This window comes from Marinobacterium lacunae, from assembly GCF_000705555.1.
GTDB classification, from domain to species: Bacteria; Pseudomonadota; Gammaproteobacteria; order Pseudomonadales; family Balneatricaceae; genus Marinobacterium_D; species Marinobacterium_D lacunae.
Genome location: NZ_JMQN01000057.1, coordinates 115,344 through 319,310 on the forward strand (window position 1 = coordinate 115,344; position 203,967 = coordinate 319,310).

The following is a 203,967-nucleotide window of genomic DNA, read 5'->3' on the forward strand; positions in this document are numbered from 1 at the left end:
CCGGCCTGAACACTATGTGTATTGACCTTAATCGACGCTCAAACAGTATGGGGTCAACTTCCGCCACACGCTCGAAACGCTCAGTCCTGTAAACAGCCTGCAATGCCGAATTATCAAACGCCGCATCGCCGCTACTTTTGTAAATGCTGGCCTGGTCGACTTCACCATTACCTAGAAGTCGAATCGCCACAACGGCCTCCATACCGTTTCGGGCCGTCTTTGGCACCAACCAGTTCCTCTGAATCAGGGCCTGCATGTACCCCTGAATATCCCCTACAACTGATTCAGCGCGCTGCTGGGCAGCCTGACGCGCCTGCTCAGCCGCCTTCGCCTTGGCGGCAGCCTCGGCCTGCGCTTTTGCCGCTGCTTCTGCCTTGGCTTTAGCCTGCGCCTCGGCTTTAGCCTTTGCTGCAGCCTCGGCCTTGGCCTTCTGTTCAGCTTCTTTCTTTGCCTGCGCCTGTTTCTTGGCAGCCTCTTCAGCTTTGCGCTTCGCTAATGCTTCGGCCTTTTTCTTGGCTTCAAGTTCAGCCTGTTTCTTTTTGGCGGCCTCATCGGCTTTCCGCTTTTGTTCAGCTACCTGTTTCTGGCGCTGCGCCTCTTCTGCCGCCTTCTGCTTTTTGAGCTCTTGCTGGCGTGCCGTTTCGGCCTCTCTCCGCGCATTTTCCTGCGCAGCCTTTTCTGCCGCCTGCCTTTGCTCAGCCTTATCGTCTGGCGTTGGCGCAGGCGCAGGAGGCGCCACCTGCTGACTGAACGACTCCAGATCGATCATGCGAGCCTGGATGTGAGGCACCGAACGTCTCTCCGGCTCAACGTCACCTATCCAGTGATTGAGCAGCGCCCCCAGAACAACGACATGCAGACATGTCGCAAGCAGGGTCGGCAACCCATAACTGCGAATATCCACTACATCACTCCGTCACCAGTCCGACACTGGAGGCTCCGGCCCCCTTCAGCAGGACCATAAGCTGAATGACGGCATCATAGTTGACGTCTCGATCACCCCTGACCAGCAACAACTTATCCGGCTTAACGCTAAGCACTTTGCCTACTCGGTCTGCCACTTCCTGCGCCGATATGGGGGTAGTTTCATCTTCGCCACCTACATTGATGTAGTACGCCCCCTTCTTGTCGACAGACACAATAAGAGGCTCGTCATCCTCTGTACTCACCGGTTCTGCTGAGGTTTGCGGCAAGTCTATATCGATACCCTGCGTAAGCATCGGCGCGGTGACCATGAATATGATCAATAGCACCATGGTGACATCGATATAGGGAACAACGTTAATTTCAGCGTTGAGTTTGCGCTTCTTTCGTGTGCGCCCGATCCCGCTCATCCTAGACAACCTCAGGCCGCATGTACTCGCCGATACAGAATGCTGGCAAATTCATCGGCAAATGTTTCGTAACTATTGAGCAACCACTCAGACTTCGCCGAAAAACGGTTATAGGCGATAACGGCCGGAATGGCGGCAAAGAGCCCCATCGCTGTTGCAACGAGCGCTTCAGAAATACCCGGAGCAACCGAAGCCAGGGTGGCTTGATGGACGTTTGCCAGTCCACGGAACGCATTCATAATGCCCCATACAGTCCCGAACAAACCGATATAGGGGCTGGTCGAACCTACAGTCGCCAAAAATGGCAAATGCCGTTCCAGACGCTCCTCTTCGCGTGCCAAAGAGACACGCATACTACGCTGCACGCCGTTCATAACAACGTCAGGATCAACACCGGGCTGCTTGGTCAGTCGGGTAAACTCCTTGAGGCCTGCACGAAAAATATTCTCCGCCCCACATGCCTGATCCGGCGCATTGTTGACCTCTCGGTAAAGATGACTTAAATCGATACCGGACCAGAATCTGTCTTCAAAATCACGCAGTGTATTCTGTGCTCTGCGCAGGACCTGTCGGCGTTGAAAAATCATCACCCAGGAGAGAAACGACGCCAGCAGCAGCATCAGCATAACCAGCTGAACGACAAAACTGGCATTGAGTACCAGGCCCCAGATCGACAACTTGTCTTCCACTTACTTCTCCTAAATACGAACAATCAATCCGGCATATTATTCAGCGCCATCACCAGCTCACGGGGCCAGCGTCTTGGCTTGAAAGTCTGACTGTTAACACACGCAACCCGAACGCGCCCTTCACAGAGCACCTGCCCTGAATGGCTGTCGAGAATCGTTTGGTTAAAGATAAGACTCGCAGCGCCAGCCTCTTCGATGGCGCTATGGACAATAAGTTCATCATCAAGACGGGCGGGTTTTAGATAACGGCTTTCGACACTGTGCACGACAAACAGGCAAAAATCCTCAGCCAATCGCTGCTGAGAGTACCCGTGCTGCCGTAGCATTTCGGTACGCGCTCGCTCCATGAACTTGAGATAGTTCACATAATAAACAATGCCACCAAAATCAGTATCTTCAATATAGACGCGCAACGGCCATTCAAACGCCATCAATCAACCCAGCATGGTGAATGAAGGCACACAATAGCAGGCGCAAAATTTTATACAAGCGGGGCCGAAGCCTTTATTTACAGGAGGCGCGCCGATTAACTCGACTGTTACAGGAGAGGCAAAAACTGGTAGATGGGTCGGCACGAAGCTGGTTCATTTCGATCTCTTCACCGCAGCCAACACAGTACCCGTAAAGGCCGGTATCGATGCGTTCAAGCGCTGCATCTACTCGCTGAAGGTCTCTCTGAATCTGATAAACCAGCTCGTCTGCAGCATCCCTGGCCAGATTACCGCTAATCATAGCCGGGGAGATTGCACTGAGGTCCGCATCCAACTCAGCCCGCAGCTGCTCTAGAGAGTGTCGCAAATTGTTGAGATCGGATCGATTCACGGGACTAGCCTGCCAAAGCCACTTTTAAGCAGATACTAGCAGGCGCCGAAAAGCGTGCTTTGATATTTGTCAGCGTTTCTTACGCATCGCGATACTACTTTGCGATCTATTGATCGCGCGCAGGTTTTTCAATACCGAAGTGCAGATAGGCATGGTCCGTCACTACCCTTCCGCGAGGCGTACGCATGATGAAGCCCTGCTGTATCAGGTAGGGCTCCAGCACATCCTCGATGGTATCCCGCTCCTCGCTTATCGCCGCAGCCAAGTTGTCGACGCCAACAGGTCCGCCGCCGAATTTCTCTATCATCGCCAGCAGAAGACGGCGATCCATATGATCGAATCCACGCTCATCCACATTAAGCATATTCAAAGCGAGATCGGCAATTTGACGGGTAATGTTTCCCTCCCCTCGCACCTCGGCGTAGTCCCTAGCACGTCGCAACAATCGATTGGCAATACGGGGGGTACCGCGGGACCGGCAGGCGACCTCCAGGGCTCCGGCCTCTTCAATAGGCGTCGATGACAACTCAGCAGTGCGCATGACAATACGCGTCAAATCCTCAACGCTGTAGAACTCCAGACGCTGCACAATACCAAAACGGTCGCGAAGCGGAGAGGTCAGCAGGCCTGCACGGGTCGTGGCACCTACCAACGTAAAGGGCGGCAGATCGATCTTTATAGAGCGCGCGGCCGGCCCTTCACCAATCATGATATCAAGCTGATAGTCTTCCATCGCCGGATACAAAACCTCCTCCACATTGGGACTGAGGCGATGTATCTCATCGATAAACAGCACGTCGTTGGGCTCAAGGTTGGTCAGAAGCGCGGCCACATCTCCGGCCTTTTCCAACACCGGCCCCGAAGTCGTTTTAATCTGGGAGCCCATCTCATTGGCGATAATATTGGCCAATGTCGTCTTGCCCAACCCGGGCGGTCCAAAGATCAGCGTATGATCCAGCGCCTCATTACGTTTTCGGGCCGCATGAATAAAGATCTCCATCTGCTCGCGTACGCGTGGCTGGCCATGGTAGTCCTCAAGCAGCTTGGGCCGAACGGCGCGGTCCTGCACCTCTTCCGCCGGCATCGCTACTGGACTGATAAAACGATCAGCTTCAATCTTCATTCAATCGGTACTCCGCTCAGCCGCTCACCATGGACTTAAGTGACAGTCGAATCAACTCTTCGACGACAGCCCCCTCACCAAGCTCTGATGCCGCCTGTTCGACCGCGCGCGTTGCCTGCACAGGCTTGTACCCCAACGCCACCAGCGCACTTTCAGCCTCCGCACGGTTATCGGCGACCGCAACCCGGGAAGCCCCACCTGGGGAGTCCAACTGGAACTCGGTCATAGTCGGCAGTTCAAGCCGATCAAGCTTGTCTTTCATCTCCACGATCAGGCGTTCGGCCGTTTTCTTGCCAACCCCGGGAATCCGCACCAGCGTTGCACTGTCTTCGTTATGCACACAGCGAATAAACTCGTCGCAACTGGTTCCGGATAATATTGCCAACGCAAGTTTGGGCCCAACCCCATTAGTTTTGATCAGAGCGCGAAACAGAACCCGCTCTTTGGCGTCGATAAACGCGTATAGAAGCTGAGCGTCCTCACGCACGACCATGTGGGTATGCAGTGTCACCCGCTCGCCAATTGCCGGAAGCTTGTAAAAAGTATTCATCGATGCCTCAAGCTCATAACCGACGCCATGCACATCCAGCAGCAACCTGGGCGGCTGTTTGTCCGCCACCTCTCCCGTCAAACGCCCTATCACAGTTCTTTGCTCTCCATATTGCGTGCTTCGGCCGGCGATTCCAATCGATGACCGCGCACAATAAATTCAGGCAGTTGCAAGCCGGCCACCAGCGATGCCATGCGCGATATGAAAATGATGGCCATGGTGCTGATATCGAGCCAGGGGCTCGCCTCGCCCAGCCGACTGTATGCGAAGATATAGGCGAGCGCCCCAAGAAGGGCGCAGGTCGCGTAAAGCTCACCGTTCCTTTGGAGCACCAGTGGAATCTGCCCCGTCAACAAATCGCGAATCATACCGCCGGCAACCCCTGTGATCACAGCCATCATCACTGCGACCTCCTCGGGTGCTCCTGCCGCCAGCGCTTTCTGCAAGCCCAAGATACTGAACAACGCCAATCCGAGGGCATCCAGAAAAAGCAGAGAACGCCTTGGCGAACTGATATGCCTGGAGGCAAAAAAAGCTGCAACCGAACTGCCGATTGCTACCCAGAGATAGGTTGTATCCTCAACCCATACCACGGGGTGAAGATCGAGCGAAATATCACGAATAGTGCCGCCACCTAGTGAGGTCACTATACCGAGCACGATCACCCCTAAAATATCCAGCCGCTTGCCTGGCGCTGCGATTGCACCGGTGACTGCAAAAACCGCAACACCCAAGAGGTCTGCAATGTAAATGAACTCGTGATAGATCACTGCCACCGCCCTCTTACAACCTTTCGACTTCCTGCCATTGCAATCTGTTGAGTGCGACTATGGGCATGACAGAGCGCTATAGCCAATGCATCTGCAGCATCCGCCTGGGGCAAGCCTGGCAGTTTGAGCAGATGCGCCACCATGATCTGCACCTGCGTTTTGTCGGCCCCACCGTTACCGACGACAGACTGCTTAACCTTTCGGGCAGCGTACTCGGCCACCGGCAGACCGGCATTGGCACCCGCTACAACCGCAACCCCCCGTGCCTGCCCGAGCTTTAGCGCGGAGTCAGCATTGCGCGCCATGAACACCTGCTCTATCGCCATCTCTTGCGGCGAATAGCGCTCGATGATTTCGGAGACGCCGGCGTATACCTGCTTAAGCCGGTCCGCCAACTCTTCACCACGGATACGAATGCATCCACTGGCTACATATTCATTTCGCGGACCATTCACATTGATCACGCCGTACCCGGTTATCCGCGAACCCGGATCTATTCCCAATATCAGCATATCGCCATCTGCTCTGAGGTTAGCGTGATCATACCACCCACACCGATCTACATCCCTGCCCTTTGGTGATTCTTAAGCCAGCAAGAAAAACCGGGGCACTTGGCCCCGGCTTGCTCAACAGTAACTGAGGCTACTGTATCTGGCTCAGTCTTCCATCGCCTCTTCAGGTATGTCGGCGTTGTGATAGACGTTCTGAGAATCATCAAGATCCTCGAGTGCATCTATCAGCTTCATCACCTTACGCCCGGCGTCGACATCCAGTTCGACGGACGTCTGGGGGATCATGCCGACCTCAGCCAGAGCCGGCTCGAAGCCAGCATCCACCAACGCCTGCTTCACATCCATGAAATCCTGCCAGGCGCAGAACACATCGATGGAACCATCGTCGTTGGTTATCACATCGTCCGCACCCGCCTCAAGGGCGGCCTCCATCAGCGCGTCTTCATCGACGCCCTCTTCGTAGCTGAGCTGCCCCTTCTTGTCGAACAGGTAAGAGACCGAGCCATTGGTGCCCAGGTTGCCGCCATACTTGTTGAAGGCAGCACGCACCTGAGACACGGTTCGATTGACGTTATCGGTCATACATTCAACCAGAATCGCCACACCGTTGCTGCCATAGCCTTCGTAGGTGAGTTCGTCATAGTTCTCACCATCTGCACCACCTGCACCACGTTGAATGGCTTTATCGATGGTGTCACGCTTCATGTTTGCGCCGAGCGCCTTATCGACAGCCGCGCGCAAACGCGGGTTATCTTCAGGGTTGCCACCACCCTCTTTTGCCGAAACGGTCAATTCTCGAATCAGCTTAGTGAAGATTTTTCCACGCTTGGCGTCCTGTGCCGCCTTACGGTGTTTGATGTTGGCCCATTTTGAATGACCTGCCATAACACGTCCTCAATAATCTGAAGAGGCCGCAAGCGGCCTCTGGTATTGCAGTTATCTGGTTACGACCCGAACAATCAGGGGGTTTTACGCAGCTTGATGTTCAGCTCACGCAACTGTGTGGCCCCGACCTCTCCCGGTGCGTCGGTCAGCAGACACGCAGCACTCTGAGTTTTCGGGAAGGCGATGACTTCACGAATTGAGGTGGAGCCTGTCATCAGCATGATCAAGCGATCCAGACCAAAGGCAAGACCACCGTGAGGAGGCGCACCATACTTCAGTGCGTTGAGCAGGAAGCCGAATTTCTCTTCGGCCTCTTCATCGCTGATGCCCAGCACTTTGAATACTGCACGCTGCATGCTCTGGTCGTGAATACGAACAGATCCGCCGCCGAGCTCAGTACCGTTCAGCACCATGTCATACGCACGCGAGAGCTTACCTTCCGGCTGTTCGATCAGCTGTTCGGGCGAGCAGTTAGGTGCTGTAAACGGGTGGTGCAGAGCGGTCAGGCTGCCGTCGTCCAGCTCTTCGAACATCGGGAAGTCGACAACCCACAGCGGCGCCCAGTTCTTTTCGATCAGGTTCATGTCTTCCCCGACCTTGATACGCAGCGCACCGAGCGCCTCATTGACGATCTTCGCCTTGTCAGCACCGAAGAACACGATATCGCCGTTCTTCGCACCAAGACGCTCCATGACCTTCAGCGCAACCTCTTCACCCAGGAACTTGACGATCGGAGACTGAAGCCCCTCCGCGCCATTTTCCAGAGCGTTGACCTTGATCCAAGCCAAGCCTTTCGCGCCGTAGATACCGACGAATTTGGTGTAGTCATCGATGATTTTTCGGGTCAACTCTGCGCCACCGGGCACTTTCAGTGCAGCGACACGGCCTTTCGGGTCCTTGGCGGGGCCTGCAAACACCTTGAAGTCCACGTCCGCCACCAGATCGTTCACATCGACCAGCTCCAGCGGGATGCGCAGATCCGGCTTATCTGAACCGTAACGCAGCATCGCTTCGGAATACGGCATGGTCGGGAAGTCACCCAGATCGATATCCAGCAACTCACGGAACAGCTTACGCACCATTCCTTCGGCCAGACCCATGATCTCCTGCTCACCAAGGAAGGAGGTCTCGATGTCGATCTGAGTAAACTCAGGCTGACGGTCGGCGCGCAGGTCTTCGTCGCGGAAGCACTTGGCGATCTGGTAGTAACGGTCGAAACCGGACACCATCAGCAGCTGTTTGAACAGCTGCGGCGATTGCGGCAACGCGAAAAAACAACCTTCGTGCGTGCGGCTCGGTACCAGATAATCGCGCGCGCCTTCGGGGGTCGCACGGGTCAGAATCGGTGTCTCGATATCCAGAAAACCATTCTCTTCCAGGTAATTACGCACGGCGTGAGTGACCTTCGAGCGGAAACGCAGCTTTTGCTGAATTTCCGGACGACGCAGATCGATATAGCGGTGACGCAGGCGGACGTCTTCACCCACCTGCTGATGCTCATCCAGCTGGAACGGAGGCGTCTCGGCACGGTTCAGAATCCGCAGCTGCTTACCCAGAACTTCCACGGCACCGGTCGACATTTCAGGATTTTCGGTGCCAGCCGGACGTGCACGTACCGTGCCGTGAATCTCGATGACATACTCGTTACGGACACTGTCAGCCAGCTTGAAGCTCTCTTCACGATCCGGGTCAAATACGACCTGAGCGATCCCTTCACGATCGCGAACATCCAGAAAGATCACACCACCATGGTCACGACGGCGGTGCACCCACCCCGTCAGGACAATATCTTCACCGATATGCTCTTTTCTAAGATCGCCGCAATAATGGCTGCGCATAGTCTCTCTATCCTGTTTTTAAACATGCGCGCCCGCAACGCGGGCGCATAAACGTGGGCACAGCGGGGTCCGAAGCGTGCTCAAACTGCCTCCACTGCGCGTGATTGATGAAAAAAACCACCGACGCGGCAACAGACAGGGCTCCCCGTGCATTGAAAGGCGGGAATTATACTCGATTTACAGGGCCCTGACAGGGCCTGTATCGCAAATCAGGGACTTGGACAAAAACTCAGCTCATCACTCAGCAGCCGGCAGAGGCGCTCACGAATATTTGCCATCTCCTCATCGCTATAGGGCTTCGCCGGCACCCTGCCCCATACTGGATGCGGCCATGCCGGATCGCTCTCCTGGCGCACCACGTGATGGAGATGAAGTTGCGGCACCATGTTACCCAATGCTGCGATGTTCATTTTGCGCGCCTGAAACAGATCGGCCAGATTCTCCGCCAGAAAGCTCGACTCACGCATCAACTGCTCCCGCTCCTCTTGCGACAGATGATAGATCTCAGTCACACCCGCCCGGCGCGGCACCAAAATAAACCAGGGGTAATTGGTGTCATTCATCAGCAATAGCTGGCACAAAGGAAAGGCACCCAGATCGAAAGTATCCGCCACCAATCGCGGATCGAGTTCAAATTCCAGTTCCAGTTCGTCCATAATGCTCCAGATAGCCATTCATAAATGTGAATAAATACGGCTGAACACAGGTCAGCCGGAAACCAGACTAACTGCCTAATGAGTATAGGCCAAGACACCGGACACAAAATGCCAGAGATCCACGTCCACAACGCCATCGATGAAATACCTTGCGCCGAATGGAACGCCCTATGCGGTACGGACTACCCTTTCCTGCGCCATGAGTTTCTGAGTGCGCTCGAAAGGTCTGGCAGCGTAACCCCGGAGACAGGCTGGCAACCGATTCATATCAGCATCCGGATGGAAGACAAGCTTGTCTGTGTGATGCCCCTGTACCTTAAAAGCCACTCTTGGGGTGAATATGTCTTCGACTGGGCCTGGGCCGATGCCTGGCAGCGTCATGGTATCGAATACTACCCAAAGCTCCTGACCGCCATCCCCTTCACACCGGCGACGGGGCCCCGATTCGGATCATCGTTAACGTCCGCACAAATAACCCCCATCATTGGCGAAGCAGTACAACTGATTGCTCAGCGATTTAACGCATCGGGATGGCATGGGCTTTTTGTAGAGCCCGACACCCTTTCAGCCTTCAAAGAGGCAGACTTCATGGTCCGCCTTGGAACTCAATACCACTGGTTCAATAAAGGCTATCGATCATTCGAGCACTATCTGGCTCACTTTACCTCGCGCAAGCGCAAGAATGTCCGCAAGGAAAGAGAGAAAGTACAGAATCAGGGCATCTCGCTCGTCACGATTGAAGGCACACATATCGAGAAGACGCAGCTCGACACTTTCTACCGATTCTATCAGCGCACCTATCGCAAACGAGGCATGCAGGGCTATCTGGCACGGTCTTTTTTCGACTTGCTACTTGAATGGATACCCGAACACCTGGTTCTTGTCATGGCCAGCTACGACGATGAAGACGTGGCATGCGCCCTGTCTTTAAAGAGCAGCACATGCCTTTATGGTCGATACTGGGGATGCAGTGAAGATTTCGATAGCCTCCACTTCGAAACCTGTTACTACCAGGGTATCGAGTACTGCATCGAACAGGGGCTTAAGCGGTTCGACCCCGGCGCTCAGGGAGAACACAAAATCCAAAGAGGGTTTGAGCCGATCGAGACTTGGTCCGTTCACTGGTTGCGCGAGAAAGGCTTTCATCCCGCACTAACCAACTTTCTGAACGAAGAGCAATCCCTGTTGAGAGACGAAATGGCGCTACTCTCCTCAGGACTGCCCTTTCGAACAGGCGGCACCGACGGCAGTGATCCAGATCAACAATAGGCATTGCTGCCTGAACTCATACGCGCAATAGGCCACCGCACCTGCAAACCGCCAAACCCATTAGAATTCAACGCCATGTGCGTTTTGCACGAATTTTTCGTGCAGGCGCAGCATGAAGCGCGTTTGTTCGATCCAGAAATCCATGAAAAAAGGTCCACTCCCGTCCATGGCGACAGCTTGCTCTTGCCCTAGACTAAGAATCGCAGAGCAACCTTAAAACCCTCATAAAAAAGCGCCCGTGCGCAAAGGAGGCCCAAAGATGTTGACCTATGAAGAGTGTCTGGCGATGTCTGAGCTGACCGAAGAGGAGATTGCGGCCATCGCTGAGCATGAGCATATGGATACCATGATTGCTATGGCGCTCGGTCACTATCTGGTCACCCATGACGGGGAACAGAAAATCAGACAGATCATACTGGACGATATCAATGATGCCCGCCGTGCAGGCAATCACGAAAGGGAACGAGTACTAAGAGCTGTACTTCAGCACTTTATTGCCACCCATCCGGCACACAGCCACTCCGCTGTCGCTTAACGCCGAGACGTGACATCGATGCATAACGCAAACGCCCCGCTAAAGCGGGGCGCGTTTTTGCCTACATAAATCCCAACAACATGAAGCGTTAGTGTACCGACACCTCATATTTCTTCTGAATGGCTATCAGTGCAGGCTGAATATCCAGAGGCGCGTATTTCATCGCCTGTTCAAATAGCTCTTTATTCGCTTCAGACAGCCGCTCCTCTTCAGTCATAGCTGAGAGCTTTCGCATGGCTTCCATAAACTTTGGATGGGGAGTGGTGTTGCTCATGATGCGGCCTCCTCGCAGAGTTAAGGGCTACGCACCTTCGGTATGATCACCGACGGTTACGTCTCTATTGTGCACATGCAGCGCGGGACGGCAATGCCATCAAATTCATTTTAGTGACGAATTTCAGAACTGAGAAACCTTCAGCCCGGAGCACCTGCACTTGACGCCCGCGTTGCCCGCGCACTGGCATCAGGGCGCTCCACCCGCAACCAGTCCGACATCTGCTCTCTTATCAACGCTTCAAGCGCGTCGATATGCTCTGGACGATCATTCAATGCAGGAATATATCCGAAGGATTCACCGCCAGCATCCAGAAAATACCCCCGATTCTCTTCGCCTATCTCTTCAATGGTTTCAAGACAGTCCGATGCAAAACCCGGGCAATAGACATGCACTGACTTTACACCCGACGCCGGCAATGACTTCAGCGTTTCGTCCGTATAGGGCTTTAGCCACTCCTCGCGACCGAAACGCGACTGAAATGTCGTCTGGCAAAACTGCTCATCAACGCCGAGCCGATTCGCCAGCAAACGCGAAGTCGCGCGACACTCACAGTAGTAGGGATCGCCAGAATGCAGATAGCGCTCAGGAACACCGTGATAAGAGAGCAACAGGCGATCGGGCCGCCCGTGTGTTTCCCAATATTTTTCGATAGAGCGAGCCATCGCCTCTATATAGAGTGGATGATCATGATAGTGAGATACAAATCTCAAATCCGGCAGCCAGCGCCGCCGGGTAAAATCCCCAGCCAAGGCATCAAAAGTCGACGCGGTCGTTGCAGCGCTGTACTGAGGATAAAGCGGCAGTACCAGTAGACGCCTTACCCCCCGGCTCTGCATCTTCTGAATAACTGACTCAATTGACGGATTCCCGTAGCGCATCGCGAAATCGACTACAACAGGCATACCCGATTCATTCGAGAAACGGTCCGACAAAGCCTGCGCTTGCGCCTTTGTGTAGAGCATCAGGGGAGATCCCTGATCGGTCCACACCTTTTTGTAGGCCTGAGCCGATCGGCGAGGCCGGACATTGAGGATAATGCCATTCAGGATCAGCCACCAGACAGGTCTTGGAACCTCGACGACGCGAGGATCCCAGAGAAACTCCTTAAGATACCGACGCAGAGCGGAAGGCGTTGGGGCATCGGGCGTTCCAAGGTTGGTCAACAATACGCCTATTGAATCTTCACGCCGATGGACAAGACCACCGTCAGAGCCTTCAACGCTGCGATACTTCATGATGAGTATGAGTCTCCGGGTAACTGATAATGAAAGCGGGCATAGTGTACTTAAATTGCCCCCACCGCGGCCAGACGCCACAATAACAGGCATTTACGCGCACCTCCGCCGTTTGGATCAGCTCCGTCAGGCATCACGACCATTGTCACAGCCCAGGCAATTTATCTACCCGCGAGAATCGCCTGCCTTGCTTGCATTGCCTATCTCATTCATCGCCTCGGGACGCATACGAATCGGCGCCGTACCCTGCCCACCAAACAGCAGCAGCTCACCCTCAGCGGTAACCACACCGCTCATAACGCCGCGCAGACGATTCAATAGCAAAGACTCCTGAAGCATGATCGGGTCCGCACAGATGCGTCGTGTGAGCTTCATATCGCCAAATGACAACCGACCGTCCGCACCGAGTTCATAGTCACCCAGAAAACGATTGCAACCGGCCATACCCCCAACACGCTGAGGCTTACCAAAGGCGATTCTAGGCGAATATCGCCCCTCGACCTCGCGCTCACCAATAGAGTAAACAACCCATCCACCCTCAAGCTGCTCCGGACTTTCGACCGGTTCGCCTTCAGACGCAGAAGGGTGAAAACTGGATACAGTGGTGGTCGAACAGGCAGACAGAGCCCCGACCAATGGGAAAGACAAACAGGCAAGCATCATCCTGATATTCATCAGCCAACTCCTTCGGCTTGTTAGAACTAACCGTCCAATTATTACACAGCAACATCAAATGCGCGATTTTCACAATAAAAGCGCAAAAGAAAAGGCGCTTAAAGCGCCCTTTCCTCAAAGTTCGACGTTAAATATCGATAACGTCGAACTCAACCAGCGGATCAGCATCCGCTTCGTAATCAACGCCGTCGATGCCAAATCCGAACAGCTTCAGGAACTCATCCTTGTAAAGCTTATAGTCGGTAACATCGAACAGGTTTTCAGTGGTAACCTGAGGCCACAGCTGGCGGCATGCCTGCTGAATATCGTCCCTCAGTTCCCAATCATCCATACGGAATCGATTGCCATCGTCGATAACGGCCGAGTCACCGTAGAGACCGGTCGCAAACAGGCGATATACCTGCTCCATGCAGCCCTCATGCACACCCTTTTCGCGCATTACCTTGAAGACCATGGACAGGTACAACGGCATTACAGGAATAGCCGAACTGGCCTGGGTCACAACTGATTTGAGGACTGCCACGTTGGCCTGACCACCATCGGCGGCCAATGCCGTATTAAGTTCACTTGCAGCGCGATCCAGATCCTGCTTTGCCTTGCCCAGCGCACCGTGCCAGTATATCGGCCACGTGATATCGGTACCGATATAGCTATAGGCAACAGTTTTGCAACCCGGCGCCAAAACATCGGCTTCACGCAGCGCATTCAACCAGAGCTCCCAATCCTCGCCGCCCATCACGGTTACGGTATCGGCAACTTCCTGCTCGGTTGCGGGCTCTACTTCTGCCTCGATGATGCAATCCTTATTGGTGTCGATCGCAGTGGAACGGTATGGCTCCCCTATGGGCTTTAACGCCGAGCGTACCACCTCACCGGTGTCCGGCATCTTGCGCACGGGCGATGCGAGCGAGTAGACAACCAGATCGACCTGACCAAGGTCTGCCTTTATCAGATCAACGACTTTCTGCTTAGCGTCATGAGAAAACGCATCACCATTCAGGCTTTTGGCATAAAGCCCTGCCTCATGCGCCAGACGCTCAAACGCTGCCGCGTTGTACCAACCCGCCGTACCCGTTTTTTTCTCAGTACCGGGCTTTTCGAAAAACACACCGATGGTGGCCGCACCACTGCCAAACGCAGCTGCAATTCGGGAGGAAAGACCGTAGCCGCTGGATGCACCGATAACCAGTACCTTCTTGGGTCCGTTTTCGATGCTGCCCTGAGCACGGGTGTATTCAATCTGCTCACGCACATTCGCTTCACAACCGGTCGGGTGAGTAGTGGTACAGATAAAGCCTCGGATTTTCGGTTTGATAATCATCGTCAGTCGTATCGGTGTCCAGTGAGTTTTAAGGCCGCTAAGATACCCCATTTTAATGCGACGCGACAGCAACTCAGAGCCTGAGCTGATCATAGCGGGTAAAACACCGTCTCAATATTAGGTTCACTACAATCAGGGTTCCAAGCGCGGTAGCACCTACAAGCATCAACATCACCAAAATCTGATACTGTATTGCCTGCGCGGGATCGACACCGGCCAAAATCTGCCCGCTCATCATCCCCGGCAACGACACCAGCCCAACCGTCATCATCGCGTTAACCGATGGAATCATCCCGGCCTTGATCGCGTCACTGCGCAACGTCCTGGCAGCCTCCTGCCAGGTTCCACCCAACGACAGAATCAACTCGACCTCTGAACGCCGCCCCCTCAAACTACTGAGCAACCGTTCGAGCGAAAGCGAGATAGCATTCATGGCATTGCCCGCGATCATTCCACCTAAGGGTATGAAATACTGCGGTCGATACCAGGGGTCCACCTGCACAACGAGACTCGTAACCACCGTTGTTATCAGGGTAAAGGTCACCGCCATGGAAACGAACGTAGGCCCGAATATGGACACTTCAGGCTCAGCAACCCGGCCATGGATCGCATGCGCTGCCCAGAACAGCATCCAGAGATATAACAGCAGAATCAGCGCAGGGTGCTCGATGTCAAACACAAACTGCAGCACATATCCAACCAACGCCAACTGAGCGAAGGTTCGCACAGTACCAACCAGCAGATCGCGCTCCATACCAAGGCGATAGATAATCGACGCAACTGCAGCTAAAAGGATAAACACCAGCGAGAGCGACAACTGCCACCAGCCAATATCGATCACATTCATGCATTAGCCTCCAGCCGCTTAGCGATCAACTGATAACGGCGACCGGGAAAATCGGAGAGCGGTTGATGACTCACGATGATCTGAGCCATACCCTCCGCACCCGCGCGCTGCAGCGCCCGAATCACCCGATCGGCATTAGCACTATCAAGCGATGCGATAGGCTCATCACATAGCATTACATCGGGTTTCAGCAGCAGGCGCTGCAACAGGGCTACACGTGCCTTCTGCCCCGGCGACAGTCGGCTGGCATCGGCGCCCAGATCCAGATCGAGATCAAGGCTGGCCAACCCCTCCCGCAAATTATCATCAGGCAACTCAACGCCGCTGTAGACCCGCAGGGAGAGCGCAAGGCGCAGGTTGTCCCGAACACTGCCCTCGACCATTACGGGTATCTGCGGAAGATAGGCAACTGTGCGCCTCAAATCGGAAATAACCCACTGAGATACAGGCCGTCCATACACCATTACCTGATTTTCAGAGCCAGACTCCAGCGCGCATATTCGCCTTAGCAGTGTCGACTTGCCACACCCAGACGGCCCGGTGATAAACAGTCTCTCACCCGCACACAGCGCCAGGTCTGTCGACTCTAAGAGGGATACATCACCCCGCTTCAACGCAAGCCCCTTAAGCTCGACTATCGGCGCAGCTGTCACGCCCCCCCTTCGTACCCTATGGACCATGGGCTACAATCCTGCTCTTATTACCTGTATTGCAACATATTAGCCGTATCCTTTGTGTCGATATAACCGACTCCACTCAGGATACGGACAGCAAACCGATCATCGACATAACAGGACATCGATCATGCAAGACCTGCACGGCTACTATCTCGAGGACCTCGAAGTTGGCATGAGTGCCTCTTTTGCCAAGACAATCTCCGAATCTGACGTCTACATGTTTGCAGGCATCTCTGGCGACAACAATCCGATGCACGTGAACGAAGAGTATGCAAAGCAGACCCCCTTCGGCGGTCGCATCGTACATGGCATGTTCAGCGCCGCTCTAATCTCAACTGTTGCCGGTACCCGGCTGCCAGGCCCGGGATGCATCTACGTCGATCAGCAGATCAAGTTCAAGGCACCTGTGCATATCGGCGATACAGCCTGCGCCACGCTGACCGTTACAGAGATCAACGAGCGCCGTAAACGTGTCATCTGCCGCACCGATGTTCACGTTGGCGAAAAGCTGGTCGCAACCGGTGAAGCAACATTCATGGTAGATTCTCGGCCCGAATAAGGCATCGCGTGCGCCGGGAGTTTTCCCTCCGCAAAGCCCTATGCAGCCGACTGGACCAAAGTAGATTTGTGCCCGGCTGCAATCAGGGCTTAAACTTCCGCCCCTACAATAAGAATAAAAACTTACCGGAAGAGTAGGACTCATGGATAAGATACTGGTCAGCGCCTGCCTTTTAGGCGCCCAGGTCCGTTACGATGGCGGACATTGCTTGATTGAACACCCCACTATCGCACGCTGGAAAAGTGAGGGCCGCCTTATATCGGTATGCCCTGAAGTGCTCGGCGGTCTCCCCACCCCGCGCCCGCCTGCCGAAATTCAAAGCCGTTTTCCGATTCTGGTCAGCACCGGCGATGGCCGAGACTTTACCCCACAGTATTTGGCCGGTGCTGAGCTTACAGCCGATATAGCGCGAGAGCACAACTGTGTGTGTGCATTGATGAAAGCGCGAAGCCCCTCATGCGGGAACAGAACCACTTACGACGGCAACTTTTCAGGCACCGAAGTCAACGCCCCCGGCGTCAGTGCACACGAACTGATCAGAGGTGGCATCCCTGTTTTCAACGAGAACGAGATCGAGGAACTCATCGAGTTTATGAGCTCCCGTCTTGCGGATACAGCATCACCGCCTTCGGCCCAATCCGATAACTATCGTCACGGTTCGACTTGTGGCTGAGCGGCATGCCCCATAAAATGGACGCCATTTTTCATTTGGGACAAGCGAAACCATGCGAGCAAGTCAATATCTGATCGCCACCCTCAAGGAAACCCCGGCGGACGCTGAGGTCATCAGTCACCAGCTTATGCTGCGCGCGGGCATGATCCGCAAAGTTGCAGCAGGGCTCTATACCTGGCTGCCATTGGGGCTGCGCACTCTGCGCAAAGTCGAGCGTATCGTGCGTGAAGAGATGGACGCTGCTGGCGCTCAGGAAGTATTGATGCCCGCGATCCAGCCAGCCGAGCTGTGGCAGGAATCAGGTCGTTGGGAGCAGTATGGACCTGAATTGCTGCGCGTGAGCGATCGTCACCAGCGCGAGTTCTGCGTGGGCCCCACCCACGAAGAGGTCATCACCGATATGGTTCGCAACGAAATCCAGAGCTATAAGCAGCTACCGGCGAATTTCTATCAAATTCAGACCAAGTTCCGTGATGAGATTCGTCCGCGCTTCGGTGTAATGCGCTCTCGCGAATTCATCATGAAGGACGCGTACTCCTTCCATATCGATCGTGAGTCCCTGCAGGAAACTTACGACCGTATGTATCAGGCATACACCAGAATTTTCAGCCGTCTCGGATTGGATTTCCGCCCTGTACTGGCAGACACAGGCTCTATCGGCGGCAGTTTCTCGCATGAGTTTCATGTTCTGGCCTCTTCCGGCGAAGACGACATCGCGTTTTCCGACAGCAGCGACTATGCGGCAAACATTGAGCTTGCAGAAGCTCTGCCCCTCGGCGAGCGCTCAGCGCCGACACAGGAGATGACACTGGTTGATACTCCGAATACCAAAACCATCGCAAACCTGGTTGAAGGCTTCGGACTACCGATTGAGAAGACCACCAAGACACTGATTGTTGCAGCCAGCGATGAGATAGATGCTGACTTCGTCGCACTGCTCGTACGCGGCGATCACGAACTGAACGAAATCAAGGCAGAGAAGCTGCCCCAAGTGGCCGTACCTCTGCGCATGGCAACCGAAGAAGAGATCCGCTCAGTCATCGGTGCTGGCCCCGGCTCTTTGGGCCCGGTAAATCTGCCGATCCCCTGCATTATCGATCGCAGTGTCGCCACAATGAGCGATTTCGGTGCCGGTGCCAACATCGAAGACAAGCACTACTTCGGCATCAACTGGGAACGTGACCTACCGACTCCTGAAGTTGCAGACCTGCGTAATGTCGTCGAAGGCGATCCCAGCCCCTGCGGTAAAGGCACGCTTGTTATCAAACGCGGCATCGAAGTCGGTCATGTATTCCAGCTGGGTAACAAGTACTCAGCCGCCATGAATGCCACCGTACTGAACGAAAACGGCAAGGCCATCAACATGGAAATGGGGTGCTACGGCATCGGCGTTACCCGTGTCGTCGCCGCAGCGATCGAGCAGAACTTCGACGAAAAAGGGATTGTCTGGCCTCAGCCTCTGGCGCCATTCTCCGTCGCGCTGGTTCCTCTGAACTACGACAAGTCCGAAGAGGTTCGTGCGAAAGCCGATGAACTCTATCAAGCACTGACCGCTGCCGGCGTTGATGTGCTGATGGATGATCGCAAGGAACGCCCAGGGGTCAAGTTCGCTGATATGGAACTGATCGGCATCCCGCACCGTCTTGTCATTTCAGACCGAGGCCTCGGCCAAGGCACTCTGGAATACAAAGCGCGCCGTGACGCCGAGTCACGCGACATCAGCGTCGACGAAGCGCTGGAGTTCCTGCTGAGCCAGTTCAGCTAACGGAAGACTGGGGCTCGATACTGCTTGTGTCGCGCCCCTCTTTCAAAGGCCTTACAACCATCGCCAAAGCCTCTTCCGATAACCAGGACTCCAGTGGAGCCGGACGGGCAAAGAGATACCCCTGATACAGGAATACGCGGTGATTATATAGCCACTGCATCTGCTCCTTCGTTTCAACCCCCTCGGCTATAACACGCATCCCCAAACCATCGCACATACGCCCCACTGAGCGCACTATCGCCTTATCAGGCTCCGAATGCGGCAGCTCACGTATAAACTCGCGATCAATTTTCAGGTGTTCCACTGGCAATCGTTTGACATAGGCCAGCGATGAATACCCGGTACCAAAGTCATCTACGGCAACTCTGATCCCCAGCTCACGAAGCGCCTGCAACACCTGAATGACGCGCTCTGGGTTTTCAAGGAACTGGCGCTCGGTCACCTCAAGCGAAATCCAACCCGGCTCGCACGCTGTTTCCTCAAGTATTCTCAGGATGCGTTCTATAAAGCCATTGTCGAGCAGTTGCTGGCCACAGATATTGACGGCCACACAGCATCCTCCCGGGACACGCCGCGACAGTAGGGATGCGGCCGACGCGGCGGCTCTTAACAACCAGGGTTCAATCAGCATGATCCAACCACTCTCTTCCAAAAGAGGGATAAAACGCTCGGGGCTGATCAAATCCCCCCCTTCATCCCTAAGACGCATCAACGCCTCAAACTCCTCTATACGGCCGTTGGCCGCATTCACGATAGGCTGATACCAAAGCTCAAATCGTTTCTCTTCGATCGCTCTTTTGAGGTACTCCTCCAGATTTAGCTGCTCCCGATTCGTATCGGCAAAGTGGGGTTCAAACACCGACACCTGTCCACGCATTCCCTTAATCTTGTTAAGCGCCACCAGAGCCGCCTGCAACAGGGGCTCAAACTGTCGGGAGTGCTCTGGCCAATAGGCGATCCCGGTCGAAAAACTTATTTTGATCAGCTGCCCGGCAAGCTCCATTGGCTGAACCATATTGGCCTTGATCGCCTCGATCTGCTCGAATACCAGCGCCTCGTTACCGTCGCACACCAGCACAAAGCTATCGGCACTTAAACGCGCGACAAGGGCGCTGGGCGCAGACTCCACCAACCGCCGGCTGAACTGCCGAATCGCCACATCACCCGCTCGGTAGCCCAGACTGTTGTTGATCATGCGCAGGCGGTCTATATCGACAACCATCAACGCCAAGCGCTTGCCGGGTGCCATTAGCGTCTCGAACTGGCGCGCCAACTGCACTCGACTCGCCATCACGCGAAGCAGATCATTCTCACCCAGCCGATTGAGGTACTCCTCTGCCTCCATGTATTGAGTGATATCACGTATCCTCATCTCGAAATGCAGCGAGCCCTGATAATGGCAAAGCCTGTGAATAACAAATCCTATCGAGCGCGCTTTGCCAGCCCGGAGCAGCTCACCGCCGCCTTCGGTTCTAGCGCCGTCATGGGTCAAGCCGGACATCAATACACGCAGGTCATCGTCAAGATGGAAACCCAAATCGGCGAAATTCACCGGCATTTCAACACAGCTTCTGATGCCCAGAAGTTCCTTTGCACGAGCATTGATGTACTCAAGCGTCAAATCCGCTTTGAGCAGCAAGATCAACTCTTCAGATGCATCCAACATCTGTCCCATTTGGAACACCTGACGACCGGTACTGTCCACGCGCCCATGCTCCGAGAGCACCACCAAATGATGGGGCTGTGCATCCATGACCAGATGGGAGACACACGCCTGAATCAATCGGGGCGGATCAGACTCCATCACCAGCTCGGCGGGCCCCGCCTGCAAATGCCCGAACCTGCACAGCTCGGGCAACGCCATGTGCGCGACCAACGAGTCATCGAACGCTTCGACCCGCCCCTCCAGCAACCGTTGCGCTGCGCTATTTCCACGTACTAATCGCTGGTCCTGATCGAACAACAGCACGCCCTCCCCCAGCTGGGCGATCATGGACTCATTCTCGCGGGCTCTCTCCTTGGCCACCTTTTCGAAATAGCGGCTCTGAACCAGCGCCCGTTCGGCCTGAAACGATCGGCGCAGTAACTGGATGCACAGAAAAAACAGGGAAAGCAGCAGCATCAACGACCACACAAGCTGCAGAACAGACTGTTGCAACGGCAGGAACGGTGTATGGCCGTGAACGATTACGTACCAGGGCATGGATGTCGCATGAACAGCTTTCAGCGCCTGATCACCAAGTGGATCAGACTTAACTGAGAGACGAACCCTTGCGGTAACATCACCCCCATCTTTGACAATCAGCGGTTCTGCTCCTGAATCGATATCAAACAAGGTGGTTGATAGCTGTCCATTAGGGATCTCATGGCCCAATTCCCAGTAAGGCTTGCCGCTGCTATCGATCAGCAGACGCCCCGAACTGTCTGCCAACAACAGCTCACCCGGTGCCATACCCATATCAAGCAGAGGCCTGAGCAGATAATTGGCATCGACATTAAGCACCAACATGCCATCGCCTTCGAGACGGTGGCCGCTTGCCAAACGCAGCGCGAAACGCACCATAGGACGAAACGGTCGCTCTATCTCCCCATTCTCAACATTCAGATCCAGCGGCGACAGGTACAACTGCCCAGGCTCCAACTGTAATGCCTGGCGAAAATAGTAACGTGCGGACTTATCCTGCAGGCCCTTCGTAGCGACAGCACGCACTTGGCCGGCCACACGGTGCACCCTGATGCGCTCCCTTCCCTCTTCGGTTAAATAACGCAACTGCTGAAGATAGGGTCGCTCTGATAGATACTGCAACCAGATCTGCTCCAGATCTCCGCGATCCGCTGTGGGATCAATCTGAAGCTCACGGAATGCAGCGCCCTGTCCAAAAAAGATAAGGTCAGAAAAGATAGAGTTGATTTGGCGTGAAATAGCATATCCAGCCGCCGTCGCTCGCTCAGCCGTGCGACTGGCTTCGATATCCTTGCGCTGGCTGTAATCCAACGACCAAAAGCCAATTACACCCAGCAAGAAAAGAGTCAGGACCGATAAGGCAACCCAGGCTGCCGTTCTGGTTTTCAGCTGCATAAATCCCTATGCTCCGTTGCTGTTCCGTATCCCTTAACCCGCGACTGCGTATAGGCAGGCAAGACCCCTTAAGTGTAGACCCTGCTCGGCGCACAATCAGGCCAGCAACATGCGACGAACTCCATGTGGCGTTAGTGCCCTTCATCCTCCCTGATTTCAAACCCTTCGAACGCTCTCAACGACACCTCTTGCGTATCCATTCTGTCAACACGCGCCATATCGGGACCACGACTTAACCATGTTTCAACGTGACGTACCGCACGCTCGTCTCCACACAGCATAGCTTCTACACGCCCATCAGCAAGATTGCGCACCCACCCTGTTACGCCGCCGGCCAACGCGTGCTCCTGCGTAAAACGGCGGAACCACACGCCCTGAACGCGCCCTGACACAACTACCTGCATACAGATTTCGGCCATTCAATCCTCCTGTTCTTGTGTTACCGATCCACTAAACAGTTTACTAAGGGTTAAATCGAGTGTTTCTACACGCCGTTGACTGAGTTCATCCAAACGCTCACAGACCCTCTGTTTCCAATCACTGTCAGGGTTGGTTAACCCCGCCGGTAACGGCCAAGGCAACAATGCCTGTAACTGAGCAAGCGTGAAGTTATTAAGGTCGCGACTTAGCAGGTAATGCCCCTGCTCGGTTCTGCGAACCAAGCCCTCTGCCAGCAGAATTTGAACATAGTCATCCCAGCGCCCCTGGTCCAAAGCCGGCACCTCCTGTAATAGCGCACTATCCTCAACCGGTTCGCCGCGCTGCTGCGCCTGCCAGAGCCGTTCAAGCACTGATAGCAACGTATAGAAATGGGGTTCGCGACGGCTTCGATTGCCGGGTTGATAGATTGTCAACGCACGAGACAGCTCTGCACCGAGCAACGCTATCGTCCAGCAGATGAAAATCCACACAAGAAAAAGCGGTACAGCAGCAAACGCCCCATAGATCAGCTCATACGACGGAAACTGAGTCACAAACAGCGCGAATCCGCGCTTGGCAAGCTCAAACATCAACGCGGCCGCCGCGCCGCCAATCAAGGCATTTCGGATCGGCACTCTGCAATTGGGTACGGCTGCATACAGCAGAGTGAATGCGAGCGTCGACAAAAGCGGAGGGAATAATGCAAGCACGCGGGCGCGTCCCACGACCGCCGTTGCATCATTGAAAAAAGGCAGTGATGCAACGTATGACGTCAGAAGCAACCCGAAACCGATCAACAACGGCCCAAGACTCAAAACCGCCCAGTACAGAAGAAAGCTGGACATCCCCTTGCGCGGCTCGCTAACGCGCCAGATACGATTGAGGGCTGCCTCGATATTCTTCATCATCATGATCGAGGTGATCAGCAGGAACACAATTCCCACCGCCGTCAATTTGCGCGCCTGAGCAGTAAATCCGGCTAGATGTTCCTGTACGACAGCACCAGTTGCGGGCACAAAGTTCTCGAATACCCAACCCTGAACCACCTCCCCCACGCCCTGAAACGAAGGTACGGCTGCCAGCATTGCATAAGAGACCGTCATCAACGGCACCACGGCAAACAGCGTTGTATAGGTCAGTGCTGCGGCGTTGAGAATACCTTGATTGGCCTTGTACTGACGTACCAAATCCCGAATAAAAAGCAGTGCGACTGGCAGCGGGCGCTTGATCATTCCTAATCCTCTTGGCGAGAGCTTTACCGGCGCTCTCGGCTTTGTAACCGTCTGACAACTCTATACAATACCCCCAAAACACAGCAATGAAAGTGCCCAACGGAGTTGCCATGCCGATCACCATCTATCACAACCCCCGCTGCTCGAAGTCACGGGAGACCCTCAGCCTGCTTCAGGAGCGCAACATCGAGCCAGAAGTACGCGAGTATCTGAACGACGTCCCCTCCGCAGCCGAGCTCAAGGCGATCATAGAAAAATTGGGTATTTCCGCACGGGATCTGTTGCGTAAGAAAGAAGCCGAGTACAAAGAAGCCGGTCTGGACGACGCATCGCTGGATGATGACGCCGTTATTGAGGCCATGACCCGCTTCCCGAAACTGATTGAACGCCCTATCGTCATCAATGGCGATCAGGCACGCATCGGCCGCCCACCGGAGTCCGTGCTGGAGATTCTGGAGTGAGCGAACCGTACGTCCTCGTACTCTATTACAGCCGCCACGGCGCGACTCGCGCTTTGGCACGGCATATAGCGCGCGGCGTCGAAGAGAGCGGCATGCGCGCAATGCTGCGAACAGTGCCGGCGGTGTCTGCCAACTGTGAAGCCACGGCACCGTCAGTGCCCGACGCAGGCGCGCCCTACTGTACAGAGCAGGAGCTCGCCAACTGCGCGGGCCTTGCGTTGGGCAGCCCTACACGCTTTGGCAACATGGCCGCCCCGTTGAAATATTTTATCGACTCGACCAGTAGCCTCTGGCTCTCGGGTGCTCTGATCGACAAGCCAGCCTGTGTTTTTTCATCCAGTGCATCCTTGCATGGCGGGCAAGAGAGCACACTGCTGAGCATGATGTTGCCTCTGCTCCACCACGGCTGCGTAATCGCCGGCCTGCCCTACAGCGAAGACGGGCTCAACAGCACCGACGCTGGAGGCACCCCCTACGGCCCGACACATGTCGCCGGCACTGAAGGCCAACAGGATATCAGCCCCACCGAACAGGAACTCTGTCAGGCGCAGGGGCGTCGTCTGGGTCGTTTGGCTCGCTCATTAAGGAATACCTGATCTCATGTCACTTGCCTGTAAAACCCGAGCCAGCCGCTGGCTGACGCTGAGCAGTTATTTTGGTCTGCTGATACTTTTCAGCCTCTGGTATCTTGTGCTGGTACCGGCGAAGTCAGAACACCCCTGGGTCATTTGGCTGATTCACATGCTGCCGCTGATGGCGTTTTTGCCCGTAGTCCTGAAGGGCCAGCCACGCGGTCACGCTTGGCTCTGCTTTGTGTTACTGCTGTATTTCATGGAAGCCGTCTTGGCCGCGCTTGTACCCAACACTCGCTGGCTCGGTCTTATCGAATCACTGTTGCTGGCGACGCTGTTTACCAGCGCCATGCTCTATGCCCGCTGGAAAAGTCAGCTAAACCGTGCCCAAAGTAATGCCCAGCAAGTTTGACCCCATCCGCATCAGACGGGATTTCCCCATCCTCTCGTCTCGCGTACACGGGCAAGCGCTGGTCTATCTCGACAATGCAGCGACCACCCAGAAGCCGCGTCAGGTCATCGACGCGGTCAGCCAATACTACAAGCGCTATAACTCGAATGTGCACCGCGCAGCCCATGCCTTGTCAGCTCAGGCGACCACCGCATTCGAGCAGGTACGCAAAGATCTGGCGCAATGGATCGGTGCAAGCACAGCCGAGGAAATTATCTGGACGCGCGGTACCACCGAGGCGATCAACCTTGTCGCCCAGAGCTATCTGCGCCCGCTTCTTCAGTCTGGCGACCGAATACTGGTCATGGAGTGCGCACACCATGCCAATATCGTGCCCTGGCAGATGGTCGCCGAAGCCTGCAATGCCGTAATCGACGTCTTACCCTGCGCCGATGGTCAGGTTGATCTGACACTCTTTCAGCACTTGCTGGATCGCAAACCGCGCATCGCGGCTCTGACCCATACCTCCAATGCGCTGGGGTCGATTTTCCCCATGCAGCAGATGTGTTCACTGGCCCGTGCTGCCGACGTTCCTACACTGATCGATGGCGCACAAGCCCTGCCCCATTTCGACATTGACGTTTCGGCCATCGGCTGCGATTTCTATGCGTTTTCAGGCCACAAGTTATTCGCACCGACTGGCATCGGCGCTTTGTGGGCGCGCAGAGAGATCCTCGAACAGATGCCGCCCTGGCAAGGTGGCGGAGAGATGATCGAGTCGGTCAGTTTTGAGGGCACACGATTTGCCGGACTGCCATTCCGATTCGAAGCGGGTACGCCTGATATCAGTGGGGTCATCGGTCTTGGCGCGGCGATTGATTATCTGCGCAATCTGGACCGTACGGCTTTAGAGTCACACGAAGCGCAATTGCTACACCACACCCTTGAGGGGTGTTCCAGCTTGCCGGGATTTCGCCGTCTGAATTCAGGGACCGATCAGGTCAGTTTGAGCTCTTTCTTGATTGAGGGCCTGCACCCACAGGATGTCGCAATCTGGCTCGACAGAAAAGGTATAGCCGTGCGCGCTGGTCATCACTGTGCCATGCCGCTGATGAGCGCACTGGGTATTCCCGGCAGCGTTCGCGCCTCGTTCGCGTTTTACAACACCATTGATGAAGCCGACAAACTCGTGCTTGCGCTGGATGAGCTTATCAGCAGTCGCCATGCCAAGATAAGCCTTCCATCCACTGTGCATGCCGATCCCGCACATCTACAAAAGGTCTATCAAGCACAAGGCTGGAACGCACGCTACCAGGCATTAATGGATTTAGGCGCCAGCCTGCCCGCTCTGCCTCAGGAGTGGAAAACCGACGAACACCGACTGCACGGGTGCGAGTCTCGGGTCTGGCTTGTCACCCTGCTTGATGAGAATGGCCGTCTGGCGTGTTGTGCCGATGCCGAAGGGCGTATACTGCGTGCCTTACTGGCACTTTTGCTCGAATCCGTGAATGGCCTTGAACCCTCAGAGGTACTGGCGCTGGATCTGCGTAGCCAAATTGCCGAACTGGACCTTGAGCGCCACTTAAGCCCGACAAGAGGCAATGGGCTCAATGCCATGATCGACGCACTGCTGGAGTTTGCACGGTCTAGCCAACCGGCAGTTTAATCCGGCATCGAGAGTCTCCCCGTACTCCAGGCTGTAAAGTTGCACAAGCCCAACCGTTGTACAGGAAAGTTCGTAACGATGAATCTGAATGACCTCAGCCTGTTTATTCGCGTGGTCGAAACAGGAAGCTTCACCTCAGCAGCGGAAACGCTCAATGTACAGAAATCGACAATCAGCCGTCGCATCGCGCAACTGGAAGACAGCCTCGGCACCCGCTTGATTCAGCGCACGACCCGCAAGCTGAAGCTAACCCCCGAGGGGCTTGAACTGTTCGAGCGCAGTCGCGACCTGATCGATCAATTGCAATTGGTTCGCGACGAAATAGCCGCCGACTCAAGCGAGTTGCGCGGCCGTTTGCGCATGACGATGCCGACCGAAGTCGGCATTTATCTAATGAATGGCGTTATCGCCAGTTTCATGGACAAGTACCCCGAGCTTGAGGTCGATGTTGAGCTCAGCACACGTACAGTCGACCTCGTTGAAGAGGGTATGGATCTGGCACTTCGGGTGGGGCCTTTGCCTGATTCGTCGATGATCGCCCGAAAGGTGGCCACACTCAGCCGCGGCCTTTATGCAAGCCCCGCGTACCTTCAAAAGCATGGCGAGCCCGTCACGCCCGACGATTTATCCCGTCACCAGTGCGTTACGCTGGTCAAACCCTTCGATAGCTGGCGTTTCACCGACTGGAACGAAGGTGAACCCGCCACCTTCGGAAAACAGATGCGTACCAATAGCATGAGTTTCGCGCGAGAGATGGGTGTGCAGGGGGTCGGCATCATTCGCCTGGCGCATGTGTTCGTGGATGAACTGGTTGAACAGGGCAAGCTTGTGCCCGTTATGCGTGATTTCCATGTTACGCCAACCGAAATCAACGCGCTCTATACCAGCCGACGCAACCTGACGCCCAGGGTGCGTGCCTTCCTCGATCACATGATGGACCGCCTGGAAGCCCACCCCTGGGTATCGGACTGCAACCGGGATGCCTGACAGGCTCGCTACGTTTTTGAACTCACGGCTCGGGTGCTGCGCCGTCTACTTGCAGCACCCGCCTTGCTTCCTCGCTTGGCAGCTCCATCCGATTTCGCGCTGGATGCTCCCTTGCGCGCGCCGCCTTTACCTTTTGTGAAACGGCGTTTTCTAGGCGCATCAATCCCCCGCAGACTCTCCGGGGTGCTCGCACCCAACTGATTTATCAGCTCGCTCAGCGAATCGTTCAGTGCCGACATAAACTGATCGTAACGTCCTTCCCGTCGTGCCATCGCATCCAGTGACGACTCCCAATGGGCGGTCAAATCGGGCTTCTGGACTTGTGCGGGCAAGGCGTCGATAAGACCGCGTCCGGCAGCAGAAGAGCGTATGCTCTTGCCTTGGCGGCTCAGGTAACCTCGTGTCACCAGCAGTTCAATAATCCCCGCACGGGTCGCCTCTGTTCCCAGCCCATCGGTCTCCCTGAGCACCTTTCTCAAGGCAGGATCAGCAACGAAGCGGGCAATCCCCGTCATGGCTGCCAGCAAAGTGGCATCGGTAAAAGGTTTGGGAGGCTGCGTCTGTTTTTCGACCACTTCACCTCGCTCACATAGAAGCCGGTCCCCCACCGACAAAAGCGGAAGCTCAGGGGCCTCATCCGCCACTTTGCCCAACAACGCCCGCCACCCCGGATCGGTTGTCTGCCGTGCTCTGGCGATAAACACCCCGCCCTCAATTCGAAAGGTGAGTTCCGTATCGTTGTAGCTCCAGTTCTGATAGAACTGCATCAGATATTGGCGCGCAATCAATTCGTAGACTTTCGCCTCACTTGTCGACAACGTCCCCTCACGCGCACTTTTAGCGGTCGGGATAATGGCATGATGCGCTTCGACCTTGGCATCGTTCCAAGCCCTACCCTTGATGGTACTGTCGCTACCGGCAACCGCACCGGCCAAGGTCGGCGCACTCTGGCGAATGGCGTTGAAAACAGCAGTGGCCTCGGCATGGTGCTCTTTGGGAAGGTAACGACAGTCAGAGCGCGGATAGGTAATCAGCCGATGCTTCTCATAGAGTGACTGACAGGCGTCCAGCACGCCCTGAGCACTCATGCCAAACGCCTTCGATGCGTCGATCTGAAGCGCCGACAGGTTATAAGGCAAAGGCGGTGGCTGTCGACCGGGTTTGCGCGTGGCGCTTTCTACCAACGCTTCCCTGCCGGTGATACGGCTTGCCACATTCTGCGCCAGATCACGACTGAGCACGCGCCCCTCGTCATCCTGCCAGCGTGCACAGGCTTCACTGGGTTGCCACTGTGCGCTGAAGGTCTGTGCATCTTCTGTCTGCAGATGGGCCAGCACTTCAAAAAAAGGTTTACTGACGAAGGCTTCGATGGCGCGGTCACGCTCCACCACAAGCCCCAGCACAGGGGTCTGTACTCTGCCGACGGACAGCAACCCATCGAAGCCTACGCGCCGCCCCTGTAACGTAAGCGCTCGGGTAAGGTTGATTCCATACAGCCAGTCTGCCCGTGAACGCGCCAGAGCAGATACCGACAACGGAACGAATTCACTGTTGGGCTTGAGCCTCTCCAATGCCCGCTTGACTGCCGAAGGGTTCAGATCGGAGATCAGCAGACGCTGCATACTGCGCCTTTTCGACTCCGGAACACCCAGATACTCGATCACCTCATCCACCAGTAGCTGCCCCTCACGATCAGGGTCTCCTGCATGCACGAGTTGGTCCGCATCCTTGGTGAGTTTTTTAAGTGCAGAAAGCTGGCCACGGACCTTGGGCCGGGGCTTTAACTTCCACTTGTCAGGCACAATCGGCAGATGCTCGTAACGCCACTGCTTGTAGGCCGGGTCATAACTTTCAGGCTCGGCCTGCTCAAGCAGATGTCCGATACACCAGCTGACCAGATCGCCATTGCCGCATCGGATATACCCATCCTCCCGCTTCTGCGGCCCCGGCAATACCGCCGCAATCGCACGTGCCAGGCTAGGTTTTTCAGCAATGTAGAGTTTCATCGAGCGCCGCCAGCCCCTCTTCGCACCCCGGCAGATAGCTGCTGCCAAAAAGGTTGTAATGATTCAGATAGTGATAAAGGTTGTAGATACGACGCTTAAACGGATAGATGGACGATAACGGGCGCACTTCCTGATAGGCTGCATAAAACGCGGGGCTAAAGCCGCCGAACATCTCGCTCATTGCCAGATCCACTTCCGGGTCCGCATAGTAAACCGCAGGATCGATCAGCCATACCCTTTGGCTGTCAAAGAGCACATTGCCGGACCACAGATCCCCGTGAACCAGCGCCGGTGCATCAACATGGCGATTAAGCATAGCGATCAACGCCGCTCGATAAGAGGCCAGCGCATGTTCAAACCGCTGCCTTAAACGGCTATCCGATATCCGCTCGATCTGAAAACCAAGGCGGCGCTCAACAAAGAACGTGCCCCAGTCATCACTCCAGCCGTTTTTCTGGGGTGAGAGCCCGATGTAGTTGTTCTCTTCCAACCCGTAAGCGGGGCCGTTTAGCGCATGCAGCCTCGCCAACCCTCGCCCCAAATCTCTCATCAACCGATCAGTAGGTGGGGCTGACGATACGCACTCTAGCTCAAGCTGCTCTCTCTCGACGGCAATGCGCGCGGGCACCGATAACTCCCCTATGCTCGCCTCGCGTAGCGTTCTCTCGAGCAGTTCCAGCCCCTGCGCCTCTTTCAGAATACGATCTGAACCCTTTACCGGGTTCCTTTTAACAAAACTGTGCATTGCTAACTGTGTGTGGCCAGATGAGCCCGCTGTCATTGACCTATGCACTGCTGCAGCAGTGAAGGTTCTATATTTCCGCCGCTGATTATACAGACGCGCCCCCTGATTCAGGCCCTCCGTCGCAATGGACGGTAGCGCAACCGCTGCGACTTTGCCAATTCACCCAGCTCCAAGTAACGCACGGATAAGGAGCCGTAGTACAGGGCGTGATAGAATCGCCGACCTAACCCTGGAGCGTGAGTACTGGCTTTGTCGCAATACGATGTAGTGATTATTGGTGGAGGGGCCTCAGGCCTGATGTGTGCGGCAACGGCCGGTTACCGCAACCGCTCCGTGCTGGTGATCGAGCACACCAATAAACTCGGCCGTAAAATTCTTATGTCCGGCGGAGGCCGCTGCAACTTCACCAATATCCATAACAGCCCGGCCAACTTTCTCTCCGACAACCCGCACTTCTGCAAGTCGGCGCTGAGCCGCTATCCGGCGGCACAGTTTATCGAACTGGTGGAGCGTCACGGCATAGAGTTTCATGAAAAAACGCTGGGGCAGTTGTTCTGCAACGAATCCAGCCGCGAGATTCTGCAACTGCTGTTGACTGAATGCGAGTGGGCGGGAGTGGAGACGCGTACTGAAACCCGCGTTGAGAGCATTGAGCATCAGAATCCTGGTTTTCGACTTGTCACCAGCAGCGGTGAGGTTTTTTGCACCTCCGTCGTCATCGCAACGGGCGGTTTGTCGATACCCAATGGCGGCGCCACCGGCTTCGCCTATGAGATCGCCCATCAATTTGGCCTTGAGGTGAACGAGACGCGTGCGGCGCTCGTCCCATTCACCTTGCAACCAGCCGACCTCGAATATCTGAAACCGCTCTCGGGTGTATCTCACCCGATCAGCGTCAGCTGCAATGGCAAAACGTTTCGCGAGGCCCTACTGTTTACTCATCGTGGCCTGAGCGGCCCTGCGATCCTGCAGATATCCTCCTACTGGCACCCGGGCGATGAGATCGAAATCAACCTGTTTCCGGATATGGAGCTGTTCGAATGGCTGAAACAGCAACGGGAGAGCCGCCCAAAAGCCGAGCTGCAAACAGTACTGTCAACGCTGATGAGCAAACGGGTTGTCCAGGCGCTGTGTGAACACTGGCAGTTTGCAGGCCACATGGCAGACCAAAGCAACAAGGTACTGACCCGTCTTGCCGACCAACTCCAACATTGGCGCATCAAGCCCAGTGGCACTGAAGGCTATAGAACGGCCGAAGTGACACTGGGGGGCATCAAAACTGGCGAGGTGTCATCAAAGACGTTCGAAGCAAACAAGGTGCCCGGTCTGTTTTTCATTGGTGAATGCCTCGATGTGACCGGCCATCTGGGCGGGCATAACTTCCAGTGGGCATGGGCATCCGGGGTTGCCGCGGGGCAAGTAGCATAAGCACCGCAGCACATATCAGCTGACAATTAACGCATATTGGGCACTGCCGTTAAGTGCTCAATAGAATCAACGAATTAAGCAAGAACACTCATCATGGAAATCAAAGTAAACTTTCTGGAAAACCTGCGCCTTGAAGCCAAATTCGATGACTTCACGGTGACCACCGACCAGCCCATACGCTACAAGGGCGATGGTTCAGCGCCGAGCCCGTTCGACTATTTTCTCGCCTCCTCTGCGCTGTGTGCTGCCTACTTTGTGCGCGTGTACTGTCTGGCACGCGATATACCCACTGACGGCATCCGGTTGGCGCAAAACAATATCGTCGACCCTGAAAACCGATACAACCAGACGTTCAAGATTCAAGTTGAGCTACCCGAACACATCTCCGACAAAGACCGCGAAGGGATTCTGAGATCCATCGACCGTTGCACGGTGAAAAAGGTCGTCCAGCAAGGCCCCGAATTCGCGATCGAGACGGTTGAAAACCTGGACGAAGACGCCTCGGCCATGCTCACGGTCAACCCGGACAGCGACGCTCACACCTACATCCTCGGCAAAGACCTCCCGCTGGAGGAGACCATCGCCAACATGACCGGCATTCTTGCCGAACTCGGGATGAAGATCGAAGTGGCGTCCTGGCGCAATATCGTGCCCAACGTATGGTCACTGCATATTCGTGACGCGGCCTCCCCCATGTGCTTCACCAATGGCAAAGGCGCAACCAAGGAGAGTGCCCTGTGCTCGGCACTGGGCGAGTTCATCGAGCGTGCCAGCTGCAACTTTTTCTACAATGATCACTACTTTGGCGAAGAGATCGCCAACAGTGATTTCGTTCACTACCCCAACGAAAAGTGGTTTAAACCGGGCCCTGATGACACCTTGCCCGAAGGGTTGCTGGATGAGTACTGCCTTGAGATTTACGACCCAGAACAGGAGCTTCGTGCCTCACACCTGATCGACACCAACTCAGGAGCAATTGAGCGTGGCATCTGCGCCATCCCGTACGTGCGCCAGTCCGATCAGGAGGTGGTGTACTTCCCCTCCAACCTGATCGAAAACCTGTTTGTCAGCAACGGCATGAGTGCTGGCAACAATCTTTACGAAGCGCAGGTACAAGGGCTGTCCGAGATATTCGAGCGCGCGGTCAAGAAACAGATCATCGAGCAGGAGATCGTACTGCCAGACGTACCAACCCATGTACTTGAGAAATACCCCGGAATCCTCGCTGGCATTAAGGGGCTTGAAGAGCAGGGCTTTCCGGTTGTCGTCAAAGACGCGTCCTTGGGCGGCCAGTACCCGGTGATGTGCGTCACCCTCATGAACCCGCGTACCGGCGGAGTATTCGCCTCCTTCGGGGCGCACCCAAGCTTTGAAGTGGCGCTGGAGCGCAGCCTCACCGAGTTGCTTCAGGGCCGCAGTTTCGAGGGCCTCAACGATGTGCCTCCGCCCACGTTCAACAGCCTTGCAGTGACCGAACCGAACAACTTCGTTGAGCACTTCATCGACTCGACAGGGCTGATCTCCTGGCGCTTCTTCAGCGCCAAGCATGATTACGCGTTCTGCGAATGGGATTTCTCCGGCACCAACGAAGAGGAAAATGCCCGCCTGATGGCGATCCTCGAAGATCTCGGCAAAGAGGTGTATATCGCGGCATTTGACGACTTCGGCGCGTCCGCCTGCAGAATACTGGTGCCCGACTACTCGGAAATCTATCCGGTCGAAGATCTGATCTGGGACAACACCAATAAAGCGCTACTGTTCCGCTCCGATATTCTGAACATCCACTCGCTGGACGAGGATGCATTGGCTGACCTTGTCGAGCGCCTTGAAGAGAGCGAACTCGATAACTACACCGAAGTGGGAACACTCATAGGTATTGAGTTTGACGACAACACTGTGTGGGGGCAGCTTGTCGTCGGCGAGCTTAAAGCCCTGATATATCTGGCGCTTGCTCATTACGAAGAGGCGCGTGATCTGGTGTTGGAACTGTTGAACTACAACGACAATACTGTTGAACGTGTGCTGTTTTTCCAGGCTCTCAACGCCGTACTTGATATCGCACTGGATGAAGAGTTGGAGCTGGAGGATTACCTGCCCAACATGACCCGGATGTTCGGGACTGAGCGAATGGAGGCGGCCGTCGGCTCCCTGACCGGCGATGTTAAATTTTACGGCCTGAGTGAGACCAGCATGAAACTGGAAGGCCTGGACCGGCACCTGAGGCTTATCGAGAGCTACAAAAAGCTGCACGCAGCAAGAGCCGCCAAAGCGTCCAACGGCCTGAATAATGCTGGATAACTGATAATTAGGATACCGCCGGAGTCATCATGCTGATTGTCTATCACGCACAGGATATCGCCGAGGCGCACATTGTCGCCGGAATGCTACGTGCCAATGGTATAGACGCCCATGTCGCCGGCCATTACCTTCAGGGTGCGTTTGGAGAAGTCGGTACCTTCAACCTTGCACAGGTACAAGTGAGCAACGAAGACTTTCTCGACGCACGCATACTGGTCGAAGAATACGAGCGTAACAGCCATAACGAGGAGCAACATGGATCTTAACTTGAAAGGTCAGGTGGTGATGATTGCGGCCGCCAGCAAAGGCATGGGTTATGCGACGGCGCTTGAATGCGCACGCGAAGGCGCAATCGTGTCGATGGCAAGCCGCGACAAACAGGCGATAGAGTCCGCAGCGGAAACGATACGGCAGCAGACCGGCGCGACAGTCAAAGCCTATACGTTCGATGCAGGTGACGCACAGAGTATCAAGCAATGGGCCGAGGATACGCTACGCGATCTCGGCCCCGTCAAGGGGCTTCTGGTTAACGCAGGCGGCCCGCCAACCGGTCAGTTCGACAGCTTTGATGACGATGACTGGCAAAGCGCCTTCGAGCTGACACTCATGAGTAGCGTGCGGATGATCCGTGCAGTCCTGCCGAGCATGCGTGCCTCCGGCGGAGGTTCGATTCTTGCCATCACCTCCTCCTCCGTTAAAGAGCCGATCGATATCCTGATTCTGTCCAACGTGATGCGCTCGGGCGTCACATCACTGATCAAATCGCTGTCGCAACAGCTGGGCCCTGACAACATCCGGCTTAACACGCTGATTCCGGGCAAAATTGACACTGACCGTCTGCGCGGAACCAATCAGGCACAAGCATCAAAACGTGGTGTAAGTGTTGAGGAACACAATGCCCAGATGGCCGCTCAACTACCGATGCGGCGCTTCGGCGATGCCGATGAAGTCGGTAAGGCCTGTGCCTTCCTGCTATCCGATGCAGCAAGCTATATCACGGGCGTTTCACTGGCCGTTGACGGTGGACTGATCAAGACCGTTTGGTAGTCCAGGACAGCTGCATGTGGCCCCTTGCAGAAATAAAAAGTATTTGTTGACTCCAGCAAGGGGCCCTGTACACTGAACCTCGCTAGTAAGTAAGTCTCATATTTATGCAAACCATTTCGACGCCCTGCCTGTAGTAGTTCGTCCTGTCTTCATAAGTACGTCACCACTTCAAAGCACGACCGTCCGATCGGGAACACCCGAGACGACAAAATCATTACTGATATTCAGGAATATATACTATGTCTACCACTACCGGCACTGTTAAATGGTTCAACGAAACTAAAGGCTTCGGCTTCATCGAGCAGGAAAACGGCCCGGACGTTTTCGCTCACTTCAGCGCTATCAGCGGTTCAGGTTTCAAAACCCTGGCTGAAGGCCAGCGCGTACAGTTCACTGTTACTCAGGGCCAGAAAGGTCCTCAGGCAGAGAACATCGTAGCTATCTAAGCTGCGCTGCCAAGGCTGTAAAGCCTGAAGCCAAAGGAAGGGAGTGAATTTAGTTTCACTCCCTTTTTTTATGCCGCTCGATCAGACATCCGCCGAGGCGTCTATTCAAAACAGGCATTATGTCGTAAACTGGCGACAGGTTTTAAGTTAGGTCAACGGGAGCCAAGATGCTATGGATATCTCTTCCACTACCACACTGCTGAGTCAGGTCTCTGCCGATCAGGCACACGCGACTAAGGTCAATGTGATGATCAAGGATCAGATGGAAGCCAATGGCCAGCAAGCACTGAAATTGATCGAGAGCACAACGCCACGTCCGGTCGACCCATCCAATCCCGTCGGTCAGAATATCGACACCTACGCGTAATGGACTCAGCGCTTCATGCCGGTTATAGTGCCGGCACCCGGAAGCGGTAGTCTCGATATTGCATCACCACACCTTTGGGAATGATGGCCTCTAACATGAGGTCCGGTGCCACGCGCTGCCCCTCACGAATCACTCTGTCTCCCAGTTTGACCAATCGGCTGCCCTGCTGCTCAGAGTAGATGTGAACACTGAAGCGCAGATCCGGCAACACCCGCTGTACATCAACCGGTAACTGTCTCAGGTAGGGTAGACCGGCATAGGGATCAGGCACTGCGACAGGTTCTTCGATTACCGGCTTTGGCTCAGATGACACAACAGCAACGGGTTCGACCGTACGTCTAACCGGCTTTATGGGTGAGATAGTCGGTTTATTGATTACCACCTCTTTAATGCCGGTTACCGACGGCTTAGGCTCTTCCGGTGCGTTCAACACCAGTTTGACGCCCACCATGTCGATCTCATGATCGGTTTGGCTCGAAGCGTGAGCATCCCGCTGGGCACCTGTTGGCGCGCCGCCTTGATTATCAACGGGCATCCTATCGACAGGCGCTTTTCCAAAGAGTATGAACCCTGCTCCGGCCAACAATAGCACACCGCTCAGCACGCCCCAGAGGGGCAGCGGACGCCGTATCGATGGAATCGTCGAAGAACCTATTGGCGGCATCGGATCACTCACACCGCCCTCTTCTGAAGTGCGTGCGCTTCGACGTGCCTCCGACTCTTTAAGTGCTTGCAGGATGTATGACATGGTCAACTCCCGGGCTCGTCCAATCGCGGCAGATCATCCTGAGTAACCGAATTCAGCATAATGACGGTTCTAGGCCCTACGACACCGTCGACATTGAGCCCCTTGCTGCGCTGAAAACTTCTGACCTGCTCAACCATTGCAGTGTTGTATCGCGCACGCCCCGTGCCCGTGACAACTTTTCCCTCAGCTCTGGCCAGGTGTTGCTCGAGCCAGTCCACAGAGTCGCCGGATGCACCTGGCCAGATAGGCGCCGAGTAATCAGGTGGAGGACGCCAAAGCAGCGTAAAACGTCCCTCCCATCCACCATCAAGATCAGATCGGGGCAGACTGAACTCCCGGCCATCGAGGAATACCCACGCCCGCATGGCATCCAGTGACAACACCAGCAGCTCATAGTGCTGTCCTTTATGGGTAAACCCGGCCACCGCCGGCCTATCCAGCTGTTTCAACAGGTCCGCCCCACCGTCAAGGCTCAGGCAGGCCAGGCCGTTCACCTCGGCGAAATCACATACCACCGGTTGCTGACGCGGGTCGTAGTCTATTTGCCACGCCTTGAACAATCGCCTGTAGGCCAGCACTAGCAATAGATCCGGGTCAGGATCGGTCGGCCAAAGAGCCATATCTGAAGCGTCCTTAACGGCCTTATTATCCTGACTCACCCCACCTGCAGCCGAGGAATCTTGCAACAAAGGCACGGGGCTGCGCGTTACTGATGCAAGCACTGTGCTCTCGACTACAGGTAAAGCGTTAGCTGACGACGGCATCGACTCCGCCTTGAGATGTTCGCCGCGCTCAGCCGAAACAGAAACGGGTTTTGTGATCTGTTCGATAGCGGTCAATTCCTTTGAGGAGGCCTCGGCGGGCATATCGAGCCAGCCGGAGACCTGTTCAAACCATCGTCCTCCAAGCTCGCCTTTGTACAACATCGATAGCATCAGCCCCGTACCCCAGGCCAAAAGGCCCACCAGAACAGCGGCGGTCAATATCATCCGTTTGCTCATCCGGGAGCTGATCGGATCTGGAATATCTTCCCCAAATACCTCACGTGCGGCTTGCTTCAGCGTTTGTAGGCTGACCTCATTCTGCTTTTGCACGTAGGTGCCCAAGAGGGCTCGATCCCCAATCAGGTTGATCAAGCGAGGCAATCCGCCCGACAAGCGGTACAGCTGCTTAAGCACAGGCTCTGGAAACACCGGTCGACTCATACCCGCAACGGACAAACGATGTCGTATATAAAGCGGTAATTCCTTTAGCGTAAGCGGCCCCAAGTGGTAGCGAGCGGTGATTCTTTGCGATAGCTGCCTCAACTCCGCTCTGGCGAGCAGCTCCAGAAGTTCGGGTTGCCCCAACAGGATAATATTGAGGAGCTTGTGCTCACTGGTTTCGAGATTGGTCAGCAGGCGTATCTGCTCCAGCAGATCCACCGACAGCTGCTGTGCTTCGTCAATTAACAGGACGGTATTGCGGCCTTCCGCGTAGCGTCTTAACAACTCCTGCTGGATTCGGTCAACGAGGGATTTAACGCTCGGGATCTCACACGAAGGCACATTCAGCTCATCGCAAATTGATTGCAACAGCTCAACGACACTCTGCTTTGGATTGAGAATGACGGCCACATCGGTATCGCTGGGCAATTGCTCAAGCAATTGCCGTGCGACCGTCGTTTTACCGGTTCCGACTTCACCCGTCAGCAGAACGAACCCGCCGTCGATGGTGATGCCATAGAGCAGATGGGCCAGTGCCTCCTGATGCTGCTCACTCATGAACAGGTAACGGGGATTAGGGGCTATAGAGAAAGGCGACTCGCGCAACCCAAAATAGTCACAGTACATGATCAGCACACACTCAGTGTTTGATACCGTTCACTATAGACACAACTGGACATATTTGCGGGCTCAAAATCGTGACAGTGCCTACATGAAATCAGTGCATTTCAGAACAATTACGCGTGTAAAGTTCTCCTGTTGAATTAACTGAACGTTAACTATACTTTCCACCAGACAGTAGGAAGTAACTATTTTAGATGTTTACTGTCACTTTATTGGGCATATAGCCGTGGACACATTAAGAGTCAGAGAAAATCCAAGAGTGCCTGGACTAAGGGATGCCATCCTGATTGACCTGTCTCCCGAGACAGGCAATATAAATGAGCTGGAGGATATTTCAGGCTGGTTATTGCATCGGGAAACCAATCTGGAAAATGCTGAAAAAGCGCTCCTCACTAATAGCTTTTATGTTGGCATCGCTCATTTCGACTGGTCAGACCCGCTGCTTAGACCACAACTGATCACCTTCTTCCAGCAGCATAACCAGATCGCCTGGATCGCCATTATCCAACCGGAACAGTTACGCGACATTGAACTGCGGCGCATCCTGTTCGAGAACTTCTACGACTATTTCTCACTGCCACTGAACGAGAACATATCCAATCTGGCCACTGTACTGGGCCATGCCTACGGCATTTTTCACCTGCAACACCTGGAAAGTGACGCGGCGGGCATGGACGACGAGTTTCAGATGGTTGGCACCAGCCCTCAGATGCTGGATATTTTCGATCAGATTCGAAAAGTCGCCAAAACCGATGCTCCGGTTCTGATCACCGGTGAGAGCGGAACCGGGAAGGAGCTTATTGCCCGCGCGATACATCAGCGCTCCAAGCGCAGCGCCTACCCGTTCGTCGCCGTAAATTGCGGCGCACTGCCGGAGACACTGATTCACTCAGAGCTGTTTGGCTATGAAAAAGGGGCCTTTACCGGTGCCGCCCAGCGACGCCTTGGCAGGATCGAAGCGGCCTCACTGGGCTCTCTATTCCTTGATGAAATCGGCGATCTGGACCTGAACCTGCAAGCCCACATGCTCAGATTCCTTCAGGAGGGCACCATTGAGCGGCTGGGCAACAACACACCCATGTATGTGGACGTGCGTGTTATCGCCGCAACCAATATCGATCTGGAAAAAGCGGTAGAACAGGGCCGGTTCCGTGAAGACCTCTTCTATCGTTTGAGCGTACTCAATATCGACTTGCCACCGCTACGCGATCGCGGTGAAGACAAAGAGCTTCTCGCGCGGTTCTTCTTCAAGAAGTTTGCCAGCGATCACAACGGCCAACTAAGGGGGTTTGCTGATGACGCCATAGACGCGATCAACAACTACGCCTGGCCCGGCAATGTGCGTGAGCTGATCAACCGCGTCCGGCGCGGCATGATCATGAGCGACAACCGTTTGATAACAGCGCAGGATCTGAAACTCTCTGAAGATATCGTGACTAACGAGCCTTTGCGCACGCTGAACGAAGCACGCGCCATTGCTGAGAAACAAGCCATCTCGCATACCCTTAACCGTTTCGATAACAATGTTTCACGAGCCGCCAAGGCCCTTGGCGTTTCACGAGTAACCCTCTATCGCATGATGGAAAAGCACCACATGGACGGGCGGGATAACTTCTCCTCATATGGGGCTCACTAAGAGGAGGTGTCCAGCCTGTATAACCATCGTTACATCTTGGACAATTCCGCCAACCTGCCTGCCGCGCCATTGCACAATAACTATTTGAATTATTGATAAAAATAATCAAATGGCCCGTATGCTGCATTATCTATGCAGTAAATGGAGCAGCCGTATGATCCAACCTCGCCGGCGTGTTCTTCTCAGACACCGCCTTACAAACAAGGATTACGGTACAGGACGTACCCTAGCTGACCCAGAGGAGCCCGTGGCAGAAGCGGAAACCTACTCTGAGTCAGAAGGCTCAGTGCAGGCCTTAACCGGCACTCTGCCCCCCTCCTCCTGGACACGCTTCAAACCGAGTTTTCCGACTCTCGAAGCGATCCACTCACGCTCATCGATCGTTCTTTGGGACGAAATCGACGATTCTTATAACAAATCAATCTAAATGTTTTTCTGTTATCTAAATGATACAACGGGTGTAACGTATAGTTTACAGTCATACTGATAGTGTATTTAAGATGCGACCATATAATAACAACCCACCCTATAAAACCAATATTCCTGTTTCATAAAATTAACACTCATACTAATTTATACGGAATCATGTAAATTAAATGTTCCAGTGTAAATATAACGAACAGTTTTAATTAACACCTGACAAAAAACTGCCTCTTAAAATTAAAAATACGGCCTGCTAATATCCGCTTCACACCTCGGTCGTAAACGTATTGATACAGACAGACTGATTCCCCAGTGGGCAGTGTCAAGCTATATCAACACCTACGGCCAGAACGTAGAAAAGGTTAGGAATACGCGTGATACATCTGCTTCTCGAAGCATGTGCTGTAACGCAAACGAAATAGCAGTCGTACAGAAACAGCCCAAAGATCCTCTCCCGAAAAGGCAAAGCTCGCAGAGCTACGCAAAGTCACGGGTTCGACACTGAACGTGCGAATAGCCGGACCGCCGAAGGAGAAGTCACTCTCTCAGGAATCATCGCCGGAGGATCTTGCTGAATTTTAGTTTTCAGGAGGTCCGTCATGAGCACGCCTACAGCTAAACACATCCCCTCTTTGGCCGTTCTCGGTCTTGCAGCCGCTATCGGATGCGCAAGCGCACCTGTTTCAGCCGGGGAACACGCCCTTCCCACCACCGCTTCAGAACAAGCCGCCCTGCACCAAAAAGCGGCTGAACAGACAGAAGGGCTGCTAACCCTGCAGAAACAGTGGGCACAGGCTCAGGGTAGCGCACGTTCATCGGCCCTTGAAAAGCTGATCGCCAAGGCTCAGGAGCGCAAAGCGTTCTTGCAGGTCCTGATGGATTCCAACCCCGCAGCAGCTCTGCGCGTGATGATCCCGGAAGATCGCCAGTTGGGTATGCCAGATGCGGTTATCGCCAAGCTCGAAAGCCGTATCGAAGTCGAAGGCGAGATTGAGCGTTACTACGAAGATTATGCCGATGGCAGTCATGTACTGAAGACGTTTCTGGTATCCGACTTCGGCGAGCGTTTCGAGCTGCATACCGCCAACAGCAAAGCCAAACTGTTTCAGGGTACTAAGGTAAAAGCGGCCGGCTGGCTGTTCGGCAGTGACTCAAACAGCGATAGCAATGGCGACCTTCTTGTTGGCGATCAGCTTGAAACCCTCTCTCAGCTATCCGACGGCACAACCGCCGCGGCTGGCGATGTGGTACCGGCGCTGACCAATACGCTTGGCGAGCAGCGCACGCTGCTGATGCTGCTTAACTTCAGCGACGATAAGTCCCAACCCTGGAGCGTAGCCCAGGCCCAGTCGATGCTGTTTGGCACCGTCGATGGCTTCATTCAGGAGAACTCAAGCGGTCGCACCTGGCTAACCGGTGATGTGGTCGGTTGGAATACCCTGTCTGTAAGCAGCACCGTGTGTGATAGCCTCAGCGTTCGCAATGAAGCACTGAGCATCGCCAACGCTCAGGGCATCGATATCAACAGCTATGATCGTCTGATGTTTGCCTTCCCCAAGAATGCCTGCGGCTATACCGGCTCCGGCTCTATTGGCGGTTCGCCCAGCTACACGTTTATTAACGGCTCAATGATTCTGCGCACACTGGCCCATGAGCTTGGCCACAATCTCGGCCTCTTCCACGCTCACTCTCTAGAGTGCGGCGCCACAACTGAAGGCAGCAGCTGCACTCAGTACGCCTATGGCGATACGCTGGATATCATGGGTTACTACAACCGAGTCGGTCATTACAACGGCTTCGCGAAAGAGCAACTGGGCTGGTTGAGCAAGAACGAACTGGTTACGGCCAATGCTAGCGGCCAGTACCAGCTCGCGCCCTATGTCAGCGGCAGCAACGAACCGAAAGTACTGAAGGTATTAAAAAATGCCGACTCGGTTAACGGTAACAGCTGGTACTACGTGGAGATGCGCCAGCCTGAAGGCGAAGACGCTCAATTGTTCGACGGCACCAAGGTGGACACCGCCAACGTCACTCAGGGCGTTATCGTGCACAGCGCGACAGAAGGTAAAGGCGATACAAGCAACCTGCTCGATATGACCCCGGGAAGTGCCAGCTTTGGTTATGACGACTGGGAAGATCCTGCTCTGGTCAGCGGCTCAAGTTTCACAAGCCTCGACAGCTCCGTTGCATTGTCCGCAGGCTGGGTCGATGCCAACAACGCAACCGTGAACGTGTCTCTGGATGGTTCAAGCACCACGCCGACCTGCTCCCTGTCGGCTCCGACACTGAGTGTAAGCGGCAGCGCCAGCCAGTGGGGCTACGCCGGTGATACGCTGAGCTACACCGTCAGTGTTACCAACCCCAACAGCAGTGCCTGCGGTACGCTTCAGGTCAGCCTCAACGCCGCCGTTCCCTCTGGCTGGGCTGCAAGCTTTAGCAAAAGCTCAATGAGTCTGGCGGCGGGTAGCTCTTCCAGCGTGACCGTCAACCTGACTTCATCGACCAGTGCAGCAGCGACGTTCTATGACGTGACCGTCAGCGCCACCGAGAGCAATAGCCAGAAAGCCGGCAACACAACCCTGACCTATGTGGTTCAGGACAACACCTCGACAACCCCGGTCGATACCAATACAGCGCCGGTTGCCGCCGATGACAGCGTCAGCATGAGCAGCAAAAGCTCGGTAACGGTTTCGGTCCTGTCGAATGACAGCGACGCTGATGGCGACGCGCTGACCATCGCAGCGGTCGGTACGGCAGCCAAAGGCTCGGTCAAACTCAACAGCAACGGCACGCTGACCTACACACCAGCGAAGAACTTCAAGGACAACGATAGCTTTAGCTACACCATCACCGATGGCAAAGCCAGCGCTACCGCAACTGTGAATCTGAGCCTGTCCGGTTCCACTTCCGGTGGATCCACAGGCGGTGGCGGAAACAACGGCAAAGGCAAAAATCGCTGATCTCAGCACACAGAAAAGGTGGCCTCAAAGGGCCACCTTTTTTTTGCGTTTAACCGTGGTGAATACGCTATCGGCTAGCGTGCCTGATTACTCAGGTGTCGGCTCAGGTTCTACGCAAAGATCACAGATAGCTTCCACGCTGGCACTTGCATCGACGGTGGTAAAGATACCATCGCCGCTCACATCCACCATATCGCTGAAGGAGGCTTCATGCGGTACAGGGCTGTTACTGCTGGCCGGGTAGTAACTACCGGTAACGGTGACTTCCTGTCCTGGGTCAAGTGAGCTCGGGTAGCTGCTGAACACAACATCCGGAGTATCCACGATGCTCAGGTTGTTGAGCACTTCGTTACCCTCGTTCTTGACGGTTACTTCGACGTCCGTCTTCACCACAACCACAGTGATACCGTTGCCAATATCGAGCGACTCAAGGCTGTTGCTGCAAGACTTGGTCACCGAGATATCGGTGGTGATATCGATATCGCAATCGGCTGAAGCCTCATTGCTGGTGGTGCTGGCATAGGCACTGCCGCCAAGAGCATCGATTACCGTATCACCGGTCGCCTGAACCGTATCGCTATGGACGTAGGTACGGGTGTTATCCGATGTATTGCTGAGCACCAGATCAGCCAGATCCGGACTGAACGTTTTACTGAAGTTTTTCGTTTCGTTCGGTGCCAGAGTGGTATCAAGCAACAGGTCGCCCAGTTCGGAGTCCACCACATCCACGTTTTCAAGTGCAACGGCCGACGGGTTGTGCACTGTACCCTGGATGGTGAAGGTTACCGCTGAACCATCGAAGATGTCGTTTTCATCGACACACTCCTTGGTCACAACCAGTTCCGGTACCGGGATATATTCACAGAATGCATCGTCGTCCACTGCAATCTGAATAGCCGGGCTGCCAAGAGCCGGTGTTACAGTCACCGTCAACGTATCACTATGCTCGTTGATCGACTGATCGAACTCTTTCGAGAACGGATAGTCGGTGTCCGGAGCCAATACGGCCGGGAAGTCCGAAGCCGTGACATCACCCTCGGTGTCAATGATGCTGTCCACATTGAGGGCCACGTTACCGGTATTGTTGACGCTACCGTAGACCGTTACATGGATGCTGTCGCCTGCCGCATTGAGCTCGGCGGTGCAATCCTTGATCACCTCAAGTCCCGGTGTTACATCGAACTCACAGTAGGTCTGAGCACTACTTGATGCGACTGCCAGGTTGGTATTGCCCACATCAACGGAGTTGGTATAGGCGTACACCTCTACGCTGTTATCCGCCTGTAGATCACCCGGAATAGTGGTGGTTGAATAGCTGGCCAGATAGAGCACCTCTTCAGTCGGTCCAAGATCAAACTCGACGTCGTTGGTGCCAATGCCGGTCAGCCCTGTCGGCACCTGATCGCCTGCGCAGGAACCATCACCACCCACGTCATAGCACACATCCGTGATGACGGCGGAGCCGAAGGTGTCCAGCAGGTTGGCGATAATCGAGATACCACCGTCATTGCTCACTGTGCCCTGGAAGCTTGCCGTCAGCTGATCGCCCGCGGCGTTAAGATCCGCCACGATACAGGTTTTGGTCACGCTGATGCCGCAGACATCAAAGCTTTTAAGCACAAAGTCTTTCAGCTGAGCTGTCTCGGAGCGGGATGAACGGGTTTCTGCCAGGAAAGAACTGATGCAAGGGGTTGAGCCCAACAGCTCAGTGACGTTGATGCCGCCTTCGAAGAAGCTCTCATGCGGCAGCGGGTCGCCAAGCAAACCGCCTTTCGGAGTATACGGCCATGCCGGAACACCGTTATCTTCAACGTTGGTAATGGCGCAGGCTGCGGTTCCGCCCGTACCGTCACAGACAGCATTGGCGAAGGAGGCCACCAACTCGAGGTTAGTGGCTACGTTATTGCCCTCGGCATCTGTCGGATCCCATTGGTACACCTTGATCTCCGGCGTTGCACCGGAACCCTGCGGGTACTCGACCAGCACCAGAATATCACCCGGTGTCCCCGGGCCTTTCTCGTTCTTTCCGACGTGTCCGCCGGCTGGAACGCTGTCGAACCGGTTGGTCGCCAGGTTAGCGGAGATATCGTTCTGGAAGAACCAGAAGCCGGCGAAGGCGTCACCATCGTTTGCGTAACGGTCAAGGCCGAAGTAGATAATCAGGTCGCCGACACTGTGGACCCCGGTTTCCTGCCCCGGCTGCACCACATAGGCGGCGGCGTAGGCGTTGGTGATATCATCCTTGTCCGGCACCGAACCGTCCTTATGCCACCACTCGGTGGTGTTTTCGATATCCTTGGAGCCCCCTTTCCAGTAAATGGTCTCTGGAGCCGGGTCATCCTCGAATGTCGTGGCGATGGCCGCCGTTGATGCCGGGTTTGTGTAGACCGTATCCCAGTCGTCACCATAATAATCGGTGCCGCCGACCCCATCTGGATCGGGGATGGCGTCATAGGTATTACCGTCCAGCTCGAACAGGCCCGGAGGATTACCGTCTACCGCGTATACGGCAGCCGTCGTTACCACACCCATGCCCAATATGATACCAGCCAGAAATCCCGGTACCGTCTTGAGAAGTTTCAGAATTCGCATGATCCACCTCCTGCAGTCGATTCTCGCCGACCTGTTTGCAGAACAGCACCTGCGAAAGTGGCGCTGCCGTGGACTTTGCATCTCCCTCCCGAAGCCTGCCTGTCATCCCTGCACTCCTGATGGAGTTAGACCGGTTTCATAGTGCGGAAGCACACAGGTTCTCTCGCGGTATCGTTTCGTATAAGGCGGGTGGGCCTGCAGAACTTCCCTCTTCAATAGATTGATCGCGTAAATTCGCCATCGACCTTGCCTTTGAGTTACAAGTTCCGCGCCAAGATATTTTTCCTATTAAATTCAAACAGATAGGAATTTACAGCATTCAATATTTACACGTATTTGTTAAGGCAATTAAACACAGCCTTGCTTAAGCGCTGATAACCCGTTGATAAATGGGTCATTATTTTCCGTTACTGGTGTGTTTCAAAGTTGAACTCAGCTTGCCAACTGTTTGAAGCCTGTAACGTTGCGCTAATAAAAAGGCGATGGAGTCAGACTCCATCGCCTTTTCAGTTTCAATGACAGGATAAAGAACCCCAAACTATCGGGGCGTTGCCTCTATTAGTTCAGCGGGCAACCATCCGGTCCATTGTTGTCATCGTCCAGATCATGAGCCAAGTTCAGCATGGTCTGGCGATCCTTGCTGGCCAGTGCGGCATTGGTCATATTGATGACATCATCGACACTCCACGGGAAGTCGACGTCGCCACTGGCTGCATTGAGCAGAGAAGCGACGGCTGCACGCATCAGAATCTGAGCGGCTTCCTGGAGAGTATCACCACCGCCGTAGTTCAGCGCTTCAAGCAACGTCTGATCCGCCAGGTTGCCGAAGAGACCTGCACCGTTCGGGAAGATGAACCCGGCTGTGGTCATCAGCATGTTCGGGTAGTACGGGGATGTCCAGGAATCAAAATGCTGATCCTGTTTCCAGTATCCCGGAGTACAACCTTCAAATCCCGGAGGCGGCGGCACGACACAGGTTGCGTCGTCGAAAGCCGATACCGGCGCGCCTTCAATGGCATCATCACCGCTTGCGACCACAATGTCGGTGGACGGGCCTTCAGCCAGTACCAGATAGTCTCCGGAGTAGTTGGCTGATGCACCGATATCCAGTGATATCGGGCCCAGGACCATGACATCATCACTGGTGTCGCCCGGTGTACCGTTATCGTCGACAACCGTTACGTTGTTCAACGCAACGTTACCGGTGTTGGTCACGGTGCCGAAGAACGCGATCGGATCGCCATAAACGGCCGGGTCTGTACACTCCTTGGTCACATCGATGGCCGGGAGTATATCGGCAGCGCAGAACGCATCATCCTGAGAGGCCACCGGTGCTCCGGTCAGGGCATCATTGGCGCTTGCATAGGCAACATCTGTTGAGGATGCGCCGGAAGCACCGAAGCTGCCGGAGTAGTTGGCGGACTCACCGATATACAGGGTGATCGGTCCGAGCACCTGAACATCGTCTGAGGTATCGCCCGGGGTGCCATTGTCATCCACCACCATCACATCGTTCAGCGCAACGTTGCCGGTGTTGGTCACCGTACCGAAGAAGCTGACATCGATGCCTGTACCACCGCTGTTGATATCGGCGATACACTCCTTGCTGATGGTGATAGCCGGCAGTACATCCGGTGCACAGCTTGCGTCTTCGTCGTCACTGACTGGTGAGCCAGACAATAAACCGTTACCGCTGGCATAGGCGGTGTCGGTTGAGCTTGCAACCCCCGAAAGCATAAAGCTACCGGAGTATGGCGCGCTCTGCCCCACGTTCAGCTGGCCGATAGTGGCAACCAGTTCAAGGCCGTTGCCGTAATCGTCATAGACCTCGACGTTGGTCAACGCTTCATTACCGGTGTTGGTCACCGTGCCCTCGAAGGTCACTTCAAGCCCATCACCCACTGCGTTGATGGTAGCCAGGCACGACTTGGTGACTTCAATTGCCGGTGTAATATCCGGTGCACAGGCAGCGGAAGCATCATCATTCAGCGAAGCGCCGGTCAGTGCGCTGGTGGCAGAGGCGTAGACCATATCGGTCGGTGAGGTATTGGTTGTCTGGTAGCTACCGGAGTACGGAGCACTGGCTCCCGGCGCCAGATCACCAATATTGACCGTTGTGTCGTCACTGGTATCGCCCGGAGTACCACCGTCGTCGACCACTGAAACGTTGGTCAGCTTGGTGTTACCGTTGTTGTACACCGTACCGGAGAACTCAACGTTGACGACCGTACCATCGGTGCTCAAGGACGCGATACAGCTCTTATCGACATCCAGCACTTCGTTCACATAGGCATCACAGTCAGCGAAATCACTGGCCATAACAGACGCACTTCCGCGCGTACCTGTTGCGATGACCACATCGTGAGACGAAATATCCATGGTATTGAACGAGCCGCTGTAGTTCGCCGACGCACCGGCTGCGAGCATCTGCGGACCAAATACCACCTGGTCATCGCTGGTGTCGCCCGGAGTACCCATGTCGTCTTCAACCGTTACCATCAGATCCAGACCACCGGTGTTGGTGACCGTACCACCGAAGGACACCATGACCTGATCGCCTTCGGATACCACCTCAGCCGAACACTCTTTGGTGACTTCGATAGAGCACACATCAAATGCGCCAAGGACGAAGTCCTTCAACTGAGCGGTTTCGGAACGGGATGAACGGGTCTCGGCCAGGAAGCTGCTGAAGCAGGGTGCCTCCCCTCCCAACAGATAGCTGACGTTGATGCCCCCTTCGAAGAAACTCTCGAACGGGAAGGTGCCCTCGGTCCCGAATTTCGGATCATAGGGCCAAGGAGCGGTTTCATCCTGATGGTTGGTAATGGCACAGGCTGGCCCTGTATGAGCGGCGTTACACTCTGCTGTACCTGAAAACAGCTGATGCAGGTTAGGTGCGGCATCCTGAAGTGCCGGATTCCACTCATACACCTTCACCTCAGGCATCGCGTTTGCGCCCTGCGGGTATTCAACCAGTACCAAAATATCGCCAACCTGATGCTCACCCACAAACTGACCGTCAGGGCCCAGACCGACCTCATCCTGGAAGAACCAGAAGCCGGCAAAGGCGTCACCGTTATTGGCAAAGCGGTCAAGACCAAAGGTGATGATCAGATCGCCCGGACTGTGAACACCGGTATCCAGCGTATTGATATAGGCCGCCGCATAGGCGTTGGTGATCTCATCCTTCGGCGGTGATGAGCCTTCGGTGTATTTCCATTCGAATACATCGTTTACATCCTTGGAGCCACCGCCGGTAAAGATAGTCAGTGGTGGAGGGTCGGCAAGGATGCCTGTGAATGCGATAGCACTGCCTGAATCCGGGGGCGTGTTCCAATCATCGCCCGCGGTGGCTTCCGCAACCGCATTGCCATCAAGCTCGAATACACCCAGTTCATCGACCGCCTTGACGGTTAGGGCCGTTACCAACCCTGCCGCCATAATCGCGCCGATCACAAACGAGAGCACTCGAAAGAATGGCAGTTTCAAGAAAGATAAGGACTTCTTCATGTCCCACCTCCGTTGACGAACCACAGGTTCGCCACTTTCATTGCGCACCGGACCCTAACAGGAGTGCCAGCGCGCCATGCTGTCGATGGGAAAACGCCAGCCTTCCGGGCAGCCATTAAGCCCGCCCTTGTTCGGTGTGATATTTGCCTCCGGCAGCAGTAAACGAGCACTGCCATTTGGGGGCCCCTTTGCAAACGGCCTCTCAGCCGAATACAAACCGCAACCTGCCCCTTTATAAGCAAGATAACTGCCAAAACGTAAGGTTTTGAAATATATGGATTTTTTCAGAGTGAAATAGGCCGACGTGTAGAGGCAGGGTTACACCACAAATACACATGGCCGTAACCCTTTGAATCGAATAGGCTTAATCAGTTGACACCATTGTTGCGAGAGTGCAACGCTCAGTTCCCGGAGTCAGCACAGGTAGTTCGTGCTCTCCGCCAGCATGTCTATTTGGGTTATTGCGCACCTCCTGCATCCGCACTGTTTAGCGGCAACTCCAAGCCCTTGAGCTTACGCTGATACTCCTGCGTAACCTTGCGGGCATCTTCCCGATCGCTCACAGCTGTCGGGGTAATCAACACCACCAGTTCAGTGCGGTTAACACTCTTGCCCCGACTTCCCATTGCAAGTCCAAGAATCGGCACATGGCGCAGAAGCGGAACACCTTCACCCGTATTTTGGCGTGTCTCGCGAATAAGACCGCCCAGCACCAGCGTTTCACCGCTCTGAATCGCTACGCTGGTTTCGATCTTGCGCTGCGTGATCGTGGGTGAGTCGATATCCGATGTGGTGGTTTGCGACACATCGTTCACCTCCTGGGCGATATCGAGCACCACCATGCCACCGGCATTGACGCGCGGCGTGACCTCCAGACTGACACCGGTATCGCGGAACTGGATGGTGCTGGTGATGTTGGACTCGCTTGAGGTATTGGTTGTTTCAGATGTACGTACCGGCACCTGATCACCCACCTGTATCGTCGCGGTCCGGTTGTCCAGCACCATCAGTGATGGTGAGGAGATCACGTTTATACGGGAGTCCCGCGCCAAAAGATTGAGCAGCGCGCGTGTGCCGACCGCGTCCAGAATCTCGTAACTGGCAGATGCTCCGAGTTCCCCGAATGAAGACGGCGAGGTAAAACTGCCGCTGCCAATAGTACCAACCCCACGTTTGCCGCCACCGAAATGGTTCTTGAAGAACCACTGCAGACCGTATTGAAGATCATCCTCCAGAGAGACCTCCACAATCGTGGCTTCGACCAGCACCTGAAGCGGGAGCACATCCAGTTTCTGAATCGCCTTGTAGACTTTGTCGTAGTCCTCAGGCGAGGCCATGATCAACAGCGCGTTGTTTTCGGTATCGGCAATGATGCTGACATTTTCGACATTGACGTTAGACACATCCGTAATGGCCGCTGTCGGGGCCGGCTCCGGCTGACTCTCCCCCTCAGCGGGTGTCGATGCCGCGGGTTCCGGCGTCGTTGTGTTACGGCCACCGCCATCACGTGCATCATTTCGCTGTTGGCGATCAAACAGTTGCTGAAGCAGTTCGGCGAGGCTTTCTGCCTTCCCGCTCTGCACGTAGTAGACATACATCCCCAGCCCCTGTGCACCCTCGCTACGATCGAGCCGGCGTATCCAGGTTTGCGCATCGCGCAGATATTTCCGTTGTGGCGTTATCACCATAATGGCGTTCAACCGCTCGATCGGCATGAAATTCACAAGCCCGGCGAGCGGCCCCTCTGCATCGGCGCCAAATACCGCTTCAAGCTCCGAAACCAGCTGTTCGGCTTCGACCGACTGCAACCGGAACAGACCCACCGACATCCCCTGAAGCTGGTCAACGTCAAATACGCTGATTGTTTCACGCAGGTTGGCAAGCTCAGCCTGAGTCCCTGCCAGCAGGAGCAGGTTGCGTCGGTCGTCCGCTTCCATCACCCCCTGACGCGGCTTGATAGGGTCCAGAATCTTGAGCATCTCCTGCGCTGCAATATACCGCAGCGGCACGACCAACATCTGGTAGCCTTTATCGGCTGTCAGCTTGGTACGCACCGCCAGGGCACCGCCCGAGGCATCATCTGCAGGCACAATGTCGTAGAAGCTGCCGTTATCGATCAGCACGGCGCCTGTCACCTGCAACAGTTTTTCCAGTGTGGGGATCAGCGCTTCACGACTGAGCGGCTGGCTGGTCTGCATATTAATCAAACCCTGTACGCGCTCATCGAGGATGTAGTTCTTCTGCAGGATATCGCCGAGGATCGTTTTGACCACTTCACCGATCTCGACCCCCTGAAAGTTAAAGGTGATATCCCCTTCCATATTGTGCGCCACTCCCTGTCCGGGGCCGCCCACATTGAAGAACTCGCCACTGCCACCATACAGCTCGTCCATTGGGGGGCTGTCGCTGGCGCTTTGCCCCTGTGCATCGAAGCGCGCGGCATCGCCTTCGGTGCCCGAAGACGGCGATGGGCCGCTCTTTATACGCTGCGAGTACTCATAAGCCTCACGCGCAGTTCCAAAAGGAGAGTCCAATGCATTGTCATTTCTCTCCGTCAGTGCACACGCGCTGAGCAGCAAAGAGCAACCCAGCCCCAGCACCCAAGTTGACCGGTTATTCATTGCAAACCTCCTTTCAGCGCTTCGACACGCTCTCTGAGCTGTTCCGCCGCGCGTTGTGTACGCGATTCAATCGACGCCGGGGGCTGTGCTTCTTCATTCGATTCAGCCTCAGACTGCTCGGGCTCCGGCGGTGGTAACGCGCGCGGCTCGAACACATCCATCGTGACGCTCTGCTCGCCATTGGTCAGCGTGACACTCAGCGGCTGTATCGACTCGACCAGCCAGCTTTGATCCAACGGCATTCCACTACCCAGTCGCAGTTTTCGCTCCCCTGTGCGCTCGGCAAACAGCGCCTGGGGTTGTTGCTCTACCAGCACCACTCCTGTCAGCTTCCATGTTTCGCGCAGCGCAGATTCCGAACTGTCACCGACCACCGGTTCCATGGGACGGCGGTTAACACTGAACAGAGGCCGCTGGATAATCTCGTCGAATGAGTCTTTCGGTGGCATCTGCGGCAGCCCGTCCTCACCCAGAGGCGGCGCTACAGGCGGTGGGGCTTCGGCTTGATCCGCAGGCATCGGCTCAGGTATCGCCTCCTGCGCACCCACCGCCAGACTTGTGAGCAGTAACAGGTACAGTGGCAAACGCATCACGGCGCTACCTCCTGATGGGCAAATCCCGTCATTTGAAAGCGGATATCAAGCGAGGGCACCTGTTGGGCGCGCATGCGGGCGTTGGTGGCCTGACGCGCCAACCGGGGGTTGGACAGTATCGCCAAATTATCGAGCACCAGTACCGGACGCCCGGCCTCCAGTTTGTACAGCAGATCCACTAATTGCGGCAGTTCCGCCCGCATCCTGACCTGCACTGACACGGTCGGCACCGGTTCATCACCTTCTGGCGCCACGATCTGGGTACTCACTACGTCACCGCCGCTTTGAGCAACCTGCCTATGCAGTAGTTGCTGAAGCGAGGCGGCGGCCAGTGCCGGCGTTGCTTCGTCGAGATACCAGTCGGTCGTTGGCTGGTCGGCCTTCAGTGCCGCCAGCCGTTTCTGATCGCTTGCCATGCCGGACTGAAGCCGCTGATAAACATCCAGACGCTTGGTCAGCGCATCCACCCTGTCATTACTCTCGCTCCAGCTGAGCCAAAGCGGTACGAGCAATACTCTTACCAGCAGCACGACAACCAACAACAGCAGCGCAATCGCCAACAATCGGCTCTGGCCCTTGGTCAGGTTTTTCATGGCGCAGCCTCCTGAGCCACATTCAGCGTAAGGCTGAAACGCTCTTTACGTGTGCGCGAATTGATCGTGACGGGCGCTGAAAATGCCGCTTGAGAGAAGTTCGGTGATTGCTCGATCAATGCGATCAGCTCGGACGCACTGGTGGACTCGCCCTGTATACGCATCTCGTTTCCATCCAGCTCGAGACGGTTGAGCCAGGTGTGATCGGGCAGCAAGCGGGTCATTTCATCGAGCAGAATCAATGTCGACGGGTGAGTACTCTTGGCGTGTCGGATGTATTGTCCGCCCAACTCCAGCGCCTCTATCTCCATGCGAAGTGCTCGGGCCTCTTCGGCCAGCGGCTCAAGCGTCTTAACCTCCTCGTCAAGTGCGCTCAACTGCTGCCCCCTCTGGTAGAAGGCGTATGCAACCAGCGCCACCAGCATCAGGATTAAAAGCGCAGGCATGCGGACCGTCGGCGTTCGAACGCCGCTTCCACGCCCGTCTCCTCCAAGCAGGTTCAATGTTCTTCGGGCCGACGCATCGGTGTGAAGCCCCTCCGGCAGTAGCGCGTCGACTTCGATTCCGGCATCGCCGAGGGCCTTGATAAGTGGTTGACGCTTAGTGTCAGGCAAGACGAATAGCTCTACCTCGATTTTCGATGCGGTTCTGTCTCGGCGCAGTACACGGTAGCCAAAGCCGGCTTGTGAGGCCGTAAACGGCGTATGACGGTCGAGCTCATAACGAAGGACAGTAGACAATCGAGGTTCCGTTGCCGCCGGCAGCGAGATCACCTTGTGCAGCAGCTCACCCGGTGGCAGCGTCACGAGAATCGCGGTTTTACTGCCCAAGGTGCGCCAGGTGGCAAACAGCGGATGATGAGCCGCCTGCTCCAGCGGAATCGTAAGCCTTCGCCCGCCCTCTTCTACTTCGAATTGGGCGCGGTTATAGCGCATCACTTTCTCACGGCCACGCAGGCGTTGCCGCCAGTTGGCAGGCACCATCTCGGCCAGCTCCCGGGTCCACCAGCGCCACAGCTGTGATATAGGCGTGGCGACTGCGGACCATCCGCGATAGGCCTGTAACTTCAGATCACTGTTCATCGTCTGTTCCCCCTGCGCTGTCGGCCTGCGGCAATCCAGCCGTATCGAACAGAACACGCTGCTGTCTGACTGCCGGGAAGCCGCCACGCACGGTGATCAGTGCCTGCTGCCTCACCTCGGTCCAGGGCTTGATGCTGGCCCAGCTTTGTACGCTGTACTCGATACCTGCGCGCCCTGTTTCTATATAGAGCGAGGCGTCAAAAGGCATTGCGGGCATCGGCTGTTCATCTTCCCAGGCCTGACGGCGATCCTCGATGAACTGCTCCACCGTCACCAAGCTCGCCCCCGGCAGCGCCATCAATACATCGGCGGGCGCAAATTGAGGGTTGATCCCCCGCGTGCCGTTGTTGACGGTCAGGCTCCAGCGCACCCGATCGTATATATCCGGTGTCATCCCCAGCACCTGCGAGAGCTCTTCCACATCGTAGAACTCCCGGTTTGCAGGGCCTGTACTGCGTCCTGCCGCCAGATATTCGCTCTCTTCAGCGCCGTTTAGCCGCACCAGATCGTCTGCATCTCGCCAGTCCTCTATGGCCGCGACCAGTGCTTCCCTGCGCGTATCATCTTCGATAACCAGCGCCAGCAATCCATCAAGCAGTTCGGTCGGCGCATAGTTCAGATCCACTTTGCCGCTTTCGTCCTGCAGCGCGACCCAGACGTGCGTGTCTGCAAGTGCAAGACGATGCCCGCTGCCATCGGCCAACCACTGCCGCACGCCGCTCTGTTGCAGGTTCCACAGTGCCCAGACAATACCGCTATCGGCTGCCTCGCTGGCCCTGACCGCCTGTTCGGCGTTCTGTGCCTGACGGGCGAAGCTGCGAGCGGATAACGACAGGTTGGTCACCAACAGGCTGAGCAACAGCAACACCCAGAGCACACTGACCAATACCAGCGCACGCTGACGAGACTCAGAAGCCCACTGTTCGCACCGCATAGGTGTACTCCCTCAGACTAAAACTCAGCTCCTGCCACAGTGGTAACAGCTCGCCCCTTAGCTGCGCTCGATCCGACTGGAGCATAAGGTCGACTCTCAGCGGTAACTCACCGTTCTGTATCCAGCTATCGCTGATCTCGGCCAGCTCTCCGGGCCGTACATGCATATATTGAAAGCGTAGCTGTGGCTCATTCAGGCTCAGCAGACGGTGCGACACTCTCGGTGCAGGCGCTGACTCTTCAGGCCCGACCTGTGGCTCCTCATCAAACAACAGCGTCCAATCCACGATCTCTGCACTGCGAAAAGCACGGGTATCGAGCACTAACGCGGTATCATCCGGTTCGTCACTCTCTTCAACCCGCAATCGATACCAAAGCAGATCGCTACTGCCACTTTCAGCGTGGGCCGGGGCGACAAATACCAGCTGATCCGGCTCGCCCCTGAAGGCAACCTGCAGCACGCTGTCGATATCGCGAATCCGCTCATCCCTGGCCTGACCGATTAAACGCCGGAGCAGCTGCTGTACCTGATACTGGCGGGAGATCCGTTCCTGCTGCTGATCCGCGGCATCCCAGCCGCGCGAGGTCAGTCGCAGGCTGCCAAATATCAGCGTCATGACCAACGCCGTCAGCAGCAGTGCGATCATCATCTCTATCAGTGTGAAACCTCTGCACCTGTTCATTGATCACGTACCAGTCTCAAGGTATTCAAGGTCAACCGATTCCGTGGCTCCCAGACAACGCTTAGCTCTATTTCGTAGGGCACAGGCCCCACCAGGCTATCCAGACTTTCCTCCTCTTCTGGAAAGGTGAAACGCCTGATCTCCAGCTCCCATTCAAAACGATCATCATCAAACCGCCCGCTGCGACGCCCTGGTTCAAGCTCGGCATCGCCCAGCACTTTGGCGAGTTCCGACTGGGCGAGTATCAGTGCCTGTTGGCGCAACACTGCGCGAGAGGTCGAATCCAGAGACACTGAGTTCAGGCTCAGTATCACGCCCAGCATCATCGCCAGCACGACGAACGCCACCAGTACCTCCAGCAACGTAAATCCGCTCTGCGAAGGAGGCCTAACCATCGGTATCAATCCTCACTTCGCCGGTCAGGCTATCGATACTGAGCCTGTATTCGGCTTGTACGTGCTCCGGTGCGCTAAGTGCGAGTTCACCGCCGTTACTACTGCCATCGGGATAAAACTGCAGCCGTGGCTGATCGACAAAGGGATCCTTCCACTGGGACGGCAGGGCGTTCTCGGTCAATCGGACATCCACCCCCTCAGGCCAGCTCGCACGTGCTTTTCCGTCACTGACAAAAACCCGGTTTTCAACATCGACCTGCAGGTCACGAATCCGGCTTTGACTGACCGCCTCGCTCCTTAACTCTCTGAGCAATGCCGCGCTCTGACGGGCAAAAGCCTTTAGCTCACTGCCGGGCATGACATTGCCGATATTGGGCGCCACCAGCGCCAGCATCAGCGACGCGATCACCAGTACCACCAGCAGCTCCAGCAGGGTCATCCCGCGCTCGTGACCATTACTCCCAGTTCGAGACGTCGCTGTTCTCATCCTCGCCCCCCTCCCGGCCATCGGCGCCGAGGGTATAGAGGTCGTATTCGCCGTGTTCTCCCGGATAGCGGTAGAGGTAATCGTTACCCCAGGGGTCCTTGCGAATGACACTTTTGCTGAGATAGGGGCCATTCCAGTTCGTCACGCCGGAGGGCTCCTTGATCAACGCATCAAGCCCCTCCTGCGTACTCGGGTAACGCCCCACCTCCAGCCGGTACAGATCGAGCGCTGCACCAAGTTCCTGAATCTGCAACCCGGCGGTCTTGGTTTTGGATGTACCGACATGTCGCAGTACCTGAGGGCCCACAAGACTTGCGAGCAGCCCGAGAATCACCAACACCACGAGCAATTCAAGCAGCGTGAAGCCCCGTAACGTTCGCCGCTCTCTGTTAGCCTTTGCCATAACCTACCCTCTTGCCCCGTTCATAGCGGGAGCTCGTTGATCGACATGATCGCCACCAGAATCGACATGATGATGCCGGCGATCAGCAGACCGAGCCCCACGATCAAAAGCGGCTCGAGAATCGTCAGCATCCTCTGAATGCTCAGCCCAACCTCTCGGTCATACAGGTCGGCCACTTTCATCAGCATTTCGTCGAGTTGGCCGGTCTCTTCGCCCACCTGGATCATTTGAATCGCCAGCGGCGGAAACTCGCCTGTGGCCTGAAGCGGCTCACCCAGACGCCGTCCTTCACGCACGCCATCGGTTACTTGAGCCACGAGCACGGCAAGATGCTGATTCACCAGCGTCCCCCGTGCGATCTGAAGGGCGTTCACCATCGGAACACCGCCGTGCAGCAAGGTGCCAAGACTGCGACTAAAGCGGGCCGTTTCCAGCCGCTGGATCAAGCCACCGACCAATGGCAGGTGCAGCAGAGTGCGATCCCAGCGCAAGCGGGTCTCATCCTGTTTCAGTCGCTTTCGCAAAACCAGCCAACCCAGAACCCCTGCGATCACCAGCCAGGGCCCAAAGAGGCGCACGAAATCGGCAACCGCCATGACCACGCGCGTTGGCAACGGCAGGGCTGCGCCCATATCGGAGAAGAGCTGTTCGAACTGAGGAATCACGTATGTGAGAATGATCACCAGCGAGAGCACCGCCACCAGCAGCAGGATCATCGGGTAGAGCAAGGCTGACAGCACTTTTTCACGCAGTGCCCGGCTGCGTTCGAGATAGAACGCCATATCCTGAAGCCCCTCGGCCAGACTGCCCGCGGTTTCGGCCGCGTGGATCATGCTGATGTAAAACGCAGAAAACAGCCCATCCTGCTCTTTCAGCGCCCGTGACAGGGATCGTCCGCGCTGGACGCCCTCTTCTATACGCTTGAGCAAGGCACGCTGCTCGGGGTCATCGTTAACCCGCGACATGATCTGCAGCGCACGGTCGAGCGATAATCCCGCACGCATCAGCTCAGCCAGATCCTGAGTGAACTGCTGCACGCGCTGCTGCTTACTTCTGCGACCAGCCTCCAGTTTGAACAGTGCACCCAGATCGGTGCGCGACCCCGCCGGTTCAACCAGTAACGGTATAAGCCCCTTCCCCTGAAGCTGCCGGACCACTCCCTGAGTATCGCGCGCCTCAAGCTCACCTTTGAGCTCTTCACCCTCTTGTGTCACGGCGCGATAGCTGAATTGGGGCATAGACCATCACTCCTGAGTCACCCGGATGACTTCTTCAAGGTTGGTCAGCCCCTGCAGCGCCTTGACACAGCCATCTTCATACATGGTGCGCATACCGCTGGTGCGCGCGGCAGCATGAATGCGCCCGGCATCGGCATGATCAAGTGCAAGACGGCGAATCTCGTCGTTCATCAGCAGGAGTTCGTGAATCACCAGTCGACCGTGGAAGCCGGTCCCCTGGCAGTGAGTACACCCTTTGGCCCTCCAGAGTTGAAGCGGTTTGCCCTCGGCGAAACGCTCCAGTCCCGTTTCACGCACAAGCTCGGGCAAAGGGTCATAGGACTCACGACAGTGCGGACACAATACCCGGACCAGCCGCTGTGCAATCACCGCGTTTAGCGTTGAGGTCAACAGGTAATCCTCCACCCCCATCTCCAGCATGCGGGTGATGCTGGAGGCGGCGTCGTTGGTATGCAGGGTGGACAATACCAGGTGGCCGGTCAGGGCAGACTGGATGCTGATTCGGGCGGTCTCCAGGTCTCGCATCTCGCCGACCATAATCACATCCGGGTCCTGACGCACGATGGAGCGCAGGGCGTTGGCAAAACTTAAGCCGATGGTGGATTTCACCTGAATCTGGTTGATCCCTTCGAGTTGATACTCCACAGGATCTTCCACGGTGATCAGCTTGCGTTGGGGGGTATTAAGTTGATGCAACGCGGTATAAAGCGTTGTTGTCTTACCGCTACCGGTCGGCCCTGTCACCAGAATCATGCCGTTGGGTATTGCCAATAGCTCGTCAAGCTGGGCACGGCAGGCATCTGTAAAGCCGAGAGACTGAAAATCGAACGAGATACTCTCACGGTTAAGCAGACGCAGCACCACGCTTTCACCATGCATGGTGGGCACCGTGGATACACGAATATCCAGATCCTTGCCCTGCACCCTCAACTCGATACGGCCATCCTGAGGCAGTCGCCGCTCGGCTATATTAAGGCGCGCCATAATCTTGATGCGCGAGATGACCGCCGGTGACAGCTGCACTGGGGGCGCCTCTCCCTCCTGCAATACCCCATCGATGCGGTAACGTACCTTGAGCCGGCTCTCGAACGGCTCGATGTGAATATCCGACGCGCGCGCCTCGACAGCACGCTGAATTATCAGGTTCACCAGTCGGATAACCGGCGCGCCGCTGGCCAGATCCAGCAGCTCTTCGACGCTCTCCTCCTGTTCCTCGCCCGGAGCCACGTCGGCCAGAATGTCGCCCATCTGGCTCTGCCCTTCTCCGTACAGCTGGTCGAGGGCCTGCAGTATGTCGGAACCGACCGCCACCCGCGGCTCGACTGCCACATCCAGCGCCACCGACAGCGCCTCGCAGGCGTAGCGATCAAGGGGGTTGGCCATGGCCACCGGCAGCCTGTCACCCTCCTGCGTCAGAGGCAGCAGCTGATATTCGCGCAAAAACCTGAGCGAGAGCCGCTCGTCAGGGGGTCGGTCAGCGGGAAACTCGGACTTCTCGACCAGTGGTAATTGCAAGAGTGTGCTGAGAGTGGACGCGATATCCCGTTCGGATATCAACCCCAACTTGACCAGCAAGGGAGCAAGCGGCGCAGGTTCCGATTGACCGCGCTGCATTTGATTGACCCGACTCAAGTCGGCTTCGCTAAGGAGTCCCCGCTTTATCAGTGTGGATGCAAGTGCCTCCTCCTGCGGATCCGGCTGGGTTGGCAATGTGGTACTCATCATCGCCCTTCTTGTCCGCTATAGCGGACTCCGTATCCTCACGCGCCGGGGAGTGTAAAGTTCACGTTACATTCTTAGGGTTAAAAAACATAAACCACCCCTCGGGTATACAAACACTATAGTCGGGGGTAACGGATTTGCATCGACCACTCAAGATTTAATGTCACATCAGGATACAGGCAACGCATGGCGATCGGGATGATCGGGACGTTGCGCCTCACCCAGGCGCCAACCGTCTGCTGAGCGCAGAAACTGACACAGCTGGACGGGGTGAAACTGCCTCTGCGCCGCATCCATATCCCAACGCTCGATCAGCATCTCCTCGCCCGGGCGGCGAATGTCGATCAGGTTGAAGGAGTTCGGCGCGCCAACTCGGGTGCGTGAAGAGATACAGGTACCGGCTAGCAGAAAAACCTGCGTCGGGCGCAGATTCGGATAGAGGTGCTCCGAGGTGCGCATCAACGGATCGTGAATATGCCCCCCCATGACAAGATCGATACCGTGATCACCCAGCACTTCGCAGATCTGTTCAGCCCCACGAATGATGTTGTGGCGGTCCTGATGCCGCCTGCAATCGACCGGATGATGGAACAGCGCAATGCGGTGTCGGGCCGGGCGCTCGGCATAGGTGCGAAGCTGCTCCCTGAGCGATTCGGTATCCAGTTCGCCATTGCGGTGGCGCCAGCGCGGTGCCGAGTTGAGCGCAATGACCTGTACATCCCCATCACACCACTCAAAAGGCGGCAGTTTGAAGCACGCCTTGTAGCGTCCATAGGGTGACAAAAGGCGTCGCCCGATATCCCACAACGGAATATCGTGGTTGCCGGGCACCGCCAACACAGGCACATCGACGGGCAACCGGGCTACAAACTGCGCCGCTTGCTCGAACTGTTTAGCGGTCGCGCGCTGTGTAATGTCACCCGAGAGGATAACCAGATCCGGCACCAGTTCTGAGGCGCGCTCGAGCAGCGCATCACCCACCGCCTGTTGCTCGGTGCCAAAATGGGGATCCGAGAGGTGAAGCAGTCTCATGGCGCGTCCTCCGGCGAAGGCGCAATCACCTGAAGCCCCCCTATCACGATATCAAAACGCAGAGGCGTCACGATGCGCTGACGCTCGCCATCAAGCACCACGGTAATGTGCTTGCGATTGGGCCTGATCTCGATCTTCTGAGTACAGAAATGCTCGAGACTCTCCTCATCACTCAGTCGGCGAGCCAACCCTCTGATACAGAGCCTGAGCAAGCCCCAGCCGCTGGACGGTTTCATGACCACCACGCCAAGGTTAGGCTCTTTCATGCAGTGACCGATATCCAGATTAACACCGCGCATCTGCAAGGAATTGATGCCGACGAACACCATGGGGCTTTGCACGGTACGTGTATGACCGTCGGTTTCGAGTGTCAAATAGAGCGCGCGGTAACCCTTGAGCAGGGTGAAGAGCGTTGAGAGAATCGCGACCACCCGGTGACGTCCGAAACGGCGGGAGTGTTCCTCTCTTGCCTTGATCATGCGTGCATAGAGCCCGAAGCTCGCGTTGTTGTTGAACACGTGATCGTTTACACGGCCCAGATTAACCGCTCTCGGATTGCCCGACAGGGCCAGTTCCAGCGCGGCATCGACCTCCAGTGGAATGCCCAGATTCCGGGCGAAGAAATTGAATGTACCGGTTGGAATAACCGCCAGCGGGATCTCGGTGCCGCACAGTACCTCGCTCACCGAGCGGATCGTGCCATCGCCGCCGATCACCAGCACCCGACCGCCATCCGCGCGAGCTTCCGTGCACGCCCGCATGATCGAGCCCCTCATCTCACGCCGGTGACGGCTGGCATGGAGCACTGCGCGAACCCCTTCAGCCCGGCATCGTTCAAGCACGCGGCGGGCAACGCGTTCGGCTACCCCCTGCCCCGAACGAATATTGGCCAGAATATGCAGTGTTTCCTTTATGCTCATCACTCCTCGCCAGCCAAGCCCCTGATTTGAATTGAGTTTAACCGCCCTACGCTGTATTACCAGCGCAGGGTTATGAGAGACTGGGTTAAACGTTTACAGCGCTACGCATAGGAAGTGGATATGAAAAAGCGCGAGTCAGTGACCCATAACCTATACCAAAAACTGATTAACGAAGAGGATGCTCGCGCCTGCAAGGCGATCGACGAATCCGCCTGCCGTGAGGTGCCGGGCAACTTTATCCTCACGCTGATCAGCCAGTTTCTGACCCAACTTGGTGATGCGGTATCAAACCCGAAGATTGTGCTGCCCTGGATCATGGAGAGCATCGCTGCACCGCTTTATCTGCTGGGCTTTCTGGTGCCGATTCGGGAGTCCGGGTCGATGCTGCCCCAGTTGGTTATCGCCAGTTATGTACGCCGCATGCCGATCCGCAAAAGTGTCTGGGTGCTCGGCAGCATTCTCCAGGCACTGGCGATCGGTGCAATCGGCGTAGTGGCCTGGCAGTTGGAGGGCGCCGTTGCCGGCTGGTCGATCATCGCCCTCCTGTGCCTGTTCAGCCTTGCCCGTGGGCTCTGTTCTGTTGCCTCCAAGGATGTGATCGGCAAGACCATCCCGAAGGCCCAACGCGGCCGGTTGACAGGCTGGTCGTCATCGGCAGCTGGCCTTATCACCCTATCGCTCGGAGCCCTGTTACTTCTAAATGACGGAGACTCATTCTCGCCCGAACATTTCGGTGTGCTGCTCGCCGGTGCCGGTATGCTCTGGCTGGTCGCCGCGGTGATCTATTCACGTGTCACCGAATTTCCCGGGGAAACCGACGGCGGAGCCAACGGCTTCATGGAAGCGATCAAACGGCTCGACATTCTGCGCACGGACCGCCCTTTTCGCCGCTTTGTCACTACCCGTGCCCTGCTGCTCTGTTCGGCACTGACCGCTCCCTACTACGTGGTATTGGCCCAGAACAAGCTTGGATCAGCCACCTATCTGCTGGGGCTGTTCATTCTGGCCAGTGGTGCGGCGGGCCTGCTCTCGGGCCCGTTTTGGGGACGCTTTGCCGATTCATCCAGCCGACAGGTACTGATTGTTTCCGCAGGGCTTACCTCGATGCTGGGCTTTATTGTCTGCACGCTGGACTGGCTTGCGCCGGTTTGGCTCTCGGTGGGTTGGGTATTGCCGCTGTTCTATTTCGCGTTAAGCGTCGCCCATCAGGGCGTACGGATCGGCCGAAAGACCTATGTCATCGATCTTGCCGAGGGCAACAAACGCACCGACTATGTAGCGGTCAGCAACACTGTAATTGGATTGGTGCTACTGCTGATGGGATTGACCGGCGCACTGAGTGGCATACTCGATATCACCGGGATCATTTTACTGCTCTCATGCCTGTGCCTTGTCGGCACCTTACTGGCCCTGACACTGCCCGAGACCGACTGAACTTCAGCTTCGACCAAGGCCGAACCGGCTCAGCTGCATCTCGTTGAGCCGGCTCAGGGTACGCCTGAAGGCAAACTCGAGATAGCCGTCAGGATAGAGCAACTCCATCGGCACAGCCGCTTCAAGATACAGCGGCACACCGCGGTCATAACACTCGTCCACCAGCGCAATAAACCGACGTACGCCATTGTCACGCAACGATATCGTCGGCATTTTCCGATCACCGGTGTCGACGCGTTCGGCCGCGTCTTCTGTGCCTCTGGCGATATCCCGCATATGCTCGTCACTTGCCAGCATTGGCACGTCGCTGAGCAGAATATGATCGAAGCGATCACACAACTCGATATAGTCATTGGCCCAGAGCGGGCTCTCACACAACTGATCGTAACTCGCCCAGAGCACTTTCGCTTTGTAGCGCATCACATCCACTTCTCGCTCACCAACCGTTAGCGGCCAGTCTACCCCCTCCTCTCCGGCCAACTGGACGAACAGCTCCGACATAACATGAGGCTGGCTTTCATCCCGAACCCAGTAACGTTGGGTGTGCGCACCCGGGTGCAGGCGATGATCTTCTGGCCCCCGCACGTCGACGATCTCCATATGTGTCTCGATCGCGGCAATAGCCGGCAGCAGGCGATCACGGTGGTGTCCGTTGGCATAGAGCGACTGCGGCGGCTGATTCGAGGTCAATACCAATACCAGCCCCTTGTTGAACATGAGCTGGAACAGTCGCCCGAGAATCATTGCATCACCGATATCGTTGATGAACAGCTCATCGAGACACAGAACCGTCAGCTCTGACGCCAGCTCATCGGCAAGGCGGTTCAGCGGGTCACTTTGACCTGTCAGCTCGAACAGACGCTTGTGCACCCAGCGCATGAAATGGTGGTAGTGCTGCCGACGGGCGGGTACCAGCAGCCCATCCTGAAAACGGTCCATCAACCAGGTCTTGCCACGCCCGACAGGACCCCATAAATAGACGCCCCGCGGACGTTTGCGCCAGCGTGCGTGCAACGCTTCATGGCACAGCTGTAAACGCTCCACCGCATGGCGTTGCGCAGGATCATCCACAAACCCCTCTTGCAGGGCATTCAGGTAGGCATCACGGGGCGAAAGGGGCACACACAACTCCAATCAGGCAAAACTCAGGCGCGAAAATGATCCAGCGTTCTATCGGCAGACGCAAGGGGCTTTCCGACACTAGCCTCCCCGACGTTTGATGATGGGTATGGAATTGAAGCAACAACAGTGCTGACAAACCGTCAGCCTGCTTATAAGGTTTGTCTACCGCAATTGAACCTGGCTGGATTAAGGATGATCCCGATGGAACACTTCTTTTTAACAGAGCGTGGATCTTTCGCTGCTCTGATTCACAAGTCACTTCAATGGGTAGGCTGACCACTACGTCTGGAGAAGACATAGCAACCGAAGCTAGTCAGTGTTCGGCGTCTATGACTTTGGAGGGGATTTGAAATGGCACGATATATTTTATGCCTGTTGTTTACGCTTATGTCTGCGCAAGCATATTCTGACTCAGACGTAGAGGTGGTATATGCCGGTAACAGGTTTGATATACCACCTGGGTTTGAAGTGGTAGGTGATCTTGGTGGCACCAATAACATCCTGGTTTTCCGCTACGGACGTGAAAAAGGTAAAAACTATATCGCCTTCACTGATATGACCGGCGACAAATCTATCGAATATGGCTGTAGTGTTGATAGGTTTTTTTTAGACCTTTTTTCATTGGCCACCAACACAGAGTGCAATCGTAACACTATGGAAACTATGGCGAATACTTTTGTGAACGATAGCATGGTCGATGTCTGGCGATCGAATCACTATGTAGTAAATTTTTCAGGGGACGGTAAAAAGACGTTCCTTTTTTTAGTCAGTGATGATGGAAAGGTAATTAAAATAGATTCTGATTTTTTAGATAAAGACGCTTACAAAAAAATACTGAATCAATTGATAAAATAATACCACTTGGGTAGCGGCCATCTGAGATTTCCAATAACAGAAATCTCAGATGGGTCGAACGTCTCGGTAAAGCCGCGGACTCCATCGATAATCGCTAAGGTTTCGCCGGCTCCCACTGCTGACAGCAAGCGTTGCACCTCTTCTTGCCGCTTACTTCCCGCACCAAAGCTGCGGTAGATACTGCGAGGCATCAAAAGCGATCTTACTTTATTCAAATTCAAGCCGAACTACGTCTATTTTGATCAGCGCAAAATCATTAATAGATATTGACACTTCGATATTCGATATAAACAGATCACCTAAAGACCAACCCAACTACACCTGCCTGCTCTGGCCATTGCTTCTGTTTATGGATATCGATACGCCGTTATCGTTTACCGGTACGGACAGAAACAGGTAAACGCAAGCACCATAAAAGTGCATCGATTGTCGCAAAACTAACAAGAACGCGAAGCCATCCACCAAAAAATTGATTTAATTTCACTTAGCACTCGATAGCCCTTTACCTGTCATAAAGTGCGCCTATACTGGCGCCCTCTCCTCATCCGCTACAACAGGTAACAAAACAATGATCACCCGCGCTATTCGCTTTAATGGACATGTTGAATACCGTATTGAGGGCGATTGGGCCCAACTGGCTGCCGACCTGTGTGTCGACGATCCGCAGCAGCTTGAAAACCAGCGTCTCTCGCTTCAGCTTCTGGCAAGCCCGGAGCCGATCGACCCGCAGGCACCTCAGGGTACCCGCGTCGCTGAGCTGCCACTGACCCAATCCGTTTTTACCGGCTTTCTGCAGGATCAGGCGCTGGCTCTGCCACCGGCAGGCGATAGCGATTTCACCATGGCCATGGCGCTGGTTGGCCAGACCGAGGATGGCAAGGTTCAGGTACACGACTGCGCGGTATTCAACAACCGTCAGCTGTTTGCGCAACCGCGCATTCAGGGACGCGTCGACTGCCAGCTGCACGACACAAGCGTATCGCTGTCAATCGATGTTATCGCCAACAACCGCGAAGCCGATAACCGCTCAGGCTCCCTAAGCCTTGAGCTCTGGGCGCTGAATGCTCCGTACACAGGCGGTGATTTCACCGGTTTTCCGCTGGCAAGCACTGAGCTGGGTACACTCGATGGTCAATGCGAATGGCGCGATTGCAGCTTCGCGCTTGATCTGATTCAGCCACCGGTGGGGGAATGGGCGCTCGCCCTGATGCTGCGTGAATGGACACCTGCAGGTTTTGTAACCCGCGATTTCCGCCAGCTGCCCTCGCTTGTGCGTGAAGCACCTATCGCCGCCGAGAAAATTGCTGTCGAAACCCAGCCGATGGCGGAGTTTATCGCCATTGAACCAACGGAAGCCGAGCAGGCTGTAGCCGCTAAAGCCGCTACCGAGGCCGTACAAGCAGACGCTGCACTGGCCGAAAAGAAAGCACCGAAAAAAGCTGCAAAGGCCGTTAAGAAGCCTGCAACCAAAGCCGACAAGAAGAAAGCTGAAAAGGTTGAAGAGGCGGTATCGATCAACTCTGCCAGCGCCAAGGCGCTGAGCAAAGTGAAGGGACTCTCACCGCGCCTGGCCGATGCGATTATCGCAGAACGCCCGTTCTCCAGCGTGGATGACCTGCAGAAGGTGCGCGGTATCGGCGCCCGCATGATCGCGCGTCTGCGCGAGCTGCTGACGCTTTAATCGTGTATGCGGAGCGGTATCTCCACTTACCGCTCCGCACTCTCTAACCAGTGCACAGTTTGTCGCGTGACCAGCATGGTCAGCAGCACCCCGGCGGCAAACAGATACAATCCGTAGTGCACTTCGACACTGACGATCACCCCGAGCTTTACGGTCACAATCAGCATTGCGACCACCATCACATCCAGCATCGCCCAACGCCCATACTCATGCATCAGATGGAGCAGGCGTCGGGTACCGGCACCAACCCGATCATGTACTGACAGCAAACGTGCCAGCAGCGCCAGTTTCGCCAGCGGCAGTACCACGCTAAAACCGAGAATGATCACAAACAAGAGGTACTGCCCCTGCTGCCATAGTTTCAAGATGCCGGTCAGGATCGAGATCTGTTCATCAAACATCCACAACCGTGTCAGCGTCAGCAGTGGCGTAAGCATGCCTGCCAGCAGCAGCAACCCAGCAAGCAGCGCAAGCCATTTTAGGTAATGAGGCTTCTTCAGCATCGCGCGCTCCTCAGATCCAGCGCCGCACACGGCGCAGGTAACGCTCATACGACTCGCCAAAGATGTGCCTCAAAACACGCTCTTCCGGCGCAATTTGAAAGCGGTTCATATACAGCACGAAGGCAACTGGCCAAAATGGCGCCAGCCAGCTGGGCGCATGCAACGCATAGGCACACAACAGCATGAGAATGGCAAGATACATCGGGTTGCGCGAGTATCGGTACAGCCCCGACTCAACCAGCTGGCTGGCTTTTTCAGGGGTGTGAGGATGAAAGGTGGTACGTGCGCGCCGAAACTGCACCAACGCCAACACGCCGATCAGCAACGACGTGAAGGCAAGACCGTATTTAATCCAGACAACGGCATCCAGCGCGTGTAACTCAATGGGTAGCGGCAAATAACGTGCGCTGCTCCATATAAACAGCGCCAGAATAACGGCCAACAGGACCGGTGGGCATTTGAGCTCCAGACTCATGGTGTCGATTCATCCCTTTCCCGAATATCCGGTGCAAGGATACCAGATCCTGTCCGCGCACATGCCCACCTTTAACCAGCCGGACTACTGGCTTTTGAGCTGCCCCAGTTTTTCGCTGATCTCTTCGTGTCGCCCTCTGTCGGCTAACTCACGGCCTACACGCGGCGGCGCACTGAGTGCTTTTTCAAAGGCGGCCTTTGCTTCCGCTTTACGTCCCTGCTTCAGCAGATAGTCGCCGTAGAAGAAGTTCGGATCGATACCATTCGGATTGAGGCTCAATGCCTTTTTCAGCATCTCTTCCGCTTTGTCATCGTTGCCGAACCCAATGGGCCAGCCCGGCACCTGATAGTAAAGTGAGCCAAGGCTAGTGTAGGCGCTCCCCTGCAAGGCACCGGGGTCTAACGCCAAGGCATTTTCCAGTTTGTTACGCGCTTCCTTTACCAACGACAACGCGCCCAAACCGCCCTTTTCACCGGCATAGGTGCTCAGCACGATGGCATCCCAGATCAAAACCTCCGCGCTATCTTTGCTCTCCTCGGCGTAGCCTCGGGCACGCTCGGCCAGCTGCTCGAACGCTTTTTCGCGCTGTTTCTCGGGTACCTCGTACTTGATGTGCGCCCAATCCTTCTGAAGCTCACTCACCTGGTCGAGCGCAGTCGTTGCATTAGCGGCCCATAGCGGGGTGCACACCAACACTGTGCTTACCATCGCTGCCCGAATCACGCGCTGTAGACGCATTTTTTTCATCGTTCGCTCCTCGCTTCAATGGCATAACGGCGGATAATCTCGAGCTGGCCTCGTATAGCCCTTGTGACCGGCGCACTATTGAGTTTGTTGATCAGTACAAACAACCTCTCGGGCCAACCGATATAGGTTTCGGTTCGCTCACGTGCGATGCTGCGCAACACCACCGCTGCCACCGTTTCCGGCGAATCCATCCTGTTGCCAAGAATCTGATTCATCGCGCGCACCGACTCGCTGTTCAACGCAGTATCGGTCGCCCTGGGTGCGATATAGATCACCTTGGTTGATGTATTAGAAAGTTCACGGCGCAGCGCCTCGGAAAACCCGCGCAGACCGAATTTGGCCGCACAGTAAGCGGTATAGCCGGGGTAGCCTATGGCTCCGAACGAGGAGCCGATATTCACGATCAGCGCCTGCTTCGGATTAAGCCGATTCAACAGCTGTCGTGTCAGCAACATCGGCACCAGCAGATTAATGCGAAGCTGTTGTTCGATTTCATACTCGGTCTGGTCGCTCAACCAGCCAAGCTGATTGGAGCCGGCACAGTTGATCAAGATATCGAGCGGCTGCTCGCCCAGTTTCTGCGCAAGCTCTGCCCGTGCCGCCATGTCGTTAAGGTCAAGCGTCAGGACACGATGACCCTCGCCCGAAAGCCCAGTGCATAAGGTCTCCAACGGCTCGGCACGCCGTCCGATCAGCGTAAGCCTTGCGCCCTTGGCGGCCAAAGCCAGCGCCAACGCCTGCCCGATTCCGCCACTGGCACCGGTAAGCAGGACATGCTTTTTATCGATCTCCATACTCACCTCAGGCTGCCTGCGTCTGCGGCAATGGCAGCCCCATAAACATATCGCCATAGAGCCGGTACACTACATTGGCACTGTGAATGATCGCCTGCTGGTCCGCCTCGCTCTCGACCCTGTCCATCAGGCTCTCGAAGAAGCGGATATGGCTCTGATCCAACTCACCGTGCGAGGTCAGATAGCGCATGGCGGTATCCGGAAGATTCAGCCGTTGTTGGATGATCCCGGCCATCGGTGTGGCGATGCTCACACTTGTGCCCTCCAGCACCTGCACCATGCCGAAGAAGCCCAGCGGGTTGCCGCGATTGATGCAGTCATAGAGGTAGGACACCATCAGCTCTATCGGCAGCGAAGGCCGACCGTTGCGCACCTGCTCGGGATCGACGCCGCAGGCTTCCAGGTCACTGAGGATCCACTCCTGATGACCGAGTTCCTCTTCGATATATTCGGCAATCGCCTCACGCAGCCATTCATACTCAGGCCCCAGACGACCGCCACAGGCCATCAACAGAGGCACAGTGTGGCGCACGTGGTGATACGCCTGGGTCAGAAACGCGATGTAGGTTTCCAGCGACACCTCGCCCCTGGCGCAGGCTGCAATCGCCGGTGCCTGAAGCAGACGCTCACGCAGGGGTTGTGTCTCCTGCTGAAGGCGTTGAAAAAAGCTCATATGGGTCTCCTTAAACGTAGAGCGCCTCAATGGCGTCACGGTAACGGGTTTGAATACGATCGCGCTGCAACCGGCCATTGGCGGTCAGGCAACCGTTCTCATAACTGAAGGGGGCTTCCACCAGCATCCAGCGCTTCACGCGCGCATAGTCGGGCAGTCGTGCGTTGAGCTGATCGATGCCCGAATGGATCGAGTCGGGGGCACGGCTGACAATCAACGCCACGTTGTAGGGACGTGCATCACCAATCAGCGCGATCTGGTCAATCCCTTCGATGGAGATCGCTTCCGACTCCACCCACTCGGGCGATAGATTGCGGCCGAAACTGTTGATGAAGATGTTCTTTCGGCGCCCGCTTATATACAGATAGCCGTCGTTATCGAGGTAACCGATATCGCCCGTGGCCAGCCACTCCCCGGCGCGTCGCCGTGGCTCACCGAGATAACCGAGCATAAGAGTGTCACCGCGCAGATAGAGCTCTCCGTCCACATCAAAGCGCAGCTCAAGATGTTCAAACGGACGCCCCACACTGCCAACCCGGCTCTGCGCCGGTACGTTGACCGCGACCACCGAGGCGTTCTCGGTAAGTCCATAGCCCTCATAGACAGGCAGCCCAAGGGCATGCGCCTGCTCTATCTGCTGCGACGCCACCTTACCGCCGCCCACCGCGATGAACTTGATCCGATCAGCCGTCACACCGCCCGAGGCGGTTAATGCCAGCAGCGCCTGCAACAACTGGGGGATAAGAATCAGGCTCTCCGGGTCTGCCTCGGTTATCGCAGCGGCCCAGCGCAACGGATTGAATCCGCTTGAGCCTTCGAAACCAAGACGCGACATGCGGCGCAACACGACCTCTGCACCGCTGAGCAGTGGCACATCGACACCGGCGATATTTTCCAACAGCGTTGCCAATGGCAAGGTTGCCAGATGGCGCTCGATGCCCAGCGGCGAGAGGCGCATCTTGAGTGATTCGGCGATGCGCTCGATATTGGTCATTGACAGACACACGCCCTTGGGTCGCCCGGTGGAGCCCGAAGTAAACGAGATGCGGGCAACATCGCTCACATCAGTGGAGTTAGCCGTGTTCGCCTGCAGATGCACAACACGCAGAGCGCTCAGGAATTCCGGTACATCTATCGCGTACTCGCCGGGCCAAACGATCGCCTCCTCCGTCACCAGCAAGTCGGCACCGGATTGCTCAATCAGATGGCTGATCTGCTCGGGTGAGAAAAATAACGGCACCGGCACCATGCAGATACCAGCATGGCGCGCTGCAAGATCAAGCAGCACCCATTCGACCCGGTTATCCAGCATCACAGCCAGTACGCGGCTGCCAGACTCGGACAACCAGGCAGACAGCGTCGTTACCCGGTGCCATAGGGCCTCTGCGTTAAGAGATTGAGTCTCATCGCTTAACAACCGTATTGCGGGGTGAGTGTTGGATAACGTTTCCAGATGGGCAAGCAGTTCAGCCATTGATCGCCCCCAAATCTGTCGTGTTCTGACGCAGAAGCCTTGAGTGACGTACCCGGCGGGCAAAGGGATCGATTCGGCTCAGACCGGGTAATGCCTGCGCGATAGAACCTGCGAGCACCTGGGGCGCGCACTGGTAATAGCGTCCCCAGCGGGCAGGATCGGGCACTCGCGTCGGATCGGCCGATGCAAGCGGAATCAACTCCACCCCCAATCGGCGGAAGCTGTTTTTGAGCACCGGCGTCGCAGTAAAAACAACCCATTCGTAGCCTAGCCGGTAAAGCAGTTGGGCCAGCATCGGAATGAGTAAACGTGTCTCGCCGATACTGCCAGCGGCGAAGTTACCGAGTTCAATAATGGTTGAGCGCGCAACCGGTCGGTTACAGGCGTGAGTCAACAAAGCCTCTATTGGACTGTCTAGATAGTGCTCCAGAAACATAGTCCCGCTGTTGCCCGGGGAAAGGCCAACGGCGGTGTTTGAGCCCTCAAGCCATAACAGCAGGGGCATGAAGTGATCCAGCTCCGCGCCATAAGCCTGTCGGTATACCCGACGCACAATCGCTTTAACCGGCTCGGCGTTTTCACAATCTGACGCAAGAAGCCTGAACCCGGCATCATGCTGCTGCGGCTGTGTAGACTTGATATTACGCTGCATAAAACTCATCTCATGTGTTGATGCTTGCAGCTGATTCTGTAGCGGGATACTTAAGTGGATCTTAAGAGGTGGGGCGAACGTTGATGTCGGTCAAATCATCCACAACTGTCACAATTGTCACTTATTAGTATTTAGTCATATACTAAGTCGAAAATAATGAGCCACCCGAGGTCAGCAGATGAACCACTCTCGTTTGCTTGCGTTATCTCTTGCCGTGCTTCTAGTGGCCGGATGCGAATCCAAACCAGAGCCCAATGCCACTGATGGCGAGACATTGTTTAACTATTACTGCGCGGGCTGTCACAAGGAGAGTGGGAAAGGATCGTTTCTGGAGGGAATTCCGGCGAACCGCGCAACCACGATGAGCGAGTCAGAGGTTACGCGGCTCATCATGCATGGCAAATCAAACATGCAGGACATGCCAAGCTTCAGCCACTTGAGCGAGCAGCAGGCGCGCAATATCGCGCAACACCTGCTAAGACGCCTGGCCAAGCAGCAATAATGAAGAATCAGGCTGATATCAGTGTCGACAGCTGGCGGACAATCCCCAGCACACTGACCACAATCAGCACAGCACCCAACACCTGAAAGAACAGCGGCGTTTCTTTACTCACCACGTAACGGTGGAAACGCTCGCCTATCAGATGCCCGACAAACGCACAGGGCAATAACCAAAGCTGATGAATCAGCTGCAGGTCGACACCGGCGATCAGGAATGAGGTCATCTTGATCGCCACCAGTATGAACCAGAGCACAAACAGCGTATCGCGCAACTGATGTTTGGCAACGTGATTGGCATAGACCGCAACGATCAGCGGTGCGCCGATTAACGAGGTGCCACTGACATACCCGCCAAGCGCCAGAAACATATTGTCGACCCACGGCTTGTTGCTGCGAAACGGCTTGTTGAGCACATAGCCGATGGCATAGGCGATCACGATGACAAAGATAATGCTACTCATGATCTCGCCCGGCAGGGTCAACAAGCCCAGTACCCCCACAATCTTCGGCACGATCATGATCTTCATCGACTGCCACAGGTAGCGCCAATCGATATTGCTCTCGCCGGGCGTGTCACGATGTGCCCGATGCCCCTTCCAGGCTATCCAGCTGGAAAAGATAAGCAGATGGATCGAGATAACCGGCAGAAAGACCAGCGGCTCATTCAGAACCAGCAGAAGAAACGGCAGCGACAGGACCGCACCACCAAAGCCCAGACCCGAGCGTACGAAACCGCTCCAGACAAAGGCCAGGCCAATGAGCGCATATTGCCACCACAAAAGATCCGCCATTTTTCCCTCCCGCCGGACACAAAGGTACGCAGCTTAGCAGGTCTGGAAGGCGGTCAGAATGCGGCGGACACGAAACAATCCCGCCGCGTGTTGCAACGATATAACACCGCGACCTCAATCAACCCAGAGGCAGCAGCACCTTCTGTCCGGACGCGCGTGCTTTCATCCGCTGCACATAGACGTTCAGGGCGCCCTGCTCAGGCATTAGATCCGACGCCATGGGCAAGCCACTGACATAGTTGAGCATCGGCGTTAGCAGCGCATCGGCCATGGTGTAGCGGTTACCGACGATGAAGTCACGATCGGCCAGCAGTCGCTCAACCCGCGCCAACGCCTTCTGCGCCTGCGGCAATGCCCGTTCAACAGCATCCATGCGTATGCTGCCGTCTTCACCTTTGGGGAAGGCAAACTCCAGCAGCAGATCACGCACCAGCGCCTTGTCGATATAGAGCGAAATCTCGGCGGAGGCCATCTCCACCTGCGTGCGCTCCCACAAGTGTTCCGGCTGCAACGCGGGCCCATCGAAGACAGCATCGATATAACGGCAGATCACCGCTGTTTCAAAGATAACCCGGTCGCCGTGGATCAATACCGGCACCTTGCCGTAGGGGTGGAGTTTGAAATGCTCCTCACTCTTGAACCCTATGCTCTGCCCGTCGAGCTCAAGACCTACACTGTAATCAACCCCCTTCTCCTCACAGCACAGCATCACACTGCGTACGAAGTTACTGAAGGTGGGCCCCAGAATATGTAGCTTTGCCATCGTGCACTCCCTTTCCGGTTCATGTTGTATCCACTATCATCATGAGCACCAAAATATGTTCAAGAACATATTTTAGACTCAACCGATCAGGAGCGTTTCCCATGAGCTGGAACCCCGAACACAAGGCCCGTAGCCGCCAGCGCATATTGACGACAGCCGCCCGTCTGTTTGCACAACAGGGGTTTGATCAGGTGAGCATCGATCAGGTCATGAGAGAGGCGGGCATGACCCGCGGCGCTTTTTACGCCCACTTTTCCTCGAAAAGCGAACTGTATGGCGAAGCAATACTGGCCACTGCACATGCCGCGCGTGACAAACATGTACAAGGCACCTCAGCGACGCAACAACAACTAGAGCGCATCATCGGTGTATACCTCAGCGAAGAACACCTCAGCGGCGAGACCCTGCACTGTCCGCTGGCATTTCTGGTGAGTGACATCGCCCAGCGCGATGATCAGGTCAGGGATATCTGGACACGGGTGTTCCGCGGGCTGGTCGATATTGTTGGCGGAAACGGCGAGGATTACAGCCACGCACTCGAACGCGTGGTGTTAATGGTAGGCGGCGTCGCCATCGCCCGGGCACTCAACGACGACGACCTGTCAAAGCAGTTGCTGGATACCTGCCGCGTGGCGGTGCTGTCCGAGCGGCAGGCCACGTCAGGCGACAATCACACAGACCGCGCCGACCACGATGAAGGCAAGCCCCAGAAAATCGCGTAAGCCGAGTCGCTCCTTGAACCAGCGCGCCGATATGGCCAGTGTAAAGAGCACCTCGACCTGCCCCAGCGTTTTAACCATCGCCACGGTTTCAAGACTCATGGCGGTAAACCACCCCACCGAGCCCAGAAAGCTAAACAGGCTCGTCAGCATTACCAGTCTCGGGCGCGACCAAAGTGCCCTGAGCGTGGCCGGATCACGCACCAGCAACCAAACGAGCATGATCAGCGTCTGAGTCGAGATTACCCAGAGCAACACCCAAGCGGCACTATGAGGAAAGGTCAGATCCAGCATCAATGCCGCCTCGCGCACCCACAACGTGGTGAGCGCGAAACATAGTCCACTACCAAGGCCCGTTACCACGGTTTTCAGGGGCAGCTCTCGAACGGGGCCGGTATTACTCATCAACCAGACGGCTACAGCACCGATGATGACTCCCGCCCAGGCCAGCGCCGTCAGCGGCGCGCTGAAAAACACAGCGCCCAGCGCCGCCGCGATCACCGCCTCGCTTTTAGCAAGACCAACGCCAATGGCGTAGTTCCTGAGCCGGAACAGCATCACCATCAGTGCAGTGGCGAAAATCTGTGACACAGACGCGGCCAGAATAGTCAGCACAAACGGCGCATCGAAATGCGGCATCGCCACCGGTTTGAAGTGGTAAAGCAGCACCAGATAGAGCACCGCCAATGGGCTGGCCCAAAGAAAGCGCGCCAGCGTAACACCCGCCGTGTTGACCTCTTTACTTAACCGGTTTTGAAACGCGTTACGCCATGACTGCATGAATGCAGCCATCAACGTGAAGGGGATCCAAAGGCCCATCAACTCTCATCCGTATGTCAGGGGGGAGCGACATTGTAAGCGCGGGCCTTACACAACCCAAATTATCGAATATGGACGATCGATAAGATCTGATTATGGATCTGTCTACTACGGATTCTGAACCAGCTCCGCCTTCAGCCACTCAATCAGCTTACCGATCACCGGACGGTTCTCCCCAGGCGATATCCAAAGCCCGAGTCTTGCAGGCGTTTCGATAAACCCCCAGGGTGCAACAAGCCTCCCGGCGCGCAGATCCTCTTCAACCAAATACGCTGGCGCTATAGCAACGCCCAGCCCCACCAGCGCCGCCTCCAGCATATAGTTCAGATGCTCAAACACCTGATCATGGCGAATACCGGTTGTAGCCAACCCCTTGGCTCCAAACCACAACGGCCAGGCCTGCAAGCGTGACTCGGTATGCAGCAACGGCAGCGAGTGCACCCTGTCGGGTGAAGGGGCGATCTCCGAACCAAGCAACCCCGGCTTCATTACAGGCCCCATAAGTTCCGGTGCCAGATCGATCACCTGCGCGTCATTCGGCCAGGGCGGTTCGGCAAAGCGCAGCGCGGCGTCGACACCGCTGGCCAACGGCCACTGCACCTCTTCGCTTGCGGTGAGGTGAAGCTTGAGACCCGGACACTGGGTTTGCAGCTTGTCGAGCCGCGGTATAAACCAGCGCGCCAGAAAACTGCCCGAGCAACTGAGCAGAATCGGCGCATCGGATGCACGCCGCTTGAGCTGTACGCAGGCCTGCTCAAGCTGATCGAATGCCTGTGAGGTAGAGGCACGAAGCATCTCGCCCTCTGGCGTCAGCAGAAGACCGCGCCCCTCACGCCTGAACAGACTGACGCTCAGCTGCTCCTCAAGCTGTCTAATCTGGCGACTTACCGCACCGTGCGTGACATGTAGCACTTCAGCGGCACGCGTCATGCTCAGCGTCCGGGCTGTTTCATTAAAGGCTCTGAGGGCATTCAATGAGGGGAGCGAATCACTCAAGACAATCACTTCCTGTTAGGTTTTCTCACAGATTAGCGCAAAATAATCGATTTTCACACGCGCTAATCTCGACTACTCTTCTCGCCATACCAATACCGCTATGGAGCTATTCCCATGAGCACCCAGAATTCAACACCCGAGATCGGCCCCGACGTTAACGGTTTCTTTGGCCGTTTCGGTGGTCGCTTCGTCGCAGAAACACTGATGCCACTGATCCTCGACCTTCAGGCCGAGTACGCAAAAGCCAAAAACGACCCCAGCTTCTACGCTGAGCTCGAAGCCTTGAGCAAGGACTATGTCGGTCGTCAGAGCCCGCTCTACTACGCCGAGCGTCTGACCGAACATCTGGGCGGCGCCAAGATCTACCTCAAGCGCGAAGACCTGATGCACACCGGTGCGCACAAGATCAACAACTGCCTTGGTCAGATCCTGCTTGCCAAGCGCATGGGCAAGAAGCGGATCATCGCTGAAACCGGTGCGGGCATGCACGGTGTTGCCACTGCAACCGTCGCTGCACGTTTCGGTCTTGAGTGTGTGGTTTACATGGGCACCACCGATATCGACCGCCAGCAGCCCAACGTCCAGCGCATGAAGCTGCTTGGCGCCAAGGTTATCCCTGTGGTGAGCGGCACCGGCACACTGAAAGATGCGATGAACGAAGCGCTGCGTGACTGGGTCACCAACGTTGACTCCACCTTCTACATCATCGGTACCGTTGCAGGCCCGCACCCCTACCCTGAGATGGTCCGCGACTTCCAGTCTGTCATCGGTCGTGAAGTGCGTGAACAGATAACCGAGAAAGAGGGTCGCCTGCCCGACTCACTGGTCGCCTGCATCGGCGGCGGCTCAAACGCCATGGGCCTGTTCCATCCGTTCATCAAAGATTCTTCCGTGCGCATCATCGGTGTAGAAGCCGCGGGCTACGGTATCGACACCGGCAAGCATGCTGCCAGCCTCAAGGGCGGCACCCCGGGCGTACTGCACGGTAACCGCACCTACCTGCTGCAGTCAGAAGATGGCCAGATTCAGGATGCCCACTCCATCTCAGCCGGTCTCGATTACCCCGGCATCGGCCCCGAGCACGCCTGGTTGCACGATATAGGCCGTGGCGAGTACGTCTCGATTACCGACGACGAAGCGCTGGATGCATTCAAGCTAACCTGCCGTCTGGAGGGGATCATCCCTGCGTTGGAGTCATCCCACGCCATTGCCTACGCCATCAAGCTGGCGCCGACCCTGCCCAAGGACCACCTGATGGTGATCAACCTGAGCGGTCGCGGCGACAAGGATATGGCCACCGTAACCGCACACCTGGCCGATGAACTGGCAGACTGAGCAAGAATTGAGGAATAGTAACGATGAGTGCTAATCAGACCCGTATCGAGCGCCGCTTTGCCGACCTGAAAGCGGCCAACCGTGCCGGCCTCGTCACCTTTATCAGTGCCGGTGACCCGGATTACGAAAACAGCCTCAACACCCTTCTGGCCCTGCCGGAAGCCGGTGCGGATGTCATCGAACTGGGTATGCCGTTCACCGACCCGATGGCGGACGGCCCCTCAATCCAGAAATCGTCCCTGCGTGCGCTGACCGCCGGTCATAACATGCACAAGACGCTGGCAATGGTCCGCGCCCTGCGCGAGCGCGACAACGACACCCCCGTGGTACTGATGGGTTACTACAACCCGATCTACTGCATGGGCGTTGAAACGTTTCTTAAGCAGGCCTCTGAAGCCGGTGTCGATGGCCTGATCGTGGTTGACCTGCCGCCTGAGCATGATGACGAACTCTGCCTGCCGGCACGTGAGTACAACATCAACTTCATTCGTCTGGCGACACCGACCACCGACGCCAAGCGCCTGCCGCTGGTACTGCAGAACACCTCCGGTTTTCTGTATTACGTCTCCAGCACCGGTGTAACCGGCGCGGCTGCACCAACACCTGAAAAGGTGGAAGCGGAAGTCAACGCGATTCGCGGACACACCGACATCCCCATCGGGGTAGGCTTCGGTATCCGTACGCCTGAACAGGCCGAACGCATTGGCCAGTTCGCCGATGCCGTAGTGGTCGGCTCAGCCCTGACCGATTGCATCGAGAAAGCGGCAACACCGGCTGAAGGCACCCAAGCGGTTGCCGACCTCACCCGCTCGCTGGCCGAGGCAGTGCGAAAAGCCCGCCAGTAACAAGGTTGGAAAGACGCACAAAAAAAGCAGCCATTGGCTGCTTTTTTTGTGCGGGGAACGCGTATCTATTAGCAAAACGTGAACAGGCGCTCTGAATGAGCGCCTGTTTTTCATCTCTGCGGCATTGGCGGCAGCGGGATGGGCTCCTGTGGCCAATCAGCAGTGATTTGATCATCACATTCAGCAGCATTGAAATTCCACATAGCAAACCTCCTAAGTTAAAGTCCGGCGTTCAAGCCATGTAGGAGTAGTGTGCATCGGCACACACATCATGAAAAATCAATATCCGCTATATTATGTATAAGCTATACCTTATAGCTGACTGATATACAGGCCTCTCTGCCCTCTTTCCGGGTGCAATTTACTCCCGATTCAGCGCGTCCAGCAGTTCAATTTCAAATATCAGATTCGAATGTGGCGGAATCTTTTCGCCAAAGCCGCGCTCACCATACCCCATATCCGACGGCACCCGCAGTTTCCGCTTGCCACCCACCTTCATACCGATAAGGCCCTCAACCCAAGCGGCGATCACTTTCTTGCGGCTGAGTACCGTCTGAAACGGCTCACCCCTGTCGTAGGAAGAGTCAAACTCGGTTCCATCTTCCAGATAGCCGCGGTAGTGAGCCGTGATCAGGGCACCGCCCTTTTTAACTTCGGTACCCGTGCCTTCAACCAGATCTTCAACTACCAGTTGTGCGAACTCAGTCATCGGTTTTCCTATGCGTATCAATAGCCTTTAGATCGGGGTATTCAATAACGGCAGGTTCACGATATCAACGATATCGTTATGCCTTACACGATTGATCGCCAACATTAGGGTGTTCTGATATATATAAAGTAATAGCCGAATGCTGAAGACAGGATCGAACGATGAAAAAACAACTGATTGCTCTGATAACCCTCCTGCCCGCCCTGCTCATGAGTCTGGTAGCTCAGGCTGGCCCGCGAGAGGATACAGGCTGGGAAAAGATTGCCAACGGCGCGCTGCTAGTGGATGTACGTACCGAACAGGAGTACGCCAGCGGCCACCTAGATGGTGCGCTACTGATCCCCTACCAGCAGATCGTCGAGCAGTTTGCAGCCCGTGACATCCCCAAAGATCAGCCAGTCGTGCTCTACTGCCGCAGCGGCAACCGCGCCGGTATAGCAGAAGCCGCATTGCGCGAGGCGGGGTATACCCAACTGTTCAACGCTGGGGGGTTCGAAGCGCTTGCGCAAAGCAAACCCACCGATCTGTCCATCAAAAAGGAAACGGCCTGCACACAAAACACCGATAGTACTGACTGCTGAGAGGAGGTTAAACCTATGAGCTCAGGGCTGACCGATGTACTGCATGTACTCATCCAGTGGCAGTGCACACCCAATCAGGCGCTCGCGATCCTGAAGCTGGACCCTGACCAGCCATTTCCAGCAGTCTTCAACGAGGAACAGTGTGAGCGCGTGACCTTTGTACTCAATATTCACTCGGGCCTCAGCACACTCTTCGACGACCCTGAGGATGTATACGGTTACATGTCCAGCCCTCACGACGATCCGTATTACGAAGGTAAATCCCCTCTGGAGCTGATCACTACGGGGGATTTAACCGTGTTCGAACGTGTCTGCTGGCATATAGATGCGATGAGGGTGCTCTGACTACGGCAAAAATATGTCAGTCTATGACACCTATCGATGCCAGCCGATTTATTATATGGGACATTACTAACACATCTCCTGGTCGTGCCATCTGCAAGGCTTTGAGTATGATCAGGTTGTCACCGGGACGAGTACGTACCGTTAGGGCGGTTCCACACATCGGAGTAAAGCCATGATAGGGCTTTACTCCCAGCGCACTGACATTACGTCCAAGGCAGTCACTGATAATTGCGCTTGGCATCGAACTGAACTTGCCCAGCCAGTCGTTAGGTATTTGCTCAGCGAGTGGCAGAATCGAGAAGCCGGTTGGCCAGTCATCAACTGTATTCACGTTTAACACATTATCACCTCTCCGGCAGATTGAGGCCGGTATTGTTATTGGGAACGTTAAGCGTAACTACCGTTGTAACCACGGATTGTCGCGCCAATGCTGTTGCTGAAACTGCCGGATCAGCTCCGCACGTTCCAGGGTACTGTCGATAGCATCCAGCCCTTTCACTAACGACGCTTTGCGCAGTGAGTCGATCTCAAATCTCAGGCTCTCGCCATCCGCCAGACTGATGGTCTGCTGTGGTAGGTCGATCACGATTTTATTGCGTTCCGGGTTAGAGATTGTTTCGCCCAGACGCTCGAGCTGATGGCTCTCCAGTTGGATGAGCAACACCCCGTTGCGCTGGCAGTTATCGTAAAAAATGCCCGCGAAGGAGGTACCCACCAGCGCACGTATCCCCAACTGCTGAAGCCCCCAGACAGCATGTTCCCGACTTGATCCACAGCCAAAGTTGGGACCGACCACCAGAAAACTCACGTCGCCCCAAGCCGGCTGATTGAGGATAAATTGGGGATTTGGCGTACCATCCTCGAGGAAGCGCTGATCAAAAAAGGTGCCTCGCGCCAGTCCATTCCGGTCGATCCCCTTCAGGAACTGCTTGGGCATGATCACATCGGTATCGATGTTGGCAGCCAGCAAAGGCGCTGCCGTGCCAGACACGCGGTTAAACGGTTGCATATCCTCACACTCCTTTACGAATATCGGTCAGATGTCCGGCCAGCGCCGCGGCGGCGACCATGGCGGGGCTCATCAGATGGGTACGTGCTCCGGCCCCCTGACGCCCCTCGAAGTTTCGGTTGGTGCTTGAAGCGCAGCGGTCACCGGGTTTGAGTACGTCGTCATTCATCGCCAGACACATGGAGCATCCCGACTGACGCCATTCAAAACCGGCCTGAATGAAGATCTCCGCCAGCCCTTCCACTTCCGCCTGTGCGCGCACCTCGGTCGACCCCGGTACGATCATCGCCCGCACACCCGGCGCAACACGGCCACCCTTAACCACTGCGGCAACGGCCCTGAGGTCTTCGATACGCGCGTTGGTGCACGAGCCGATAAAAGCGTGGGTGATCGCAACCCCCTTAATGGGCTGCCCGGCGGTAAGACCCATGTAGCTGAGCGCGCGTTGCGCATCACGGCGCATGGTGGGAATCTCCAACAGCTCCGGATCGGGTATCAGGTCGTCGATTGTCACGGATTGATCAGGGCTCGTACCCCAGGTCACCATCGGGCGGATCTCGGACGCCTTCAGTTCAACCGTCCGATCAAACCTGGCCCCATCATCGCTTTTAAGCTCGCCCCACTTGTCAACCGCCTGTTGCCACACATCACCTTTCGGCGCCATTGGCTTATCTGCCAAGTAGTCAAAGACTTTTCTGTCCGGTGCCATATACGCTCCACGTGCACCCGCTTCGACGGCCATATTGCAGATGGTCATACGCGCTTCGACACTGAGCGCATCGATGGTTGAACCGCAGAACTCAATCACGAACCCTGTCGCACCCGACGCACCGATTTCACGTATCAGGGCCATGATGATGTCCTTCGACTCAACTCCTAGACCCAGTGCACCCTCAACACGGACACGCATCGTTTTAAGTCGCTTATAGACGAGTGTCTGAGTGGCCAGCAGGTGTTCAATCTCAGACGTGCCGATACCAAAACCAAACGCGCCCAGGGCACCGTAGGTGGTGGTGTGGCTATCGCCCGCCGCCACCACCATGCCCGGCAGGATGAACCCCTGTTCCGGGGCGACCACATGCTCGATACCCTGACGGCTATCCATAATGTCAAAAAGCTCAAGTCCGAAGTCCTGGCAGTTCTGACGCAGATAGGCTACCTGACGCGCCCCCCCCTCATCAGGCATGACCTCAATCCGGTTTGGAGCCGTTGGGTTTACGTGATCGACAACGGCCAAATGAGCCGCCGGATTCCACACCTTACGCCCGGCATCCCGCAGGCCACTGAATGCCTGGGGGCTGGTATATTCATTCAGCACCTGCCGATCGATGTAGAGCAGTACGTGCCCCTCATCATCAAGCGTGCAGATGGTGTGTGAGTCGATATGTTTGTCGTAGAGCGTTCGTGGGTTTTGCATAGTCATTCATCTCATGTTTTAAACCTTCGCCAGCCACGCCCAGTGCCGGCCGGGCGCAGCGGGCATAGGGTTTAGAAAAGAACGTCGGCCAGCAGATACATGGCGGTTAATGTGATGCAGATGGCGATCAGGTTGAGCCACATACCCGCTTTGATCATGTCTTTCAGTTGAAGCTGGTCGTAGGAGAAAACAATCGCATTGGGCGGGGTCGCAACAGGCATCATGAACGCCATCGACGCCCCCACAGCAACCGGCACCACGAGGAAGCGAGGGTCAATACCAAGCCCTACAGCTACCGCACCCAGAATCGGCAGAAAGGTTGCCGTGGAGGCGGTGTTCGATGTGACTTCAGTCAGGTAAACAATTGAGACGATGACCACCAAAATTAGCACCCACTGATTAACACTGACACTGCTGACGGTGCTTCCGATCCACTCGGCCAGCCCAGTGCTGCCAAACGCCGCCGCCAGCGCCAGACCACCGCCGAACAGTAGCAGCACGCCCCAGGGAACATTGCGGGTATCTTTCCACTCCAGCACGAACTTTCCCGGTTTGCCGGATACCGGCCAGGCAAAGAGTGCCAATGCCGCCACCAGCGCAATGGTGGTGTCGTTGATCGCCAGCCCGGTCAGGCTCGCGATGGGCTGGCGGAAAATCCATCCCAGTGCGGCACATACAAATACGGTCGCCACCGCCTTTTCCGCTTTCTCCATCCGGCCCAGCCCGGCCAACTCATCCCGGACAATCTGGCCCACATCACCGATGCGCAGCTCATCAGAGGGAAACACCACTTTCGTAAGCAGAAGCCAGCACAGCGGCAGCATCACAGCGACAATGGGCATTCCAAACGCCATCCAGGTGACAAAATCAATATTGATGCCGTAGGTCGCCGACAAAAAGCTAGCGAGCAATGCGTTTGGCGGGGTGCCGATCAATGTGCCAATGCCGCCGATGGTCGCGCTGTAGGCGATACACAGCATCAGGGCGACACCGAAGTTGCGTACCATCTTTTGATTGGTTGTCTTGCGGGCAACGAAGTCGATTACCGAGAGACCCACTGCGTACATCATGATGGTGGCCGCGGTGTTGGATATCCACATGGAGAGGAACGCTGTGGCCAGCATAAATCCGCCGATCACGCGACTCGGAGTGGTACCGGCAACAGAGATGATGCGCAAGGCGATTCTGCGGTGCAGGCCCCACCGCTGCATGGCCGCCGCCAACAGGAAACCGCCCAAGAACATGAAGATGAGCGGGTGGCCATAACTGGCCGCTACACCTTTCATGCCACCAACGCCCAGTAGCGGCATCATTGGTATGGGCAGCAGCGAGGTGGCGGCAATCGGTATCGCCTCAGACAGCCACCAGACCACCATCCACGCCAGCAGCGCAACCAGTCTCCAGGCCTCTACTTTCATTCCATCTGGTGCGGGGCAGAACAGCAGCACAAGCGCTAACAGTGGGCCCGCCACCAGCGCAGCAATACGGAAATAGCTCCAGTCGGATACCGAGTTATCAATATGATCTCCGGCCACTTGCCCGGTAAGGGCGTTCTCGTTCAACGATGCTGTTTTCATGTTATCGAAACCGTTTTTTTAATTGTTTGGATGACGAAATCGAGGGTGTTACCTGTTTTTAGGCAAAAGCTTCCCTGTCTGTGCACGGCACGCCGTCACAGTTGCCTAGGGTGTGAAACAAGCAGGGGTTACGTCATGGCCGGCGGGTATCCCTCCTCCGGCCATTGGGTTTTAGGTCAGGAAAGCGAGCGTCTCTTGTATCAGACGCTCTGGCATCTCCTCGGCTATGTAGTGTCCGCAGGGCAGCGGTTTTCCCTGAACATCCGACGCCACAGGATGCCAGAGACTCATCGGGTCGAAACAGCGCCCGACCGCACCCTCTTCTCCCCACATCACCAGCAGAGGCGTGTCGAGTTTTGTCCCGCTTCGCAGATCCTCCCGGTCGTGTTCCAGATCGATGCCAGCGGCGGCTCGATAGTCTTCACAGATCGCCATGGCGGTGCCCGGCAGGCGTAGACAACGCAGGTATTCAGCCAGTGCTTCTGCTGTAAACGGTGCCATCCCGGCACTGCGCGCACCCATCACACTTTGGATGTAGAGTTCGGGATCAGACTGAATCAGTGATTCAGGAAACGGAGCGGGTCTAATCAGGAAAAACCAATGCCAGTAGGCTCTGGCAAAGGCTTCAGTGGTGTTCTCATACATCCCCAGTGTCGGGGCAATATCGAGGAACACCATGCGTTTGACAGACGCGGCGTGATCCACCCCCAGCCGGTGCGCGACCCGGGCACCACGATCATGGGCCAGCAGCGAAAACTGCTCAAAGCCGATCACCTTCATCAGCTCGGCCATGTCCGCCGCCATCTCACGTTTGGAATACTCCAGATGATCCGCTGACGGAAGCGGTTTCTCGCTATCGCCATACCCCCGCAAGTCGGCTGCTACAACGGTGAAATGGCGCGCCAGCTCATCCGCTACCTTATGCCACATCACGTGCGTTTGAGGGTGCCCATGAAGCAACAGCAAACCGGGACCCTGACCACCGATACGGTAGTTGATCATGACGCCATTCACGCGCGACTGTTGCTGACTGAAGTGTTCAAACATGTGCATCTGCTCCCGAGTGAATGTCCAGATGTATTAGGACGACCTTTCGTTCTCTTTATTCTGGTTGTGTCGAGCCGCCTACCCTTAGGTCAGTAAGCATTAAAATTCATGGTATAGTTCACGCATTCACGAATAAACACAGCAATCATGAGCCAAGAAAACACGTATCGTAAACAATCACCCCTTCCCGATGATCTCCGTGTATTTCTAACGGTGGTCCGCAAGCATAGCTTCGTCGCAGCCGCCGAGGAGTTGGGGCAATCACCCGCCTACATTAGCAAGCGCATCCAGATACTTGAGTCCTCCCTACACACCCGTTTACTGCACAGAACAACTAGAAGCCTGGCGTTAACCGAAGACGGTGAGCGCGCTCATCGATGGGCCTTGCAGATACTCAGTGATCTGGATGGATTGATGGATGACCTCTCACAGGCTCATCACACTCCGCGAGGTCTATTACATGTGTGCAGCAGCTTTGGTTTTGGACGCAATCAGGTTGCTCCGGCGCTGTCACTGCTAGCTGAGCAGTACCCCGAGTTGGAGATACGCCTGGATGTTTATGACAGGGCGGTGGATATCATCAGTGAGGGATTTGATCTTGAGATTCGCGTGGGTGACGATCTGCCCGAGCAACATATATGTAAGCAGCTTGCCAGCAATCGCCGCGTACTCTGCGCCTCTCCCGAGTATCTGGAGCGTAGAGGCACACCGACTACACTTCGCGATCTCGAACAGCATAGCTGCCTAGTGCTGAAGGAACGCAACACATCCTTCGGTATCTGGAACCTCTCTCCCTTAGACGGAAAGGCAACTGCGGTGAAAGTACAGGGCGCGCTTTCATCCAACAACGGCGAGATCGTGCTGCAATGGGCCTTGGATGGATGCGGAATTGTATTGCGCTCAATGTGGGATGTTAAAAAGCACCTAGAACAGGGCCGGCTGGTTCAGATACTTCCTAACTATTCGCAAAGCGCCAATGTATGGGCAGTTTACCCCACACGTCTTTCCCATTCGGCAAAGCTGCGCGTATGCGTAGAGTTTTTAACTAAGTATTTTAAGAGATTAGAATAATTTGTTCTTCCGGCCCCGGAACTTCTCTTTGCGTGTTTGGCGGCGCTTGTTACTGAACTCGCTATCGCCACATGTGAGTTGTTGATCCTTCTCTGCGTCCTTGATCATGTGCAGCGCGCATCGTCGCATTTACCGGACTTGATCACATCGCCCCTACCCACTTTGTATATGAACTCCTACAGTGAGATATTAATCCTCCTGACCTTATACCCGTATTACTCAGATAAAGACGTTAAAGCTCTCTTGAGTAGGTACGACATTCGGCAATGCAAGCAAGGATTCGTGGATCACGCTCGCGATTTGCCAGACACACCATTGAGATGTTCTGACGTATATCTCCCATCCCTTTCAATGGCAGCAGGCGAATCTTATTCTCAAATACTGCTTCAACACGGCGCGGCAGCAACGCAAAGCCGACACCGGCGCTGACCATACTGATCAACGAGAAAATATCGCTAACCTCCATGACCACGTTCGGCTCAAACCCCGCACGGTCAAACGCTCGGTAGCTGTCCCTGAAGGTGGCAAAGCCTTTCTTTAGTGTAACGAAGGTCTGCTCACGGAAGTCCGATAGGTCCAAGGGGCTGGCATCGCTGAGATCGGAGTCGGCAGGCACCGCCAACAGCACCTCATCATTGAACAGTGGCAGGCAGGTGAAGTCATCGTCACGGAACCCTGGCTCCAAAGAGACCAATATCGCATCCAGCTCCACCGATTTGAGTTTGCGAAACAGCACCTCATTGGAATCAAGTGTCAGCTCGATATTTAGATCACCTTTGCGCAGTTTCATCCCGGCAATCAATCTCGGTACCGTATTCAGTGTCAGTGAATAGAGCGCCCCAAGCTTGAATTTATTGGAGTAGATACCGGCCGTTTCGCGCGTCACTTTGACCGCATCATCCAGCGAAGCGACGATGCTCAGCACTCTTTCTTCAAGCACCAATGCGCTCGGCAGCGGTACTAATAGCCGCCCCTCCTGGCGAAAAAGAGCACACTTAAGCCCCTCCTCCAACGAGTGGATTGCACGGTGAACACTGACCGTGCTCATGCCCAGATCCTCCGCCGTATCGGCCAGTGTTCCGGCCTTCATAAAAGCCAGAAATATCTCAAGCTTCTTTAACGTAAACGTGTCGTCGAGCACATTTTTATCCTTCTTAGTGTTTGGGCTGATCTGTTCATAACAATCATTACTCTCAGGGTAATGATCCGTCAATGAACTTAATTGAAGGACCTCTCAAGCCCTTTTAAGGTGGATAACAACAATAACAATGCAAGCTGAGGATATCCCATGAACGCTCCCGCGGAACCCTCGATCAACTGGCAGAAACGCCGCCAGGACAAGCAGAGCCGCATGGCCAGCCTCGAAGGAATAGCCGACGGTCCGATCATCCCCACCGACTCCATTCAGGCTGCGCTTGAGCGCCTGTTGAGGTCCGGTGACAAGGTGGTTCTCGAAGGCAACAACCAGAAACAGGCAGACTTTCTCTCCCGTTCTCTGGGTGCCCTGAATCCGGACGTGATCAACAACCTACATATGGTAATGCCAAGCGTGGGCCGCCCCGAACACCTGGATCTGTTCGAGAACGGCATCGCTCGAAAACTGGATTTCTCCTTCTCTGGTCCACAGAGCCTGCGAATCGGCCAGCTTATGGAAGATGGTCTGCTTGAGGTGGGCGCGATTCACACCTATATCGAGCTCTACGCCCGTCTGTTCGTTGACCTCAATCCCAAGGTTGCTCTGCTAGCAGGTTTTAAAGCGGACCGTGAAGGCAACATCTATACCGGGCCGAGCACAGAAGACACCCCGGTGCTGGCCGAAGCCGCCGCCTTCCGCGACGGTATCGTTGTATTCCAGGTCAATGAAATCGTCGATGATGTATCCGACCTGCCCCGCGTCGATATTCCCGCCTCCTGGGTCGATTACATCGTCGAGGCTGACCAGCCGTTCTTTATCGAGCCGCTGTTCACCCGCGACCCGCGCCTGATCACCGATGTGCATGTGTTGATGGGGATGATGGCAATCCGCGGTATCTATGAGCGCCACCAGGTGCAGTCGCTTAACCACGGTATAGGCTTCAACACCGCGGCCATCGAACTGCTGCTGCCGACCTACGGTGAATCGCTCGGCCTCAAGGGCAAGATCTGCCGCCACTGGGCATTGAACCCGCATCCGACACTGATCCCGGCCATCGAAAGCGGCTGGGTGGAAAGCGTGCACTGCTTCGGTACCGAACTGGGTATGGAGAACTACGTGGCTGCACGCCCGGATGTGTTCTTCACTGGCAAGGATGGTTCGCTGCGCTCCAACCGAGCTTTCTGCCAGCTTGCAGGCCAGTACGCAGTAGACATGTTTATCGGCTCCACCTTGCAGGTGGATGGCGATGGCAACTCCTCTACCGTCACCCGCGGTCGACTCGCCGGCTTCGGTGGTGCTCCCAACATGGGTCACGACTGCGGCGGTCGTCGCCACTCGTCGCCAGCCTGGCTCGACATGAAGCCGGACGACTCTTTGCTCAGCAAGGGTCGCAAGCTGGTGGTGCAGATGGTCGAAACCTTCCAGGACAGTGCCAAACCGACACTGGTCGAAGAGCTGGATGCCCTGGCCATGGCTCGTGATTACCAGATGCCGCTGGCCCCGGTGATGATCTACGCCAGCGATGTAACCCATGTCCTGACCGAAGAAGGGATCGCCTACCTCTATAAGGCCCAGTCGCTGGAACAGCGTCGCGCCATGATCGCCGCCGTAGCCGGTGTGACTCCAATCGGCCTGAACCGCGATCCGGCCGTTACCGCCCAGCTGCGCGCCGAAGGGCTGGTGGCCTATCCAGAAGACCTGGGGATCCGCCGCAGCGACGCCAGGCGCGACCTACTGGCCGCTCGCAGTATCGGTGACCTGGAACGCTGGTCCGGTGGACTCTATGAGCCGCCCGCCAAATTCAGGAGCTGGTAAGCCATGAGCACCATAGAGAAGCGCTATAACTACGCTCCTACAGCCTGGTCATCCCATGCGGCCTATCTTGGTGAGCTGGCGACCTGGGCACTGGAGCAGGAAGCCAGACTCAGTCCGAAACCGGCGCTGGTCGACAGCCGCGGTGACGGGGCACACAGCGATATGAACCTGGCACTGATGCTCAGCTCCGCCCGCTGTCTGGAGCCCTGGTTCGCCCGTATGGCGGAAGCCGCGCTGACGATAAGCTCCGATGCAGAACTACGTGAGTGCATCGGACGCCTGGGCCGGGAAGCCGAAGCCGAAATGCTGTCCGTCACCGACGGCATTAACACTCACCGCGGCGCCATCTGGGCACTGGGCCTGATCGTTACCGCCGCCGCCACAGTCGGTGACAGCGAAGCGGATCTCTTCAATCGCACCGCACAGCTGGCCCGTCTGCCCGACCCATCGGCTCCAGCGGCAAAGACGGTAAGCAACGGCGAAAAGGTAGCCCGCGAGTTTCGCCTGCCCGGCGCCCGCGAACAGGCGCAACAGGGCTTTCCACACCTGCACCAGATGAGCCTGCCAACCCTGCGCAAAAGCCGTGCAAACGGCGACGTGGAGTCGGTAGCCCAGCTCAACGCACTACTCTCGATCATGACCGCCCTGACTGATACCTGCGTACTTTCCAGGGCAGGACTTGCCGGGCTGTCTGCGATGCAACAAGGCGCTGCTGCGGTGCTGAAAGCAGGTGGTTGCGGCAGCTTCGCCGGTCGTCGCGCGCTGGCACAGCTGGAATCTCAGCTGTTGAGCCTCAACGCCTCCGCGGGCGGAGCCGCCGATCTGCTGGCCGCCACCTTGCTGGTGGACCGCCTCTTTCCCGACGCCATCCGATAACAAGGAGAACAATGATGGAAACCCTGCACTTTACACGCCCAGCCCGCGCAGCCGAGATCCAGCCAGCGCTAGTCGGCTATGTGGGCTCTGGCGATCTCGAAGTGATGATCGAGCCTCTCCAAGGCTCTCAGACCGAGATCCATATCCAGACCTCATCACCGGGCAGCGAGATCCGCTGGCGCCAGGTGATCGAACAGATTGAGGCACGCATCTCCCTGCCCGCTATGCGCATGGACATTCACGATTTTGCCGCTACGCCCGGCGTCATTCGGCTGCGTATCGAACAGGCGATCGAACTGGCATCAGCGGTGGAGGCTTCGGCATGACTGAACTAACGAATACCGCACTGAATCGGACCGAGCAGCTTGGGTTTATTGACCTGAGCGCCCGCAAACGTATCGAGTCGCTGCTGGATAGCGGCAGCATGCGTGAGCTGCTCACACCCTTCGACCGTCTCACCTCACCCTGGCTCGAAAAGCAGGGCATCGTGCCGCAGTTTGACGACGGCGTGGTTATCGCCCGCGGCAAGCTGGACGATAAACCGGTCGTCGCTGCCGCGATCGAAGGTGGCTTTCAGGGCGGTAGCTTGGGCGAAGTGGGCGGCGCCAAAATCGCCGGGATACTGGAGCTGGCGATTGAAGAAAACCGCAAGGGCAACCCCACTGCCGCGGTGTTGATGCTGGAAACCGGCGGTGTGCGCCTGCAGGAAGCCAATCTGGGCCTGGCCGCCATCGCCGAGATCCAGTCCGCCATCGTCGAACTGCGTCAATACCAGCCAGTCATCGCCGTGGTCACAGGTCCCGTGGGCTGCTTCGGCGGCATGTCGATCACCGCCGGGTTGTGCAGCTATCTGATCATCACCCGCGAAGGCCGCTTGGGCCTGAACGGCCCTCAGGTCATTGAGCAAGAAGCAGGCGTCGAGGAGTATGACTCCCGTGACCGCGGTCTGATCTGGGGCCTGACCGGCGGCATCCAGCGCTTTGCAACCGGCTTGGTCGATGCCTTTGTCGATGACGATGTCAGTGCACTCTCCACCTGCGTTCGTGACTGTCTGGCCGCAGGCGTACCGACCCTGCACCGAAGCGACGATATAGCCGCACCATTGAAGCGCCTGCAGCAGTTTGATACCCGCGAACAGATCGACGCTCAACGCGCCCGCTTCACACTGACACAGGGGAAAACAGCATGACAGCACAGAGCAAACCCATCAGTAAGCGTGGTGGCCATTGGTTCGACGGGCTGACCGCTGGCATGGTTACCCAACAGGCCGCCGTGCCCTCCCTGCGGATTGCCGATGGTGAGGTGGCTGGACACGCCTGTCGCGTGCTGCTGGTTCAGCCGGACCCCGACAGCCACTTCCCCCGCGCATCCCGCGGTGAAGTCGGACTGCTTGAAGGTTACGGGCTGGCTGCTGCTATTGATGACGCCATCAAAACCGATGCGCACAACCCGCAAAAACGTGCCCTTATCGCTATCGTGGATGTCCCCAGCCAGGCCTATGGTCGTCGTGAAGAGGCATTGGGTCTCCATCAAGCACTAGCCGCCGCGGTCAGCGCCTATGCCCGGGCAAGACTTGCTGGCCATCCAGTGATTTCCCTGTTGGTTGGCAAAGCGATGTCCGGAGCTTTCCTCGCGCACGGCTATCAGGCCAACCGTATCTTTGCATTAGCCGACAGCGGCGTGCAGGTTCATGCCATGGGCAAAGCTGCAGCCGCGCGCGTGACTCTGCGTACCGAAGAAGAGCTAGACAAATTGGCCGCCGATATCCCGCCCATGGCCTATGACCTGGAAAGCTATGCGTCGCTCGGGCTGCTGGAACCTCTGGTCGAGGTAGAATCTGCCGAGTCGCCTAGCACCAACGATCTCGACAAGGTCCGTTCAGTGCTGGTAGATGCGCTCAACGATATTCAGCCCGGCGATACCGGTCTCGAGCGTCGTCTCAACGGCGTTAACCGCGGGGCATCCCGCCTGGTGCGCGAACAGCTGCGCACTCAGTGGGAGGCATGATGAATTGCCGTGCGCACGACCTCATCTGGATAGACCGCGGGCAACTGCGCGCGCCTGTTCCCGGTACCGAACTACCAGACTGGGTGGTAAACGGTAGCGGACCAGTGGTCGTGCGCAGGGCTCCCGTCGAATCTGGATGGATACCGGTCGGCGTGCGCGGTGAAAGCAAGGCTCAGCGTCAACCCGCTTTCGCCCCACTGAAGGCTGTCAGCAAGCATCTCGATCCCTACACGCTCACCGCTACCAAGCCCTGGCTGGCACACTGTGAACGCAACAGGCATCCGGTGTTGATTGCGCTCTGCAAGCTGGCTCCGTTGCTGAACACCCTGCCGCTGCGCTGGGGCGTTACCGGCAGCCTTGGCTACGAGTTTGCCACCGGCGAACGTCAGCTTCGGCCCGAAAGCGATCTTGATCTGGTTATCGATGCTACGGCCCCTATCTGCCGAGAGCAGGCCGCAGAACTCATAGACTTGTTCGGAACTGCGAGCTGTCGTGTCGATATCCAGCTGGACACACCTATGGGTGCCATAGCCTTGGCGGAATGGGCCGGTTCTTCAGAGCAGGTTCTGCAAAAGACCGATACTGGACCGCGTCTGACAAAAACGCCCTGGGCCGGTGAAAAGGATGAAGGAGTTAAGCCATGCTGACCGCTTTCACCTTCCCCGGCCAGGGGGCGCAGCGTGCTGGAATGTTAGCGCAGCTTCCACGCACTGAAGTCGCTGAAGCGAGGGTCCACGAAGCAGAAAAGGTGCTAGGACAGGCCGTTCGCACACTCGACACCGCTGAGGCGTTGACAGATACCCGCAACGTGCAACTGTCGCTGCTGATCAGCGGCGTAATCTGGGGCGAACATTTTCAACAGCAGTCCGGTAAACCGGACTTTGTACTCGGCCTGTCGATCGGCGCATATCCCGCAGCGGTCGTCGCTGGAATACTGGAATTCAGTGATGCACTGCAACTGGTGGCGCTTCGTGGACAGTTGATGCAGCAGGCTTACCCCAGTGGCTATGGCATGCTGGCCCTGATCGGTGCTTCCCGCTACGCGATCGAAACCGTTGTAGATGCACAAAGGGCACAGGGCCGGGACGTGTTTCTCGCCAACCTCAATGCGGAACAGCAGTTTGTCCTGGCCGGTGAGCGCAGCGCCCTACGGGAATCGGTAGAGCTACTGAAGGCCAGCGTCCCCTGTGCCGGACAGATGCTGGATGTGCCCGTTCCCTCCCATTGCGAACTGTTGAGTGAACAGGCCGAAATTCTCGCAGGGGCGTTTGCAGAGGTTGAGATACGCAGTTCCAACTGCCGCTATGTCAGCGCTACCCGCGCACGCGTATTGCACAAACAGGAGGATATACGGCGAGACCTGGCGCAAAACATGTCTTTGCAGATGCACTGGCATGACAGCTGCCAGATGCTGGTAGAACGCGGCTTAGAACGGGTTATCGAAATGCCGCCGGGCAACTCCCTGACCGGACTGTTCCGGCGGGTACTACCGAGTGGGATCTGCAAGGCACTGCAGTCAGATATACAAACCTGACCTTATTCATTTAACTCGAATGACAACATACTAGAGCGAAGGAGCAATAATAAACCACTGAAATTAATGCCTTTGTACCCTTTAAAATCAAAAGATCGTACACGCGCTACAACCAGGAACAATACGAATAAATAATCTGGAGAACCCATTATGATCATCTACGGAGTCACACTTCTGGCAGTGTGCACGCTGACCGGCATCACCGCTGGCAAAATCCTCGGCACTCTGATCGGCGTACCCGCCAACGTCGGAGGGGTCGGCATCGCTATGATCCTGCTGATCCTCGCAGGCAGCTACCTCAACAAGCGCGGTCTGATCGACGTAAAGACCGAACAAGGCGTCGAATTCTGGAGCGCAATCTATATTCCCGTTGTAGTCGCCATGGCGGCTAAACAGAACGTAATGGGCGCACTGACCGGCGGACCGATGGCGATCACCGCGGGTATAACTGCTGTCATATGCGGCTTTGCACTGGTTCCGATGTTGGCTCGCATCGGTCAGGACAAAGCGGAAGAAACCGAAAAAACCGCCTCTCAGGCAACCAGCGCTTAAGGTGACAGCATGTACGATTCACTACTCCACGTTACTGACAAATATAATCTGGTCACTGCTTTCGCCTTTATTGGCGTCACCATGTGGTTCTCCTACTGGCTCTCCGGGCGTTTTACCAAGGGCCGCATTCATGGCTCAGCGATAGCGATTCTCCTGGGTCTGATCATGGCCTACTTTAGCGGCGTCTTTACCGGGGGCCAGAAAGGTCTGGTCGATATTCCGCTGCTGTCGGGGATTGGACTGCTGGGCGGCTCAATGCTGCGTGACTTCGCCATCGTCGCCACCGGCTTCGGGGTAAATATCGAAGAGCTGAAACGGGCCGGTATAAGCGGGGTCATAGCTCTGGCGATGGGGATATTCTCCTCCTTTTTTGCCGGCGTCGCCGTCGCCATGGCGTTTGGTTATACCGATGCAGTGAGCCTGACCACCATCGGTGCAGGCGCCGTGACCTACATCGTCGGCCCGGTCACCGGTGCAGCGCTGGGCGCTAGCTCAGAGGTAATGGCTCTTTCCATCGCTGCAGGCTTGGTAAAGTCGATCCTGGTTATGATCGCCACACCGTTTGTCGCACCGATGATTGGCCTGAATTCCCCACGAACCGCTGTTATCTTCGGCGGGCTGATGGGCACCTCAAGCGGTGTCGCTGCAGGCCTGGCCGCCACCGATCCAAAACTGGTCCCCTACGGCTGTCTGACTGCCGCGTTCTATACTGCACTGGGCTGCCTGCTTGGCCCGTCACTCCTATTTATAATAATGCGCGCTATCGCAGGCTAAACACTGAAAACACAGATTTCTTTTGGCACTTTCCTCACCCGTTAGCGGGTGGGGATTTTTTGCGTCGCCCAAAGCCCTGATTGTTCTCCAATTCACCCACACGTCGAGCCACGCGCTAAACATATTCACACAATGGATAACGCTGTTCCTCAAAACGGAACATGGCCTGCTCAGGTGGAAGTTTATCCAGCAAATCAGACAGCAGCACCGTATCGTCCAACGCTACTGCCCTCCCGCCCCCTTAAAGGGAGTCGATGCATGGGCCGCATCTCCGATTAGCAGTACACGTACTCGATGCCCGGCTAACGGCAAACGTATTTCCTCTACGCCTGTAAATAACACCTCTGACTCAGACTCTGGCTATCAGAAAATGGGCCGGGCGGGCCTTGAAATTCTGCGAAGCGCTCTTGTATCACCTCTGGCCACTTTTCGGTCGGACAGTACGCGCCTTCAGGCTCTGCCAATGTGCCAAGGAGATAGAAAACCGCACATTGGTACGGCACACCTAATGTCCGCAGAGGGCCATTTCCTGCGAATCTGCTTGGCGCACAATGCGGAAGTTAGCGAGGCTTGCTGCTGATTACTGCTATCGACCCATAGCTGCCGCTGGCGAGAGCTGCCCCTTTTTATTGGTTCGATTATCTCGAAAGTGGGAACGCTGCCATGAGGGGTATAACTTCATTCAACGTTTCAAACGCATTTGGTATTCAAACAGGCTTGAAGGGAATATGGTTTCGGTCGCTTCGAAAATGATACCTTCGGTGTTGATGAACTTTCGGCGCAACCTAAGCGATGCCTGCCCGGGTTCGACCTGAAGCTTTTCTGCAATGGTATCTGGCAGCAAGATAGCAGCAATCGACTGCTGAACCTCCGCAGTCTGTTTCCCGAAACGCTGTTCCAACAATCCGATCACCGAGCTTGTTACCTGAGACAGTTCAGCCTGTATCGGCATAAACATTTCATGCACCCATACATCCAGTGTACAAAGCGGACGCTCCTCGGTTTCACCGGGTGGTGTGCTGTAACGTACGCCGTTTATCTCAAGCAGGTGCTGGCCAAAGGCAAAGCCGGTTTTCTCGGCGATCTCACTGTCCGCCATGACTTCAGCAGACTGTTCGATCACCACATGAACCTGTTCTGCATGCTCCAGCAGCTCATCAATAGTCGACCAGGCACTGCGAAAAACCGAGGGGCGCGTATTAATCACGACGCTGCCACGTCCCTGTTGCCGCTCTATCAGCCCTTTCTCTTCCAGTAATTTCAACGCGCCCCGGGCCGTAAATCGGCTAATGCCATGCTCCTTACAAAGGGTGGCCTCTGTTGGCAGCAGAGTACCTGGGGCAAAACGTCCCTCTGTGATCTGCGTCTCCAGTTCCTGTGCAATTTCAATGTAACGGCTCTTACGGGTATTCAAGGCACTTCCCATTGATGGTGATTCTCCTGTTGTTCTGATGCTAACCGAATCGAGCCTTAACAGGATAGCAAAATTTGTCTGGACAAATAATTTTTCTGCACCTAAATTTGTCCGTACAAGTTGGCATACACTTGTACGACGATAACAATAATGGGAGACAACCGATGAGACTTCGTATCAAAGCAATCGCTACGCTAGCCACTACCGCGCTACTTGCTGTCGCATGTTCTGCGAATGCCGAAGATAGAACAGGCTGGCCGACCAGCATCAAAATTGGGACGGCGTCCCAAGGTGGCACCTACTTCATCTACGGAAGCGGTGTTGCCAAATTGATCCAGGAAAAACTCTCTATTCCGTCCAGTGCCGAGGTATCGGGTGGACCAATTCAGAATCTGGCCCTGGTCGATGCCGGCCGACTCAATCTTGCCCTGACAAGCACAGGTCCCGCGCAGCAGAGTGTTGAAGGGCGTAATCCCCTCGTACCAGGTTCCAAGATTGAAAACGTGCGGGCGCTCTTCCCGATGTACCAGTCCGCATTCCAGATCGCCGTACTGAAGAGTTCCGGTATTACGAACCTTCATGCACTTAACGGTCAGTCCATGGGCGTGGGCCCGAAAGCTGGTACAACGGCCAGTTACTTGCCGTCGATCCTGTCCGACATTGGCATTGAGATAGAACCTCGTTTCGGTGGTGCGGGGGATCAGGCCGGACAGTTGCAGGACGGCATGATCAGGTCACTTGGCTTGGCAGCCGGTATTCCGGTCACCGCGTTCACCCAGATCGAAGCGCAGAATGAGATCACTCCATTGGGCTTTACCGATGACGAAATCGAAAAACTCACCAAGATCTACCCTTCACTGTCGCCTCTTGTGATTAAGGAGGGCGTCTATAAGAGCCAGAAAGGTGATCTGAAGACTGTCTCCATGTGGAACTTTGTTGTCGCCAGCAAAGATATGCCCGATGACCTGGCTTACGCGATTACCAAAGCGGTGCTCGAAAGCAATGACGAGATGAAACAGGTTCACCGCGCGGCAGCTGAATCGTTAGCAGAAAACGTGACTTATAACGCCGTGCTTCCGCTTCATCCTGGTGCAGTTCGTTACTACAAGGAAATCGGCATCGAACTTCCGTCAAACGTAATACCGAACTGATCAGGTGTTCGTGATGAAAACATCTTCAAATAATCCCCCGGTCCAGCATGGCCATGGTTCTGAGGCATTTGAGTCCAACGTGGATGCTCAAGCTGATACCGCCAATGAGACCATGGGAGGCCCTCTGTTACTGGTCGCCGCAAGCGCCATCTACGTGCTGTTGCAGTTACTGGCTCTGAACCTCTACCCCATGGAGGCGTGGAGCCAGCGTATTCTGCATATGACCGGTGGCCTGGCACTGGGTGCACTGATCTTCGCAGGTGGTAGCTACCGCGTACACCAGGGTTCCAAATTGGGTACGATTGCGGGGGGTGCTGCATTGATTATCGCGGTAGCCGCCGGCGCCGCTTATGTCATGTTTGAACGCACCTTGATGGATCAGCCGGGGATGAATGCCTTTAGCTGGGCATTGACCCTGGCCACACTGATCACCATTCCGGCGACCTGGTTGGCGAGGCACGCTCAGGTTTGGCGGATGGCTGATATCGCCATGGCCGTATTGACGCTGGTCGTGGGCGCTTATCTGATCGAGTATCTGGATATGCTCCAGTTCCGCGGAGGTGCCTTCCCAACGACTAGCGATGCGGTCGTATCGGCGGTGGCCATAGCCCTATTGTTGGAGATCACTCGCCGCACCACCGGTATGGCGATGGTGGTAATTGCAGCCTGCTTTATCGTCTACGCCTTCGTCGGGCCCTGGATGCCGGGCATTCTGCGCCATGAAGGATATGATTTTGCTCGCCTGATCTCCTACCTGCTGACCGACAACGGTGTGTTGGGTCCCACTCTGGGCGTCTCGGCTACTTATCTGATCTTGTTCATCGTTTTCGCGGCCTTCCTCCAAGCCTCTGGGGCCGGTGACTACTTCGTCAAACTTGCCTTTGCGGTTGCTGGACACAAGCGGGGGGGGCCTGCCAAAGTGGCCGTACTGGCATCAGGTCTGATGGGCACGATCAACGGCTCGTCTGCTGGTAATGTGGTCTCTACTGGCGCGTTCACTATCCCGCTGATGAAAAAGGTGGGGTATAAGCCGACTGTTGCCGGTGCTATCGAGGCCGCCGCCTCTTCAGGTGGACAGATTCTGCCGCCAATCATGGGCGCCGGGGCGTTTATCATGGCGGATGTGACTGGGATTCCTTACACCGATATCGTCCTCGCGGCTGTCATACCCGGCATTCTGTACTTCCTGTCAGTTTACTTCATGGTCGACTTCGAGGCGTCGAAGAACGGCATGGAAGGGCTGAGCCGGGATCAGCTGCCGGATCGCGCGAAACTGATGCGTCAGCTCTACCTATTCTCGCCAATTTTGATCCTGATCGCTGGACTGGTGATGGGATACTCGGTGATTCGCGCCGGTACGCTCTCCGGCCTCTCGGTCATCGTTGTCAGCTGGCTCGGCGCTAACGCCATGGGCCCGAAGCGGATCTTTCATGCACTGGCGCTGGCCGGCAAGATGGCGGTACCACTGATTGCCGTCTGCGCCACGGCGGGGATCATCGTGGGTGTCATCAGTATCACCGGCGTTGGTTTGCGCTTCTCGGCTATTCTTCTGTCGGTTGCTGAGAGCAGCCAGCTACTGGCGCTACTGTTCGCCATGGTTATCTCCGTTGTATTGGGTATGGGAATGCCGACCACCGCGGCCTATGCCGTGGCTGCTGCGGTAATCGCTCCGGGCCTGACCCAGTTGGGTATAGAGCCGCTGATCGCACACTTCTTCGTATTCTTCTTCGCTGTGATGTCCGCGATTACACCACCGGTGGCTCTAGCCGCATTTGCCGGTGCGGCTATCTCCGGGGCCAACTCGATGCAAACGGGTGTGCAGGCATTCAAGATCGGCATCTCCGCTTTCCTAGTGCCGTTCATCTTCTGCTTTAACCCGGCTCTGCTGATGCAGGGCTCGCTGATCAAAATACTGTTGGCGGCTGTTACGGCAACCGTCGGAATTTATCTGCTCAGTGCGGCCGTGCAGGGCTGGTTCTTTACTCGCACCAATCTCCTCACGCGAGGACTGCTGTTCATGACGTCGATCCTGATGATTATGGGCGGTTGGGAAACCGACTTGGCCGGTGCCGTTATGACGCTCGGGCTGTTTATCTGGAAAAAAGACGGTGTTAGCCGCCAACGACTCTCTTGCAAGGTATTTTCAAAATGACTGCTTCCATCCTTGACTCCCGTATTTTCACGCCACTGTTTCACTCCGACACAATGCGTGAAGAATTCAATGATCACGCCAGAGTCCGTGCCTATATCGAGGTCGAGGCGGCACTGGCCCGAGCTCAGGCCAGAGTCGGGATGATCCCGACTGAAGCCGCTCAACGTATCAACAACGCGGCCAGCGAGATTCAGATAGATATGGAGCGCTTGGCACATGATACTGGCACCGTTGGATACCCCATTCTCGGCCTGGTGCGTCAATTAGCCAAAGCGGCAGGTAAAGACTCCGGTGGCTATGTCCACTGGGGTGCGACAACACAGGACATCATGGATACCGGCACCGTGCTTCAGGTTCGGGCAGGATTGGATCTGATAGAGCGGGATCTGCAGCGTGTTGCCTGTGCGCTCGAAACCCTGGCCAAAACCCACCGCAATACGGTTATGGCCGGGCGCACGCATATGCAACACGCACTGCCGGTAACCTTTGGCTACAAGGCGGCGGTATGGCTAGACTCGGTTCATAGAGCGCAAGAGCGCTTGCAGGAGCTGCGCCCGCGTGTATTGGTGGCGCAGCTCGGCGGCGCAGCGGGTACGTTGGCGTCGATGGGAGAGGGAGCGGAAAAGGTAACCGAACTTCTGGCTGAAGAGCTTGGCCTTCGTAGTCCATTGATCCCCTGGCATGCAACGCGCGATGCACTGGCCGAAGCGGGCTGTGCCCTGGCGTTGATGACGGGTAGTTTGGCCAAGATCGCCTTTGACGTCATGATTATGTCGATGACCGAGCTCGGCGAACTGGCCGAACCCTTCGTCAAGGATCGAGGGGCGTCGTCGACCATGCCGCAAAAGCGTAATCCCATTTCTTGTGAAGTGATACGCGGTTGTCACAAAGCTGTAAGCGAATCCGCACACATGCTCCTAGGCGCTCAGGAAGCGGATCTTGAGAGGGCGACCGGGCCTTGGCATACCGAGTGGATCGCGTTGCCGCAGTGCTTTGTACTTTCCCATTGCGCAATTTCTCAGGCTATCTTCCTGTTGGAAGGACTTGCGGTGTATCCGGAACGGATGCGAGACAACTTGAACCTCACCCGAGGTCTGATTGTGGCTGAATCGGCGATGATGGCATTGGCTCCTTATTTAGGTCGTCAGGTAGCTCATGATGTAGTGTATGAAGCTTGCCGCGAGGCGGAACACTCCAAGCTGACATTGTCGGATGTGCTAGCCGAGGATGGTCGTGTAACCGCGCACCTGTCCCGGGAGCAGATTACCCAAGTGCTCTCGCCTGAGAACTATTTGGGGTTGTCAACGTTTTATGTCGATCAAGTCTTAGGATAGTTTTCGGACTACAGTGGAAACTTTTGTCTATTCAAGGAACGGGCGCTAATAGAGCCCGTTTTTTACGATTTTGCCACGTCGCGGAGACCACTGTTTCGAAATATAGCCATCAGTAAACGCAGAGATTAACCGTGAGTAAGACCGTGTGTGGACTACGCCCGAAAAAGGGGAGACGCTCAGGCCGAAAACAGAAACCTCTCATAAGGCTTGCAGGATTGCTCCACTGAGAAGTGATTGGCACCCTATGCGATAGTTGCTGAACGCTATGCAATCGAATCCTTCCACATCTGGCGATGTATCGTGTTCTCAATGAAGCTCACTTTATCTGGGCGTATACAAGATTCAGGACGGGGCATTTATCTGAGCCGCGAGTGACCGCTCTGTGCCGCTCACATGGAGACCTACGAGTCGAACGTCTGCTAAGGACCAATAGCAGACTACACGGTAACCCATTCACCCCGTCGGCTTCGGCTCGTAAGTCGCCATAACCGCAGCCACTCCCCTTACGCCACCGACACAAGCGCCCGCATAATCCCCTCTTCCTTCAACTTTGCGGCCTGCTCTTCGTCCCTTACCAGTATTGCCCCGCAAAACGCCAACGCGTTGAACGATATGCTCTGCCAGCGCTCAGCGCGCCTTGGCACCATCATCATCCAGTGGCGGGTCAGTAAGAGGTTGTAAGGTGCATCGTCCGCAAGGTTCAGTGCATCGCGCAGCGACTCGTAAGCCGCTAGCAGCTGCTGGCCTGCCTGTGCAGCATCCTCGAACAGTGCGGACGGCAGTTGCATAACACAGTGGCGAAAGCCGAGTGCTTCACACCCTTGCGGGTGCTCTCCGCTTACATGGTTTAGCTGTTCCGAGAATGGGGTTTCTGCAAACGGGCTCATCGGCAGTGGCACCAGTTGCAGGTGTTTGTGGGGCTGGCTGGCACCGGCCTGTTCGCCGCCGTTGAAAAAGGCCAGCCCCGGAATCTCGGCCATCACCTGTGACAGCGCACGAAAGTCGTTTAGATTAAGCCGGTCAGACTGAGGCTCAAAACGGCTGGTGACGATCAGCAGGTGCTTATCGACCACATTGTATTTGTTCAGCAGGCAGCGATGGTGCTCGCCCAACTCACACACATAGAGCGCTTCTTCATAGGGCAGGAAGGGGTTGCTGGCGTGGCTGGCCGCTTTTTTAAGGCGGGCGCGGGCTTCGTCTTTGCGCTTGAGGTTATCGAGCACGCGGATCAGGTAGCTGATTTCCCCCTCGTTGACCACTTCGGCAACGGTCTGGATCGATTGCAGGGCACCATTGGCCAGTGCCGCCTGTGTGACGGCCTCAACACGATCAGCAAGCTTTACCACTCTTGTTACTCTCCTTGTCTGGGTGCGGGTACGCCGCTAGTGCGGAGTTACCCCTTATCCGATGATGAGGGTGGGGTCATGCACAGCGCGTTCTGCCAGATCGCGTTCCCGGTTCCGGTCGTGTATGGCCTCTACCTTACGGATCTGTTCGATATAGCTATGCGGCAGCGCCGACTCACACGCGCCGATCAGTACGTGGTGAAGATACCAGGAGAACGGTTTCAGGTGCGGGTCGGTCAGCATCGCCCAGTAGGTCAGCGCCTCCACCTCACTATCCTGGGGCCCTTTTACGATAACCGTTTTCTGCCCATAGCCAATGCCTAGGCCCTCGGCGCGGTCCAATGTGGGTTTATCAATGGGGTCGATAAGAAAGAGCGCGCCGATCACACGGTGGGCTGGGTCGCCGGTGAAATAGGCATCGCACTTGCCCGAGCCGTCCTTGCCGCACTTGTGAAACCGAAGGTCGTGCCCTTCAAGCCAGTAGGTGCCCATGCGCTCGGCGCTGGGCACCCGCTCTCGCAAGCGCGCCAGTGACATGTTCGAGCCATACGCAAAGTAGTGCATCGCGCCTCCCGGGCGGCCCGCCGTGCTGGCCGCCCGTCTTAATCAGACCGCTTGGGCACTCTCCACTGTTTCGGCGTGTGTGTGCTGACGCACAGCCAGCTCACTCTCAAGTGCTTTCAGTGCCATGCGGATATTCTCCCGCCCCAGCTCCCGGTAGGCGTCGAGATGACGTTCGTCGAAGAACTGGTTGATCAACCCGTCGTTGGGGAAACTGGGGTCCACTTTTGAAAAGCATATCACTTGAGTAGACGACTGTCGGGTCAGTACCGATTTCACGTAGAGCAGCCGCCCGCGGCGCCCTGATGGATAGCGGATATGCCCCAGCGCGAAACAGTCGGCACTCAGCCCCTGCTCTGCGGATAGCAGATTGACGGTGTTCAGATGCACCTCACAGCCGAAATCGGCATGGGCCCGCTGCAGCAACAAGCCGAGGTCGCTCAACTGTAGATTGGGGTCGGCACCGGCATCGCTGGCGATAATGAGCGGGCACTCGCGGCGCAGCAGTTCATAGACGCCGAGGTTCTCAAAATGCCCACCATCCGAGAGGTGCAGGCTGGATGCGTTCTCCTGCATCCCCTTGGCGAACAGCTCTTTGAAGATCAGCCAGAATGGCATGCGCCCGAAGTGATCGCCGGCGCGGCGCGGGTGCTGCACCCAAAACCCAAGACGGAAGTTGATCAGCGTGAGCAGGATGCTCAGCGCACGGTTAGAGGTTTGTGCAGTACCGGGGTCAACGGCTGCACCGCTGGTGGTGATCGCCTCACCCAGTGTGAGTCGTCCGGATTGGAAATCAGCCGTTCTGGCAAACCCCGTTGCCGGACAGCCACTGTATAACGGCGTCAGCGTGAAACTCTCGCCCATGCGCGAATGCGCCAGAGGCCGCTTGGAGTTGAGCGTCGACAGCGTGGTATTAACCAACGGCAGCGGCGCTCCGGTTTCAGGCGCGATATCGGATAACGGCATATCGTCAATTTCAGGCTTGCCGGTGTAGAAAAACGCCTGTGCAAGCTGGGCCAGATAGTAGCTGTGCATGGAGGTTCGGTTGACGCTGGCGAGGCTTGCCAGCAGCAGCGAAAACGCGAACACCGCCCAGAATGCCGGATGGTCCACCACCCTGATATGAAACACCAGATGGTAGGCAAATGCCGCCAGCCCGTAGAGCATTAACGTCAGGCCAAGAAACGCGATCTTCGGGTTGAAACGCCCCTTCGCGATTGCAAGACTGCCGGTTATGAACGGAATCGCGTAATCAAGATGTTTGCCAAGCCCCGCCAGATTTTCCGATGCGGCAAGGGCCAACAAGGCATCGTCCAGCTGAGCCACCATCGGCAGGCTGCCCACCAACGCAAGGGCAATCGCCAGCTCAAGCAAGCGGCCCATAAACTTGCGCGGTGCAAACAGGTGGGTCAGATCCCCGCGGCGGCCTGCCCGCCACAGGGCCATGGTCGGAATACTCAGCAGGTAAAAGCCGAAACACGCAAGCGAGGCGAACAGCATCAGCAGGTAGCCGCTGTGCCCCTCGATCACCTCGCCTCCGGGCAGATGCCAGTGCGCTGGCCAGAGAAAGCGGCTGTGCGGCAGACCTGCCACCCAGAATCCCGCCAGCAGAATCGGCAGCATCACCAGCAGGCTGAACAGCGACGAGGCAAGTATACCGGCGCCGAGTGTTGCGTTGGTCACCCCCTTGCCGGATACAAGATACGCGGCATGGGCACGCAACCAGTTGAGTACTGGCGCGCTGAACAGCTGATGTGCCCCCTCCCCCCGGTGCTTGAGCCACTGGTAGCATCCGGCCATGTAACCGCCACCGGAGACCGACGAGAGGTAGTCCACCTTGTTCAGCCAGCCACTTTCGGACAACCCCTGAAGGATGCCCAGCTGGAAGCAGGCCGAGCGAATGCCGCCACCGGAAAAAGCAACGCCGGTAATCGGCTGTTCGGGGTCGACACCGGCCGCCAGCCTGCGCGCTTCGATCCAGCGCTGCTCTTCGCTGGCGACAGTATCGAAGTCACGGCAGTAGTTGGCGTTATCCTCGTTTACGCCATTTCCCTCGCTCATTGCAGACCCGCCACACAGGTTGGCGCCCCCTGATACCGGTAGCCGACGGGGTTGTCACGGTGCACTTTCAGGTATTCCAGCAGCGCGAAGCGATCCTCATCCGACAGTACCGGGCCAATCACCCCGCCCGGCAGGGGGTTGGCGTGCGGATCGTTCCGGTAGGCCTGCCACTGCTTGGAGCTGGCCTCGAAACTGTGGCCGGTGTTGTGGTTGCCGGTAAGGCTCGTATCAAACCAGAAGCCGTCATACTCACCATCTGCCGGTTGGCTGCTGGCATAGCCCAGGTGTACCGGATCGTAGTCACGCGGCCCGACAAAGAAGCGTGTTTCGCGCTCACTGGCCGGCAGCAACATCTGGTAGATGCTCGGCACAGAACCATTGTGCAGAAACGGCGGCGTCGCCCAGACACCGGCCAGCGGACGCGGTTTGTATCCGGCGATCTGCTGCGGCAGGTCAAGCGCGCCGAAGCCCTCAAGGCACGACTGCTGCTCGGCGGTCAGGTTATGGTCCTTGTAGTAGCGCTCTTTAAGCAGCAGGTCGATCAGATTCAGCCCCAACCCTTCAGTGATGTTAGCCGGGTCGATGGAGTCAACCAGCCGAACAGACGCCTCCTGGGCGTAATCCATGTCATACCAGAGTGCATTGATCTGGCATTGGGTGTCGCAGGCCAGTTGAGGGTAAGCGGCATAGTCAACCGACAACTCCACATCGGGCTTCAGCTCGAAGTAGTTGAGCAGCTCCTTGATACCGGCATTCGGTGAGGGTTCGAAGCCCTGCTCTGCCAACTGGTCGGGTTCAGGGAAGGCTTGGGCCATCGACGTGAAGGCGACCCGCGCCTCTTCGGTCAAGGTCGGATCGATGGCAAGTTCGCGCAGGCGCATGAGCATGTCCCGCGCCAGCTTCTTCTGCAACAAGGGGTCGATCAGCGCTTTTACCTCGTCCTTGGTGATGCCGGTCGCCGAGAGATCGTAGGTGCGCGAGAGGAAGCTGTTCGCTTCTGTCGGGTCGGTGCCGATATGGTCAACACCGATCACCTCAATCAACCAATGATCGTCCGGCCCTGCCTTGAGCGGCGCTTCAGCCTGCTGACGGGCGCGTGTGGACGGGTGTGGCCCGTGACACTCTACGCAGTGGCTCTGAAACAGCTGCTTGCCTTTGGCCGCTTTGGCAGAGTCAACGGCACCGAAGATATCCTCAGGCCATTGCGGCGGGGGCAACTGCTGAAGGGCGCGTTCGATCTTCTCAAGCCCCTGAATATTCACCGAGGTTCTAAAGCGCTGGTCTGCCGGCAGTGGTGCGCCCTCCTCACTCACCAACTGGATGTCGGCACCGACGCCCAGCGCTTCACCCACATTGCGGGCCAGCGGCTGCGCGACAGAGCCGTTGTACTGCACCCAGTTGAACTTCCACATGTTCCAGAGATAGGGGTAACTCACCGGCGCCGAAGATGTCTGCAGATTGGAATCACTCAGGTGATCACCGAACACCGTATTGGCGATCCGCCCCAGTGCGTCGGTGCGTCCAAACCCTTCCCGCGTGGGATAGAGGTGTGCCAGCGGATTGTTCTGGCGGATGTTGATGAACGCCTCCAGCGTGTTACCCAGCTGCTTATGCAGCGCGGATTTGCTGCCGCCCTCAGCCAGCACCTTGTCGGCAAAGCGGTTGAACTTGAGCGGGTTCGCCCAGGTTTCCGCAAGAGCGCTGATCAGCGTGGGGCCGAAGCTGCCGCGCGCGAGATCGGTAAAGGCGTGCATCGCCTGCCCGCCGTCTACGCGCAGGCCGTAGCGGGTGCCATCCTTGTTGTAGTGCAACTCACCGGTATGGCAGGCAGCACAGCTGATGTCGAGCACATCATCGCCGGTGGCGGTAGAGAAACGGCGGTTGAAACCAACTGGCAGGTTATCGGGATGGCTTGGATCGGCGAGAAACTTGAATCTCAGCAGAAATGCAGGATCAGCAAAGCGCTCTTGCGAGAGCGGCTGCTCAAGATTAAGAAACCACTGGTAACGCAGTGCCGCGCCAGCCGCGCCCTGCGGCACAGAAGCGCCCTGCGGGGTGTGGTAGTACGTTTCGCGGGCCGATGTTTTCCAGCCGCTGTTGAGGTAGCGGTATTCGTCCACCTGCTCAAGCCGCGGCATCCGGGCTTTGGAGGACTGAACGAAGTAGGCGAACACACCTACCGCGACCAGTACCAGCAGAACGATCAATATCATCAGCCGCCCCAGCAGACGCGACGCGATTCCCTTGCTCATAGTGGATCCTCTGATCGGCAAGTGTGTTAAAGGGTTTTCAGGTATTCGATGAGTGCACGCTTATCGCTGTCGGAAAGCGTTGTGCCATATAGGTGTCCGCCATTGCCATTGCCCGGCGCACGCGTGTCGAACAGGCTGACCTGCTCACTGTCGAGCACCTGTTCGCCAAGACCCACTGCTTGCGGGTCGTACTCCACCTTTCCAACGGCGAAACTGACCGGCCGCTCGCTTGAAAGCATGGCGGCAAGTGTCGGAACCGAGCCGTTGTGAAGGTAGGGGGCACTGGCCCAGATACCCGCCAGGGGGCGCGCTTTATAGGTGTATGGGCGCTCATTGAGTGGTGCGCTGTAGACTTTGTGAAAACTGTAAAGACCGGCCTTGATCGACTCCCAGGGGTGTTTGAGCAGCGCGCCGAGTGTCGCATGCAGAACCAGTTCGATGCTGTAGGCTTCTTCGCCCAGCTTGCTACCGGCGATATAGAGCAGTTTCTCACCCTCAAAGGCGCCACTTTTCGCCTTGGCATTGACGAAGTTGCTTGCCATGGTGCTGTCGGTGCCGACTTCATCCACCGACACAAGGGTGGCTTTGAGCTCACGTTTGCTCTGGCTCTGCACAGAGATTGAGTGGCAGGACTCACACTGGGCCTGATAGATCACGCTGCCCTTCTGCGCCTGTGCGGTATCGATTGCGCCTAGCACGGATGTCGGCCATGCGGGGGCTCTCAGGTGATACCACAACTGCTGAATGGTGCTCAGGTTTTCAATTTCGATGCCCGAGTCATAGCCCATGCCATCGCTGTGTATGTTCAGATCCCCGAACACGGCCAGCGCCGTCGTAGCATTCTGAACCAGCGGCCCAGGGCCTGAGTTGGGGGCGGAACCGTTCCACTGCACGAGGTCGAGATGCGCCGCTCCCCACAGAACGGGGTAGCTCACAGGCGCATTCGGCTCGCGTTTGTTCTCCGGTATGTCGAGAAAATCAGCCGCGACGGCGTTGAATATCTGGCCAAATGCATCCAGACGACCTCGCCCATAGGGCGTATGGGTGGCATTCAACTCGGCCATTTCAACCAGGCGGTCTGTGCGCGCTTGCAACGTATCGCGCAAGCCCTTGCCGGCACTCAGCGCCTTGGTAAATCGCGCGAACTTGGCCTCGTCCGCCAGTGTCGCCTGCAGCGCCGCAATCACCTCCTGCTCGAACAACTGGAAGTCCACCAAAGCCTGACCACCGTCGATATGCAGGCGTTTGCCCTGATAGTAAACCTGTCCGGAATGGCAGGCCGAGCAGCCAAGACCAACCCAGCTCTCTCCGTCATGAGGCGGCGTACTCGCTATGCCTATGGGCAGGTTGTACGGGTTTGCAGCGGATTGCCCGGCCACGGCAAAGCCGAAGCGGCTCAGGTTATCGGGGCGGCTGAAACGGGCTTCGCTGTTGGCCTCCTCCAGAACGAGAAACCAGGACAGCGGCATAATGCGGGACCCAAAACTGGTGTACCAGGCGGTCTCCCGCTGACGGTCGTTCCAGTCCTGATTGATTAGGGTCAGACCTGTGGCTGTTTCACCGCTGGTCGGCGCCGGCTCTTCACCGCAACCGGACAAAAACAGAGATGCTGTCAGTAGCGTAACGCCGGATAGCATACGCCAAGCGAATCGAGACTCCCTCCTCAACGGGGACTCCTTATTTTTTATTCTTGCACAGTGGATGTCGCCCGAATCACTTAATCAATACGAACAACTGTTTGAGCCGTATTTTTTTAACATAGTGGCGCAGAAAATTTACACTATTTTTTAATTATTTAGCGTAATTAGCACCTATAGCCGGTAAAGCAGGCATTCCATCCGGGCTAATGGCGCATTCTGTTTTTTGAAACTTGATTAGAGGGTCAACAAATCGACTTTTGAAAGCGATGCCCGAGCGCAGAGGGCTCAAGCATCGCTGGGGGCGGTTTATTTCAGTGGATAGCAGGGTTCTTCGCCGTTTTCGCACACCCAGTTGATCCAGAGTTTACGGTCGGTGCCCTCCTGGAGGGTCGCGAAGTTTCGGGTACGCAGGTACTTGTCGGAGCCGTGGGGGCGCAGCATATCGATGCTGATCGACTCATCTTCGTCGAGGTATTGGGTGTCGTCATTCGTGACGGCACAGATACCGATCCACTCCACACGGCTGGGCGTCGGATGAACGATGGCGGATGACACCAGCTGATGGACCCGATTATCGCTGCGCTTGTCACGGATTACACCGAGGCACCCGATGTGAACATCACCGGAGAGGATCAGCGTGCGCCCACCCTGACGTTTTTGTGCATTGTCGAGCAGCCGCATGATCAAACGCGCCCGTTCACCCTCGTGAGACTTGGCACGCCAATGGTCCTTAAGGTCGTCCGTCAGCTCCTCCATATTGGAGGTCTTGTCGAAGAAGTTTTCGACAACCGAGAAATCACGATAGACCACCGGTACCGCCGACATAACCAGCAGATCGCCGTCGCTGTCACGACGATCAAGCCAGGCGATCAAGTCATTCCATTGCTGCGCGCTCATAACCTGCCGGATGCTGCGCTCGGCGCGGTTGTCCATGGCCAGTAGATGATAGCGCCGGAAACGAAAGCCAAACGCATGATGACCGCTCTCCGGTGCCAGCAGCGAACGGTTCTGAGTGGCCGATCTCAACTGGTAAAGCCGGAAGAAACGCGCAGCCCCATCGTAGATGGCCTGAAATACCGGGCAATTCTGTAGTGTTTCGGGATAGCTTCCCCAGCCATCGAAAATATCGTGGTCGTCCCACATCATGACTGAGGGAATACTGGCCAGCATCTTCGCGACCGGCTCCTGCCCCCAGCGCTCCACGTACAATCGAGCGTAGAATTCGGCGATCTGCCCCCGCATCAGATCGTCAGGCTGCGTCTCGATGCGGGTGTCGAGATCGAGCTCCTGCCAACCACCCAGGGTTTTGACCCTCGTCCAGATAGAATCGGCATAGACCTGATCCCCGCCCATCAGCAGCAGCGCGAAGGGCTCACGCGCATGCGCTTGGGCCATCTCGCGCCACAGACGGTAAGGTGAGCTTGTAGAAGTGCGCAGCGCCTCATCGGAAAAGCCGTTACAGGATGCGTAGGCAAGCTTGGGTTTCTCTTCCCTGCCCGGCTGGTAAAAGGCCCACTCGTCGTTTCCAAACGGGTCTAGCAGTGGCGTCTGTGCGGCACTCAGACAATAGGCAATCGACTCGCCCTGCTTGGGTATATCCAACGCGCGTTCCGCCCGCCAAAAGCGTCCGGCATCGTTGTCCTCCACCGGCATGGCGGTCACACGCTCCTCACGCTCACTGCCCGGGCGTAACCTGAGCTCTACCTGCTCGGTGTCGCAGTCGGTTACGCAGCAAACGGTGTATAGGTTATCGGACTCCAACCCCAGAATGGGCCCCAATATCAGCTGTGATGACATCCCTTTCTCCATCCATTTCACGTGATCGGCAGGCGGCGATTTGAAATCGATCAGCCAAACGCTCGTTTGAGATAGAGCCCAGCCCCTCAAGCTTAGTTCAATTGAATATTCACCCTGCTGTCATCAGCACGAACTAATGTGTTGCTTTTGTTCTTCACTTCGACATGGAGTTGTACGTCACATGAACAGCCGTCCCCTTCGTCGCTCACTGCTGGCCCTTGCGATTGCCGTTGCGGCAAGCAGCAGTCAGGCCGCCAGTTTCGACCGCATCGCGTCATTCTCAACCGCCGACAACCTTCCGGCCGGTGGCGATATCACGCAGGAAACCTCCGCCGAGATCATCACCGCATCAGGTGACGGCAATACGCTGATCTATTCCGACAGCCCCCGTGGTGGTGTTGGCTTCATCGATATCCGCGACAGCTATAACCCGCAGGCTGGCGGTTTTATCGATCTCAACGGCGAACCGACCTCAGTCGCTGCCATTGATGGCACCGCCGTTGCGGCGATCAACACCTCCGAGAGCTACACCCTGCCCTCTGGCTATCTGGCGACGATCGATATCGCAAGCCGCAAGGTTGCCAGCCGGTGCGATCTGGGCGGCCAGCCCGATTCCGTGGCCATCTCCAAGGACGGTCGTTTTGTAGCCGTCGCTATCGAAAACGAGCGCGATGAAGAGCTGAACGACGGCGCCCTGCCGCAGGCACCAGCGGGCTTTCTCAGCATTCTTGAGCTCTCCGGCGGTGAGCTGCAGTGCGACACCCAGCGTCGCATCGACCTGACCGGGCTTGCCGAAATCGCACCGGAAGACCCAGAGCCCGAGTTTGTCGCGTTCAACGACCGCAACGAGATCGCGTTGACGATGCAGGAGAACAATCACCTTGTCATCCTTGATGCGGCAACTGGAGCAATCATCAACCACTTCTCGGCTGGCACCGTGGACCTTACCGATATCGATACTGAAAAGGACGGCGCACTGATCTTTGACGGCCATCTGGAGGGCGTACTGCGTGAACCTGACGCGGTGAAGTGGCTGGATGATGATCGCTTCGTCATCGCCAACGAGGGCGATTACAAGGGCGGCGCACGTGGCTTTACCATTTTCAACAAAGCCGGTGAGGTTCTGTTCGAGTCTGGTGCGTCTTTCGAGCATCAGGTCGTGATGGCCGGCCACTACCCGGACAAGCGTTCCGGCAAGAAAGGCGCTGAACCTGAAGGCCTCGAGGTGGCACGCTTTAACGGTGAAACCTATATATTCCTGCTCTCGGAGCGCGGCTCTGTGATCGGTGTCTACCGTGACACCGGTAAAGCACCACAGTTTGTTCAGATCCTGCCCTCCGGTATCGCTCCGGAATCGGCTATCGCCATCCCCTCGCGCAACCTGCTGGTCAGCGCCAATGAGAAAGACCTGATCGCAGACGGTGGCGTGCGTGCGCACGTTAATCTCTATCGCTTGGGCGACGAAGCGCCGCTCTATCCGCAGATCGTCTCGACTAGCGATAGCAACGGCCTTCCGATTGGCTGGGGCGCCCTGTCCGGTCTCACCGCCGATCCGGCAAAGCCTGCGCTGCTTTATGCAATCAACGACAGCTTCTATAAAGCCCAACCGCGTATCTTTACCATCGACGCCGCCTCCCGCCCGGCACGCATCATCAACGCGATGACGGTGACACGGGACGGTAAGCCCGCATTGGGGCTGGACCTTGAAGGCATAGCAGCCGATGGCAAGGGCGGCTTCTGGCTGGCATCCGAGGGCCGCACCGACAAGGATGTGGCCCATGCTATCTATCATGTGAGGGCCGATGGCGAGATCGATCGCACCCTGGCGTTCCCCTCCGAACTGCTGTCCAACGAGACCCGTTTCGGTGCTGAAGGGATCACCCTTATTGGCAACCGACTCTGGATCGCCATTCAGCGCGAGTGGAATGATGACCCGAAACACAGCGTAAAACTGGTCAGCTACGATCTCGATCGCGATCAGTGGGGTGCTGTGCGCTACCCGCTTGAAACGCCTGAGCAGGGATGGGTCGGCATTTCCGAGATCAGCGCCTTTGGCGATTCCGTCTACATCATCGAGCGCGATAACCAGATCGGCGAAAGCGCACGCATCAAGCGCCTGTACAAGGTCGCAAAAAGTGAGCTGAAGCCGGTACCGCTCGGTGAAAAGCTGCCGATGGTTCACAAACAGCAGGTGCGCGATTTTATCCCTGACCTCAAAGCCGACAACGGCTATGTCGTCGACAAAATCGAGGGCTTTACTATCGATAAACGGGGAATCGGTTACGCAGTAACCGATAACGACGGCGTCGATGACAGCTCAGGCGAAACCTACTTCTTCTCGACTGGCAAGATGTGACACACCAAATTAGTCTGAAGATAAAAAAGGGTCGGCACTGCCGACCCTTTTTACAACTGTACGCTTAGTTCCGCGAAGCGAGCAGACCGCCACCGGCCCCAGCAAGCAGAACCGAGCAGCTGCGATTGAAGATGCGCTGCCCTCTCGGGCGCGAGAACCACTGCTTGAGATAAAGACCCGCCGCGCCGTACAGCGCAATGGCGACCCACTCCAGTATCAGGAACAAGCCACCGACAATCGCGAACTGCACCGCCATATCACCGGCAGGGTCAACGAATTGCGGCAAAAACGCGGTGAAGATAAGGATCGCCTTGGGGTTACCCGACGCTAGCAGAAACTCCTGACGCGCCATGCCAAAGAGGCTTTTGCCATTGGCGTCCAATGCAACCTCGTCGGGCGTAACACCGGCTATCCAGAGTTTGTACGCCATCCAGAACAGGTACAGCGCCCCTGCCACCTTGATCGCGGTAAAGATCAGCTCGGATGTATGCAGTACAACGGCAAGGCCTGATGCGGCCAGCGCAATCATGACCGAGAATGCGACAAGGCGACCGGCTCCGGCCAGCACCGCACGGCGCAGGCCGTATCGCTGGGCGTTGCTCATCGCCAGCAGGTTATTGGGCCCCGGCGACAGGTTCAATGCGAAACAGGCCGGTATAAAGATCAGCAGCAGATGCAGTGACATTCGAGATACTCTTAAGAATACGGCCGGTGGTCCGGCAAAAACGGTTAATTCTTGTCCAACGCCGAACGTAATTCAACCGTATTGCCGTCAGGATCCTGAATATAAACCGACGGACCGAAGCCTTCCGCGCCGTAGCGCTCTTCAAAGCTACTCATTGCAACACCGGCCGACTTCAGATAATCGCCCAGTGCCTGCTCGCTGATCGGCTCGAGTCTCAGGCACAGGTGATCGAGGTTGTTATCCTTTTCGGTGGGCACACCGCCACCGACACGGCCCAGTTCGCTGTCGACGCGGACAATATCGATCAGGGCGTTCCCCGCCCGCAGTTGCACGAGGCCTGTTTCGGGCCCGGTATCCCGCTCCAGCGTGCAGCCAAGCAGATCGATATAGAACGCGAGCATTGCGTCGATCTGTCCGGTACGCAGCACGATATGGTCGATGCCTTCGATTTTTATCATCTCACCCCTCTGCGCGGTCGTCCTTAAGGTGTCTCACAGTATAGCGAGGTGGCTCACTCAGATCATGAGTAGCCCGCCCCGTTTGGGCGGGCCTTCGGCTTAGTACTGCTGCGCCTGCTCTTCGATCTTCTCGTACAGCTCGAAGCTGCCATCCTTGTGAAGCAGCACAACTGGATAGGGTTGGAATCGATCGCCCATCTCCATGCCGGGGCTACCGGCGGGCATGCCCGGCACCGCCAGACCCAGCGCATCCTCCGGCGGGGACTCGAGGAACCGCTGAATCAGCTTGGCCGGCACATGCCCTTCAAACACGTAGCCCTCTGGCGATACAGCTGTGTGGCAGGAACGGAAACGCGGGGCGACGCCCAGCTCATCCTTCACGGCATTGAGATCGTCCGGATGATGAACGTTCGAAACGAAGTTATGTTTCTCGGCATGCTCTGACCAGCTCTCACAGCAGCCGCAGGTCGGGCTTTTGTACAGTTCAAGCTCAACCGGCGACACCTTGCCATCGACTGACGCGGAAGGATCGGTTGCCGAACTTTCAGAACAGGCTGAGAGCAACAAAGAGGTACCGAGCAGGATCGCACCGGCGGATAGAGTACGGATTGTGGACATTGAATAGTCTCCAAAAATTGTCGAACCAACGCGTTAGCTAATGGAAACGACTGCTTTTGGAGGGGGTAATGGCGGCGGTATCACCGTTGTCATGAAGTGCTGAATGGATGCTCCGAGGCCCGCCGCGTTAAGCGGCACCAGCGGCGTAAGCGACACAGGCAGGCAGAGCGCGGCCACCGAACAGAGGCCTGATGCGCAATGCTGCTCAATCTCATCGGCACAGCAATCCAATGCCTGCACCTCAGTGCCGTCACAACCGGATATCCCTTCACAGGCATACTCAAGGTGAGAGTTGCCCGTTGGCATACCCGGCGTCATCGACATGGCAGAACGCGCACTGACCGTCTGCATCAGCAGCACAAGCGCAAGCAGCGCTACCATGCCTATGCGTGCGAACACGTTGCTCAAATCGACTCACCTCACATCAAGTGCATCGCATTACCCAAGACCGGCGAGATTCCACCGGGAACGGGTGATGAAACTAAGTATAATCGAGGCCCGTGCAAAAAACCGGACCCCGATCAAGCCGCGAATTACTCGCGTACCAGTATCACACGCACCGCATCGAGCTTCAGCTCGGCACGGGAGAGCGCATCAGCCATCTGCTGACGTCTCGCGGCCAGTGCTTCGAGCTCCTGCGGGTGGATACCCGAATTAACCTCTGCGAGCTCTTTAAGCCGCTGATACTCCGCTTCCTGTTCGGTATGCATACGCTCAAGCGCCTGCTCAATCAGCGGGGGCAACTCCTTCTGCGCGAGCAGATCGGCCTGCTTCACTTGAGTCACGATCTGCTCGCGTGCCAGACGCACCATATTCTGCGCAGCTATGCGCGATACCGTTTCGGCAAGCTTGTTCAGCGGTTCATGGCCTAGCGCAGCGGCCAGGTTCTGGCCATTCGGGCCCACCAGTATACGTACGACACCCTGGGGCAGATAACGTTGCAACTGAAGTGCACGTGGCGCTGTGGTATGCAGCTGGAACACAGTCTCCAGCAACAGCGTACCGGGCTGCAGTGGCGGCAGTTTAAGCGTGACCAGCGAGTTATTGCCGTACTCGCCGCGCAGAATCAGCTCCATGGTACCGGCCAGCAAAGGATGCTCCCAGCTCATGTACTCGATATCTTCCCGGGACAGAGCGCGCTCGCGGCTGAAGGTCAGGGTCAGGCCCTCGTCCTCCAGACCCGGCAGCTGGCAGAGCATATGCTCGCCCATCTGCAATACGAGCCCATCTTCGCCATGCGGCTGAGTATCAACGCCGAAGCGCTCGAACAGCTTCTCGGCATAAGATTGCAGCTCATCACCTGCTTCGGCTTCGACCACCGCGTCGGTCAGAGCCTCAGCACGATCCTGATCACAGCTGCCAAGTTCAAGCAGACGGTCACGGCCAGCTGACAGTTTTGCCTCCAGCTCGATGCGAGCGCCGCTGGTATCGGCGATCAGCTGCGCAAGCGCCTGCTCGTTCTGCGGATCGTGCAGGCATTCGTTCAGTTCATCGGCAACCTGATGGTAGATCGCCTCACCGGTTGCACAAACGCGGCTGAACGCTTCAAGGCCGCTGTCATACCAGTCTAGCAATACACCTACGGCACTATCCTGGTAGTAGGGAACATGAATCTGAATATCGAAACGCTGACCGATACGGTCAAGACGACCGATTCGCTGCTCCAGAAGATCAGGGCTCAGCGGCAGATCAAACAGCACCAGATGGCTGGCAAACTGGAAGTTACGCCCTTCCGAGCCGATCTCGGAGCAGATCAGTACCTGTGCACCGAGCTCCATATCGGCGAAATACGCCGCGGCTCGGTCACGATTGATCAACGACATGCCTTCGTGGAAGGCCGCCGTACGCAGTCCCTGGCGCAGATTGAGGTACTCTTCCAGCGCGATGGCGGTCTCGGCCCGCGCACAGATGACCAGTGCTTTTTCCTTGCGGTTCTCGCGCAGCCAATCAACCAGCCACTCAACGCGGGGATCGAACTCAACCCAATCAGCCCCCAACAACAGCTCGGGATGCAGCGTCTGCTCCAGCTTGGCCGTCATTGCCGCTTCTTCATATACCTGCGGCATCGGCAGTGGAATCGCGTCAAGCTGACGCGAACGGAACCCTTTCACGCTCTCGCGCGTGTTACGGAACAATACGCGGCCGGTACCATGTCGGTCGATCAGGGAGGCGATCAAAGCGGCAAGTCCCTGCTCGCGCTGCTCCAACGGTAGTGCCAGCCAGTTACCGAGCGCTTCATTGCCCAGCCATCCGGCGATCTCCTGCTGCACCCGGCTGTCCGCCGCCAGTAGCTGCGCCCCGCCCTCCTCCAGCAGCGGCGCAATGGCACTGCTCAAGTGGTGGAAACGATCACTTTCGGCGATAAAGCTGTCCAGATCGTGGTAGCGCTCAGGATCAAGCAGGCGCAGACGTGCGAAGTGGCCTTCAGGCCCCAACTGTTCGGGCGTTGCTGTCAGCAGCAGCACCCCGGGAATTGTTTCAGCCAGTGCCTGAATGCAGCTGTAGCCATGACTGACGGCATTGGGTGCCCAGCCCAGATGGTGCGCTTCATCCACCACCAGCAGGTCCCAGCTGGCCAGTAGCGCTTGTCGAAGGCGCGCATCGCGCTGAGTCAGCAGTGATAGCGGACAGAGTACCAATTGGCTGGATTCAAACGGGTTACCGCTGAAAGACTCCAGCAGCGCTTCGCAACGCTCTTCGTCCAGCAGCGTGAACATCAGATTGAAGCGACGCAGCATCTCGATAAGCCATTGGTGCACAAGATTGTCCGGCACGACAACCAGCACACGCTTGGCACGGCCGCTGATCAGCCGTTGATGCATGACAAGGCCCGCTTCGATGGTCTTGCCCAAACCGACCTCATCGGCGAGCAGCGCTCTTGGGTGCTCACGTGAGGAGAGCTCCACTGCGATATGGAACTGATGCGGCAGCAACTGCACGCGGGCACCCAACAATCCGTACACGGGCGAGCTCATCAGCCGATGGTGGTGCTCAAGCGTACGCACACGCAGTTTGAACAGGCCGTTGCGATCGATCTGGCCGGCTAACAGGCGCTGCTCGGGGCGGGCGAAGTGCACGGCGCTGTCGAGCTCAGGCTCGGTCAGGATCACTTCCTCGCCGTTATTGTCGCTACAGCGGTATATGTAACAGCCCCGGTTTTCGAAACGCTCAAGTATCTCAAGCGCGTCACCAAGGTGGTTGTTGACCCGCTCACCGGGTTCATAGATCACACGGCTCAAAGGCGCGTTATCGACCGCATAGGTGCGCTGTTCCATCACTGCCGGAAAACCGATCTCCACCCGGCGGTTGGCGCACTCTATGACGATGCCTAACCCCAGATCCGCTTCGGTATTACTGATCCAACGCTGACCGGGGATAAACTGCTCGTGGGACAAAACCTGAACTCCATCTATGGCTAGGGGTAAAACGGGGCGCACATGATAGCTCGACTCGACACAGAATGCTGCCCTCGCTGCACTGCTTCAAAAGACTAGCAAAAGAGAGCGACAATATTGGGGTAAACTGAAACCAACGCCTTACCGGAATGTGACTGTGCTGGAAAAATTGCTGGCCTACTTAAGCGGTACCCATCAGCAGATCGCCCCTGTCGACGCCAGACTTTGGCGACAAACCCTCGAAACCACGCCCCTTCTTGCCGCATTAGGCGCCAACGAGCAGACCGATCTGAAAACCCTGACCGAGCAGTTTCTGGCTGAAAAGCGCTTCTTCGGCGGCGACGATCTTGAGCCAAACCTCGAAATGGCGATCAGAATCGCAGCCCTGGCCTGCCTGCCGGTTCTGCACCTGGGTTACCACTGGTTGAGCGAACTGCATGATCTGGTTATCTATCCGGATGCATTCCTTGTACACCGCGAGGAGCGTGACGAGTTCGGCGTGGTACACGAACACTACGAACCTTTAAGCGGTGAAGCCTGGGAGCACGGCACGCTGGTGCTGTCATGGCCTGACGTGCTCGAAGCCGGCGCCAGATGCGATGGCCGCAATGTAGTCATTCACGAGATCGCGCATATTCTTGATGACCGCAACGGCGCGTTTAACGGCTTTCCCCCACTGCATAAAGGGATGGACCCCGTGCAATGGACGGCAGATTTCAGCGACGCTTTTGACAGCCTGAACCAACAGCTCACACAGGGGCACAGGCCCCTGATCGATCCCTACGGCGCTACCTCTCCGGCCGAGTTTTTCGCCGTCACCAGTGAATACCATTTTGAACGGCCCGATCTGTTACAGGAAGCGTTTCCGAGGGTGGCGATGCAGCTGGAGCGTTTCTACGGATCTTGGGAAAGGGTGTAGCGGCAGTCTCGCTAGACCACCGCTACATTCTTTTGAGAGGGTTAAAATCAGCGTTTGTTCGAGGGCAGGTCAATCAGGCCATCTTTACGGAACATCGCCTTTATGCCACGCACCGCCTGACGAATACGATCCTGATTCTCGATCAGTGCAAAACGTACATAATCGTCACCGTAGTCGCCAAAGCCGATTCCCGGCGAGACACAGACCTTGGCATCCGCCAGCAGCTTTTTGGAGAACTCCAGCGAGCCCATCTCACGGTAGGGGTCTGGAATCTTGGCCCAGATATACATCGATGCCTTGGGAATATCGACCATCCACCCCGCTTCATGCAGCCCCTTGGCCAGAGTGTTCCGGCGCTGACGGTACTGTTCGGCGATATCGCGTACGCACTGCTGGTCACCCTCAAGCGCGGCTATGGCCGCTACCTGCAGCGGTGTAAAGGTACCGTAATCGTGGTAACTCTTGATTCGCGCCAAGGCATGCACGAGCTCTTTGTTACCGACCATGAAACCGATACGCCAGCCCGCCATATTGTAGCTTTTGGACAGCGTAAAGAACTCCACCGCAACATCCTTGGCACCCGGCACCTGCATGATCGACGGTGCTTTCCAGCCGTCGTAGACGATATCGGCATAGGCCAGGTCGTGTACGACGATGATGCCGTACTGCTTGGCCAGCGCGACCACACGCTCGAAGAAATCCAGCTCTACGCACTGAGCCGTCGGATTGGACGGAAAGCCCAGAATCATCATCTTCGGTTTGGGGATCGCTTCACGGATTGCGCGCTCAAGCTCCACAAAGAAATCGACACCGGGAATCAGCGGTACAGATCGTACCTGCGCACCCGCAATAACCGCGCCGTAGATATGAATTGGGTAACTGGGGTTGGGCACCAGCACCATATCGCCATGATCGCAGGTCGCCAGCATCAGATGCGCAAGCCCCTCTTTCGACCCGATGGTAACGATCGCTTCCTCTTCCGGATCGATCTCGACATCGTAACGGTCGCGATACCAGTGCGATATCGCCCGACGAAGACGCGGAATACCGCGGGAGGTCGAGTAGCCGTGGGTATCATCACGCTGGGCCACGGTGCACAGCTTTTCAACGATGTGCGGCGGCGTCGGGCCATCGGGGTTGCCCATGCTGAAATCGATAATATCTTCGCCACGACGGCGCGCGGCCATCTTCAGTTCGGCTGTGATATTGAATACATAGGGGGGAAGACGATCGATACGGGAAAATCGACGTACGGGGGGTGTGCCAGATGAATCGGCCATACTAACCTCTTGTCACGTAAGCGCCCGGAACCGTCCGAGCGACGCCGGTCATGCCTTCACGACCGTTCGGTTAGAATAGCGTGTTCGTTATTTCATGAACAGTGGCACATCATGTGTCGGGTTCAAACTTTTTCTCTCGCCTGATTCGATTTTAAACTGGTCAGTTTCAGCCTGTTTTTGTTGTTGCTGCGCTCATATTCACAGCGGTCCATATAGTGCCTGATCAGATCGATTCCCAATCCGCCAATGGGCGCGTCATCCAATGACGAGGGCTTCTTGTGCTCAGGCGCCTCAACCGGGTTGAACGGCACGCCGTCATCTTCGATCAAAAGCGAGATCTCATCCTCCCCCACACCTAACTCCAGCAAAATCTGCCGTTCGCCCTTATCGGGAAAGGCGTAAAAGATGATGTTCGTGACCGCCTCGTTGGCGCAGAGGTCAAACTTGAAGCGTTGCGCCTTGGAAACCTGATGCTGCCGCAAGGCGGCGTCGAGCCACCGGCTCATCCGCGGTATCTCCGATGCCTCATTACTGATGACCAGTAACGGGGTTTCCCCTTTGAATTCTGTCAGCTCCAAACCCAATCCACCTTTTTATTGGGATACCTTTCCGAGTGCCAGACTGTAATCCATACAGACGTCCATTATTTTGTCGATGCCCGATATCTCAAGCACACTTTTCACATCCGGCTGGGGGTTGAACACCACATATTTCCCCCCGCGGCGGCTCACGGCTTTGGCATTGATCAGCAACGCCCGAATGCCGATCGATGACATATAGGGCACATCCCCCATATCGACAATCACGCCAGCATGCTCGCCACCGGCGAGTTCGCCAAAGCGCGTTTCTATCGTTTTGACTCCCTCGATATCCATGCGTCCGGACAAATTGATCTTCAAAATGCCGGACTCAATCTCTTCCCCTTCGATATTCATGCCTCACCTCATCCATTTTTATGAAAAGCGTTAACGACCCGCTTTAACGTTAGAAACTAGTCTGGTTTGCGCCAACGCACCACCATGATTGTCAGATCATCTGCCGGTTCAGCCTCGCCCATAAAGCGGCGAACCGATTGTTCGATAGACGCCATCAGCGCCTTCGAGTCCGATTCGGGCGTCGGCGACTCGATCACCTTCTCCAGGCGTTCCCGGCCGTACAGCATCTGCTCAGGGTCAGCAGCCTCCGTAATGCCATCAGTGAAGATGCACAGGAATTCATCGCTCGATAGCCGGTGACGAAAAGTATCGTATTGGTAGTCATCCATGATGGCGATCGGCGGGCCGCTACTGTGAATGAGCGATCCCACACGACAGCCCGGTGCCGTCAGCGCCGGGGGCTCGTGACCTGCGTTGACATAGACCAGTTCACCATTGCGCAGATCAAGAATCGCGATAAATGCGGTCACAAAGAGCATTTCGGGGTTGTCGCGCGCGATCTCTCTGTTGGCCTGAGTCACCAGCTCGCCCAGATCGATATCCTGATGATTCCTGAGTGCCACACTTTTACAGAGCGTTTTACTGATAACCATAAACAGCGCCGCGTGTACGCCTTTGCCGCACACATCGCCGATGATGAAAAACACCCGATGCTCATCCAGCATGAAGCAGTCGTAGAGATCACCACCGACCATTTTGGCCGGTTCCATCATCGCCGCGAGATCGATCCGGGGCTCCATTGCAAACACCTCGTCAGGATCTGGCACCATACTCATTTGAAACCGCTTGGCGGCCTCCATCTCACCCTGAATGCGTAGCGCCGCCTCACGCTGCTCACGCAGATCCTCCTCAAGCACTTCGATCTTGCCTTCACCCGTCATCATTGCGTCAGCCAGAAGCGCCACATACAGCACCGCGAATAGCAGGTACGGCGAGGCCACATCAATCAGCAACTGGTATCGGGTGTAGAGCACCAGCCCTGTTCCGGCCAACAGACAGACCAGCACAACGACGACGGGCAACTGAAACCAGACCCGCAGCCTCGGCAGCAGGTAGATCACGATAAACCCTAGCAGTAGCATCATTGCGCCCTCGGCCACGGGCGCCCAACCGGGGCGAACCAGCGTGGTGCCATCGAACACGGTTTCCAGCACCTGCGCATGAATCTCCACGCCCGGCACTCGCTCCCCCAGTGCGGTACTGGGGAAGTCCACCAGTCCCAACCCGGTAAACCCGATCAATACCAGCTTGCGCTCAAACAGACTGGTTTCGAAATCGCCATCCAATATCCGGGCCGCGGATACGAAACGGGACGGGTCATGTCGGCTGTAATGGACCCACATCGAACCATCGGCTTGCGTCGGAATGTTCAGTTCTCCTGCACCTACCGCCTGAATAGCGCGGCCATCCGAGGTCACCGAAAAGGCTGGGCTGCCAATCGCAAGGCGCAGCATCTCGAGCGAAAGCGACGGAAAAAGATGCTCTCCAACCGCCGCGACCATCGGTACACGACGCACAACGCCCCGATCCATATCAGCGCTCAGGATGGCATGTCCAGCGACGGCATTTTGTAGCGGATCGATACTGGACAATGCAGACCGATACCGCCGCACGAAGGGTAGTGGGTCACCGCCTATGACCTGTACCGGCGTGGTAAGCAGCACTGTGGCACGCGTATCGTTTATACCGGCCACGCCCAGCACCGTAGGATATCGCCTAAGTACCTGGGCCAGACGCTCGTCATTGCTCGGCAGGCTGCACAACTCCTCCAGCAAGGCGGGCCGAATGCCCGGGATCAGCCTGCCGACGCTGCACGGGGATATACGGTCGGGCTCAGGCATGATGATATCGATGCCGATCGCTGCAGGCTGTGCCTCCCCGACACGTTCGACCAACTCCGCCAAGCGGCTGCGCGGCCAGGGCCATTGCCCAAAGCGTTTCAGACTCTCTTCATCGATATCGACAATAACAGCAGGGCCGGATACGCGTTCACGGGGAAACATTATCTGGTAGAGATCGAAACAGAAGCCCCTCAGGGCAGACTGCATGGGAATGAAACCCAGCAGGTGAAACAGCAGCAGCAACAGCAGGCCAACCGGCAGAATCCAGCCTTTCAGGAAGGGAGACAGCACTGAGTGGGTGTTACCGATTTCCAGCCTGATCAAATCGTCACACCTCATCCATGACCGTTATTTAGGCTTGGTAAACTGCCGTTTTAGCTAAGCATGAAAATTTCCCAACGGCCAGCCGCTTTATGAAATAAATATAGAGATCCGTTGACCGTGTTTATATGCACCATCACCCCGCAGGCTGCACTTATTTAGCGCACCCAGAACCGCGATGAGCGTGATTGTATAAATAGATACGCGACTTCCCTAATTGTTACGCCAATATTAATAAACACTTAGAGACATAAAATAAAATTCTGATCGTCCAGTCAGTTAATGGCATATTTTATGCGTAGCGCCTTGCTCGATTATTGCCCCAAACAATGGCATGTGAGAGGTGTTTGATGCAGGAACCGAACTGGCTACAGGAACTGATCGACCACCTACATACTAAACACGCATCGCACTACGAAGGTGAGATTGCCACCTATATCCCGGAACTCGGAAAGGCCAATCCGGACCATTTCGGAGTGGCTGTCGTTACCGCTGATGGCCGTGTCGTGGAAGCCGGCAACTCCGATGTCTGTTTCACCATTCAATCGATATCCAAGCCTCTGACCTACGGTATGGCGCTGGAAGCCTATGGCGAGGAGCGGGTTTCCAAACATGTGGGGGTGGAACCCAGCGGTGATGCGTTCAACTCGATTGAACTTGAAAAGATCACCAACCGTCCTTTCAATCCAATGGTCAACGCCGGCGCAATCACCGTCACCGCGATGCTGTATCAGCACTATGGTGAGCGCACCTTCCACGAAATCATGAGCCGTTTTAGCGCCGCAGCGGGACGCCAGCTCGAGTTCGATGAGGAGGTGTACCGCTCTGAGTCCCGCACCGGACACCGCAACCGAGCCATCGCCTATCTGCTGCTCAACTTCGGCATGGTGCCCGAGCACGTAGAGGCTGCACTGGATATCTACTTCAAGCAGTGCTCCATCCTGGTCAACTGTCGGGACTTGGCAACCATCGCGGCGACCTTATCAAACCTGGGGACAAACCCGATCACCAAGGCCGAGGTGTTCGACATTGACCGCGTCAAGGACATGATGTCCATCATGTTTACCTGCGGCATGTATGACTATTCGGGACAATGGGCTTACCGCGTCGGGGTTCCGGCCAAAAGCGGCGTGAGTGGCGGCGTAATGTCGGTGGTCAATCGTCAGGTTGGCATCGCGTCCTATTCGCCATTGCTCGACAGCAAGGGCAATAGCTGTCGCGGCATCAATCTCTGCGCAGATTTGGCACAAGAGCTCGGGCTGCATGTTTTTGACTGTATGAACGCCGGCTCAAGTTACCTGAATGCGATGCTGGAAAATCAGTAGATTTCCGCCCCCTATATCAGTTATGTGCACGTAGACTTCATGTTTAATGAAATTATCGCATGATAAATATAGGATGCTTGCACTATCGTTAACTAAGAGTTAAACCTAATCATCGTTGCGAGGCCCGAAAAGGGAGGCAGTCCTCGCCAGCCATATCAGCTGCTATTCATACCAGCGGCTATGTTTATACAGGCGGAATAAAAAGGAATATTTTATGTTTAGCTGCCTCCGAAAAACCGTCATTATTTTAGCCTTAACGCTTCCCACCCTTTTCGCTCATGCTGATGAAGCCAGTATCGGCACGATCAAGACACTCAAAGGCAGCGCCTCCATCGAACGCGACGGACAGACGGTCGAGGCAACTCTGGGGCAAGAGGTCTACAGCCAGGACAGCATTCAAACCGGCACTGACGGCGCGATCGGCCTTCTGTTTCTTGACGATTCCCGCGTTGCCATCGGCCCGAACTCCCGCATAGCATTGGATCGCTTCAGTTTCGACCGGAACACTCACGACGGCGACTTCAACCTGTCGATGAAACAGGGCACGTTGTCGGCAATTGCGGGCAAGCTCACTGAAAAGAAGCCGGGGGCTATGACGGTCAAGACACCGTCGGCCATACTCGCCGTCAGGGGAACCGAGTTCTCCGTGAAGGTTTCACCTAAGGAGTAACCCCGTCATGACGAGACAGGGAAAGTCTGTTGCCCCGCTGGTTCTGATACTGAGTCTCTCTGGCTGCACCGTTTACAGCGGGGCGGTCAACACACTGGGGCCAGATAAACCGATATCCGATCTTCGCCCCCACACACCCGCTGAATCACTGGTGTTGTCGACTAATCCACCGCCATTCTGTCCGGCTGGCGAAGTGTTTATGGTGATGCCCGAAGAGGGTCAAGTGGGCGTAGTGACTGTGACGCTCAACTCCGGAGAGCAGTACCAGCTTGAAGGTGACTACAGCGCCATGACGCTCAGTGGCGATCAGGCCAAAACCTATACTGGCAACGCCGATGAACTTCGAGGCACATTTGGCGATGCGGTGGACGCTATACCGGCAGCCCCCTACTACTCTCAGGTTTATTTCAGGTTCGCCACTGACGAGCTGACACCTGAATCACGTGAACTGGCACAAGAGATCTATAACGCTGTGCTGGAGCGTAGTGCACCGGAAGTACTGGTAACAGGCCACACCGATACCAGCGGCCCGGCTGACCTGAACATGCGGCTATCGAAAGACCGCGCAGAAGCGGTCAAGCAGGATCTCGTCAATCTGGGTATTGATGTACACACCATCAAGACCTTCGCCAAAGGCGAAACCGAACTGCTTGTGGAGACACCGGATAATACCCGCGAACCCAAGAACCGGCGGGTCGAGATCAATGTTCGCTGATCGCTCGACGGTCAGTGACACTCGCACGCTGTCATAAAACCCAAACATTCGCCCTTAAGATCACAGTTCTATTGCTGGGTGATCGCACACAGAAATAAAAAAGGCGGTGTCAATGCACCGCCTTTTTTGACTGGTCAAACCGCCCGTTATCCGGGCTGGACCTGCGTCGCCGGCTGATCGAAACGCCGGCTGTAGATAAACAGCCCCACAAAGACGACAGCGGCGATCAGATCATATGTCAGGTGCCCGTGCGGCCAGAGCAGCCCCAGCGCACAAACGCCACTGAGAATCCTTAGAGCAATGTTCAGCTTGCCCTCCAGAAACCCCTCCATGAAACCGACGAAGGCGTACATGCCGAGGATACCGAACAGGAAGATGGTAAGAACCTCAGACCAGCTACCACCGATGAACGGCGTATAGGCAAACAGCAGCGGCACCACATACAGCCCCTTGGACAACTTCCACGCGGTGAAACCGGTCAACATCGGCGGTGTCTTCGCGATAGCCGCAGCAGCGAATGCCGTCAGACACACAGGTGGTGTCACATTGGAATCCTGCGACAGCCAGAAGATGATCATGTGAGCCGACACCAGCAGCATCGCCAACATCGCCGGATCCAGCGCCTGCTGCATCAGCTGGCTTTTGAAATCCGCCGGTACCTGAGCCACCAACGCGGCCGCATCGGCTGGCGACATCGGCTGCGCCAGGGCTGTCAGTGCATTGGGGTCGATCAACATGAAGATGGTTCGGGCCGCTTCCGGCAGCTGACCGGAGGCGATCAGATCAATCAGTTCACGCTCGGCCATCAGGTTATACAGCGCCGGAGCCGACAGTGTCGCCAGCACGATATAGGCGGCCGTTACCGGCAACCCCATACCCAAAATCAGCGATGCCAGTGCCACCAACACAATGGTGATCAGCAAACTTCCGCCAGCCCAATCAGTCACCATTAACGAGAACGTATTACCGATACCGGTCATCGCCACGACGTTTACTACGATACCCACAGCGATCAGCAGCATCGCGGTGGTCGCCATATTCCGGGAGCCTTGCGCCAGCGCATCGAGAATATCGCGCAAGCCCATCTTGTTGGGCGACAGCCAGGAGGCAAACACCACCGAAATGATGGAGATACCTGCGGCATAGGTCGGCGTGTAGCCGTATATCAGCAACGCGACCAGCACGATGATTGGCAGCAGGCAGTGCCACCCCTCCTTCATCACGGTTTTAAATGGACGGGCATCCAGCTCAACGGCTGAGGCGTGACTGCGCTTGGCTTCAACCCGCACATAGAATCCGACGGAGAGAAAATAGAGCAGCGCCGGCAATGCCGCGATACCGATAATGGTCACGTAAGGTATCTGGGTGTAGGAAGCCATGATGAAGGCCCCTGCTCCCATAACCGGCGGCATCAACTGCCCGCCTGTAGACGCCGCCGCTTCGACACCGGCTGCGAAACGTGCAGGGAACCCCGCTTTTTGCATCATCGGAATGGTAATAACGCCGGTGGAGACCGTATTGGCCACGGACGAGCCTGATACAGACCCCATCAGCCCCGACCCAAAGACAGCAACAAGCCCCGGGCCGCCGACAAAGCGACCGGCCACACAGCGCGAGAGCTCGATAATGAAATCACCCGCTCCGGACTTCACCAGGAAGGCCCCAAACAGGATGAACATGAATACGTACGTCCAGGAGATCTGTGCGATTGCACCGAACATCCCTTCGGACGAGAAGTAACTGCGAAACAGTACCGTCTCAAGGCTCAGTCCCGGAAACTGGAACATGCCCGGTACGTACTGCCCCCACCAGAAAACGTACGTCAGCGCGACTACGATCAACGAGGGTATAAACCAGCCCGTGGTGCGGCGTGTCATCTCAAGCGAGATGAGGATAGCAATAACAGCGACGATCCAGTCCGAGGTGATGAAATGTACGCCACGGGCATACAACGCATCTTCATACAGCATCAGGTAGACGGTTGTCGCGACTGCAGCCAGGCCAATAATCAGGTCGATTACCAGAATCAGTTTGGCGCGCCCCGGTGTCGATGCGCTATGCAGCGGCACCATAAGTGCTGTGATCAGGGCAAAGCCGCTGAAGTGAATCGCCGAAACCCAGAGCTCGGACATTGTGCCCAGCGTGTTGAAATAGATATGCGCAAGGGCGAAGAGCACACCAGCCCAGTAGACGAATCGACCACTGAGCGACGCCTCTTCACGCTGCGTCAGCTCCAGACTCTTGAGCTTTTCGGCCGTTTGCTGGTCATCCATTGGCGTTGCCGTCATTGGATACATCCTCGGTTCTTTTTAGTGAGCCACTGACCGGGCCCCTGTCAGGGCCCGGTCGACTGCTGAGGGACGCTTAAGCGCCTTACTGAGCGATCAGATGATCAGGGATCGTCAGACCCACTTCACGGTAGTAACGCACAGCACCCGGGTGCAGCGGAACCGGAAGACCGGCAATGGCTTTTTCCAGCGCCATTGCTTTTGTCGCAGCGTGGATACCGTTCAGGAACGGCAGGTTCTCATAGATGGTCTTGGTCAGCTGATAGACATCCTCTTCGGAGATGTCATCGCGAACCGCCAGGAAGTTTGGCTGTGCAATGGTATCAACAGCCTGAGTCTGTCCAGGGTATGTGTTTTCAGGAATGGTGAAGCGTGTCCACAGCTTGTAGTTGCCGTTTGCACGGGCCATCTGATCATCAGTGAACGACAGGATCTGAATGTCGGAGCCCATCGCCGCATAAGCACGCGTGATCGCGGAGGTCGGCACGCCGGACGGAATGTTCATGCCGTCGATAGCACCGTTCTGCATGGCATCGGCAGAGGGACCGTAGCCCATGTAGGCGAGGTTGAATGAATCAGGGTCGATGCCCAGGTTACCAAGAATGGTGCGACCAGAACCTTCAGTGCCGGAGTTTTTCTTGCCGATCGAGAACTTTTCGCCTTCCAGCCCTTTGAGATCGTCGATGGTGCCGGTTTTCGCGTAGCTTGAACGCACAACAAACTGCTCGACGTTCTGCCACAGCATGGAGACTGAGCGCAGGTACTGCTGCTGACCCGCTTCCTTGAGTTCGCCCTCACCAGCCCACGCCCATGCACCGTACAAACCCTGAAGGATCGCAAACTGAGCTTCATTTTCACGCATCAGCTTCACGTTCTCGCCAGAGCCCGCTGAGTTGATTGCAGAGAGAGACAGACCGATGGTCGGTTCAAGCTTTACTTTCGCCAGTGTCGCCAGTGCAACACCAACCGGATAGAAAGTACCGCCAGTCGACGCGGTCGCCAGAATATAGGAGCGGTTATCCTCAGCCGCCTGAGCGAGACTCATGCTCGACGCTGCGATGCCCATCGCGAGTGCCGCACCCATACCCTTGATGAAGTTGCGTTTGTTCATTGTCATTCCTGCGTCCTTTATTGTGCTTCTTAATGTCGTGATCCTTGTTTGCAAACGACGGGGTGGTCGTTGCGGATCAGATCCCCCACAAGGAGTACATCAAGTAAAGCAAAGGACAGGCCAAACGCCACAATAAATCTAAATCATTGTTTTTATGCTGTATTTTCAATACCTGCCGGTTTAAAAGCCTGCAATAGGCAATTTTTTGCTCATGCTTTCAAGAGCGAATAAGCAAAATTTTGCTTACGGCATCTCATCCGTTACAAACTCACTGCGGTTGATACCGAAGCGCTGCATCTTTTGATTGAGCGTGCGCCGCGGCAGATCGAGTTCATCCATTACCAGCTTGATATTGCCCTGATGCTTTTTCAGACAGAGGCGGATCGCCTGCGCTTCGAATTCAGCCACTTGCACCGCCAGAGGCAAACCGCGCTGATTAATGCGGGGGGTTATCTGTGGTGCCTGACCTCGGGAGAGCAGCTCTGCCGCGGAGGTGCGGTGATCGAGCGCAAAGCGTATCGCAACGTTCTTGAGCTCACGCACGTTACCGGGCCAGGCGTAGGACTGAAGCGCACTGATATCGTGATCGCTCAGCGGGCGCGGTTCGCGCTGATGATCCGTAGCAGCACGCGCCACGTAATGAGCAAACAATAACGGCACGTCATCCAGTCGGTCGCGCAAAGCAGCCAGATGCAGTTCGGAGACGCACAATCGGTAGAACAGATCCTCTCGAAACTGCTCTTCGTCGCGCAGATCCACCTTCGCCGCCGCCACGACGCGCAGATCCACCGGGATCGACTGGTTGGACCCAAGCCTTTCAATGACCCCCTCCTGCAATGCCCTAAGCAGTTTTACCTGCAAATTCACCGGCATGCTCTCGATCTCATCGAGGAACAAGGTGCCGCCGCTGGCATATTCGAACTTGCCGATACGCCGCTTGTTGGCACCGGTGAACGCTCCAGCCTCATGCCCGAACAGTTCGCTTTCAATCAGGCTCTCGGGTATGGCACCACAGTTAATCGGCACGAAAGGCTTGTTCGACCGTGGGCTGAACTCATGTAGACACTGTGCGACCAGCTCCTTGCCGGTGCCTGTTTCACCGTAAATGATGACATTGGTGTTGAGTTGACCCAGCAACAGGATCTCATCGCGTACCCGGCTGATAGCCGGCGATATACCGATCAGCTTGCTGGCAAGGCCCGACCGGCTGGCCAGATCCTGATGCAGACGACGGTTTTCAAGTGTCAGACGGCGCTTGTCACAGGCCCGCTGCAACGTCTCCGCCAAACGGTCGGGAACGTAGGGTTTCTCGATAAAATCATAGGCGCCTTCGTGCATGGCACTGATCGCCATATCGACATCACCATGGGCAGTCAACAGGATAACCGGCAAATCGGGTATTCGCGTTTGAACCTCGCGCATAAGCTCAAGACCGTCCATACCGGGCATACGCACATCCGTCAGCAGCACGCCGGGCCAGGCGTCATCCAGATGTTTTAGCGCCTGCTCAGCGCTGGAGAGACTGACAACATGAAATCCACAGATCGTAAGCCACTGCTGTGTGGCCTCACGCACCATCGCTTCGTCGTCAACCAGCATCACGCACCGGCAATCATTGACGGCCTGGGTCGGGAGCTCAGATTTCATAGCACCTCTTGTCCGCTATCACTCGATTTTCGCTCATCTTCGAGTGACGCTTTAAAACGTTTCAATTTCAACTCGAAGCAGGCACCGCCTTCAGGGCGGTTAAACGCCCGTATGTCGCCACCGAGATCCCGCACGATGGACTTCACGATCGCCAGCCCCAATCCAAGTCCACTCCCGACCTCTTTGGTGGTAAAGAACGGCTCGAATAGCTGGGACTGGTGCTCACTGGCGATGCCCAAGCCATTATCCGCCACACGGAGCGTTACAGCAGTGTCGTCGGCGCCTACCGTCAGGCTGAGTATGTGGGGCCCGGGATTGGGCTGCATTGCATCGCAGGCATTTTTAACCAGGTTGATCAGCACTTGCTCAAAGCGTGCCTGATCGCCCGCCAGATGCAGGCCCGACTCAGGGGCATCATATTCGAGCTGTAGGTTCATCTCACCAAACCGCCCACGAAACATCGCCAGCACTTGGTCGATCGACTGTGCCACCGGCACCGGTCCCACCTGCTCAGGCTTACGATAGGCAAAGGTTTTGAGCTGGCCGGTTATCAGTGCCATGCGGTCGATAAGACTTTCCAGTTGGCGCAGATTTTCGCGCTGCTGATCAGGCTTATCGAGTTGCCTCCGGCAGATCGCAAGGTAGGTACGAATGGCCGTGAGCGGTTGATTCAACTCATGCACCACCGATGCTGACATGCGCCCGAGAGCCGCCAACTTTCCGGCCTGTACCAGCTCCGCCTGAGCCTCTTCCAGCGCGCGAGTACGCTCGGCCACTTTGTGCTCGAGCGACTCGTTGGCCTCGCGCAACGCTTGCTCCAGCCGTTTGCGCCGGCTGATATCGATAATAGTGACCAGATAACCGAGCTCCGGATGATCGGTCATCCCTCGGACCGACACCATCATCGGAAACAGCGTGCCATCGGCGCGCCGGCCGACCATCTCTGCACCGGTCAACGGTTGGAACCGGTCAGTCCCGAGATTGGCCAGTGTTTCGCGCAATAATTCGCTGCTACCACCGCTGAGAAGTTCCTCAACGGCCCTATTGCGCATCAGCTCCAACGACACACCGAACTGCTGCATCGCCATCGGATTGATAAACTGGATAAGCCCCGCAGCATCCACGTTGATTAGCCCCACCTGCGCCGTACTGATCATGTCGCGCTGGCGCTCCTGACTCAGCGCACGCTCTCTGGCCTGCTCGAGCTGAAGCACGCGCTTTTGACGAGATTCACGCAGGTACAGAAACAGCAGTGCAAGTGCAAAGCCAGCGCCTCCGATGGCTCCGGCCGCGATTCGCTGCTGTTGCCGGACAATACGCGCATCGCCAAGCACACTGACCCGCCAATTCAGATCGTCCAGCACAACACTTTGCGAAAGATAGGGTACGCCCTCAAGCATCAGGAGATGGATCTCTGTGCCATCGCTTAAGGTTTCGGGTTTCACCTCTGGCAGCGTCTCCGGCATCATCACACCAAACAGTCTCTCCCCGGCAAGGTCGGTAATGATGAACGGGTAATCGATCGGGAGTTGCTCGCGCAGCTTGTCCAGCTCCAGACGCATCGCTGCGACGCCGATCAGGCGCTGCTGATCGTAAATAGGCGCCGACATGTAAAGCGCCTGACGCAAAGGGGTCCCCTCGTGTACAAACTCACGCCCTTCATTGCCGTCGATCGCCTGCTGGAAATAGGCCCGGCTGTCCTGAGCCCCACCGAGCAACGTTCTCTGATCACGCCAGTTGCTGGAGGCCCGCAAAATGCCGCCCAGATCCAGCACTAAAAGTGCGCTGGAACCCGCGACAAGATTGATCTGTTCAAGATACCGGTTGACCGGCTCGCTGAACTGGACATTAGGGTTGCGTAACAGCCCTCGGACTTCGCGGCTCTGGGTCAATACAAAGGGCAGGTAGCGGTACTGATCCAGCGCACTGCGCAGTTGGGTAATATTACCCAACAGCCTGTCGGTACCGTCAGCATGTAGGCGCAACAGCGACCAATTGCGGGTATAGGACGCGCCCTCAAACGCCAGCAACACCACCACCGCCGTATACAACGCCATCACCACCAGAGGCCGAAATGACAACACACCCACCTCCTGCCGTTAAATACCGGGCTCAGGCTCGTCTGGCCAGCAACTGCTGGCACGCAGCAGGGTCCAGCAACTCGCCTATATCGTCATATTCAGGATAGGGCAAACCAGCCGTCAGGCAGTACGCCGCTATCTTCGGGTAGCGCGACTCGAACATATGCCGGGCGGTTTCGCGTACCGGCATACGATCCAGCGCGTAAAGCCCCGCCAACTGACGCTGACGCTGGGCCTCGATCAGTATGATGCCTGCGGCTGTCGAGACGTTGAGTGACTCGACCATACCCATCATCGGCACCGTGATATGAGCATCGGCCTCACGCGCTGCCTCCTCACTGATACCGGCCTTTTCAGCCCCCATCAAGACTGCACAGGGCTGCGTGTAATCGACGTCCCGAAAATCGACGGCGCTGTCGGACAGGTGAGCTGCATAGATCTTCATCCCCTGCGCTCGAACGGCCGAGATGGCGCTCTCAAGCGTGTCATGCAGTACCGAATCAACCCAGCGATCACTGCCGCGAGACGTCCCCCGGTAACGTCGATACTCATGATCAGGCTTGACGACATGCATTCTGGGAATACCCACGGCATCGCAATTGCGCACCAGCGCTGCAATGTTCCGCGGTTTGTGTACTTTATCGGTAATCAGGGTCAGATCGGGCTGGCGTCGCCGCAGAATCTCCAGTAGGCGCTGCTCGCGTTCCGGGGTCATAGTGTCTCCTTAAATCATATCAGCGCATATTACCGCAGATAGCATCTGATTTGCGCGAAATGGCCAGTATCCCGGTTCGTTAACGCACAAAAGCCCAAGCCGTCCACCCAAGCGATGTTTTTCCGCCCCGATGGCTGTGCCATAATCGGCGGCTTCGCACACCGCCTATTGATGGAATATCAAGCGCCATGAACGACTCAGACAACATCATCGCCTATCAGGGTTACCCCGGAGCCTACTCTCACCTTTCCTGCACCCGTGTCTTTCCGGGCATGACCGCACAGGCTTGTGAGAACTTTTTCGATGCGATGTTTATGGTCGACAACGGCGAAGCCAAACTGGCGATGATTCCGCTTGAAAACTCCACCGCCGGTCGTGTTGAAGAGATCTACCGCCTCATGCCGAAAACGCAGCTGCACATTATCGGCGAGCACTTCGAGCCGGTGAATCACTGCCTGTTGGCACTGCCTGGCACCCGCGTCGAGGATCTGAAAACGGTCTCCTCTCACCCCCAGGCGCTGGCACAGTGTGACGGCAATCTGAAAGCTCTCGGTCTAAACCCGATTGCCGCGCTGGATACCGCAGGTTCAGCAGCAGAGCTTGCTGAAAACCCGTCGAAAACGCATGCAGTGATCGCCTCCAGCCTGGCTGCAGAGCTCTATGGCCTCGAAATCCTGCGTGAGAACTTTCAGGATAAAAGCGGCAACACCACCCGCTTTATTATCCTCGCGAAAGACAGCCACATGCCGACACTGGATGTCAACGAGCGCTTCCTGACCACAATCATGTTTGCAGTACGCAACATGCCCGCTGCTCTGTACAAGGCGCTGGGTGGTTTCGCGACCAATGGCATCAATATGGTCAAGCTCGAAAGTTATATGGAATCGGACACCATGCAGGTGTCCAGCTTTCACCTTGATGTGGAAGGCCACCCCCACGACCAGGCGATGCAATACGCACTGCAGGAGTTGCACTTTTTCGCCAAAACAGTACGTATTATAGGGACCTACCCAGCACACCCCTTCCGCCTCAGCAAGCAGATGAAAACGGAAGACTGATCGGCCGATCTTTTTCCGATTTGAAATCCATCACTTAGCGCTCTCCAACTGCCATATTTGCTGCAATGCAGTAAATATGGCGATTTTTATAACCAAATTGTTTAAAAAACAGCCTATTCGGTATTGTGCATTGCAGCATACGCGCTATGCTTAAGGTGTCCTGATGGATCAGGACGCGACAGGTGTCTCTCTTCACCTATCGCATCCCATCTTGCAGCTCCGGCCGTTGGAGTTGTTTGCACTTTGCCTACCCCTCTTCGCCAGAAGAGGGGTTTTTTTATCGCACAGAAACGCTGCCAAGCCCTCACCTTTTCGGATATTCTTATCATGATCGAAAGAGGAGGTCCGATCCATGCAGCACGAGGAGCATGCGTTAGCCGTCGCACGACATCTGTCTCGCCTGGCCTTATCGCTTTCAGCTGAGCCCGACCATCGACATATTCTGGAAGAGGTTGTGGATTCCGCAATGGAGCTGCTGCACTGTGATGCAGGGACTCTTTATATCTTCCGCGACGACAAACTGCATTTCAGCGTTTTGCGCACCCAAAGTCTGGGCATTCGGGATAACGCCCCGTCGCTTGACCCTATCACCCTGTTCAAACCAAACGGTGAACCGTCCGACCTCGTTGTGGCCCACGCATTTGTCGACAGAACGACCATTAATATTCCCGATCTGTCACAGGAAACACGTTTCGACTTTTCCGGTACCTTCGCGTTTGACCGCCAGTTCGGTTATAACTCGCGCTCGTTCCTCTGCGTACCGCTCATGGACCATGAGCAGCAGGTTATCGGCGTGCTGCAATTGATCAACGCAATCGATGACCAAGAGAACGTCTGCGCCTTCAACCAGGAGCAGCAGCTACTGCTTGAGGCTCTCGGATCCCTCGCAGCGACAGTACTCACCCAGCGTCAGCTTATCGACACGCAAAGAGCTTTGTTCGAGTCTTTTATTCGCGTCATCGCCGAGGGAATCGACTATAAGTCGCCGGTTACCGGGCGCCACTGCCAGCAGGTACCGGAAATTGCCATGATGCTGGCTGAAGGTGTCAACCAAGCGGGGAACGGCACCTACGCCAACACGCGCTTCAGTGCCGAAGAGATGTACGAGCTCAAGATCGCTGCCTGGCTGCACGATTGCGGCAAGATAACAACGCCGGAAGCGATTATCGACAAAGGCACCAAACTCGAAACTCAGTTCGACCGTATTGAACTGGTCGCAAGCCGAATTCGAGAGTACCAGCAATCATTGCTCATCGATTGCCTGACCCACTCTCCTGACGATTCAGAAGCGCTTGATAGCTGCCGCAGCCGCATTGCGGAGATGGATCTGGAGATGGAGTTTCTCCGAACCACCAACCGCGGTAGCGAGTTCACATCGCCTGAAGCGGTAGCTCGGATCGAGCAACTTGCAACAATCAGCTGGACCGGCCTGGACGGGCGCCAACGCACACTCCTATCAGAAAACGAAGTCCGTAATTTATCGATCAGCAGAGGCACATTGTTACCTGAGGAGCTACAGCTGATGCGGGACCATATCCGGGTCACCGACCGTATGCTCAACTCTCTGGTCTACCCGAAGTCGCTTAGCCACGTTCCGGAAATTGCCGTTAACCACCACGAGCATCTGGATGGCACAGGATACCCTCGGGGATTATCGGCCGACGGGCTCTCGGTTCGCGCACGTATCATGTGTATCGCCGATATTTTCGAGGCACTCACTTCGCCTGACCGCCCCTACAAAGAGGGTATGAAGCTGTCACAGGCGCTAACCATCATCGGCCGAAAAGTTGAGGATAATCAGATTGATGGTGAGCTATTCACAATTTTCGTTCGTCAGGGCATCTACAAACGATATGCCGAGCTCTTCATGGCCGAGAGTCAGATTGACGAACCCGATCTGGATAAGCTTCCAGGCCTGATGCACTAGGGCGTTATTTTTCGGTGTGGGTAAAAACGGCATCCCACTCCACCCCGGGAGGCGAGGCGGTTAGATCCTGTATACGCTGCAGGTAAACCTGACTGGGGCCGTCTACGCCATGACGTAATGATATAACCTCTTTGAAACAGCATTCAGCCCGCTGCCACTCGTGACTCCGATAGTATTCGATCCCCTGACTGAAGCGCTGAGCCCACTCAGGTTCAATCGAATCCATCACCGCCAAAGGCTCGTATAACCCTATCGCCTGCTGCTTGCCCTTTACGCGCACCCTATCAAGTTCGCGGAAACAGTGGTCTGTACATTGGTCGCGCAGTTGTTCACTGACCAACAGATCGACCCCGTAATATTTGGTCAGTCCCTCCAGACGAGAGCCCAAATTTACCGCGTCGCCCATAACAGTGTAGGCCATACGGAAGTTAGACCCCATGTTTCCGACGGCCATCTCTCCGCAGTTTAGTCCTATGCCGACACGTAATTGCGGCAGGCCCTCGGCCTCCAGTAGTTGGTTCACTTTTGGCAGTGCCGCCACCATTTCCAGTGCCGCATCAAGCGCATGAACGGCATGCTCAGGATCATCCAGGGGCGCGCCCCAAAATGCCATGATGGCATCACCGATATACTTGTCGATCGTGCCTTTATGGCGATGAATAACCGCCGTCATTGCGCTGAGATAGATATTCATCATTCGGGTGAGCTGGGTAGGCGACAAGGTTTCCGACAAGGTCGTAAATCCCCTGACGTCAGAGAACAGCACCGTCATCTGTCGGCTCTCCCCGCGCAACTGATCCGCTGCGCCAACCTGCTCCAGTGAACGTACAACCTCGGGTGGAACATATTGACCAAATGTACGGCTCAACTGGCGCCGGATATTCGATTCGAAAAGAAACCCCGTGGTTTGCATAAACAAGTACAGCATCAGGATCAACAGGGTTACACCCGCAAGCGGAATCACCCAATACAACTGGCTGAAGGCATAAAAATTAAATGCCACAACACCGACACCGAATAGCCCTGTAATAATCGTCCCCATCAGCACTGATAGACGAGGCAAGGTTAACGACAGAACCAGCCCCACAATGAGCATCTGTACTGCATTGAGCGCTCTCAGGAAATCGGGCTTGTAGAAAAAGCGCTGATCGAGCAACGCCGATAAAACATTAGCGTGAACCTCAACCCCGGGATAGCGCGGTCCCACGGGCGTCACCCTCAAATCGAGCAACCCCGCCGCGCTTGTACCAACAAGCACAATGGCCCCAGAAAGCGTTTCCTGAGGCGCTATGCCCTCCAGTACATCACCGGCTGAGATATAGGGAAAACTTCCCTGATGGCCACGGTACGGCACCAGCATCGCACCTTGTGGATCAACGGGAATCTCGACACCACCGGCATCAATCGCGGTGAGCACCTGATAGGAGCCGGACAGATCGCTCTCGATAATCGGTTTGATACTGTCACTGAGCAATAGTGACTGCCACATGGCCAGCGCTAATGAAGGGTAGTACTGATCTTTATAGCGCTGAATAAGAGGGACCCGACGAAAGACCCCATCCGGGTCCACCAATGGGTTGTCGAAAAAGCCGGACGTGGCGGAACGGGCAAGCAAAGGCATGCTTCCCACGACCCCTTGCGCCTGAACGATTGGCAGTGAGTCAGACAGCGGCGGTTCGACCATGAGCGCTGGCCCCGTCTCCCCTACCGCCAGATCAGCATCATCAGGGTCAAAGGCTATCGCCAGTATAGCAGGAAAACTCGCCAAGGTTTCCGCCATACGCGCATCGCCATCCATTGCATCTAGCATTTCAGCGGTTAATACGCCACCGCCCTGTACAAGCGTTTGCAGCGGACTTAATTGCACCGTTTCGTCGGGTTCGGAAAAAAGCACGTCAAAGCCGATTACAGCCACGCCGTAATCGAGATACAGCGCCTCGATCAATTGTGCGACACGATCCCTCGGCCAGGGCCAGCGCCCGACTCGAGCGAGCGATGACTCATCAATGTCCACGATCACGATGCGCGGATCGACAGTTTCACTTAGCGCTTGCTTGATACGCTGGTCGTATAGATCAAGCTCGAACAGCTCAAAGAGAGCGGGCATGCGTCCCTGCCAGCTCAATGACACCATAACCAGCGTGCACGCCAGTCCTACTAGCGTCCTAAGCCAGCGCTGTCCAATCCGCAATTTCATCTCAGACCGTTACCCGATGCAGCTGTTCCAGATCGATCTGCCCTGCCACTACTTTGCGTATGCCATCCTGTAACAACGAGCGCATACCTGCAGAGTCCGCAGCAGCCTTGATCTCGGCAACATTCGCTTGGCGATAGATCAGTTCCCGCAACACCGCATCGGAAACCAGCAACTCATGAATGCCGGTACGTCCTCGGTAGCCACTATCGTTGCACTCTGCACACCCGACCGGCTTATAGAGTTTGAAGTCGGTTTCAATATTAAGCTCCGGCCAATAGTCATCGCCGTACTGCCGCTTGAGATACGCCACCTGTTCTTCACTTGGGGTATAAGGCGCCTTGCAGTGAGAACACAGTGTGCGCACCAAGCGCTGCGCGAGCACCCCAAGCAGGGCATCAGCAAAGGATACCGGGTCAATTCCCAAGTCAAGCAAGCGTGTAATGGTTTCAGGCGCCGAGTTGGTATGCAGCGTCGAGAACACCATATGGCCGGTCAGTGAGGCTTCGACACCTGCGTGGGCGGTCTCCCTATCGCGCATCTCTCCAATCAGGATCACATCGGGATCTGCACGCAGGAAAGCGCGCAGAGCGGTCGCAAAATCGAATCCGATTCGCGGCTGAATTTGCACCTGTTGCAAACCGGGCTGGGTGATCTCTACCGGATCCTCTGCTGTCCATATCTTGCGATCAGGTGTGTTCAGACACGCCAGCACCGCATGTAGTGTTGTGGTTTTACCTGACCCTGTCGGCCCAACCACCAGGAGTATTCCATGCGGATGCCGCAACAGTTGCTCAATACCCTTCTTGTTACCCGGTGAAAGATTCAGTTTATCGAACGGAATCGGCTCGCCGCTTTGTAACAAACGAAGCACAACCCCCTCTCCATGCACGGTCGGGATGGTCGCAACACGAACATCCTGCACAAGGCCCTTCAATCGAATACTGAACTTGCCATCCTGAGGCAGACGGCGCTCGGCGATATCAAGCCGCGAAATGATTTTGATCCGCGAGACTGTCGCGCGCACATGCGTCGCCGGAATCTGAATAATTTCCTGACATACGCCATCAATTCTCATGCGCACACTAGCCGGATTTCGACCTCCACCCGGCTCAATATGGATATCAGAGGCCCTTAACCGGCGTCCATCGAGCAATATGCGGTTAACCAGCCTGACAACGGTCGAGTCCTGCTCAGAGACTTCGTCACTGTCTGAAATGACATTCTCTTCGACAGTCTCTTCTTCAAGCTCACCCAGTATGGTCGAGAGGTTCCCCGACTCGGCGCCTGTTTCGATCTCCAATCCCAAATACTGGTGAATGTCGTCAATCAGCCCGCAACACAGCTGAGTGTCGCGATTGCCGAGGAAATTCTCCACGACCATGACACGGCTGGTATCGCTGGGATCGTCGATCAGAATCACCACGCGGTCATCCCGTGCGCCAGCAAGCAGCACAAGGTTATTGTTTTTCAGATACGCCTGATTGATCTTTTCACACACAGGGTGCAGCTGATACCGCTCTGGCTCATACGCGATAAATGGCACCTGATAGAATTGCTCGAGCGATCGCCCAAGCGCCTCACGATTCAACTCTGGCATCGCCAGAAGCAGGCGGCTTAACGGAACACGCTCACTACTCTTTTCCGCCAACTTGCCCAAGCTCGCCTGATCTATCAGGCGTTCACGTATCAGCCCTTCCCATGGTGAATCGGTGCAGCCAAAGTCATACCGAAACTTCTGCCCGATTAAATCAGCCAGTTGTGCGGCACGCTGCTCATCCTGAGTCGAAAAGTCCTCGGGGTTGGCGCTGTTGATCAACTGCAGTACGCCCAGCAGCACCTTGCCATGCATGATCGGAACGATCAGCATCGCACGGCTGCGGAAACGGGTCGTACTCTCAAACCGGGCATCGAACTTCAGTTGAGGATGAATCGTCGCCAGCTCTTCGGGATCCCTGACGTTTTTGATTCGTACAGGATGCTGGGCGAATGCAACAAAGCCAGCCAAAGAGGCGGTTGAGATCGGAACCCTGATCTCCTTTATGTCATTTCCACTTTGAAAACGGGAGATGATGTCGCCACTGGACCTGTCCCGTTGATAGACGGTTACCCGCTCGGCTCCGAGCATCTCCAGTATCGCCGGTTCAACGTTCGGAAGTGCCGCGTCAAAGTCTGGCGCCTGATGGATCCGACTGATAATGTCGGTCAATCGTGCGTAAAATTGGTTGGATTCCTGATCGGTTTTTGTTGTCATAATTTTCTATGCCCTGTCTAACAGGGTTCCCCTCGGACCTAACTACGTTGCGATGGTACCGCAACTTTGCGAGGACGGATTGAAGATCGACATTCTCGGCTGCAGTGGAGGCATAGGGCCCGGACTTCATACAACAGCCTTTCGGGTGGATAAACATCTACTGGTCGATGCCGGCAGCGGCGTTGGCACGCTGACGCTTGAACAGATGCTGGACATACGCAGTGTGATCATTACGCACGCCCACATCGATCATATTCTCGGACTGCCGCTGATGCTCGCGACTATCTACGATCAGCACACGCATCCAGTACATGTTTACGCCAGTTCTTCGGTCATTTCAGCCCTTAAAGACCATATCTTCAACTGGACGATCTGGCCGGACTTTACCCAATTGCCAGCTGAAAGGCCGATCCTGCAACTGCATACTGTCGATCCTGACAGCGAGCTGGAAATTGAAAACTATCGGATTACCACCTTACCTGCCGACCATCCCTCGCCGGCGGTTGGCTATCTGGTTAACGATGGACAGTCCAGCTTCGCATTCACAGGCGACTCCGGGTACCACCCCCCCTTCTGGCACCAGGTGAACCGGCATCAACCAGAACTGATCATCGTTGACATATCCTTTACCGACGACGCCCGGGAGTTGGCCAACGACAGCGGCCATATGACTTCAAGCCAGCTACAGCAGGCGCTCGCACTTCTCGACTACACCCCTGACGTACGCATTACTCATCTAAAAGCAGGATTCGAACAGGCTATCAGCGCAGAGTGCAGCAGCACCGACCCAATTCACGTGGCCCCGCTGCACCATGGTGAAATCCTTAACCTCCCGAAGGGGTAAACAGGGCCGTACCGCTGACGGTCACGTCAGAACTGCCATTATTTCCTGATGCACTGAACGAGGAGATGATGGCATCGGCATTTGAGCCAACGAACGTCATATTCATCTCGCCGGTCATGCTCGGATAGCTCGAACACGGCCCACCGCCTGCGCAAGAACCCGATATCAACAGAGCGTCTCCGCCAACGACGGAGGTCAAGGATTGAGCGGCGTCCAGGCTCAGATTAATCGATCGGAAATCGGCGAATCCGGACATGCTCAGCACTGCTCCAGTGACCGAATCGTTCGAGAAATCAATAGAAATACTGCCGCTGGTGTAGGCAGCGGTGAGCCCATTCTCGGTAACCGGCGCAGTGCCGCCAACATAGTAGTAGGTGAGCAGCCCGGTTTGAGCCGCCACAACTGACAGCGGTGTGATCTTGTCGCTGTATATGTAATCGAAATTGGATGAGCTAACTGCCACCCCGTTTTCGGAAAGCGACAAGCCACCGCTCCACCGCCCCCAGTTTACGCCGATTGCATCGCCGCCTATGCCGGTCAATACGGCAGTGCCGCTATCGAAGGTACACGGCTGGCAGTCCCCGGCCGCGTCACCAAGATAGTAAATTTTCGTCGGGACATTGCCGACCGCTCCTATCGTGGACAACTGGATTTGATTGGCTCCATCGGCTTTAACATACCCGGATGAGGGCTTGTATCCCCCCGAGCTGTTCTGCTCGGTCATCGACACCAGCACAACCGAACCTGATGGCGCATTGCCGACAAAACCCGCAGCATTGTTGGTCAGACTGCCTGCGGCGGTGCTGTCGATCACCTGGGTATCGAGGGCGTTCGAGAGCTGAGGATCAAGCACGTCATCACTGCCGGTGACTGATCCGTCTCCTGGCTCTGAGCCTTTGCTGCCCGCGTCCGACGAGGATGTGTCCTCACCGCCCTCGGATGAAGGAGACGGAGTACCACCAGCAGGGTCATCAGTATCCTCAACAAATCCTGCCGGAGGTTCATCGGAAAGTACTATCGACGAGCCACCGGTCTGTGACAGAGAGAAATACTGCCCCTTGGGTATATCCTTGGCGTCCGACTGGCCTGATACATGTATGCGACCATCAAGCACTCGACCCACCAGACCCGGAGGCGCGTTGCGCTGACCGGCGCAAGAGACATCGCAGAGCTGAAGTTCGTAGTGTGTGCCGCGGATACCAATAGTTGCGACAACCGTGCGCACGCTGTAATCGTCCTTGTCGTGTTTACCCACTTGTCCGGTAACCGTTCTCATGCCGCCTTTTAGCAGCTCGAACACGGCGTTGTCCTTTTCGCGGTCGTCCTTGTCAAAGCTGTACTCGGCAATGCGAAACTCACTTGCAGGCTTAACCGAGACAAGGCCGCCATCGGTAAACCGTACCTGCAGGCGCCCACCCTCACCGGTCCTCAAAAGATCGCCATCATACAGGGGCGACTTTCGCTGCAACGCCCGTGCCTCTCCTTGCGCATCAACCGCTTCAACCTGACCAATTGCCAGCAGGACAAGCCCCACCTGCTCAGCCGCCCATACGGGGAACGGGAGGATCAATAACACTGCAACCAGTAATGCTCTCATCGCTCAGGCCTTAGAATTGATAGTGCACACCCAACGCAACCTGCTGACGTTGATAGTCAAGCAAGGCGGTATTGGAATCATTGTCGCGCAGCGAAAGCTCGGTAAATGCCTTGATTCGGGGCGATAGCTGCCACTGTAGATCCGCCAGAAACGCAGTATTACGATCGTTCCGGTCAGCGGACGTCAGTGGTGTCAGAAGGTAGTACGGCCCGTCATATCGACTATTTTGGAATATCAGCGCGGTGTTGAGCGTCAGCTCCGTCGACAACATCCAACTGGCGCCCAGGTGACCTCCGGTAATATCCCGCTCGGCGCTACCGGCGGTAAAAAGGTTGTCATCCCTTGGCGTCTCACGTCCGGTGTATAACGACGCCTGTAACAGCGGATCGCCAATAAAATCAGCCCGCCAACGCGCCGACACTCCCGCCAGAGTCATATCGGCGTCGCGAGTACCAGCGCCGTATTCCAGCCTGTTCCAGCTACCAAATACGCCCATTGCCAGATCGCGCCCCAGCGCTTTTTGGTACTCAACCGAGACTCCGTACAGATTTCGATACGTGTGGTGATCGAGTATGTAGCGCTGACCACTCACCCGGGTGCGGACGAATTGCCCATCCCCCTGCCAGATAACGCCTGTTCCTACATCCAGACTGAGGTTATCAAGGCTGTTCAAATCCTCATACCAACGGCCATCAGCGCTGACATCCGCCAACCAGCTCCAGTTGTCATTAATCGGATTCTGATGCATGAGCGAACCTGTCAAACGGCTGAACCTGTCACCCTGACTCGACACACCCGAGGCTTCATACAGATTGCCGAATGCGTCGTATAAGGCCAGCGATGACGCATCACCCGGCCCCGAATTCACGTTGTCGTCATAGCCGACCCTGAATGACACAGAGCGTCGGGTAACTGCTACCGGACCACGCTTTGCTTCCTCGATACGGGACAGAAAAACATCGACACGCGCCTTAACATCACCGGGAGGATTCAGCGCCAGAACATCGTTGAACAGCCTCTCAGATCGGTCGAATTCGCCGATCAGGTAATAGGCTCTGGCAAGCTCCAACCGAGCGGCCTGATAGCCCGGTTGCGCCATCAATACGCGTTCAAAGGCGAAAATGCCTTCATTGGGATGACCGCTATCGACTGCCGCGATTCCGTACTGCATGTCGAACTCGGGCAAACCCTCCATCTGCGGTCGCTGCTCCAATGCCAACTGATAGGCCTTGGCGAACTCCCCATCTTTATTTAACTCAGTTAACCGATCCAGATCGCTGGAAGCCTGAACGCTCGCCACACCGCCAGTAAGCGCGAAAGAAAGTATCAGGCTCTTGAAAAGATTGGATTGCACAGTGCCCCCGATAGGCGATCCACGGAGCATGCTTTCATGCCCCGCCTCTAATGGCATACGAATTAACCTTTTTTATACCGAATTGTCGCTCGATAGCAACCAAACTTATGCCATGAAACGCCTTATGCGGCCAAGAATCGGGGCGGTTATCCTACCGGATACCGCCGCGCCCAACGTTGCGTACCCAATAGCGAACAGCTGGCCAGCGGTTGACCAGCATGGCAAGAAAGATCATGGAGCAGCCGGCAATCTGCATCGGGCTCATCTGCTCGCCGAGCCACCAGGCCGCCATTAATGCCGCCCAAACGGGCTCAAGGGTCATGATAATCGCGGCATGACTGGCAGGCGCCAGCCCCTGTGCACGGGTTTGAATGGAAAAGCGAAGACTGGTGGCGATCAATGTACTGGCCAGAAACCAGCCCCAGATCGCCATCGGCTGGTCGAAGTTCCAGGTTTCAGTGAAGATCGATACCACGAACGTGATGATACCGGCCAATACCAGCTGAATAGCGGTTAGCGGGACGGTCGGGATACGTGCCGATGCCCGGCTGTTGAGGATAAACGTCAGCGAGAAAAACAGTGCCGCAGTAAGGAAACTCATCTCACCCAAGCCAATCGAAAACTCAGTATCGAGCGACAGGCAGGCTAATCCAGAGGCAACGAAAGGCAGCGAATAGAATACGTAACGCCCGGGGCGCTCACCAAAAAACAGGCCCATCAAGGGCACCATCACGACGCCCAGGCTAGTCAGGAAAGCACCGACGCCCAGATGCGTCGAAAGATGCAAACCGAGAATCCAAAACACCATCGCCACCCCGAATAACATCCCGACCTTCAGGCTTGCCCGCCACTGCTCGGCAGACAGCGCCTTGAGCGATCCGAGACGAAACGAAGCGACAAGTAAGCCTGCGCTGGAAAACCGCATGGCGATGAACAGCAACGGCGCAAGTCCAGCCAACGCCTCCTTTGAGAAAATCCAACCGGCAGCAGCCAATAGCGTTGTGAGAACAAGCAGAAGGTCTGCTTTAACATGGTTCGAGAGCGGCACCTGTTTAGACTCCTTGTAAAAAACACGCCATCGTCTTGATATGACGGAACGATTGTCCGATCGATATAAAAGTCCGGGATCCCGAAAAGCCGACGCAAAATCTACGGTGACAACCACGATAAAACTGGCGATCGGCATCAGAGACGCTTTACTGGTATAAAGAAACGAAGCGAGATGGGCCGACCGGTCTTTCTTGCTCTGTGACGCCGGTGGGGCCGATAAGAGCAAGCATAGTACCGGAAAAAATAACGGCCGTTCAGTACTTCAGCGTCACGACAGGAGTTTCGACATGGCAAAGATTCGCATTGCAATCAACGGAATGGGACGTATTGGGCGCAACATTGTCAGGGCTCTTTATGAACGAGGGTATCAGGACCGTATAGAGGTCGTCGCCATCAACGATCTTGGCGACGTCAACATCAATGCTCACCTGCTGACATTTGACTCGGTTCATGGCCGCTTTGCCACCGATGTCAGCGTCGATAACGGCAAACTCATTGTGGGCGGCCATGCTATCGAACACTTCAGCGAGACCGATCCCAGACGGCTGCCGTGGAAAGCGCTTGGCATTGATCTGGTATGCGAGTGCACCGGGCACTTCACCAGCCGAAACAAGGCGGTCATGCACCTTGAAGCCGGTGCCGGAAAAGTGCTGCTCTCCGCCCCGGGCACTGATGTCGATGCCACCGTGGTGTTCGGCATCAACAGCGAGGTGCTGAAACCCGAACACCGGATCATATCCAACGCATCCTGTACCACAAACTGCTTGGCGCCAGTGGCCAAGGCCCTGAACGACGGTGTGGGAATCGACAGAGGGCTGATGACCACCATTCACGCCTTCACTAACGATCAGCACCTCACCGATGTCTATCACAGCGATCCCTACCGGGCCCGAGCGGCAACCGAGTCGATGATCCCGACCAAAACCGGGGCCGCTGCCGCTGTCGGGCTTGTGCTACCGGAGTTGAACGGTCGACTGGATGGCATGGCCGTACGGGTTCCCACCATCAACGTATCGCTGGTCGACCTGACCTTTCAGGCGGAACGGAAAACCACTGCCGATGAGATCAATGCCATCATGATTGACGCGGCGAATGGTCCGATGAAAGGTATTCTTGAAATCAACTCACTGCCACTGGTATCAGTGGACTTCAACCACAACCCGGCCTCGTCCATCTTTGATACCAACCACACCCGCGTTAACGGTGATCTGGTCAAGGTTATGGCCTGGTACGACAACGAGTGGGGGTTCTCGAACCGCATGATCGACAACATCCTGTCGATCATGGCGCTGTAACGACAAACATCTGCCGGTGTTTCCAGACACACCGGCAGACCCTTTGTTCGAGATCAGAGGCTCAATCCGCGAGCGTGAATAACAGCGCCTCAACGTCCATTGGCACCTCAATCTCCAACAGTGACTCCCCTTTCAACTCAGCACCATCACCGGCCTGCATCTCCATGCCATTCACAGACAATGCTCCTTTGGCTATCTGCAGATAGTGGGTGCGCTCGGGGACAATCGAAAGCTCTAAGCTTTCATGGCTCAAGCGTAGCTGCCTGATCTCGGCATCCTGATGAATCTTCAGCGAGCCGTCCCGTCCATCGGGGGAGACAATCAGGGTAACCCCCTTCGAGTCTGAGAAGTCCTTTTGCGCATACCCGGGATGCAGCCCCTTGCGCTCCGGCAGAATCCACAACTGCAGGAAGCGCAGCGAATTCTGTTCATCCGGGTTGTATTCACTGTGCATGATACCCGTGCCCGCGCTCATCACCTGAACCTCTCCGGCCGAGAGATAGGCCCGGTTACCCAGGGTGTCACGATGCTCTATTCGTCCTTCAAGCACATAGCTGACGATCTCCATATCACGGTGGGGATGGGTATCAAAGCCGGCCCCGGGGGCGACGCGGTCGTCGTTAACAACCCGCAGTGTGGAGACGCCCATATAGCGGGGATCATAGTAATGGCCGAAAGAGAAACTGTGACGGCTATCGAGCCACTCGTTGCGAAACACCCCTCGCGCCTGTGATGACCTGATCGTAATCATCCTGTTTCTCCTTCTGTTTTTGCTTGGTAAGGCACCTATCAGGCGCCCTTTGCGGTCAGCTTGCGATCGATAGAGAGTGAGCCCGCCCCCTGAATGGCCAAGGCGACGGAGATTGCGAGCAACGCCAGTCCAAACTCATACCCGTTATTCGCCATGAACAGGCCATTGCCGACATGAACAGAGAGGATCGCCACCGCCATGGTGACAGCGAGAACGGCCGCAGCGGGACGCACCAGCAGACCAACAAGCAAAGCAATACCGCCAAAAAACTCTGCACTGCCCGCTGCCAGCGCCATCAGATACCCCGGCTCAAGGCCGATAGACGCCATCCACTGCCCTGTTCCCTCAAGACCGTAGCCACCAAAAGCACCGAACAGCTTCTGAGCGCCGTGGGCGGCAAAGATGATACCTGCCGGAATACGCAGTGCCAGCGCCGAGAGTCCGGAACGGGTTTCGAGCAGTTTGAATAGAGTTGCTTTGTTCATGTTGGGCCACCTTTATTTAATTCAATGTGTTTGTTCAGTAAGATCACTATAAACACTGACCTCAACAAAAAATAACGGAGATATTTGAGCTATAAGTTCAAATATTTTGACCAATGAGCTCACCTCTGACTCTGGATGCCCTGCGCATCCTCGATGCGATCGATCGGCGCAAAAGTTTTGCCGCCGCGGCCGAGGAGCTATACCGCGTCCCATCTGCCGTGTCCTATACGATCAACAAACTGGAAGACGATCTCGGTATCAAGCTGTTTGACCGCAGCAAGCGAAAGGCCGAACTGACCGCAGTCGGCCGTCTAGTGCTTGATCAGGGCAGACAGATACTGACAGCCAGTGAGGAACTCACCGTACTCGCGCGTCAAGCGGCCGGAGGCTGGGAGGCGGAACTGCGCATATGCGTGGATTCCGCCTTGGGTTTCGACGCGGTATATGACTTGATTGGCCAGTTTCAGGCCCTGCAGCCGCGAACCGAGATCAGGCTAATGGAGGAGGTTCTCACCGGCACCTGGGATGCATTGAACTCACAACGCTGCGACCTTGTCATCGGTGCCGCAGGCGAGCCACCCGGACAGGGCTTTTCAACACTGCCGCTGGGCGAGGTGGCGTTCGAGTTCGCCGTCTCCATCGACCACCCGCTCACGCAGATACCACAACCGCTATCCATGGACTCGATACGCCAGTACCCCACCGTGGTCGTTGCCGACAGTTCACGATATCTGCCAACCCGATCATCCGGTCTGCTCGATGGGCGCAGCCGGATCGTCGTCGACTCGCTTCAGCGTAAAATTGATCTGCAGGCTCGCGGGCTCGGTGTCGGCTACCTGCCACTGAACCTGATCCAGCGGGAGTTGCAGGACGGCACTCTGCAGATCATCAAACTGGTGGATACCCGTCCCGCGCAACAGTTTTGTGCCGCGTGGCACAACAGCAACCGTGGCAAGGCACTTGCTTGGTTTATCGAGCGGCTTCAACACATGACGTTCGATTCACGTCTGGGATTGATTGCCGATCGCCCCGGGGACTAAGCCGTCTCGGACGTTTCTGACTCGGTAACTACCGCCATAGACGCCCCCCAGAGCGTCTGGACACTCTCACGCAATGCGATAAGTGCCGGCTCCCGAGCGCGCTGTTTAAGCATGACCAGATTTATCGACATGCCAGGCACAGCGCCGTGCCAGCACACGCCATAGCCCTCGCTTACCGCACGCTCGGCATCATCGACCCTGACGACAGACAAACCGACCTCTGCCCGGATAAGGGTTCGTATAGCATCTTCGTTATCGCACCAGACGATCTGCCTAGGCAGCTGAGTACCCGATTCAAACAGCGCCTCGAACAGCAGATAGAAGGGACACCCCGGCGTGGTATACACCCAGGGCAACTGGGCGATCTGCTCAAGAGATGCACCGGCGATACGCTCTGCCCAGGCTTTCGGTGCGATGATCCTCATCTCCACCTCGCCCAGCGGTGTCACCTCCATATCGGCAGCACGGCAGGGCCCGAACATGAACCCTGCATCAAGCTCATCGTGACGCAGCTCATTGAGCACTCTGCCACTGCTGCTTTGAAGAAAATGGGGCACCAGCTGCGCGTGACGCGCGGCGATCAGCTGATATAACTCCCCCACCCTCAGATATTCGTAATCGGTGTGCATCCCCACACGCAACTCACCGACAAGCTCTTCGCGCAGACGCGACGCCTTGATACGCAGTTGATCGGCAGCATTCAGGGTCAGCTTCGCCTGCTCATACAACTGCCGACCGGATTGGGTCAGCAGCATGCCCCGAGGCGTGCGCGAGAACAGCTGCACACCCAACTCTTCTTCCAGCGCCTTGATCTGCGCGCTTATGGCAGGCTGGCTGGTAAAGAGCGCCTGAGACGCACGTGTAAGGTTGCCCTCGTCGGCAACCTTCACAAAGGTTTTTAAATGGTAGAGTTCCATCGCGCGCTCTCCTGCGAGTCAATCGTTATCCCTACCCGGATTAAAGCACAGCCGCCCCTATCTGACCCATCACGATTCCTGATCGCCCCCTTCCAGACAAACGATTGGATCGGTTTCGTCAGGCTCTCTAGTCTGGAATCCTGAACAGAACAGGAGTGATCGACATGAACTGCGCAACCAACACTTTCGAGCCCGCCGGCCTCCAACCGAAACGGATCGAACGCGCTCGCCCAATCAGCGGGCTCTTAAAAACGCTTCTCCTGTGGCACCAGCGCGCCCGCCAAAGACGCCGACTGTTGGCACTGCCGCCACACATGCTGAAAGATATCGGTATCAGTAAGGCAGATGCGGTACATGAAGCCAGCAAGCCTTTCTGGAAATGATGACAGCCGAGCGAGCGGCTAAGTCCGGAGCACGCGGGAAAACTCACACCGGTGGAGGCTAAAAGGGAAAGCCTGCACCGGTGCGTCATGATCAACTCGCTCCAACCTGAGCGATCCTATCAAACGATCAGAAGTGCCACTTCAGCAGCAACGAAGGGTTGCGCTCATCAACACCCTTGATACCGAACTTGTTGTTCCAGTGGGCATACTCAACGCCGACATACACCGGCGATTTGGCGCCGAACAGCTTGCCGGCATTCCACTTAAGCTGAGAGGTGAAGTTCATTTCCGCGGCATGATCGGACTCCGCAGTGGACCAATCGAGGAACCCGTCATAGAGGAACTCGGCACTGCCCAGTTCAAACGGCAGGCCCCAGGTCAGGGTCATCTGCTGATCGTCATCTACGTTCTCGTTGTTAACCTGGTAAAGGTTGACGTTGAAATAACTAAAACCCGGCACATCCAGACTAACCCCAACACCGCCGAGGTAGTTGTCAAAACCTTCACCGCTCTCCCATGTTCCCGCCAGCAGCACATCCTTCACCGGTCCGAACGACAAATCTCGCCCACTGACACGGCCCAAGCTCAGGCGCGGCGACAACTCCATGTAGTTTTCGGTGTAGCCATTGGATGATTTCAAACGATCGAGAAAGAAGAAATTATCGCCCCAGCTGTGACCGCTGGCGTGTTCAACCGTCACCACCTGGCGATCATCATCCCCCACCTCATACTCGCTGCCGTTCAGGTAGGTCAGGCTGAACGAACTCCAGAGCTGCTCGGCAGACACCGACGTGGACAGAATCGCACCCGAGACAATACAGGCCGCTGTTGTTTTGATTTTCATGGTTTACGTCATCCTTCGTTTTTATTTTGAAATGCTGATGTTTATGAACAGTTGCGGAGCGCTGGGAAGACGAAGCCCTGCCGGCCCATAAGAGGCCAGCATCGCTGAAGTTTTCCCGGGGAATTACGTCAGGCTAAAAGTGCGAGAGGCACACCTGTCGACAAGTATTTTGGCCGCTATCAAGCGGCCAGTTTGCGGGCCAGGCTGTTCTGGCGTGCGATCAGCGCGTGCAGATCAAAGCCGTTGATAGCGCCATCCGTCACCCGCCACTGCCCCGCCACCATCACTCGGTCAGCCTGATGCGCACCGCACAACACCAAAGCCGCCAGTGGATCGCCGGCACCGGCAAAGCGCAGCTCATCCAGTCGGAACAGCGCAATATCCGCCTGCATACCCACCTTGAGAGCGCCCAGGTCGTTGCGACCAAGGCAGCGCGCAGATCCTTCGGTAGCCCAAGAGAGCACTTTCTGATGGGTAATCTCCGAAGCGTTATAACGCAGGCGGCCGAGCAAAAACGCTTGCCGCACTTCCTGAATCATGTTGGAGCCATCATTGGAGGCCGAGCCGTCCACACCCAGCCCCACGGGGCTTCCGGCACGCTCAAGATCCAGCGTCGGGCAGAGCCCTGAGGCCAGCAGCATGTTGGATGAAGGACAGTGACCGATACCGGTGCCGGCAGCGCCAAGACGACGAATCTCGTCTTCATTGAAATGAATGCCGTGGGCCAGCCAGACCCGGTCGCTGAGCCAGCCGACTTTCTCGAGATAGTCGAGTGGACGCAGACCAAACATCTTTTCGCAGAATGCGGTCTCGTCATGAGTTTCGGCGAGGTGAGTGTGCAGGCGCACATCGTGCTTTTCAGCCAGCTGCGCACTGGCTTTCATCAGGCTTTCGCTGACAGAAAACGGGGAACAGGGAGCCAACGCAACGCGGCTCATCGCGCCGGGCTCAGCCTGGTGATAGCGCTGAATCAACCGCTCGCTGTCAGCCAGAATACTGTCTTCATCCTGCACCGTGCTCTGCGGCGGTAAGCCGCCGTCATCTTCACCCAGGCTCATGGAACCGCGCGTCAGGTGAACACGCATGCCCATCTTCTCAGCCTGTGCCATCTGGATATCGATGGCATTTTCCAATCCCTGAGGGAACAGGTAGTGATGATCGCTCGCAGTGGTGCATCCAGAGAGCAGGAGCTCGGCCAGTGCCACCTGGGTCGACACCTCGATCATCTCCTCCCCGAGTCTCGCCCAAACCGGATAGAGGCTTTTCAGCCAGCTGAACAGGGATTTGTTCAACGCTCCTGGAAAGGCGCGGGTCAGCGTCTGATAAAAGTGGTGGTGGCTGTTGATCAGCCCCGGAAGCAGCACATGCTCGCGGGCGTCGAAGACCTCATCGACCGGTGCGGTAGGTGTATCGCCAGCAGCCAGCACCTCGACAATGCACGGCCCTTCGATCACCACACCACCTGCACTCGCTTCATCCAGGGTCGCCAAAGGCGATTTAATCCAGACACGTCGGGAAGCGTTCACTGAGTTACTCCAATTTTTCAGTTGCGTTTGATTAGCTGTTTGTCGGGCTGGATACCGCCGCACGGGGAACTTCACGGGCACCCCCTATATCACCGCTGGTATCGGCTGCTGCTTCAACAGGTTCCTCGACTCTTTCTGGCACTCCATCAAGATGGTGCGGCAGCAGGAAGTTAAGAATAATTGCAGACAGTGCACCGATAGTCAGCGGCGAACCGATGATGTTTTTCAGATCCTGCGGCATGGCCGAGAGCACTTCCGGCACACCAGCCACACCCAGCCCCATGCCGATGGAGATTGCGCAGATCAGCATATTGCGCCGGTTCAGACCCGCCTCGGCGATGATCTTGACCCCGGCCATCGCAACGGTACCGAACATAATCAGCGTGGCACCACCCAATACGGGCTTCGGCATCTGCTGCAACACACCGCCGATGATTGGGAACAGGCCCAATATTGCCAGAATTGCAGCGATGAACAGCGCCACATGACGGCTGGCCACACCGGTCAGCTGAATCACACCATTATTCTGGCTAAAGGTGGTCATCGGAAGGCTGTTCAGAGACGATGCGATGGCAGAGTTCACGCCGTCGGCCAAAACACCTGCCTTGATCCGCTTGATGTAAACAGGACCCTCTACCGGCTGTTTCGACACCATGCTGTTGGCGGTCAGGTCACCGGTAGTTTCCAGCGCGGTAATGACATAGATGATCGCAATCGGCAGGAACGCGGCGAAGTCGAAGCTGAACCCGTATTTGAACGGCACGGGAATGGCGATCAGCGACAGTTCGCTCAAACCGCTGAAGTCCACCTTACCGATCGACCAGGAGGCGATAAACCCAAGGGTCAGGCCGATAATCACCGCACTCAGACGCAGCATGTGCACTTGGAAGCGGTTAAAAATGACGATGGTGATCAGCACCAGACCCGCAAGCGCCAGATTGACCGGCGCCCCCAGATCCGGAGCACCGAAGCCGCCGGCGATATCGGTCATCGATACTTTTATCAGCGACAAGCCGATCAGGGTAATGATGGTGCCAGTCACCACCGGTGTAATGATATGACGCAGCTTATCGATGAACCGGCTCAGGACAATCTCGACAAACGCGGCCAGGAAGCAGACCCCGAAGATGGTTGAGAGTATCTCCTCCGGCCCGCCGCCGTTGCCCTTGACGATAAAGCCAGCGGCCAGAATAGAACTGAGGAAGGCGAAGCTGGTGCCCTGTACACAAAGTAGACCGGAACCCACCGGCCCGATCCGGCGCGCCTGAATAAAGGTGCCGATACCGGAGACGATCAGCGCCATGCTCACCAGATAGGGCACTTCACTGCCTAAGCCCAAAACGCCACCCACAATCAGGGTTGGTGTGATGATACCGATAAAACTCGCCAGCACATGCTGAAGCGCAGCAAAAACCGATACCGAGAAGCGTGGTTTGTCATCCAGTCCGAAGACCAGGTCGATCGTAGAGTCGTGCTTTGCCATTGTGAAAATACCCTAGTTATTTTTTTTGGTCTTTCACCTGCCCCGTTCACGCATGAACAGAAACAAGCGAAATAGTCACAAACGTTGCAAGTAGGCTTTCAACCCGCAGGACTGAAACCTAACCGAACGATCAGGTATTGTCCACAATATGAGCATCCATTTGTATTCACTATATGAAAGGCACCCTCCGCTCTCGACCCACCTCTGAAAAAGCACTTATTTTTCAATCAATAAAAGACTCATGCTCGTGACATGGCCTGATACGTCCCCCCGAGCAAAAACCGTAAAGATTAGCATTCTGTCGGGCAGAGCCAGACAAATCAGAGTCATTACCAGACCTCAAGATGTACACAAATCACTATGAAAAAAAGTATACGAAATGTAAGCAAACGCAGTTTGACGGTAATATCCTTTATAAAACCCCAAAATACATATCTATATACCTGCGAAAACAACATTTTTCATAATTTTTGACTAGATACGCACATATAAAACTAACTCCAAGGTCAATTTTAAAGTTGACTCCAAGGTCAGCTTTTACTTTAATCAGCCCATACCCAACGAGCACGAGCCCCGCGACAAATACGGCTCCGCAATAAACATAAGTAAAGAAGGAGGCCCTCCTTGATCAGGTTCTTACTCAACAGAGAGCTGCGGGTCGAAGACCATCTGGACCCCAACATGACGGTGCTGAACTATCTGCGCACCCAGGCCCGCAAGACCGGTACCAAGGAGGGATGTGCCTCCGGTGACTGCGGCGCCTGTACCGTGGTACTGGGCGAGCTCGACGGCGAGCGCATCCGCTACCGCAGCGTCAACTCCTGCCTGACCTTCGTCTCTGCACTGAACGGCAAACAGCTGATCACCGTCGAGGACCTGAAACAGGGCGACCGTCTGCACCCCGCTCAGCAGGCGATGGTCGACTGTCACGGCAGCCAGTGTGGTTTCTGTACACCGGGCATTGTCATGTCCATGTTTGCGCTGGGTAAGAATGTCGGCAAACCGGAAAAGGAGGAGATCCACGAAGCGCTGGCCGGCAACCTGTGCCGCTGCACCGGCTACCGCCCCATCGTCGAAGCCGCGGAAAAGATGTACGACAATGTAACCCCGGACAGTTTCAATCGTGAGCATGCCGACACCCTCGCCCGCCTGCGCGAGATTCAGCCCCGGGCCCAGGTCGAACTGAGCAACGGCAAAAGAAAAGCTTACAATCCGACCACGCTGGCGGAGCTGGCCCTGCTCAAGGAGCAGCACCCCGAAGCCCGCTTGGTAGCCGGTGGCACCGACCTGGCACTGGAGGTGACCCAGCTGCGCAAGGAGATCGGCACCCTGATCTATGTCGGCGATATCGCCGAGATGAAGCAGGTCCAGGTGTTCGATGACCGCATTGAACTCGGCGCTGCCGCATCACTGACCGACTGCTACCAGGCTTTAAGCAACGACTATCCCGATTTCGGCGCCCTGCTCCACAGGTTCGCCTCCCTGCAGATCCGCAACCAGGGCACCCTGGGCGGCAATATCGGCAATGCCTCGCCGATTGGCGACTCTCCCCCAGCCCTGATCGCCCTCGGCGCGCAGTTGGTTCTGCGCCAGGGTGAACAGAGCCGCAGCCTTGATCTGCAGGATTACTTTATCGACTACAAGGTCACCGCCCAGCAGCCGGGAGAGTTCATCGAGAAGGTGATCGTGCCGCGGGCCGCCGATAACGGCGAGTTCCGCAGCTACAAGATCTCCAAGCGGATCGATGACGATATCTCCGCCGTACTCGGCTGCTTCAACCTGGTGATCCGCGATGGCCGGGTCCAGTCCGCCCGCGTCGCCTTCGGTGGTATGGCGGCGATTCCGAAGCGCGCCAGCCAGTGCGAACAGGCACTGACCGGTGCCGAATGGAACCGCGACACCATCGAAAAGGCGAAACAGGCGCTGGCGCAGGACTTCAGTCCGATCTCCGACTTCCGTGCCTCCCGCGAGTACCGCCAGTTGACGGCCGTCAACCTGCTGACCCGGTACTTTGTCGAGCTTGAATCCCCAGAAGTAGAAACACGGGTGACCGCATATGTCTAATCATCATCAGAACAAGAAAAGCTACGCCGAAATGCTGGAACTGGTTAAACAGGACCTGACCACCGGCGTCGGCCGCAGCGTCAAGCATGAGAGTGCGGCAAAGCAGGTCAGCGGCGAAGCGGTCTATGTCGACGACCGCCTCGAGTTCCCCAACCAGCTGCACGTCTATGCTCGCATGTCGGACAAGGCCCACGCCCGCATCACCAAACTGGATGTGAGCCCCTGCTACGACTTCCCCGGTGTGGCGATCGCCATCACCGCCAAGGATGTACCGGGTCAGCTGGATATCGGCGCCGTCCTGCCCGGCGATCCGCTCCTGGCCGACGGTCTGGTCGAGTACTACGGCCAGCCGGTCCTGGCGGTTGCCGCCAACGATCTGGACACCGCGCGTAAAGCGGCGATGGCCGCCATCGTCGAGTACGAGGAGCTGGAGCCGGTACTCTCGGTCGAACAGGCGCTGGAGCAGGAACACTTCGTCAGCGAGCCGCATACCCACAAACGGGGCGATTCCGCTGCGGCACTGGCCGGCGCACAGCACAGGATCACCGGTCAGGCCCATATCGGCGGTCAGGAGCACTTCTACCTGGAGACCCAGATCTCCTCGGTGGTGCCCACCGAAGATGGCGGCATGATCGTGTTCACCTCCAGCCAGAACCCCACCGAGGTGCAGAAGCTGGTAGCCGAGGTGCTCGGCGTCTCCTTCAACAAGATACAGATCGACATGCGCCGCATGGGCGGCGGTTTCGGTGGCAAAGAGACCCAGGCCGCGGGCCCGGCCTGTATCGCTGCCGTGGTCGCCCACCACACCCGTCGTCCGGCGAAGATGCGTCTGCCGCGCATGGAAGACATGATGATGACCGGCAAGCGTCACCCCTTCTTCAACCAGTACGAGGTCGGTTTCGATGACAATGGCCTCATTACCGGTTGCGAGATGAAGCTGGCCGGTAACTGCGGCTACTCGCCGGACCTGTCCAACTCCATCGTCGACCGCGCCATGTTCCACAGCGATAACGGCTACTACCTGGGTGACGCCACCATCACCGGCTACCGCTGCAAGACCAACCTGGCCTCCAACACCGCCTACCGCGGTTTCGGCGGTCCCCAGGGTCTGATCATGCCGGAGATCATTCTGGACGATATCGCCCGTCGCCTGGGCAAGGATCCGCTGGAGGTGCGCAAGCTCAACCTGTACGGCGGCGAAGGCAGGGATACCACCCACTACTACCAGAAGGTGGAGGACAACGCCCTGCCGCAGATGATCGATGACCTGGAACGGAGCAGCGACTACCAGGCTCGCCGCCAGGCGATCCGCGAGTTCAACGCCAAGAGTCCGATCCTGAAGAAGGGTCTGGCACTGACGCCGGTGAAATTCGGTATCTCGTTTACCGCCACCTTCCTGAACCAGGCCGGGGCGCTGATCCACATCTACACCGATGGCAGCATCCATCTGAACCATGGCGGTACCGAGATGGGCCAGGGGCTGAACACCAAGGTTGCCCAAGTGGTGGCCGAGGAGTTCCAGGTCGACTTCGACACCATCCAGATCACCGCCACCAATACCGACAAGGTGCCGAACACCTCGCCGACGGCGGCCTCCTCCGGTGCCGACCTGAACGGCAAGGCGGCGCAGAACGCGGCGCGCACCATCAAGCAGCGTCTGGTCGAGTTCGCCGCCCGTCACTTCAACGTGACCGAGGAGGATGTCACCTTCCGCAACAACCATGTGCTGATCCGCGATGAGGTGATGCCGTTCGCCGAGTTTATCCAGCTGGCGTATTTCAACCAGATCTCGCTGTCGAGCACCGGTTTCTACCGCACGCCGAAGATCTACTACGACCGCGACACCGCCCGTGGCCGCCCGTTCTACTACTACGCCTACGGCTGCGCCTGCAGCGAAGTGGTGGTCGACACCCTGACCGGCGAGTACAAGATCCTGCGCGCCGACATCCTGCACGACGTGGGTGCCTCGCTGAACCCGGCAATCGATATCGGCCAGGTCGAAGGGGCCTTCGTCCAGGGCGCGGGCTGGCTGACCTCGGAGGAACTGGTCTGGAACGACAAGGGCCGGCTGATGACCTCGGGCCCGGCCAGCTACAAGATCCCGGCGGTCACCGATATGCCGATCGACTTCCGCGTGCGACTGGTGGAGAACCGCAAGAACGCCGAGGACACCGTGTACCACTCCAAGGCGGTCGGCGAGCCCCCGTTCATGCTCGGTATCTCCGTGTTCTGCGCCATCAAGGACGCCATCGCCAGTGTCGCCGATTACCGGGTCAGCCCGGCCATCGATGCACCGGCCACCCCTGAGCGAGTGCTCTGGGCGATCCGCGATATGGAGCAGCACCAGCAGCAGGCCCGCACTGCAGCGGTTGCCGAGACCGTATAACCCGGCACCCACGACAATAAAAACCGCTAATACGAGCAGGGGAGCAGAACGATGAACAGCGAGTGGATCAAGGCCCTGAACCGACTTGAAGCCGACGCCACCCCGGCGGTGATGATCACCGTCGTGGATGAACGCGGCTCCACCCCGCGCAATGCCGGTGCCAAGATGGTGGTCAGCGAAGCGGAACGCTTCGACACCATCGGCGGCGGCCATCTGGAGCACAAGGCGATCAAGATCGCCCGCGCCATGCTCGTGGAGAAGCAGACCCAGCCGCGGCTGGAACGCTTCTCCCTCGGCGCCAGCCTGGGGCAGTGCTGCGGCGGGGCCACCACGCTGCTGTTCGAACCGCTCAATGCCGGTATCGTGCAGATCGCCCTGTTCGGTGCCGGCCATGTGGCCCGTGCGCTGGTGCCGATCCTGGCCACCCTGCCCTGCCGCATCCGCTGGATCGACTCCCGCGAGGATGAATTTCCCGCATCCCTCCCCGAGGGGGTGGAGAAGGTGGTCAACGAGTTCCCGGTGGACGAGATCAAGACGCAAGCGGCGGACAGCTACTTTATCGTGATGACCCATAACCACCAGCTCGATCAGGAACTGACCGAAGCGATATTGAAGCGCAACGACTTCAAATACTTCGGCCTGATCGGCTCACAGACCAAGCGCAAGAAGTTCGAGCATCGGCTGAAGGCCAAGGGCTTTGACGACGCGCAGTTAGAACGCATGACCTGTCCCATGGGCATACCGGAGGTCAAAGGCAAGCTGCCCGCCGAGATCGCCGTCTCCGTGGCTGGAGAGGTGATCGCCCAGTACAACGCCACGTTCGGGGCTGAAACGCACCCCCGTATCGAAACAAATGCAGTGGAGCGGCTCGCGGTCTGAATCGCAGCGTCCAACTGCCCCTTACCCGTACTGTTCAGCTAAGTACAAACGGAAACTACCGACATGACACACACCATCGCTTACCGGGCTGCCATTCTGGACAGCCTGGGTGACCCGGCCGAGCTCGGGCTTGAAAACAGCTACCGCTACTTTGAAGACGGCATGATGGTCGTCGAGAACGGACGCATCAGCGCTCTGGGTCACGCCCCGGAGATCATGAAGGGGCTGAAGTCGGGCACCAAGATCCACCACTATGAAGATGCCCTGATCACCCCGGGCTTTATCGACACCCATATCCACTATCCTCAGACCGGCATGATCGCCTCCTACGGCGATCAGCTGCTCGACTGGCTGGAAAACTACACCTTCCCCGCCGAGCAAAAATTCGCCGACCCGGCCCACGCCGAACAGGTCTCCGAGATCTTCCTCAACGAGCTGATGCGCAACGGCACCACCACAGCGCTGGTGTTTGGCACCGTGCATCCGCAATCGGTGGATGCTTTCTTCAGCAGCGCCGAAAAGCGCAATCTGCGTATGATCGCCGGCAAGGTGCTGATGGACCGCAACGCCCCGGCAACCCTGACCGATACCCCGGAGAGCGGCTACCGCGACAGCAAGGCGTTGATCGAGCGCTGGCACGGCAAGGGCCGCCTGCACTACGCCGTCACCCCGCGCTTCGCACCGACCAGCAGCCCGGAACAGCTGGCCACGGCCGGACAGCTGCTGCGCGAGTACGACGGCCTGTACATGCACACCCACCTGTCGGAGAACCGCAACGAGATCGAGTGGGTTAAGGCGCTGTTCCCGGAACAGAACGGCTACCTGGATGTGTACGACCACCACAACCTGCTCGGTCAGCGCTCGGTGTTCGCCCACGGTGTGCACCTGTGCGACGAGGAGTGCCATCGCCTGGCCGAGACCGACTCCGCCATCGCCTTCTGCCCCACCTCCAACCTCTTTCTGGGAAGTGGGCTGTTCAACCTGCCGCAGGCGGAACAGCACAAGATCAAGGTGGGCCTGGGTACCGATGTCGGCGCCGGCACCAGCTTCTCGATGCTGCAGACGATTAACGAAGCGTACAAGGTGATGCAGCTGCAGGGTAAGAAACTGCACCCGTTCAAGTCCTTCTATCTGGCCACCCTGGGCGGCGCCCGCGCGCTGCAGCTGGAGCAACAGGTCGGTACGCTGGAGCCCGGAAGCGAAGCGGACTTCGTCGTGTTAGATTACAACGCCACACCGTTGATGAGCTACCGCATGCAGCAGGCGAAGAGTTTGGAGGAGCGGCTGTTTGTACTGATGACCCTCGGCGATGACCGTGCGGTGAAGGCAACCTTTGCCATGGGCGAGACGGTATACAACCGGGACTAAGCTGACGTCAGAGCATAAAAAACGCCCTGATGGGCGTTTTTTGTTCAACCGGGCCGGTTAGCTCGACTTCCGGCTTAACACATTGGAAAAGATCGCCTTGAGGTCGTTCTCTTCGGTTTGATCACCAAGGTTCAGCTTGTCCTCGATGTGATCCAGATGGTGCATCATCAACGAGACCGACTTTTCCTTGTCGCGCTGTGCGAGCGCGTCGATCAGCTCGAAATGCTCATCGTAAGAGCAATGGGACTTGGTCTCCCCCTTTTCAAACTGGGCGATGATCAGTGAGCAGAGTGACACCAGGCTACGCTGGAAGCTCAGCAGCGGAGGGTTCCTGGCGATCTCGGCCAAGAGCAGATGGAACTCACCTGATAAACGAATACCCGCGCCCAGATCACCACGGGCAAAACAGGCTTGCTCGTCGCGTACCATCTGCTTGAGCTGTTCAATCTGGTTGGCATCGGCGTTTTCGCACACCAATTCAGTAACCGCTTTTTCAACCACACGGCGGGCAAAGACGATCTGCCGGGCCTCATCCAGTGTGGGACTGGCAACCACCGCCCCCCGGTTTGGCCGCAATACCACAACCTGCTCATAACCGAGCCGGGCCAGTGCGCGCCGAATGATCGTACGACTGACACCAAAAATCTCACCCAGAGACTCTTCACTTAGCTTGGTCCCCGGTGCCAGCCGCTGCTCCAGAATGGCGTCGAAGATATGCTCGTAAACAATATCGTCTTGAGTTTTCTTGTCTCCCTTCATGGGATTACTCTTCCTTATTTCCATTAACCGACTCATAAGGCTGCACTCGCTGCCATTGGATATGTGTAGTGCGTGGCGCTATACCAGCGACGATGCGGGCGCTGCCAGCATCAAGGCATGTCGTTAAATCGTACACTTTGGCTTATTTTTTGTACACATTAGCCACCCTTCCTGCCTCAATGGGCATTCATGACCTTTCACCCAAGCGCTTTAGGGTGCAAGCGGAATGGGTCCGCTTGCCCTTTCGCCCTTCAACAGCTGATTATCGATCTCATTCATCGACTTTAGGTTTCACTTTACGAAAAAACCTGACTCTAAGGTTGAATTTTATGTATACAATTTTATGATCAATAAAAGCACAATCTGATAAGGAGTGTGCCGAAGGAAGCTTTGCCGGGCGAGACCCCGCTTCACAGCATCCCGAGTTTCCAAGGAGTGAAACACAACATCCCGGCGACCAGATCGGACACCAAGAGGTTTCTAATCTGGCCGTCAGCCATAAAAATAAATAGGGCACAAAAATCCCTTTGAGGAGATGACGTTGTGGAACGCATAGAGCAACAAGAGATAGCACTGCAGACGGCTCCGCCTGACAGCCGCCAATTTCTCGACCGTTTTTTCAAGCTTCATGAACATAAAACCGATGTACGCACCGAGGTGATCGCGGGTCTGACCACGTTTATCACTATGTCTTACATCATCTTCCTGAACCCGATCATCATGTCCAAAACGGGCATGCCGTTCGATGGACTCTTCCTGGCTACCTGTATCGGTGCTGCCATCGCCACCATCTTTATGGGTGTCTACGCCAACTGGCCTATCGGTTTGGCACCGGGCATGGGCCTGAACGCTTTTTTCACCTTTACCGTTGTGATGGAGATGGACTACAGCTGGCAGATCGCCCTGGGGGCGGTGTTTCTGTCCGGTGTATTGTTCGTCGCCATGAGTGTGACCCGGCTGCGTGAATGGATGCTAAACAGCATTCCCCTGAGCCTGCGTCTGGCGATGACAGCCGGTGTCGGCCTGTTCCTCGGCTTTATTGGTCTGCGCTTCACCGGCATTATTGTGTCCAACCCGGACAACGTGGTTGCCTTGGCGGACCTGACCCACTTCGGCTTCGGCCAGTTCGGCCCGGAAGCCCCGGCATTGGGCCTGCTGAGCTTCCTGCTGATCAGCATCCTCAGCTACCGTGGGGTATTCGGCTCGGTCATTCTGGGTATCGGTATCACCACCGCCATCGCGTTCATCATGGCCGCCGTACTGCCACACGATTTCTTCAGCGTCAGTGTTGATTGGGCTCCTGAATCAGGCTTTGTCGCCTGGCCGGAGGGTGGGCTCGTCGCCGTACCGAACTTTGCCGATCTGGCCCCTGTATTCATGCAACTGGATATTGCCGGTGCGTTTGAAGTGGCACTGATACCGGTGATTATCACCTTCCTGTTCGTGAACATCTTTGACACCGCCGGCACCCTGATGGGTGTTGCCCAGCGCGCCAACCTTCAGGATGAGCACGGCAATATCGAGGGCCTTGATAAGTCCCTGAAGGCGGACTCTATCTCCTCAGTAATCGGCACCGCCTTTGGTTGCCCACCGGTTACCTCCTATGTGGAGTCGGCGGCGGGTGTATCAGCAGGGGGGCGTACCGGCCTTACCGCGGTGGTGATCGGCGTGATGTTCCTGTTTGGTCTGTTTCTGCTGCCGCTGGCACAGATGCTGCCCTCCTTCGCCGTGGATGGTGCCCTGATCTATGTCGCCATGCTGATGATGGGATCGCTTGCAAAAATCGACTGGGACGACATGACCGAGTTTACGCCGGCCATTCTGACAACAATCATGATGCCGCTGACCTTCTCTATCGCCAACGGCATCGCGATCGGCTTTGTCTCGTACACCGCGCTGAAGCTGTGCACCGGTAAAGCCGCATCGATCAGTGCAGGCGTCTGGGCACTGACGGCGATATTTATTGCCAAGTTCATCTTCCTGCCATAATGAAAAGCTGTGATCCTGGTGTGGGCCCCCTTATGGGGCTCCTTTTTTCTGAGTAACGCCCTTATGAGTTTTGAAAGCTGGTCCCTGTTCTGCATAGCCTCCCTGCTGGTGATCCTGATCCCCGGCCCACTGTCGCTGTTGATGGTGGCCAACAGCCTTAACCATGGCATACGGCGAAGTCTGCCCGCTTTTGTTGGCGGCACCCTCGCCTCTCTGACGCTGCTGACCGCATCGGCAACAGGCCTCGGGGCTCTGCTGGCTGCCTCGGAAACGCTGTTCTCGGTTATCCGCTATGCCGGCGCCTGCTACCTGATCTGGCTTGGTTACAAAGCCTGGCGGGAAGCCGCGCAGGGTACGCAGGCCAGTGATGCCCCGCCGGTTAAGCCTCTGGCATCGCGGCTGTTTATGCGGGCGTTTACCCTGGGGATCAGCAACCCGAAGGACATCCTGTTCTTCGTCGCCTTCCTGCCCCAGTTCATCTCGCCGGACACCGCCTTGCTGCCCCAACTGCTGGTGATGTGCCTGAGTTGGTGCCTGTTGGATCTGATCTGCAAGCTGATCTATGGCGGCGGTGCGCGTCTGCTCTCGCCGGTGTTGAAGAACGGCCGGAATCTGGAGCACTTCAATCGTGCCAGTGCGGGGTTGTTTGTGGGGATTGGGGGAGTGGTGTTGATTAAGTAAGGGTGCGGCTGCTCCAAAGGGGATGGATAGATCAGTGCGTTCAGCCAGTTCTACTTAAACCCGCCCTGTTCTGCACCTCTGCCTTAGCCAATCACCATCTCTACCGCAATGGTTGAAGAGCAGCACAAGAAAAGCCGCCCGGTACACCGGGCGGCTTTTCCATAGGTGTTTTCAGATACCGCGCTGATTAGAGCGTGGTATCGACTGTTCAACTACCCCGATAAGTAGAGTAGCTGTACGGCGAAATCAGCAGGGGCACGTGGTAATGCTCGGCTTCGTCGGCTATGCCAAAGCGCAGTACCACGTCATCGAGGAAGGCCGGTTCCGGCAGTTCAACGCTGCGTGCGCGGTAGTAGTCACCCACGCTGAAGACAAGCTCGTACACACCTTTCACGAAATCATCGCCGTCCAGTACGGGAACATCGCAACGGCCGTCGTTGTTGGTCACTGTCTGGTTGATCAGCTCACGGCGCTGGTCGCTGCCGATTCGGTACAGTGAAACCGGTATGTTTTCGCCGGGACAGCCGTGAGCTGAATCCAGCACATGAGTCGTCAGGTAGCCCATCGTTCGTTATTCCTCTATTTACCGTTGTCTGTTCGGCCAGACGGCTCAAGCGCCCCTCCAGCCCGTTCACACCACTATAATTCACCGGCCTTTAAAAAAACATAAAACCACTGTAATTGTATACACTTTAAGAATTCACTTTGTGAAAACGCTACCATTTATAACGTATGTCATTATATTAAAAGGATTAACCAGCCATATCTTGTGCTGAACCGTCTGCTTACTGCACAAAGCAGAAAATCACAGTTGTGTAATTTTTTAATTTCTTGTATACAATTAATGCACACTAAAAAAGAGCTCCTTTGCAAACCGCTCTATCACCATCTCTGCCCTCTATAAGGAGTTGAGTCGTGAACAAAGATTATCCACGCGACCTGATCGGATACGGCCCGAACCCACCCCATGCACACTGGCCCAACGACGCCCGTATCGCTGTTTCATTTGTGCTGAATTACGAAGAGGGCGGCGAGCGTTGCATCCTTCATGGCGATAAAGAGTCGGAAGCTTTCCTCTCCGAGATGCCGGGCGCCCAGCCACTGGCCGGCGTGCGTCACATGAGTATGGAGTCCTGCTACGAGTACGGCAGCCGTGCCGGCGTCTGGCGCCTGCTGAAGCTGTTCAAGAAGCACGATATTCCGCTCACTATCTTTGCGGTGGCGATGGCCGTGGAGCGTCACCCCGAGGTGGCCCAGGCAATGGCACAGGCCGGACACGAGATTTGCAGCCACGGCTACCGCTGGATCGACTATCAATACACCGATGAGTCGGAAGAGCGCGATCATCTGTCGCGCGCCATCGACATCATCAAGAACATTACTGGCGAGCGCCCGCTGGGCTGGTACACCGGCCGCACCGGCCCCAACACCCGCAAGCTGGTGATGGAGGAAGGTGGCTTTATGTATGACTCCGACGCCTACGACGATGACCTGCCCTACTGGGTCGACAACGACGGCAAGGGCCATCTTGTGATCCCCTACACCCTGGATGTAAACGACATGCGCTTTGCCACCGCGCAGGGCTTCAACAGCGGCGAGCAGTTTTACCAGTACCTGAAGGACAGCTTCGACACCCTGTATGAAGAGGGCGCCGAGGCACCGAAGATGATGTCCATCGGTCTGCACTGCCGTCTGGTGGGCCGTCCGGGCCGAATCGCCGCCCTCGCCCGCTTTATCGAGTACGCAAGCAGCCACGACAAAGTGTGGTTCTGCCGCCGTATCGATATCGCCAGGCACTGGCATGAACACCACCCCTACAACGCGGAGGCAGGCAAGTGAGCGATATGACGTTTAAAAGCTGCAAGCCGAGCGAGATGACGCGGGAGGCGTTCGTCAGCCATTTCGGCGACATCTACGAACACTCCCCCTGGGTGGCCGAGCAGGCCTTCGATCAGGGCGGTATTGACGCTCTGGACAGTATCGCCACCCTGCAGCAGCGCATGGCTGAGATTCTGCTTAAGGCCGACAAACAGGCACAGCTTGAGCTGATCAACGCCCACCCGGACTTGGCCGGCAAGGCCGCAATCGCCGGGGAGCTGACCGAATCCTCCACTGCCGAGCAGGCCGGCGCCGGTATCAGCGAATGCACAGCCGACGAGTTTGCCCGCTTCACCGAGCTGAACAACGCCTACAAAGCCAAGTTCGGATTCCCATTCATCATGGCGGTTAAAGGCAGCAATCGGCACCAGATACTGGCGTCCTTCGAAGAGCGCATTCACAACACGCCGGATGAAGAGTTCGAACGCGCCTTGCAGGAGATCAACAAGATCGCCCTCTTTCGCTTGGAAATCATGTAGGCACCCGGCAACGCCAGCCACTCATTGCACTTTAGGTTTTAGGTAGAACAATAATGAGCAACACCCACTTCGATAAGTACATCAACCTGGCCGACGCCCGCCTCGGCACCAAAGCGATCTTCGTCACCGACGACTGGTTTGCAGCGGTAGACCGCATGCTGCAGCCCGAAGCCCCGGTCTGGAAGGAAGGCGTTTTCGACGACAACGGCAAGTGGATGGACGGCTGGGAATCACGCCGCAAGCGTTTTGAAGGCTACGACTACACCATCATCCGTCTCGGCGTACCCGGCGTTATCTGTGGCGTGGATATCGACACCTCGTACTTCACCGGCAACTTCCCGCCCTCAGCCTCGCTGGAAGCCTGCTACAGCCCGGACGGAGACCCGGCAGACGATGCCGAGTGGACCGAGTTGCTCGGTGCCGTCAGCCTCCAGGGCAACAGCCACCACCTGCACGCCATTAACGATGACCGCCCCTGGACCCACATCCGCTTCAACATCTACCCGGATGGCGGCGTGGCGCGTCTGCGTGTGTACGGAACACCCTATCTGGACTGGAAAAAACTCGCGGGCGAAGAGATCGACCTCGCCGCTGCCCTCAACGGTGGCCGCGCCCTCGCCTGCAGCGATGAGCACTTCGGCAAGATGGGCAACATTCTGAACCCGGGCCGCGCCGTGAACATGGGTGATGGCTGGGAAACGGCCCGCCGTCGCACCCCCGGTAACGACTGGGTGATCGTCGCCCTGGGCCACCCCGGTGAAATCAGCCGCATCGTCGTGGATACCCTGCACTTCAAGGGCAACTACCCGGACAGCTGCTCCATTCACGCTGCCTATGTGAAAGGCGGCACCGATGAGCAGATCGAAACCCAGAGCCTGTTCTGGAAAGAGCTGCTGCCGGCACAGAAGCTGGAGATGCATCAAGAGCATGAGTTCAGCGCCGAGATCAACGATATCGGCGCGATCACCCATATCCGCATCAACATCTTCCCGGATGGCGGCATCAGCCGACTGCGTCTGTTCGGCAAGATCACAGACTGATAGGGGCCCGGTATGCTGATCATTCGACCGGAACCGCTAACCGCCGAAGCGTTCAAGCCCTTCGGCGATGTGATCGAGACCCGTGATCGCGACTTTTTCATGATCAACAGCGGATCAACCCAGCGCTTTCACCGCCTCGCCAGCGTGATGCTCGGCAAGGCGGGTGATCGCGGCATTATCAGCATCTTCAGGGCGAAACATACGCCCATGCCGATGCAGGTGAAAATGCTGGAGCGCCACCCACAGGGTAGCCAGGCGTTTGTGCCGCTGAAACAGAACCCCTTCCTGGTGCTGGTAGCCCCGGCCGGTGAGACACCCGATCCCGCGTCGATCCGAGCCTTCATTACCGATGGCACCCAGGGCGTCAACTACCACACCGGCGTGTGGCACCACCCGGTGCTCACCTGCGTGGAAGAGGACGACTTTCTGGTGGTCGACCGTGAAGGCGAAGGCAACAACTGCGACGAGTACTTCTTCGCAGACGAAACAAAGATCCTGCTGCAGACCCCGTAAGGCTAAGGCCAGGGAAGCTGTTCACAGCTTCCCTGATGCCAGCAAATCTAAGGCACGTCGTAGGACTTCCATAAAAAGAAAGTGTTGGCTCAAGACTCTATCGCCAAAGCCAACCGACTATGAGGAGTTGACTATGGATCCCCATATCACTGAATGGCTCAACCTGGCCGTGCGCTGGGTTCACATGATCACCGGTATCGCCTGGATTGGCGCATCCTTCTATTTTGTCTGGCTGGAAAACCATCTGGACCGCCGCAACCCAAGGGAAGGCCTCTCTGGCGACCTCTGGGCCATTCATGGCGGTGGTATCTACCATCTGGAGAAGTACAAGCTGGCCCCGCCAGAGATGCCAGAGCAGTTGCACTGGTTCAAATGGGAAGCCTATGCCACCTTCCTGTCCGGCTTCGCGCTGCTAAGCGTTGTTTACTACCTCAACGCCCAGCTTTATCTGGTTGCACCGGGTTCTGACCTGAGCTCCGCTGCCGCCATCACCATCGGCGTCGGTAGTCTGGTGGTCGGCTGGCTGGTCTACACCTCCCTGTGCGACTCGCCCTTGGGCAAAACCCCTGCCCTGCTTGGCCTTGTGCTGTTTGCCCTGCTGGTGTTTGCCGCCTGGGGCCTGTCGCAGGTGTTCAGTGGTCGCGGAGCGTTTATCCATGTGGGTGCGATCATCGGCACCATCATGGTCGGTAACGTGTTCCGCGTGATCATGCCGGCCCAGCGCGCGCTGGTGAAAGCGATTGAAGAGGGCCGTGAGCCGGACCCGCTGCTGCCGGCCAAGGGTCTGCTGCGCTCACGCCACAACAACTACTTCACCCTGCCGGTGCTGTTCATCATGATCAGCAACCACTTCCCGAGCACCTACGGTAACGAGTTCAACTGGGCCGTACTGGCGGGCATCGCCGCATTGAGCGTACTGGTGCGTCACTACTTCAACACCCGGCACGAATCCCAGAAATACGCCTGGACCCTGCCCGCCGCCGCACTCGGCATGATCACCCTGGCCTTTGTGGTCGCACCGCAGAAAGCCTCCAACGCGGCTCAACCGCAGCAGGTAACCTTCAACCAGGTATCTGCGGTGATCCAAGAGCGCTGCACCGTCTGCCACTCTGCCAACCCGAGTTTTGCAGGCTTCAACAGCGCTCCGGCCGGCGTGATGCTGGATGCCCCTGAGCAGATCAAAATGCTGGCCGACAGAATTCACGCCCAGTCCGTCGCGACCCAGACCATGCCGCTGGGCAACGTCACCCATATGACCCTGGCAGAACGCGACCTGGTTGGCGAGTGGATCGCCAACGGTGCCCATATCAACTGAGTAATTCCCCCACACCTTTCACAGCCCTGCGTTATGCGCGGGGCTTTTTTTATTTCCATCGAACCAACTGGAACGGAGTGGTTAAAACAAGGCTCGATTTCACCGAAACTAGCTGATCGCACCAGAGAAAACCGAAATACCGATGACTCTCGCAAGACTGAACTAACCCAAGCCCTCGCTTGAGCCCACTATTCCCCCACTGTTAACATGCAAAAAAATAAACCCAAAAGTCAAAAACCGGGAATCCAACATTCGATGTCGCGAATCAGTGAACACAACCGAGAGCTGATCATCCAGGCGGCCAGCGAAATCTTCGCCGACCAAGGCTACGCCGCCACCAAGATCATCGATATCGCCAAGCGCGCAGGTCTCCCCAAGCCCAACATCTATTACTACTTCAAGAGCAAAGAAAACCTCTACCGCAGCGTCATCGAGAGCGTCATCGACCCGCTGCTGCAAGCCGCCCAACCCTTCTATGAAAACGGCGACCCGGCCACCGTATTGGCGCAATATATCCGCGCCAAGATCAAAGTCTCCCAGCAGCACCCCCACGCCTCCAAGGTATTCGCCAGCGAGATCATGCACGGCGCCCCTCACCTGCCCGAGGATATCGCCGAGAAGATGATGGAGCAGACGCTCCAGAGCAGCAGCAAGATTCAGGACTGGATCGATCAGGGCCTGATGGACCCGGTTGATCCCCACCACCTGCTGTTTACCCTCTGGGCATCCACCCAGACCTACGCCGATTTCGACTGGCAGATTTCCAAGGTGACCGGTAAAGAGAAGATGTCACAGAGCGATTATGACCTGGCGGCAGAACAGCTGACGCAGATGATATTGAAAGGCTGTGGGGTGCAGAGGTCAAAAGCGGCGAAGGCTGGTTAGACACAGGATTCGTCGTAATAGTGTTCTATCGCAGGGCCTGGTTTCTGCAGGTGCTTCAAACCACGTAGCCGCCAGGTTTCCTGCCTCCGCTGAAAGAAAACGAGGCTTCATTTCTGATCTATCCTCAACGCAACCAACGTCGACTGCAGGTGCTCCAGGAACACCTTCACTTTTTCCAGCGGGTATTTTCTCCCCGAATAAAATGCGTAAAGCACAAGATCTTCCGGTTCAGCGTCAAGCTCTACCCTGACTAAAGATCCTTTGTCTATCTCTGCCTGGCAGGCATGGACAGGCAAAATAGCGAAGCCAAGTCCCTTCAATGCAGCGGCCTTGGCCATGTGGCCGCTGTTAATCCTGTAGCTGGATTTCACCTGCAGAGTTTGATTCTGCTTAAATCGCCAGGGCATACCTTGCAGGACAGACAGGCTGGTAATACAGGGCACTTTACCCAACTCCTCCAGCGTGTGCGGTAGCCGGTGACGCTCAAGCAGTTGAGGTGCCGCCACCACGCAACTCGGCCAGCGCAGAATCTCCTTGGCGACCCAGCCGGAATCTTCCAGCGGTCCACGTCCAAAACGTAACACCAGATCGAACCCTTCCAGTAGGCCTTCCGTGGGATTTAACTGAGTATCGCAGCTCAACTGTATTTGCGGATGCTGGAGACAGAAGTCGGCGATGATGTCAGCCAGGAAAGGGAGATCTGGCGTGACAATCTTGAGGTGACCAGAAAGGGAATCGCCATACACTGAGACCTCTTCCAGCGCTCCATTCATCGCCCGCGTAAGCGGCGTAATGGACTGATAGAGCTGCCTGCCTGCGGCGGTGGGAATCATCTTGCGCGTTGTGCGTTCCAACAGTCGCAGATTCAGTTGTTGCTCCAGCAAGGCGACATGGCGGCTAACATTCGATGTCGGCAGTTGCAGGTGCTCTGCTGCCCGCTTGAAGCTCAGTTTTTCATACACCGCCTCGAAGCTGACTAACCACTGAAGCTCGATACTTTCGATCATCAATTCGCCCGATATTTGGGATTAAGCAACCAATTTTATCACCTTTATCCTGAATACCGGCTTTGTGACACTCCCTACCGAATTCAATTATTGAGGTAGAGAGGATGAACGCTCCACGAATTGCCATAGTCGGTGCTGGCGTTGCCGGTATGGCACTGGCGATACTCGCCACCAAGCAAGGTCATCAGGTGACCCTGTATGAACGTGACAGCACCGTTTCGTCTATCGGTGCCGGTGTCACCCTTTGGCCAAACGCCATGTTTGTTCTGCAACAGCTAGGAATCGATAAAGAGATAGAGCGCCTGGGCGGCTCACCGCGTTTTATGCGCCAGTTCGATCATCAGGGCAGCCGTAAGGGTGAGCTCGATATTGACGAGTTGAACACGCTGTGTGGTCTCCCCAGCGTGACCATCTTACGTCGCGACCTTATGCATATCCTGGCCAGCGCCTTGGAGGATCTGGGCGTAGAGATGCACGCGGGTTGCTCGTTGACGACGCAGGATATCGACCGATTAAAGCAGGAATCTGATCTTGTAGTCGGCGCCGATGGTCGCATGAATTCGGTCGTTCGCCAGACTCTGTTTGCCGACAAGGTGACGCCCCGTTATCAGGGCTTTATCAATATTATTGGCATCAGCGAGATGGATGGGTGTGTTTGGGATAACGCCATTCATGACTTTCGCGGCCCGGGCGAGCGTTTCGGCATAGTCCCCGTTAAAGCCGGATCCTGTTACTGGGCCGCCGCCTGGGCGACGCCGATTGATAGAGAACGGCCGGTATCCGGCTGGTATGACGAGATGCTCCAGCGGTTTCGGAACTGGCCAGCCTTGGTGCAGGATGTATTGCACTCCCGTGACCAAGCATCGCTCAATCGTATTTTCGTGCACGATATTGACCCTCTGCCCTATTGGCACCGGGACAATGTGTTGATTATTGGCGATGCTGCCCACGCACCTTTGCCAACATCAGGACAGGGAGCCTGTCAGGCGTTGGAGGATGTCTGGCATCTGTGCCGGCTTTTAGGGGCTAATGACAGTCTGCAGAACGTGCTGAGCGCATTTTATCAGCAGCGTATTGCCAAGACCTCCGCAGCGCAAAATACCGGCCGACAGTTGGCACGAAGCATTTTTACAGAGCACTCTGAACCTCAGCCATCGGTTGCGGGCATTTCCCCCGAGCAATTGAGTCAGTTTTGGATGCAGGGGTTAGAAATTAACTAACAGGCAGAACGCGAAAAGCCCCCACGACCGGGGCTTCTTATCTGATCGTTAGCTTTACAGCGGTAACTGCGCGCCCGCATAGGCGACCGACCCTGCCCCCTCTAACTTGTTAAGCGCAACAATAGCAACTAGACCTAAAAGACATAAGGTTGTGCCCTGAGGACACAAGATTCAAGTCTAGTGACATCAGTTGGAGGTACGGTTATGGAGACCGGGGTGTGGATGAGCTTGACGCTCTATTTCGTTTTAATGATCGCCATCGGCTTTTACGCTTGGCGCAAATCAACCTCGTCGTCCGAAGAATACATGTTGGGGGGACGCAATCTCCCGCCATCGGTCGCAGCGCTATCGGCCGGTGCGTCTGACATGAGCGGCTGGCTGCTGCTGGGGTTGCCGGGGGCATTGTTCGCATCCGGGCTGGTGCAAGCGTGGATCGGTATCGGCCTGCTTGTCGGTGCACTTGTCAACTGGATCGTCGTGGCACCACGCCTGCGTGAGCAGACAGAGCGCTACGATAATGCCCTCACCATTCCGGAGTTCCTGGCCAACCGTTTCCCGTCCAGAGCGTTTGCCCTGCGTACCGTATCAGCGGTTATCATCGTCGTGTTCTTTGCCGTGTACACCGCGTCCGGCCTGGTCGCGGGCGGCAAGTTGTTTTCAAGCGCCTTTAGTGGGTTAGTCAGCTCAACATCGTTCAGCGATTACTCGGTGGGGGTATGGCTAACGCTGGGCATCGTCCTCACCTATACCGTTATCGGCGGCTTTCTGGCGGTTAGCCTCACCGACTTCGTGCAAGGGTGCATCATGATGATTGCGCTGGTGCTAATGCCGATCGTTGTGCTGTTCGGCAGCGGCGGAGGTGGCTTCAGCCAAGCCTCCGAGACACTCGCCAGTGTCGATCCAAACTTTCTGTCGTGGACGCATGGCTTAACCTTCGTGGGCTTTATATCGGCGGTCACCTGGGGCTTGGGGTATTTCGGTCAGCCCCATATTATCGTCCGCTTCATGGCGGTGCGCTCGGTCAAGGAGGTCTCCACAGCCCGTAACATCGGCATGTCCTGGATGGCGATTTCACTGATCGGTGCCATCTGCCTGGGCATATTCGGGCGTGCCTACGCGGTGCGTAACGGCCTTGATGTAACCGACTCCGAGACGATCTTTATCATTCTGGCGGATCTCTTGTTCCATCCGCTGATCACCGGGTTCCTCTACGCCGCGCTACTGGCGGCCATCATGAGCACCATCTCCAGCCAGTTGCTGGTGTCATCCTCATCGCTGACGGAAGACTTTTACCGACTCTTTCTTCACAAAGAGGCCAGTGAGCGCGAGAGCGTGCTGATCGGGCGGATTAGCGTTCTGCTGGTAGGTATAGCGGCAGCATTTATAGCGGGCGACCCAAACTCCAAAGTGCTGGGTTTGGTTAGCCATGCGTGGGCAGGGTTTGGCGCGGCCTTCGGCCCGCTGATCATTCTGTCTCTAACCTGGCGACACATGTCCGGCACCGGCGCTGTGGCGGGGTTGGTCACCGGTGCTGCCACGGTGATTGTCTGGATACTGCTGGGCTGGAATAGCAGCTTCATGGGTGGCCCCGGGGTGTATGAGATCGTACCGGGCTTTATCCTGTCATGGCTTGCCATCTATCTGGTCAGCCGGGCCACCGAATCAACCGGGGAGTTCCGCGAAATAGTGCAGGGTAAATAGAGGCGGAGCCTTACGCTGCTCTGATTAAGCTGGCCGGGTGGTCGCCATTCTATTAACGCGGCGACCCGGCCACCGTGTTGGCTCAATACATTCACGCCAAGATCAAAGTCTCCCAGCAGCACCGAGTTTCAGGACTGGATCGACAAGGGCCTGGTGGCCCACATCAACCCAAACCACCTGCTGTTCATCCGCTGGGCCGCCACCCAGCAATTAACCCAGCTGATGCTGAAAGGCTGTGGGGTGCAGACATCCAAAACGGATAACTAAGAAAGTTAAGACAAGCTATCTAGTGCTTCAACAGCATCTTAGCGTGCCTTAGAGTCGAATTCGCGATAGGCTTTCGCAGTCAAATTCACTGGACCGCAACTCCACAAGCGGTACCCAAGAAAAACCACATAGAGAATTTATGGTTCCGTTACTCAATTCCATCATATCTCGTTTACGCTTCAAACATATGCAACTTATTATTGCTATTGAAGATTACGGAACTTTACATAAAGCGGCAAAGGCGATCTCCATTTCTCAGCCAGGGGCTACCAAACTACTAAATGAAATAGAAGAATCCATTGGGTTAAAATTATTCGAGCGGACGGCCAAAGGTATAGTACCCAATGAAGCCGGAAGCTGCGTGACAAGATACGCACGACTAATATTCAATGACCTTTCTCATATGAGAGAGGAAATTGTGGGCATTGCCGAAGGTGCAGGTGGACATATCGCTGTGGGATGTATCATGGGGGCTATCCCCCTATTAACCAGGGCGATTTATGATCTGCGATGTGATCAACCAGAGCTAACTGTAGAGATATTTGAAAATAACAGTGCCAATCTTCTTCACAAAATCGACCAAGGGCGTATCGATTTTGCGCTCTGTAGAGTAAGCAGTGGGCAAAACATTTTGCCATATGACAATTTGGGTTTAAGTGAAGAGCCTCTAGCTATTGTGGCAAATACAGCTCATCCACTTTTAAACTGCAAGAATGTGAGTCTGGCCGAGCTTGCTGATCATCCTTGGGTTCTCTACACATCAAATACCCCAATGCGCCAATCTATCGAATATGAAATGCATAAGCTCGGTCTTGAAATTATTAAACATCCAGTAGAGTCTTCATCAGCTTTTTCGACAATTATGCTCCTCCAACATGACGTCAACCTATTAGCAGTTCTTCCTTTGGATGTGGCTGAGTTCTTTGTAAGCAAGAACCTAATATCGTTACTGGACATTAAAATAACTTCGCTGATGAGTAAAATCGGGATAGTGAAAAGGAAAGATTTTAACCTCACGCCAACTGCCCATATTTTAATAGCAAAGCTATATCAGAACTTAGGTTTGGCCTACGACAAGAGCGACTGGCATAGAAAGTAGCTTACCGAACCTGATAACGTATAAACTCTGCACACAGAAACCATCTAGCCAGAAAGCAACATTGACGGCAATCACACATCGCCCATCCCCCCAGTAACCGTTCGTTACGCGCCTCTGTTCAGCCTGTAAGTTGCTGAACAGAGGCGCATAACTATGCCATTTCGAGCACCAGGATCAGGGAAGCTGGCATCAGTGATAGCCCGCGGCTTACGCTCGCGTTGAGAGTGATCACGATTGGTTATGTTGGAATCATGAATATTCATTATCCAAAAAATTATCATTGTGTATATTGCCTAACCAAAGGAGAAAAATATTGATGAAAATTTAATTATTATTTCCGAATGGTTAATCCAACATTTAGATAATAATTAAATTGGCGACATCTCCTTTTCAGATAAAAATATCAATATCGATAAAATAATAGAGGATTTCATGTCTAAAAATAGCATAATAACTAAAGTATGTGCGGCTGCCCTTGCCGGCTTCCTCCTTTCTACAAGCGCCCTCGCAGCAGATTTCAAAATCAAAATATCGCATTCCTCTCCCGCTAGTGGTGACCGGTTAGAGAAATCTTTAGCAATCTTCAAAAAGAACGTCGAAGAAAGAACTGATGGCAATGTTTCAATATCCACATTCCCTGCCAGTCAATTAGGCGGTGAGCGGGAGCAGATGGAAGGTGTTCAGTTCGGCTCGATAGAAATGGCCGTTCTGGTTGGTCCTATTTCCAACATATATCCAGACATCATGGTATTTGATTTGCCATATTTATTTAAAAACAGAGACGTTGCCTACAAAGTAATGGATGGCGAATTTGGGCAGAAAATACTGAATGGTTTGCTCGAAAGAACTGGAATCCGGGCGATTGCATGGGGTGAGAATGGTTTCCGTCATTTCACCAACAATGTTCGCCCACTTGAGACTCCAGAGGATCTTAAAGGCCTGAAAATCAGGACTATGGAAAACCCGGCACACATCGCCATGGTCAATTCATTCGGTGCGATTGCGACACCCATGGCATTTAACGAACTGTACTCTGCTCTGCAGCAGGGCGTTATCGATGGTCAGGAAAACCCGGTATCGTTGATTGAAAGCATGCGTTTTTACGAAGTTCAGAAACATCTAACGCTGGATGGCCACGTTTATAGTCCCTTTACATTCATTGTGAATAACGGATTCTTCGAGAGTTTACCTGCTGAATATCAGAGAATTATTCAAGAGGAAGCCAAACTCTGGAGCACCAATGAGCGCAAGCTGAATGCTGAGCAAGAGAATGCAGGCGTTGAGAGACTCAAACAGGCCGGTATGGAAGTCGTCTCCCTAAGCGATGAAGTTAAAGGACAATTCCGGGAATCCACTACCCCTGTATATAACACTTACCGTGAAAAATTGGGTGATGACCTCATCGATGAATTGATGAATGCGGTATCTGAAGCAGAATCCAACCTTTAAAACGCCCCAATGGATCGATAACCATATTACATCGTCGCTAGTTTTCATAAACTTCACTAGCTATATAAAGGCTTCACCGTAACAAGGATGATGCGGTGAAGCCTTACTAAAAACATTTCAACGTCCAACATGAATTCGGCTCTTTATTCAAAGAAAAACTCATGACAATAGCAAATTAGGTTATCTTTATGCCGTTTTATAAGATATTAAAAAAGCTAGATTATATATTGAGCAATGTTGAAGAAAAAATAATATTTACCCTCCTGGCTGGCATGCTGGCAGTCGTTTTCCTAGGAGTACTCAACCGGATCTCCTTGCAAATACCAATGTCATGGTCTGAGGAGGTCGCACGTTACCTAATGATTTGGGTCACCTTTATTGGTGCCAGTCTTGGCCTTAAGCGCTCGGTACATATATCAGTTGATGCGCTGATACTTTCGACACCGAAATCAGCACAGAGATTTATAAATCTTTTCGGCAACATTATAGGCTTTACATTTTGCATTTTGTTTTTATATATAGGCATAGAATTTATAGGTCGCATGATAAATTCAGGCCAGCTATCACCAGCGCTTAGAATACCCATTTACTTCGCTTATGCAGCTGTTCCGAGCGGGTTCTTTTTAATGTCGCTACGTTATTTAGCGAGCGTAATGCAGTTCTTTTTTGATAAAGATAGTACCTCAATTGATTCAAAAACATCAGCATGTTTTGTTGAAGGGAGTGAAGTCAAATGACGTCTGCCATGTTTTTGAGCATGCTCGTTCTAGTATTCTTTAATCTACCCCTCGCATTAGCTATTACCTTTGCGTGTATTACGGCTTTTGTATTTTTTAGTGATATGCCGACGTTTGTTTCTGTTCAGCGCATGTTCACGGGTATTGATTCGTTTCCTCTAATGTCAATTCCGTTCTTTCTCTTGGCCGGAAAGATAATGGAGAAAGGGGGCGTATCCACTCGCTTGGTTAATCTAGGGGCTAGTATCGTCGGTTCCACCCCAGGTGGTCTGGCCATAATAGCCTTACTCGCCAGCATGTTTTTTGCGTCTATTTCCGGCTCTGCTCCAGCGACCGTCGTTGCGATTGGCAGCATAATGGTGCCGGCAATGATAAAAGCGGGCTACGACAAGGGCTTCTCCGTCGCACTGATGGCTGTTGGCGGGACAATTGGCGTTATCATACCACCCAGTATCCCCTTTGTTGTTTATGGTATTTCCGCCAACGTCAGTATAGGTGATCTTTTTATAGCAGGCATAGTACCTGGAATTTTCGTCGGTATTTCGTTGATCGTATATTCGTTCATATACTCTAAGAAGCGGGGCTATAGAGGGGGCAATCCAACCAGCTTTTCTAACTTCTTATGCTGCCTAAGAAAGTCCCTACTCGGGCTAGCGATGCCTATAATCATTCTTGGAGGGATCTACAGCGGCGTCTTTACACCAACCGAATCCGGCGCCATTGCTTGCGTATATGGATTAGTTATATCCATGTTTGTTTATAAAGAGCTACGCTTTTCTGATCTAAAAGATGTTTTTGTATCTTCAGGTTTGACTTCATCAATGGTCTTGCTAATCATTGGTGCCGCCAACATTATGGGATGGGTTTTAACGACAGAGCAGTTCCCGCAGCAAGTTTCCAATTTTATTGCAGGCGCAGGAGCAGATAAAATCTGGCTACTCTTGGCGATCAATGCGGTTCTTCTTTTTATTGGAACCTTTTTGGAACTAAATGCCGCTATTATCCTACTGGTACCAATATTTTTGCCGATCCTTGCGAGCGAAGGAGTCAACTTAATACATTTCGGCGTCATCATGATAACCAACCTCGCGATTGGACTACTTACCCCTCCCCTTGGAGTTAACCTGTTTGTCGCTAAAAGCTTGAGTGATACAACTCTTGCTATCGTAATAAGAAAAGTATTTCCTCTTCTTTTGGTAATGATAGTTGACCTTCTTCTATTTACATTTCTGCCAAAAATATCGCTTATTTTTGTTTAATAAAATTTAAAAACTAACTTTTGGGCATTTCCCCTCAAAGAGGACACTATGTACAACTTTAATTTCTTCTTTCCTACCACACTGAAATCTGGATACGGACTTGCCAAGAAAGCCGGTGAATTGTTAAAGCCGTATGTCCATAAAAAACTTATGGTCGTTACCGACAAAGGGTTAGTTGATTCAGGTGCCCTGATCGGCTTCTTTGATTCTCTAGACCAAGCCGGGCTGAAATATGATATCTATCAGGATGTGCAGCCCAACCCGTCCAGTGAAGTAATCGATGATGCAGTAGCGTTTCTCCGGAGTTCAGACTGCGATGCTATCATCGGTATCGGAGGGGGCAGCAGCATCGATGCGTCCAAAGCCGTAGCCGCAATGGCAACTAACCCCGGCAGTATCCTCGACTATGAGGGGTATGACCGGCTAATCAATGATCCCCTGCCGCTTTTCGCGATTCCGACCACCTCAGGGACAGGCAGCGAATGCACCGCGTCAACCGTTGTAACGAACCCGCAGAATAGCTTTAAAACCGCGATTATCAGCCCGCGGCTGTTCCCGAAACTGGCGATCCTTGATCCCGAGTTAACCATACAGCTCCCACCGGCTATTACCGCATCAACCGGTATGGACGCGTTGACCCATGCGATTGAATCCTATGTATCCAAACAGGCTAACCCCATTAGCCGTGCCTTAGCGATCGAAGCGATCAGGATGATCGCGCAAAACCTTAAGAAGGCCTACTTTGTTGGCACCGATGCCAGCGCCCGCGAAAATATGTTGATAGCCTCTTTCCTGGCAGGTTTGGCCTTCTCGCAGTCAAAACTGGGTAATGTTCACGCCATTTCTCACACGTTTGGCGGTATTTTCAATATCCCTCACGGTGTGGCCAACGCCGCGCTCCTACCCTTTGTTGTGAAGTTCAACATGGATGCTTGCCCCGAGCTGTTCAAAGATATTGCAGTGGCACTGGGTGAATCCGTGGATGGCCTGGACGACTACAGCGCGGGAAGCAAAACGATCGACGCTATAGTCAAGCTTAATGCGGTTATTGGCATCCCGGCTAATGTTCAAGAGTTGGGCGTTAAACTCGATAAGACCCAGCAAATGGTTGAAGACTCCATGCGTAGCGGCAACGTGCTGGTTAACCCTCGTTTGACCAGAGCCTCCGATATTGAACAGATCATCACCAACGCCTACCACGGCCACCTAGCGTGATGCCTTTGTTGTTTACTTCTCATTACTTTAGGAAGCCAAATGTCTTTAACAGGTGAAATGCTTATTGGTCAGAGTAGCGTTGCCGGCTCTCGTGACCCCATTCATGCGATCAATCCCTCCACTGGTGAACAGTTGGAACCGGGCTACTTAGGAGGCACCGCAGCCGAAGTTGACCGCGCCGCTCAATTGGCCTGGGATGCATTCGATCAGTATCGCGAGACCTCGCTGGACGCACGCGCCAGATTTCTGGAAACCATCGCAGGCAACGTTGAAGCACTTGGAGACGAGCTCCTGACCCGCGTAATGGCAGAAACCGGGCTCCCCCGTGGCCGAGTAGAGGCCGAGTTGGCGCGAACGTGTAAACAACTGCGCCTGTTTGCTGACGTGGTTCGCAGCGGCGAGTGGTTGGATGTTCGTATCGATTCCGCCCTCCCCGAGCGTCAGCCAATCCCGCGCGTGGATATGCGATCACGCCAAATCCCACTGGGGCCAGTAGTCGTATTCGGTGCCAGCAACTTCCCACTGGCATTTTCCGTAGCAGGGGGCGATACCTCATCGGCGTTAGCCGCAGGCTGCCCCGTCATCGTAAAGGCACATTCGGCTCACCCAGGCACATCTGAACTTGTTGGTCGGGCTGTTCAGAAAGCGGTTGCCGAGTGCGGCATGCCGGAGGGTGTCTTCTCCGTACTTTTTGGCTCAGGGCGCGAGGTCGGGGCGAAGCTGGTTGCGGACAACCGTATCAAGGCCGTAGGTTTTACGGGCTCTTTCAGTGGTGGCACCGCACTTATGGCTATCGCACAGCAGCGCAATGAACCGATACCGGTCTATGCCGAAATGAGTTCAAGCAACCCTGTGTTCCTGCTTCCCTCAGCGTTGAGCAATCGTGGCGAAGCATTGGCTGATGGATTTGTCAGCACGCTGACCACTTGTGCAGGCCAGTATTGCACCAGTCCTGGACTGCTCATTGCGGAGAAAGGCCAGGCGCTTAACACCTTTATTACCACGGCTGCGGCAGCCATCAACCAATCTGCAACTCAGACCATGCTCACGCCGGGTATCTATGATGCATACGAGCATGGCGTAACCGCCTTGTCTGCTAACCCCCGGGTTCGCACGCTAGCCCACGCCCTAGCATCAGACGCGCCGAACCAGTGCAGGGCAGCTTTGTTTGCAGTATCAGCACGGGACTTCATGGAGGACGACTCACTCCACGATGAGGTGTTTGGATCAGCTGCATTGGTAGTCGAGTGCAATGATCAAACTGAAGTTCTCCAGGTAGCCGAGTGTCTGGAGGGCCAGTTGACCGCCACGCTGCAACTTGATGAAGCGGACTTGGACGCGGCCCGCAAATTGATGCCTATACTAGAGCGTAAGGTTGGGCGTGTGCTGGTTAATGGCTGGCCACCGGGACTGGAGGTTGGCCATACGACTGTGCATGGCGGCCCCTTCCCTTCGACCTCTGATAGCCGAACCACGTCAGTGGGCAGTGCAGCCATCGTGCGTTTTCTAAGGCCGGTATGCTATCAAGCAGTACCTGATAACCTGCTGCCGGACGCGTTGAAAGAGCGCAACCCTTTGCAGCTCAAACGCCTTTACGATGGAAAATGGGATCTCTGATCGGCGCATAAAAGGCGCTCAGCAATCACCCAGGTTTGCATGACAATGCCTACCTGGGTACCCTCGAACATTCTCTGACTTTCACTGATAGATCTGCTGCGTCTCCAGCAACAACAAGCTATCGCAGCACAACCGCGCAGCAGCTGACCCAGCTGATGCTTATCTTTCCCCTCAAGCAGCATAGCGGAATCTCATCTGGGCAGAGGTACTAACTGGGGACTAAGGTTTCACTCAGCAAGCCCGCCACAACACTCTGATAACCTGCCTTCTATATCAATGCCCTCTTGTACCGTTATGGCCGGTGCCCTATGGCCACTGCAGCGCTCACTGATCCAGCCCCCAAAACGTGCCGATAAAGTAGCTGGCGCAGATATGGGCATCGAGAATATATCCGCCCGGCACACCGCACTGGTCTTCACCAGTGCCCGGATCGACAGGCGCACCATGACCCATCCCGGTGATGAGGTAGGTCTCGATTAATGCGTTGCCCTGATCATCCTGATACACCTTATGTGGATAGCCCTTCACGGTGTCTTCAACGTCGGGCGTGGTATCGATACCCTGGACATTGGCCCACTGCTCAAGCAGTTCTCTGGCAGTGTCCGGGATTACTCGCTTGTCCACTTCGCCCTGCCAGATCGACAGCCTCGGCCAGGGGCCGGTGTGGTCGCTGGCATCACGCACCAGATCGCCCCACTCCTGCGGTGATAGATCCTTGATAGGGACGGATCCCGCTCGGTCGGCATCAACGCCGCAGTCGGTTAGCGCTGTGATGGCGTAACGCGCACATTTATAGGGGATACCGGCGATGATGCCGCCGCCCGCGAAAGTCTCTGGGTAGGTGGCAAGCATGACCGCGGTCATCGCGCCACCCGCCGAGAGGCCGGTCACATATACACGGCGGGTATCCGACTGCTGTTTATTGGCCAGGTGATCGATCATCTGCTTGATGGAGAGCGCTTCCCCTTCCCCGCGGTCAATATCATTGCCCCAGTCCGTCCACCAGAAGATCCAGTCCAGATAATGGCTGCCGTTAAACCAGTTGAAGCACAGCGAGCTGTTGTTGGTTTTCTGCTGCTCAGGGAGCAGCAGCGCAAAGCGCCAGCGCTCGGCCAGTTCGACCCAGCCGCTCTCATCGTCATAGGCGGAGGCATTCTGCGTGCAGCCATGCAATGCCACCACCAGCGGGCGACCTTTCGGCAGGTGATCGGGGATATATTCGTACATGCGCAGATCACCGGGGTTTGAGCCAAAACCGGTCACCTCTGTGAGCGCAGCCGCGCGAGCCGGACTCACGCCGGCAAGCAATAGTGCTGTCAGCAACGCCGCTACTAAAGCTTTAAAGCCCGGCTTCTGGATCGCTTTCGCGTTCAAACAAATACCTAATCGATTGTGCATGTCCGTCTGCCTTTCAATTATTTTGGCTGTTCATGTATGCCGAGCTGGAACTGTATTAAACGATACTAAAGAAATAGGGGCAGAACCCTATCTAAAAAGTAAGCCTCCACTAATGGAGGCTTACTTTGACTGAGTTTCATATGTTACGTGTGTTGTAACTACCCTGCATCCGCAACCAGCCCCGCCGCCTCAATACCTGATACCGCACATTGCTCATCCACATCCGACAGATCCCCGCTGATACCCACGGCACCGACGATTTCGTTGTCGCTGTTACGGACAAGCACACCACCCGGCACAGGTACGATTTTACCCTGCGCCAGCGTATTCAAAGCGGAGATAAACGCCGGGCGGTTCTGTGCGTCCTCGCCCAAGGCGCGGGAGGATTTGCCCATGGCGACAGCACCCCAGGCTTTGCCGATGGCGACGTCCGGGCGGATCATGCTAGCACCATCCTGACGTTGCAGTGAGATCAGTGTGCCGCTGGCGTCCAGTATCGCCACGGTCAGCGGTGCGGTGTTCAGTTCAAGGCTTTTGCCGAATGCGGCGCGGGTGATGGTGATCGAGCTTTCCAGATCGAGTTTGCCCATTTTCCACTCTCCTATACGAGATTAATTGTATTTATTTGAAACTAGAGTTCGGGTTTAAACGGTACGCAGAACATGAATTCGTTGGGGCACATCGAAAAACCGTAGCGAGCGGCTCGTAGGCAAGGCGCGCGGCGCGCAGGAACCGCAGTGTATGGGGGATACATGAGGATTCCGACCGGGCCGGCGCACCGGCACCGCGCAACGCAGTCTACGAGTCGCGCAGTAGGTTTTAGGCCGGATCTAAATAGTCACTACTCAACGCGTTATATTGCTGCTGGCGGGCGAAGCGTCCGATCAGTTGCTTGGCGTTGTGGTCGCAGTCGATATCGCTGCCGGTATGAAGCTGAAGCAGCGAACGGTATACGGCTTTAACCCCTTCTTCGTAGGCGCGGTGACCGTTGAAGTGAATACGCACGCCCTGCTGGCTCATCGCCTCGGTGCTCAGCTCTGACTGGGCGTAGTCGATCAGCATCAGCGGCAGTTCGGTGATGCTGTTCAGCTGCTCCAACAGCGCTTTTGATGTCTGCCCGAAAATACAGATGCCATCCACACCGGTACGGCTGTAGGCCGCGACCCGCTCCAGAATCGCCGGCAGCGGTTGCTGGGCGTGGGTGCGGGCGAACAAGGCCATGCTGCTGTCGTTACGTGCGCTCACGGCGGCCTGCAGTTTGCTGCAGCCCTCTTCAATACTGCTCAGGTTCAGCTCCGGCTGCTTGTAGCGTCTTGGGATAATCGTGTCTTCGATGGTGATCACGGCGGCACCGGCGTGTTCGAGCTCGGTAACCGTGCGCATCACGTTGAGGGCGTTGCCGTAGCCATTATCGCCGTCGACGATCACCGGCAGGTTTGAGGCCTGACACACCCGGCGCGCCTGCTCGGCCAACTCGCTTAAGGTGAGCAGGTAGATATCCGGCACGCCAAGTGCCATCAGCGAGGTGACCGAGCCGCCCAGTATGCCGACCGAGAAGCCGATCTCCTGGGCCATGCGTGACGAGAGAGGGTCAAAAACCGAGGCGCAGCGTACGCACTGCCGAGTCTCCAGCAGTTCACGCAGGCGCAGTCGTGCAGCAGAACTCATGTTCAGTACCTGTTTTAATCGATGGTAAAGCAGGAAGTGCCCCCTCGCCAGGCGAGGGGGATGTGCGGTGTTACAGCGCGATGCGAAGGGCCAGCCCTTGTTCGAGCGCGAGATTCGCGGCAGCGGATGCCACAGCAAGATCCTGCAGACCTACGCCGGTGCCGTCGAACAGGGTGATTTCCTGATCGTCACGACGGCCGGGATGAGTGCCGTTGATCACCTCGCCAATCGGCGTGATGTCGCTTTCGCTGATCAGCCCTGAGGCCACCGCATGCTGGGCTTCGCCGATGGAGATCGACTGGGCCACCTCATCGGTGAACAGGGTTGCCGCTGCCAAAAGTTCGGGGTCGACCTCCTGCTTGCCCTTGGTGTCGGTGCCCATGCACGCGATGTGGGTGCCAGGCTTTATCCACTCTTTCATCATCAGCGGCTCGAACGCCGAGGTGATGGTGATGATCACATCCGCCTGCGCGCCCAGCTGTTGCTGATCCACCGCTTCGAACGGCACGCGCAGTTCGTCGCACACCGCGGCCAGACGGCTCAGGTATTCCGGGTGCGGGTTCCACGCCACGACCTTTTCGAACGCGCGCTGCTCCAGAGCGGCGCGCAGCTGGAAGGTGGATTGGTGCCCTGCCCCGACCATGCCCAGTACCTTGGCGTCCTTGCGGGCCAGGTAGGCGATGGACACGGCCGAGGCGGCGGCGGTACGCACGGCGGTGAGGTAGTTGCCACCGACCAGCGCCTTCAGCCGGCCGGTATCCGGGTCGAACAGGATCACCGTGGACTGGTGGTTGGTCAGGTCCTTTTGTACGTTGCCCGGCCAGTAGCCGCCGGATTTAACGCCGAGGACCATACCCGCGCGATCGAACCCGGATTTGAAGCCATACAGGGCATCGGCATGGCCGATCGCCTCACGTACCACCGGGAAGTTATAGGCATCGCCGCGCGCCATGGCGCCGAATACGCTCTCGACCGCTTTGAACGCCTCGGGGCGGCCGACGATCTGTTCGCAGACCGCTTCGGAGACGATCGCAACGCCGGCGCCATTAACGGATGTGCTCATAGGTTTTCTCCTCGATCAGTACGCTTTACCGCGGGCGGATACCGGCCACAGGGTTTCGACCTTGCCGTTACGCACGCCGACGTAGTAGTCGTGTACGTTGCAGGTCGGGTCACAGTGGCCCGGTACCAGGCGCAGCTTGTCGTTCACCTTCAGCGCACCGTTCGGATCGGAGATCACGCCGTGCTCGTCGGAGCACTTGATGTACTCCACGTCGTCGCGGCCGAAGATAAACGGCAGACCGCTATCCACCGACTGCGCCTTCAAACCGGCATCGCAGATCGCCTTGTCGGCCTTGGCGTGGCTCATAACGCTGGTGAGGATAAACAGCGCGTTCTCCCACTCGCCCTGGTCGATACGCTTGCCGTCCTTATCAAGAATGCGGCCGTAGTCGGCATCCATGAAGGCGTAGGATCCGCACTGCAGCTCGTTGTACACACCGGAGTTGCTCTCGAAGTAGTAAGAGCCGGTGCCGCCGCCGGAGACCAGTTCAGGCTCCAGCCCCACTTCCTTGAGGCCATCCACGGCAGCCTTGACCTGGGCGATGGCGATATCCAGCTTCTCTTTGCGCGCCTCGTAGGTATCCAGGTGCTGCATGGCACCCTGATAAGCCTGAATGCCAGTGAACTTAAGGTTCTCGGCGGCATCGATCGCCTGCGCGATCTGAACAACCGCCTCGGTGGTGGTGACGCCGCAGCGGCCCGCGCCACAGTCGATCTCGACGAAGCACTCGATCTCGGTACCGTGCTTCTGCGCGGCGGCCGACAGTTCGGCGACGTTGTCGATGTCATCGACGCAGACGATGGTGCGCGCACCCAGTTTCGGCAGTTGCGCCAAGCGGTCCAGTTTCAGCGGATCGCGCACCTGGTTGGAGACCAGGATGTCCTTGATGCCGCCGCGGGCGAACACCTCGGCTTCGGACACCTTCTGGCAGCAGACGCCGATGGCGCCGCCCAGTTCTTCCTGCAGCTTGGCCACATCGACCGACTTGTGCATTTTGCCGTGAACCCGGTGGCGCATGCCGTGGGCCTTGGCGTAGTCGCCCATCTTCTTGATGTTGCGCTCCAGAGCATCCAGATCGAGGATCAGACAGGGGGTCTGGATATCGGCCTCATCCATGCCCGGTACGGCTGGAACGTCGTAGCCTACTTCGAGGTCGTGCAGATCATTCTGTGCGTTCATTCAATCTCTCCTGTAATCAATCTACTTTTAGACGTTCAGCTGTTCGCGTTCAGCCAGGGCAGTTTGTCGAGGTCCACGTTGCCGCCGGTGATGATCACGCCGACGCGCTTGCCGCGGAAAACCTCCGGGTTCTTCAGTATGGTCGCCAGCGGCACGGCGCTGCTCGGCTCCATCACGATCTTCATCCGCTTCCAGATCAGCTTCATGGCATCGACAATCTCCTCCTCGGTGGCGGTGAGGATGTCGGTGACATGGTTGCTGACGAAGTGCCAGGTCAGATCTTTCAGCGGCACTTTCAGGCCGTCGGCCACGGTCTCCGGCGCATCGTCGGCGATGATGTGACCGGCACGGAAAGAGCGCGCGGCGTCATCGGCGTTGAGCGGCTCGGCGGCGTAGATCTTCACCTGCGGTGCAATGGTAGACAGCGTCAGGCAGGTGCCCGAGATCATGCCGCCACCGCCGATCGGTGCGATCACCGCATCCAGGTTCTCCACCTGGGACAGCAGCTCCTTGGAGCAGGTCGCCTGCCCGGCGATAACGCGCGGATCGTTATACGGGTGGACGAACTCGGCACCGGACTGCGCCACCACCTCGGCGAAGGTGGCTTCGCGGGAGCTGGTGGAGGGCTCGCACTCGACGATCTTGCCGCCGTAGCCGATCACCGCATCCTTCTTCGCCTGCGGCGCGGTACGCGGCATGACCACGGTGACCGGGATGCCGCGCTGGCCTGCCGCATAGGACAGGGACAGCGCATGGTTACCGGAGGAGTGAGTCGCAACACCCACCCTCGCCTGCTCTTCGGTCAGACCGAACACGGCGTTACAGGCGCCACGCACCTTGAACGCACCGGCCTTCTGGAAGTTCTCGCACTTGAAGAACAGCTCGGCGCCGGTCAGTTCGTTCAGGAACCGGGAGGTCAGCACCGGCGTTTCATGGATGTAGGGCTTGATCCGCTCATGGGCGATCAGTACATCGTCGTAAGTTGGAATCTTCATCGTTGTCTCGCTCACGGGTGATAGCGGTTATTGGTTGGCAGCGGCGGTGGCGCGGTAGTACTCCTGCGCCGCCCGTACACCCGAGCCCAGCTCGACCGGGTAGTTCAGATCGGCCATCGCCATCTCGATGGTGGCAAGGCCCGACAGACACATAACGTCGGTCAGCATGCCCAGGTGGCCGATACGGAACGCCTTGCCGTTCATCTGGCCCAGGCCGATACCGAAGGAGACGCCGTAGGTGTTGAACGCGTGCTCGGTCAGCTTGTTGCTGTCGAACCCTTCCGGTACGTAGATGGCGCTAACGGTGTCGGAGTACAGCTCCGGCGACTTGGCGCACAGCTTCAGGCCCCAGGCCTCAACCGCCCTGCGTACACCCTCGGCCAGACGGTGGTGACGGGCGTACACGTTCTCGAGCCCCTCTTCGAACAGCATTTTCAGGCTCTCGCGCATGCCGTAGATCAGCTGCAGCGGCGGCGTGTAGGGGAAACCGCCGTTGGCGTTGGCCGCCATCATGTCGCGGAAGTCGAAGAAGGTGCGCGGCAGCGTCGCGCTCTCCATCGCCGCCAGCGCCTTCTGGCTAACGCCGAGGATCGCCATACCGGTGCTCAGCATGAAACCCTTCTGCGAGCCGGAAACCGCGATATCAACGCCCCAGGCGTCCATCTCGAACGGCATGGAGGCCAGCGAGCTTACGCAGTCGACGAACAGCATGGCCGGGTGGCCGGCGGCATCCATTGCACGGCGAACCGCCGCGATATCGCTCTTAACGCCGGTGGCGGTTTCGTTATGGGTCGCCAGAACAACCTTGATCTTCTTGTCTTTGTCGGCGCGCAGCGCCTGTTCGAACTTGTCAGCCGGTGCACCTGAACCCCACTCGCAGTCGATCACCTGAACTTCGAGGCCATGACGCTGGCACATGTCGATCCAGCGGTGGGAGAACATGCCGTAGCGCGCTACCAGCACCGTGTCACCCGCGGACAGGGTGTTGGTGATGGAGGCTTCCCATCCGCCGGTACCGCTGGCCGGGAAGGTGATCACCTGCCCCGTTTCGGTACCAAATACATGCTTGCAGTCCTCAAGCACGGGCGCGAATGTCTCGACGAAATCCGGTGCACGGTGGTCGCGGGTCTGCATATGCATGGCATTGAGCAACCGATCAGGGATGTTGGTCGGGCCTGGTATGAAAACGGGGTTCTGGTCTGACATGGTGATTCGCCCTTTCTTGTGTAGTTGGCACTGTCTCCGCCTCAGCAACGCGCCGGGGCTTGTGTTCTTAACTCAGCGGTTACGTCAGCGCTTAAGTTGAAACTCACCATAGGCGCCGCCAGCATTTACCGCAATACAAAACGCATCTCGTATTATGAAAACTGACCTTAAAGTCAGTTATCAATATTTTTTAACTTAATTTACAAACACTTAATTATTCCATTACTCAAAACAACGCATTTTCACATTGTGAAAAAACGCTTTTATTTACTGCAATGTGGTAACGTCTGGAGAAATCGAAGAATAAAAACCAGACCTTTTAATGTGAGGCGCTCTCAATGTCTGAGGCAAAACCGGAAGCTCGAATCCAGGTCCTTGACCGGGCCGCAACCCTGCTCGATGTCATCTCCCGCTACTCCACACCGGTCAAACTCAAAGTCTTAAGTGCGGATGCCGGGCTGCACCCCTCTACCGCCTACAGGATTCTGCACTCGCTGATCGATAACCGTTTTGTCGAACGCGACGAAGACGGCGGCTACCGTTTGGGGCAGCGTTTGCTTCAGCTCAGTAAGCGCGTCCACTCCGAAATAGAGCTTAGAGCGGTGGCGATGCCCTACATGGTTAAACTGCGCGACCGACTGGGCGAGACGATCAACCTTACGATTCGCGAAGGCGATGCCGTTATCTACTACGACAAGGCCACGCCCAATCGCATGATGCATGTGCACCAGATTATCGGCAGCCGGGCGCCACTCCACGTGACCGGTGTCGGCAAACTGATGCTCGGCAAGGGGGGCGAGGAGGCGATTGCAGGCTATGCAAAACGGACCAACCTGCCCGCCTATACCCGCAACACGTTTACGTCCCTGCCGGCACTGACGCAGGAATGCCTGACATCCGTCGAGCGCGGCTACGCCCTCGATAACGAGGAAGCCGAAATCGGTGTGGGCTGTATTGGCGTGCTGATATACGATCACACCGCGCAACCGGTGGCAGGGCTGTCGCTGTCCGCCCCGATGGAGCGCCGTCGGGACGAATGGATAGCCGACCTTATCGAGGCGGGAGAGGCGATTTCGGAGCAGCTGGGATACGTCTCGACGGAGGCGGGCTCAGACATGACACACCAGGTGCGCTAAGTCTAAACTGCTAGAAATCATTTATTTTGCGGCATACCAGTATCGGATGAACGACCTGATCCCACAGATTCGCAACGCCGTGCGTGCACTTATCGTAAAAGATCGGCACGTGCTTCTGCTCAAGAAAGATGGCTATAGTTGCGGGGGTGTCCGTTATGCACTGCCCGGGGGTGGCCAGGATGCCGGCGAAGCGCTCACCGAAACTCTCCAGCGCGAGTGCATGGAGGAGATCGATACAGAGGTCGAGATCGGCGATCTGATCGCCGTTGCGGATTTCCTCAAGCAGCGGGAAAGCGAACCCTCGACACGACGACATGTGATGGAGTTTCTTTTTCTCTGCTCGGTCGACAATGATTACACGCCGCGCAACGGCAGCCACCCCGACAAGCATCAGATGGATGTGGTGTGGATGCCAATCGAGAAGATCGGCGAGCTACAGTTATTTCCCCAGTACCTCGCCGAGTGTATTCCCCAGTTCGACGCGCCAAACAGACAGGCTTATCTGGGCCTGTTTCACGACAACGGGTTTAAGGACTGATACCTGCAAGCCGTTAACGTCTGAGCGTGAACAGCGCCAGATTTTCCTGCAGTTTGTCCGCCGCCAGCGCAAACACCAACTCTTCCGTCTGGTCCGGTTCACGCGCCATTCGAACGCTGACGACTCTCAACGCCCTCAAAACGCGCTCCGGCTTGTGCTCAAGCTGTTCCAGCCTTCGTAACGCATACTCAACGGCACGTTTTGTCGAGTCACTGATAGGCCGCTTGCCATCCAGCAGTGCCCTCAGTGTTTCGGTTGTCATCTCTAGCCTCAACAACATTACGCCCCATTCCTCGGCCGGGAAACGGCGATCACCCACCTGACCGGACCAGCGCACCAGATGCAGCAGACGGTGGTATAGCCGCAAGCGCCAACGCTCACGACTTGCTCCGCTGGTGGGTTTCATGGTCATGTCGCGCAGTTCATGCAGCATCATCCGACGCATCAGCTCAATCCGTTTTGCAGCGTTAACCGGGTAGATCAACCAATAACCCGCCATGGCGATTAACGGTGCGGAGGCGACGGCCACGGCCATCAGCAGAGAGTGACCAACCTCCCCGACCAGCGGATAGTGTGGTTGCAGCAGAAGCAGCAAGACCATGTTGTAGTCCATCCCCGCAAACACAAGTTTTCGATGCGCAAAGACGACAACGCCCAGCATGATGAACGGGAACATCGACACAATCAGCATCCACTCGCTATCGACCTGAGGCCATATCAACCAGCGGCAGATAAGCGCCGCAACTGCGCCCATCACCTGGCCGATAAAGACCGATCGCATGGTGTGCACCGGACTGTCGAAGGTTGAGAACAGCGAGGTCATCACTGCCGTCCCCAGCAGCATGTAGGCCCCTATCTGCGCCCCCGAAAAGAGCCAGACCGCGCCTACCGTCATCATCAGCGTCAACGCGCGGATGCCTGATTGGCGTGCCCCTGTCCAATCGCGATGTAACGGCAGGGAGCTGTCGCTTTCATCTTTAGTAGAGGGCGCATCGCCCGCTTCCATTACCGGCGTCATGGCCAGCAAACGGGTCAGGTTGTAATGCAGTCGCGCAAAATGGTGCTCACCTGCACAACGTTCAATCGCGCAGCTCAGTGCTGAACGATACCCGTCGCCATCTCCGGCTTCCAAAGCAACAGCGGCCTCCTTGAGTGCCTGCGCCAACGCAAGGCCCAATCCGCTGTCGTGGGTTTTGCGAGTCCAGATAACGATGGATACCAACACAAGCAGCAGAAGACGCACCCGTCGCATCTGCTGACGCGCTCTGGCGCTGCCGATGCCGCGCGTGTCCAGCGCCGCATCCAAGGCAGCCAGACGCGCAATCAATTGGTCACGTTCAACCGTGGAGGTTTCAACACCCGATACCACACGTGCTGACAACTGGCGCAATATCCCGGTGGTGATGCCGCGCAGTTCTTGCTGGTCGCTATTGCGTGCTGAGCCGTGCGCGAAAAACCAGCTCACACCGATCGCCACCAACACGCCCGCGACGGCAGTGAACATGCGATCCAGCCCCAGCGTTAGAATCTGGTCGTGGTGCGCGGTATCCACCAACGCGACCAACGCCGCCGAATATCCGGCCAACATGCAGCCGTATGTCACGAAGCTGCGGACAAGATGTGCGGTGAACACACACGTTGCGATCCACAACGACAACCCCAGCACCAACCAGCCTATGTGTCCGATCGACAGGTATACCAACAGAATACCGACCAATGCCCCGATCAGCGTGCCAATCAGTCGGGCCATGCCTTTGGCGAGCAATTGCCCGCGTGAGGGCTGAGAAGACGCCCACACCGTCATACCCGCCCACTGTGGGTGCTCCAGCCCCAGCCACCAGGCCAGGGCGATCGCAAGGCAGGCTGCAATGCCTGTCCGCAATACGAAGCCAAATCGCACGTTATCGAACCCGAGCCGTGCCAATACGGAAGCGCTATTCATTAACCGCGCGCCTCCTCGATCTTGTTCATCAGGCGCTGTTCAATCACCTCGATCCATTCCATCATTTTCTCCAGCTCGACATCGCTCAGGTCACCCAGCGCTTCAGCTTCGGCGGTTTCCAGCGTGGCACGGATGGCGTCGATCTGCGCTTTACCCGCCGTTGTCAGATAGATCTTGCGAGCCCGCCGATCCTCCGGATCTTCCCGTCTCTCCAACAGCTCCTTCTTTGCCAGAATGTCGATCAGCCTCACCAGCGTCGACGTATCAATCCCCGCGCGTTCCGCGAGCAGTTTCTGGCTGACACCATCCCCTGACTGAGCCAAATGCATAAGGGGTACCCATGTGGCATCGGTCAATCCGGCTTCGGCAAGGCGCATATCAACAAAACGCCGCCAACGCCTCGATAGCGTGACAAATCGATAGCCAAAGCGGATACGGGCGGATGCCTGATGATGCGACATGAGGAGCACTCACTAAATTTGAATACAAATAGTTTGAATTCAAATTATATAGATCAAAGCTGGGCGGATTCAAGGGAGTGTCGAGAGGAAACTGGGGCAGAATGTAAGCAGGAAGGAACGGAGAGCGCGATGCTCCCCGCATGTTCAGGCAGCCTGACGGTCGTTAGCTGGAAGCATCACGAGCAGCATCGCTGATCGCATCACCTGCTTTTTTGAGGTCTTTTCCGGCCCCTTCGATCGTAGAGCAGCCAGCCAGGTAGGATCCACCGGCCAGAATTAACAGGCAGCTGAGCAAAGAGCTGACAATCCGTTTACGCATGACAATTCCTCAACAATAAACCGGTTTCGATAATAACGTCGAAACACCCGTTCGGCTATCCATCAACACTCAACTGCCCACACTACGCTCCGAAGGCATGGCCTGCGGCCAGCCGCAGGCAAAACGGTTGCGGCCATTGCGCTTGGCTTGATACAGCATGCGATCAGCCATCCCAAACAGCGATGAGGGCTCAACACCCTCGTCAGGCGTTATGCTGGCCACACCTGCGCTGATCGTTAATTGATTGCCCACGCTCGATGCCGGGTGCGGAATAGCCAAGTCAATCACCTTACGACGGCAACGCTCCGCAATATCGCGTGCGGCCTCGCGTCCGGTATCAGGCAGCAGCAGTACAAACTCCTCGCCACCGTAGCGGCCGAAAAAATCCGTGGAACGGCTGGCCACATCCTGCAGCGCATTCGCCACAAGCTTCAGGCATTCGTCCCCTTGCAGGTGGCCGCATTGGTCGTTGTAATCCTTGAAGTGATCGATATCGATGACGATCAACGAGATCGGTGTGCCGTTACGCAACGCTCTGGCCCACTCTCGCTCTAGCGTTTGATCGTAAAGACGACGGTTGGCCACACCGGTCAGACCATCCTGAAACGACAGCTGCTCCAGCTTTTTGTTGGCGATGCGAAGTTCTTCCTCCATCTGCTTGCGCTCGGAGATGTCGAAGATAAACCCAACCAGCGCCTTGGTGACGCCGTTCTCACGGATAACATGCACCACATCTCTAACCCAGACATACTCTCCGTCTGCCGTCAGCGCCCGATAGTCGGCTTCGTGGTCCACGCCATTTTCACTCAGGGCGATACAGTTGTGTGCTGTCTGCTCCCGCTCCGCCTCATGGATTCGGTCAATCCAGTCCTGTGCCGTCACCCAGCTATCCTGGCGCCAGCCCAAGAGGGGCTCAATCTGAGGGCCAATGTACTCGAAAACCTTGGTTTCCCAGTTGATCTTCCACGGAATAGCCTTGGTCGATTCCAGCAGCGTTTTGTAAATATCGTCTTCGACTTCACCGATCATCGTCTCTCTCCAACCCTTTCCAGCAGAGGATATTGATCATACAACAGCCATATAAGACCAGGTAGAATACACGGTTTTATGGAAGTAGGTCTTACTATGTCATTACACGCGATACTGTTTGACCACGACGGTACTCTGGTCGATTCAGAAGCCACGCACATGCGCCTTTGGCAGGAAGTGGTTGCCCCTTATGGGGTGGTGATCTCCGAAGAGACCTACTGGCAGCAGATGCTGGGTGTACCGATGGAGCAGAATGCCGCCGATATCGTGCGCCTGTACAGCCTGGATGCCGATCCGGCAACGCTCGTTAACGCCAAGCTCGCCGCTAACGACAGGTTCTTGGCACAGAACTGGTTTCCGGAGATGCCAAAGGCCAGTGAAGTGCTCACCCACCTTGCCCAGCAACTCAGGCTGGGACTGGTCAGCGGATCGCAGCGCAACTGTGTAGAAGCCTCATTAGGGGGACACGGCTGGCAACAGCTGTTTGAACAGGTGGTGACCGGCGACGATGTCTCTCATAACAAACCGCATCCAGAGGGCTACCTCAAGGCTCTTGCGCTGATGAAGATTGCCCCGGAGAACTGCATCGCCGTTGAGGATACCGAAGTCGGGGTTCAGGCTGCGCATAGTGCGGGACTGCGCGTAATCGCGATCCAACATCCACTGGCTGTGAATCATGATTTCACAGCTGCAATTGAGGTGGTCGATTCACTCACCGAAGCCCAGGAGTGGATCGCCAGCCATCTTATAGACTGACGCCGACACCGGCCTGCGGGGCCTGAAGCGCCACCGCCGTAAAGTGCGTTTATACGCACTTTACGAACTGTCGAAAAAATATACGAAATCACTAAAAAATTGCTTTGAGAGCAGCCTGACTGGGCTTAATATCGCCGCGTGTTTTTTAATCAGCTGCGGCCTATGAACATCATCTCTTTTGACGCCCTGCGTACCCTGCACTTACCCAACGTGCGTTATATCAAACCCGAAAAGATGTTCGCTCATCTGGACGAAATCCGAGACGCTGATTGGGTACTTTTCCCCGAATACTGGCAGATCAATGCGCTGGTGCATGGGCTGAAAAAGAGAATCTTCCCCAGCCTTTCAACCTACATGATCGGACACGACAAGGTTGAGATGACCCGGGCGTTCATGACGGTGATTCCGGGCAACCATCCCTATACCGAAATTGCGGCCAACACACCGACAGAATCCGACCGTCTGTTCGATACCATGTACTACCCCTTCGTGGCGAAAGTGCCACGCAGCAGCATGGGGAATGGCGTATTTCTGATTGAAAACCCCATTCAGTGGAAAGAGTACTGCAGTCGTTCGGACGTGCTGTATGTTCAGGAGTATCTGCCGATCGACCGCGATCTTCGCATCGTGTGGGTCGGCGGTAAGGTTATTGGCGGTTACTGGCGCCTTCAGGCGGAGAAAGGCTTTTACAACAACATCAGCCAAGGCGGCCAGGTTGAAGTATCACTGGTGCCGAAAGAGGCCACCGAATTGGTGGAATATGTCGCCACCTGCCTGAGCATCGATCACGGCGGGTTTGACGTCGCAATGGTCGGCAGCGTCCCCTACCTGATTGAGTTCAATAGGATGTTTGGCAATCAGGGTATACCGAACCTGCAACAGAACAGCGATAACGCGATTCTGGAATATCTTAAACAACATCGGCAGACCGATTTCGAGCCTCTCGAACCCACCCCGACCATCGCCGTTTAAGATACAGGCGACAGCTGTAGAACTCAGCTGTCGCTTTTACCTACTTTACGACGAACAGCAGTGCAGCCCTATTCCAGGCGCTCTACGCGATTGCGGCCTGCATGCTTCGCCTCGTAAAGCGCATTATCGATAGTCGTAAACAGATCGTCGATGCTCTCCCCTTTTCGATACTCGGTCACGCCAAAGCTGCAGGTGACATACAACCCGGGCTCGATCTCGTGCTGGCTGATCATCGAGCGCAGCTTTTCGGCACAGCTGACTGCACCGTCAATGGCAATTCCGGGAAAGATCAACACGAACTCCTCCCCGCCCCAACGTGCAAATACGTCAATATCCCGAATATTTTCAGCCACGAATCTGGCCAGTTTGTTGAGCACCCTGTCACCAACCTTATGCCCAAACGAGTCGTTAATCCGCTTAAAGAAATCGATATCGAAGATGGCCAGCGAAAGGGAATGGTTATAGCGGTCCGAACGAGACTTCTCCTTGACGAGCTCCTCTTCGAACTTCTTTCTGTTGGCAATACCGGTTAGCGAGTCTGTATTCGAGATATTCTCGATTTCGGTAATCTTCTCATTGAGCTCTGCATTACGTTTTTCGAGTTCTTCAGCCTTTTTGCTAATCAGCTTTTCCAACGTGACGTTGCCCTCTTTGAGCAGTTTGTTCTGCTCGAGGAGCTCCATCTCGGCGACCTTTCGATCATGTATATTCATGTGCGCGCCGATCATGCGGGAAACCGATCCGTCGTCGTTGTATTCGACGACTTTGGCCTGATCAGTTATCCATAGATACCCCCCATCGGCCTTTCGACAGCGATAATCGACGCAATAACGGTCGATCTTTCCCGAGATATAGGACTCGAAATCGTTCATTACCCGGTCATAGTCGTCAGGGTGAATCACACGCTCCCAGGTGAACACATCCTGATTGAATGCACCAACATCGTACCCGAGCATGCGATACCAGCCGGGACTGCGCACAACCTCGCCGGTAACGCCATTCCAGTCCCAGGTACCCTCAAGCACCAGATCGAGTATGGCATTAAGCGTTTTGTCCGCCTCTTCGACACTGCGGTGGCGATAGGTTTCAACAGGAGTCATAGTCATAACGAGTCATGAAAAGGCGCAGATTAACTACAAAAAGTGTATGTATGGTAAATCATGGCCCATGACTGAGTACTCGGCCACTTGAAAGCGAGAAAAATTTTTGAGGATAGAAGATCGTCAGTGCGACTGACTTCGAACACCTAAAAGCCCAGGGCAAACTGCCCAAAGTGGCTATCATTGCCTGTGTACACAAGGTCATTGTGGTGCTCAATACGCTCCTGAAAAACGAGGATCGCTGGTGTGGAAAAACGGCCTAAATATTATGACAGGACATCAAATTCACTTGTTATTTTTATGAATACGAACATTATTTAATCGGAGAAAAATTAGATGGAATGATTATTTTTGATTCCTGTTTTTCTAACATTTGCATAGCCTTAGGAATAAATTCGCTCAACCATGAGGCATCTTTGTACAATTCTTCTCGTTTTTCTGATCTTTCATTCAAGTCACTGTACGACCAAATCTGGATAACCTGATTAAGCTCTCCTATTTCAGTATACCAGTAACCGATTAACGTAGCGTATTTCGATATTATAGGCATGCCAATTTTTTCAAAGTGATTGATATAATTATTCAATTGCCCAATCTTTATTGTGTACGTTCTCATTTCAAATATCATTGATTATACCTTTTTGGATAAGACTAAAAATAAAACCTAACTATAGAAGGTGTCTACTGTTCGTGGGTAACTCGGGAGGCTAACGCTGAGTTCACCGGTTTATCCGGTGCAACGCTTGGTTAGCATTATATTACACGGGCACACAACTATTGCTTAAGCGCAGGATCCCAGTGCTCCGTAATTTTTCCATCTTTGATCCGAAACATATCAAACCAAGTCGTTGTGTACTTTTGTTCAGCGTATTTCGGATCTGCAATCTCCTTGACAAAGGTGAGCACAACAAGGTCTCCTTCCGCAACAATAGAAACCAGTGGAGCTTTAACTATATCCTCAATGGGTTTAGGTGTGCTGAACTTGGAGAAGAACTTGACAAAGCCGATGCGGCCGCTAGGTACATTGGGGTTGTGCTGAATATACGACTCAGCTAAATACTTGTCTGCCAGCTCCAGATGACCACCCTCAAAGACCTCGCGCCAAAAATCATAAACGAGTTGCTTGTTCGCAGCCAACTTTGGATCAGAGCTAGCCAAGAGATGTTGTTGATCGGGGGCAGCCTGAACGGGTGTCTGTGCAGATACTAGCGACGACGCCAGTACGCCAACAAGCAACAGAATCATTGGTGTCTTATTCAAGATCGAATTTCCTCGTAAATGATAACGTCTTGCTTTAGGGCCGGAGTGAAGCGCAGCATAACGGAAGTCCCAGCCACGCAACGGCAACAACAGCAACTTGTTAGGAGGCATTTAGCCACCCTTGATCTACCGCATATTCAAGTTTTTCGATAAACCACCCGTAGATTTCTGGGCTTTCACTCTCGATAAATTGATGCATTTTTAATACTTGACTCTTGTTTATGCCATTGTCCTGCCATGCACGCCCCTCACTCGTAATGTTATGGAGAAACGGCAACAAACGATCAATGACTTTTAGTAATTTTGATTCTTTGCTTTGACCTGCCTCTTGCTCCTCCCATAGCTCGACGATAGCTGTGATTGGGTTACCGGGATGTGAGGCGATCTGCTTCACACTCTCACGCTCTTCTACATGAGCATTTTCTCTATTCTTGCTGTAAAGAAAGGTATCTCCTGCACCAATTTCACCAAGATCGTGGAGCAGTGCAAGCTTAATAAGCTTCGGAACATCATAATTATCTTGCAATAACTCCGCGAAAGCCCAGCATGCCATTGCTAAATGCCATGAGTGTTCTGCTGAGTTCTCGACTCTTTTGCCACCATTGATGTAGGTTCGACGGTTTACGGACTTCAATGCATCTAACTGAAGCAAGAAATCTGATACTGCTGAAATTCTATCGGTCAAGTGTTATCTCCTAACATCGCAATAAACGGCCCGAAAAGCGTAGCTTTTTGGGCCCGGTGGAGGCCCCTAGGGACGGAACGAATTTAATTGACTTGTTAAGAGGCTTTTACACGAAGCTTCAATTTGCTTTTTTACTTGATCAAGTAATTTTCCGTGCCTTTCAAGGCGCTTATTCTTGCCAGGGCAAGGACAGTATTCCATGTAGTTAAATGAAATATTAAGCACATGCTCTGGGTCATTTCTTTCTTTGGCTACAACCTCTTCATTATTCTTTCTGAATATATAGACGGTAGACTCACCATTTCTAACTTGAACTGACATGAAGTCATCTAATCCGGGAATATTTTCTGCGGCCGACTTTATGCAGTTCTCGGCTAAATTTTCTCGCAGAGGTAAATTCTCCTCTTTATAAAATCCAATTTCACCACATCCAGTGATGAACATCATAATCAATAATGCTGCGGTTATTCTCAATCTTCGATTGCCTGTTAACGCCGCCAACAGGCGACCATTTGGAGTGCAGCCAAAGGCGGAACGGAAAATGGGTCGCTCTGCTTGGCCTTGTCATAAGCTGATACCACAAAACTACTCATAAACCCTTGAGTTGAACTGTTGCTCGATGACCTCATAGTGCTGTACTGAAAGGTCAGGATCAAGCTCATAAACCTTATCCTCGGGATATAGCCGCGCTTGCGAAATATCATCACCAGCAAACGCCTTAATTGATTCAAGTTGATCCCAATATGTAATGAGAGTGAGTTCAACTCCATCTGACAAATCACGGCGAAAAATCTGTGCTCCGAGATACCCTGGGGTTTCGGATGAATCCTTAATTCCCGTTTCATAAAGATATGCCGTAAACCCGGTGCTATGCATCTGCGGAACACGACACTTCCATTCTCTGGCGATCATATTCGATTACTCTCCTCAGCCTTATAACGCCGTGCTTAGGGGCCGTAGTACAGCGGAGCGAAACGGAGGTCCCAGCGCAGCGACTACAGCACCTTGTATGGATAATTCCGTGTGATTTCCGGGTAAAGTCGAGGCCCACCCTCAACGGCCATTGAGGGCCTTCATGCAGCAGCTCGATTGAACGTAGGCTCCTCTTGCGAGAGACAGGTAACAAGGGCGTAGCGCTGCATGACTCCATCGCCATAACTCGAACAGTCATAGGGGCCTCGAGCCCGCATAGCAAGGCAGAGTCAGTTTATTATGAGTAGCATGGAAAGCCAAATTGAAATCAACGTCGGCGTCGATGTCGGCAAATCCAAACTCGATATCGTCCTGCATCCGCTGGACCTCCATTTCCAGATCCCGAACGATGAGGAACAGATCCTCAAAACCGTTCAAGTGCTTAAAACCCACAACATCAAACGTATCGTCGTCGAAGCCACCGGCCGCTATGAACACGCCTTTGTTTTCGCCTGTGATCAGGCCGACCTACCCATTGTAGTCGTCAACCCAACCAGTGTCCGGCGCTATGCCCAGGCTATCGGTGTACTGGCCAAGACAGACAGAATCGATGCCGGTGTCATTGCCCGTTTCGCTGCTACCATACAGCCCGATATCAAACCCATACCGGACAAACAGTCGCGTGTAATCAAAGACTTGCTGATTCGTCGTAGCCAGTTGCTGGAGATGCAGACGATGGAGAAAAACCGTCTCCAGATCCTACCCAAGCCACTTCACCGCTCGATCAAAGCCCTACTGCGTTCCCTTAAAATCCAGATCGATGCGATCACCCAACAGATCGATGAAGCCGTCATGCAGGTTAAGCATTGGCGTACCAAAACCGAAATCCTGACCAGCGTTCCCGGCGTCGGCAAAGTCCTTGCCTATACCCTGCTCAGCGAGCTACCAGAACTCGGCAAGCTCAACCGTAAGGAGATCGCAGCTCTAGTCGGTGTTGCCCCCATGAACCGCGAGAGTGGCTCCTATAACGGCAAACGACGAATCCGTGGAGGCCGCCATCGCATCCGCACCGTGATGTTCATGGCGATGCTCTCATCCATCCAATGTAACCCCGTTTTTAAACGCTTCTACGAGCACCTGAAGGCCCAGGGGAAGCTACCCAAAGTGGCCATCATCGCCTGCATGCGTAAGCTCATTGTGGTGCTCAATACGCTCCTGAAAAACGAGGAGCGCTGGTGTGAAAAAACAGCCTAAATATTATGACTGGACACCACAGTCACTTGTTA

General features: G+C 55.8%; 188 protein-coding genes and 1 riboswitch (1 of these 189 cut by a window edge). Of the genes, 77 read left to right on the forward strand and 111 right to left on the reverse strand.

Features of this window, described 5'->3' with window-relative positions; translation table 11 throughout:
- The 12 genes from tolA to ADIMK_RS18665 all read right to left on the reverse strand — a co-directional run.
- Positions 1–904 carry the 5' portion of a cell envelope integrity protein TolA gene (gene tolA / locus ADIMK_RS18610; RefSeq protein ID WP_051693111.1) on the reverse strand. The gene continues 17 nt to the left of window position 1, outside the view, so the window shows 904 of its 921 coding nt (coding positions 1–904); its start codon is at positions 902–904; the stop codon falls past the left edge of the window.
- 4 nt (positions 905–908) lie between these two features.
- Positions 909–1,334 (reverse strand): protein TolR, encoded by a 426-nt coding sequence (gene tolR, locus ADIMK_RS18615; RefSeq protein WP_036191233.1) that lies wholly within the window; start codon positions 1,332–1,334, stop codon positions 909–911.
- Positions 1,335–1,345: 11 nt separating this feature from the next.
- Entirely contained in the window at positions 1,346–2,023 is a 678-nt protein-coding gene (tolQ, locus tag ADIMK_RS18620; protein ID WP_036191235.1) for a protein TolQ, read from the reverse strand.
- A gap of 23 nt (positions 2,024–2,046) precedes the next feature.
- Positions 2,047–2,454: a tol-pal system-associated acyl-CoA thioesterase gene (gene ybgC / locus ADIMK_RS18625; protein ID WP_036191236.1), complete on the reverse strand. Its 408-nt coding sequence runs from the start codon at positions 2,452–2,454 to the stop codon at positions 2,047–2,049.
- A gap of 73 nt (positions 2,455–2,527) precedes the next feature.
- Positions 2,528–2,845, reverse strand: a complete 318-nt coding sequence (locus tag ADIMK_RS18630; protein ID WP_036191237.1) for a TraR/DksA family transcriptional regulator — start codon at positions 2,843–2,845, stop codon at positions 2,528–2,530.
- 106 nt (positions 2,846–2,951) lie between these two features.
- Entirely contained in the window at positions 2,952–3,968 is a 1,017-nt protein-coding gene (gene ruvB, locus ADIMK_RS18635) for a Holliday junction branch migration DNA helicase RuvB (protein WP_036191238.1), read from the reverse strand.
- 16 nt (positions 3,969–3,984) lie between these two features.
- Entirely contained in the window at positions 3,985–4,611 is a 627-nt protein-coding gene (ruvA, locus tag ADIMK_RS18640) for a Holliday junction branch migration protein RuvA (RefSeq protein ID WP_036191240.1), read from the reverse strand.
- Complete coding sequence (locus ADIMK_RS18645) at positions 4,608–5,294, reverse strand: trimeric intracellular cation channel family protein (protein ID WP_231517091.1); 687 nt, start codon at positions 5,292–5,294, stop codon at positions 4,608–4,610. The genes ruvA and ADIMK_RS18645 overlap by 4 nt, the downstream gene beginning before the upstream one ends.
- Positions 5,285–5,800, reverse strand: a complete 516-nt coding sequence (gene ruvC / locus ADIMK_RS18650) for a crossover junction endodeoxyribonuclease RuvC (RefSeq protein ID WP_036191242.1) — start codon at positions 5,798–5,800, stop codon at positions 5,285–5,287. The genes ADIMK_RS18645 and ruvC overlap by 10 nt, the downstream gene beginning before the upstream one ends.
- A gap of 144 nt (positions 5,801–5,944) precedes the next feature.
- Positions 5,945–6,685, reverse strand: coding sequence for a YebC/PmpR family DNA-binding transcriptional regulator (locus tag ADIMK_RS18655; RefSeq protein ID WP_036191243.1), 741 nt, complete (start codon positions 6,683–6,685; stop codon positions 5,945–5,947).
- Between the two features lie 74 nt (positions 6,686–6,759).
- A complete protein-coding gene (gene aspS, locus ADIMK_RS18660; protein WP_036191245.1) occupies positions 6,760–8,523 on the reverse strand; it encodes an aspartate--tRNA ligase in 1,764 nt (587 codons plus the stop codon).
- A gap of 209 nt (positions 8,524–8,732) precedes the next feature.
- Complete coding sequence (locus ADIMK_RS18665) at positions 8,733–9,179, reverse strand: HIT domain-containing protein (RefSeq protein ID WP_036191246.1); 447 nt, start codon at positions 9,177–9,179, stop codon at positions 8,733–8,735.
- A 108-nt stretch (positions 9,180–9,287) separates the two neighbouring features.
- Between ADIMK_RS18665 and ADIMK_RS18670 the strand changes: the two genes are divergently transcribed.
- Positions 9,288–10,448: a GNAT family N-acetyltransferase gene (locus ADIMK_RS18670; RefSeq protein ID WP_036191654.1), complete on the forward strand. Its 1,161-nt coding sequence runs from the start codon at positions 9,288–9,290 to the stop codon at positions 10,446–10,448.
- 259 nt (positions 10,449–10,707) lie between these two features.
- Complete coding sequence (locus tag ADIMK_RS18675; RefSeq protein ID WP_036191247.1) at positions 10,708–10,983, forward strand: hypothetical protein; 276 nt, start codon at positions 10,708–10,710, stop codon at positions 10,981–10,983.
- Positions 10,984–11,071: 88 nt separating this feature from the next.
- On the opposite strand, the gene ADIMK_RS18680 is transcribed toward ADIMK_RS18675, so the two are convergent.
- The 6 genes from ADIMK_RS18680 to ADIMK_RS21810 all read right to left on the reverse strand — a co-directional run bounded on the left by ADIMK_RS18680 (position 11,072) and on the right by ADIMK_RS21810 (position 16,018).
- Positions 11,072–11,257 (reverse strand): hypothetical protein, encoded by a 186-nt coding sequence (locus ADIMK_RS18680; protein WP_036191249.1) that lies wholly within the window; start codon positions 11,255–11,257, stop codon positions 11,072–11,074.
- A 140-nt stretch (positions 11,258–11,397) separates the two neighbouring features.
- Entirely contained in the window at positions 11,398–12,495 is a 1,098-nt protein-coding gene (gene hemH, locus ADIMK_RS18685; RefSeq protein ID WP_036191251.1) for a ferrochelatase, read from the reverse strand.
- 165 nt (positions 12,496–12,660) lie between these two features.
- The gene (locus ADIMK_RS21505) at positions 12,661–13,170 is read right to left on the reverse strand and encodes an META domain-containing protein (RefSeq protein ID WP_051693112.1); all 510 of its coding nucleotides are present in this window, start codon (positions 13,168–13,170) and stop codon (positions 12,661–12,663) included.
- A 127-nt stretch (positions 13,171–13,297) separates the two neighbouring features.
- Positions 13,298–14,491, reverse strand: coding sequence for an enoyl-ACP reductase FabV (gene fabV / locus ADIMK_RS18695; RefSeq protein WP_036191659.1), 1,194 nt, complete (start codon positions 14,489–14,491; stop codon positions 13,298–13,300).
- Between the two features lie 73 nt (positions 14,492–14,564).
- The gene (locus ADIMK_RS18700; RefSeq protein WP_036191253.1) at positions 14,565–15,338 is read right to left on the reverse strand and encodes an ABC transporter permease; all 774 of its coding nucleotides are present in this window, start codon (positions 15,336–15,338) and stop codon (positions 14,565–14,567) included.
- The gene (locus ADIMK_RS21810) at positions 15,335–16,018 is read right to left on the reverse strand and encodes an ABC transporter ATP-binding protein (RefSeq protein ID WP_081849866.1); all 684 of its coding nucleotides are present in this window, start codon (positions 16,016–16,018) and stop codon (positions 15,335–15,337) included. Before ADIMK_RS21810 ends, ADIMK_RS18700 begins: the two co-directional genes overlap by 4 nt.
- Positions 16,019–16,142: 124 nt before the next feature.
- On the opposite strand from ADIMK_RS21810, the gene ADIMK_RS18710 reads away from it, so the two are divergent.
- The 3 genes from ADIMK_RS18710 (at position 16,143) to ADIMK_RS18720 (ending at position 19,012) form a co-directional block, all read left to right on the forward strand.
- On the forward strand, positions 16,143–16,574 hold the full coding sequence (locus ADIMK_RS18710) for a MaoC family dehydratase (protein ID WP_036191255.1): 432 nt from the start codon (positions 16,143–16,145) through the stop codon (positions 16,572–16,574).
- A gap of 142 nt (positions 16,575–16,716) precedes the next feature.
- A complete protein-coding gene (locus ADIMK_RS18715; RefSeq protein ID WP_036191257.1) occupies positions 16,717–17,247 on the forward strand; it encodes a 2-thiouracil desulfurase family protein in 531 nt (176 codons plus the stop codon).
- A gap of 52 nt (positions 17,248–17,299) precedes the next feature.
- A complete protein-coding gene (locus ADIMK_RS18720) occupies positions 17,300–19,012 on the forward strand; it encodes a proline--tRNA ligase (RefSeq protein WP_036191258.1) in 1,713 nt (570 codons plus the stop codon).
- On the opposite strand, the gene ADIMK_RS18725 is transcribed toward ADIMK_RS18720, so the two are convergent.
- The 3 genes from ADIMK_RS18725 to ADIMK_RS18735 form a co-directional block, all read right to left on the reverse strand.
- The gene (locus ADIMK_RS18725; RefSeq protein ID WP_036191260.1) at positions 19,005–22,091 is read right to left on the reverse strand and encodes a bifunctional diguanylate cyclase/phosphodiesterase; all 3,087 of its coding nucleotides are present in this window, start codon (positions 22,089–22,091) and stop codon (positions 19,005–19,007) included. The genes ADIMK_RS18720 and ADIMK_RS18725 overlap by 8 nt on opposite strands.
- 131 nt (positions 22,092–22,222) lie before the next feature.
- Positions 22,223–22,510: an acylphosphatase gene (locus ADIMK_RS18730; protein WP_036191261.1), complete on the reverse strand. Its 288-nt coding sequence runs from the start codon at positions 22,508–22,510 to the stop codon at positions 22,223–22,225.
- Positions 22,511–23,743 (reverse strand): YihY family inner membrane protein, encoded by a 1,233-nt coding sequence (locus ADIMK_RS18735; protein WP_036191262.1) that lies wholly within the window; start codon positions 23,741–23,743, stop codon positions 22,511–22,513. It abuts the gene before it with no gap.
- Positions 23,744–23,853: 110 nt separating this feature from the next.
- Between ADIMK_RS18735 and arsC the strand changes: the two genes are divergently transcribed.
- The 5 genes from arsC (at position 23,854) to ADIMK_RS18760 (ending at position 27,820) form a co-directional block, all read left to right on the forward strand.
- Positions 23,854–24,204 (forward strand): arsenate reductase (glutaredoxin), encoded by a 351-nt coding sequence (arsC, locus tag ADIMK_RS18740; RefSeq protein ID WP_197027583.1) that lies wholly within the window; start codon positions 23,854–23,856, stop codon positions 24,202–24,204.
- Positions 24,201–24,800 carry an NAD(P)H:quinone oxidoreductase gene (wrbA, locus tag ADIMK_RS18745; protein ID WP_036191264.1) on the forward strand — a complete coding sequence of 200 codons (600 nt, stop codon included), beginning with the start codon at positions 24,201–24,203 and terminating at the stop codon, positions 24,798–24,800. Before arsC ends, wrbA begins: the two co-directional genes overlap by 4 nt.
- A 4-nt stretch (positions 24,801–24,804) precedes the next feature.
- Positions 24,805–25,188 (forward strand): DUF2069 domain-containing protein, encoded by a 384-nt coding sequence (locus ADIMK_RS18750; RefSeq protein ID WP_036191265.1) that lies wholly within the window; start codon positions 24,805–24,807, stop codon positions 25,186–25,188.
- On the forward strand, positions 25,172–26,833 hold the full coding sequence (locus ADIMK_RS18755; RefSeq protein WP_036191266.1) for a SufS family cysteine desulfurase: 1,662 nt from the start codon (positions 25,172–25,174) through the stop codon (positions 26,831–26,833). Before ADIMK_RS18750 ends, ADIMK_RS18755 begins: the two co-directional genes overlap by 17 nt.
- Before the next feature lie 78 nt (positions 26,834–26,911).
- The gene (locus ADIMK_RS18760) at positions 26,912–27,820 is read left to right on the forward strand and encodes a LysR family transcriptional regulator (RefSeq protein WP_036191268.1); all 909 of its coding nucleotides are present in this window, start codon (positions 26,912–26,914) and stop codon (positions 27,818–27,820) included.
- A gap of 8 nt (positions 27,821–27,828) precedes the next feature.
- Here ADIMK_RS18760 and ADIMK_RS18765 read toward each other — a convergent pair whose 3' ends face one another.
- Together ADIMK_RS18765 and ADIMK_RS18770 are read right to left on the reverse strand one after the other, a co-directional pair.
- Entirely contained in the window at positions 27,829–29,826 is a 1,998-nt protein-coding gene (locus ADIMK_RS18765) for a DNA topoisomerase III (RefSeq protein ID WP_036191270.1), read from the reverse strand.
- Entirely contained in the window at positions 29,807–30,571 is a 765-nt protein-coding gene (locus ADIMK_RS18770) for a fructosamine kinase family protein (protein ID WP_036191272.1), read from the reverse strand. Before ADIMK_RS18770 ends, ADIMK_RS18765 begins: the two co-directional genes overlap by 20 nt.
- Positions 30,572–30,820: 249 nt before the next feature.
- Here ADIMK_RS18770 and ADIMK_RS18775 point away from each other — a divergent pair, with 249 nt between their 5' ends.
- The 6 genes from ADIMK_RS18775 to ADIMK_RS18800 all read left to right on the forward strand — a co-directional run bounded on the left by ADIMK_RS18775 (position 30,821) and on the right by ADIMK_RS18800 (position 36,157).
- Positions 30,821–31,999: a BaiN/RdsA family NAD(P)/FAD-dependent oxidoreductase gene (locus ADIMK_RS18775; protein WP_156043001.1), complete on the forward strand. Its 1,179-nt coding sequence runs from the start codon at positions 30,821–30,823 to the stop codon at positions 31,997–31,999.
- Between the two features lie 93 nt (positions 32,000–32,092).
- Entirely contained in the window at positions 32,093–34,297 is a 2,205-nt protein-coding gene (locus ADIMK_RS18780; protein WP_036191278.1) for an OsmC domain/YcaO domain-containing protein, read from the forward strand.
- A gap of 29 nt (positions 34,298–34,326) precedes the next feature.
- Positions 34,327–34,563, forward strand: a complete 237-nt coding sequence (locus ADIMK_RS18785; RefSeq protein ID WP_036191281.1) for a putative signal transducing protein — start codon at positions 34,327–34,329, stop codon at positions 34,561–34,563.
- On the forward strand, positions 34,553–35,344 hold the full coding sequence (locus ADIMK_RS18790) for an SDR family oxidoreductase (protein ID WP_036191283.1): 792 nt from the start codon (positions 34,553–34,555) through the stop codon (positions 35,342–35,344). Before ADIMK_RS18785 ends, ADIMK_RS18790 begins: the two co-directional genes overlap by 11 nt.
- 239 nt (positions 35,345–35,583) lie before the next feature.
- On the forward strand, positions 35,584–35,790 hold the full coding sequence (cspE, locus tag ADIMK_RS18795) for a transcription antiterminator/RNA stability regulator CspE (RefSeq protein ID WP_036191285.1): 207 nt from the start codon (positions 35,584–35,586) through the stop codon (positions 35,788–35,790).
- Between the two features lie 172 nt (positions 35,791–35,962).
- Complete coding sequence (locus ADIMK_RS18800) at positions 35,963–36,157, forward strand: putative motility protein (RefSeq protein WP_036191287.1); 195 nt, start codon at positions 35,963–35,965, stop codon at positions 36,155–36,157.
- A gap of 22 nt (positions 36,158–36,179) precedes the next feature.
- Here ADIMK_RS18800 and ADIMK_RS18805 read toward each other — a convergent pair whose 3' ends face one another.
- Together ADIMK_RS18805 and ADIMK_RS18810 are read right to left on the reverse strand one after the other, a co-directional pair.
- Entirely contained in the window at positions 36,180–36,905 is a 726-nt protein-coding gene (locus ADIMK_RS18805) for a general secretion pathway protein GspB (RefSeq protein ID WP_036191290.1), read from the reverse strand.
- A gap of 2 nt (positions 36,906–36,907) precedes the next feature.
- Complete coding sequence (locus ADIMK_RS18810) at positions 36,908–38,737, reverse strand: ExeA family protein (RefSeq protein ID WP_036191291.1); 1,830 nt, start codon at positions 38,735–38,737, stop codon at positions 36,908–36,910.
- Positions 38,738–38,993: 256 nt separating this feature from the next.
- On the opposite strand from ADIMK_RS18810, the gene ADIMK_RS18815 reads away from it, so the two are divergent.
- Positions 38,994–40,370, forward strand: a complete 1,377-nt coding sequence (locus tag ADIMK_RS18815; RefSeq protein ID WP_231517093.1) for a sigma-54 dependent transcriptional regulator — start codon at positions 38,994–38,996, stop codon at positions 40,368–40,370.
- Between the two features lie 874 nt (positions 40,371–41,244).
- A riboswitch (cyclic di-GMP riboswitch) is annotated at positions 41,245–41,323 on the forward strand.
- A 69-nt stretch (positions 41,324–41,392) separates the two neighbouring features.
- Positions 41,393–43,753, forward strand: coding sequence for an Ig-like domain-containing protein (locus tag ADIMK_RS18820; RefSeq protein WP_051693113.1), 2,361 nt, complete (start codon positions 41,393–41,395; stop codon positions 43,751–43,753).
- Between the two features lie 87 nt (positions 43,754–43,840).
- On the opposite strand, the gene ADIMK_RS21510 is transcribed toward ADIMK_RS18820, so the two are convergent.
- The 15 genes from ADIMK_RS21510 to ADIMK_RS18895 all read right to left on the reverse strand — a co-directional run bounded on the left by ADIMK_RS21510 (position 43,841) and on the right by ADIMK_RS18895 (position 62,557).
- On the reverse strand, positions 43,841–46,345 hold the full coding sequence (locus ADIMK_RS21510) for a hypothetical protein (protein ID WP_051693114.1): 2,505 nt from the start codon (positions 46,343–46,345) through the stop codon (positions 43,841–43,843).
- A 558-nt stretch (positions 46,346–46,903) separates the two neighbouring features.
- Positions 46,904–49,855: a CLIPPER-2 domain-containing protein gene (locus ADIMK_RS21515; RefSeq protein WP_051693115.1), complete on the reverse strand. Its 2,952-nt coding sequence runs from the start codon at positions 49,853–49,855 to the stop codon at positions 46,904–46,906.
- A 458-nt stretch (positions 49,856–50,313) separates the two neighbouring features.
- The gene (gene gspD, locus ADIMK_RS18835) at positions 50,314–52,476 is read right to left on the reverse strand and encodes a type II secretion system secretin GspD (RefSeq protein WP_051693116.1); all 2,163 of its coding nucleotides are present in this window, start codon (positions 52,474–52,476) and stop codon (positions 50,314–50,316) included.
- Positions 52,473–53,066, reverse strand: coding sequence for a type II secretion system protein, XpsN-like (locus tag ADIMK_RS18840; RefSeq protein WP_051693117.1), 594 nt, complete (start codon positions 53,064–53,066; stop codon positions 52,473–52,475). The genes gspD and ADIMK_RS18840 overlap by 4 nt, the downstream gene beginning before the upstream one ends.
- Complete coding sequence (gene gspM, locus ADIMK_RS18845; protein ID WP_036191293.1) at positions 53,066–53,662, reverse strand: type II secretion system protein GspM; 597 nt, start codon at positions 53,660–53,662, stop codon at positions 53,066–53,068. Before gspM ends, ADIMK_RS18840 begins: the two co-directional genes overlap by 1 nt.
- On the reverse strand, positions 53,659–54,744 hold the full coding sequence (locus tag ADIMK_RS18850) for a PilN domain-containing protein (protein WP_036191295.1): 1,086 nt from the start codon (positions 54,742–54,744) through the stop codon (positions 53,659–53,661). Before ADIMK_RS18850 ends, gspM begins: the two co-directional genes overlap by 4 nt.
- Entirely contained in the window at positions 54,734–55,678 is a 945-nt protein-coding gene (locus ADIMK_RS18855; RefSeq protein WP_051693118.1) for a type II secretion system minor pseudopilin, read from the reverse strand. The genes ADIMK_RS18850 and ADIMK_RS18855 overlap by 11 nt, the downstream gene beginning before the upstream one ends.
- A complete protein-coding gene (locus ADIMK_RS18860) occupies positions 55,653–56,360 on the reverse strand; it encodes a PulJ/GspJ family protein (protein WP_036191297.1) in 708 nt (235 codons plus the stop codon). The genes ADIMK_RS18855 and ADIMK_RS18860 overlap by 26 nt, the downstream gene beginning before the upstream one ends.
- Complete coding sequence (locus tag ADIMK_RS18865) at positions 56,357–56,755, reverse strand: type IV pilus modification PilV family protein (protein ID WP_036191299.1); 399 nt, start codon at positions 56,753–56,755, stop codon at positions 56,357–56,359. The genes ADIMK_RS18860 and ADIMK_RS18865 overlap by 4 nt, the downstream gene beginning before the upstream one ends.
- Positions 56,748–57,263, reverse strand: coding sequence for a GspH/FimT family pseudopilin (locus ADIMK_RS18870; RefSeq protein WP_081849867.1), 516 nt, complete (start codon positions 57,261–57,263; stop codon positions 56,748–56,750). The genes ADIMK_RS18865 and ADIMK_RS18870 overlap by 8 nt, the downstream gene beginning before the upstream one ends.
- A complete protein-coding gene (gspG, locus tag ADIMK_RS18875; RefSeq protein ID WP_036191304.1) occupies positions 57,211–57,645 on the reverse strand; it encodes a type II secretion system major pseudopilin GspG in 435 nt (144 codons plus the stop codon). Before gspG ends, ADIMK_RS18870 begins: the two co-directional genes overlap by 53 nt.
- 20 nt (positions 57,646–57,665) lie before the next feature.
- The gene (locus tag ADIMK_RS18880; RefSeq protein WP_036191306.1) at positions 57,666–58,883 is read right to left on the reverse strand and encodes a type II secretion system F family protein; all 1,218 of its coding nucleotides are present in this window, start codon (positions 58,881–58,883) and stop codon (positions 57,666–57,668) included.
- Positions 58,884–58,889: 6 nt separating this feature from the next.
- Entirely contained in the window at positions 58,890–60,605 is a 1,716-nt protein-coding gene (gene gspE, locus ADIMK_RS18885) for a type II secretion system ATPase GspE (protein ID WP_036191678.1), read from the reverse strand.
- A gap of 168 nt (positions 60,606–60,773) precedes the next feature.
- A complete protein-coding gene (locus ADIMK_RS18890) occupies positions 60,774–61,637 on the reverse strand; it encodes a metallophosphoesterase family protein (RefSeq protein ID WP_051693119.1) in 864 nt (287 codons plus the stop codon).
- On the reverse strand, positions 61,634–62,557 hold the full coding sequence (locus tag ADIMK_RS18895) for a diacylglycerol/lipid kinase family protein (protein WP_051693120.1): 924 nt from the start codon (positions 62,555–62,557) through the stop codon (positions 61,634–61,636). Before ADIMK_RS18895 ends, ADIMK_RS18890 begins: the two co-directional genes overlap by 4 nt.
- A gap of 120 nt (positions 62,558–62,677) precedes the next feature.
- Between ADIMK_RS18895 and ADIMK_RS18900 the strand changes: the two genes are divergently transcribed.
- Positions 62,678–63,991 carry an MFS transporter gene (locus ADIMK_RS18900; RefSeq protein WP_036191308.1) on the forward strand — a complete coding sequence of 438 codons (1,314 nt, stop codon included), beginning with the start codon at positions 62,678–62,680 and terminating at the stop codon, positions 63,989–63,991.
- Positions 63,992–63,994: 3 nt separating this feature from the next.
- On the opposite strand, the gene zapE is transcribed toward ADIMK_RS18900, so the two are convergent.
- The gene (gene zapE / locus ADIMK_RS18905) at positions 63,995–65,113 is read right to left on the reverse strand and encodes a cell division protein ZapE (RefSeq protein ID WP_081849868.1); all 1,119 of its coding nucleotides are present in this window, start codon (positions 65,111–65,113) and stop codon (positions 63,995–63,997) included.
- Positions 65,114–65,464: 351 nt separating this feature from the next.
- On the opposite strand from zapE, the gene ADIMK_RS18910 reads away from it, so the two are divergent.
- Both ADIMK_RS18910 and ADIMK_RS18915 read left to right on the forward strand, forming a co-directional pair.
- Entirely contained in the window at positions 65,465–65,968 is a 504-nt protein-coding gene (locus ADIMK_RS18910) for a hypothetical protein (protein ID WP_036191310.1), read from the forward strand.
- A gap of 568 nt (positions 65,969–66,536) precedes the next feature.
- Positions 66,537–67,649 carry a ComEA family DNA-binding protein gene (locus ADIMK_RS18915; RefSeq protein WP_036191313.1) on the forward strand — a complete coding sequence of 371 codons (1,113 nt, stop codon included), beginning with the start codon at positions 66,537–66,539 and terminating at the stop codon, positions 67,647–67,649.
- A 26-nt stretch (positions 67,650–67,675) separates the two neighbouring features.
- On the opposite strand, the gene ADIMK_RS18920 is transcribed toward ADIMK_RS18915, so the two are convergent.
- The 7 genes from ADIMK_RS18920 to ADIMK_RS18950 all read right to left on the reverse strand — a co-directional run bounded on the left by ADIMK_RS18920 (position 67,676) and on the right by ADIMK_RS18950 (position 72,967).
- Positions 67,676–68,152 carry a paraquat-inducible protein A gene (locus ADIMK_RS18920; protein ID WP_036191315.1) on the reverse strand — a complete coding sequence of 159 codons (477 nt, stop codon included), beginning with the start codon at positions 68,150–68,152 and terminating at the stop codon, positions 67,676–67,678.
- Between the two features lie 10 nt (positions 68,153–68,162).
- Positions 68,163–68,627 carry a methyltransferase family protein gene (locus ADIMK_RS18925; protein ID WP_036191317.1) on the reverse strand — a complete coding sequence of 155 codons (465 nt, stop codon included), beginning with the start codon at positions 68,625–68,627 and terminating at the stop codon, positions 68,163–68,165.
- 84 nt (positions 68,628–68,711) lie between these two features.
- The gene (locus tag ADIMK_RS18930; protein WP_231517094.1) at positions 68,712–69,374 is read right to left on the reverse strand and encodes a tetratricopeptide repeat protein; all 663 of its coding nucleotides are present in this window, start codon (positions 69,372–69,374) and stop codon (positions 68,712–68,714) included.
- Complete coding sequence (locus ADIMK_RS18935; RefSeq protein WP_036191319.1) at positions 69,371–70,168, reverse strand: SDR family oxidoreductase; 798 nt, start codon at positions 70,166–70,168, stop codon at positions 69,371–69,373. The genes ADIMK_RS18930 and ADIMK_RS18935 overlap by 4 nt, the downstream gene beginning before the upstream one ends.
- A 7-nt stretch (positions 70,169–70,175) precedes the next feature.
- Positions 70,176–70,841, reverse strand: a complete 666-nt coding sequence (locus tag ADIMK_RS18940) for an iron-containing redox enzyme family protein (protein ID WP_036191321.1) — start codon at positions 70,839–70,841, stop codon at positions 70,176–70,178.
- A gap of 10 nt (positions 70,842–70,851) precedes the next feature.
- Positions 70,852–72,315, reverse strand: a complete 1,464-nt coding sequence (locus ADIMK_RS18945; RefSeq protein WP_036191323.1) for an AMP-binding protein — start codon at positions 72,313–72,315, stop codon at positions 70,852–70,854.
- Entirely contained in the window at positions 72,308–72,967 is a 660-nt protein-coding gene (locus ADIMK_RS18950) for a thermostable hemolysin (protein WP_051693121.1), read from the reverse strand. The genes ADIMK_RS18945 and ADIMK_RS18950 overlap by 8 nt, the downstream gene beginning before the upstream one ends.
- A gap of 178 nt (positions 72,968–73,145) precedes the next feature.
- Between ADIMK_RS18950 and ADIMK_RS18955 the strand changes: the two genes are divergently transcribed.
- Complete coding sequence (locus ADIMK_RS18955; RefSeq protein ID WP_036191326.1) at positions 73,146–73,469, forward strand: c-type cytochrome; 324 nt, start codon at positions 73,146–73,148, stop codon at positions 73,467–73,469.
- A gap of 7 nt (positions 73,470–73,476) precedes the next feature.
- Here ADIMK_RS18955 and ADIMK_RS18960 read toward each other — a convergent pair whose 3' ends face one another.
- Together ADIMK_RS18960 and ADIMK_RS18965 are read right to left on the reverse strand one after the other, a co-directional pair.
- Positions 73,477–74,259, reverse strand: coding sequence for a TSUP family transporter (locus ADIMK_RS18960; protein ID WP_036191336.1), 783 nt, complete (start codon positions 74,257–74,259; stop codon positions 73,477–73,479).
- Positions 74,260–74,377: 118 nt separating this feature from the next.
- On the reverse strand, positions 74,378–75,022 hold the full coding sequence (locus ADIMK_RS18965) for a glutathione S-transferase family protein (protein WP_036191339.1): 645 nt from the start codon (positions 75,020–75,022) through the stop codon (positions 74,378–74,380).
- A 101-nt stretch (positions 75,023–75,123) separates the two neighbouring features.
- Between ADIMK_RS18965 and ADIMK_RS18970 the strand changes: the two genes are divergently transcribed.
- Entirely contained in the window at positions 75,124–75,744 is a 621-nt protein-coding gene (locus tag ADIMK_RS18970) for a TetR/AcrR family transcriptional regulator (protein ID WP_051693122.1), read from the forward strand.
- On the opposite strand, the gene ADIMK_RS18975 is transcribed toward ADIMK_RS18970, so the two are convergent.
- The gene (locus ADIMK_RS18975; RefSeq protein WP_036191341.1) at positions 75,682–76,560 is read right to left on the reverse strand and encodes an EamA family transporter; all 879 of its coding nucleotides are present in this window, start codon (positions 76,558–76,560) and stop codon (positions 75,682–75,684) included. The two genes, ADIMK_RS18970 and ADIMK_RS18975, sit on opposite strands and share 63 nt — an antisense overlap.
- 108 nt (positions 76,561–76,668) lie before the next feature.
- Positions 76,669–77,556 (reverse strand): LysR family transcriptional regulator, encoded by an 888-nt coding sequence (locus ADIMK_RS18980; protein WP_036191343.1) that lies wholly within the window; start codon positions 77,554–77,556, stop codon positions 76,669–76,671.
- 114 nt (positions 77,557–77,670) lie between these two features.
- On the opposite strand from ADIMK_RS18980, the gene trpB reads away from it, so the two are divergent.
- Positions 77,671–78,891, forward strand: a complete 1,221-nt coding sequence (gene trpB / locus ADIMK_RS18985; RefSeq protein WP_036191346.1) for a tryptophan synthase subunit beta — start codon at positions 77,671–77,673, stop codon at positions 78,889–78,891.
- 23 nt (positions 78,892–78,914) lie between these two features.
- On the forward strand, positions 78,915–79,736 hold the full coding sequence (trpA, locus tag ADIMK_RS18990) for a tryptophan synthase subunit alpha (protein ID WP_036191349.1): 822 nt from the start codon (positions 78,915–78,917) through the stop codon (positions 79,734–79,736).
- Positions 79,737–80,097: 361 nt separating this feature from the next.
- Here trpA and ADIMK_RS18995 read toward each other — a convergent pair whose 3' ends face one another.
- On the reverse strand, positions 80,098–80,445 hold the full coding sequence (locus ADIMK_RS18995; RefSeq protein WP_036191352.1) for an FKBP-type peptidyl-prolyl cis-trans isomerase: 348 nt from the start codon (positions 80,443–80,445) through the stop codon (positions 80,098–80,100).
- Positions 80,446–80,606: 161 nt separating this feature from the next.
- Here ADIMK_RS18995 and ADIMK_RS19000 point away from each other — a divergent pair, with 161 nt between their 5' ends.
- Both ADIMK_RS19000 and ADIMK_RS19005 read left to right on the forward strand, forming a co-directional pair.
- Positions 80,607–81,026: a rhodanese-like domain-containing protein gene (locus ADIMK_RS19000; protein WP_051693123.1), complete on the forward strand. Its 420-nt coding sequence runs from the start codon at positions 80,607–80,609 to the stop codon at positions 81,024–81,026.
- Between the two features lie 15 nt (positions 81,027–81,041).
- Positions 81,042–81,371, forward strand: a complete 330-nt coding sequence (locus ADIMK_RS19005) for a DUF2384 domain-containing protein (RefSeq protein ID WP_051693124.1) — start codon at positions 81,042–81,044, stop codon at positions 81,369–81,371.
- Positions 81,372–81,387: 16 nt separating this feature from the next.
- Here ADIMK_RS19005 and ADIMK_RS22370 read toward each other — a convergent pair whose 3' ends face one another.
- The 5 genes from ADIMK_RS22370 to ADIMK_RS19025 all read right to left on the reverse strand — a co-directional run bounded on the left by ADIMK_RS22370 (position 81,388) and on the right by ADIMK_RS19025 (position 86,421).
- Positions 81,388–81,612, reverse strand: coding sequence for an RraA family protein (locus ADIMK_RS22370; RefSeq protein WP_156043011.1), 225 nt, complete (start codon positions 81,610–81,612; stop codon positions 81,388–81,390).
- Between the two features lie 156 nt (positions 81,613–81,768).
- Entirely contained in the window at positions 81,769–82,380 is a 612-nt protein-coding gene (gene leuD, locus ADIMK_RS19010) for a 3-isopropylmalate dehydratase small subunit (RefSeq protein ID WP_036191355.1), read from the reverse strand.
- A 4-nt stretch (positions 82,381–82,384) separates the two neighbouring features.
- Entirely contained in the window at positions 82,385–83,797 is a 1,413-nt protein-coding gene (gene leuC / locus ADIMK_RS19015; RefSeq protein ID WP_036191358.1) for a 3-isopropylmalate dehydratase large subunit, read from the reverse strand.
- A gap of 71 nt (positions 83,798–83,868) precedes the next feature.
- Complete coding sequence (locus ADIMK_RS19020) at positions 83,869–85,374, reverse strand: SLC13 family permease (protein ID WP_081849871.1); 1,506 nt, start codon at positions 85,372–85,374, stop codon at positions 83,869–83,871.
- A gap of 171 nt (positions 85,375–85,545) precedes the next feature.
- The gene (locus tag ADIMK_RS19025) at positions 85,546–86,421 is read right to left on the reverse strand and encodes an alpha/beta fold hydrolase (RefSeq protein ID WP_036191361.1); all 876 of its coding nucleotides are present in this window, start codon (positions 86,419–86,421) and stop codon (positions 85,546–85,548) included.
- Positions 86,422–86,568: 147 nt separating this feature from the next.
- Between ADIMK_RS19025 and ADIMK_RS19030 the strand changes: the two genes are divergently transcribed.
- Positions 86,569–87,492 (forward strand): LysR substrate-binding domain-containing protein, encoded by a 924-nt coding sequence (locus ADIMK_RS19030; protein WP_036191364.1) that lies wholly within the window; start codon positions 86,569–86,571, stop codon positions 87,490–87,492.
- Between the two features lie 232 nt (positions 87,493–87,724).
- On the opposite strand, the gene ADIMK_RS19035 is transcribed toward ADIMK_RS19030, so the two are convergent.
- Entirely contained in the window at positions 87,725–88,633 is a 909-nt protein-coding gene (locus tag ADIMK_RS19035; RefSeq protein ID WP_036191367.1) for a LysR family transcriptional regulator, read from the reverse strand.
- 147 nt (positions 88,634–88,780) lie between these two features.
- On the opposite strand from ADIMK_RS19035, the gene mdcA reads away from it, so the two are divergent.
- The 9 genes from mdcA (at position 88,781) to madM (ending at position 96,185) form a co-directional block, all read left to right on the forward strand.
- On the forward strand, positions 88,781–90,442 hold the full coding sequence (gene mdcA, locus ADIMK_RS19040; RefSeq protein WP_036191370.1) for a malonate decarboxylase subunit alpha: 1,662 nt from the start codon (positions 88,781–88,783) through the stop codon (positions 90,440–90,442).
- Between the two features lie 3 nt (positions 90,443–90,445).
- The gene (locus ADIMK_RS19045) at positions 90,446–91,318 is read left to right on the forward strand and encodes a triphosphoribosyl-dephospho-CoA synthase (RefSeq protein ID WP_036191373.1); all 873 of its coding nucleotides are present in this window, start codon (positions 90,446–90,448) and stop codon (positions 91,316–91,318) included.
- Positions 91,319–91,332: 14 nt separating this feature from the next.
- Positions 91,333–91,644, forward strand: coding sequence for a malonate decarboxylase acyl carrier protein (gene mdcC, locus ADIMK_RS19050; protein ID WP_036191376.1), 312 nt, complete (start codon positions 91,333–91,335; stop codon positions 91,642–91,644).
- Positions 91,641–92,507: a biotin-independent malonate decarboxylase subunit beta gene (locus ADIMK_RS19055; RefSeq protein WP_036191379.1), complete on the forward strand. Its 867-nt coding sequence runs from the start codon at positions 91,641–91,643 to the stop codon at positions 92,505–92,507. The genes mdcC and ADIMK_RS19055 overlap by 4 nt, the downstream gene beginning before the upstream one ends.
- Complete coding sequence (gene mdcE / locus ADIMK_RS19060) at positions 92,504–93,325, forward strand: biotin-independent malonate decarboxylase subunit gamma (RefSeq protein ID WP_036191383.1); 822 nt, start codon at positions 92,504–92,506, stop codon at positions 93,323–93,325. Before ADIMK_RS19055 ends, mdcE begins: the two co-directional genes overlap by 4 nt.
- On the forward strand, positions 93,325–93,972 hold the full coding sequence (locus tag ADIMK_RS19065) for a malonate decarboxylase holo-ACP synthase (RefSeq protein WP_051693125.1): 648 nt from the start codon (positions 93,325–93,327) through the stop codon (positions 93,970–93,972). The genes mdcE and ADIMK_RS19065 overlap by 1 nt, the downstream gene beginning before the upstream one ends.
- Positions 93,966–94,859, forward strand: coding sequence for a malonate decarboxylase subunit epsilon (gene mdcH, locus ADIMK_RS19070; protein ID WP_036191389.1), 894 nt, complete (start codon positions 93,966–93,968; stop codon positions 94,857–94,859). Before ADIMK_RS19065 ends, mdcH begins: the two co-directional genes overlap by 7 nt.
- A 150-nt stretch (positions 94,860–95,009) precedes the next feature.
- Positions 95,010–95,411 carry a malonate transporter subunit MadL gene (gene madL / locus ADIMK_RS19075; RefSeq protein WP_036191392.1) on the forward strand — a complete coding sequence of 134 codons (402 nt, stop codon included), beginning with the start codon at positions 95,010–95,012 and terminating at the stop codon, positions 95,409–95,411.
- Between the two features lie 9 nt (positions 95,412–95,420).
- A complete protein-coding gene (gene madM, locus ADIMK_RS19080; RefSeq protein ID WP_036191394.1) occupies positions 95,421–96,185 on the forward strand; it encodes a malonate transporter subunit MadM in 765 nt (254 codons plus the stop codon).
- 682 nt (positions 96,186–96,867) lie between these two features.
- Here the strand turns inward: madM and ADIMK_RS19090 are convergent.
- Positions 96,868–97,611 (reverse strand): GntR family transcriptional regulator, encoded by a 744-nt coding sequence (locus ADIMK_RS19090; protein WP_036191399.1) that lies wholly within the window; start codon positions 97,609–97,611, stop codon positions 96,868–96,870.
- Positions 97,612–97,763: 152 nt separating this feature from the next.
- Here ADIMK_RS19090 and ADIMK_RS19095 point away from each other — a divergent pair, with 152 nt between their 5' ends.
- The 3 genes from ADIMK_RS19095 to pcaB are packed head-to-tail and all read left to right on the forward strand — an operon-like array spanning position 97,764 to position 102,236.
- Complete coding sequence (locus ADIMK_RS19095; RefSeq protein WP_036191402.1) at positions 97,764–98,750, forward strand: TAXI family TRAP transporter solute-binding subunit; 987 nt, start codon at positions 97,764–97,766, stop codon at positions 98,748–98,750.
- A 13-nt stretch (positions 98,751–98,763) separates the two neighbouring features.
- Complete coding sequence (locus tag ADIMK_RS19100) at positions 98,764–100,902, forward strand: TRAP transporter permease (protein ID WP_081849872.1); 2,139 nt, start codon at positions 98,764–98,766, stop codon at positions 100,900–100,902.
- Entirely contained in the window at positions 100,899–102,236 is a 1,338-nt protein-coding gene (pcaB, locus tag ADIMK_RS19105; protein WP_036191405.1) for a 3-carboxy-cis,cis-muconate cycloisomerase, read from the forward strand. The genes ADIMK_RS19100 and pcaB overlap by 4 nt, the downstream gene beginning before the upstream one ends.
- Positions 102,237–102,739: 503 nt before the next feature.
- Here pcaB and ADIMK_RS19110 read toward each other — a convergent pair.
- From ADIMK_RS19110 to ADIMK_RS19135, 6 genes are all read right to left on the reverse strand, one after another.
- Positions 102,740–103,582 carry an ATP adenylyltransferase family protein gene (locus ADIMK_RS19110; RefSeq protein ID WP_036191407.1) on the reverse strand — a complete coding sequence of 281 codons (843 nt, stop codon included), beginning with the start codon at positions 103,580–103,582 and terminating at the stop codon, positions 102,740–102,742.
- 54 nt (positions 103,583–103,636) lie between these two features.
- On the reverse strand, positions 103,637–104,146 hold the full coding sequence (locus ADIMK_RS19115; RefSeq protein ID WP_036191410.1) for a gamma-glutamylcyclotransferase family protein: 510 nt from the start codon (positions 104,144–104,146) through the stop codon (positions 103,637–103,639).
- A 42-nt stretch (positions 104,147–104,188) separates the two neighbouring features.
- Positions 104,189–106,204: a patatin-like phospholipase domain-containing protein gene (locus ADIMK_RS19120; RefSeq protein ID WP_051693126.1), complete on the reverse strand. Its 2,016-nt coding sequence runs from the start codon at positions 106,202–106,204 to the stop codon at positions 104,189–104,191.
- Positions 106,201–108,456, reverse strand: coding sequence for a c-type cytochrome (locus ADIMK_RS19125; RefSeq protein WP_036191413.1), 2,256 nt, complete (start codon positions 108,454–108,456; stop codon positions 106,201–106,203). The genes ADIMK_RS19120 and ADIMK_RS19125 overlap by 4 nt, the downstream gene beginning before the upstream one ends.
- A gap of 26 nt (positions 108,457–108,482) precedes the next feature.
- Positions 108,483–110,123 carry a di-heme-cytochrome C peroxidase gene (locus tag ADIMK_RS19130; RefSeq protein WP_156043004.1) on the reverse strand — a complete coding sequence of 547 codons (1,641 nt, stop codon included), beginning with the start codon at positions 110,121–110,123 and terminating at the stop codon, positions 108,483–108,485.
- Positions 110,124–110,402: 279 nt separating this feature from the next.
- Positions 110,403–111,893: an alkaline phosphatase D family protein gene (locus tag ADIMK_RS19135; protein ID WP_036191416.1), complete on the reverse strand. Its 1,491-nt coding sequence runs from the start codon at positions 111,891–111,893 to the stop codon at positions 110,403–110,405.
- Between the two features lie 181 nt (positions 111,894–112,074).
- Here ADIMK_RS19135 and ADIMK_RS19140 point away from each other — a divergent pair, with 181 nt between their 5' ends.
- The gene (locus tag ADIMK_RS19140) at positions 112,075–114,249 is read left to right on the forward strand and encodes an esterase-like activity of phytase family protein (RefSeq protein ID WP_036191419.1); all 2,175 of its coding nucleotides are present in this window, start codon (positions 112,075–112,077) and stop codon (positions 114,247–114,249) included.
- Positions 114,250–114,313: 64 nt separating this feature from the next.
- On the opposite strand, the gene ADIMK_RS19145 is transcribed toward ADIMK_RS19140, so the two are convergent.
- From ADIMK_RS19145 to rapA, 5 genes are all read right to left on the reverse strand, one after another.
- Complete coding sequence (locus ADIMK_RS19145) at positions 114,314–114,934, reverse strand: LysE family translocator (RefSeq protein WP_036191422.1); 621 nt, start codon at positions 114,932–114,934, stop codon at positions 114,314–114,316.
- Positions 114,935–114,978: 44 nt separating this feature from the next.
- Positions 114,979–115,392 carry a VOC family protein gene (locus tag ADIMK_RS19150; RefSeq protein ID WP_036191425.1) on the reverse strand — a complete coding sequence of 138 codons (414 nt, stop codon included), beginning with the start codon at positions 115,390–115,392 and terminating at the stop codon, positions 114,979–114,981.
- A 99-nt stretch (positions 115,393–115,491) separates the two neighbouring features.
- Entirely contained in the window at positions 115,492–116,010 is a 519-nt protein-coding gene (locus ADIMK_RS19155) for a DUF411 domain-containing protein (protein ID WP_036191428.1), read from the reverse strand.
- A gap of 33 nt (positions 116,011–116,043) precedes the next feature.
- Positions 116,044–116,418, reverse strand: coding sequence for a hypothetical protein (locus tag ADIMK_RS19160; RefSeq protein WP_036191431.1), 375 nt, complete (start codon positions 116,416–116,418; stop codon positions 116,044–116,046).
- A 125-nt stretch (positions 116,419–116,543) separates the two neighbouring features.
- A complete protein-coding gene (gene rapA, locus ADIMK_RS19165) occupies positions 116,544–119,405 on the reverse strand; it encodes an RNA polymerase-associated protein RapA (RefSeq protein ID WP_036191434.1) in 2,862 nt (953 codons plus the stop codon).
- A 157-nt stretch (positions 119,406–119,562) separates the two neighbouring features.
- Here rapA and ADIMK_RS19170 point away from each other — a divergent pair, with 157 nt between their 5' ends.
- The gene (locus ADIMK_RS19170; RefSeq protein ID WP_197027585.1) at positions 119,563–120,324 is read left to right on the forward strand and encodes a M90 family metallopeptidase; all 762 of its coding nucleotides are present in this window, start codon (positions 119,563–119,565) and stop codon (positions 120,322–120,324) included.
- A gap of 47 nt (positions 120,325–120,371) precedes the next feature.
- On the opposite strand, the gene alaC is transcribed toward ADIMK_RS19170, so the two are convergent.
- The 4 genes from alaC to ADIMK_RS19190 form a co-directional block, all read right to left on the reverse strand.
- Complete coding sequence (gene alaC / locus ADIMK_RS19175) at positions 120,372–121,604, reverse strand: alanine transaminase (RefSeq protein ID WP_036191437.1); 1,233 nt, start codon at positions 121,602–121,604, stop codon at positions 120,372–120,374.
- Between the two features lie 122 nt (positions 121,605–121,726).
- Positions 121,727–122,182, reverse strand: a complete 456-nt coding sequence (locus tag ADIMK_RS19180) for an ATP-binding protein (protein WP_036191441.1) — start codon at positions 122,180–122,182, stop codon at positions 121,727–121,729.
- A 15-nt stretch (positions 122,183–122,197) separates the two neighbouring features.
- On the reverse strand, positions 122,198–122,539 hold the full coding sequence (locus ADIMK_RS19185; RefSeq protein ID WP_036191443.1) for an STAS domain-containing protein: 342 nt from the start codon (positions 122,537–122,539) through the stop codon (positions 122,198–122,200).
- A 56-nt stretch (positions 122,540–122,595) separates the two neighbouring features.
- A complete protein-coding gene (locus ADIMK_RS19190) occupies positions 122,596–124,704 on the reverse strand; it encodes a CHASE2 domain-containing protein (RefSeq protein WP_051693128.1) in 2,109 nt (702 codons plus the stop codon).
- 347 nt (positions 124,705–125,051) lie between these two features.
- On the opposite strand from ADIMK_RS19190, the gene glsA reads away from it, so the two are divergent.
- From glsA to ADIMK_RS21520, 3 genes are all read left to right on the forward strand, one after another.
- A complete protein-coding gene (glsA, locus tag ADIMK_RS19195) occupies positions 125,052–126,026 on the forward strand; it encodes a glutaminase A (RefSeq protein ID WP_197027586.1) in 975 nt (324 codons plus the stop codon).
- Positions 126,027–126,240: 214 nt separating this feature from the next.
- Positions 126,241–126,696 carry a FecR family protein gene (locus ADIMK_RS19200; RefSeq protein WP_051693130.1) on the forward strand — a complete coding sequence of 152 codons (456 nt, stop codon included), beginning with the start codon at positions 126,241–126,243 and terminating at the stop codon, positions 126,694–126,696.
- 7 nt (positions 126,697–126,703) lie between these two features.
- A complete protein-coding gene (locus ADIMK_RS21520) occupies positions 126,704–127,411 on the forward strand; it encodes an OmpA family protein (RefSeq protein ID WP_051693131.1) in 708 nt (235 codons plus the stop codon).
- A 146-nt stretch (positions 127,412–127,557) separates the two neighbouring features.
- Here the strand turns inward: ADIMK_RS21520 and ADIMK_RS19210 are convergent, their stop codons facing one another.
- The 5 genes from ADIMK_RS19210 to trmH all read right to left on the reverse strand — a co-directional run bounded on the left by ADIMK_RS19210 (position 127,558) and on the right by trmH (position 135,253).
- Positions 127,558–129,699, reverse strand: coding sequence for a TRAP transporter permease (locus ADIMK_RS19210; RefSeq protein WP_036191447.1), 2,142 nt, complete (start codon positions 129,697–129,699; stop codon positions 127,558–127,560).
- An 85-nt stretch (positions 129,700–129,784) separates the two neighbouring features.
- Positions 129,785–130,816 (reverse strand): TAXI family TRAP transporter solute-binding subunit, encoded by a 1,032-nt coding sequence (locus ADIMK_RS19215; protein ID WP_156043006.1) that lies wholly within the window; start codon positions 130,814–130,816, stop codon positions 129,785–129,787.
- 237 nt (positions 130,817–131,053) lie between these two features.
- Positions 131,054–132,457 carry a sigma-54-dependent transcriptional regulator gene (locus tag ADIMK_RS19220; RefSeq protein WP_051693132.1) on the reverse strand — a complete coding sequence of 468 codons (1,404 nt, stop codon included), beginning with the start codon at positions 132,455–132,457 and terminating at the stop codon, positions 131,054–131,056.
- On the reverse strand, positions 132,454–134,541 hold the full coding sequence (locus ADIMK_RS19225) for a sensor histidine kinase (protein ID WP_036191451.1): 2,088 nt from the start codon (positions 134,539–134,541) through the stop codon (positions 132,454–132,456). The genes ADIMK_RS19220 and ADIMK_RS19225 overlap by 4 nt, the downstream gene beginning before the upstream one ends.
- A 28-nt stretch (positions 134,542–134,569) precedes the next feature.
- Complete coding sequence (gene trmH, locus ADIMK_RS19230; protein WP_036191455.1) at positions 134,570–135,253, reverse strand: tRNA (guanosine(18)-2'-O)-methyltransferase TrmH; 684 nt, start codon at positions 135,251–135,253, stop codon at positions 134,570–134,572.
- A 188-nt stretch (positions 135,254–135,441) separates the two neighbouring features.
- Here trmH and ADIMK_RS19235 point away from each other — a divergent pair, with 188 nt between their 5' ends.
- Complete coding sequence (locus tag ADIMK_RS19235) at positions 135,442–136,311, forward strand: prephenate dehydratase (RefSeq protein WP_036191458.1); 870 nt, start codon at positions 135,442–135,444, stop codon at positions 136,309–136,311.
- Positions 136,312–136,663: 352 nt separating this feature from the next.
- The gene (locus ADIMK_RS19240; protein ID WP_036191461.1) at positions 136,664–138,238 is read left to right on the forward strand and encodes an HD domain-containing phosphohydrolase; all 1,575 of its coding nucleotides are present in this window, start codon (positions 136,664–136,666) and stop codon (positions 138,236–138,238) included.
- A 4-nt stretch (positions 138,239–138,242) separates the two neighbouring features.
- Here ADIMK_RS19240 and ADIMK_RS19245 read toward each other — a convergent pair whose 3' ends face one another.
- The gene (locus ADIMK_RS19245; RefSeq protein WP_231517095.1) at positions 138,243–140,435 is read right to left on the reverse strand and encodes a CHASE2 domain-containing protein; all 2,193 of its coding nucleotides are present in this window, start codon (positions 140,433–140,435) and stop codon (positions 138,243–138,245) included.
- 1 nt (position 140,436) lies between these two features.
- Complete coding sequence (locus ADIMK_RS19250) at positions 140,437–142,686, reverse strand: GspE/PulE family protein (RefSeq protein WP_051693133.1); 2,250 nt, start codon at positions 142,684–142,686, stop codon at positions 140,437–140,439.
- A gap of 145 nt (positions 142,687–142,831) precedes the next feature.
- Here ADIMK_RS19250 and ADIMK_RS19255 point away from each other — a divergent pair, with 145 nt between their 5' ends.
- Positions 142,832–143,530 (forward strand): 3',5'-cyclic-nucleotide phosphodiesterase, encoded by a 699-nt coding sequence (locus tag ADIMK_RS19255; RefSeq protein ID WP_231517096.1) that lies wholly within the window; start codon positions 142,832–142,834, stop codon positions 143,528–143,530.
- Here ADIMK_RS19255 and ADIMK_RS21525 read toward each other — a convergent pair.
- The 3 genes from ADIMK_RS21525 to ADIMK_RS19270 form a co-directional block, all read right to left on the reverse strand.
- Positions 143,511–145,127 carry a FecR family protein gene (locus ADIMK_RS21525; RefSeq protein WP_051693134.1) on the reverse strand — a complete coding sequence of 539 codons (1,617 nt, stop codon included), beginning with the start codon at positions 145,125–145,127 and terminating at the stop codon, positions 143,511–143,513. The genes ADIMK_RS19255 and ADIMK_RS21525 overlap by 20 nt on opposite strands.
- A gap of 10 nt (positions 145,128–145,137) precedes the next feature.
- Positions 145,138–146,481 (reverse strand): porin family protein, encoded by a 1,344-nt coding sequence (locus ADIMK_RS19265; RefSeq protein ID WP_197027587.1) that lies wholly within the window; start codon positions 146,479–146,481, stop codon positions 145,138–145,140.
- A 151-nt stretch (positions 146,482–146,632) separates the two neighbouring features.
- Entirely contained in the window at positions 146,633–147,529 is an 897-nt protein-coding gene (locus ADIMK_RS19270; protein ID WP_036191470.1) for a DMT family transporter, read from the reverse strand.
- 289 nt (positions 147,530–147,818) lie between these two features.
- On the opposite strand from ADIMK_RS19270, the gene gap reads away from it, so the two are divergent.
- Entirely contained in the window at positions 147,819–148,826 is a 1,008-nt protein-coding gene (gene gap, locus ADIMK_RS19275) for a type I glyceraldehyde-3-phosphate dehydrogenase (RefSeq protein WP_036191473.1), read from the forward strand.
- A 61-nt stretch (positions 148,827–148,887) separates the two neighbouring features.
- Here gap and ADIMK_RS19280 read toward each other — a convergent pair whose 3' ends face one another.
- Both ADIMK_RS19280 and ADIMK_RS19285 read right to left on the reverse strand, forming a co-directional pair.
- On the reverse strand, positions 148,888–149,577 hold the full coding sequence (locus tag ADIMK_RS19280; protein ID WP_036191476.1) for a pirin family protein: 690 nt from the start codon (positions 149,575–149,577) through the stop codon (positions 148,888–148,890).
- 38 nt (positions 149,578–149,615) lie between these two features.
- On the reverse strand, positions 149,616–150,062 hold the full coding sequence (locus ADIMK_RS19285; RefSeq protein ID WP_036191479.1) for a DoxX family protein: 447 nt from the start codon (positions 150,060–150,062) through the stop codon (positions 149,616–149,618).
- A 113-nt stretch (positions 150,063–150,175) separates the two neighbouring features.
- Between ADIMK_RS19285 and ADIMK_RS19290 the strand changes: the two genes are divergently transcribed.
- Complete coding sequence (locus ADIMK_RS19290) at positions 150,176–151,102, forward strand: LysR substrate-binding domain-containing protein (protein WP_036191482.1); 927 nt, start codon at positions 150,176–150,178, stop codon at positions 151,100–151,102.
- Here ADIMK_RS19290 and ADIMK_RS19295 read toward each other — a convergent pair.
- Entirely contained in the window at positions 151,099–152,019 is a 921-nt protein-coding gene (locus ADIMK_RS19295; protein ID WP_036191485.1) for a LysR family transcriptional regulator, read from the reverse strand. The genes ADIMK_RS19290 and ADIMK_RS19295 overlap by 4 nt on opposite strands.
- Before the next feature lie 164 nt (positions 152,020–152,183).
- Here ADIMK_RS19295 and ADIMK_RS19300 point away from each other — a divergent pair, with 164 nt between their 5' ends.
- Positions 152,184–152,402, forward strand: coding sequence for a DUF1127 domain-containing protein (locus ADIMK_RS19300; RefSeq protein ID WP_036191488.1), 219 nt, complete (start codon positions 152,184–152,186; stop codon positions 152,400–152,402).
- A gap of 127 nt (positions 152,403–152,529) precedes the next feature.
- Here the strand turns inward: ADIMK_RS19300 and ADIMK_RS19305 are convergent, their stop codons facing one another.
- The 3 genes from ADIMK_RS19305 to ADIMK_RS19315 all read right to left on the reverse strand — a co-directional run bounded on the left by ADIMK_RS19305 (position 152,530) and on the right by ADIMK_RS19315 (position 156,255).
- The gene (locus ADIMK_RS19305; RefSeq protein WP_036191491.1) at positions 152,530–153,246 is read right to left on the reverse strand and encodes a DUF5020 family protein; all 717 of its coding nucleotides are present in this window, start codon (positions 153,244–153,246) and stop codon (positions 152,530–152,532) included.
- 179 nt (positions 153,247–153,425) lie between these two features.
- Positions 153,426–154,772: an 8-oxoguanine deaminase gene (locus ADIMK_RS19310; RefSeq protein WP_036191494.1), complete on the reverse strand. Its 1,347-nt coding sequence runs from the start codon at positions 154,770–154,772 to the stop codon at positions 153,426–153,428.
- Positions 154,773–154,803: 31 nt separating this feature from the next.
- Complete coding sequence (locus tag ADIMK_RS19315) at positions 154,804–156,255, reverse strand: nucleobase:cation symporter-2 family protein (RefSeq protein WP_081849876.1); 1,452 nt, start codon at positions 156,253–156,255, stop codon at positions 154,804–154,806.
- Positions 156,256–156,879: 624 nt separating this feature from the next.
- Here ADIMK_RS19315 and xdhA point away from each other — a divergent pair.
- From xdhA to guaD, 4 genes are all read left to right on the forward strand, one after another.
- Positions 156,880–158,319, forward strand: a complete 1,440-nt coding sequence (xdhA, locus tag ADIMK_RS19320; protein ID WP_036191496.1) for a xanthine dehydrogenase small subunit — start codon at positions 156,880–156,882, stop codon at positions 158,317–158,319.
- The gene (gene xdhB, locus ADIMK_RS19325) at positions 158,312–160,705 is read left to right on the forward strand and encodes a xanthine dehydrogenase molybdopterin binding subunit (RefSeq protein WP_036191499.1); all 2,394 of its coding nucleotides are present in this window, start codon (positions 158,312–158,314) and stop codon (positions 160,703–160,705) included. Before xdhA ends, xdhB begins: the two co-directional genes overlap by 8 nt.
- Before the next feature lie 51 nt (positions 160,706–160,756).
- Complete coding sequence (xdhC, locus tag ADIMK_RS19330) at positions 160,757–161,584, forward strand: xanthine dehydrogenase accessory protein XdhC (RefSeq protein ID WP_036191502.1); 828 nt, start codon at positions 160,757–160,759, stop codon at positions 161,582–161,584.
- 63 nt (positions 161,585–161,647) lie between these two features.
- Complete coding sequence (gene guaD, locus ADIMK_RS19335; protein ID WP_036191505.1) at positions 161,648–162,952, forward strand: guanine deaminase; 1,305 nt, start codon at positions 161,648–161,650, stop codon at positions 162,950–162,952.
- A gap of 57 nt (positions 162,953–163,009) precedes the next feature.
- Here the strand turns inward: guaD and ADIMK_RS19340 are convergent, their stop codons facing one another.
- Entirely contained in the window at positions 163,010–163,711 is a 702-nt protein-coding gene (locus ADIMK_RS19340) for a GntR family transcriptional regulator (RefSeq protein WP_231517097.1), read from the reverse strand.
- Positions 163,712–164,263: 552 nt separating this feature from the next.
- Here ADIMK_RS19340 and ADIMK_RS19345 point away from each other — a divergent pair.
- Together ADIMK_RS19345 and ADIMK_RS19350 are read left to right on the forward strand one after the other, a co-directional pair.
- Positions 164,264–165,700 (forward strand): NCS2 family permease, encoded by a 1,437-nt coding sequence (locus ADIMK_RS19345; protein WP_231517101.1) that lies wholly within the window; start codon positions 164,264–164,266, stop codon positions 165,698–165,700.
- A gap of 63 nt (positions 165,701–165,763) precedes the next feature.
- The gene (locus ADIMK_RS19350) at positions 165,764–166,381 is read left to right on the forward strand and encodes a LysE family translocator (protein ID WP_036191511.1); all 618 of its coding nucleotides are present in this window, start codon (positions 165,764–165,766) and stop codon (positions 166,379–166,381) included.
- A 208-nt stretch (positions 166,382–166,589) separates the two neighbouring features.
- On the opposite strand, the gene uraH is transcribed toward ADIMK_RS19350, so the two are convergent.
- Entirely contained in the window at positions 166,590–166,946 is a 357-nt protein-coding gene (gene uraH, locus ADIMK_RS19355; protein WP_036191514.1) for a hydroxyisourate hydrolase, read from the reverse strand.
- Positions 166,947–167,296: 350 nt separating this feature from the next.
- Here uraH and puuE point away from each other — a divergent pair, with 350 nt between their 5' ends.
- The 6 genes from puuE (at position 167,297) to ADIMK_RS19385 (ending at position 172,491) form a co-directional block, all read left to right on the forward strand.
- Positions 167,297–168,220, forward strand: a complete 924-nt coding sequence (gene puuE, locus ADIMK_RS19360) for an allantoinase PuuE (RefSeq protein ID WP_036191517.1) — start codon at positions 167,297–167,299, stop codon at positions 168,218–168,220.
- Positions 168,221–168,225: 5 nt separating this feature from the next.
- Entirely contained in the window at positions 168,226–168,738 is a 513-nt protein-coding gene (gene uraD, locus ADIMK_RS19365) for a 2-oxo-4-hydroxy-4-carboxy-5-ureidoimidazoline decarboxylase (RefSeq protein WP_036191729.1), read from the forward strand.
- Between the two features lie 53 nt (positions 168,739–168,791).
- Positions 168,792–169,778, forward strand: a complete 987-nt coding sequence (gene alc / locus ADIMK_RS19370; RefSeq protein ID WP_036191521.1) for an allantoicase — start codon at positions 168,792–168,794, stop codon at positions 169,776–169,778.
- A gap of 12 nt (positions 169,779–169,790) precedes the next feature.
- Positions 169,791–170,291 (forward strand): ureidoglycolate lyase, encoded by a 501-nt coding sequence (locus tag ADIMK_RS19375; protein ID WP_036191524.1) that lies wholly within the window; start codon positions 169,791–169,793, stop codon positions 170,289–170,291.
- A 133-nt stretch (positions 170,292–170,424) separates the two neighbouring features.
- A complete protein-coding gene (locus tag ADIMK_RS19380; protein ID WP_036191527.1) occupies positions 170,425–171,606 on the forward strand; it encodes a urate hydroxylase PuuD in 1,182 nt (393 codons plus the stop codon).
- Positions 171,607–171,861: 255 nt separating this feature from the next.
- Entirely contained in the window at positions 171,862–172,491 is a 630-nt protein-coding gene (locus ADIMK_RS19385; RefSeq protein WP_036191530.1) for a TetR/AcrR family transcriptional regulator, read from the forward strand.
- A 107-nt stretch (positions 172,492–172,598) separates the two neighbouring features.
- Here the strand turns inward: ADIMK_RS19385 and ADIMK_RS19390 are convergent, their stop codons facing one another.
- Positions 172,599–173,498, reverse strand: coding sequence for a LysR family transcriptional regulator (locus ADIMK_RS19390; protein WP_036191533.1), 900 nt, complete (start codon positions 173,496–173,498; stop codon positions 172,599–172,601).
- Between the two features lie 104 nt (positions 173,499–173,602).
- On the opposite strand from ADIMK_RS19390, the gene ADIMK_RS19395 reads away from it, so the two are divergent.
- The 9 genes from ADIMK_RS19395 to ADIMK_RS19430 all read left to right on the forward strand — a co-directional run bounded on the left by ADIMK_RS19395 (position 173,603) and on the right by ADIMK_RS19430 (position 184,062).
- A complete protein-coding gene (locus ADIMK_RS19395) occupies positions 173,603–174,718 on the forward strand; it encodes an FAD-dependent monooxygenase (protein ID WP_036191536.1) in 1,116 nt (371 codons plus the stop codon).
- A 204-nt stretch (positions 174,719–174,922) separates the two neighbouring features.
- Positions 174,923–176,419 (forward strand): sodium/proline symporter PutP, encoded by a 1,497-nt coding sequence (gene putP, locus ADIMK_RS19400; RefSeq protein WP_036191539.1) that lies wholly within the window; start codon positions 174,923–174,925, stop codon positions 176,417–176,419.
- Positions 176,420–176,470: 51 nt separating this feature from the next.
- Positions 176,471–176,686: a TetR family transcriptional regulator C-terminal domain-containing protein gene (locus ADIMK_RS22375; RefSeq protein ID WP_081849877.1), complete on the forward strand. Its 216-nt coding sequence runs from the start codon at positions 176,471–176,473 to the stop codon at positions 176,684–176,686.
- Positions 176,687–176,825: 139 nt separating this feature from the next.
- Positions 176,826–177,785 carry a LysR family transcriptional regulator gene (locus tag ADIMK_RS19405; RefSeq protein WP_036191542.1) on the forward strand — a complete coding sequence of 320 codons (960 nt, stop codon included), beginning with the start codon at positions 176,826–176,828 and terminating at the stop codon, positions 177,783–177,785.
- A 432-nt stretch (positions 177,786–178,217) separates the two neighbouring features.
- A complete protein-coding gene (locus tag ADIMK_RS19410; protein ID WP_036191545.1) occupies positions 178,218–179,234 on the forward strand; it encodes a TRAP transporter substrate-binding protein in 1,017 nt (338 codons plus the stop codon).
- Between the two features lie 188 nt (positions 179,235–179,422).
- Positions 179,423–179,971 (forward strand): TRAP transporter small permease, encoded by a 549-nt coding sequence (locus ADIMK_RS19415; RefSeq protein ID WP_036191548.1) that lies wholly within the window; start codon positions 179,423–179,425, stop codon positions 179,969–179,971.
- On the forward strand, positions 179,968–181,230 hold the full coding sequence (locus ADIMK_RS19420; RefSeq protein ID WP_036191551.1) for a TRAP transporter large permease: 1,263 nt from the start codon (positions 179,968–179,970) through the stop codon (positions 181,228–181,230). Before ADIMK_RS19415 ends, ADIMK_RS19420 begins: the two co-directional genes overlap by 4 nt.
- A 48-nt stretch (positions 181,231–181,278) precedes the next feature.
- Complete coding sequence (locus ADIMK_RS19425) at positions 181,279–182,445, forward strand: iron-containing alcohol dehydrogenase (RefSeq protein WP_036191554.1); 1,167 nt, start codon at positions 181,279–181,281, stop codon at positions 182,443–182,445.
- A 39-nt stretch (positions 182,446–182,484) separates the two neighbouring features.
- The gene (locus ADIMK_RS19430) at positions 182,485–184,062 is read left to right on the forward strand and encodes an aldehyde dehydrogenase (NADP(+)) (protein WP_036191556.1); all 1,578 of its coding nucleotides are present in this window, start codon (positions 182,485–182,487) and stop codon (positions 184,060–184,062) included.
- A gap of 324 nt (positions 184,063–184,386) precedes the next feature.
- On the opposite strand, the gene ADIMK_RS19435 is transcribed toward ADIMK_RS19430, so the two are convergent.
- The 7 genes from ADIMK_RS19435 to bhcA all read right to left on the reverse strand — a co-directional run bounded on the left by ADIMK_RS19435 (position 184,387) and on the right by bhcA (position 191,571).
- Complete coding sequence (locus tag ADIMK_RS19435; protein ID WP_051693136.1) at positions 184,387–185,460, reverse strand: extracellular catalytic domain type 1 short-chain-length polyhydroxyalkanoate depolymerase; 1,074 nt, start codon at positions 185,458–185,460, stop codon at positions 184,387–184,389.
- A 158-nt stretch (positions 185,461–185,618) separates the two neighbouring features.
- Positions 185,619–186,050 carry a GlcG/HbpS family heme-binding protein gene (locus tag ADIMK_RS19440; RefSeq protein WP_036191558.1) on the reverse strand — a complete coding sequence of 144 codons (432 nt, stop codon included), beginning with the start codon at positions 186,048–186,050 and terminating at the stop codon, positions 185,619–185,621.
- Positions 186,051–186,279: 229 nt separating this feature from the next.
- On the reverse strand, positions 186,280–187,128 hold the full coding sequence (locus ADIMK_RS19445; protein WP_036191561.1) for an isocitrate lyase/PEP mutase family protein: 849 nt from the start codon (positions 187,126–187,128) through the stop codon (positions 186,280–186,282).
- Between the two features lie 70 nt (positions 187,129–187,198).
- Positions 187,199–188,191 (reverse strand): iminosuccinate reductase BhcD, encoded by a 993-nt coding sequence (gene bhcD / locus ADIMK_RS19450; RefSeq protein ID WP_036191563.1) that lies wholly within the window; start codon positions 188,189–188,191, stop codon positions 187,199–187,201.
- A gap of 15 nt (positions 188,192–188,206) precedes the next feature.
- Positions 188,207–189,370, reverse strand: a complete 1,164-nt coding sequence (gene bhcC, locus ADIMK_RS19455) for a 3-hydroxy-D-aspartate aldolase BhcC (RefSeq protein ID WP_036191569.1) — start codon at positions 189,368–189,370, stop codon at positions 188,207–188,209.
- A 35-nt stretch (positions 189,371–189,405) separates the two neighbouring features.
- Entirely contained in the window at positions 189,406–190,365 is a 960-nt protein-coding gene (gene bhcB, locus ADIMK_RS19460; protein ID WP_036191571.1) for a beta-hydroxyaspartate dehydratase BhcB, read from the reverse strand.
- A 27-nt stretch (positions 190,366–190,392) separates the two neighbouring features.
- A complete protein-coding gene (gene bhcA, locus ADIMK_RS19465; protein WP_036191573.1) occupies positions 190,393–191,571 on the reverse strand; it encodes an L-aspartate--glyoxylate aminotransferase BhcA in 1,179 nt (392 codons plus the stop codon).
- A 338-nt stretch (positions 191,572–191,909) separates the two neighbouring features.
- On the opposite strand from bhcA, the gene ADIMK_RS19470 reads away from it, so the two are divergent.
- Complete coding sequence (locus ADIMK_RS19470; protein WP_036191575.1) at positions 191,910–192,707, forward strand: IclR family transcriptional regulator; 798 nt, start codon at positions 191,910–191,912, stop codon at positions 192,705–192,707.
- Positions 192,708–192,753: 46 nt separating this feature from the next.
- The gene (locus ADIMK_RS19475; RefSeq protein WP_036191577.1) at positions 192,754–193,245 is read left to right on the forward strand and encodes an NUDIX domain-containing protein; all 492 of its coding nucleotides are present in this window, start codon (positions 192,754–192,756) and stop codon (positions 193,243–193,245) included.
- A 13-nt stretch (positions 193,246–193,258) separates the two neighbouring features.
- Here the strand turns inward: ADIMK_RS19475 and ADIMK_RS19480 are convergent, their stop codons facing one another.
- The 4 genes from ADIMK_RS19480 to ADIMK_RS19490 form a co-directional block, all read right to left on the reverse strand.
- Positions 193,259–195,187, reverse strand: coding sequence for an FUSC family protein (locus tag ADIMK_RS19480; RefSeq protein ID WP_036191579.1), 1,929 nt, complete (start codon positions 195,185–195,187; stop codon positions 193,259–193,261).
- On the reverse strand, positions 195,187–195,648 hold the full coding sequence (locus tag ADIMK_RS19485; RefSeq protein WP_036191581.1) for a MarR family winged helix-turn-helix transcriptional regulator: 462 nt from the start codon (positions 195,646–195,648) through the stop codon (positions 195,187–195,189). Before ADIMK_RS19485 ends, ADIMK_RS19480 begins: the two co-directional genes overlap by 1 nt.
- Positions 195,649–195,811: 163 nt before the next feature.
- Positions 195,812–195,967, reverse strand: coding sequence for an entericidin A/B family lipoprotein (locus tag ADIMK_RS21825; protein WP_081849878.1), 156 nt, complete (start codon positions 195,965–195,967; stop codon positions 195,812–195,814).
- Between the two features lie 69 nt (positions 195,968–196,036).
- Complete coding sequence (locus ADIMK_RS19490; RefSeq protein WP_036191583.1) at positions 196,037–196,996, reverse strand: sensor domain-containing diguanylate cyclase; 960 nt, start codon at positions 196,994–196,996, stop codon at positions 196,037–196,039.
- A gap of 96 nt (positions 196,997–197,092) precedes the next feature.
- Here ADIMK_RS19490 and ADIMK_RS19495 point away from each other — a divergent pair, with 96 nt between their 5' ends.
- Positions 197,093–197,752: an HAD family hydrolase gene (locus ADIMK_RS19495; RefSeq protein ID WP_036191585.1), complete on the forward strand. Its 660-nt coding sequence runs from the start codon at positions 197,093–197,095 to the stop codon at positions 197,750–197,752.
- 162 nt (positions 197,753–197,914) lie between these two features.
- Positions 197,915–198,724, forward strand: a complete 810-nt coding sequence (locus ADIMK_RS19500; RefSeq protein ID WP_036191587.1) for an ATP-grasp domain-containing protein — start codon at positions 197,915–197,917, stop codon at positions 198,722–198,724.
- A gap of 68 nt (positions 198,725–198,792) precedes the next feature.
- Here the strand turns inward: ADIMK_RS19500 and ADIMK_RS19505 are convergent, their stop codons facing one another.
- The 6 genes from ADIMK_RS19505 to ADIMK_RS19530 form a co-directional block, all read right to left on the reverse strand.
- The gene (locus ADIMK_RS19505; RefSeq protein WP_197027589.1) at positions 198,793–199,830 is read right to left on the reverse strand and encodes a sensor domain-containing diguanylate cyclase; all 1,038 of its coding nucleotides are present in this window, start codon (positions 199,828–199,830) and stop codon (positions 198,793–198,795) included.
- Positions 199,831–200,137: 307 nt separating this feature from the next.
- Entirely contained in the window at positions 200,138–200,452 is a 315-nt protein-coding gene (locus ADIMK_RS19510) for an NIPSNAP family protein (RefSeq protein WP_036191591.1), read from the reverse strand.
- A gap of 146 nt (positions 200,453–200,598) precedes the next feature.
- Positions 200,599–201,195: a nuclear transport factor 2 family protein gene (locus ADIMK_RS19515; protein ID WP_197027590.1), complete on the reverse strand. Its 597-nt coding sequence runs from the start codon at positions 201,193–201,195 to the stop codon at positions 200,599–200,601.
- The gene (locus ADIMK_RS19520; protein WP_036191598.1) at positions 201,185–201,769 is read right to left on the reverse strand and encodes an HD domain-containing protein; all 585 of its coding nucleotides are present in this window, start codon (positions 201,767–201,769) and stop codon (positions 201,185–201,187) included. The genes ADIMK_RS19515 and ADIMK_RS19520 overlap by 11 nt, the downstream gene beginning before the upstream one ends.
- A gap of 66 nt (positions 201,770–201,835) precedes the next feature.
- Positions 201,836–202,270 carry a hypothetical protein gene (locus ADIMK_RS19525; RefSeq protein ID WP_156043008.1) on the reverse strand — a complete coding sequence of 145 codons (435 nt, stop codon included), beginning with the start codon at positions 202,268–202,270 and terminating at the stop codon, positions 201,836–201,838.
- A gap of 84 nt (positions 202,271–202,354) precedes the next feature.
- Positions 202,355–202,681 carry an antibiotic biosynthesis monooxygenase family protein gene (locus ADIMK_RS19530; RefSeq protein WP_036191602.1) on the reverse strand — a complete coding sequence of 109 codons (327 nt, stop codon included), beginning with the start codon at positions 202,679–202,681 and terminating at the stop codon, positions 202,355–202,357.
- Between the two features lie 300 nt (positions 202,682–202,981).
- Between ADIMK_RS19530 and ADIMK_RS19535 the strand changes: the two genes are divergently transcribed.
- The gene (locus tag ADIMK_RS19535; RefSeq protein ID WP_036191604.1) at positions 202,982–203,935 is read left to right on the forward strand and encodes an IS110 family RNA-guided transposase; all 954 of its coding nucleotides are present in this window, start codon (positions 202,982–202,984) and stop codon (positions 203,933–203,935) included.
- The last annotated feature ends 32 nt before the right edge of the window (positions 203,936–203,967 follow it).

Bases quoted from the DNA above. Each gene is read 5' to 3' on its own strand.
- ADIMK_RS18925 (WP_036191317.1), bottom strand. From the start codon at position 68,627: ATGAGTCTGGAGCTCAAATGCCCACCGGTCCTGTTGGCCGTTATTCTG.
- ADIMK_RS18860 (WP_036191297.1), bottom strand. From the start codon at position 56,360: ATGAACAGGTGCAGAGGTTTCACACTGATAGAGATGATGATCGCACTG.
- ADIMK_RS18945 (WP_036191323.1), bottom strand. From the start codon at position 72,315: ATGGCTGAACTGCTTGCCCATCTGGAAACGTTATCCAACACTCACCCC.
- glsA (WP_197027586.1), top strand. From the start codon at position 125,052: ATGCAGGAACCGAACTGGCTACAGGAACTGATCGACCACCTACATACT.
- ADIMK_RS19445 (WP_036191561.1), bottom strand. From the start codon at position 187,128: ATGAGTTCTGCTGCACGACTGCGCCTGCGTGAACTGCTGGAGACTCGG.
- ADIMK_RS18710 (WP_036191255.1), top strand. From the start codon at position 16,143: ATGCAAGACCTGCACGGCTACTATCTCGAGGACCTCGAAGTTGGCATG.
- cspE (WP_036191285.1), top strand. From the start codon at position 35,584: ATGTCTACCACTACCGGCACTGTTAAATGGTTCAACGAAACTAAAGGC.
- ADIMK_RS21525 (WP_051693134.1), bottom strand. From the start codon at position 145,127: ATGAGAGCATTACTGGTTGCAGTGTTATTGATCCTCCCGTTCCCCGTA.
- ADIMK_RS19115 (WP_036191410.1), bottom strand. From the start codon at position 104,146: ATGCACTACTTTGCGTATGGCTCGAACATGTCACTGGCGCGCTTGCGA.
- ADIMK_RS21810 (WP_081849866.1), bottom strand. From the start codon at position 16,018: ATGGTCCATAGGGTACGAAGGGGGGGCGTGACAGCTGCGCCGATAGTC.
- ADIMK_RS18665 (WP_036191246.1), bottom strand. From the start codon at position 9,179: ATGGACGAACTGGAACTGGAATTTGAACTCGATCCGCGATTGGTGGCG.
- uraD (WP_036191729.1), top strand. From the start codon at position 168,226: ATGACGTTTAAAAGCTGCAAGCCGAGCGAGATGACGCGGGAGGCGTTC.
- ADIMK_RS19045 (WP_036191373.1), top strand. From the start codon at position 90,446: ATGAGCACCATAGAGAAGCGCTATAACTACGCTCCTACAGCCTGGTCA.
- ADIMK_RS19380 (WP_036191527.1), top strand. From the start codon at position 170,425: ATGGATCCCCATATCACTGAATGGCTCAACCTGGCCGTGCGCTGGGTT.
- ADIMK_RS19250 (WP_051693133.1), bottom strand. From the start codon at position 142,686: ATGACAACAAAAACCGATCAGGAATCCAACCAATTTTACGCACGATTG.
- ADIMK_RS19025 (WP_036191361.1), bottom strand. From the start codon at position 86,421: ATGTTTGAACACTTCAGTCAGCAACAGTCGCGCGTGAATGGCGTCATG.
- ADIMK_RS18950 (WP_051693121.1), bottom strand. From the start codon at position 72,967: ATGCAGCGTAATATCAAGTCTACACAGCCGCAGCAGCATGATGCCGGG.
- ADIMK_RS19090 (WP_036191399.1), bottom strand. From the start codon at position 97,611: ATGGGAAGTGCCTTGAATACCCGTAAGAGCCGTTACATTGAAATTGCA.
- ADIMK_RS22370 (WP_156043011.1), bottom strand. From the start codon at position 81,612: ATGCCAAGCGCAATTATCAGTGACTGCCTTGGACGTAATGTCAGTGCG.
- ADIMK_RS19495 (WP_036191585.1), top strand. From the start codon at position 197,093: ATGTCATTACACGCGATACTGTTTGACCACGACGGTACTCTGGTCGAT.
- ADIMK_RS19125 (WP_036191413.1), bottom strand. From the start codon at position 108,456: ATGAGCAAGGGAATCGCGTCGCGTCTGCTGGGGCGGCTGATGATATTG.
- ADIMK_RS19405 (WP_036191542.1), top strand. From the start codon at position 176,826: ATGGTTCCGTTACTCAATTCCATCATATCTCGTTTACGCTTCAAACAT.
- ADIMK_RS19140 (WP_036191419.1), top strand. From the start codon at position 112,075: ATGAACAGCCGTCCCCTTCGTCGCTCACTGCTGGCCCTTGCGATTGCC.
- leuD (WP_036191355.1), bottom strand. From the start codon at position 82,380: ATGCAACCGTTTAACCGCGTGTCTGGCACGGCAGCGCCTTTGCTGGCT.
- ADIMK_RS19490 (WP_036191583.1), bottom strand. From the start codon at position 196,996: ATGATCGGTGAAGTCGAAGACGATATTTACAAAACGCTGCTGGAATCG.
- ADIMK_RS19150 (WP_036191425.1), bottom strand. From the start codon at position 115,392: ATGATAAAAATCGAAGGCATCGACCATATCGTGCTGCGTACCGGACAG.
- ADIMK_RS19305 (WP_036191491.1), bottom strand. From the start codon at position 153,246: ATGAAAATCAAAACAACAGCGGCCTGTATTGTCTCGGGTGCGATTCTG.
- putP (WP_036191539.1), top strand. From the start codon at position 174,923: ATGGAGACCGGGGTGTGGATGAGCTTGACGCTCTATTTCGTTTTAATG.
- ADIMK_RS18995 (WP_036191352.1), bottom strand. From the start codon at position 80,445: ATGACTGAGTTCGCACAACTGGTAGTTGAAGATCTGGTTGAAGGCACG.
- alc (WP_036191521.1), top strand. From the start codon at position 168,792: ATGAGCAACACCCACTTCGATAAGTACATCAACCTGGCCGACGCCCGC.
- ADIMK_RS18850 (WP_036191295.1), bottom strand. From the start codon at position 54,744: ATGAACAGTGATCTGAAGTTACAGGCCTATCGCGGATGGTCCGCAGTC.
- ADIMK_RS18800 (WP_036191287.1), top strand. From the start codon at position 35,963: ATGGATATCTCTTCCACTACCACACTGCTGAGTCAGGTCTCTGCCGAT.
- ADIMK_RS19100 (WP_081849872.1), top strand. From the start codon at position 98,764: ATGAAAACATCTTCAAATAATCCCCCGGTCCAGCATGGCCATGGTTCT.
- ADIMK_RS19505 (WP_197027589.1), bottom strand. From the start codon at position 199,830: ATGACTATGACTCCTGTTGAAACCTATCGCCACCGCAGTGTCGAAGAG.
- ADIMK_RS18855 (WP_051693118.1), bottom strand. From the start codon at position 55,678: ATGCGGTGCGAACAGTGGGCTTCTGAGTCTCGTCAGCGTGCGCTGGTA.
- ADIMK_RS18785 (WP_036191281.1), top strand. From the start codon at position 34,327: ATGCTGATTGTCTATCACGCACAGGATATCGCCGAGGCGCACATTGTC.
- ADIMK_RS19220 (WP_051693132.1), bottom strand. From the start codon at position 132,457: ATGAAATCTGAGCTCCCGACCCAGGCCGTCAATGATTGCCGGTGCGTG.
- ADIMK_RS19430 (WP_036191556.1), top strand. From the start codon at position 182,485: ATGTCTTTAACAGGTGAAATGCTTATTGGTCAGAGTAGCGTTGCCGGC.
- ADIMK_RS19055 (WP_036191379.1), top strand. From the start codon at position 91,641: ATGACTGAACTAACGAATACCGCACTGAATCGGACCGAGCAGCTTGGG.
- bhcA (WP_036191573.1), bottom strand. From the start codon at position 191,571: ATGTCAGACCAGAACCCCGTTTTCATACCAGGCCCGACCAACATCCCT.
- ADIMK_RS19300 (WP_036191488.1), top strand. From the start codon at position 152,184: ATGAACTGCGCAACCAACACTTTCGAGCCCGCCGGCCTCCAACCGAAA.
- ADIMK_RS21825 (WP_081849878.1), bottom strand. From the start codon at position 195,967: ATGCGTAAACGGATTGTCAGCTCTTTGCTCAGCTGCCTGTTAATTCTG.
- mdcH (WP_036191389.1), top strand. From the start codon at position 93,966: ATGCTGACCGCTTTCACCTTCCCCGGCCAGGGGGCGCAGCGTGCTGGA.
- ADIMK_RS19510 (WP_036191591.1), bottom strand. From the start codon at position 200,452: ATGATATTTGAAATGAGAACGTACACAATAAAGATTGGGCAATTGAAT.
- ADIMK_RS19000 (WP_051693123.1), top strand. From the start codon at position 80,607: ATGAAAAAACAACTGATTGCTCTGATAACCCTCCTGCCCGCCCTGCTC.
- bhcB (WP_036191571.1), bottom strand. From the start codon at position 190,365: ATGAAGATTCCAACTTACGACGATGTACTGATCGCCCATGAGCGGATC.
- ADIMK_RS18730 (WP_036191261.1), bottom strand. From the start codon at position 22,510: ATGGCCGAAATCTGTATGCAGGTAGTTGTGTCAGGGCGCGTTCAGGGC.
- ADIMK_RS18670 (WP_036191654.1), top strand. From the start codon at position 9,288: ATGCCAGAGATCCACGTCCACAACGCCATCGATGAAATACCTTGCGCC.
- ADIMK_RS18790 (WP_036191283.1), top strand. From the start codon at position 34,553: ATGGATCTTAACTTGAAAGGTCAGGTGGTGATGATTGCGGCCGCCAGC.
- ADIMK_RS19145 (WP_036191422.1), bottom strand. From the start codon at position 114,934: ATGTCACTGCATCTGCTGCTGATCTTTATACCGGCCTGTTTCGCATTG.
- ADIMK_RS18750 (WP_036191265.1), top strand. From the start codon at position 24,805: ATGTCACTTGCCTGTAAAACCCGAGCCAGCCGCTGGCTGACGCTGAGC.
- ADIMK_RS19215 (WP_156043006.1), bottom strand. From the start codon at position 130,816: ATGACAATGAACAAACGCAACTTCATCAAGGGTATGGGTGCGGCACTC.
- ADIMK_RS19120 (WP_051693126.1), bottom strand. From the start codon at position 106,204: ATGAGCGAGGGAAATGGCGTAAACGAGGATAACGCCAACTACTGCCGT.
- arsC (WP_197027583.1), top strand. From the start codon at position 23,854: ATGCCGATCACCATCTATCACAACCCCCGCTGCTCGAAGTCACGGGAG.
- ADIMK_RS19415 (WP_036191548.1), top strand. From the start codon at position 179,423: ATGCCGTTTTATAAGATATTAAAAAAGCTAGATTATATATTGAGCAAT.
- ruvC (WP_036191242.1), bottom strand. From the start codon at position 5,800: ATGCTGATATTGGGAATAGATCCGGGTTCGCGGATAACCGGGTACGGC.
- ruvB (WP_036191238.1), bottom strand. From the start codon at position 3,968: ATGAAGATTGAAGCTGATCGTTTTATCAGTCCAGTAGCGATGCCGGCG.
- alaC (WP_036191437.1), bottom strand. From the start codon at position 121,604: ATGGCCGATTCATCTGGCACACCCCCCGTACGTCGATTTTCCCGTATC.
- gap (WP_036191473.1), top strand. From the start codon at position 147,819: ATGGCAAAGATTCGCATTGCAATCAACGGAATGGGACGTATTGGGCGC.
- ADIMK_RS19210 (WP_036191447.1), bottom strand. From the start codon at position 129,699: ATGACGGCAACGCCAATGGATGACCAGCAAACGGCCGAAAAGCTCAAG.
- ADIMK_RS19425 (WP_036191554.1), top strand. From the start codon at position 181,279: ATGTACAACTTTAATTTCTTCTTTCCTACCACACTGAAATCTGGATAC.
- ADIMK_RS19020 (WP_081849871.1), bottom strand. From the start codon at position 85,374: ATGAAAACAGCATCGTTGAACGAGAACGCCCTTACCGGGCAAGTGGCC.
- tolR (WP_036191233.1), bottom strand. From the start codon at position 1,334: ATGAGCGGGATCGGGCGCACACGAAAGAAGCGCAAACTCAACGCTGAA.
- bhcC (WP_036191569.1), bottom strand. From the start codon at position 189,370: ATGAACGCACAGAATGATCTGCACGACCTCGAAGTAGGCTACGACGTT.
- ADIMK_RS18675 (WP_036191247.1), top strand. From the start codon at position 10,708: ATGTTGACCTATGAAGAGTGTCTGGCGATGTCTGAGCTGACCGAAGAG.
- ADIMK_RS19340 (WP_231517097.1), bottom strand. From the start codon at position 163,711: ATGAAGGGAGACAAGAAAACTCAAGACGATATTGTTTACGAGCATATC.
- ADIMK_RS18715 (WP_036191257.1), top strand. From the start codon at position 16,717: ATGGATAAGATACTGGTCAGCGCCTGCCTTTTAGGCGCCCAGGTCCGT.
- ADIMK_RS18735 (WP_036191262.1), bottom strand. From the start codon at position 23,743: ATGATCAAGCGCCCGCTGCCAGTCGCACTGCTTTTTATTCGGGATTTG.
- ADIMK_RS18820 (WP_051693113.1), top strand. From the start codon at position 41,393: ATGAGCACGCCTACAGCTAAACACATCCCCTCTTTGGCCGTTCTCGGT.
- ADIMK_RS18760 (WP_036191268.1), top strand. From the start codon at position 26,912: ATGAATCTGAATGACCTCAGCCTGTTTATTCGCGTGGTCGAAACAGGA.
- ADIMK_RS19245 (WP_231517095.1), bottom strand. From the start codon at position 140,435: ATGAAATTGCGGATTGGACAGCGCTGGCTTAGGACGCTAGTAGGACTG.
- ADIMK_RS18895 (WP_051693120.1), bottom strand. From the start codon at position 62,557: ATGAGCATAAAGGAAACACTGCATATTCTGGCCAATATTCGTTCGGGG.
- ADIMK_RS18780 (WP_036191278.1), top strand. From the start codon at position 32,093: ATGGAAATCAAAGTAAACTTTCTGGAAAACCTGCGCCTTGAAGCCAAA.
- ADIMK_RS19350 (WP_036191511.1), top strand. From the start codon at position 165,764: ATGAGTTTTGAAAGCTGGTCCCTGTTCTGCATAGCCTCCCTGCTGGTG.
- ADIMK_RS18935 (WP_036191319.1), bottom strand. From the start codon at position 70,168: ATGGAGATCGATAAAAAGCATGTCCTGCTTACCGGTGCCAGTGGCGGA.
- ADIMK_RS19440 (WP_036191558.1), bottom strand. From the start codon at position 186,050: ATGGGCAAACTCGATCTGGAAAGCTCGATCACCATCACCCGCGCCGCA.
- ADIMK_RS19135 (WP_036191416.1), bottom strand. From the start codon at position 111,893: ATGTCATCACAGCTGATATTGGGGCCCATTCTGGGGTTGGAGTCCGAT.
- ADIMK_RS19480 (WP_036191579.1), bottom strand. From the start codon at position 195,187: ATGAATAGCGCTTCCGTATTGGCACGGCTCGGGTTCGATAACGTGCGA.
- ADIMK_RS18840 (WP_051693117.1), bottom strand. From the start codon at position 53,066: ATGCGTTTGCCACTGTACCTGTTACTGCTCACAAGTCTGGCGGTGGGT.
- ADIMK_RS19475 (WP_036191577.1), top strand. From the start codon at position 192,754: ATGAACGACCTGATCCCACAGATTCGCAACGCCGTGCGTGCACTTATC.
- ADIMK_RS19410 (WP_036191545.1), top strand. From the start codon at position 178,218: ATGTCTAAAAATAGCATAATAACTAAAGTATGTGCGGCTGCCCTTGCC.
- ADIMK_RS18955 (WP_036191326.1), top strand. From the start codon at position 73,146: ATGAACCACTCTCGTTTGCTTGCGTTATCTCTTGCCGTGCTTCTAGTG.
- ADIMK_RS19375 (WP_036191524.1), top strand. From the start codon at position 169,791: ATGCTGATCATTCGACCGGAACCGCTAACCGCCGAAGCGTTCAAGCCC.
- ADIMK_RS18910 (WP_036191310.1), top strand. From the start codon at position 65,465: ATGGCACGATATATTTTATGCCTGTTGTTTACGCTTATGTCTGCGCAA.
- ADIMK_RS18755 (WP_036191266.1), top strand. From the start codon at position 25,172: ATGCCCAGCAAGTTTGACCCCATCCGCATCAGACGGGATTTCCCCATC.
- ADIMK_RS18700 (WP_036191253.1), bottom strand. From the start codon at position 15,338: ATGAATGTGATCGATATTGGCTGGTGGCAGTTGTCGCTCTCGCTGGTG.
- bhcD (WP_036191563.1), bottom strand. From the start codon at position 188,191: ATGAGCACATCCGTTAATGGCGCCGGCGTTGCGATCGTCTCCGAAGCG.
- ADIMK_RS18720 (WP_036191258.1), top strand. From the start codon at position 17,300: ATGCGAGCAAGTCAATATCTGATCGCCACCCTCAAGGAAACCCCGGCG.
- ADIMK_RS19295 (WP_036191485.1), bottom strand. From the start codon at position 152,019: ATGGAACTCTACCATTTAAAAACCTTTGTGAAGGTTGCCGACGAGGGC.
- ADIMK_RS19200 (WP_051693130.1), top strand. From the start codon at position 126,241: ATGTTTAGCTGCCTCCGAAAAACCGTCATTATTTTAGCCTTAACGCTT.
- ADIMK_RS19535 (WP_036191604.1), top strand. From the start codon at position 202,982: ATGAGTAGCATGGAAAGCCAAATTGAAATCAACGTCGGCGTCGATGTC.
- xdhC (WP_036191502.1), top strand. From the start codon at position 160,757: ATGAACAGCGAGTGGATCAAGGCCCTGAACCGACTTGAAGCCGACGCC.
- ADIMK_RS19095 (WP_036191402.1), top strand. From the start codon at position 97,764: ATGAGACTTCGTATCAAAGCAATCGCTACGCTAGCCACTACCGCGCTA.
- ADIMK_RS18865 (WP_036191299.1), bottom strand. From the start codon at position 56,755: ATGGTTAGGCCTCCTTCGCAGAGCGGATTTACGTTGCTGGAGGTACTG.
- ADIMK_RS18960 (WP_036191336.1), bottom strand. From the start codon at position 74,259: ATGGCGGATCTTTTGTGGTGGCAATATGCGCTCATTGGCCTGGCCTTT.
- ADIMK_RS19290 (WP_036191482.1), top strand. From the start codon at position 150,176: ATGAGCTCACCTCTGACTCTGGATGCCCTGCGCATCCTCGATGCGATC.
- ADIMK_RS19390 (WP_036191533.1), bottom strand. From the start codon at position 173,498: ATGATCGAAAGTATCGAGCTTCAGTGGTTAGTCAGCTTCGAGGCGGTG.
- ADIMK_RS21520 (WP_051693131.1), top strand. From the start codon at position 126,704: ATGACGAGACAGGGAAAGTCTGTTGCCCCGCTGGTTCTGATACTGAGT.
- ADIMK_RS21505 (WP_051693112.1), bottom strand. From the start codon at position 13,170: ATGAATATCAGGATGATGCTTGCCTGTTTGTCTTTCCCATTGGTCGGG.
- ADIMK_RS18965 (WP_036191339.1), bottom strand. From the start codon at position 75,022: ATGGCAAAGCTACATATTCTGGGGCCCACCTTCAGTAACTTCGTACGC.
- fabV (WP_036191659.1), bottom strand. From the start codon at position 14,491: ATGATTATCAAACCGAAAATCCGAGGCTTTATCTGTACCACTACTCAC.
- leuC (WP_036191358.1), bottom strand. From the start codon at position 83,797: ATGCAAAACCCACGAACGCTCTACGACAAACATATCGACTCACACACC.
- gspM (WP_036191293.1), bottom strand. From the start codon at position 53,662: ATGAAAAACCTGACCAAGGGCCAGAGCCGATTGTTGGCGATTGCGCTG.
- ADIMK_RS18770 (WP_036191272.1), bottom strand. From the start codon at position 30,571: ATGCACAGTTTTGTTAAAAGGAACCCGGTAAAGGGTTCAGATCGTATT.
- mdcC (WP_036191376.1), top strand. From the start codon at position 91,333: ATGGAAACCCTGCACTTTACACGCCCAGCCCGCGCAGCCGAGATCCAG.
- ADIMK_RS19385 (WP_036191530.1), top strand. From the start codon at position 171,862: ATGTCGCGAATCAGTGAACACAACCGAGAGCTGATCATCCAGGCGGCC.
- ADIMK_RS19395 (WP_036191536.1), top strand. From the start codon at position 173,603: ATGAACGCTCCACGAATTGCCATAGTCGGTGCTGGCGTTGCCGGTATG.
- gspD (WP_051693116.1), bottom strand. From the start codon at position 52,476: ATGAATAACCGGTCAACTTGGGTGCTGGGGCTGGGTTGCTCTTTGCTG.
- ADIMK_RS18810 (WP_036191291.1), bottom strand. From the start codon at position 38,737: ATGTACTGTGACTATTTTGGGTTGCGCGAGTCGCCTTTCTCTATAGCC.
- ADIMK_RS18765 (WP_036191270.1), bottom strand. From the start codon at position 29,826: ATGAAACTCTACATTGCTGAAAAACCTAGCCTGGCACGTGCGATTGCG.
- ADIMK_RS18915 (WP_036191313.1), top strand. From the start codon at position 66,537: ATGATCACCCGCGCTATTCGCTTTAATGGACATGTTGAATACCGTATT.
- ADIMK_RS19530 (WP_036191602.1), bottom strand. From the start codon at position 202,681: ATGATCGCCAGAGAATGGAAGTGTCGTGTTCCGCAGATGCATAGCACC.
- ADIMK_RS19515 (WP_197027590.1), bottom strand. From the start codon at position 201,195: ATGCCTCCTAACAAGTTGCTGTTGTTGCCGTTGCGTGGCTGGGACTTC.
- ADIMK_RS18655 (WP_036191243.1), bottom strand. From the start codon at position 6,685: ATGGCAGGTCATTCAAAATGGGCCAACATCAAACACCGTAAGGCGGCA.
- ADIMK_RS19315 (WP_081849876.1), bottom strand. From the start codon at position 156,255: ATGGCAAAGCACGACTCTACGATCGACCTGGTCTTCGGACTGGATGAC.
- ADIMK_RS19235 (WP_036191458.1), top strand. From the start codon at position 135,442: ATGAACGACTCAGACAACATCATCGCCTATCAGGGTTACCCCGGAGCC.
- ADIMK_RS21510 (WP_051693114.1), bottom strand. From the start codon at position 46,345: ATGCGAATTCTGAAACTTCTCAAGACGGTACCGGGATTTCTGGCTGGT.
- ADIMK_RS18930 (WP_231517094.1), bottom strand. From the start codon at position 69,374: ATGAAAAAAATGCGTCTACAGCGCGTGATTCGGGCAGCGATGGTAAGC.
- trmH (WP_036191455.1), bottom strand. From the start codon at position 135,253: ATGACCCCGGAACGCGAGCAGCGCCTACTGGAGATTCTGCGGCGACGC.
- ADIMK_RS19500 (WP_036191587.1), top strand. From the start codon at position 197,915: ATGAACATCATCTCTTTTGACGCCCTGCGTACCCTGCACTTACCCAAC.
- ADIMK_RS21515 (WP_051693115.1), bottom strand. From the start codon at position 49,855: ATGAAGAAGTCCTTATCTTTCTTGAAACTGCCATTCTTTCGAGTGCTC.
- ADIMK_RS18900 (WP_036191308.1), top strand. From the start codon at position 62,678: ATGAAAAAGCGCGAGTCAGTGACCCATAACCTATACCAAAAACTGATT.
- ADIMK_RS18940 (WP_036191321.1), bottom strand. From the start codon at position 70,841: ATGAGCTTTTTTCAACGCCTTCAGCAGGAGACACAACCCCTGCGTGAG.
- hemH (WP_036191251.1), bottom strand. From the start codon at position 12,495: ATGAAGTATCGCAGCGTTGAAGGCTCTGACGGTGGTCTTGTCCATCGG.
- mdcE (WP_036191383.1), top strand. From the start codon at position 92,504: ATGACAGCACAGAGCAAACCCATCAGTAAGCGTGGTGGCCATTGGTTC.
- ADIMK_RS19065 (WP_051693125.1), top strand. From the start codon at position 93,325: ATGAATTGCCGTGCGCACGACCTCATCTGGATAGACCGCGGGCAACTG.
- guaD (WP_036191505.1), top strand. From the start codon at position 161,648: ATGACACACACCATCGCTTACCGGGCTGCCATTCTGGACAGCCTGGGT.
- ADIMK_RS18680 (WP_036191249.1), bottom strand. From the start codon at position 11,257: ATGAGCAACACCACTCCCCATCCAAAGTTTATGGAAGCCATGCGAAAG.
- ADIMK_RS19005 (WP_051693124.1), top strand. From the start codon at position 81,042: ATGAGCTCAGGGCTGACCGATGTACTGCATGTACTCATCCAGTGGCAG.
- ADIMK_RS19470 (WP_036191575.1), top strand. From the start codon at position 191,910: ATGTCTGAGGCAAAACCGGAAGCTCGAATCCAGGTCCTTGACCGGGCC.
- ADIMK_RS19240 (WP_036191461.1), top strand. From the start codon at position 136,664: ATGCAGCACGAGGAGCATGCGTTAGCCGTCGCACGACATCTGTCTCGC.
- ADIMK_RS19420 (WP_036191551.1), top strand. From the start codon at position 179,968: ATGACGTCTGCCATGTTTTTGAGCATGCTCGTTCTAGTATTCTTTAAT.
- trpB (WP_036191346.1), top strand. From the start codon at position 77,671: ATGAGCACCCAGAATTCAACACCCGAGATCGGCCCCGACGTTAACGGT.
- ADIMK_RS19285 (WP_036191479.1), bottom strand. From the start codon at position 150,062: ATGAACAAAGCAACTCTATTCAAACTGCTCGAAACCCGTTCCGGACTC.
- ADIMK_RS18880 (WP_036191306.1), bottom strand. From the start codon at position 58,883: ATGCCCCAATTCAGCTATCGCGCCGTGACACAAGAGGGTGAAGAGCTC.
- xdhB (WP_036191499.1), top strand. From the start codon at position 158,312: ATGTCTAATCATCATCAGAACAAGAAAAGCTACGCCGAAATGCTGGAA.
- aspS (WP_036191245.1), bottom strand. From the start codon at position 8,523: ATGCGCAGCCATTATTGCGGCGATCTTAGAAAAGAGCATATCGGTGAA.
- ADIMK_RS18920 (WP_036191315.1), bottom strand. From the start codon at position 68,152: ATGCTGAAGAAGCCTCATTACCTAAAATGGCTTGCGCTGCTTGCTGGG.
- trpA (WP_036191349.1), top strand. From the start codon at position 78,915: ATGAGTGCTAATCAGACCCGTATCGAGCGCCGCTTTGCCGACCTGAAA.
- ADIMK_RS19185 (WP_036191443.1), bottom strand. From the start codon at position 122,539: ATGAATATCGAAGGGGAAGAGATTGAGTCCGGCATTTTGAAGATCAAT.
- ADIMK_RS19435 (WP_051693136.1), bottom strand. From the start codon at position 185,460: ATGCACAATCGATTAGGTATTTGTTTGAACGCGAAAGCGATCCAGAAG.
- ybgC (WP_036191236.1), bottom strand. From the start codon at position 2,454: ATGGCGTTTGAATGGCCGTTGCGCGTCTATATTGAAGATACTGATTTT.
- ADIMK_RS18970 (WP_051693122.1), top strand. From the start codon at position 75,124: ATGAGCTGGAACCCCGAACACAAGGCCCGTAGCCGCCAGCGCATATTG.
- ADIMK_RS19030 (WP_036191364.1), top strand. From the start codon at position 86,569: ATGAGCCAAGAAAACACGTATCGTAAACAATCACCCCTTCCCGATGAT.
- ADIMK_RS19280 (WP_036191476.1), bottom strand. From the start codon at position 149,577: ATGATTACGATCAGGTCATCACAGGCGCGAGGGGTGTTTCGCAACGAG.
- madM (WP_036191394.1), top strand. From the start codon at position 95,421: ATGTACGATTCACTACTCCACGTTACTGACAAATATAATCTGGTCACT.
- pcaB (WP_036191405.1), top strand. From the start codon at position 100,899: ATGACTGCTTCCATCCTTGACTCCCGTATTTTCACGCCACTGTTTCAC.
- madL (WP_036191392.1), top strand. From the start codon at position 95,010: ATGATCATCTACGGAGTCACACTTCTGGCAGTGTGCACGCTGACCGGC.
- ADIMK_RS18805 (WP_036191290.1), bottom strand. From the start codon at position 36,905: ATGTCATACATCCTGCAAGCACTTAAAGAGTCGGAGGCACGTCGAAGC.
- ADIMK_RS18975 (WP_036191341.1), bottom strand. From the start codon at position 76,560: ATGGGCCTTTGGATCCCCTTCACGTTGATGGCTGCATTCATGCAGTCA.
- gspG (WP_036191304.1), bottom strand. From the start codon at position 57,645: ATGGCAAAGGCTAACAGAGAGCGGCGAACGTTACGGGGCTTCACGCTG.
- ADIMK_RS18890 (WP_051693119.1), bottom strand. From the start codon at position 61,637: ATGAGACTGCTTCACCTCTCGGATCCCCATTTTGGCACCGAGCAACAG.
- ADIMK_RS18725 (WP_036191260.1), bottom strand. From the start codon at position 22,091: ATGCAGCTGAAAACCAGAACGGCAGCCTGGGTTGCCTTATCGGTCCTG.
- mdcA (WP_036191370.1), top strand. From the start codon at position 88,781: ATGAACGCTCCCGCGGAACCCTCGATCAACTGGCAGAAACGCCGCCAG.
- ADIMK_RS19485 (WP_036191581.1), bottom strand. From the start codon at position 195,648: ATGTCGCATCATCAGGCATCCGCCCGTATCCGCTTTGGCTATCGATTT.
- ADIMK_RS18870 (WP_081849867.1), bottom strand. From the start codon at position 57,263: ATGGCCGGGAGGGGGGCGAGGATGAGAACAGCGACGTCTCGAACTGGG.
- ADIMK_RS19155 (WP_036191428.1), bottom strand. From the start codon at position 116,010: ATGTCCACAATCCGTACTCTATCCGCCGGTGCGATCCTGCTCGGTACC.
- uraH (WP_036191514.1), bottom strand. From the start codon at position 166,946: ATGGGCTACCTGACGACTCATGTGCTGGATTCAGCTCACGGCTGTCCC.
- gspE (WP_036191678.1), bottom strand. From the start codon at position 60,605: ATGAGTACCACATTGCCAACCCAGCCGGATCCGCAGGAGGAGGCACTT.